Source organism: Aquimarina mytili, from assembly GCF_016735115.1.
GTDB lineage: Bacteria > Bacteroidota > Bacteroidia > Flavobacteriales > Flavobacteriaceae > Aquimarina > Aquimarina mytili.
This window is the reverse complement of record NZ_JAERQJ010000002.1, coordinates 57,672-288,357: the sequence shown is the minus strand read 5'-3', so window position 1 is coordinate 288,357 and position 230,686 is coordinate 57,672. Positions and strand designations below refer to the sequence as shown.

The 230,686-nt window shown below is 33.1% G+C and carries 210 protein-coding genes, 6 tRNA genes and 1 other RNA gene (1 of these 217 running past the window's edge); 135 read left to right on the top strand and 82 right to left on the bottom strand.

Annotated features, from left to right (window positions below):
* From uvrA to aroB, 3 genes are all read right to left on the bottom strand, one after another.
* Positions 1 to 1,388: the 5' end (the start) of an excinuclease ABC subunit UvrA gene (gene uvrA, locus JJQ60_RS06140; protein WP_201917744.1), read on the bottom strand. It extends 1,453 nt beyond the left edge of the window; only the first 1,388 of its 2,841 coding nucleotides appear in the window; its start codon is at positions 1,386 to 1,388; the stop codon falls past the left edge of the window.
* Positions 1,389 to 1,487: 99 nt separating this feature from the next.
* Positions 1,488 to 2,204, bottom strand: coding sequence for a hypothetical protein (locus JJQ60_RS06135; protein ID WP_201917743.1), 717 nt, complete (start codon positions 2,202 to 2,204; stop codon positions 1,488 to 1,490).
* A gap of 51 nt (positions 2,205 to 2,255) precedes the next feature.
* Positions 2,256 to 3,326, bottom strand: a complete 1,071-nt coding sequence (gene aroB / locus JJQ60_RS06130) for a 3-dehydroquinate synthase (RefSeq protein ID WP_201917741.1) — start codon at positions 3,324 to 3,326, stop codon at positions 2,256 to 2,258.
* Positions 3,327 to 3,492: 166 nt separating this feature from the next.
* Here aroB and JJQ60_RS06125 point away from each other — a divergent pair, with 166 nt between their 5' ends.
* From JJQ60_RS06125 to JJQ60_RS06115, 3 genes are all read left to right on the top strand, one after another.
* Positions 3,493 to 4,665, top strand: coding sequence for a proline dehydrogenase family protein (locus tag JJQ60_RS06125; RefSeq protein WP_201917739.1), 1,173 nt, complete (start codon positions 3,493 to 3,495; stop codon positions 4,663 to 4,665).
* The gene (locus JJQ60_RS06120; protein WP_201917737.1) at positions 4,665 to 5,045 is read left to right on the top strand and encodes a VOC family protein; all 381 of its coding nucleotides are present in this window, start codon (positions 4,665 to 4,667) and stop codon (positions 5,043 to 5,045) included. Before JJQ60_RS06125 ends, JJQ60_RS06120 begins: the two co-directional genes overlap by 1 nt.
* A gap of 152 nt (positions 5,046 to 5,197) precedes the next feature.
* A complete protein-coding gene (locus JJQ60_RS06115; RefSeq protein WP_201917736.1) occupies positions 5,198 to 5,923 on the top strand; it encodes a class I SAM-dependent DNA methyltransferase in 726 nt (241 codons plus the stop codon).
* A gap of 4 nt (positions 5,924 to 5,927) precedes the next feature.
* Here the strand turns inward: JJQ60_RS06115 and pdxR are convergent, their stop codons facing one another.
* Positions 5,928 to 7,421, bottom strand: coding sequence for a MocR-like pyridoxine biosynthesis transcription factor PdxR (pdxR, locus tag JJQ60_RS06110; RefSeq protein ID WP_201917734.1), 1,494 nt, complete (start codon positions 7,419 to 7,421; stop codon positions 5,928 to 5,930).
* Between the two features lie 107 nt (positions 7,422 to 7,528).
* On the opposite strand from pdxR, the gene JJQ60_RS06105 reads away from it, so the two are divergent.
* The 4 genes from JJQ60_RS06105 to JJQ60_RS06090 are packed head-to-tail and all read left to right on the top strand — an operon-like array spanning position 7,529 to position 9,578.
* Positions 7,529 to 8,044 (top strand): GNAT family N-acetyltransferase, encoded by a 516-nt coding sequence (locus tag JJQ60_RS06105; RefSeq protein WP_201917732.1) that lies wholly within the window; start codon positions 7,529 to 7,531, stop codon positions 8,042 to 8,044.
* Positions 8,045 to 8,084: 40 nt separating this feature from the next.
* A complete protein-coding gene (locus tag JJQ60_RS06100; RefSeq protein ID WP_201917730.1) occupies positions 8,085 to 8,744 on the top strand; it encodes a pyridoxamine 5'-phosphate oxidase family protein in 660 nt (219 codons plus the stop codon).
* A gap of 3 nt (positions 8,745 to 8,747) precedes the next feature.
* Positions 8,748 to 9,053, top strand: coding sequence for a DUF1272 domain-containing protein (locus JJQ60_RS06095; RefSeq protein WP_201917728.1), 306 nt, complete (start codon positions 8,748 to 8,750; stop codon positions 9,051 to 9,053).
* A 3-nt stretch (positions 9,054 to 9,056) separates the two neighbouring features.
* A complete protein-coding gene (locus tag JJQ60_RS06090) occupies positions 9,057 to 9,578 on the top strand; it encodes a GNAT family N-acetyltransferase (RefSeq protein WP_201917726.1) in 522 nt (173 codons plus the stop codon).
* Here JJQ60_RS06090 and JJQ60_RS06085 read toward each other — a convergent pair.
* The 4 genes from JJQ60_RS06085 to porX all read right to left on the bottom strand — a co-directional run bounded on the left by JJQ60_RS06085 (position 9,575) and on the right by porX (position 13,379).
* A complete protein-coding gene (locus tag JJQ60_RS06085; protein WP_201917725.1) occupies positions 9,575 to 9,949 on the bottom strand; it encodes a DUF4258 domain-containing protein in 375 nt (124 codons plus the stop codon). The two genes, JJQ60_RS06090 and JJQ60_RS06085, sit on opposite strands and share 4 nt — an antisense overlap.
* Positions 9,950 to 10,106: 157 nt before the next feature.
* Positions 10,107 to 11,309 (bottom strand): alanine dehydrogenase, encoded by a 1,203-nt coding sequence (locus JJQ60_RS06080; RefSeq protein WP_201917723.1) that lies wholly within the window; start codon positions 11,307 to 11,309, stop codon positions 10,107 to 10,109.
* Between the two features lie 76 nt (positions 11,310 to 11,385).
* A complete protein-coding gene (gene tsaE, locus JJQ60_RS06075; RefSeq protein WP_201917721.1) occupies positions 11,386 to 11,787 on the bottom strand; it encodes a tRNA (adenosine(37)-N6)-threonylcarbamoyltransferase complex ATPase subunit type 1 TsaE in 402 nt (133 codons plus the stop codon).
* A 41-nt stretch (positions 11,788 to 11,828) separates the two neighbouring features.
* Entirely contained in the window at positions 11,829 to 13,379 is a 1,551-nt protein-coding gene (porX, locus tag JJQ60_RS06070; protein ID WP_201917719.1) for a T9SS response regulator signal transducer PorX, read from the bottom strand.
* Positions 13,380 to 13,525: 146 nt separating this feature from the next.
* Between porX and JJQ60_RS06065 the strand changes: the two genes are divergently transcribed.
* From JJQ60_RS06065 to JJQ60_RS06005, 13 genes are all read left to right on the top strand, one after another.
* Entirely contained in the window at positions 13,526 to 14,755 is a 1,230-nt protein-coding gene (locus tag JJQ60_RS06065; protein WP_201917717.1) for an HD domain-containing protein, read from the top strand.
* Positions 14,756 to 14,779: 24 nt separating this feature from the next.
* On the top strand, positions 14,780 to 15,808 hold the full coding sequence (lpxD, locus tag JJQ60_RS06060; protein ID WP_201917716.1) for a UDP-3-O-(3-hydroxymyristoyl)glucosamine N-acyltransferase: 1,029 nt from the start codon (positions 14,780 to 14,782) through the stop codon (positions 15,806 to 15,808).
* Positions 15,801 to 17,204, top strand: coding sequence for a bifunctional UDP-3-O-[3-hydroxymyristoyl] N-acetylglucosamine deacetylase/3-hydroxyacyl-ACP dehydratase (locus JJQ60_RS06055; protein ID WP_201917714.1), 1,404 nt, complete (start codon positions 15,801 to 15,803; stop codon positions 17,202 to 17,204). The genes lpxD and JJQ60_RS06055 overlap by 8 nt, the downstream gene beginning before the upstream one ends.
* A gap of 78 nt (positions 17,205 to 17,282) precedes the next feature.
* Complete coding sequence (gene lpxA, locus JJQ60_RS06050; RefSeq protein ID WP_201917712.1) at positions 17,283 to 18,065, top strand: acyl-ACP--UDP-N-acetylglucosamine O-acyltransferase; 783 nt, start codon at positions 17,283 to 17,285, stop codon at positions 18,063 to 18,065.
* Between the two features lie 54 nt (positions 18,066 to 18,119).
* Entirely contained in the window at positions 18,120 to 18,686 is a 567-nt protein-coding gene (gene efp, locus JJQ60_RS06045; protein WP_201917710.1) for an elongation factor P, read from the top strand.
* 21 nt (positions 18,687 to 18,707) lie between these two features.
* A complete protein-coding gene (locus JJQ60_RS06040) occupies positions 18,708 to 19,646 on the top strand; it encodes a UDP-3-O-(3-hydroxymyristoyl)glucosamine N-acyltransferase (protein WP_201917708.1) in 939 nt (312 codons plus the stop codon).
* Positions 19,639 to 20,046 (top strand): nuclear transport factor 2 family protein, encoded by a 408-nt coding sequence (locus JJQ60_RS06035; RefSeq protein WP_201917706.1) that lies wholly within the window; start codon positions 19,639 to 19,641, stop codon positions 20,044 to 20,046. Before JJQ60_RS06040 ends, JJQ60_RS06035 begins: the two co-directional genes overlap by 8 nt.
* Positions 20,047 to 20,144: 98 nt before the next feature.
* Positions 20,145 to 21,017 carry a succinate--CoA ligase subunit alpha gene (gene sucD, locus JJQ60_RS06030; protein WP_201917704.1) on the top strand — a complete coding sequence of 291 codons (873 nt, stop codon included), beginning with the start codon at positions 20,145 to 20,147 and terminating at the stop codon, positions 21,015 to 21,017.
* A gap of 173 nt (positions 21,018 to 21,190) precedes the next feature.
* Entirely contained in the window at positions 21,191 to 24,172 is a 2,982-nt protein-coding gene (locus tag JJQ60_RS06025; RefSeq protein WP_201917702.1) for a M16 family metallopeptidase, read from the top strand.
* Between the two features lie 122 nt (positions 24,173 to 24,294).
* Positions 24,295 to 25,041 carry a 3-oxoacyl-[acyl-carrier-protein] reductase gene (gene fabG, locus JJQ60_RS06020; RefSeq protein WP_201917700.1) on the top strand — a complete coding sequence of 249 codons (747 nt, stop codon included), beginning with the start codon at positions 24,295 to 24,297 and terminating at the stop codon, positions 25,039 to 25,041.
* 159 nt (positions 25,042 to 25,200) lie between these two features.
* Positions 25,201 to 27,237 carry a VWA domain-containing protein gene (locus tag JJQ60_RS06015; RefSeq protein ID WP_201917698.1) on the top strand — a complete coding sequence of 679 codons (2,037 nt, stop codon included), beginning with the start codon at positions 25,201 to 25,203 and terminating at the stop codon, positions 27,235 to 27,237.
* A 20-nt stretch (positions 27,238 to 27,257) separates the two neighbouring features.
* On the top strand, positions 27,258 to 28,073 hold the full coding sequence (locus JJQ60_RS06010; protein WP_201917696.1) for a prohibitin family protein: 816 nt from the start codon (positions 27,258 to 27,260) through the stop codon (positions 28,071 to 28,073).
* Between the two features lie 274 nt (positions 28,074 to 28,347).
* Entirely contained in the window at positions 28,348 to 30,543 is a 2,196-nt protein-coding gene (locus JJQ60_RS06005) for an ATP-binding response regulator (RefSeq protein ID WP_201917694.1), read from the top strand.
* Positions 30,544 to 30,630: 87 nt separating this feature from the next.
* Here the strand turns inward: JJQ60_RS06005 and JJQ60_RS06000 are convergent, their stop codons facing one another.
* Both JJQ60_RS06000 and JJQ60_RS05995 read right to left on the bottom strand, forming a co-directional pair.
* Positions 30,631 to 31,176, bottom strand: a complete 546-nt coding sequence (locus JJQ60_RS06000) for a hypothetical protein (protein ID WP_201917692.1) — start codon at positions 31,174 to 31,176, stop codon at positions 30,631 to 30,633.
* Positions 31,177 to 31,189: 13 nt separating this feature from the next.
* Positions 31,190 to 32,122, bottom strand: a complete 933-nt coding sequence (locus tag JJQ60_RS05995) for an OmpA family protein (protein WP_201917690.1) — start codon at positions 32,120 to 32,122, stop codon at positions 31,190 to 31,192.
* Between the two features lie 344 nt (positions 32,123 to 32,466).
* On the opposite strand from JJQ60_RS05995, the gene hisG reads away from it, so the two are divergent.
* The 19 genes from hisG (at position 32,467) to pdxH (ending at position 52,312) form a co-directional block, all read left to right on the top strand.
* Positions 32,467 to 33,324 (top strand): ATP phosphoribosyltransferase, encoded by an 858-nt coding sequence (hisG, locus tag JJQ60_RS05990; protein ID WP_201917688.1) that lies wholly within the window; start codon positions 32,467 to 32,469, stop codon positions 33,322 to 33,324.
* A 19-nt stretch (positions 33,325 to 33,343) separates the two neighbouring features.
* Positions 33,344 to 34,627: a histidinol dehydrogenase gene (gene hisD / locus JJQ60_RS05985; protein WP_201917686.1), complete on the top strand. Its 1,284-nt coding sequence runs from the start codon at positions 33,344 to 33,346 to the stop codon at positions 34,625 to 34,627.
* Between the two features lie 40 nt (positions 34,628 to 34,667).
* Positions 34,668 to 35,717 carry a histidinol-phosphate transaminase gene (gene hisC, locus JJQ60_RS05980; RefSeq protein WP_201917684.1) on the top strand — a complete coding sequence of 350 codons (1,050 nt, stop codon included), beginning with the start codon at positions 34,668 to 34,670 and terminating at the stop codon, positions 35,715 to 35,717.
* Between the two features lie 48 nt (positions 35,718 to 35,765).
* Positions 35,766 to 36,902: a bifunctional histidinol-phosphatase/imidazoleglycerol-phosphate dehydratase HisB gene (gene hisB, locus JJQ60_RS05975; RefSeq protein WP_201917682.1), complete on the top strand. Its 1,137-nt coding sequence runs from the start codon at positions 35,766 to 35,768 to the stop codon at positions 36,900 to 36,902.
* A 98-nt stretch (positions 36,903 to 37,000) separates the two neighbouring features.
* Positions 37,001 to 37,594: an imidazole glycerol phosphate synthase subunit HisH gene (gene hisH / locus JJQ60_RS05970; protein WP_201918207.1), complete on the top strand. Its 594-nt coding sequence runs from the start codon at positions 37,001 to 37,003 to the stop codon at positions 37,592 to 37,594.
* A 17-nt stretch (positions 37,595 to 37,611) separates the two neighbouring features.
* Positions 37,612 to 38,340, top strand: coding sequence for a 1-(5-phosphoribosyl)-5-[(5-phosphoribosylamino)methylideneamino]imidazole-4-carboxamide isomerase (hisA, locus tag JJQ60_RS05965; protein ID WP_201917680.1), 729 nt, complete (start codon positions 37,612 to 37,614; stop codon positions 38,338 to 38,340).
* Between the two features lies 1 nt (position 38,341).
* Positions 38,342 to 38,680, top strand: a complete 339-nt coding sequence (locus tag JJQ60_RS05960) for a tRNA-binding protein (protein WP_201917678.1) — start codon at positions 38,342 to 38,344, stop codon at positions 38,678 to 38,680.
* Between the two features lie 5 nt (positions 38,681 to 38,685).
* Positions 38,686 to 39,441, top strand: coding sequence for an imidazole glycerol phosphate synthase subunit HisF (hisF, locus tag JJQ60_RS05955; protein WP_201917676.1), 756 nt, complete (start codon positions 38,686 to 38,688; stop codon positions 39,439 to 39,441).
* Between the two features lie 5 nt (positions 39,442 to 39,446).
* Positions 39,447 to 40,043 (top strand): bifunctional phosphoribosyl-AMP cyclohydrolase/phosphoribosyl-ATP diphosphatase HisIE, encoded by a 597-nt coding sequence (gene hisIE / locus JJQ60_RS05950; RefSeq protein ID WP_201917675.1) that lies wholly within the window; start codon positions 39,447 to 39,449, stop codon positions 40,041 to 40,043.
* 91 nt (positions 40,044 to 40,134) lie between these two features.
* The gene (locus JJQ60_RS05945) at positions 40,135 to 42,981 is read left to right on the top strand and encodes a gliding motility-associated C-terminal domain-containing protein (RefSeq protein ID WP_201917673.1); all 2,847 of its coding nucleotides are present in this window, start codon (positions 40,135 to 40,137) and stop codon (positions 42,979 to 42,981) included.
* A gap of 86 nt (positions 42,982 to 43,067) precedes the next feature.
* Positions 43,068 to 43,994, top strand: a complete 927-nt coding sequence (locus tag JJQ60_RS05940) for a PorP/SprF family type IX secretion system membrane protein (RefSeq protein ID WP_201917671.1) — start codon at positions 43,068 to 43,070, stop codon at positions 43,992 to 43,994.
* A gap of 3 nt (positions 43,995 to 43,997) precedes the next feature.
* The gene (locus JJQ60_RS05935) at positions 43,998 to 46,100 is read left to right on the top strand and encodes an OmpA family protein (RefSeq protein WP_201917669.1); all 2,103 of its coding nucleotides are present in this window, start codon (positions 43,998 to 44,000) and stop codon (positions 46,098 to 46,100) included.
* A gap of 217 nt (positions 46,101 to 46,317) precedes the next feature.
* The gene (gene rpsA / locus JJQ60_RS05930; RefSeq protein WP_201917667.1) at positions 46,318 to 48,117 is read left to right on the top strand and encodes a 30S ribosomal protein S1; all 1,800 of its coding nucleotides are present in this window, start codon (positions 46,318 to 46,320) and stop codon (positions 48,115 to 48,117) included.
* A 158-nt stretch (positions 48,118 to 48,275) separates the two neighbouring features.
* Positions 48,276 to 48,815 carry a bifunctional pyr operon transcriptional regulator/uracil phosphoribosyltransferase PyrR gene (gene pyrR, locus JJQ60_RS05925; protein WP_201917665.1) on the top strand — a complete coding sequence of 180 codons (540 nt, stop codon included), beginning with the start codon at positions 48,276 to 48,278 and terminating at the stop codon, positions 48,813 to 48,815.
* Between the two features lie 34 nt (positions 48,816 to 48,849).
* Positions 48,850 to 49,779, top strand: coding sequence for an aspartate carbamoyltransferase catalytic subunit (locus tag JJQ60_RS05920; protein WP_201917663.1), 930 nt, complete (start codon positions 48,850 to 48,852; stop codon positions 49,777 to 49,779).
* A gap of 2 nt (positions 49,780 to 49,781) precedes the next feature.
* Positions 49,782 to 50,114, top strand: a complete 333-nt coding sequence (locus JJQ60_RS05915) for a ribonuclease Z (RefSeq protein ID WP_201917661.1) — start codon at positions 49,782 to 49,784, stop codon at positions 50,112 to 50,114.
* A gap of 51 nt (positions 50,115 to 50,165) precedes the next feature.
* Positions 50,166 to 50,624, top strand: coding sequence for a thioredoxin family protein (locus JJQ60_RS05910; protein WP_236669050.1), 459 nt, complete (start codon positions 50,166 to 50,168; stop codon positions 50,622 to 50,624).
* A gap of 59 nt (positions 50,625 to 50,683) precedes the next feature.
* A complete protein-coding gene (locus JJQ60_RS05905; protein WP_201917659.1) occupies positions 50,684 to 51,589 on the top strand; it encodes a ribonuclease Z in 906 nt (301 codons plus the stop codon).
* 69 nt (positions 51,590 to 51,658) lie between these two features.
* Positions 51,659 to 52,312: a pyridoxamine 5'-phosphate oxidase gene (gene pdxH, locus JJQ60_RS05900; protein WP_201917657.1), complete on the top strand. Its 654-nt coding sequence runs from the start codon at positions 51,659 to 51,661 to the stop codon at positions 52,310 to 52,312.
* A gap of 5 nt (positions 52,313 to 52,317) precedes the next feature.
* Here the strand turns inward: pdxH and JJQ60_RS05895 are convergent, their stop codons facing one another.
* Entirely contained in the window at positions 52,318 to 54,504 is a 2,187-nt protein-coding gene (locus JJQ60_RS05895; RefSeq protein ID WP_201917655.1) for an OmpA family protein, read from the bottom strand.
* A gap of 398 nt (positions 54,505 to 54,902) precedes the next feature.
* Between JJQ60_RS05895 and JJQ60_RS05890 the strand changes: the two genes are divergently transcribed.
* The 8 genes from JJQ60_RS05890 to JJQ60_RS05855 all read left to right on the top strand — a co-directional run bounded on the left by JJQ60_RS05890 (position 54,903) and on the right by JJQ60_RS05855 (position 66,898).
* Positions 54,903 to 55,388 carry a SixA phosphatase family protein gene (locus JJQ60_RS05890; protein WP_201917653.1) on the top strand — a complete coding sequence of 162 codons (486 nt, stop codon included), beginning with the start codon at positions 54,903 to 54,905 and terminating at the stop codon, positions 55,386 to 55,388.
* Positions 55,388 to 57,493, top strand: coding sequence for a polyphosphate kinase 1 (gene ppk1 / locus JJQ60_RS05885; protein ID WP_236669049.1), 2,106 nt, complete (start codon positions 55,388 to 55,390; stop codon positions 57,491 to 57,493). The genes JJQ60_RS05890 and ppk1 overlap by 1 nt, the downstream gene beginning before the upstream one ends.
* A 6-nt stretch (positions 57,494 to 57,499) precedes the next feature.
* Positions 57,500 to 58,399 (top strand): Ppx/GppA phosphatase family protein, encoded by a 900-nt coding sequence (locus tag JJQ60_RS05880; protein ID WP_201917652.1) that lies wholly within the window; start codon positions 57,500 to 57,502, stop codon positions 58,397 to 58,399.
* A 67-nt stretch (positions 58,400 to 58,466) separates the two neighbouring features.
* Positions 58,467 to 59,027 carry a porin family protein gene (locus tag JJQ60_RS05875; RefSeq protein WP_201917650.1) on the top strand — a complete coding sequence of 187 codons (561 nt, stop codon included), beginning with the start codon at positions 58,467 to 58,469 and terminating at the stop codon, positions 59,025 to 59,027.
* Between the two features lie 175 nt (positions 59,028 to 59,202).
* Positions 59,203 to 60,924 carry a tetratricopeptide repeat protein gene (locus JJQ60_RS05870; protein WP_201917648.1) on the top strand — a complete coding sequence of 574 codons (1,722 nt, stop codon included), beginning with the start codon at positions 59,203 to 59,205 and terminating at the stop codon, positions 60,922 to 60,924.
* A gap of 164 nt (positions 60,925 to 61,088) precedes the next feature.
* Positions 61,089 to 62,828 (top strand): tetratricopeptide repeat protein, encoded by a 1,740-nt coding sequence (locus JJQ60_RS05865; RefSeq protein ID WP_201917646.1) that lies wholly within the window; start codon positions 61,089 to 61,091, stop codon positions 62,826 to 62,828.
* A gap of 168 nt (positions 62,829 to 62,996) precedes the next feature.
* Entirely contained in the window at positions 62,997 to 66,569 is a 3,573-nt protein-coding gene (locus JJQ60_RS05860) for an H-type lectin domain-containing protein (RefSeq protein ID WP_201917644.1), read from the top strand.
* 107 nt (positions 66,570 to 66,676) lie between these two features.
* Positions 66,677 to 66,898 carry a hypothetical protein gene (locus JJQ60_RS05855; protein WP_201917642.1) on the top strand — a complete coding sequence of 74 codons (222 nt, stop codon included), beginning with the start codon at positions 66,677 to 66,679 and terminating at the stop codon, positions 66,896 to 66,898.
* 74 nt (positions 66,899 to 66,972) lie between these two features.
* Here the strand turns inward: JJQ60_RS05855 and miaE are convergent, their stop codons facing one another.
* The 4 genes from miaE to JJQ60_RS05835 form a co-directional block, all read right to left on the bottom strand.
* Positions 66,973 to 67,554, bottom strand: coding sequence for a tRNA-(ms[2]io[6]A)-hydroxylase (gene miaE / locus JJQ60_RS05850; protein ID WP_201917640.1), 582 nt, complete (start codon positions 67,552 to 67,554; stop codon positions 66,973 to 66,975).
* A gap of 177 nt (positions 67,555 to 67,731) precedes the next feature.
* A complete protein-coding gene (locus JJQ60_RS05845; protein WP_201917638.1) occupies positions 67,732 to 68,415 on the bottom strand; it encodes a hypothetical protein in 684 nt (227 codons plus the stop codon).
* Positions 68,416 to 68,425: 10 nt separating this feature from the next.
* Positions 68,426 to 68,629: a hypothetical protein gene (locus tag JJQ60_RS05840; RefSeq protein WP_201917636.1), complete on the bottom strand. Its 204-nt coding sequence runs from the start codon at positions 68,627 to 68,629 to the stop codon at positions 68,426 to 68,428.
* 156 nt (positions 68,630 to 68,785) lie between these two features.
* Complete coding sequence (locus JJQ60_RS05835) at positions 68,786 to 70,615, bottom strand: DNA polymerase III subunit gamma/tau (protein ID WP_201917634.1); 1,830 nt, start codon at positions 70,613 to 70,615, stop codon at positions 68,786 to 68,788.
* A 128-nt stretch (positions 70,616 to 70,743) separates the two neighbouring features.
* On the opposite strand from JJQ60_RS05835, the gene rnpB reads away from it, so the two are divergent.
* An RNA gene (gene rnpB, locus JJQ60_RS05830) (RNase P RNA component class A) lies at positions 70,744 to 71,046 on the top strand.
* Between the two features lie 65 nt (positions 71,047 to 71,111).
* Positions 71,112 to 72,239, top strand: coding sequence for an N-acetyl-alpha-D-glucosaminyl L-malate synthase BshA (bshA, locus tag JJQ60_RS05825; RefSeq protein WP_201917632.1), 1,128 nt, complete (start codon positions 71,112 to 71,114; stop codon positions 72,237 to 72,239).
* 33 nt (positions 72,240 to 72,272) lie between these two features.
* Here bshA and JJQ60_RS05820 read toward each other — a convergent pair whose 3' ends face one another.
* Both JJQ60_RS05820 and JJQ60_RS05815 read right to left on the bottom strand, forming a co-directional pair.
* Positions 72,273 to 72,761: a hypothetical protein gene (locus tag JJQ60_RS05820; RefSeq protein ID WP_201917630.1), complete on the bottom strand. Its 489-nt coding sequence runs from the start codon at positions 72,759 to 72,761 to the stop codon at positions 72,273 to 72,275.
* Positions 72,762 to 72,854: 93 nt separating this feature from the next.
* A complete protein-coding gene (locus JJQ60_RS05815) occupies positions 72,855 to 73,667 on the bottom strand; it encodes a DUF1338 domain-containing protein (protein ID WP_201917628.1) in 813 nt (270 codons plus the stop codon).
* Positions 73,668 to 73,827: 160 nt separating this feature from the next.
* Here JJQ60_RS05815 and JJQ60_RS05810 point away from each other — a divergent pair, with 160 nt between their 5' ends.
* The 8 genes from JJQ60_RS05810 (at position 73,828) to JJQ60_RS05775 (ending at position 84,614) form a co-directional block, all read left to right on the top strand.
* Entirely contained in the window at positions 73,828 to 74,313 is a 486-nt protein-coding gene (locus tag JJQ60_RS05810) for an Lrp/AsnC family transcriptional regulator (protein WP_201917626.1), read from the top strand.
* Positions 74,303 to 77,227: an FAD-binding and (Fe-S)-binding domain-containing protein gene (locus JJQ60_RS05805; protein WP_201917624.1), complete on the top strand. Its 2,925-nt coding sequence runs from the start codon at positions 74,303 to 74,305 to the stop codon at positions 77,225 to 77,227. Before JJQ60_RS05810 ends, JJQ60_RS05805 begins: the two co-directional genes overlap by 11 nt.
* Before the next feature lie 456 nt (positions 77,228 to 77,683).
* Positions 77,684 to 79,597 (top strand): NADP-dependent phosphogluconate dehydrogenase, encoded by a 1,914-nt coding sequence (gene gndA, locus JJQ60_RS05800; RefSeq protein WP_236669048.1) that lies wholly within the window; start codon positions 77,684 to 77,686, stop codon positions 79,595 to 79,597.
* A 5-nt stretch (positions 79,598 to 79,602) separates the two neighbouring features.
* Complete coding sequence (locus JJQ60_RS05795) at positions 79,603 to 80,949, top strand: GntP family permease (protein WP_201917622.1); 1,347 nt, start codon at positions 79,603 to 79,605, stop codon at positions 80,947 to 80,949.
* Positions 80,950 to 81,138: 189 nt separating this feature from the next.
* Positions 81,139 to 82,203 carry a chorismate synthase gene (gene aroC / locus JJQ60_RS05790; RefSeq protein WP_201917620.1) on the top strand — a complete coding sequence of 355 codons (1,065 nt, stop codon included), beginning with the start codon at positions 81,139 to 81,141 and terminating at the stop codon, positions 82,201 to 82,203.
* A gap of 189 nt (positions 82,204 to 82,392) precedes the next feature.
* A complete protein-coding gene (locus JJQ60_RS05785) occupies positions 82,393 to 83,721 on the top strand; it encodes a dicarboxylate/amino acid:cation symporter (RefSeq protein WP_201917618.1) in 1,329 nt (442 codons plus the stop codon).
* Positions 83,722 to 83,802: 81 nt separating this feature from the next.
* A complete protein-coding gene (locus tag JJQ60_RS05780; RefSeq protein WP_201917616.1) occupies positions 83,803 to 84,213 on the top strand; it encodes a hypothetical protein in 411 nt (136 codons plus the stop codon).
* A 209-nt stretch (positions 84,214 to 84,422) separates the two neighbouring features.
* Entirely contained in the window at positions 84,423 to 84,614 is a 192-nt protein-coding gene (locus JJQ60_RS05775; RefSeq protein ID WP_201917614.1) for a hypothetical protein, read from the top strand.
* Positions 84,615 to 85,023: 409 nt separating this feature from the next.
* Here the strand turns inward: JJQ60_RS05775 and JJQ60_RS05770 are convergent, their stop codons facing one another.
* From JJQ60_RS05770 to gcvT, 3 genes are all read right to left on the bottom strand, one after another.
* Positions 85,024 to 85,443 (bottom strand): thiol-disulfide oxidoreductase DCC family protein, encoded by a 420-nt coding sequence (locus tag JJQ60_RS05770; RefSeq protein ID WP_201917612.1) that lies wholly within the window; start codon positions 85,441 to 85,443, stop codon positions 85,024 to 85,026.
* Positions 85,444 to 85,501: 58 nt separating this feature from the next.
* The gene (locus JJQ60_RS05765; protein ID WP_201917610.1) at positions 85,502 to 86,317 is read right to left on the bottom strand and encodes a sugar nucleotide-binding protein; all 816 of its coding nucleotides are present in this window, start codon (positions 86,315 to 86,317) and stop codon (positions 85,502 to 85,504) included.
* An 83-nt stretch (positions 86,318 to 86,400) separates the two neighbouring features.
* Positions 86,401 to 87,483, bottom strand: a complete 1,083-nt coding sequence (gene gcvT, locus JJQ60_RS05760; RefSeq protein ID WP_201917608.1) for a glycine cleavage system aminomethyltransferase GcvT — start codon at positions 87,481 to 87,483, stop codon at positions 86,401 to 86,403.
* Positions 87,484 to 87,720: 237 nt separating this feature from the next.
* On the opposite strand from gcvT, the gene JJQ60_RS05755 reads away from it, so the two are divergent.
* Positions 87,721 to 88,122: a hypothetical protein gene (locus JJQ60_RS05755; RefSeq protein WP_201917606.1), complete on the top strand. Its 402-nt coding sequence runs from the start codon at positions 87,721 to 87,723 to the stop codon at positions 88,120 to 88,122.
* A gap of 7 nt (positions 88,123 to 88,129) precedes the next feature.
* On the opposite strand, the gene JJQ60_RS05750 is transcribed toward JJQ60_RS05755, so the two are convergent.
* The 4 genes from JJQ60_RS05750 to JJQ60_RS05735 all read right to left on the bottom strand — a co-directional run bounded on the left by JJQ60_RS05750 (position 88,130) and on the right by JJQ60_RS05735 (position 91,897).
* Positions 88,130 to 89,287, bottom strand: coding sequence for a flavohemoglobin expression-modulating QEGLA motif protein (locus JJQ60_RS05750; RefSeq protein ID WP_201917605.1), 1,158 nt, complete (start codon positions 89,285 to 89,287; stop codon positions 88,130 to 88,132).
* Between the two features lie 75 nt (positions 89,288 to 89,362).
* Positions 89,363 to 90,193 (bottom strand): N-formylglutamate amidohydrolase, encoded by an 831-nt coding sequence (locus JJQ60_RS05745; RefSeq protein WP_201918199.1) that lies wholly within the window; start codon positions 90,191 to 90,193, stop codon positions 89,363 to 89,365.
* Positions 90,186 to 91,217 carry a glutathione synthase gene (gene gshB, locus JJQ60_RS05740; RefSeq protein WP_201917604.1) on the bottom strand — a complete coding sequence of 344 codons (1,032 nt, stop codon included), beginning with the start codon at positions 91,215 to 91,217 and terminating at the stop codon, positions 90,186 to 90,188. The genes JJQ60_RS05745 and gshB overlap by 8 nt, the downstream gene beginning before the upstream one ends.
* Positions 91,218 to 91,309: 92 nt before the next feature.
* The gene (locus tag JJQ60_RS05735; protein ID WP_201917602.1) at positions 91,310 to 91,897 is read right to left on the bottom strand and encodes a hypothetical protein; all 588 of its coding nucleotides are present in this window, start codon (positions 91,895 to 91,897) and stop codon (positions 91,310 to 91,312) included.
* Between the two features lie 97 nt (positions 91,898 to 91,994).
* On the opposite strand from JJQ60_RS05735, the gene JJQ60_RS05730 reads away from it, so the two are divergent.
* On the top strand, positions 91,995 to 92,882 hold the full coding sequence (locus tag JJQ60_RS05730) for a M28 family metallopeptidase (RefSeq protein WP_201917600.1): 888 nt from the start codon (positions 91,995 to 91,997) through the stop codon (positions 92,880 to 92,882).
* A 43-nt stretch (positions 92,883 to 92,925) separates the two neighbouring features.
* On the opposite strand, the gene thrC is transcribed toward JJQ60_RS05730, so the two are convergent.
* From thrC to thrA, 4 genes are read right to left on the bottom strand one after another with little or no spacing between them, the layout of a single operon-like run.
* The gene (gene thrC / locus JJQ60_RS05725; RefSeq protein ID WP_201917598.1) at positions 92,926 to 94,218 is read right to left on the bottom strand and encodes a threonine synthase; all 1,293 of its coding nucleotides are present in this window, start codon (positions 94,216 to 94,218) and stop codon (positions 92,926 to 92,928) included.
* A 21-nt stretch (positions 94,219 to 94,239) separates the two neighbouring features.
* On the bottom strand, positions 94,240 to 94,602 hold the full coding sequence (locus JJQ60_RS05720; RefSeq protein WP_201917596.1) for a RidA family protein: 363 nt from the start codon (positions 94,600 to 94,602) through the stop codon (positions 94,240 to 94,242).
* A gap of 3 nt (positions 94,603 to 94,605) precedes the next feature.
* Positions 94,606 to 95,529, bottom strand: a complete 924-nt coding sequence (locus JJQ60_RS05715) for a homoserine kinase (protein WP_201917594.1) — start codon at positions 95,527 to 95,529, stop codon at positions 94,606 to 94,608.
* A gap of 6 nt (positions 95,530 to 95,535) precedes the next feature.
* On the bottom strand, positions 95,536 to 97,980 hold the full coding sequence (thrA, locus tag JJQ60_RS05710) for a bifunctional aspartate kinase/homoserine dehydrogenase I (RefSeq protein WP_201917592.1): 2,445 nt from the start codon (positions 97,978 to 97,980) through the stop codon (positions 95,536 to 95,538).
* A 416-nt stretch (positions 97,981 to 98,396) separates the two neighbouring features.
* Between thrA and JJQ60_RS05705 the strand changes: the two genes are divergently transcribed.
* A complete protein-coding gene (locus JJQ60_RS05705) occupies positions 98,397 to 99,929 on the top strand; it encodes an NAD(P)H-hydrate dehydratase (RefSeq protein ID WP_201917590.1) in 1,533 nt (510 codons plus the stop codon).
* Between the two features lie 19 nt (positions 99,930 to 99,948).
* On the opposite strand, the gene JJQ60_RS05700 is transcribed toward JJQ60_RS05705, so the two are convergent.
* The 3 genes from JJQ60_RS05700 to xerD form a co-directional block, all read right to left on the bottom strand.
* Positions 99,949 to 100,890, bottom strand: a complete 942-nt coding sequence (locus JJQ60_RS05700) for a leucine-rich repeat domain-containing protein (RefSeq protein ID WP_201917589.1) — start codon at positions 100,888 to 100,890, stop codon at positions 99,949 to 99,951.
* Positions 100,883 to 101,758: a hypothetical protein gene (locus JJQ60_RS05695; protein WP_201917587.1), complete on the bottom strand. Its 876-nt coding sequence runs from the start codon at positions 101,756 to 101,758 to the stop codon at positions 100,883 to 100,885. Before JJQ60_RS05695 ends, JJQ60_RS05700 begins: the two co-directional genes overlap by 8 nt.
* An 83-nt stretch (positions 101,759 to 101,841) precedes the next feature.
* The gene (xerD, locus tag JJQ60_RS05690) at positions 101,842 to 102,738 is read right to left on the bottom strand and encodes a site-specific tyrosine recombinase XerD (protein ID WP_201917585.1); all 897 of its coding nucleotides are present in this window, start codon (positions 102,736 to 102,738) and stop codon (positions 101,842 to 101,844) included.
* Between the two features lie 150 nt (positions 102,739 to 102,888).
* On the opposite strand from xerD, the gene JJQ60_RS05685 reads away from it, so the two are divergent.
* The 4 genes from JJQ60_RS05685 (at position 102,889) to JJQ60_RS05670 (ending at position 105,409) form a co-directional block, all read left to right on the top strand.
* The gene (locus JJQ60_RS05685; RefSeq protein WP_201917583.1) at positions 102,889 to 103,512 is read left to right on the top strand and encodes a porin family protein; all 624 of its coding nucleotides are present in this window, start codon (positions 102,889 to 102,891) and stop codon (positions 103,510 to 103,512) included.
* Between the two features lie 113 nt (positions 103,513 to 103,625).
* Positions 103,626 to 104,252, top strand: a complete 627-nt coding sequence (locus tag JJQ60_RS05680) for a porin family protein (RefSeq protein WP_201917581.1) — start codon at positions 103,626 to 103,628, stop codon at positions 104,250 to 104,252.
* A 3-nt stretch (positions 104,253 to 104,255) separates the two neighbouring features.
* Positions 104,256 to 104,675, top strand: a complete 420-nt coding sequence (aroQ, locus tag JJQ60_RS05675; protein WP_201917579.1) for a type II 3-dehydroquinate dehydratase — start codon at positions 104,256 to 104,258, stop codon at positions 104,673 to 104,675.
* Positions 104,675 to 105,409 carry a Dph6-related ATP pyrophosphatase gene (locus JJQ60_RS05670; protein WP_201917577.1) on the top strand — a complete coding sequence of 245 codons (735 nt, stop codon included), beginning with the start codon at positions 104,675 to 104,677 and terminating at the stop codon, positions 105,407 to 105,409. The genes aroQ and JJQ60_RS05670 overlap by 1 nt, the downstream gene beginning before the upstream one ends.
* On the opposite strand, the gene JJQ60_RS05665 is transcribed toward JJQ60_RS05670, so the two are convergent.
* Together JJQ60_RS05665 and JJQ60_RS05660 are read right to left on the bottom strand one after the other, a co-directional pair.
* On the bottom strand, positions 105,410 to 105,787 hold the full coding sequence (locus JJQ60_RS05665; RefSeq protein WP_201917575.1) for a DUF779 domain-containing protein: 378 nt from the start codon (positions 105,785 to 105,787) through the stop codon (positions 105,410 to 105,412).
* A gap of 9 nt (positions 105,788 to 105,796) precedes the next feature.
* Positions 105,797 to 107,320 carry an aldehyde dehydrogenase family protein gene (locus JJQ60_RS05660; RefSeq protein WP_201917573.1) on the bottom strand — a complete coding sequence of 508 codons (1,524 nt, stop codon included), beginning with the start codon at positions 107,318 to 107,320 and terminating at the stop codon, positions 105,797 to 105,799.
* A 303-nt stretch (positions 107,321 to 107,623) separates the two neighbouring features.
* Here JJQ60_RS05660 and JJQ60_RS05655 point away from each other — a divergent pair, with 303 nt between their 5' ends.
* From JJQ60_RS05655 to JJQ60_RS05645, 3 genes are all read left to right on the top strand, one after another.
* Entirely contained in the window at positions 107,624 to 108,388 is a 765-nt protein-coding gene (locus tag JJQ60_RS05655) for an SDR family oxidoreductase (RefSeq protein ID WP_201917571.1), read from the top strand.
* A gap of 147 nt (positions 108,389 to 108,535) precedes the next feature.
* Positions 108,536 to 109,618, top strand: a complete 1,083-nt coding sequence (locus JJQ60_RS05650; protein ID WP_201917569.1) for a hypothetical protein — start codon at positions 108,536 to 108,538, stop codon at positions 109,616 to 109,618.
* 350 nt (positions 109,619 to 109,968) lie between these two features.
* Complete coding sequence (locus JJQ60_RS05645; protein WP_201917568.1) at positions 109,969 to 113,211, top strand: M14 family zinc carboxypeptidase; 3,243 nt, start codon at positions 109,969 to 109,971, stop codon at positions 113,209 to 113,211.
* Between the two features lie 87 nt (positions 113,212 to 113,298).
* Here the strand turns inward: JJQ60_RS05645 and JJQ60_RS05640 are convergent, their stop codons facing one another.
* Positions 113,299 to 113,508 (bottom strand): helix-turn-helix domain-containing protein, encoded by a 210-nt coding sequence (locus JJQ60_RS05640; protein WP_201917566.1) that lies wholly within the window; start codon positions 113,506 to 113,508, stop codon positions 113,299 to 113,301.
* Between the two features lie 112 nt (positions 113,509 to 113,620).
* Between JJQ60_RS05640 and JJQ60_RS05635 the strand changes: the two genes are divergently transcribed.
* The 3 genes from JJQ60_RS05635 to JJQ60_RS05625 all read left to right on the top strand — a co-directional run bounded on the left by JJQ60_RS05635 (position 113,621) and on the right by JJQ60_RS05625 (position 116,270).
* Positions 113,621 to 113,980 (top strand): hypothetical protein, encoded by a 360-nt coding sequence (locus JJQ60_RS05635; protein ID WP_201917564.1) that lies wholly within the window; start codon positions 113,621 to 113,623, stop codon positions 113,978 to 113,980.
* A gap of 301 nt (positions 113,981 to 114,281) precedes the next feature.
* Positions 114,282 to 114,641, top strand: coding sequence for a hypothetical protein (locus JJQ60_RS05630; protein WP_201917562.1), 360 nt, complete (start codon positions 114,282 to 114,284; stop codon positions 114,639 to 114,641).
* Between the two features lie 6 nt (positions 114,642 to 114,647).
* Positions 114,648 to 116,270, top strand: a complete 1,623-nt coding sequence (locus JJQ60_RS05625) for an FAD-binding protein (RefSeq protein WP_201917560.1) — start codon at positions 114,648 to 114,650, stop codon at positions 116,268 to 116,270.
* 22 nt (positions 116,271 to 116,292) lie between these two features.
* Here JJQ60_RS05625 and JJQ60_RS05620 read toward each other — a convergent pair whose 3' ends face one another.
* A complete protein-coding gene (locus JJQ60_RS05620) occupies positions 116,293 to 117,183 on the bottom strand; it encodes a pirin family protein (RefSeq protein ID WP_201917558.1) in 891 nt (296 codons plus the stop codon).
* A gap of 237 nt (positions 117,184 to 117,420) precedes the next feature.
* Here JJQ60_RS05620 and JJQ60_RS05615 point away from each other — a divergent pair, with 237 nt between their 5' ends.
* The 5 genes from JJQ60_RS05615 to JJQ60_RS05595 all read left to right on the top strand — a co-directional run bounded on the left by JJQ60_RS05615 (position 117,421) and on the right by JJQ60_RS05595 (position 123,292).
* The gene (locus JJQ60_RS05615) at positions 117,421 to 118,737 is read left to right on the top strand and encodes a cation:proton antiporter domain-containing protein (protein WP_201917556.1); all 1,317 of its coding nucleotides are present in this window, start codon (positions 117,421 to 117,423) and stop codon (positions 118,735 to 118,737) included.
* Positions 118,738 to 118,844: 107 nt separating this feature from the next.
* Positions 118,845 to 119,546 (top strand): helix-turn-helix transcriptional regulator, encoded by a 702-nt coding sequence (locus JJQ60_RS05610; RefSeq protein ID WP_201917554.1) that lies wholly within the window; start codon positions 118,845 to 118,847, stop codon positions 119,544 to 119,546.
* A 61-nt stretch (positions 119,547 to 119,607) separates the two neighbouring features.
* Positions 119,608 to 120,000, top strand: a complete 393-nt coding sequence (locus JJQ60_RS05605) for a hypothetical protein (RefSeq protein WP_201917552.1) — start codon at positions 119,608 to 119,610, stop codon at positions 119,998 to 120,000.
* A 66-nt stretch (positions 120,001 to 120,066) separates the two neighbouring features.
* Positions 120,067 to 120,867, top strand: coding sequence for a DNA alkylation repair protein (locus JJQ60_RS05600; protein WP_201917550.1), 801 nt, complete (start codon positions 120,067 to 120,069; stop codon positions 120,865 to 120,867).
* A gap of 37 nt (positions 120,868 to 120,904) precedes the next feature.
* Positions 120,905 to 123,292, top strand: a complete 2,388-nt coding sequence (locus tag JJQ60_RS05595; protein WP_201917548.1) for a glycoside hydrolase family 31 protein — start codon at positions 120,905 to 120,907, stop codon at positions 123,290 to 123,292.
* Here the strand turns inward: JJQ60_RS05595 and JJQ60_RS05590 are convergent, their stop codons facing one another.
* The 4 genes from JJQ60_RS05590 to JJQ60_RS05575 are packed head-to-tail and all read right to left on the bottom strand — an operon-like array spanning position 123,293 to position 132,451.
* Complete coding sequence (locus tag JJQ60_RS05590; RefSeq protein ID WP_201917546.1) at positions 123,293 to 126,928, bottom strand: AAA family ATPase; 3,636 nt, start codon at positions 126,926 to 126,928, stop codon at positions 123,293 to 123,295. It lies immediately after the preceding gene.
* Between the two features lie 3 nt (positions 126,929 to 126,931).
* Positions 126,932 to 128,716: a hypothetical protein gene (locus JJQ60_RS05585; protein WP_201917544.1), complete on the bottom strand. Its 1,785-nt coding sequence runs from the start codon at positions 128,714 to 128,716 to the stop codon at positions 126,932 to 126,934.
* A 17-nt stretch (positions 128,717 to 128,733) separates the two neighbouring features.
* Positions 128,734 to 129,570: a gasdermin gene (locus JJQ60_RS05580; protein ID WP_201917542.1), complete on the bottom strand. Its 837-nt coding sequence runs from the start codon at positions 129,568 to 129,570 to the stop codon at positions 128,734 to 128,736.
* A complete protein-coding gene (locus tag JJQ60_RS05575; protein ID WP_201917540.1) occupies positions 129,557 to 132,451 on the bottom strand; it encodes a caspase family protein in 2,895 nt (964 codons plus the stop codon). Before JJQ60_RS05575 ends, JJQ60_RS05580 begins: the two co-directional genes overlap by 14 nt.
* Positions 132,452 to 132,879: 428 nt before the next feature.
* Here JJQ60_RS05575 and JJQ60_RS05570 point away from each other — a divergent pair, with 428 nt between their 5' ends.
* The 14 genes from JJQ60_RS05570 to JJQ60_RS05505 all read left to right on the top strand — a co-directional run bounded on the left by JJQ60_RS05570 (position 132,880) and on the right by JJQ60_RS05505 (position 144,227).
* Complete coding sequence (locus JJQ60_RS05570; protein ID WP_201917538.1) at positions 132,880 to 133,698, top strand: M48 family metallopeptidase; 819 nt, start codon at positions 132,880 to 132,882, stop codon at positions 133,696 to 133,698.
* 86 nt (positions 133,699 to 133,784) lie between these two features.
* Positions 133,785 to 135,104, top strand: coding sequence for an MFS transporter (locus JJQ60_RS05565; protein WP_201917536.1), 1,320 nt, complete (start codon positions 133,785 to 133,787; stop codon positions 135,102 to 135,104).
* Positions 135,105 to 135,257: 153 nt separating this feature from the next.
* A complete protein-coding gene (locus tag JJQ60_RS05560; protein ID WP_201917534.1) occupies positions 135,258 to 135,737 on the top strand; it encodes a lipocalin family protein in 480 nt (159 codons plus the stop codon).
* Between the two features lie 17 nt (positions 135,738 to 135,754).
* On the top strand, positions 135,755 to 136,447 hold the full coding sequence (locus JJQ60_RS05555; protein ID WP_201918197.1) for an OmpA family protein: 693 nt from the start codon (positions 135,755 to 135,757) through the stop codon (positions 136,445 to 136,447).
* 80 nt (positions 136,448 to 136,527) lie between these two features.
* Positions 136,528 to 137,661 (top strand): NAD(P)/FAD-dependent oxidoreductase, encoded by a 1,134-nt coding sequence (locus JJQ60_RS05550; RefSeq protein ID WP_201917532.1) that lies wholly within the window; start codon positions 136,528 to 136,530, stop codon positions 137,659 to 137,661.
* Positions 137,652 to 138,368, top strand: coding sequence for a methyltransferase domain-containing protein (locus JJQ60_RS05545; RefSeq protein ID WP_201917530.1), 717 nt, complete (start codon positions 137,652 to 137,654; stop codon positions 138,366 to 138,368). Before JJQ60_RS05550 ends, JJQ60_RS05545 begins: the two co-directional genes overlap by 10 nt.
* Before the next feature lie 31 nt (positions 138,369 to 138,399).
* On the top strand, positions 138,400 to 139,452 hold the full coding sequence (locus JJQ60_RS05540; RefSeq protein WP_201917528.1) for a type III polyketide synthase: 1,053 nt from the start codon (positions 138,400 to 138,402) through the stop codon (positions 139,450 to 139,452).
* 60 nt (positions 139,453 to 139,512) lie between these two features.
* Entirely contained in the window at positions 139,513 to 140,301 is a 789-nt protein-coding gene (locus tag JJQ60_RS05535) for an enoyl-ACP reductase FabI (protein WP_201917526.1), read from the top strand.
* Between the two features lie 12 nt (positions 140,302 to 140,313).
* Positions 140,314 to 140,799 (top strand): hypothetical protein, encoded by a 486-nt coding sequence (locus JJQ60_RS05530; protein WP_201917524.1) that lies wholly within the window; start codon positions 140,314 to 140,316, stop codon positions 140,797 to 140,799.
* Positions 140,800 to 140,810: 11 nt separating this feature from the next.
* On the top strand, positions 140,811 to 141,248 hold the full coding sequence (locus JJQ60_RS05525) for a 3-hydroxyacyl-ACP dehydratase FabZ family protein (RefSeq protein ID WP_201917522.1): 438 nt from the start codon (positions 140,811 to 140,813) through the stop codon (positions 141,246 to 141,248).
* 17 nt (positions 141,249 to 141,265) lie between these two features.
* A complete protein-coding gene (locus JJQ60_RS05520; RefSeq protein WP_201917520.1) occupies positions 141,266 to 142,153 on the top strand; it encodes an alpha/beta hydrolase fold domain-containing protein in 888 nt (295 codons plus the stop codon).
* Between the two features lie 2 nt (positions 142,154 to 142,155).
* Positions 142,156 to 143,427 carry a beta-ketoacyl-[acyl-carrier-protein] synthase family protein gene (locus JJQ60_RS05515; protein ID WP_201917519.1) on the top strand — a complete coding sequence of 424 codons (1,272 nt, stop codon included), beginning with the start codon at positions 142,156 to 142,158 and terminating at the stop codon, positions 143,425 to 143,427.
* A gap of 9 nt (positions 143,428 to 143,436) precedes the next feature.
* The gene (locus JJQ60_RS05510; protein WP_201917517.1) at positions 143,437 to 143,691 is read left to right on the top strand and encodes an acyl carrier protein; all 255 of its coding nucleotides are present in this window, start codon (positions 143,437 to 143,439) and stop codon (positions 143,689 to 143,691) included.
* The gene (locus JJQ60_RS05505; RefSeq protein ID WP_201917515.1) at positions 143,688 to 144,227 is read left to right on the top strand and encodes a 4'-phosphopantetheinyl transferase family protein; all 540 of its coding nucleotides are present in this window, start codon (positions 143,688 to 143,690) and stop codon (positions 144,225 to 144,227) included. Before JJQ60_RS05510 ends, JJQ60_RS05505 begins: the two co-directional genes overlap by 4 nt.
* A gap of 18 nt (positions 144,228 to 144,245) precedes the next feature.
* Here the strand turns inward: JJQ60_RS05505 and JJQ60_RS05500 are convergent, their stop codons facing one another.
* Complete coding sequence (locus JJQ60_RS05500) at positions 144,246 to 144,833, bottom strand: YceI family protein (RefSeq protein WP_201917513.1); 588 nt, start codon at positions 144,831 to 144,833, stop codon at positions 144,246 to 144,248.
* Positions 144,834 to 145,066: 233 nt separating this feature from the next.
* Between JJQ60_RS05500 and JJQ60_RS05495 the strand changes: the two genes are divergently transcribed.
* On the top strand, positions 145,067 to 145,288 hold the full coding sequence (locus tag JJQ60_RS05495; protein WP_201917511.1) for a hypothetical protein: 222 nt from the start codon (positions 145,067 to 145,069) through the stop codon (positions 145,286 to 145,288).
* A gap of 71 nt (positions 145,289 to 145,359) precedes the next feature.
* Here JJQ60_RS05495 and JJQ60_RS05490 read toward each other — a convergent pair whose 3' ends face one another.
* Complete coding sequence (locus JJQ60_RS05490; RefSeq protein WP_201917509.1) at positions 145,360 to 146,733, bottom strand: HTTM domain-containing protein; 1,374 nt, start codon at positions 146,731 to 146,733, stop codon at positions 145,360 to 145,362.
* A 159-nt stretch (positions 146,734 to 146,892) separates the two neighbouring features.
* Here JJQ60_RS05490 and JJQ60_RS05485 point away from each other — a divergent pair, with 159 nt between their 5' ends.
* Positions 146,893 to 147,531, top strand: a complete 639-nt coding sequence (locus tag JJQ60_RS05485) for a hypothetical protein (RefSeq protein WP_201917508.1) — start codon at positions 146,893 to 146,895, stop codon at positions 147,529 to 147,531.
* Between the two features lie 87 nt (positions 147,532 to 147,618).
* Positions 147,619 to 148,194, top strand: coding sequence for a DUF4251 domain-containing protein (locus JJQ60_RS05480; RefSeq protein ID WP_201917506.1), 576 nt, complete (start codon positions 147,619 to 147,621; stop codon positions 148,192 to 148,194).
* A gap of 178 nt (positions 148,195 to 148,372) precedes the next feature.
* On the opposite strand, the gene JJQ60_RS05475 is transcribed toward JJQ60_RS05480, so the two are convergent.
* A complete protein-coding gene (locus JJQ60_RS05475) occupies positions 148,373 to 148,597 on the bottom strand; it encodes a hypothetical protein (protein ID WP_201917504.1) in 225 nt (74 codons plus the stop codon).
* 398 nt (positions 148,598 to 148,995) lie between these two features.
* Here JJQ60_RS05475 and JJQ60_RS05470 point away from each other — a divergent pair, with 398 nt between their 5' ends.
* Positions 148,996 to 149,850, top strand: a complete 855-nt coding sequence (locus JJQ60_RS05470; protein ID WP_201917502.1) for a LamG domain-containing protein — start codon at positions 148,996 to 148,998, stop codon at positions 149,848 to 149,850.
* 81 nt (positions 149,851 to 149,931) lie between these two features.
* On the opposite strand, the gene JJQ60_RS05465 is transcribed toward JJQ60_RS05470, so the two are convergent.
* On the bottom strand, positions 149,932 to 150,276 hold the full coding sequence (locus JJQ60_RS05465) for a winged helix-turn-helix transcriptional regulator (protein WP_201917500.1): 345 nt from the start codon (positions 150,274 to 150,276) through the stop codon (positions 149,932 to 149,934).
* 126 nt (positions 150,277 to 150,402) lie between these two features.
* Between JJQ60_RS05465 and JJQ60_RS05460 the strand changes: the two genes are divergently transcribed.
* The 11 genes from JJQ60_RS05460 to JJQ60_RS05410 all read left to right on the top strand — a co-directional run bounded on the left by JJQ60_RS05460 (position 150,403) and on the right by JJQ60_RS05410 (position 160,555).
* Positions 150,403 to 150,705 (top strand): DUF1330 domain-containing protein, encoded by a 303-nt coding sequence (locus tag JJQ60_RS05460; protein WP_201917498.1) that lies wholly within the window; start codon positions 150,403 to 150,405, stop codon positions 150,703 to 150,705.
* Positions 150,706 to 151,674 (top strand): LLM class oxidoreductase, encoded by a 969-nt coding sequence (locus JJQ60_RS05455; RefSeq protein ID WP_201917497.1) that lies wholly within the window; start codon positions 150,706 to 150,708, stop codon positions 151,672 to 151,674.
* Entirely contained in the window at positions 151,671 to 152,474 is an 804-nt protein-coding gene (locus JJQ60_RS05450) for an SDR family NAD(P)-dependent oxidoreductase (protein ID WP_201917494.1), read from the top strand. Before JJQ60_RS05455 ends, JJQ60_RS05450 begins: the two co-directional genes overlap by 4 nt.
* Positions 152,475 to 152,483: 9 nt before the next feature.
* Positions 152,484 to 153,137, top strand: coding sequence for an oxygen-insensitive NAD(P)H nitroreductase (gene nfsB / locus JJQ60_RS05445; protein ID WP_201917492.1), 654 nt, complete (start codon positions 152,484 to 152,486; stop codon positions 153,135 to 153,137).
* Positions 153,138 to 153,394: 257 nt separating this feature from the next.
* On the top strand, positions 153,395 to 154,501 hold the full coding sequence (locus JJQ60_RS05440; RefSeq protein WP_201917490.1) for a type 1 glutamine amidotransferase domain-containing protein: 1,107 nt from the start codon (positions 153,395 to 153,397) through the stop codon (positions 154,499 to 154,501).
* Positions 154,502 to 154,662: 161 nt separating this feature from the next.
* Entirely contained in the window at positions 154,663 to 155,574 is a 912-nt protein-coding gene (locus tag JJQ60_RS05435) for a helix-turn-helix domain-containing protein (protein ID WP_201917488.1), read from the top strand.
* A gap of 219 nt (positions 155,575 to 155,793) precedes the next feature.
* Positions 155,794 to 156,210 (top strand): ABA4-like family protein, encoded by a 417-nt coding sequence (locus JJQ60_RS05430; protein ID WP_201917486.1) that lies wholly within the window; start codon positions 155,794 to 155,796, stop codon positions 156,208 to 156,210.
* A 2-nt stretch (positions 156,211 to 156,212) separates the two neighbouring features.
* Positions 156,213 to 157,013 carry a hypothetical protein gene (locus JJQ60_RS05425; protein ID WP_201917484.1) on the top strand — a complete coding sequence of 267 codons (801 nt, stop codon included), beginning with the start codon at positions 156,213 to 156,215 and terminating at the stop codon, positions 157,011 to 157,013.
* Between the two features lie 10 nt (positions 157,014 to 157,023).
* Positions 157,024 to 158,115: a sensor histidine kinase gene (locus JJQ60_RS05420; protein WP_236669047.1), complete on the top strand. Its 1,092-nt coding sequence runs from the start codon at positions 157,024 to 157,026 to the stop codon at positions 158,113 to 158,115.
* Positions 158,096 to 158,848 carry a LytR/AlgR family response regulator transcription factor gene (locus tag JJQ60_RS05415; RefSeq protein WP_201917482.1) on the top strand — a complete coding sequence of 251 codons (753 nt, stop codon included), beginning with the start codon at positions 158,096 to 158,098 and terminating at the stop codon, positions 158,846 to 158,848. Before JJQ60_RS05420 ends, JJQ60_RS05415 begins: the two co-directional genes overlap by 20 nt.
* 111 nt (positions 158,849 to 158,959) lie before the next feature.
* On the top strand, positions 158,960 to 160,555 hold the full coding sequence (locus JJQ60_RS05410; RefSeq protein ID WP_201917480.1) for a hypothetical protein: 1,596 nt from the start codon (positions 158,960 to 158,962) through the stop codon (positions 160,553 to 160,555).
* Positions 160,556 to 160,638: 83 nt separating this feature from the next.
* Here JJQ60_RS05410 and JJQ60_RS05405 read toward each other — a convergent pair whose 3' ends face one another.
* Together JJQ60_RS05405 and JJQ60_RS05400 are read right to left on the bottom strand one after the other, a co-directional pair.
* Positions 160,639 to 161,337 (bottom strand): LytR/AlgR family response regulator transcription factor, encoded by a 699-nt coding sequence (locus JJQ60_RS05405; protein WP_201917478.1) that lies wholly within the window; start codon positions 161,335 to 161,337, stop codon positions 160,639 to 160,641.
* A gap of 4 nt (positions 161,338 to 161,341) precedes the next feature.
* Positions 161,342 to 163,027, bottom strand: coding sequence for a histidine kinase (locus JJQ60_RS05400; RefSeq protein ID WP_201917476.1), 1,686 nt, complete (start codon positions 163,025 to 163,027; stop codon positions 161,342 to 161,344).
* 303 nt (positions 163,028 to 163,330) lie between these two features.
* Between JJQ60_RS05400 and JJQ60_RS05395 the strand changes: the two genes are divergently transcribed.
* The 6 genes from JJQ60_RS05395 (at position 163,331) to JJQ60_RS05370 (ending at position 169,279) form a co-directional block, all read left to right on the top strand.
* The gene (locus JJQ60_RS05395; RefSeq protein ID WP_201917474.1) at positions 163,331 to 164,263 is read left to right on the top strand and encodes a PD40 domain-containing protein; all 933 of its coding nucleotides are present in this window, start codon (positions 163,331 to 163,333) and stop codon (positions 164,261 to 164,263) included.
* A gap of 34 nt (positions 164,264 to 164,297) precedes the next feature.
* Positions 164,298 to 165,203: a DUF5050 domain-containing protein gene (locus JJQ60_RS05390; RefSeq protein WP_201917472.1), complete on the top strand. Its 906-nt coding sequence runs from the start codon at positions 164,298 to 164,300 to the stop codon at positions 165,201 to 165,203.
* A 9-nt stretch (positions 165,204 to 165,212) separates the two neighbouring features.
* Positions 165,213 to 166,412: a serine hydrolase domain-containing protein gene (locus JJQ60_RS05385; RefSeq protein WP_201917470.1), complete on the top strand. Its 1,200-nt coding sequence runs from the start codon at positions 165,213 to 165,215 to the stop codon at positions 166,410 to 166,412.
* Between the two features lie 27 nt (positions 166,413 to 166,439).
* Positions 166,440 to 167,360 (top strand): PD40 domain-containing protein, encoded by a 921-nt coding sequence (locus JJQ60_RS05380; RefSeq protein ID WP_201917468.1) that lies wholly within the window; start codon positions 166,440 to 166,442, stop codon positions 167,358 to 167,360.
* 118 nt (positions 167,361 to 167,478) lie between these two features.
* Positions 167,479 to 168,384, top strand: coding sequence for an alpha/beta hydrolase (locus JJQ60_RS05375; protein WP_201917466.1), 906 nt, complete (start codon positions 167,479 to 167,481; stop codon positions 168,382 to 168,384).
* A 4-nt stretch (positions 168,385 to 168,388) separates the two neighbouring features.
* Positions 168,389 to 169,279 (top strand): TolB-like translocation protein, encoded by an 891-nt coding sequence (locus JJQ60_RS05370; RefSeq protein ID WP_201917464.1) that lies wholly within the window; start codon positions 168,389 to 168,391, stop codon positions 169,277 to 169,279.
* A gap of 17 nt (positions 169,280 to 169,296) precedes the next feature.
* Here JJQ60_RS05370 and JJQ60_RS05365 read toward each other — a convergent pair whose 3' ends face one another.
* On the bottom strand, positions 169,297 to 169,917 hold the full coding sequence (locus JJQ60_RS05365) for a DUF4386 domain-containing protein (RefSeq protein WP_201917462.1): 621 nt from the start codon (positions 169,915 to 169,917) through the stop codon (positions 169,297 to 169,299).
* Between the two features lie 535 nt (positions 169,918 to 170,452).
* Between JJQ60_RS05365 and JJQ60_RS05360 the strand changes: the two genes are divergently transcribed.
* From JJQ60_RS05360 to JJQ60_RS05325, 8 genes are all read left to right on the top strand, one after another.
* Positions 170,453 to 171,325: a helix-turn-helix domain-containing protein gene (locus JJQ60_RS05360; RefSeq protein WP_201917460.1), complete on the top strand. Its 873-nt coding sequence runs from the start codon at positions 170,453 to 170,455 to the stop codon at positions 171,323 to 171,325.
* Position 171,326: 1 nt separating this feature from the next.
* The gene (locus tag JJQ60_RS05355; RefSeq protein WP_201917458.1) at positions 171,327 to 172,736 is read left to right on the top strand and encodes an alginate export family protein; all 1,410 of its coding nucleotides are present in this window, start codon (positions 171,327 to 171,329) and stop codon (positions 172,734 to 172,736) included.
* A 25-nt stretch (positions 172,737 to 172,761) separates the two neighbouring features.
* On the top strand, positions 172,762 to 174,081 hold the full coding sequence (locus JJQ60_RS05350) for a hypothetical protein (protein ID WP_201917456.1): 1,320 nt from the start codon (positions 172,762 to 172,764) through the stop codon (positions 174,079 to 174,081).
* 70 nt (positions 174,082 to 174,151) lie between these two features.
* The gene (locus tag JJQ60_RS05345) at positions 174,152 to 175,216 is read left to right on the top strand and encodes a hypothetical protein (protein ID WP_201917454.1); all 1,065 of its coding nucleotides are present in this window, start codon (positions 174,152 to 174,154) and stop codon (positions 175,214 to 175,216) included.
* 117 nt (positions 175,217 to 175,333) lie between these two features.
* Positions 175,334 to 175,654, top strand: coding sequence for a putative quinol monooxygenase (locus JJQ60_RS05340; RefSeq protein WP_201917452.1), 321 nt, complete (start codon positions 175,334 to 175,336; stop codon positions 175,652 to 175,654).
* A 22-nt stretch (positions 175,655 to 175,676) separates the two neighbouring features.
* Complete coding sequence (locus tag JJQ60_RS05335; RefSeq protein WP_201917450.1) at positions 175,677 to 176,198, top strand: NADPH-dependent FMN reductase; 522 nt, start codon at positions 175,677 to 175,679, stop codon at positions 176,196 to 176,198.
* Between the two features lie 12 nt (positions 176,199 to 176,210).
* Positions 176,211 to 176,942: a pirin family protein gene (locus JJQ60_RS05330; protein WP_201917448.1), complete on the top strand. Its 732-nt coding sequence runs from the start codon at positions 176,211 to 176,213 to the stop codon at positions 176,940 to 176,942.
* Between the two features lie 18 nt (positions 176,943 to 176,960).
* The gene (locus JJQ60_RS05325; RefSeq protein ID WP_201917446.1) at positions 176,961 to 177,425 is read left to right on the top strand and encodes an SgcJ/EcaC family oxidoreductase; all 465 of its coding nucleotides are present in this window, start codon (positions 176,961 to 176,963) and stop codon (positions 177,423 to 177,425) included.
* Positions 177,426 to 177,530: 105 nt separating this feature from the next.
* On the opposite strand, the gene JJQ60_RS05320 is transcribed toward JJQ60_RS05325, so the two are convergent.
* The 3 genes from JJQ60_RS05320 to JJQ60_RS05310 form a co-directional block, all read right to left on the bottom strand.
* Complete coding sequence (locus JJQ60_RS05320) at positions 177,531 to 179,069, bottom strand: CRTAC1 family protein (protein WP_201917444.1); 1,539 nt, start codon at positions 179,067 to 179,069, stop codon at positions 177,531 to 177,533.
* A gap of 11 nt (positions 179,070 to 179,080) precedes the next feature.
* Positions 179,081 to 179,965, bottom strand: coding sequence for a phosphatase PAP2 family protein (locus JJQ60_RS05315; RefSeq protein WP_201917443.1), 885 nt, complete (start codon positions 179,963 to 179,965; stop codon positions 179,081 to 179,083).
* 109 nt (positions 179,966 to 180,074) lie between these two features.
* Entirely contained in the window at positions 180,075 to 180,392 is a 318-nt protein-coding gene (locus tag JJQ60_RS05310) for an ArsR/SmtB family transcription factor (RefSeq protein WP_201917441.1), read from the bottom strand.
* Positions 180,393 to 180,969: 577 nt separating this feature from the next.
* Here JJQ60_RS05310 and JJQ60_RS05305 point away from each other — a divergent pair.
* Positions 180,970 to 181,206, top strand: coding sequence for a hypothetical protein (locus JJQ60_RS05305; protein WP_201917439.1), 237 nt, complete (start codon positions 180,970 to 180,972; stop codon positions 181,204 to 181,206).
* A 113-nt stretch (positions 181,207 to 181,319) separates the two neighbouring features.
* Here the strand turns inward: JJQ60_RS05305 and JJQ60_RS05300 are convergent, their stop codons facing one another.
* Entirely contained in the window at positions 181,320 to 182,339 is a 1,020-nt protein-coding gene (locus tag JJQ60_RS05300; RefSeq protein WP_201917437.1) for a helix-turn-helix transcriptional regulator, read from the bottom strand.
* Between the two features lie 103 nt (positions 182,340 to 182,442).
* On the opposite strand from JJQ60_RS05300, the gene JJQ60_RS05295 reads away from it, so the two are divergent.
* The 9 genes from JJQ60_RS05295 to JJQ60_RS05255 all read left to right on the top strand — a co-directional run bounded on the left by JJQ60_RS05295 (position 182,443) and on the right by JJQ60_RS05255 (position 190,026).
* Complete coding sequence (locus JJQ60_RS05295; protein ID WP_201917435.1) at positions 182,443 to 182,904, top strand: hypothetical protein; 462 nt, start codon at positions 182,443 to 182,445, stop codon at positions 182,902 to 182,904.
* Positions 182,901 to 183,635 carry a nucleotidyltransferase domain-containing protein gene (locus JJQ60_RS05290; protein ID WP_201917433.1) on the top strand — a complete coding sequence of 245 codons (735 nt, stop codon included), beginning with the start codon at positions 182,901 to 182,903 and terminating at the stop codon, positions 183,633 to 183,635. Before JJQ60_RS05295 ends, JJQ60_RS05290 begins: the two co-directional genes overlap by 4 nt.
* Positions 183,632 to 184,690: a nucleotidyltransferase domain-containing protein gene (locus tag JJQ60_RS05285; RefSeq protein WP_201917431.1), complete on the top strand. Its 1,059-nt coding sequence runs from the start codon at positions 183,632 to 183,634 to the stop codon at positions 184,688 to 184,690. The genes JJQ60_RS05290 and JJQ60_RS05285 overlap by 4 nt, the downstream gene beginning before the upstream one ends.
* Before the next feature lie 56 nt (positions 184,691 to 184,746).
* Entirely contained in the window at positions 184,747 to 185,457 is a 711-nt protein-coding gene (locus JJQ60_RS05280) for a hypothetical protein (protein ID WP_201917429.1), read from the top strand.
* Between the two features lie 123 nt (positions 185,458 to 185,580).
* Positions 185,581 to 186,969 carry an RtcB family protein gene (locus JJQ60_RS05275; protein WP_201917427.1) on the top strand — a complete coding sequence of 463 codons (1,389 nt, stop codon included), beginning with the start codon at positions 185,581 to 185,583 and terminating at the stop codon, positions 186,967 to 186,969.
* Complete coding sequence (locus JJQ60_RS05270; protein ID WP_201917425.1) at positions 186,966 to 187,577, top strand: hypothetical protein; 612 nt, start codon at positions 186,966 to 186,968, stop codon at positions 187,575 to 187,577. The genes JJQ60_RS05275 and JJQ60_RS05270 overlap by 4 nt, the downstream gene beginning before the upstream one ends.
* Before the next feature lie 506 nt (positions 187,578 to 188,083).
* Positions 188,084 to 188,323, top strand: a complete 240-nt coding sequence (locus JJQ60_RS05265; RefSeq protein WP_201917423.1) for a hypothetical protein — start codon at positions 188,084 to 188,086, stop codon at positions 188,321 to 188,323.
* A gap of 155 nt (positions 188,324 to 188,478) precedes the next feature.
* A complete protein-coding gene (locus JJQ60_RS05260; protein WP_201917421.1) occupies positions 188,479 to 188,757 on the top strand; it encodes a hypothetical protein in 279 nt (92 codons plus the stop codon).
* A gap of 369 nt (positions 188,758 to 189,126) precedes the next feature.
* Positions 189,127 to 190,026, top strand: a complete 900-nt coding sequence (locus tag JJQ60_RS05255) for an EamA family transporter (protein WP_201917419.1) — start codon at positions 189,127 to 189,129, stop codon at positions 190,024 to 190,026.
* Between the two features lie 145 nt (positions 190,027 to 190,171).
* Here the strand turns inward: JJQ60_RS05255 and JJQ60_RS05250 are convergent, their stop codons facing one another.
* The 20 genes from JJQ60_RS05250 to JJQ60_RS05155 all read right to left on the bottom strand — a co-directional run bounded on the left by JJQ60_RS05250 (position 190,172) and on the right by JJQ60_RS05155 (position 207,500).
* Complete coding sequence (locus JJQ60_RS05250; protein WP_201917417.1) at positions 190,172 to 190,462, bottom strand: hypothetical protein; 291 nt, start codon at positions 190,460 to 190,462, stop codon at positions 190,172 to 190,174.
* A gap of 16 nt (positions 190,463 to 190,478) precedes the next feature.
* The gene (locus JJQ60_RS05245) at positions 190,479 to 191,924 is read right to left on the bottom strand and encodes a nicotinate phosphoribosyltransferase (protein WP_201917415.1); all 1,446 of its coding nucleotides are present in this window, start codon (positions 191,922 to 191,924) and stop codon (positions 190,479 to 190,481) included.
* Between the two features lie 107 nt (positions 191,925 to 192,031).
* The gene (locus JJQ60_RS05240; RefSeq protein ID WP_201917413.1) at positions 192,032 to 192,760 is read right to left on the bottom strand and encodes a metallophosphoesterase family protein; all 729 of its coding nucleotides are present in this window, start codon (positions 192,758 to 192,760) and stop codon (positions 192,032 to 192,034) included.
* The gene (locus JJQ60_RS05235) at positions 192,757 to 193,302 is read right to left on the bottom strand and encodes an RNA 2'-phosphotransferase (protein WP_201917411.1); all 546 of its coding nucleotides are present in this window, start codon (positions 193,300 to 193,302) and stop codon (positions 192,757 to 192,759) included. Before JJQ60_RS05235 ends, JJQ60_RS05240 begins: the two co-directional genes overlap by 4 nt.
* Positions 193,303 to 193,304: 2 nt before the next feature.
* A complete protein-coding gene (locus tag JJQ60_RS05230; protein ID WP_201917409.1) occupies positions 193,305 to 193,781 on the bottom strand; it encodes a macro domain-containing protein in 477 nt (158 codons plus the stop codon).
* A 19-nt stretch (positions 193,782 to 193,800) separates the two neighbouring features.
* Positions 193,801 to 194,619 carry a ribose-phosphate diphosphokinase gene (gene prs / locus JJQ60_RS05225; RefSeq protein ID WP_201917407.1) on the bottom strand — a complete coding sequence of 273 codons (819 nt, stop codon included), beginning with the start codon at positions 194,617 to 194,619 and terminating at the stop codon, positions 193,801 to 193,803.
* A gap of 112 nt (positions 194,620 to 194,731) precedes the next feature.
* A complete protein-coding gene (locus JJQ60_RS05220; RefSeq protein ID WP_201918194.1) occupies positions 194,732 to 195,412 on the bottom strand; it encodes an NUDIX hydrolase in 681 nt (226 codons plus the stop codon).
* Between the two features lie 55 nt (positions 195,413 to 195,467).
* A complete protein-coding gene (locus JJQ60_RS05215; protein WP_201917405.1) occupies positions 195,468 to 195,728 on the bottom strand; it encodes a hypothetical protein in 261 nt (86 codons plus the stop codon).
* Positions 195,729 to 195,826: 98 nt separating this feature from the next.
* Positions 195,827 to 196,927 carry a slipin family protein gene (locus tag JJQ60_RS05210; RefSeq protein WP_201917403.1) on the bottom strand — a complete coding sequence of 367 codons (1,101 nt, stop codon included), beginning with the start codon at positions 196,925 to 196,927 and terminating at the stop codon, positions 195,827 to 195,829.
* 495 nt (positions 196,928 to 197,422) lie between these two features.
* Positions 197,423 to 197,517, bottom strand: a tRNA-Lys gene (locus tag JJQ60_RS05205).
* 626 nt (positions 197,518 to 198,143) lie between these two features.
* On the bottom strand, positions 198,144 to 198,320 hold the full coding sequence (locus JJQ60_RS05200) for a hypothetical protein (RefSeq protein ID WP_201917401.1): 177 nt from the start codon (positions 198,318 to 198,320) through the stop codon (positions 198,144 to 198,146).
* A 41-nt stretch (positions 198,321 to 198,361) separates the two neighbouring features.
* Positions 198,362 to 198,434 (bottom strand) — tRNA-Phe (locus tag JJQ60_RS05195).
* Between the two features lie 5 nt (positions 198,435 to 198,439).
* A tRNA-His gene (locus tag JJQ60_RS05190) sits at positions 198,440 to 198,513 on the bottom strand.
* 83 nt (positions 198,514 to 198,596) lie between these two features.
* Positions 198,597 to 198,674, bottom strand: a tRNA-Leu gene (locus JJQ60_RS05185).
* Positions 198,675 to 198,809: 135 nt separating this feature from the next.
* Positions 198,810 to 198,896, bottom strand: a tRNA-Ser gene (locus JJQ60_RS05180).
* A 6-nt stretch (positions 198,897 to 198,902) separates the two neighbouring features.
* Positions 198,903 to 198,976: transfer RNA gene (locus JJQ60_RS05175), tRNA-Lys, on the bottom strand.
* 799 nt (positions 198,977 to 199,775) lie between these two features.
* Positions 199,776 to 201,344, bottom strand: a complete 1,569-nt coding sequence (locus JJQ60_RS05170; RefSeq protein WP_201917399.1) for a hypothetical protein — start codon at positions 201,342 to 201,344, stop codon at positions 199,776 to 199,778.
* A gap of 292 nt (positions 201,345 to 201,636) precedes the next feature.
* On the bottom strand, positions 201,637 to 202,809 hold the full coding sequence (locus JJQ60_RS05165; RefSeq protein WP_201917397.1) for a MalY/PatB family protein: 1,173 nt from the start codon (positions 202,807 to 202,809) through the stop codon (positions 201,637 to 201,639).
* Positions 202,810 to 202,995: 186 nt separating this feature from the next.
* A complete protein-coding gene (locus JJQ60_RS05160) occupies positions 202,996 to 205,209 on the bottom strand; it encodes a T9SS type A sorting domain-containing protein (RefSeq protein WP_201917395.1) in 2,214 nt (737 codons plus the stop codon).
* A gap of 257 nt (positions 205,210 to 205,466) precedes the next feature.
* Positions 205,467 to 207,500 carry a sensor histidine kinase gene (locus JJQ60_RS05155; protein ID WP_201917393.1) on the bottom strand — a complete coding sequence of 678 codons (2,034 nt, stop codon included), beginning with the start codon at positions 207,498 to 207,500 and terminating at the stop codon, positions 205,467 to 205,469.
* 111 nt (positions 207,501 to 207,611) lie between these two features.
* Between JJQ60_RS05155 and JJQ60_RS05150 the strand changes: the two genes are divergently transcribed.
* Positions 207,612 to 208,415: a hypothetical protein gene (locus JJQ60_RS05150; RefSeq protein WP_201917391.1), complete on the top strand. Its 804-nt coding sequence runs from the start codon at positions 207,612 to 207,614 to the stop codon at positions 208,413 to 208,415.
* 71 nt (positions 208,416 to 208,486) lie between these two features.
* Positions 208,487 to 210,724, top strand: a complete 2,238-nt coding sequence (locus JJQ60_RS05145) for an NAD(P)-binding protein (protein WP_201917389.1) — start codon at positions 208,487 to 208,489, stop codon at positions 210,722 to 210,724.
* 162 nt (positions 210,725 to 210,886) lie between these two features.
* Here the strand turns inward: JJQ60_RS05145 and JJQ60_RS05140 are convergent, their stop codons facing one another.
* Positions 210,887 to 211,714, bottom strand: coding sequence for a GNAT family N-acetyltransferase (locus JJQ60_RS05140; protein ID WP_201917387.1), 828 nt, complete (start codon positions 211,712 to 211,714; stop codon positions 210,887 to 210,889).
* Between the two features lie 206 nt (positions 211,715 to 211,920).
* A complete protein-coding gene (locus JJQ60_RS05135; protein ID WP_201917385.1) occupies positions 211,921 to 212,625 on the bottom strand; it encodes an aspartate/glutamate racemase family protein in 705 nt (234 codons plus the stop codon).
* A 204-nt stretch (positions 212,626 to 212,829) separates the two neighbouring features.
* Between JJQ60_RS05135 and JJQ60_RS05130 the strand changes: the two genes are divergently transcribed.
* Positions 212,830 to 213,726 (top strand): LysR family transcriptional regulator, encoded by an 897-nt coding sequence (locus JJQ60_RS05130; protein ID WP_201917383.1) that lies wholly within the window; start codon positions 212,830 to 212,832, stop codon positions 213,724 to 213,726.
* A gap of 110 nt (positions 213,727 to 213,836) precedes the next feature.
* On the opposite strand, the gene JJQ60_RS05125 is transcribed toward JJQ60_RS05130, so the two are convergent.
* From JJQ60_RS05125 to JJQ60_RS05105, 5 genes are all read right to left on the bottom strand, one after another.
* Positions 213,837 to 214,385, bottom strand: coding sequence for a 3'-5' exonuclease (locus JJQ60_RS05125; protein WP_201917381.1), 549 nt, complete (start codon positions 214,383 to 214,385; stop codon positions 213,837 to 213,839).
* An 8-nt stretch (positions 214,386 to 214,393) separates the two neighbouring features.
* Positions 214,394 to 214,924: a tetratricopeptide repeat protein gene (locus JJQ60_RS05120; protein WP_201917379.1), complete on the bottom strand. Its 531-nt coding sequence runs from the start codon at positions 214,922 to 214,924 to the stop codon at positions 214,394 to 214,396.
* Positions 214,925 to 214,926: 2 nt separating this feature from the next.
* On the bottom strand, positions 214,927 to 215,622 hold the full coding sequence (gene prfH, locus JJQ60_RS05115; RefSeq protein ID WP_201917377.1) for a peptide chain release factor H: 696 nt from the start codon (positions 215,620 to 215,622) through the stop codon (positions 214,927 to 214,929).
* A gap of 12 nt (positions 215,623 to 215,634) precedes the next feature.
* A complete protein-coding gene (locus JJQ60_RS05110; protein WP_201917375.1) occupies positions 215,635 to 217,026 on the bottom strand; it encodes an RtcB family protein in 1,392 nt (463 codons plus the stop codon).
* 809 nt (positions 217,027 to 217,835) lie between these two features.
* Entirely contained in the window at positions 217,836 to 218,939 is a 1,104-nt protein-coding gene (locus JJQ60_RS05105) for an agmatine deiminase family protein (protein WP_236669046.1), read from the bottom strand.
* Positions 218,940 to 219,120: 181 nt separating this feature from the next.
* Here JJQ60_RS05105 and JJQ60_RS05100 point away from each other — a divergent pair, with 181 nt between their 5' ends.
* Entirely contained in the window at positions 219,121 to 219,534 is a 414-nt protein-coding gene (locus JJQ60_RS05100) for a hypothetical protein (protein ID WP_201917371.1), read from the top strand.
* Between the two features lie 192 nt (positions 219,535 to 219,726).
* Positions 219,727 to 221,979, top strand: a complete 2,253-nt coding sequence (locus JJQ60_RS05095; RefSeq protein WP_201917369.1) for an APC family permease — start codon at positions 219,727 to 219,729, stop codon at positions 221,977 to 221,979.
* Positions 221,980 to 222,086: 107 nt separating this feature from the next.
* Here the strand turns inward: JJQ60_RS05095 and JJQ60_RS05090 are convergent, their stop codons facing one another.
* Together JJQ60_RS05090 and JJQ60_RS05085 are read right to left on the bottom strand one after the other, a co-directional pair.
* On the bottom strand, positions 222,087 to 223,130 hold the full coding sequence (locus JJQ60_RS05090; RefSeq protein WP_201917367.1) for an alpha/beta fold hydrolase: 1,044 nt from the start codon (positions 223,128 to 223,130) through the stop codon (positions 222,087 to 222,089).
* Positions 223,114 to 223,764 carry a hypothetical protein gene (locus tag JJQ60_RS05085; protein ID WP_201917365.1) on the bottom strand — a complete coding sequence of 217 codons (651 nt, stop codon included), beginning with the start codon at positions 223,762 to 223,764 and terminating at the stop codon, positions 223,114 to 223,116. The genes JJQ60_RS05090 and JJQ60_RS05085 overlap by 17 nt, the downstream gene beginning before the upstream one ends.
* A 259-nt stretch (positions 223,765 to 224,023) precedes the next feature.
* Between JJQ60_RS05085 and JJQ60_RS05080 the strand changes: the two genes are divergently transcribed.
* Positions 224,024 to 225,403 (top strand): DUF5995 family protein, encoded by a 1,380-nt coding sequence (locus JJQ60_RS05080; RefSeq protein ID WP_201917363.1) that lies wholly within the window; start codon positions 224,024 to 224,026, stop codon positions 225,401 to 225,403.
* A 38-nt stretch (positions 225,404 to 225,441) separates the two neighbouring features.
* Here the strand turns inward: JJQ60_RS05080 and JJQ60_RS05075 are convergent, their stop codons facing one another.
* Positions 225,442 to 226,677 carry a hypothetical protein gene (locus JJQ60_RS05075; RefSeq protein ID WP_201917361.1) on the bottom strand — a complete coding sequence of 412 codons (1,236 nt, stop codon included), beginning with the start codon at positions 226,675 to 226,677 and terminating at the stop codon, positions 225,442 to 225,444.
* The gene (locus JJQ60_RS05070; RefSeq protein ID WP_201917359.1) at positions 226,661 to 229,168 is read right to left on the bottom strand and encodes a DUF2339 domain-containing protein; all 2,508 of its coding nucleotides are present in this window, start codon (positions 229,166 to 229,168) and stop codon (positions 226,661 to 226,663) included. Before JJQ60_RS05070 ends, JJQ60_RS05075 begins: the two co-directional genes overlap by 17 nt.
* Positions 229,169 to 229,414: 246 nt before the next feature.
* Here JJQ60_RS05070 and JJQ60_RS05065 point away from each other — a divergent pair, with 246 nt between their 5' ends.
* Positions 229,415 to 229,843 carry a hypothetical protein gene (locus JJQ60_RS05065; protein WP_201917357.1) on the top strand — a complete coding sequence of 143 codons (429 nt, stop codon included), beginning with the start codon at positions 229,415 to 229,417 and terminating at the stop codon, positions 229,841 to 229,843.
* 44 nt (positions 229,844 to 229,887) lie between these two features.
* Here the strand turns inward: JJQ60_RS05065 and JJQ60_RS05060 are convergent, their stop codons facing one another.
* Positions 229,888 to 230,673: a universal stress protein gene (locus JJQ60_RS05060; protein ID WP_201917355.1), complete on the bottom strand. Its 786-nt coding sequence runs from the start codon at positions 230,671 to 230,673 to the stop codon at positions 229,888 to 229,890.
* Positions 230,674 to 230,686: the final 13 nt, after the last annotated feature.

Sequence of the window (230,686 nt, the reverse complement as noted above, 5' to 3'; positions counted from 1 at the left end):
TCACCAGAGATCTGTTTTTGTTTGTCGCTTAATTGATCTGGTAAGGTTTTGAACCAATCTGCTAGCTCTATAATGTCCATTGCAGCTAATTCTGCAATATTTTTGTTATTGACTTTAAAGTATAAAGATTCTTTACGTAATCTTGAGCCATTACATTCTGGACATTGAATATTATCCATAAAATCTTTTGCCCATCTTTTTAAAGATGTAGAATCATTGTTGTTATATGTGTTTTCTATAAAAGTAGCTACACCTTCAAAATCAATTTTATATTCTCGGGTAACTCCAAGTGTTTTGCTATTGATGCTAAACTTTTCTTTTCCTCCATATAGAATAAGCTCCATCGCTTCTTCTGGGATCTTTTTTATGGGATCACTAAGTTTAAAGTCAAAGCGTTGTGCAATGAGTTCTAATTGTTTGAAAACCCAATTATTTTTTTGAGGTCCTTGCGGCGCCAATCCACCATTTTTAATGGACATTGCATCATCTGGGATGATTTTTTTAATATTAACCTCATACAAGTTTCCTATACCGTTGCATTTTGGGCAAGCTCCTTTTGGAGAATTGAATGAGAAATTATTGGGTTCAGGATTAGGATATGAAATCCCACTCGAGGGGCACATTAAACTTCTACTAAAAAAACGAGCTTCTTGTGATTCCTGTTCTATCACCATTAGTACATCATCACCATGATACATGGCAGTATTGATGGTTTCCATTAAACGTTTCGAATTTTCTTGATCCTGGGTAACACTTAATCGATCGATTACTATTTCGATGTCATGAGTTTTGTATCGATCTAGTTTCATACCTTTAGTGATGTCTACAATGTCTCCATCGGTTCGAACCTTGACGAAACCTTGTTTTGCGATTTGCTCAAATAATTCGCGATAATGTCCTTTTCTAGATCGTACAATAGGAGCGAGTACATTTATTTTTTTTCCTTTATAATCGTTTAAGATTAAATCTTTGATTTGCTCATCACTATAGCTAACCATTTTTTCTCCGGTATTGTAGCTATACGCATCACTTCCTCTAGAAAATAATAAACGAAGAAAATCGTATATCTCGGTAATCGTACCTACTGTACTACGAGGGCTTTTGCTGGTAGTTTTTTGTTCGATCGCAATAACAGGAGATAATCCATCAATTTTATCAACATCAGGTCTTTCTAGTCCTCCTAAAAATTGCCGTGCATATGCTGAAAACGTTTCTATATATCGTCGTTGTCCTTCTGCATAAATGGTATCAAAAGCCAGAGATGATTTACCAGATCCAGATAAACCCGTAATTACAACTAGCTTTTCTCGCGGTATGGTTACATCTATATTTTTTAAGTTATGAACCCTAGCGCCTAAAACCTCAATATTTTCTTCTGATACAACCATAAAATTTTAACCAAGAATGCAAATGTAGTTATTTGATCGCGTTTTGCGAAATAGGTTTAGTCTCGGTTGTATAAAATTGTGTGATTTGCATGTCGTTCATTATTCATTCCATGCTTTTAGGTTAGATATTGGTATTCCAAAACCAAGTAATTTATGCTTTTGAGAAAGGTAAGTGCCACTTTTTGTAGTTTGCCAACCTTCCCAAGTAGCTTCAATTCCTCCGATTGGGATTATAGAAACCCACATTTTGTAGCTAGTCGGAAGGTAATTCTGATCTACTTTCCACAAATAAGAATCTCCAGGAGTAGTTCCACCAGAACTATAACTAACTAATAACCCTTTTGAACCGTCTTCCAGTGTTACTATTTTTCGAGTAACCCCTTTGTCAAATAATTTATGCGGAGCCACAACCCAGAACGAATCATTGTTGAAGTTGTCCAAAGCATTTTTTATTATTTTTTGGTCATTGTCACTAATCGTAACTGATCCGTTTTCATAAATCGAACTTTTATTAGGGTTTGCAAGATCTAACTTCACCATTACATTGTCTATGGTTACTTCTACAATATTTGTTTTTTTATTCCAGAGATAGTGATTCTTATTTCTAAACGTCCATTGAAGATAATCGGTGTTTACATATTTATCATGAAGAACTGCTTCTTGTATTTTTAATGCAAAATTATCTGCTTCGGTACCAGTTTCTCCCTCTGGTAATTTTTCATTTAAAGAAAAGTAAAGCGTTGCAAAAGTTAGTATTAATAATGCTAGAATACTAAAAACTAATATTTTAAGTATTTTTAGAAGTTTTTTTTTCAATGCAGTTGAGTTTTAGAGTTGAAAATGTGTTCTAAATGTATAAAAAAAGCATCAAAGGGAGTCGTAATATTCAAAAGACTTTACGATAAGTTCATCCGATACGATGCAATTATATTTTGCCTTCCCTAAGGTCTCTAAAAGAACAAAATAAATGTTCCCTTTTTCATTTTTCTTATCATGAACAAGAAGTTGTGTAATTTCTTGATAATCTTTTGGATCTATAGCTACTTTTGGAAATGTTGCCAAAATCACATCGCTAATATATTGTAGATCCTCTTTTGATAATGATAATAACTCTGAAGATATAAAAGCTTCCATAATCATTCCGATCGCAATGGCTTCACCATGTAACAATGTTGGCTTTTCTGGATGGGTTAGATAAAAAGATTCTATAGCATGCCCTAATGTATGCCCGAAATTGAGATATTTTCGAATGTTTTGTTCTGTTGGGTCTTCAAAAACGATTTCATTTTTAATTACCACAGAATCATATATCATTTGGTCCAGATCGTCAAAGTTTAACTCAGAAAGGTTACTTATCTTTTCCCAATAGGCTCGATCCTGAATTAATCCGTGTTTTAGCATCTCTGCAAATCCACTACACATTTGGTTTACGGGTAGAGTGGTAAGGTATTCTGTATCAACAAGAACCATTTCAGACTCACTAATAACGCCTACCATGTTTTTTAGGTTTCCTAAATCGACTCCTGTTTTTCCACCAACAGAGGCATCTACCATAGCTAATAATGTTGTTGGGATATTGATATAGTTAACTCCTCTTTTGTATGTGCAAGCAACAAATCCGCCAAGATCGGTAACAACTCCTCCACCAAGGTTGATGATAAGACTTTTACGATCAAAACCTAATTCCGATAAAGCATTCCATATGCCGCTACAGGTTTCTATATTTTTATGAATTTCTCCAGGCTCAATTTCGATAACTTCGATATCATATTCTTTTTCAATCTTACTCATAAAAAGCGATAGGCAGTTCTCATGAGTATTACTATCTACCAGAATACATATTTTAGAATGATTGGCTTTTTCAAGATACGAATTCAATGCAGTGTAACATTCCTGACCAAAATATACGATAGAATCTTTTGAAACAATGGGCTTCATAGTAGTATTAAATTATGAGGTGCGAAATTAAGTAGAATTTAGATCAAAATAAACTCGCAAGTTCTATATTTGCATATATCGTAAAATAAACGATAAGTATTCATGTAAATCATTCATATTGCTATAAAATCATCAATAAAACTGAAGATTATTAAAATTTATTTTAATGGGGAAAAACAACTTATTTGATAATACACAAACTGCATTTTCTTTAAAAAGCGATTCTGAGTTAGAAAGAGCTTATTTTTTGTTTAAAATGATTGCTAATGAACCTCTGGTAAGAATAGGAACGGCAGTAACTAATTTTGCTATTAAAGCTCATTTACCGGTTCAAGGATTGATTAGAGCTACAGTATTTGATCACTTTTGTGGGGGTGTAAGTGAAGAAGATTGCTTGCCAGTGGTTGACAAGATGTATACTAAAAAAGTATGCTCTGTATTGGATTACTCTGTAGAAGGTAAGGAGGAAGAAAAACAATTTGATGCGGTATTGAATAAAACCTTAGAACTTATTGAATTTGCTGATCAAAAAGATGCTATGCCTTTTGGAGTTTTTAAACCTACTGGTTTTGGACGGTTTTTAATTTGGCAAAAGAAGACTGAAGGAGCGGTTCTAACTCAAGAAGAGCAAGATGAGTGGGAGCGTATAGAAGAACGTTTTGATAAGGTATGTCAAAAGGCTTATGATTGTGATGTTGCCTTGCTTATTGATGGAGAAGAGAGTTGGATGCAAGATGCAGCAGATGATCTTGTTGCTAAAATGATGCGGAAATACAATAAAGATAAGGCTATTGTTTATAATACATTGCAGCTGTATAGGCATGATCGTCAAGAGTATTTGCAACGCCTTCATGAAGAATCAAAAGTGTATGACTTTAAGATAGGAGTAAAAATAGTACGTGGGGCTTATATGGAGAAAGAAAACGAAAGAGCTAAAGAAAAAGGGTACCCTACTCCGATATGTAAAGATAAAAATCATACTGATCAAAATTTTAATATGACCATGAAGTATATTCTAGAAAATATAGAAGATATTTCTGTTTTTATAGGCACGCATAATGAAGAAAGTAGTTATTTGGCTATGCAGCTAATGGAAGAATATGAGATTACTAAAAATGACCCTAGGGTTTGGTTTGGACAGTTGTATGGGATGAGTGATCATATTAGTTTTAATCAAGCTTCAGAAGGGTATAATGTAGCAAAATACCTACCCTTTGGTCCTGTACGAGATGTGATGCCTTATTTGATTCGTAGAGCCGAAGAGAATACTTCGGTAGCGGGACAAACCAGTCGTGAATTAAATCTCTTGTCACAAGAGAAAAAAAGAAGGAAACTATAATGAACCTCAATCAAATAACAGTGCCGTCTGTAGATGTTGAACGATCTATTTTATTCTATAAAAAATTGGGTTTAAAACTAATTGTTGAAGCTCTACCGCATTATGCCCGTTTTGAATGTGTTGAAGGGGATGCTACGTTTTCAGTTCATCAGGTTGAGAAGTTACCAGAGGGAGAAGGGGTGTATGTCTATTTTGAAACCAATACATTAGATGCTGAAGTTGATCGTTTGGTAAAAGATGGTCTTACATTTGAGCAATTACCCAAAAATCAAACATGGTTATGGCGTGAAGCCCGATTAAAAGACCCAGATGACAATCAAATTATATTGTACTATGCAGGGCATAATAGAAAAAATCCGCCATGGAGAATAAAAGGATAAGAAAATGTGCTTACCAGATCTGAATGTATTTTGAAAGGTGAAGTTAAAATTAAATGAAAACTAAAATCATTGATCAACCCTTTACACAAGAATATTCTTTTGTTTTTATTTAAGATTTTTTACTAACTTGAATTATTCTCAAGTAAATCATCATGAATTTATATAAAAACCTCAGTGTTGTTTATCATAAGATGTATCAAAGCCTTTTTGATTATGATAAGGAGTTTGATTTTTATTCTACCGTACTACATAATTTTTCTGTTAAAAGTGTTTTAGAATATGGATGTGGTACAGGTAATTTAGCATCAAGGTTTTTAACATCCGGTTTTGAGTATTTAGGAATTGATTTAAACCGTGAAATGCTTGATATTGCTAAAAAAAACTTACCGAACGATAATTTTGTTTTAGGAAATCTTAAAACTTTTCAATCAGATCAAAAATTTGATTGTGCATTGATTACCGGTAGAACAATTAGCTATTTGATAAACAATGAAGAGGTGTTAGAGAGCTTTAAAAGTATAGCTAAAAATGTAAAAAATAATGGTGTTTTAATATTTGATGCCATTGATGCCTCTTCGATGTTTGAGGATTTTGATGAAGAAAAAAAAGAAATTACCGTAGGAAATTATGTAAGAATTGGGACTTCTGCACCAAATCTGAAAACCGGTTGGACATGGGATTGGAGTTCGGAATACTTTGAGAAAAAAGAAAATGAATTAAAATCTTTAGGTAAAGATCATGCGGTGGTGAGAGCTTTTATTAAAGATGAAATAAAACTTTTTTTGGCAATGTCAGGCTTTGAGCTATTAGAGGTTATCGATAAAGAAACCTATATGTGGAAGAGTCATTATTATGTGGCAAGAAAAAAGCAGTCTTAGGTATTTAATAGTTTAATGATTGCATGACTTTTTGAAGTTTTTCAATAACAATTTCAATTTCTCTTTCATTTAAAGATGCAAATCCCATTCTAATACCATTGTGTCCAAGATTATTATGATCATAACGGCGCCATTCCGGATTTAATTCTAGGTGTTGCTTGTATGCTTTGCTAACAACATCGTCCCATTTGAATTTTTTATGTAGCTTCACCCAAATAGCCATCCCTCCATCAGGGATTTTGAAAGTAAAATAATCGCTTAGTTTTTCCTTTAGTAAAGAACAAAACAAATCACGCCGGGACTTGTAGATCTTCAATACTTTGTTACAGTGCCGTTGTACGTCTCCAGCAACAATCATTTTGGCAAGTGTTTGTTCAAGCAACATATCGCCTTGTCTATCAATAATACGACGTAATCTTGCTGCTTCATCAATAAAATCTTTTGGAGCTACCAGATATCCAATTCGCATTGCTGGCGCTATGATCTTAGTAAACCCACCAATGTAAATTACATTTCCATTATAATCATTACTTGCAAGAGGTAGGATAGGAGCATTGCTATAATGAAAGTCATAATCATAGTCATCTTCAATGATGGCAAATTTATACTTTTGTGCTAACTGTAGCAGATGCATACGTCTTTCTGCAGAAAGTGTAACTGTAGTGGGGTGATGATGATGCGAAGTAACATAAACAGCTTTTATGTTTTTAACTTTACATAGATCTTCGATAGCGTTAGTGTCAATCCCATTATTATCTACAGGAACCTGTTCTATAGTACCACCAGCATTTTTAAAAGTATTGTTGGTGGTCAAATAATTTGTGTCTCCTACTATTGCTCGATTCTTTTTGGTAAACAATAATTGACTGGCTAAATAGATTCCCATTTGGCTTCCTCTGGTAATCAAAATATTATTGGCTGTAATATGCAGCCCTCTGGTTTGATTCAAATAGGTTACAAGTGCATTTCGTAAATCTTCATTTCCGTAGGTTGAACCATAGGAAAGCAAACTTTTATTATAACCTTTTTTAGTAATGTTTCTATAGGTTTTGGCAATTTCATCAATTGGAGCTAAGCGATGATCTGGGGATCCATCGTTAACCTTTATTAGACGCTCAGTATTCTCTTGTGCCTCTGAATAATTGTATAGCAAATTTGATCTGGAAGTAAATGAAAAATTACTTTTTGCATTAGTCTTATCAAGGGTACCAGTTTCTGAAAAATTACTTGGGTTGATTATCGGAAGAGAGCTGGTTACAAAAGTTCCTTTTGCAGGAATAGTTTCTATCCATCCTTGCAAAATAAGCTCATCATAAGCTGCAATTACCGTTTTGCGATGCACACCTAATTCTTCTGCCATTTTTCGAGATCCAGGTAGTTTAGTAGACGGAGTAAGTTTGCCGGATTTTATATACCCAATTATCTGGTCACATAATTGAAGATAGAGGTTACGGTTCGCTTTGCGATCTAGAAGAATGTTATTTTTAAAAGGAAACAAAACTGGACTACTAATTATTTAAAAACTGGATTACTATAACGATCCATAAAACTAGTATTTTTGAATGAATATTAAAATTCAATAAGCGAAAATATTGTTTGTGTTTAATGAATTCTTTAGAAATAAGTAATACTCAAAGAACAGATGCACCCTTCATTTACTTTTTATTTGAAGAAGCTATATCATATCAGAAAAGGAATCACTATCCAGTCTGGAAAGGCTACGATAAGATTGCTATAGAGAGTGATATTGAAAATAGATTGCAATTCAAAATCATGATCAATACTGAAATTGCCTGCGTTTTTAGTATTTGTTATTCTGATGCGCTAATCTGGAGAGAAAGAGATAATGGAAATTCAGTATATCTACATAGGGTCGTAGTAAATCCAAAATTTAAGGGGCGTAAATTATTTGGTGAAATAGTAAAATGGGTAAAGAATCATGCTAAAGAGAAAAGGCTAAAACACATACGAATGGATACTTGGGTAGATAACCCAACCATAATTAAGTATTATAAAGGATTTGGTTTTAAAGTGATCGACTATTATACGACACCAGATAATATAGAGTTACCCATACCGCAGAGAAATAATTTTGTAGTGTTGCTGCAATATGAACTTTAGATATTAAGAACAGGAAATAATAATTATTAAATAGTTAACTATGACAGAATACAAAGTTTCAGCATTAAATAAAGTTGTAAGAGGCCCTAAACGGGCAAGCTATGATGTAGATTTGATTAACAAGATATTAGATGATGCATTCTTATGTCATGTTGCGTATGTCTGGAATGATCAAGCTATTGTAATTCCTACAGCTTATGCCAGGAAAGATGATAAAATTTATATTCACGGTTCGTTAAAAAACAGAATGATGCTTAGTTTATTAGAAGCAGGAAAAGCTAGTGTGTCTGTAACACACTTAGATGGTTTGGTATTGGCAAGATCAGCTTTTCATCATTCTGCTAATTATCGATCGGTTAATGTTTTTGGTAGTGTTAGAAAAATAGAAGACTCCGAAGAAAAAATGGAAGCTCTAAAGTGTATTCTTAATCATATGGTTCCTGGTCATTGGGATAACGTTAGGCATCCTAATAATAAAGAATTTAATGCTACCTTAGTTATAGAAATAAGCATGGACACGGCATCTGCTAAGGTTAGGGCAGAAGGGGTTAATGATGAACTTGATGATCATGACAAACCTTATTGGGCTGGGGTAATTCCTATTAAACAAGTGGTATTTGATGCTGTTTCTGATAATGATTTGCCTAAGGGGGTTAAAGTACCTCAAGCCGTTTTAGAATATGTAGAAAAAAATAAATAAAAGATGTTAGAAATAAGACCAACTTGCGAGCATTGCAATAAAAAATTGCCAAACGATAGTGATGAAGCAATGATATGTTCTTATGAGTGTACTTTTTGCAAAAATTGTGTAGATACCTTTTTGCATAATGTATGCCCTAATTGTGGCGGTGGGTTTGAGAAGAGACCGGTTAGGCCCACAAATTGTTTAACAGGTAATTGTGTTGAAAAACATCCGGTTGGAACAAGAACAGTATATAAACCGGTAGATAAAGATAAATTTAAGCAGGTTCTGTATACTTTTAAGGATATAGAACCTAATAAAAGATAGTTTATGATTAATATCAGACGAGCCGAATTAGGTGATGCCGAAAGTATTTCGTTTTTAGGGAAAAAGACTTTTGATCAATCCTTTGGGCACCTATTCAACGATCGTAGCGATCTTATTGGTTATTTAGATGATACTTTTTCTAAAATTAAAATAGAAAATAGCATAGCAAAATATCATAATATGTATTGGTACGTGCATGACAATGATATGCCAGTAGGATATGCCAAGTTACAATTGAACGCTCCTTCAGAGTTTATTGAGGGTAATACTGGAGTATGCAAATTACAAAAGATTTATTTTCTAAAAAGTTATGCTTCTCAAGGAATCGGTGGAAAGTTGCAAAATATGATTTTTGATGAAGCCATAGAGCACGGAAATACGCACTTATGGTTATCAGCTTTAAAAGAAAATAAAAGAGCTGTTGTGTTTTATGAGCGAAATAATTATAAAATAGTTGGAGAACACCCGTTTACCATCGGAAAACAACAATTTGACTTTTGGGTTATGAGCAAAAAACTAGTTTAGTTAAGGATTTCAAGGATGTTAATCCTGGCAATCGAATCACAATTTTCAATGAACATTGTAATAGTTTTTTCTTCAATATTTCCTTCTATAAAATAGGTTTTGCAAGAATCTAATTTGGTATTACTTTTCGAGAAATCTACACTACCTTTTGTTAAAACATAAGATACATCAGCAGTATCTATACGATAGGTGTCCATATTAGATAATACCTGTTCCGAAAATACTCTTTCTTTTATTCTTATGTTTTTTAGAACTCTGGCTGAAGGACTGTAGTCACAAGATGTTTTTTTTCCGCCAAGAAAAAAGAATAAAAGGATTAAGCCAATTGCAAATCCGCCTAAATAATAAAACAAACGTTGTGCTAGTCTCATAAATTGAATAAAATTATCCCGCCAAAAGTAAGTAAAGTTTCAGAAAGTAAGGGATACAAAAGCAGTAAAGTTTTTCAAAAACAATATGCCATAGAATTAATAAAACGAAGACATTTTTTACGTAAAACCTTTTTTCTTTATGATGTAGAAGTTTATCTTATAAAATTAGCAAATTGATATCTCTATAAGAAAGGTCAAACCAATCAGCAATGGGTTTGCTTGTCAAAATTCCGTGATAGAAGTATAATCCGTTTTTTAAACCCCGATCAAAACGTACCGCGTTCTCTATACCGCCTTCGTCTCCAATTTGTGATAAATAAGGCGTAAAAATATTACTTATCGATAAAGAAGACGTTCTGGCGTATCTAGACGGGATATTTGGAACGCAATAATGTTTAACTCCATGCTTTTCGAAAGTTGGGTGATCATGTGAAGTGACCTCACTGGTTTCAAAACAGCCGCCCATATCAATGCTAACATCAATAATTACAGAGCCACTTTTCATACACTCTACCATCGATTCTGTTACTATAATTGGAGCGCGATTTTTACCTCTGACAGCACCTATAACTACATCGCAACGGCGTAGTGCTTTGAGCAGGTTTTTTGGTTGAATTGTAGAAGTAAACAGCGGTCTTCCTACATTAGTTTGCAGACATCTAAGTTTGGTAATCGAGTTATCAAATATTTTAACATTAGCCCCTAATCCTATTGCCGAACGCGCAGCAAATTCTCCAACAGTACCGGCACCAAGAATAACAACTTCTATTGGGGGTACGCCGCTAATATTTCCCATCATTAGACCAGAGCCCATATTGGTAGCGCTACTCATTAACTCTGAAGCGATAAGGACTGCGGCAGTTCCCGCAATTTCACTTAGAGCCCGAACCGCAGGATAAGCTCCATCTGCATCACGTATAAATTCAAATCCTAATGCAGTAATTCTTTTTTTGGCTAACGCCTGAAAATATTCTTTAGACTGCGTCTTTAGTTGCAGTGCAGAAATTAATACTGTTTGAGGATTAAAATGTTCTAATTCTTCTAAAGATGGCGGTTCGACTTTAAGAATGATTGGACATCCAAAGACTTTGGATCTGTCATTGGTGATCTCGGCACCGGCTTCGCTATAATCTCGATCTGTAAAACTAGCTCCGAGGCCGGCATTGGTTTCCAACAATACTCTATGTCCATGTGCAGTTAGTGCTGCCACAGCATCTGGGGTGAGACATACTCGCTTTTCTTGATAACTGGTCTCTTTTGGGATTCCAATAAAGAGTTTTCCTTTTCTACGTGCTACTTCTATCATTTCCTCCTGTGGTAGGAGTTGCTCTTTGGTAAAAGGCGATGTTGGTGTGCTCATTTGTGTGAAATTCTGTAACTCAAATTACGAATAAAAAAGCCAAGAAAACAAATTGAACAAGCTTTTAAATACTATCTCATATAGTTAGGATTCTTTTTCCATCTTTTGATACTTCAATTTTTAAAGTAGTAATATTTTCTGGTAGAAGATCAAATACCTTATCTGGCCATTCTATAAAAACCCATGATCCTGAGTCTAGATATTCTTCAAACCCAATATGATACGCTTCCTCAATATCATGTATTCGATAGAAATCAAAATGATATATTGGTCCATCATTGCTATCATATTCGTTAACCAATGCATATGTCGGGCTTGAGATTACATCATGTACTCCAAGTTGAGTGCATATTTCTTTTATTAATGTGGTTTTTCCAACGCCCATCGATGCGTCAAAAAGTAAGATTTTATTCTTGGTTTCAGAAATTATTTGCTTGGCTATACTAGGAAGATCCTGTAAGGTGTATTCTAGTGTCATTCTTAAATTCAATATCTTTTATATGGAATACTATATTAAGTTTATCTTGGATTTAAAACTATAAATGGGATAACCATCTCTTCTAATGAAACTCCACCATGTTGATATGTGTTTCTATAATAACTCACATAATGGTTATAATTATTTGGGTAAGCAAAGAAATAATCTCCCTTTGCAAAAATAAAAGAGCTACTCATATTTATAGAGGGCAAGTGTATTGATTTAGGATCTACAGCTTCTAAGACTTCTTTTCCTTCATAAGTAAGGCTTTTACCGGTTTTATAACGCAGGTTTAAACTTGTGTTTTTGTCACCAATCACTCTCGACGGATTCTTAACATTAATAGTTCCGTGATCGGTTGTAATTAATAATTTAAAGCCAAGTTGTTGTGCTTGTTGGATCATCTCTAGTAATGGAGAGTTTTTGAACCAGCTTTGGGTCAATGATCTGTATGACTTATCGTTGGAGGCTAATTCTTTGATAACTTCCATTTCGGTTTTACTATGAGAAAGCATATCCACAAAATTGTAGACTACTACAGTAAGATCATTGTCTTTAAGTCCTTTAAAATTGGTGGCAAGAGTTTTACCAGATCTTTCGTTAGTAATTTTGTAATACTCATGCTTTATGTCTAGGCCTAATCGTTGTAATTGCGCAGTAAGGAATTCGTTTTCATTCATGTTCTTTCCTCCTTCATCGGTATCGTCAAGCCATAAGTCAGGATGTCTTTTTTTCATTTCCGAAGGCATTAATCCCGAAAAAATTGCATTCCTGGCATATTGTGTTGCAGTAGGAAGAATACTGTAATACGAAACCTCGTGGTCCTTCTTGTAATAATTATTAACGATGGGTTCAAAAGATTTCCATTGGTCATAACGAAGATTATCAATTACGACTAATAGTGTGGGTTGATCTTTACTAATTTCTGGAACAATCTTTTCTTTAAAAAGTGTGTGCGACATTACAGGTGCCCCATCACTACCACTAAACCAATCAGGATAGTTTTTATCTATAAATTTACAGAATTGAGAGTTGGCTTCAACTTTTTGAGACTCTAAAATCTCGAACATTCCTGTATCTTCAATATCTTCTAATTGCAGCTCCCAATAAATTAATCTTTGATATAACTCTGCCCATTCTTCAAAAGAGTTTACCATGGCCATATCCATGGCTATTTTTCTAAACTCTTGTTGGTAATTTGCTGTTGTTTTTTCTGATACTAGTCTGGAATTATCCAAGTTTTTCTTCAGACTTAATAGTATTTGATTTGGATTAACAGGTTTGATAAGATAATCGGCTATTTTACTTCCGATAGCTTCTTCCATAATATATTCTTCTTCGCTTTTAGTAATCATAACAACAGGAAGACTATCTTTTTTCTCTTTAATTTCTGACAATGTTTCTATTCCAGAAAGTCCTGGCATATTTTCATCAAGAAATACAATGTCAAAATTATCATCTTCTAAAATATCTAAAGCCTCAGTACCACTTTGGCATTTGGTAACTTCGTAGTTTTTCTTTTCTAAAAACAAGATATGTGGTTTAAGCAAGTCAATTTCATCATCCACCCACAGTATTTTTATTTTACTCATCAAAATTTTATTTTTTATTTGTGTTCTTTCCTAGTAATGTAACTTATTTTCTTCAGTTATAAACTTAACTAAAGCTTAAATTTATTTTGAAATGTTTTATATGATGGTCATATATGTATATTTGCTTTTGTAAAAGTAAAGTAAACTTGAAAAAAAGAAATAAGCTTAAAATATTAAACGACCCAATTTACGGTTTTATTACCATACCCAGCGAACTAATTTTTGATCTTATAGAACATAAATACTTTCAAAGATTACGCCGTATTTCTCAAATGGGACTTTCGTATTTGGTATATCCGGGAGCGCATCATACTCGTTTTCATCATGCTTTGGGTTGTATGCATTTAATGCAAAAAGCAGTCAGAGCTCTTCGTTTTAAGGATGTTAACATTTCTGAAAAAGAAGAAGAGGCGCTATATATTTCTATTTTATTGCATGATATTGGGCATGGACCTTTTTCTCATGCAATGGAACATAGTATTGTTAATGAAATAAATCATGAGTCTATTTCGTTGATGTTTATGGAGAAAATCAATGAAGAATTTAACGGTAGTTTAACGTTGGCAATACAGATTTTTAAGGGAGAATATCATCGTAATTTTCTGCATCAGCTAATTTCCAGTCAATTGGATATGGATCGTTTAGATTATTTGAAACGGGATAGTTTTTATACAGGTGTAGCCGAAGGAAATATTAATAGTGAGCGCCTGATTACAATGCTTACTGTTGTTAATGATGAATTAGTAATAGAGGAAAAAGGAATCTACTCTGTAGAAAAGTTTTTGTTGGCACGGCGATTAATGTATTGGCAAGTATATCTTCATAAAACCAGCCTAGTTGCAGAGAATTTATTAATTAGAGTGCTGCAAAGAGCCAAAGAACTTGTGGTTCGTGGCGAGAAGTTACCTGCAAGCGAAGCTTTGGCCTTCTTTTTAGAAAATAAAATTACTGCAAGTAACTTTACTCTGGATGTGTTGGAAACATTTTCGAGGCTAGATGATTATGATATTGTTTCGGCAATGAAAGAATGGGCGAATTCAAAAGATTTTGTGTTAAGCAAATTATCATCCATGATTATCGATAGGGATCTCTTAAAAATCAAGATTAAAAAGAAACCTTTTAAAAAAGATAAAAAAGAAAGTCATATCGAAAAATTTAAAGAGAAGCATAAAATTTCGTCAGAAGAAGCGCGTTATTTCATTTTTGAAGGAAAAATCTCAAATCAAGCATATCACCTGAATAAACAGAATATCAATATCTTATATAAATCGAATAAAATTGTAGATATCGTTAAGGCGACAGACGAATATAACTTAGAAGCCCTATCTAAACCAGTGACTAAATATTTTATGTGCTATCCAAAGCATAAAGATTAACACATTTTTTATACTTTTGCAAGAATGATTTTTACAGCCACACAAATTGCAGGTATCCTAAACGGAGAAATTGATGGAGATGAAACCGTTGAGGTATCCAAATTAGCTAAAATAGAAGAAGGTACTAAAGGTTCACTAACCTTTTTGTCAAACCCTAAATATACCCAATACATTTATTCTACTGATGCTTCGATAACTATAGTTGATAAAAACTTTGAAGCTGAGTCATCAATCAAGACAACACTAATTCGAGTTGATGATGCTTACAAAGCTTTTTCGCAGTTGTTAGAGTATTATAATATGGTAAAGATGAATAAAAGCGGGATTGAAAATCCTAGTTTTATATCTGAGACAGCCAAATATGGAGATAATATATACTTGGGAGCTTTTTCATACCTCGGAGAGAATGTATCGCTAGGTGTAAATGCAAAGATCTTTCCTAATGTATACATTGGTGATAATGTTACTATAGGAGATAATGTAGTTGTTTTTGCCGGAGCTAAAATTTATTCAGAAACAATTATTGGTGACAATTGTGTAATTCATAGTGGTGCAATTGTAGGAGCAGATGGTTTTGGGTTTACACCTAATGAAAAAGGAGAATATAGTAAAGTTCCACAAACAGGAAATGTTATTATTGAAGATAATGTTGATGTTGGAGCAGGTACAACGATTGACAGAGCAACTTTAGGCTCTACCATTATAAGAAAAGGAGTGAAATTAGATAACCAAATCCAAATCGCTCATAATGTAGAAATAGGAGAGCATACCGCCATTGCTGCGCAAACAGGTATTGCCGGTTCTACAAAAATTGGAAAACACTGTTTAATTGGCGGACAAGTTGGTATTGCGGGACATCTTGTTATAGGCAATAAGGTTAGAATACAGGCACAATCCGGTATTGGAAGAAATATAAAAGATGGAGAAGCGATTCAAGGCTCTCCGGCTTTAGGATATTCTGATTTTAATAAATCGTATGTGCATTTTAAAAATCTTCCGAAGATTGTTGATAAAATATATAAACTAGAGAAAAAGATAAATAAAAATGAGTGATGTAGCTGTGAGTAAACAAAGAACCATAAAAAAAGAGGTGAGACTTACAGGTGTGGGATTACATACTGGAAAAGAAGTAACACTTACCTTTAAGCCAGCCCCTGAAAATCATGGATACGCATTTTGTAGAGTTGACCTGGAAGGAAACCCGATTATTGAGGCAGATGCCAATTATGTGGTGAATACACAAAGAGGTACCAACTTAGAGAAAAACGGGGTAAGTATACAAACATCAGAGCATGTGCTTGCTGCTTGTGTAGGTTTAGAGATTGATAATCTTTTAATAGAATTAGATGCTTCAGAACCACCTATTATGGATGGTTCCAGTAAGTTTTTTATTGAAGCTCTGGAAGAAGCAGGTATCGTAGAACAAGAAGCAGAACGAGAAGAATATATTGTAAAGGATGTTATTTCGTATACCGATGAAGAATCGGGTAGCGAAATAATTGTAATGCCTTCTGATGAATACCAGATAACAACTATGGTGGATTTTGGCACCAAGGTTTTAGGTACTCAAAATGCATCCTTAAAACATCTTTCTGATTTTAAAAAAGAAATTGCAGATGCAAGGACTTTTAGCTTTTTGCATGAGTTAGAAATGTTATTAGAACATGGACTCATTAAAGGAGGAGATTTAAATAATGCAATTGTTTATGTTGATAAAGAATTGAGTCCAGGTACTATGGAAAAGCTAAAAGTAGCTTTTGGCAAGGATTCTATTGCAATAAAGCCTAATGGTATATTAGATAATTTGACATTACATTATCCTAATGAAGCTGCTCGTCATAAATTACTTGATGTAGTAGGTGATTTAGCTTTGATAGGTACCAGGATAAGAGGAAAAATTATAGCCAACAAACCTGGGCATTTTGTAAATACACAATTTGCTAAGAAGCTTTCAAAAATCATTAAAATTGAAAAGCGTAATAAAGTACCTCAATTTGATCTATCAAAAGAACCACTGATGGATATTAATAAGATTATGGATGTGCTTCCACACAGATCACCATTCTTATTAATAGATAGAATATTAGAAATGTCAGACAAGCATGTAGTTGGTCTTAAAAATGTGACAATGAATGAACCATTTTTTGTTGGGCATTTTCCTGGAGCGCCAGTTATGCCTGGAGTTCTTCAGGTTGAAGCAATGGCACAAACCGGCGGGATTTTAGCACTGAGTACAGTACCAGATCCAGAAAATTATCTCACTTATTTTATGAAGATAGATAAAGTGAAATTTAAACAACAAGTACTTCCGGGAGACACTTTAATATTTAAATTAGAGCTTATTACACCGATACGAAGAGGTATTTGTCATATGCAGGCTTTTGCTTATGCTAATGGAAGATTAGTTACAGAGGCAGAGCTTATGGCGCAAATCGTAAAATCAAAATAAATTAATAAAAGATAAATGGAGTAGATGTATTACGTTTTAGATAACTTCATTATTCTTTAATAACATAAAATTCAACTGATGAATCAACCTTTAGCATACGTTCATCCAGGAGCAAAAATTGCAAAAAATGTCGTAATCGAGCCCTTTACTACAATTCATAACAATGTAGTCATTGGTGAAGGAACCTGGATCGGTTCTAATGTTACGATCATGGAAGGAGCACGTATTGGAAAAAATTGCAGTATTTTCCCTGGAGCAGTTATTTCTGCTACTCCTCAAGATAAAAAATTTAATGATGAAGATACGGTAACCGAAATAGGAGATAATACAACTATACGCGAATGTGTTACTATAAACAGAGGAACTACTGATAAGATGAAAACTAAGGTCGGTAACAACTGTTGGATTATGGCATATTGCCACATAGCTCATGACTGTATTGTAGGTGATAATTGTATTTTTTCTAATAATAGTACGCTAGCCGGACATATTACAGTTGGTGATTATGTAGTTTTAGCAGGAATGGCTGCTGTACAACAGTTTTGTAGTATTGGTAATCATGCTTTTGTAACAGGTGGGTCGCTTGTTCGTAAAGATGTACCTCCTTTTGTTAAAGCAGCACGAGAACCTTTATCATATGTTGGAATAAACTCTATAGGTCTACGAAGAAGAGGGTTTACAACCGAAAAAATAAGAGAAATACAAAATATCTATAGAATTTTGTATCAACAGAATTATAATAACACACAAGCGGTCGCTATTATTGAGGCCGAGATGGAAGCAACTCCTGAACGTGATGAGGTTTTAGAGTTTATCAAGAACTCACAACGCGGGATCATGAAAGGATACTTCTCAAACTAATATTTAATTGAGAAGCTCAAATAATTTAAAAACGAAAGAATAACAATATTTATAATGGCTAATACTAGTGACATCAGAAATGGATTGTGTATCAAATACAATCATGATATTTATAAGATTATAGAATTTTTACACGTAAAACCAGGAAAAGGCCCTGCTTTTGTTAGAACGAAATTAAAGAGCGTTACTACAGGAAAAGTAATCGATAATACATTTTCTGCAGGTCATAAGATTGATGATGTACGTGTAGAAACGCATAAGTTTCAATATTTATATGCAGAAGGAGATACCTATCACTTCATGAATACAGAAGATTACAATCAAATTACACTTCAAAAATCAACTTTAGATGCTCCAGGTTTGTTAAAAGAAGGTGAAGTAGTAACTGTAATTATTAATTCTGAAGATCAAATGCCACTATCTGTAGAAATGCCTGCAAGTGTAATTCTTGAGGTAACCGCTACAGAACCAGGTGTTAAAGGAAATACCGCTACCAATGCAACCAAGCCTGCAACCGTTGAGACCGGTGCAGAGGTTATGGTACCTTTATTTATTAATGAAGGAGATAAAATTAAGATAGAAACAGAAAAAGGTACATATAAAGAAAGAATCAAAGAATAATTTTATTCTTAAGTTTTTATAATGAAATTTCCTCAGGCTCATACTTTAGAACAAATAGCAACGATCATTTCTTCAGAATATGTAGGTGATTCAAATTTTCCGGTATTGGGAATGAATGAAATACATGTTGTTTCTCCTGGAGATATTGTTTTTGTGGATCACCCAAAATATTATGATAAGGCTCTGCAAAGTGCTGCTACCGTAATATTAATTAACAAAAATGTGGATTGCCCAGAAGGTAAAGCATTATTAATTTCTGATGATCCGTTCAGAGATTTTAATACGTTGACCAAATATTTTAAGCCTTTTGAAAAATCAGATGCGATAATTTCATCAAGTGCCAAAATAGGGAAGGATACTATCGTTCAACCTGGTGCTTTTGTAGGTAATAATGTAGAGATTGGCAATAACTGCTTAATACATCCAAACGTTAGTATTTATGATAATACTATTATAGGGGATAATGTGACTATTCATTCAGGTACTGTTTTAGGGGCTGATGCTTTTTATTATAAAAATAGACCAGAAGGATTCGATAAGCTAATTTCAGGAGGCCGTGTGGTTATCCAGGATAATGTTGATTTGGGAGCTTCTTGTACTATAGATAGAGGAGTAACTGGTGATACCACAATAAAAGAAGGAACAAAAATAGATAATCAAGTTCATATTGGTCATGATACTGTCATAGGAAAAAAATGCCTTATTGCTTCTCAGGTTGGTATTGCTGGCTGTGTTGTTGTTGAAGATGAAGTTACTATGTGGGGACAAGTAGGCATAACCAGTGGGATTACTATAGGAACAAAAGCTATTATTTCTGCGCAATCAGGGGTAAGCAAGTCTTTGGAAGGTAATAAAAGTTACTTTGGTACTCCTGCAGATAATTTTAGAAAAAAATACAAGGAAATTGCTGCAATTAGGCAAATTCCTGATTTAATAGAAAAATTGAAAAACAATGAGTAAAACGGCAAAGGATATAGTAAGATCCTTTTATGAAACGGATTTGATTCATGATGCTGAAGCCCTATCTAAATATCTGCATCCTGAAATAGAATTATATTGGAATAGTAGTTTTGGTTTCAATAAGAGAGGTTTTGAAGATATTAAAACTATGTTTAGTCAGATGGCTTTATCTTTTGAAACTTTTAGATGCGAGATTAGTCATTTAATTGCAGAAGGGGATACGGTAACTATTCGATATACGTATTTTGCAAAAACGATAGAAGACCCTGATAAAGAGGAGGCTATAGCTCATTTTATTGCAATATGGGAATTAAAAGATAGCAAGTTATACAAAGGATATCAAATCAGTCAGCAAGGAGATAATACCCCAGAAAGTATGATGTCCTTTATGTCAAAATAAGCATAAGAAAAATAAAAAGTATTTTTTTTATTTTTCACTTTAACTATAGTGTTCAAAAGTGTACTTTTGAAACTCAAAAAAATAAAAATCATAACGCAATGAGTGTTTTAGTAAATAAAGATTCAAAAATTATTGTACAAGGTTTTACTGGTAGCGAAGGTACTTTTCATGCTAGTCAAATGATAGAATATGGTACTAACGTTGTAGGAGGTGTAACTCCAGGCAAAGGAGGACAAACTCATTTGGATAAACCAGTTTTTAATACTGTTAAAGAAGCAGTAGAACAAGTTAAGGCAGATACAACAATTATTTTTGTTCCGCCAGCTTTTGCGGCAGATGCTATTATGGAAGCTGCAGACGCAGGGATCAAAGTTATTATTACTATTACTGAAGGTATTCCGGTTGCGGATATGATTACTGCTTCTAACTATATAAAGGATAAAGGATGTAAGCTTATAGGACCTAACTGCCCAGGTGTAATCACACCGGGTGAAGCAAAAGTAGGTATTATGCCTGGATTTGTATTCAAAAAAGGAAATGTAGGTATCGTTTCCAAATCAGGGACATTGACTTATGAAGCTGCCGACCAAGTTGTTAAACAAGGTTTAGGTATTACTACAGCTATTGGAATTGGTGGTGACCCAATTATTGGAACTACTACAAAAGAAGCTGTAGAAATGTTGGTTAATGATCCAGAAACTAAATGTGTGGTTATGATTGGTGAAATTGGTGGTCAACTGGAAGCAGATGCTGCCAAATGGATAAAAGAAAGCGGAACCTCTAAACCTGTTGTTGGTTTTATTGCAGGTGAAACAGCTCCTGCTGGCCGTACCATGGGACATGCAGGTGCTATCGTTGGTGGAAGCGAAGATACTGCAGCCGCTAAAAAAGCAATTATGAGAGAATGTGGTATTCATGTAGTAGACTCTCCTGCAGAGATAGGTAAAAAAGTAGCAGAAGTATTGGGATAAATACTTGACTGTAAACTATATTGTAAAAAAACCTCTTGGATTAGTTCTAGGAGGTTTTTTTATTGAAATCATCGTGTTGTTAAAATTTTACTAAAAAACGTAACATATTCACTCTTTTTGCCATTAATATTACTTATTTACGTCTATTAAAAGATCTTAAACAAAATCAGTCTATGAAGTTATTAAAATCATTTTTACTATTGGCAGCGATTTTAACGCTTAGCAATTGTAAAAAATCATCATCAGAAACGAATATATCTAAAGAAATAAAAACCGAACAGCATACTGATGCAGCGGGATTCTCTTACGAAACGGTAACCAATGACCCAACCGGACTTAGATTATATACTTTAGATAATGGATTAAAAGTGTATTTGGCAAAAAATGAAGAAGAACCTAAAATTCAGACTTTAATAGCTGTAAAAGCAGGTTCTACATATGATCCTGCAGATAATACAGGTTTAGCGCATTATTTGGAACATATGGTATTTAAAGGAACCGACGAAATCGGGACTTTAGATTTTGAAAAAGAAAAAGAATTAATCAAGCAAATTTCAGATTTATATGAAGAGCATAAAGCAGAATCTGATCCAGAAAAGAAAAAAGAAATTTATAAGAAGATAGATGAAGTATCCCAAGAAGCTTCAAAATTATCTGTGGCAAACGAGTATGATAAAATGCTGAACTCATTGGGAGCTGAAGGAACCAATGCTTTTACTTCAAATGAGCAAACAGTTTATGTAAATAAAATTCCGACAAATGAGCTAGATAAATGGCTTACTGTAGAAAGTGAACGTTTTAGTCAATTAGTGTTACGATTGTTTCATACTGAGCTAGAAGCAGTTTATGAAGAATTCAATAGAGGGCAAGATAGTGATGGGCGTAAGCAATATTATGCGGTTTTAGAAGGCCTTTACCCTAATCATCCATATGGAACACAAACCACTATTGGTAAATCAGAGCATTTAAAGAATCCATCCATGGAGGCTATTAATGCATATTTTGATAAATATTATGTACCAAATAATATGGCCGTAATTTTGGTGGGAGATCTAGATTTTGATTCTACTATAAAGAAAGTAAACAATGCTTTTGGTGGTTTTAAATCTAAAGAAGTTTCTCACCCAGAGTTCCCAGAAGAACCGGCCATAACATCACCAATCAAAAAAGAAGTTTATGGACCTACAGCGGAGTCTATTTATGTGGCTTTTAGAGCCGGTGGTTATGGGACTAAAGAGGAAACCATGGTTACCCTTATTGATTATCTTTTAGCTAATTCTCAAGCGGGATTGATAGATTTAAACCTTAATCAAAAACAAAAGGTACAAAATGCTTCTTCATTTACAAATTTTGATAATGATTACGGATTTCATTTGTTATATGGTACGCCAAAGCAAGGCCAAACCTTAGATGAAGTTAAAGAGTTGTTATTAGGAGAGATAGAAAAAATTAAGAGAGGAGAGTTTGATGATTGGTTGATTGATGCTGTTGTTAACGATCTAAAATTAAACAGAGTTCGACAATTCGAAAATGCAAGCGCAACTGCGTATGAATATCTTGATGCTTTTGTTCATTTTACCGACTGGAAAGATCGTTTGACAATGTTGGATGAGATGAAAAGAATTAGTAAACAAGATGTGATCGATTTTGCTAAAAAGCATTATGGTAATAATTATGTAGAAGTACATAAAATCAAAGGAGAAGATAAAAACATTGTAAAAGTTGAAAACCCAGAAATAACTCCGGTTGAGCTAAATAGGGATAAAGAGTCTGAATTTATTAAAAGGTTCAAAAAGATGGAAGCTCCTGCTTTACAACCAAAATTTGTGGATTATAAGTCGGCTATTAAAACTACAAAAACGGCTAACGGGATACCTGTTTCCTATATAGAAAATGAAACAAACGATTTGTTTGATCTAAGCATTATATTAGATATGGGAAGCGATAATGACAAAAAACTTTCATTAGCTGCCGGATATTTAGATTATTTAGGTACAGATAAATATTCTCCAGAAGATCTTAAAAAAGAGTTTTATAAGTTAGGAATTAGTTATTCGGTAAATTCTTCTTCAGATATAACCAGAATAGGTATTTCTGGATTAAAAGAAAACCTTGATCAAGGTTTAGTTCTATTAGAGCATCTATGTCAAAATGCTTTAGCAGATCAGGATACATATAATAAATATGTAGATCAAATTGCTAAGGGCAGAGCAGATGGTAAAACCCAAAAAGGTAATATCATGTGGAATGGGTTGTTGAATTATGGTAAGTATGGAGAAAATTCAAGATTGCGTAATATTTATACCATCGAGGAATTAAAAGCAATAAACCCGCAAGAGTTGGTAAATATCATAAAAGATCTTGTGAATTATAAACAACGTGTTTTTTATTACGGGAAAGATATCAAAACTGCTGTAGCTTCGTTAGATAAGAACCATCTAATAAATGAAGAGTTAAAAGCATATCCTGAAAAAACTTCATATATAGAAAAAGAAACAGGAGGTAATGTATACTTTGTAGATTATGATATGGTTCAAAGTGAAATGCTGTTTTTGGCTAAAGGATCAGAATTTGATCCTAAAAAACTGGCAGCTTCAAGTTTATTTAACACCTATTTTGGTAGTGGACTTTCTTCAATTGTTTTTCAGGAAATAAGAGAATCAAAATCATTAGCATATTCTGCATTCTCACAGTATAGTAATGCAAAAGAAACGGGTAAATCTAATTATTTATATGCATACATCGGAACTCAGGCAAATAAGATGCCCGAAGCTGTTGATGCAATGATGGAATTAATGACCAATATGCCTGAAGCTGAGCAACAATTTAATCAGGCAAAAGAAGCTACATTAAAAAAGATAGCCGCAGATCGTATAACAAAAGCCAATATTTTTTGGTCATACGAAAAACTTGAAAAAAGAGGAATTGACTACGATAATCGAGAAGAAATGTATAATGCCATTAAAGGCATGACTCTTGCCGATCTAAAAACTTTTTTTGATGAAAATATTAAAGGTGAAAACTATAATGTTTTGGTAATAGGAAATAAGAAAGATGTAAATATGAAGGCACTCTCTAAGCTTGGAGTAGTGAAAGAAATGGATATCGATTATCTCTTTAATTATGAGAAAAAGAATGAAAATGTAAAATTATAAAAAGCTTCACTATTTTGTTGGTAAACCCTGTGAGAAATCGCGGGGTTTATTGTTGGTCACCTATTAGTAATTCTTATATTTGAATTTATTATTCTTAACATACCAAAAAATAATATACACAGATGAATCTTTTACAAGGTAAAACAGCTATTATCACAGGAGCCACGCGTGGTATAGGAAAAGGAATAGCACAAATTTTTGCAAAAAATGGTGCTAATGTGGCTTTTACATATAGTTCTTCGGTTGAGGCAGCAACAGCATTAGAAAAAGAATTGAATGCTATGGGAGTAAAAGCTAAGGGCTACCAAAGTAATGCAGCAAGTTATGATCAGGCGCAAGAGTTGGTAAAAGATGTTTTAGAAACATTTAACAGTATTGATGTTTTGGTTAATAATGCGGGTATAACAAAGGATAATCTTTTGATGCGTATGAGCGAAGAAGATTTTGATAAAGTAGTTGAAGTGAATCTTAAGAGTGTATTTAACATGACAAAAGCTGTTCAACGTACTATGCTAAAACAACGCAGTGGAAGCATCATTAATATGAGTTCTGTTGTAGGAGTTAAAGGTAATGCAGGTCAAGCTAACTATGCTGCGTCTAAAGCGGGAATTATAGGGTTTTCTAAATCTGTAGCTTTAGAACTTGGATCAAGAAATATAAGAAGTAATGTGGTTGCACCTGGTTTTATTGAAACAGAAATGACTGCTAAATTAGATGAAAAAGTTGTTGACGGTTGGCGTAATGCAATTCCTTTAAAAAGAGGAGGTACTCCAGAAGATATAGCAAATGCATGTCTTTATCTGGCTAGTGATTTAAGTACTTATGTTACGGGACAGGTACTTAATGTTGATGGGGGAATGTTAACCTAGTTTTGAATTACGATTAACGATTTTTGAATTATTTTAGAAGATTTTAGTATTTTTTGATATTAAAGTCGTTATTTTTCAACTGATAAAGAATATGTATTCAATTTGTATTGAAAAGATTTAAAATTCATAAATCTACAATCGTATATCGTAACCATAAGAATGCAAACAGAAACTATAGTATTGATCATAATTGCTTTCATAATCGCATTGATGATAGCATTGTTTCAATATTTATACAAAGCAAAGAATAGGAAGAAAAATCTCCTATTCTTTGCTTTTTTACGTTTTCTTAGTGTTTTTGCATTGTTACTATTGTTAATCAACCCAACATTCAAGCAAAAAAAATACTTCACTCAAAAGCCAACATTAGCCGTTGCCATAGATAATTCTTCATCAATAAAACATCTGGGTCAAGATCAAGCCATTACTAGTTTTGCTAAAAGGATGGAAGAAAACGATGATCTTAATGATAGATTTAGTGTAGTCTATTATTCTTTTTCTTCAGAATTAAAGGACTCGTTGGAGTATTCTTTTGATAAAAAACAGACCAACATCTCAAAAGTTCTCGATGATCTCAATCAGATTTATAAAAATACCATTGCTCCCGTAGTTATAGTTACAGATGGTAATCAGACTTACGGAAAAGACTATCAATATAGTAGTGTTGGGTATGAGCAGAATGTTTTTCCTGTTATTTCTGGAGATACCACCGCCGTATTAGATACCAAAATTCAGCAACTTAACGTAAATAGATATGCGTATCTTAAAAATAAGTTTCCAGTAGAAGTTATTCTCAACTATTCTGGCGATGATAATGTAAATACAAGGTTTGTTGTACAATCTGGAAATAGCACCTTGTACTCCCAACCAGTTTCTTTTTCTTTTCAAGATAATTCTAAAGTAATTAATTTTACACTTCCAGCTAGTACTCCTGGTGTGGTTCAATACACAGCTAGATTAGAATCATTAGCAAATGAGAAAAATACAATTAATAATAACAAAGCCTTTGCTGTAGAGATTATTGATCAAAAAACGAATGTACTGTTGATAAGTGATATTGTGCATCCTGATTTGGGTGCTATCAAAAAAAGTGTTGAAAGTAATGAAAGACGAAATATCACAATACGTCCACCACAAGAAGCAAGAGATATTAATCTAGATGATTATCAATTGGTTATTCTATATCAACCCAACAGTAGATTTAGAGAGTTTTATGAGAAATTAAAAACTCTCAGAAAAAATTACTTTACGATTACGGGTTCAAAAACAGATTGGTACTTTCTAAATAAAATACAAAATAAGTATAGCCAAGAAATTACTCGACAAACAGAGTACTATTTACCCAGGTTTAATACTAATTATGGTGCATTTTTATTAGATAATATTGGTTTTGAAGATTATCCGCCATTAATAGGTACTTTTGGAGAGGTTGATTTTAATAGTAATTATGATCCTCTTTTATATCGCACAATTAGTGGCATAGAGACAGATGATCCACTTTTGGTAACTATCGAGGATGATGGCATTAGAGAAGCTGTCTTGTTTGGAGATGGTTTATGGCGGTGGAGAGCTCAGAATTACTTAGATACCAAAAACTTTATAGATTTTGATGATTTCTTTGGCAAACTAATACAATATCTGGCATCAAATAAGAGAAAAAGTCGACTAAATACAATTTCAGAGTCGTTCTATTATGGTAATGCAAGCATAAAAGTTAATGCGGAATATTTCACTAAGAATTATGAGTTTGATCGAAGAGCTACACTAAGAATCACTGTGAAAAATAAAGATACTGAGGTAACACAAACTATTCCGATGATCTTGAAAAATAATACATACGAAGTAGATCTAAGTAGTATAACTGCGGGTAATTATGATTATACGGTAACGGTTGCAGGCGAGAATATATCGCGATCGGGTAGCTTTACTGTCTTAGAATATAATGTTGAACAACAATATCTCAATGCAGATGTAACAAAATTAAAGCAACTTGCGACTAACACTAATGGAAAGTCTTTTTATATAGATCAAATAGATTCTTTGATAGAGAATTTATCCAAAGATCAACGATATCAAGCAATACAAAAAAGCAAGGAAAATGTAGTATCTTTAATAGATTGGAAATATCTTTTAGCGATTGTTATTTTGTTACTTGCTGTAGAATGGTTTGCAAGAAAGTATAACGGACTTATTTAAAATTAAAACTCAAAATTATTATGGAAAAATTACCAAAAATAGGGCTTCCTGTTCTGATTCTTATTGTTTTAGGGATCGTTTTTATTTCAAAATCAACAATTACTATCGGCTCTGGTGAAGCTGGTGTTCTTTATAAAACATTTGGAGGAGGAGTGGTGACAGACGCTCCACCACTTGGAGAAGGGTTTCATTTAGTTGCACCTTGGAATAAAGTAATTGTTTATGAAGTAAGACAACAAGAGGTTTTTGAAAAGATGCAAGTGCTTTCTTCTAATGGATTAGAAATTAAACTTGATGCTTCGGCATGGTTTCAGCCTGATTATAATAAGTTAGGTTTATTACATCAACAAAAAGGAGAAAACTATGTTGCCAGAGTTTTATTGCCTACGATTAGATCTGCAGCTCGTAGTGTAGTTGGGCGATATACTCCAGAACAGTTGTATTCTAGTAAAAGAGATGCGATTCAAAAAGAGATCTTTGAAGAAACTAAAAAAATAGTAGGGGATCAATTCATTCAGCTTAATGAGGTTTTGGTGCGTGATGTAACATTACCACCAACAATTAAGGAAGCTATTGAGCGTAAGTTGCGGCAAGAACAAGAGGCGTTAGAATACGAATTTAGGTTAGAGAAGGCCAGAAAAGAGGCAGAAAGACAAAAAATCGATGCTGAAGGTAAAGCCGTTGCTAATCAAATTCTAAGTGCATCGTTAACAGATAAGATTCTTAAAGAAAAAGGAATTCAAGCTACATTAGAATTGTCAAAATCACCTAATGCTAAAGTAGTGGTTGTAGGCTCAGGAAAAGATGGAATGCCGCTAATATTAGGCAATCAATAAAAAAATAGTATAGCTAATTATACTTTTTAAATACGACCATCATATAATATATGTAACATTATATGATGGTTTTTTTATACCTATTAACCATCTCTAAATATCATAATTATCCGTGTTAAGATGCATAACTGCCTTATTGCGTTTTAATTATATTAGAAAAACATAGAGTTATAGGTTATAATTTTTAAAAAAATGTATTTTTATCTTCTTTAATAATCGTTTGATCTTTTTTAGAAATATTTTTAGTACGATTTTTAGTACTCAATAACCCCTTATGGACAAACAAAATACTACATTGTCTAAAATTACACACCTGTTAGAACAATCCTATAAAGTTAGGATTAATGACTTACAGGAAAGTGTAACACTAGCGAATGAAGCACTAGGGTTAAGCGAAGAGATCGGAGATAAAGAATTTATTGGCAAAAGCCTAAATATGCTTTCGCTATTCAATATGATTAGTGGAAATGGTAGTGAGGCTATATCATTTGCCGAAAAAGCAATCAATTGTTTTGAGTCTTTAGAAGATGAAAGAGGAGTAGCTGATGCTAAATATAACATAGCAGGGATACATTATAAGACAAATAATTACCATCTGGGGATGATTTACCTCATTGATGCTCTGGTTATCTATCAAAAATATGAGGACTGGCATAATCAATCCAGAACCCAAAAATCACTTGGTACTATTTATGAAATTTTAGGAGATGAAAATAATGCTTCTGAAGCGTATCGAATAGCGATTGAAACAGCAAAAAAATGTAAAAATAAAAACCTTGAATCTAATGTTTACAATCCTATGTCTGGGATTTTACTTAAAAAGAATAAGCCCAAAGAAGCATTAGAGATTATTAATAAATCGATAGCGTTAAAATTGGAAACCGGAGACGAAAGAGGTCTTGCTTTTGCAATTTATGGTCGTGGTAAAGTAAATAATTATAATAAGAATTATGAAAAAGCTAAAGCTGATTATATTGAAGCGCTGAGCATACATGAAAAATATAATGAAGTTTTTGGCATAGGAATGACTAAACATAAATTAGCACAATTATATCTGGAAACAGGAGAAAAAGAAAGAGCAAAAACCGCATTAAAGGAAGTTGTGGCATTTGGTGAAAAATATAACCTCTCCAGAACTAAATTTAAATCAAGTCATCTTCTTTATGAAATATATAGAGGAGAGAATGAACATCAAAAGGCTTTACAATATCTCGAAAGTTATTTAATAGAAAAAGATGCTTCTATCAACTCTCAGACATTGAAAGTTATCGAAAATTATGAGCGTATTTCAAAAATAAAATATGAGCAACAAGAAGAAAATCTTAAACGTGAAAAAGAAGCTATTATAATAAAAGAAAAGCAAGCAGAAGAAACTGCAAATATGCGTCAGTCATTTCTGTCTGCGATGAGTCATGAAATCAGGACTCCTTTAAATGCGGTAACAAGTATTATCTCAATGCTTAAAGAAAGAGCAGATGCAGACGATCAAAAGTTACTCACATCGTTACAATTCTCATCAAAAAATTTAATGCGAATTATTAATGATATTTTAGATTTTTCGAAGTTGGATTCTAATAAAATGCAATTAGAAATGCATTCTGTAAACTTCAAAGAACTCATCAACAACATTAGAGAAACCTATTTAGGAATGGCTCTTGAAAAAGGGATCGCTTTAAATGTTCAAATTGACGAAGGACTAAGTAAATTCTATATGCTTGATGAAACTAAATTGTTTCAAATTTTAGGTAACCTTGTGAGTAATGCTATAAAATATACGAATAAAGGGTCTGTATGTATCGATATTGAGTTAATGTCGTCAGCAGCAAAAAAGGACACAATATCATTTAGTATAGAAGATACAGGTGTTGGAATTGCCAAACAAGATCAAACTAAGCTCTTTGATAGCTTTTATATACCAACTACGATTACAACAAGAAATAATGGCGGTACCGGATTAGGTCTTGCAATAGTAAAAAAAATAGTAGAGTTGTATGGTAGTAGTGTTACCTTAACAAGTGAAAAAGGTAAAGGTTCAATATTTCGATTTGAGTTAGAATTAGAACGTACCACAGCAAATATTCAGATTGACCAAAAACTTACAAATCAATTAAAAGGTAAAACAGCAATTCTTGCAGAAGATAATGAAGTGAATGCTTTAGTTATGGGACAGTTGCTTAAAAAATGGGGCGTAAAAATAGAGCGAGTAAAAAATGGATATGATGCTGTAAAAATTGCTAAAAAAACAAAAGTTGACTTTATTTTAATGGATATTCATATGCCTGAAATGAATGGTTTTGATGCGGCAAAACTTATTAAGGATTCACCTAATGATAATCAAAAAACCCCAATATACGCACTTACCGCCGATGTTACCTCGGTAAATAATGAAGAATATGCTACGTATTTTGATGGTTTCTTATGGAAACCCCTACAGATTGATAGGCTATTTGATACATTAGTGAATCAATAAGATAGTATATATACACATCTATATAAAAAACCTTCGCAAAATATATTTTGCGAAGGTTTTTTATAAACTGATACTACTTAGAAACCACTATTTTTTCATGAGCTTGGCTGCTTGATCTGTCCATTTATCTCGTTCAATACGACCAGGAAAAAATTTAATGAGCTCTGTTACTGTTTCTATATCTTCCTTTTTGAACTTACTAATTTGATCAAAGGTATAAATACCTATACCATTCAATTTTTCTTCTATAAAGGGTCCTATACCGCTTATTAGTTTTAAATCATCTTTTTCTGAAGCATCAGCTTTACCAAAACTATCAAAGTTTAGTGTAGGTGGATCACCTTTGTCAGTACTATCTTCAGTAACTGCAACACCACCATGATCTCTAGTTTTTATTGCTTTAATAGTATTGTCTGTATTTTGTGTTTCAGGTGCTGATGGACTTGAGAATGTTGTATTTGCCTTTGGGTTATTGGCATTTCTTAATTTTGAATTTAACCGTTTACACTCATCAAGTTCAGATTGATATTTGCTTTTAAGCGCCCGTTTTGATAAAAACCATCCTAGTAAAAAAGCCAGGAATAATAATAACAATAGACACCACCAATTTGCTTCGTTTAAAAAATCTAACATAGTTGTATTTTATTTAATTTACGATTATTTCTATTCTTCTATTTTTTGCTCTGTTTTCTTCACTGTCATTTGGAGCAATTGGGGTTGATTCTCCTTTAGATAAGGCTTTGATTTTATGTGTTTCAATACCTTGAGAAATAAGGTAGTTCATTACATTATTTGCGCGTTCTTGTCCGTACCAAACATTAGCTTCAGCTTCTCCAACATCATCGGTATGTCCGATTACTTCTACTATTTTGTTGGGGTACTTCTCAAGATAATTTTTAAGTTCAAGGGTATAATTCGTCAAGGTAGCATCGGGAGTAAATGTTTTCTGTGCAAATTCAGAGTACAATATCTTGTTTGCAACGCCTTTTTCTACTTCAGTGATTCTGGATTCATCAAGTTGGTTAAAATCCAGAAGAATACCTCCTATATAGTTTCCAGTGGTTTCATCATATGTATAATCCATCAACTTTGATTTTGTGGTTATTCGATCTCCATTAACACCTGCATTTATTAAAACATCTTTTATGAAATTTGCTCTCGAAACACCAAAGTCACTGTTTTCCTCCTGTTCAGAAAAACTCTCAAACCCAGAAATAATGAGTTCCTGATCTTGATGTTTACCAAGATAAAGAGCAATTTGATCACTAAAATTTTGTAAAGAATTTGGAATAAATACATCTCCGTTATTACGGTTTATTTGAAAGTTTTCTATGTATTTAAAGATATCCTGCCCTTGAAGGTCTTTTGCGAATAAACCTGTGCGTGCCCTGTTTAGGTTGGCTATGCTATCTTCATAAGCTTTTTTTGTGAGTGCTTCGTTTTTAAGATCCGAATCATTTTTTTCTACGACATTAGTAGAAGAGTCACGGTCTCCTAAGCACCAGTTGCAGGAATAATACCACCACATTCCCAGCCATGCAAATAGCAAGAAAATGGTGAAAGAAATAAAATTTTTCATATGTTGATGATTAGCGTTAGTCTTTTAAAGTTATTAAAAATGTTTATAATCAATGTATTATGTGATTTAATTTCTAAAGATTTATTGCAGAAAAAAGACTAATTGCAAAAATTTAAGTTGAAATGCGTTTCAAGAAAATATTTTTTTATAAATTCGCAAAGTATTTACAAAAATCAATGAGAAAAATAGCTATACATCATCATCATTCTTACATTTTCGCTCAGGCGTGGTAAGTGTGGTATGTATATAGTACAACAATAAATTTAACCCGTTTGAGAAGTTCAAACGGGTTTTTTGTTTCAAAACGGGCTTGTTAGAACTGATTAAACTCAACAACAAAGAGAATGTCTAAAATTAAAATTGCTATTCAAAAAAGTGGCCGACTTAATGAAGATTCGGTTAAGATCCTTAAAGATTGTGGTATTTCAATCGATAATGGTAAAGATCAATTAAAAGCTCAAACGCGTAATTTTCCAATGGAAGTTATGTTTTTACGTAATGGTGATATCCCGCAATACCTTAGAGATGGAGTGGTTGATATTGCAATTATTGGTGAAAATGTACTTATCGAAAAAGGGAAAGATATTTCTATTGCCGAGCGTCTTAATTTTTCTAAGTGTAAAGTTTCATTGGCGGTACCTAAAGATTTTGAATACAATTCAATACAGGATTTAGATGGAAAACGAATAGCTACCTCGTATCCCAATACCGTAAATCAATATTTAGAAAAGCAAGGGATATCTGCAGAGTTGCACCAGATTTCTGGCTCTGTAGAAATTGCACCTAATATAGGTCTTGCAGATGCCATTTGTGATATCGTCTCTAGCGGAAGTACCTTGTTTAAGAATAATTTAAAAGAAGTTGAAGTAATGCTTACATCAGAAGCAGTGCTTGCCGTTTCTCCAAAAATATCTGAAGAGAATAAAGACCTTCTTAAAAAATTGCAGTTTAGAATAAAAGCAGTTTTAAAAGCCAGAAATTCTAAATACGTTCTTCTTAATGCTCCTAATGAAAAAATAGAAGATATTGTAAAAATTTTACCCGGAATGCGAAGTCCAACAGTATTGCCTCTAGCAGAAAAAGGATGGAGCTCGATTCACACCGTTGTAGAGAAAAATAAGTTCTGGGATATTCTTGATGAACTAAAAGCTGAAGGAGCAGAAGGAATTTTAGTTTGTCCAATTGAAAAAATGGTGTTGTAATTTATAAGTATAAAGAAAGATGAAGAAGATATACAGCCCAGAAAGAAGTACATGGCCTACAGTATTAAAAAGACCAACACAAACGGTAGAAGATATTGAAGCAACAGTATTGCGTGTTTTTAATGAGGTTAAATCAGAAGGTGATATAGCAATACACCGATATACTCAAAAGTTTGATAATGTATCTCTTGAAAATATTTTGGTTACTTCAGAAGAAATTGAAGAAGCAAAAAAACAAGTAAGTCAAGAATTAAAAGAATCTATAGCTGCGGCTAAATCCAATATTGAAATTTTTCATGCAGCTCAAAAAACTGAAAAAGTTTCAGTAGAAACCGCTACTGGAGTTTTATGTTGGCAAGAAAAAAGACCAATTCAAAAAGTTGGTTTATATATCCCTGGTGGTACTGCACCGTTGTTTTCAACAATATTAATGTTGGCAATACCAGCAAACATTGCAAAATGTAAAGAAATAGTGCTATGCACGCCGCCAGGTAATGAAGGAAAAATAAATCCAGCAATTTTGTACGCTGCAGACCTTTGCGGTGTTACCAAAATATGTAAAGTTGGTGGGATACAAGCTATCGCTGGAATGACTTTTGGTACCAATAGTATTCCGCAAGTATATAAAATATTTGGTCCAGGCAATCAATTTGTAACCGTAGCTAAGCAATTAGCTACAAAATTTGGAGTCGCCATAGATATGCCTGCAGGGCCTAGCGAATTATTAGTGGTTGCAGATGATACGGCAAATGCTTCTTTTGTTGCTTCAGATTTATTGAGCCAGGCAGAGCATGGTAAAGATAGCCAAGTGATTTTAGTTTCTACTTCAAAAAAGATGATCGATAAAGTAGAGAAAGAAGTAGAAGAACAGCTCTCTGTATTACCTAGAAAAGATATTGCTATGACCGCAATCGAAAATTCAAGATTAATATATGTAGATAACGATGTAGAAGCGTTGACTCTTATCAATGAATATGGACCTGAACATTTTATAGTTTGTGTCAAAAATGAAGAGTATTATGTGGCTAACATCGAAAATGCCGGATCCGTTTTTATTGGTAACTATACACCTGAGAGTGCAGGGGATTATGCTTCAGGAACAAATCATACGCTACCTACAAATGGATATGCAAAGCAGTATAGCGGGGTAAACCTGGATAGTTTTATGAAATCGATGACTTTCCAGAAGATCTCTGAAAAAGGAATCCAAACCATTGGAAATGCGATTGAATTAATGGCAGAGGCTGAAGGTTTACAAGCGCATAAAAATGCAGTAACCTTAAGATTAGAAAGTTTAAAATAAATAATGAGATCCTGAAACAAGTTCAGGGTGACAATAACAGATGAATAAAACACAATTCAATATTAATCAATTAGTTCGCGAAAATGTCTTGGGTCTTATGCCATATTCTTCTGCCAGAGATGAATATGTGAGCGACGGATCTGAAATGATTTTTCTTGATGCCAACGAAAACCCTTTTGAGAATGGAGTAAATCGATATCCAGATCCTCAACAAAGAAACCTTAAGGCGGTTCTTGCGCAGCAGAAAAGCGTTTCGGTACAAAATATTCTACTAGGAAATGGAAGTGATGAAGTTCTGGATCTTTTATTTAGAGCATTTTGCGAACCAAAAATTGATAATATTATCACCTTACCTCCAACATACGGGATGTATAAGGTGTTAGCAAACATTAATAATATCCAAAATCGGGAGGTGTTATTGACAGAAAGTTTTGAGCCCAATGTTAAAACGATTTTAGAAGCAGTCAATTCAAATACAAAGATTATCTTCCTTTGTTCGCCCAATAATCCTACGGGAAATTCTTTTTCTGAAGAACGTATAACTCAAGTTTTAGATAGATTTGATGGCTTAGTAGTTATTGATGAAGCTTATATAGACTTTTCAGATAAAGAAAGTTGGATTGAAAAGATAAAAACATATCCTAATCTTATTGTAACACAAACATTATCTAAAGCCTATGGATTAGCAGGTATTAGACTTGGAGTTTGCTATGCTTCTGAAGAAATCATTGCTATTCTTAATAAAATAAAACCGCCATACAATGTTAATGAATTAACTCAAAAACGAGCTTTAGAACGTGTTATGGATTTCGATAAGGTCAATACAGAAGTTTCTAATATTCTGGAAGAAAGAAAAAAACTAATAACTACGTTATCACAGATAAGTTTTGTAGAGAAAATATATGAGACCGATGCTAATTTTATTTTGGTAAAAGTAGATGATGCCGACAAACGTTATGATCAATTATTGCAGAAAGGCATTGTGATTCGTAATCGAAGTACGCAACCTTTATGTGAAAATACACTTAGATTTACAGTAGGTACACCTGCTGAAAATAATGCGCTAGAAAAAATATTAAAACAACTATAAAATCCATAGTTCTCTCTCTTTTTGAAAGAGTGTTGAAGCCATAAGAATATGAAAAAGAAAGTATTATTTATAGACCGAGACGGTACGATTATCAAAGAAACGGCCGACGAACAGATCGATGCCTTTGAGAAGATGATTTTCTATCCCAAGGCATTTACATACTTGGGTAAAATAGCTGATGAGCTGGATTATGAACTAGTCATGATTACCAATCAAGATGGTTTGGGCACAGACTCATTTCCTGAAGATACCTTTTGGCCGGTACATAATTTTATTATGAAGTCTTTTGAAAATGAAGGAGTTGTTTTTGACAAGGTATTTCTTGATAGAACATTTCCGCATGAAAATGCAAATACCAGAAAACCAGGTACAGGTTTGTTGACTGAGTATTTTTCTGACGAATATGATTTAGAAAACTCTTTTGTAATCGGGGATCGATTAACTGATATGGAGTTGGCAAAAAACTTAGGATCCCAGGGGATATTCATTAATGATAATACTAACCTGGGAACAGGAGAAATCACCATTAAGCAAGAAGAATTAAATGGCCATATTGCTTTAGAAAGTAATGATTGGCAAAAGATATATGAATTTCTTAAGCTAAATGATCGTGTTGCCGAGATTTCAAGAAAAACAAACGAAACCGATATCTATATTAAACTTAATCTTGACGGAACAGGAAAAAGTAATATCAGTACGGGCTTAGAGTTTTTTGATCATATGCTGGATCAAATTTCGCGTCACGGTCAAATGGATTTGGATGTTAATGTAAAGGGTGATCTGGAAGTAGATGAACATCATACAATAGAAGATACCGCAATAGCTTTGGGAGAGGTTTTTTCTAAGGCGTTAGATAATAAACTGGGCATAGAACGCTATGGGTTTTGCTTGCCAATGGATGACTGCCTTGCACAAGTGGCTATAGATTTTGGAGGGCGTAATTGGTTGGTATGGGAGGCCGACTTTAAGCGAGAAATGATTGGAAAAATGCCAACAGAGATGTTTTATCATTTCTTTAAATCATTTACCGATGGCGCAAAAGCAAACCTTAATGTAAAGGCCGAAGGAACTAACGAGCATCATAAAATCGAAGCTATCTTTAAAGCATTTGCCAAAGCGATTAAGGTGGCAGTGAAAAGAGATCCAGAGAAAATGATTTTACCAAGTACAAAAGGAATGTTGTAAACAATAATTTTTTGTCATTCCGGCGAAGGCCGGAATCCAAAATTAAATGTATAAGTTCAATTAAAATGATTCCAGCCCTTGCTGGAATGACAGATAAAATGAAAATAGTCATTATAAATTACGGAGCTGGAAATATTCAATCCATAAAATTTGCTATACAGAGATTGGGGTATGAAGCTGTTTTGAGTGATAATCCTGAAGAGATTAAATCTGCAGATAAAGTTATTTTTCCTGGAGTAGGAGAAGCCAGTAGTGCAATGAAAAAGCTAAAAGCTTCTGGACTTGATACATTAGTTCCTCAATTAAAGCAACCTGTTTTGGGAATTTGTCTGGGAATGCAGCTCATGTGTAATTATACAGAAGAAGGGGATACACAGGGGCTTGGTATTTTTGATGTAAATGTATTACGATTTAATCATGGTGTAAAAGTACCTCAGATTGGGTGGAACCAAATAGAATCTTTGAAGTCACCTTTGTTTGAAAATGTAGAAGAAAAGGAATATATCTATTTGGTACATAGTTATTATGCTCCGGTGATGGAAGAAACAATAGCCCAATCCAATTATGGGATTGCATATTCGACAGCCTTACATAAAGATAATTTTTACGGGACTCAATTTCATCCGGAGAAATCTTCAGTGACGGGAGAACGAATTTTAAGAAACTTTTTGAATCTATCAACTACTAACTAACAACTATTAACTGAAAAATGAGAATTATCCCAGCCATAGATATTATCGAAGGAAAATGCGTTCGTCTATCAAAAGGAGATTACAACACTAAGAAAATTTACAATGAAAACCCGTTAGAAGTCGCAAAAGAATTTGAAGACCATGGGATTCAATACTTACACCTGGTAGATTTGGATGGCGCAAAATCTAAACATATTGTGAATCATAGAGTTTTAGAGCAGATTGCTACAAAAACTAACCTCAAAATTGACTTTGGAGGAGGATTAAAAACAGATGAAGACTTAAGAATCGCTTTTGAAAGTGGTGCAAATCAAATCACTGGAGGCAGTATAGCAGTTAAAAACCCTGAAACTTTTAGTGCATGGATAACTACATATGGCTCAGATAAAATAATTCTTGGAGCAGATGCCCAAAATGAAAAAATTGCAGTGAGTGGTTGGCAAGAAGAAAGCGATAAAGAACTAATTCCATTTATTCAAGAATATCAAAAAGAAGGGGTTGTATATGTTATCTGTACTGATATTAGTAAAGATGGAATGTTACAGGGACCCTCTTTTGAGTTGTATAAAAGAATTCTTGAAGAAACTGAAAATTTGAATCTTATTGCATCCGGAGGAATTTCAACATTTGATGAGTTGCCAAAGCTTGCAGAACTAGGCTGTGAAGGAACAATTATCGGAAAAGCAATCTATGAAAATAGAATTAGCCTTAAACAATTAGAAAACTATATTCTTAATTTGAAGTAGTATGGATACGAATTTAAGTTGGCAAGATTTTGAAAAGGTGGATATGAGAATTGGTACCATAGTTTCTGCAGAAGTATTTAAAGAAGCTAGAAATCCTGCTTATAAAATTGTTGTTGATTTTGGAGTGTTAGGAAAACGAAAAACATCGGCTCAAATTACTAAGCTTTACACTTGTGAAGAAATCGTAGGAAAACAGGTTATAGCTGTCGTTAACTTTCCCCCAAAACAGATTGCAAATTTTATGAGCGAATGCCTTGTATTAGGAGGTTTGGGTGAAGATAAAGAAGTAACATTACTTCAGCCCGAGAGAAAAGTAGAAAATGGAACCAAAATAGCATAAGATATATGTTAACAAAACGAATCATACCTTGTCTCGATATTAAGAACGGACGTACTGTAAAAGGAGTTAATTTTGTAGACCTACGAGATGCCGGAGATCCGGTAGAATTGGCAGATCTATATTCTAAAGCAGGCGCCGATGAGTTAGTGTTTTTAGATATTTCAGCAACAGAAGAAAGACGTAAAACATTAGCAAATCTTGTACTCGAGGTTGCAGAAAAAGTGAATATTCCTTTTACCGTTGGTGGAGGTATTTCTTCTATAGAAGATGTGGACATTTTATTACAAAATGGAGCCGACAAAGTTTCTATAAACTCATCAGCAGTAAAGAACCCACAATTAATTAACGATTTGGCTGCTAAGTTTGGTCGTCAATGTATTACCGTGGCAATTGATGCAAAACAAATCAATGGCGAATGGAAAGTACATTTAGTAGGCGGTAAAGTACCTACCGAGCTTAACTTATTTGATTGGGCAAAAGAAGTTGAACAAAGAGGTGCTGGAGAAATTCTTTTTACTTCTATGGATAACGATGGGACCAAAGATGGTTTTGCAAACAAGGCGTTAGCAAAATTATCAGAAGAGCTCAATATTCCTATAATAGCTTCTGGGGGTGCTGGTACAATGCAACATTTTGTAGATACGTTTAAAGAAGGGAAAGCAGATGCTGCTTTGGCGGCAAGTGTCTTTCATTTTAAAGAAATAGAAATTAAAGATTTAAAAGAAGAATTAAGGGGTAATGAAATACCTGTTCGATTATAAAAATTATGAAAATAGACTTCAATAAATATAGTGATGGATTAGTTCCTGCAATAATACAAGATGCAAAGACCAAAAACATATTAATGTTAGGTTTTATGAATCATGAATCATACATAAAAACAATAGAAACAAAAAAGGTTACTTTTTTTAGCAGATCTAAAAACAGATTATGGACAAAAGGAGAAGAAAGTGGTAACATTTTAAACCTTATCGACATTAAAGTTGATTGTGATCAAGATACACTATTAGTTTTGGTAGATCCAGTAGGACCTACTTGTCATAAGGGTACAGATACATGTTGGGCAGAAGATAATACTCCTTCATTTGGATTTTTATCTCAATTAGAAACTGTGATTCAGAATCGAAAAAACAATATGAAGAATGAGAAATCTTATGTAGCTTCATTGTTTAGAAAAGGAATTAATAAAATAGCGCAAAAAGTTGGAGAGGAGGCTGTAGAAGTAGTTATAGAAGCAAAAGATGATAATGAAGAATTGTTTCTGAATGAAAGTGCAGATCTACTATTTCACTATTTAATATTACTACAGGCTAAAGGATATAGCTTAAGTGATGTCGTTAAAACTTTAGAGTCAAGAGTTTGATTCGTTTTATATACTGATACAACTAATTATCGCAGTATAAATAAGGTTTTAAAATTAAATTATACTTTTGCGCACTTAAAAGCTTACTATTTTGAAAACAAAAGGAAATCGGCTAAAAATTCTGGGGGGAAGCATAGCTAAAATTTTACTTTTAATTTTTTTAATACCGAATACTTCTTTAGGACAATGCAATACTGCATACCCTGATATACGTGTTTGTGATATGACTATAATTGATGGTGATGGTGTTCCAGGACCAGATGGTGTTATAAATCTTTATGATGAAATATCAGGTTTAACCCCTCAAGTAGGAGACGAATGGTTCGATCCTGGTTTTAATTTTGCATTGAGCCCAGATGGAGAATTACGGTTGTGGGATCTGGATAATGCCTCTAAGGCTGTTACTGATTATCAATTCATTTTATTGAATTCTGGTTCGGGCTGTACAGATCAGATTGTAGGTAGGGTAAATTTAATTCTTGGACCATATTCAGGACAGGCTTTACCACCCTCTGGACTTAACGAAGTAAATGTTATTGTATGTGATATAGAAGATCCTTGTATTTTAGACCCAGATCCTTTGGTAGATATAGATTTGTTTGAAACATTGGTTTCTTTAGACAATGTTCCACCGCCTCATTTAAATGGCTTTTGGGAATATATAGGTCCTCCTAGAACTGATATTAATTTAACGGGATCATTGTTTAGTACTACAATTCCTTATACTCCTGGAGATGGTAGAATAGATAGTGATGAATTTGCATTTAGATACACAGTTACTGGGTTTGATCCTACGTGCCCACCACAATCAGTAACCGAAGTTAAAATATCTGTAGTGAGGCAGGTCTTTTCTGGATATGCTTCAAGGTATAATATCTGTCAGAGTAGTTTTGAAAATGGAGATTATGATGCTTCTATAAACCTAAGAGATAATGATTACTTATTAAATGAAGACCTTGAGGGAACATGGGCTCTTGATGGTGTTCAGATAACGAGTCCAGATGATTCCGAAGTAAATCTTAAAGCATTGTATGATGATTTAGTGGCTGCAAATCCTCGGTTCGGATGCCAGGTTTTTAATTTTACGTATACAGTTGAGCAACGTTCTGGAGTCTGCGAAGACGATTCTTCAACAGTAAGATTTACAGTTTTTGAAGCGTTAAAGCCTTTTTCACAAAATGGTCCTCCACCAGAAATCTGTTCTGAAGAGTTTACAGACCCGTCTACCGACTTATATGATTTTATTGAATTTTTTACCGATAGCAATGGTGTTTTATTTGATTACATGGATGGAAGTAGTACAGAAGACTATGTGCAATGGGATTTTGTGAGCGGACCATCCGATCTGAATTTGCAAGCTAATCTTGATGACGAAATGATTACCGATCCGTCTGAAAGGCATAGAGGAATTATAAATATACCGGGAGCGGCTACTGGAACATATGTATTTAGGTATACAGTCGCACCAGAGTTGCTTTGTTCAATGTACGGTTCACAGGAACTATTTAACCCAAATTTTTGTAGACCGGATACGGTTTCATCTCATCCATGTGGGCCAGAAACTGCAGAGATTACTATCATAATTTCTCCGATAGATTATCCTGGAGAGAATACTATAGGTATAAATCTATGTGAATCTCTAGGTAGCGTTGATTTAAGAAGTTTGTTAAATACAAACGGAACAGATACAATAGTTACTAATGGTGTATGGACCAACGCTGTAGGAGATGTAATTGATAATATGTTTGTTTTTCCTGATAGTGATGCATCACAAACATTTACATTTACCTATACAACAACGAGTTCTGGTGGTTGTACAGATAGTGCTAACCTAAGCTTTAGAATAAATAAAGTTGCAAATGCAGGGGGAAGCAATAGTGGAATTACATTATGTTCTGATAATTTAACAATTACACTTTTTGATTTGTTAAGTGGCAATCCTGATACTACAGGAACATGGACAGGTCCATTTGGATATAGATCACCGGATCATTTGGGGGTTTTTGAAGCAAACAATACTATGTTGGCTCCTTTAAATGAGGGTATCTATACATATACTGTTCCGGCAAATGCTGGGTGCAGTACCGATGCTCTGTCTACGGTAGCTATTCGAATAGCTGAACCCGCGGAAATTGGAAATGATCGAAGTGAAACGTTCTGCAAACTAGACGGGAATGTGAACTTATTTTCTCTTTTAGATAGAAATACAGTACGAACAGGGTTTTTTCAGGATTCTGATAATACAGATGCATTAACTCCTGATGGTGTAGTAGAGTTTGAGACATTAACCAGTGGGATTTATAATTTTAGATATGTAGTTACAAATTCTTTACCATGTGATGAATCCTCACTAAATGTAGCGGTTCAGATTATTGATGTGCCTATGCCTAATGTTCCTGAACAAGAATTTTGTATCCTTGATGCAAAGCGATTAGGAGATATCGATGTCGATGTTTTACAGTTTAACTGGTATTCGACAATAGATAGTGACGTTCCTATTACGGATAATCCATTATTACTGGATGAACAAGTATATTTTATTACCAATGTTGATACAGATAATTGCGAATCTGAGCGTTTACCGGTTTTAATAAATATTTTAAATACAGGAGAAAAGTTTTCTAACGGTGAGTTATGTTCTATAGATTTTCAAGATGGTGTTTCGCCTAACGGAGATGGTCAAAATGATACTTTTAATCTAGTGATAGATGATGTATACAATATACCCGAAGCCTTTCCTGATTTTGATATAAAGATATATAACAGATATGGAGCTTTAGTATATGAAGGAGATAAGGATACAGAAGAATTTAGAGGAACAAGTAATGCCTCTGTACGTATAGGAGATAATCTTCCTTCAGGGACGTATTTTTATATTTTCTCACCAAATTTTGAAAATAATTTACCAATTCAAGGAAGTTTTTACCTAAGCAGATAAATCGATGAATTGTATCATAGTATTCAGGTTAGTAATAACTTAAAGAAATAGTATGAAAATTCTTATCTGACCAATAAAAAAGATAAATGCAACAGATAATATTAAAAATAATTTTTGGACTAACCATACTTTCTTGCTTTCTGATTAATGCTCAGCAAGAACCTCAATATTCACAGTATATGTATAATATGAGTACGGTAAATCCTGCATATGCCACAAATCAAAGTGGATTAATATCTACAGGCCTTTTATATAGACAACAATGGACAGGTATTGAAGGGGCTCCGCAAACAGCAAACGTTTTTGGAAATATCCCGTTGAATGAAAAAATCGAGTTAAGTGTAAACTACGTAAATGATAGAATAGGGGATGCAATACCCGTAAATAACAACTATGTAAATGTAGATTTTGCTTATGTAACGAAAATATCTGACCAAATGCGATTGTCATATGGTTTAAAGGCAGGAATTAATAACTTAAAAATAGATCCTTCGCTCTCAAATGTAGCTACTGATCCCTCTTTTTCAGACAACACATCTACGACACAATTAAATATTGGAGCGGGGCTTTATATGTTTAATCATAATTTTTATGCAGGAATATCTTCACCAAACCTTTTGCCAAGTAATGTAGATATTAACGGAGTAGGAGTAGCCCAAACTAAAACGCATATTTATGGTATTGCAGGATACGTTTTTGATTTTGTAGATGAAGTACGATTGAAACCATCATTTGTAGTTAAACAAGTATTGGATTCTCCTTTAACTTTTGATGTTTCTCTTAACTCGTTATTATATGATAAGTTTGAATTAGGGGTTTCATATCGATACACAGATGCATTTATTGCTTTAGCTGGATTTAATATTACTCAAAACCTAAAAATAGGATATTCATATGATTTTAATGTTAGCGATTTGAGTGGGTATAACAACGGAAGTCATGAGATTGTCTTATTATATAGTTTTGATCTTTTAAATTTCAGTAACACATATTCATCTCCAAGATTTTTCTAGACTATGAGGATAAAAATTATATTCATACTAATAACAGTATTAGTCAATCAGTTAGCTTTGGCTCAGCAAAGAACAAGGGCAGATCGATTTTTTGAAAAAGGAGATTATATTAATGCGGCAATTCAATATGAAGAAGATTTGAATCGCGAAGGATATACAAAACATATTGTAAAGAATATATCTGCATCATATTACAATACATTTCAATTTAGACAAGCATATAGGTATTTAAAGGTTTTGACTTCTGGAAAGTTTTACAATAGGGATAAGACTTATGACAACAAATATAATTTTATGATGTATCAAGTACTTTCTGCCTTGGGAGAGTATGATAAATCAGTTGAATTTTTAGCATTGTATAGATCAAATGAAACGACATCTTCTGATTTTGATAAAAATGATGCAATTTCGATTATAGAAGACTTTAAGCTTAAAGATGACGATTATACGATAAAAAGTGTTGATTTTAATTCTGAAGCCTCAGAGTTTGGAGCTATAAAAAGAGATAGTGTAGTTTATTTTACAACTGATAGAAAGCCTTATGGAGTATTGAATAAACAATACAAATGGACACATAGGCCATTTTTGGATATTTATCAAGTTCTGGTCGATGAAGAAAATCGTTTAGTTTCTGACATAACCCCAATAGCAAAAGAAATTAATTCTAAGTTACACGAGGGGAACTTCTGTTTCACGGCTGACGGAAATACGATATATATATCTAAAAGTAATTCAGAAAAAGGAAAAAAGAAATTTGATAGTATTCGGAATAATTCAATTCATTTATATAAATCAGTAAAAGTTGATGATAATTGGTCTAAACCCGAAAAACTATCATTTAATAATGTAAATTATTCTATCGAGCATCCTTCATTAAGTGCTGATGGTAGTAAACTATATTTTAGCTCTAATATGCCAGGAGGATACGGTGATTTTGATATTTATTATGTTGATGTTAACTTGGATGGAACCTATGGAAACCCTATAAATTTGGGTGCAGAGATTAATACAGAGCATAGAGAACAGTTTCCGTTTATTGCTAATGACGGTCATTTGTTTTTTTCTTCTAATGGTCATCTAGGTTTAGGAATGATGGATATTTTTGTTTCCGAATTTAAGAATGAAAAACTCAATAAGCCGATCAATTTGGGGGCGCCGATTAACTCTAGTTTTGATGATTTTTCTATGGCGTATTACAATGAAACTGATGGTTTTTTTGCTTCAAACCGTAAAAAAGTGGGAGATGATATTTATACCTTTTCGCAGATCGGAGATATTTTTCCAAAAGAATATATAGCACGTTTCGAGGTTAGAGATTATGCCACTGATGCATATATTAAGGATTCAGATGCTATCTTGTATGATAAGGATAACAAAGTGGTATATGAAAGTCAATTAGACTCTGTTGCTGGTTTTGACATTAAAATTTTCCCTGGTAAATACAATTTTAAAGCTTCTGCAGAAGGGTATCGAACCAGAACGAAACCTGTAGTTGTAAAAGAAAAGGAAGAGGAGACCTATGTGGTGTATTTAGATAGAGAAAAGAAAAAAGAAGAAGTGATTGTTTCTTCTGAAGACTCAACTAGCGATAAGAGTACTGTAAAGGATAGTGTTAATATTCGAGAAGAAGTACGTATTACGGATATAACAACCACTAGGCAAAAGGAAGATGAAATCACAAAAACAAAGCTAAAAGAAACGCTTCTTACAGATACAGATGGTCCTCCGGTTATAGAGAAGAATGGTAGGTTATACTTTGAGATGCCTCCAATTTATTTTGATTATGATAAATGGAACATTCGTGCAGATTCTAAAAAGGTGCTTGATCAATTAGCCTTAAAGCTAGAGCGATACAAAACGGTGTATATCAAGATTAGTTCACATACCGATAGTAGAGGAACAGAATCGTATAATCAGATTCTATCAGAAAGAAGGGCAGAATCTACTCGCAACTACTTGGCACTGGTTGGTTATGTAAATGCTAGAAGAATGAAATTTATTGGGTTTGGAGAGTCGCAACCACTTATTGATTGCAGCGCTAAAATATGCACAGAAGAAGAGCATCAAACAAACAGAAGAAGCGAATTTGAGATTGTTAAGTATTAGTGAGTATGTAGGCATAAGAGAATTAAGCTTTCTAAAACGGAAAAACTCAGAAACTCAATTACTTAAAAATTGTTTTCTAATAATTTAAATCGTACTTTTGCACTCCTTTTTAGCGAGTAAGAGAGTATAGAAAGGAATGATATAAATTTATTTTAACGCTTCTGTATAATTATCGTACTGACTCTCAATTATATACAGAATACAAATTTTATCTTCAATGTCTGAAGAAACAAAAAACACAGATGTTCAGGAAGTATCGCCTCAACAGGCAAATCCCGAGCAATTTTTAAAAGATTTTAACTGGCACAACTACGAAGAAGGAATTGATCCTATCGCAGACTCTAAATTAGAAGAGTTTGAGAAATTGGTTGCAGAAAACTTTGTAGACACTCTTAATGATGAGGTAGTAATGGGTACAGTAATTAATATTACTGATCGTGATGCTATCATTGACATTAATGCAAAGAGTGAAGGTGTTATTTCGTTAAACGAATTCCGTTACAATCCAGATCTTAAAGTAGGTGATAAAGTTGAAGTTTTAATTGATGTACGTGAAGACGCTACAGGTCAATTAATCCTATCACACCGTAAAGCTCGTGTAATTAAAGCATGGGATAGGGTAAATGCTGCTCATGATTCTGGTGAAATTGTAAACGGTTTTGTGAAATGTAGAACTAAAGGAGGTATGATCGTAGACGTATTTGGTATCGAAGCGTTCTTACCAGGTTCACAAATTGATGTTAAGCCTATTCGTGATTATGATGCATATGTTGGTAAAACAATGGAATTTAAAGTGGTAAAAATTAACCACGAATTCAAAAATGTTGTTGTATCTCATAAAGCACTTATCGAAGCTGATATCGAAGAGCAGAAAAAAGAAATTATTGGTCAATTAGAAAAAGGTCAAGTGTTAGAAGGTACTGTTAAGAATGTTACTTCTTACGGTGTGTTTGTTGATCTTGGAGGAGTTGACGGACTTATTCATATTACAGATCTTTCATGGTCAAGAATCAATCATCCAAATGAGATCGTAGAGCTTGATCAGAAATTGAATGTAGTAATCTTAGACTTTGATGAGGCTAAGACTCGTATCCAATTAGGTCTTAAGCAACTTAAGCCACACCCATGGGAAGCTCTTGATAAAGAACTTAAAGTAGGTGATAAGGTTAAAGGTAAGGTTGTTGTAATTGCTGATTATGGTGCGTTTATCGAAGTTGAAGAAGGAGTAGAAGGATTAATTCACGTTTCAGAAATGTCTTGGTCAACTCACTTACGTTCAGCACAAGATTTCGTAAAAGTTGGTGATGAAGTAGAAGCAGTTATTCTTACTTTAGATAGAGAAGAGCGTAAAATGTCTCTAGGTATCAAACAATTGACTCCAGATCCATGGACTGATATTACAACTAAATACCCTGTAGGTTCTAAGCATACTGGTATTGTTCGTAACTTCACTAACTTTGGTGTATTTGTAGAGTTAGAAGAAGGTATTGATGGTCTAATTTATATCTCTGATCTTTCTTGGACTAAGAAAATTAAACACCCATCAGACTTTACTAATGTAGGTGATAAATTAGATGTTGTTGTTCTTGAATTAGATGTTGAAGGTCGTAAATTAAGCCTTGGACACAAACAAACTGAAGACAATCCTTGGGATAAATATGAGACTGAGTTTGGTTTAGGAACTAAGCATACAGCTAAAATTGCTGATATCGTTGATAAAGGAGCTACAATCGATTTTAACGAAGATATCGTTGCATTTGTACCTTCTCGTCATCTTGAAAAAGAAGATGGTAGCAAGCTTAAAAAAGGTGATGAAGCAGAATTCCAGATCATTGAATTTAGTAAAGAATTCAAGAGAGTGGTAGCATCTCACACTGCTTTGTTTAGAGAAGAAGAAGCTAAAATCGTAAAACAAGCTGCTAAGAAAGCTGCTGCAAGTTCAGCAGAAAAGACTACGCTTGGTGATATCGATGCATTAGCAGATCTTAAAGCTAAAATGGAAAAAGGAGGGAAATAGTTCTCAATTTTTTTAATATAATGAAAGCCGTTCGTAAGAACGGCTTTTTTATTTTCAACTAAAAAATAGTAAATACTTTCTTAAACTTATAAAGGTTCTCTACCGTATTAATTCCAAAATTTCACTACTTTTGTATTCCAGATATCCATTTGGAGCTTATGAGTCAAAAATTACTACTTAGTGCAAAAGAGATAGATATTATTCTGCACCGTTTGGCTTGTCAATTAATAGAAAATCATACGCATTTTAAGAATACAGTTCTAATTGGTGTACAGCCAAGAGGAAAGTTTTTAGCAGATAGAATTTGTCAAATTTTAATTGATGATTATCAGGTAGATAACATACAATTAGGATATCTTGATATTACCTTTTATAGAGATGATTTTAGGCGAGGAGATAAGCCATTAGAAGCAAACAAAACTCATATTGATTTTGTTGTAGAAGACAAAAGGGTAGTGTTTATAGATGATGTGTTATATACTGGCCGAAGTATAAGAGCTGCATTGACAGCAGTGCAATCTTTTGGTAGGCCACAAGAAATCGAACTGTTAACACTAATAGATAGACGTTTTAGTAGACATCTTCCTATACAACCCAATTATAGAGGACGACAAGTAGATGCTATTAATCAAGAAAAAGTAAAAGTGCATTGGATAGAAAATGAAGGAGAAGATGCCGTGTATTTGGTAGGACAATAAAAATAGATAATTTTTTAAATACTAAAGGTTAGAAATGAGCGAATTAAGTGTAGATCACTTACTAGGAATTAAATATCTAAACAAGCAAGATATTAATCTCATCTTTGAAACTGCCGATCATTTCAAAGAAGTTATTAATCGTCCAATCAAAAAAGTTCCTTCGCTTAGGGATATTACTATAGCCAATCTTTTTTTTGAGAATAGTACTCGAACCAGACTTTCTTTTGAACTAGCAGAAAAAAGGTTGTCTGCAGATGTTGTTAACTTTTCTGCAGCATCATCTTCGGTTAAAAAGGGAGAAACCCTTATAGACACGGTCAATAATATCCTTTCTATGAAAGTAGATATGGTTGTTATGCGACACCCAAATCCAGGAGCAGGTGTTTTTCTCTCAAAGCATATTAATGCAAGTATTGTTAATGCAGGAGACGGAGCGCATGAACATCCAACCCAGGCATTACTTGATTCGTATTCTATAAGAGAGAGGTTGGGAGAAGTAGCCGGAAAAAAAGTAGTCATTGTTGGAGATATTTTGCATTCTAGAGTGGCATTGTCTAATATTTTTGCGTTAAAACTGCAAGGAGCAGAAGTAAAAGTATGTGGACCCAAAACACTATTGCCAAGATATATAGAAAAGCTTGGAGTACAAGTAGAGACTAATCTTAAGAAAGCATTAGAGTGGTGTGATATTGCAAATATGCTTCGTGTTCAAAATGAACGGATGGAAATTAGCTATTTTCCATCGACAAGAGAGTATACTCAACAATATGGTGTAAATAAAAAGTTATTGGAAAGTCTGAATAAAGAAATTGTAATTATGCACCCAGGGCCTATCAATCGTGGCGTAGAAATCACGAGCGATGTTGCTGATTCTAATCAAGCCATTATATTAGATCAGGTTCAGAATGGGGTAGCAGTGAGAATGGCTGTAATATATCTTTTAGCTTCAAAAATTAAACGATAACTATGATTTTTAATAAAGAAGGTTCTACTACCATTATTACGCAAGAAAAAACAACGGTTGTTGAATTTGTTAAAGGCCTTGAGGATAAATATGAATCCTTAAAAAATGATAACATCATTGTCAACCTATTTTCACTGAAACAATTTACAATAGATGATGTTAATGAGTTTTTAAGAATATCGAATACGCATAAGGCATCTAAACATTCATTTGTTATAGTTACCAATAAAATATCGTATGAAGATGTTCCGGGAGAGATTACAATTGTTCCTACATTGCAAGAGGCATATGATTTGGTTGAGATGGAGGAAATTGAAAGAGATTTGGATTTTTAAAAAAAAGTTATTTTTTTGTAATCAATCTTATAATTTCTCGTCTGAAACTCTATGAATAAATTAGCCCCATTTATCGTAGTCATTTTTTCTATGTTTTCGTTTTCTATCGCTAGTGCCCAAGATTGGCAATACGATTTAGACGGAGCGCTGGCCCTTGCCAAAGAAAAAGATCAAAAAGTTGTTTTATTTTTTACAGGATCTGATTGGTGCCCACCATGCATTAAATTAGAAAAAAATGTATTGTCAAGTAACGAATTTTCGGAATTTGCTGATCAAAAATATGTATGGTTGAAAGCTGATTTCCCCAGACGGAAAAAAAATAAAATTTCTAAAGAACAAAAAAAGAAAAATAAAGCGCTAGCTGATCGGTATAATAAAAGAATGGTATTTCCAGTAATTTTAATTCTTAACAAAGAAGGATTAGTGCTTGGTGCTACAGGATACAGAAGAGATTTAGATGTTAAAGGGTATATATCTTTGTTAACTTCGTTTGATTCTTTTGGAGATTAATTTATTTATAAAAAAGATTAGATTTTAATAATCTAATATAATTAAGAGGGAAAATAATTTTGAAACTTACAATTTTAGGGTGCTATTCTGCAACTCCCAGAACATTTACAAATCCAACTTCTCAGGTTTTAGAAATAAATAATCATACGTTTTTGATAGATTGCGGAGAAGGTACGCAGGTAGAATTGCGCCGTAATAAAGTAAAATTTTCTAGAATAAAACATATTTTCATCTCACACCTTCATGGTGATCACTTTTTTGGTCTCATTGGTCTAGTTTCAACATTTAGAATGCTAAGTAGGGATATTCCTTTGCATATACATGGCCCTAAAGGAATCAAAGAGGCCATAACATTACAACTAAAGCTATCTAGCTCCTGGACTGATTATCCTTTACATTTTCATGAACTCACAAGCACAGAGTCTGAAGTCGTTTTTGAAGACGAAACTATTATTGTAAAAACTATTCCGTTACAACATCGCGTATATTGTAATGGTTTTTTATTTCAAGAAAAACCAGGAGATCGAAAGCTACTTATGAGTAAAGTAATGAACTACGATATTGACAAGGCTTACTATCGTTCTATAAAGAAGGGTAAGGATGTAACTCTAGATGATGGTACTATTGTTCCTAATGAAGAACTTACCGACGATCCAAAACCTACTAAAAGCTATGCCTATTGTAGTGATACCCGATATGATGAAGCAAAAATCTCCTTAATTAAAGACGTTACAGCTTTATATCATGAATCTACTTTTTTAGAGAGTCACAAACATTTATGCGCAACTACAGGGCATAGCTCGGCAATAGAAGCAGCTACGATTGCCAAAAAAGCCAATGTTGGAACATTAATTTTGGGACATTATTCTACACGATATGACAATATAGGATTGTTTAGAGAAGAAGCTAAAACCGTTTTTGATAATGTTGAAATTGGAGATGATGGTGAGGTGTTCGAATTTTAATTCATTAACTTATATGAGTTGTTGATTTTAGAACTACAAATTTGGTAAATTGCAGTATATTTTTTTATCATGAATAGAGATCTTACTGATTATAGAAAATCATATGAAAAAAACTTTTTAGAAGAGAAAAACCTTCCGGGTTCTCCTTTCGAATTGTTTTCTGATTGGTTTAAAGAAGTTGAAAATGATGGAGGTGTTGAAGAAACAAATGCGATGACTATTACTACTCATGGTTTGGATGGTTTTCCAAAAAGTAGGGTGGTGTTGTTGAAGCATTATGATAAAAATGGTTTTGTGTTTTATACAAATTACAAATCTGAAAAAGGAAAAGCTATTGCTGAGAATAATAAGGTTTGCCTTTCTTTTTTTTGGCCCAATTTGGAACGTCAGGTTATAATCAAAGGAGTTGCTTACAAAATAGATGAAGCAAAAAGTAGTATTTATTTTAAATCTCGGCCAATTGGAAGTCAATTAGGTGCATGGGCTTCTTACCAAAGTGAAATGATCAATTCTAGAGAAATTCTAGAGCAACGACTTAAAGATCTAGAAGAAGAATATAAAAATAAAGAAATACCGAAACCTCCTTTTTGGGGTGGATATAGTATACAACCCATAGAATTTGAGTTTTGGCAGGGCAGACCTAACCGTCTTCATGATCGAATTCGATTTTCTAGGGGATCAAATGAAAATGATAAGTGGGATAGATGTAGACTTTCACCTTAGAAAGCTTACATAATTACAAAACTTGACCTTCTGTTTTTCTGGTATTGATCTTCAGAGCAATCCTTACCGTCTTTACATTCATTAACAGGTTTACTTTCTCCAAACCCGATATAAGATAGAATTCTATTTTTAGATATATTTTTGCTAAGCAAGTAATTATAAATTGATTCAGCTCTTTTTTGGGAGAGTTCTAAATTGTAATCTTCATCACCACGACTATCAGAATGGGTTTCGATCTTTATTACCATATCCGGGTAATCTTCATTCATGATTCTTACCACTCGATCTAGCTCTATTTCAGCTTTTTCAGTAATATCCCATTTATCAAAATCGAAGTAAATTTCATTTAGATCTATTAAATCATTGATAGTTCTGTTTAATCCTAGATCAGATTTAACTGATGATTTTGGAGGTTCTGAAGATTGAACTATATCGTCTGGAGTGATTCCGCCACTTTGTGTATTGTTTGATCTTTGGGTTTCATCAAAATCTCCTGGTTGCGTATGCGCAAAACGACTACCAGTTGTCTTTTTAGGTATAGAAACAAGACGATTTGCATTTGGGCAATTTAAGTCACTGATATCTATTGCTAGCTTGAATTGATAGTAATCGGGCAAATCACATTTGTTAATATGGTTATATCCTTCAGAATATTTCATAGTCTCATTCAAAGAACCATTAAATGAAGCTTTTACCGGTTGGTCTACAACTAAAATATCGTCTATTGTCTCAATAGATTCACATGCTGTGTCAACAATAACATTATAGCTAATTTTAAAAGACTCACTGTCCTTTTTTACCATCTTGTTAGGTATTGTAAAACTTAGTGTTCTGGATTGTTGATCAAATTTAGTTTTGATTTTTTTAGAAGGTAATACTAATGATTTTTCAGAAAAAATTACATTTTTAGGTAATATGTCTTTTATAACCGTATTTTTTGCGTCATCATTCCCATCATTATATATGGTAAGGTTATATGTTATTTCTTGTTTAGGTGATAATACGTCGTCTGGATGTACATAGCTATTGTCTGCATATTTTGACCTTTTGATGATATGAATTGCAGGTTCATATATATCCACACTAAACGCTACTGCCATAACAGAATACCCATCGTTATCTGTAGATAATCTAAACTTGGCTTCCGTTTGATTGTTACCTATAATGCTATTTCTAATATTTTTAATATCGAATAAATCAGCATCATACCCAAGGGTATTATAACTTGCAGGTACTCTGGTAGTAATATTTTTACCATTTTCCGTGATATTTGCATTAAAGAAGTTGTTCATTGGGTTTGTGCCATCTGCAAGACTTTTATATTTATTGGTCTCGTTAGACATTACCTGAAAACGATCTCCTCGTATTCCCTTGTCTCCTTCAAAAGCAATAACTCCAATTCTACCATGTACAGCACCATTAGGAATTGTCTGGAAATTATCAAATGAAAAGGCAACAGGTTTTGCTTTTGAATCTATATTTACAAAACCATCGTATACATAAAATCTTTTTCTAGGCTTTGTGTCATCTTCGTAGATTACAACCATTGTCCAACCACCAGTAAGTCCGTTACCAAGTTTCGGATCATTGTTTACTGCCGATGTAGTAGCAGGGATGTTCGCTAGAGTATACGTTCCTAATGGATTTTTTAAACTTAATACCTCTTTCGTAATATCCTTATAACAAGAATACTGTTTAAACAACGCTTCGTCATCATTATAATAATCATGGATTATCTGCCCGTTGGTTATAGTGGAGTAGGACTTCTGTCCTGGGTATTTTATTTTAATAGAAGTAATATCATGCTCACGGTTCTCATCAGCATAAGCAGCTGTCCAATATAAACCAACATGCTTAATCGAATTACATTCTGAATCAATATTTAGATCAGCACTACTAGAGTTAAATGTAGTAGGGTCATTATCAATATCAATAAACCCCATTTGGAACTGATTGTTCAACCCTCCGTCATTATAACTCTTATTAGGATCAAAAACTCCGGATCCATCATCATTACTTACTTTTCCTAAAATTGTATTAGATACAAACGTAAAATCACCTTTAAAAGTAAACTCTGTACGCTTCTTTAAAGGCACTTCTACTTGACTATATGCATGTGAAGAATAAAATATGCATATTAATATAAGTAGGTATACGTTCTGAAATCGGGTAAGATTTCTTTTTTTAATCATTACTTTTTCCACTTCTTTGTCTTTATTAACCCTAAAAAATATTATGATAAATTTGTGTACATAATGTCTTGGGATATATTTTGGTATGAGGGAAAACCGTATGTAAATTTATATTTTAACATTTAATTTTTGCCTAAAAAAAATGACTTTTCGATGTAAATACGCTTTTTATCGATTAAAGTTTGGTTTATATTAGGTTCATTTTCATGAATTTAGCATTTTTTAAGATGTTGCCTCTAATGTGTTAGAATGAGATTTAATAAGCGAAAAACTTAAGATCTTCTTCCTTCATGTTTATATAAAAAATTATTTTTTATAGTCTAATTGCAAGAATTCTTAATGCTAATTCTTAAACTTGTAGTATATAACCTCGTTTTATTAATTTTAGTATATATCTTATGAAAACTTTATACATAATAAGACATGCTAAATCCTCTTGGGATTATGATGTTTCAGATGAAATGAGACCTCTTAATAAAAGAGGACTTAATGATGCGGCGTTAATTGGTAAAGAGCTGAAAACATTGATAAAACCAGTGGATAAGATTATATCTAGTCCAGCCGTAAGAGCACATTCTACGGCAAAAATTGTTATGGAACACTTAGATGTGGATAAGAGTATATTTTCTTTAGAACCAGATCTATACGATTTTGGAGGTCAAAATGTGATTGAGGTGATAAAAAATTGTAATGACAATATTGATACATTAATGATTTTTGGACATAATCATGCGTTGACATCAATATCAAATCTTTATGGAAGTGAAAAAATTGATAATTTACCTACTGCTGGTGTAGTAGGGATTGAATTTGACACTACAAGTTGGAAAAATATAAATGTAGGAAAAAACTTATTAATTATTTTTCCTAAATCCCTTCGATAATGCTAGAAATTATTAAAAATCAATATATTAATAGAGAATTAAGTTGGTTGCAATTTAATGCCAGAGTACTACAAGAAGCTGCAGATGATACCGTTCCTTTGTTAGAAAGGTTACGTTTTATTGGTATATTCTCTAATAATTTAGATGAATTTTTTAAGGTTAGATATGCTACAATAAAAAGAATTGATCTTGCAGGAAAGGATGGAAAAAATGTACTTAAAGGTACTACGGCCAGTGATTTGTTAGAAAAAATAACTAAAATAGTTATTAAACAACAAGCTGAGAGCCTTAAAACCATTAATACTATAAAAAGAAAACTTGAAGAGCATGATATTTTTATTATAGATGAAAATGAGGTAACACAAGACCAGGATGCATTTATTCGTAGGTATTTTATAGATAAAGTTAGTCCGGCATTAGTAACGTATATTCTTAATGATCTTGAAAAATTTCCTCATTTAAAGGATAGTGTGGCCTATTTAGCCGTAAAATTGGTTTTAAAAGAAAAAATTCCCAAAGAAGGTAGAATTTCTAAAATCCTTCAGCACACCACAAAAGAAAAAATATATGCACTAATTGAGATCCCAAAAAATACAGATCGTTTTGTAGTTCTTCCTGAAAAGGATGGAAAACAGTATATCATTATTTTGGATGATTTGATTCGATACTGTATGCATATTAACTTCAGTATTTTTGATTATGCAAGTGCATCTGCTCATATGATTAAGATAACTCGTGATGCACAATTAGATTTTGATAATGATTTAAGTAAGAGTTTTATACAAAAAATTTCGAGTAGTGTTAAATCTAGAAGAGATGGTGAACCTGTAAGGTTTGTTTATGATAAAAATATAGATAAGGATACTCTGAATTATCTTATGGATAAAATGGGAGTTGACAACACAGATAGTATAATACCGGGAGGAAGATATCATAATCGTAGAGATTATATGAATTTTCCAGATCTGGGGAATAAGAAATTAATTTATCAACCTATTCAGCCATTAGAGATTCCTGGTTTAAGCTTACAAGGTGGGTTGTTAAATAAAATAGCTAAGAAAGACTTTTTGCAATACACACCTTATCATACATTTTCTTATACCGTAAAATTTTTAAGAGAATCTGCTATTGACCCCAGAGTAAAGAGCATTAAAATTACCATATATAGATTGGCCAGTATATCACATATCGCCAGTTCTCTTATTAATGCAGCAAAAAATGGTAAAAATGTAACCGTTCAGATCGAGTTACAAGCTCGTTTTGACGAGGCGGCAAATATTCGATATGCAGAACAAATGCAACGAGAGGGGATAAATCTTATATTTGGAGTTACTGGCCTAAAAGTACATTGTAAAGCCTGCGTCATAGAGCGCGAAGAAAAAGGGAAACTTAAAAGATATGGCTTTATCAGTACCGGTAACTTTAATGAGTCTACTGCAAGAATCTATACAGATTATACATTATTTACGACGAACGAAGCTATTCTTAAAGAGACCAATAGAGTTTTTAAGTTTTTTGAAATAAATTATAAGATAAATAGATATAAACATTTATTAGTTTCTCCTCATTATACACGATCATCTTTAATAAAATTAATAGATAAAGAAATCAAAAATAGTAAAGAAGGGAAACCATCAGGGATTAAATTAAAACTCAATAGTCTTAGCGACTATGATATGATTGATAAACTGTATGAAGCCAGTACCGCCGGAGTGCAAATAGATCTTATAATAAGAGGGATATGTTGTTTGGTTCCCGGGATTCCTGGAATGAGCGAGAATATTAAAGCAATAAGTGTAGTCGATAAGTTTCTTGAGCATCCTCGATTGTTTATATTCCAAAATGGAGGCAATCCAAAAGTATATATTTCATCTGCAGATTGGATGACACGTAACCTCGATAGAAGAGTTGAGATTTCTTGCCCTATTTATGATGAAGATATTAAACTAGAATTGATCGATACGTTTGATATATGCTGGAAGGATAACGTTAAAGCGAGAAAACTTTCCGAAGATCAAGATAATACGTACATTAGGAACGATCAAGAAAAAATAAGATCACAGATAGCTACATACGAGTATTATTTAAAAAAACTAGGAAACTAATTTATTTTGTTAACAATAGAGAAATACGGGGCCATCGATATTGGCTCGAATGCAGTAAGATTATTAATAAGTAGCATTCACGAAGAAGAAGGAAAAAAAACCAGATTTAAGAAAACAAGCCTAGTACGTGTTCCAATTCGGTTAGGTGCAGATGTTTTTAAGAGTAAGCGGGTTTCTGATGAAAATATTGCGAGAATGATTGATGCTATGCAAGCCTATCAATTACTTATGAAAACACATAAGGTAGTAAAATATAAAGCCTGTGCTACATCTGCGATGCGAGAAGCTGAAAATGGAAAAGAACTAGTACGTCTTATAAAAGAAAAAACAGGAATTCAAATAGATATAATTGATGGTAAAGATGAGGCGGCCATTATTGCCATGACAGATTTACACGAACTTATTAATACCGATGCAACCTACTTATATGTTGATGTTGGTGGGGGTAGTACAGAATTTACAATATACCATAATGGAAAAACTATTGCTTCTAAATCCTTTAAGCTTGGTACGGTTAGGCTACTCAATAATTTAGTATCTGATCAGATTTGGCAATCAGTTGAAAATTGGATAAAGGAAAATATAAAAAACTATTCTAGAATTTCATTAATAGGTTCAGGTGGAAATATCAATAATATATTTAAAAATAGTGGCAAGAGTATGGGTAAACCCCTTTCATTCTTATACCTAAGCTCATATTATAAACTTCTTAATTCTTTAACCTATGAAGAGAGAATTTGGCAGCTTAATCTAAATCAAGATAGGGCAGACGTTATTATACCAGCGACAAGAATATATCTTTCTGCTATGAAGTGGAGTGGAGCAAAAGATATCTATGTTCCAAAAATTGGTTTATCTGATGGTATTATTAAGTCTTTATATAATGAAAAACTAAAAAAACAATAAGTTTGTTAAAATCAGTATATTTACCATTGCAATTACCCCATAATACCTAACATAATACAGTTTTAATATGAAAAAACAACTACTTTGTGCTGCACTTTTTTTGTTATTAGGAACCCTAAGCTCTATCGCACAAGAAAGCTCATATGGAGTAAGAATAGGGGCTAATCTAAGTTCAATAAGCTCTGATGATATCCCAGATAATCTTGAAGATAGTAGATTTGGTATCGTAGTAGGATTTTTAGCTGAATATCCTATTAACGAAAAATGGAGTATCCAACCCGAATTTCAATATTCATCCCAAGGAAATGATGATAAAACATTGAGAGTTGATTATCTACAATTGCCAGTGTTTATTAAGTATTATTTTAATGATATGATTAATATTCATGTGGGACCACAAGCTGGACTTAAGATATGGGAATGGGAAGACAATACGGTATTGGAAACAAATTTCAATACCTTTGACTTTGCTGCTGTTGGCGGTCTTGGAGTAAATATTACAGAAAATTTCTTTGCAGATATACGGTATGCTTATGGATTGTCTAATATTATAGATGATGAAGGAGCTGCAATAAGCCAAGAAGGAAATAGCACAAATATCCAATTATCATTTGGATATAAGTTGTGATATACCTTTAAAATATAGAGTAAAAAACTCACCATTATGGTGAGTTTTTTATTTTTGCTCCAGTTAAAGAAATGGTGTTTCTTTCTTATAATAGACAGTCTTCACTATTATTACGATTTAGGTTTTAGAAAAAACTTATAGTATATTTAAAGGTAAACCTATTGTAGATTTTTAGATGAAATTACCCCTATTCATATTTGCTTTCTTCTTCTTTGCTTCTATGTATGGGCAAAAGAATCTGTTACAAAAAAAACAGGATAGTATTTATATAGATATTTTACTTTCCCGCGTATCTGGATTAGATAGTATTGATAGTTTAAAAAATGATATGTACGAAGCCCTGAAAATGGCCAAAAAACATCAATTTATCTATCAGCAGGGGCAGCTTCATAAAATGTTAGGTATTTTGTATGCTTCTGATTATAAAAAAATAGACTCATCTAATTATCATTTTAATACATCTTTACACTTTCTTAGACAATCAGGAGACTCATTGGCATCCTTTGATCATGCCAATAATATTAGTGTTAATTATGTGCACTTAAGAGATATGCCTACAGCACTAGAATATGCAATCAAAGCTTTAAAGTTTTCTAAAAAGCTCAATCTAAATGAAGATCTTAAGAAAGATCGTAAAGGAGCAGCACATTTATTATTAGGATCTATCTATGCTGAAATGAAACTAAAAGACTCGGCAATTTTCAATCTCAAAAAGTCTCGATCATATTTTAAAGATATCAGTTCTCCACAAGAATTTGTAGCATCTAGCAATTTGGGAGAGTTGTTTTTGAAATCGCATGACTATGAAAATTCTAAAATATACGTGCAAGAAGCCTTAGACGGATATAAAACACATGATTTAATAGATGGTATAGTATATGGACTTAATCTTTTTGGAGATTTACAGTTTGCTATGCGTAATTATCCCGAAGCTATAGCATATTATAATGCAGCATTAAAGAAATCTGATCATACGAATATGAGTCAGTATAGATTACTTGCTTATCGTGGATTGATCAAAGTTTTTTTGACGCAAAAAAAGAATGATAGTACTGATTTGTATTTGAAGAAATCGTTCGCTTTGCTAGACACTATCGAAGCGCCGAAAGAAAAAGTAGAGATTTTAAAACTTAAAGCTAATTTTTTAGAAGGTAACGGCAGATCAGAGGAAGCATTATCCTATCTCAAATGGAGTATACAACTAGAAGACAGTATAACCAAAAAAGAAAATCTACCCAAAGTCGCTACAATTTTGGTTGAACATGAAAAAAAAGATGGATTACAAGAATTAAAAAACATCAAACAGATATCTTCCAAGAAAAATTATTGGATTTTTACGGTTATAGTGTTACTAATTGCTTTAAGTTTATTAACCTATTTCCTTTTAAAAAAATATAGAAATAAACTAAATGTTTCCAATAAAAGGAAAAAACGCTTAGAAACTACATTACAGCTTGAAAAAGAAAACAATGAATATATTAGACGTAAACTTGTTTCGGCATATGCTAATTTGGCTTTAAAAACAGATCTTCTTTCTCAGGTAAATCAGCTACTTAATCAAATAAAAAACCAACCCAAACGAAACCATAATAAAGAAATTCTTGACACTCAAAACCAAATAAAATTTCAAAACCATATTAACAATCTATGGAGAGAATTCTTTGCTCATTTTGAAGAGGTGCATCCAAACTTTTTAGATCAACTGAAATCTAAATATGGGATAACTCAAAATGATTTAAAAATTTGCGCTTTCTTAAGAATGAATCTTACCAATAAGGATATTTGTCAGTTAATGAATGTTAACCCTAATACTATTCGCGTAAATATTCACCGCATAAAGAAAAAACTTGATGTTCCTACTGAAATAAGCGTCGCCGAATTTCTATCCCCAAAATAATTTTTTTATTTTATTAAATAAATATTAAATCCTTAAAATCAGTCTGTTATAAATTGATGTAACGCTTTGTAACGCATTATTTTTAAACTTCTTTGTTAATGTTTTTACCTTAGTCTATACTGGACTAATTTAGAGTCAATACTAAACGTTTAAAATGTGTTTACATGAAGTTTTTTCAATACATATCTGTTTATTTTTCATTGTTTTTATGTACGACAATTGTAGCACAACAAGAAAAAACAAATTATCATCGCGATAGCTTGGCGGTTGATAATTTACTATCCAAAATCGAAGAATATCACTCAAAAAATATGGATAGTTTATTAAAGGATGGAAGAAGAGCTCTAGAAATTTCAGAAAGAATAAATACTATCGATCAGCAGTATAAGTTACATAGAATCTTGGGTATTATGCTAGCCGAAAGAGGAAGCAAAGAAAACTATGCGAAGGCTATATTACATTTTAAGCGAGCACTGAAACTTAGCTCGAAAAAAGGAAATCAAGATCAAGTAATTTCGATGACCAACAATTTATCAGGGGTGCATTTCTACCAAGGTGATTATTCTAAAGCATTGAAATATAACATTCAGGTTATTGAAGCTGCTAAAAAAATTAAAAAAGATACTGTTAGACATACGATGTTAGGAGCTTCATTTAATGTGTCAGCTATGATTTATAAAAAAATTTTAATGCCCGATTCTTCAATGATAAATTATAAAAGATCTGCTTCACATTATAAACTGAGTGATCCTATAGGGTATTCTACTGCATTAAATAATTTAGGAGCATTACATTCGAATCAAGGAAATTATGAGGAATCTTTTGTATGTTATAAAAAAGCCCTCGAAGGAACAAGAAAAAATAATTCAAAGTTAAAAGAAGCTATTATCACTCTTAACCTTGGAGAGCTATCTGTCAATTTAGAGAATTACCCTGAGGCTATAAAATATTTTAAAAGCACATTAAAACTAAGTACTGAAAACGGATATAAGAAAAACCAATTACTGTCGTATGTAGGACTAACTGAGACCTATTACTTTCTTAAAAAAAAGGACAGTGCATTGTTGTACCTTAATCGGGCATTCTCACTTTGTGATAGTCTTAAATCAATAGATGTAAAAGAACGACTGTTATTTATTAAAGCGAACAGATTGCAGGAAGCAGGTGATTATAAAGAAGCATCGAACTATTTCAAACTTCATAAAGAACTTAAAGACAGCTTAGATAAAAGCAATACTATTGCGAAAACTACGGGAGTTCTTATTAATAATCAACAAAAAATAACCGAAAAAAAGGTTGATGGTCTATTAAATATCGTTTCAAAACAATATCGTTGGATTTATGTTTTTATGGCATCTATACTAATACTTGGGATACTAGCATATGTAATTTTTAAACGATACCGGTCAAGACTTAAAACTTCAAAAATTGATAAAAAAATGCTAGAAGCGTCTTTACAATCTGAAAAAGATAATAATGCATACATCAACAGAAAATTGGTAGCAGCTACAGCTAATCTTGCTTTAAAAACTGATTTGTTATCCAAGGTAAACGATTTATTGGGGCAAATTAAAAATCAACCTTCTCAAAATTTGACTAAAGAGATCAATGAAACTCAAACACAAATCAAAATCCAAAAAAATATGGACACCATGTGGAAAGAGTTTTTTATTCATTTTGAAGAAGTACACCCAGAGTTTTTAAAGGATCTAAAATCAAGATATAATATAACTCAACATGATTTAAAGATTTGCGCGTTTCTAAAAATGAACCTTTCTAATAAAGAAATCTGTCAATTGATGAATATTAACCCTACCACGGTTCGTGTAAATATTCATCGTATCAAAAAGAAACTTAATATTCCCAAAGAAACCAGCGTAGTCGAATTCTTTTCTGTTAACTAGCTGTTGGTTTTTCAATTGGGTATGAATGAAACATTTTTTACGACATGTGAAACGTTTTGAAACGCTCTTTTTTCTTATTTCTTATAGCATTCTCATAATTTCGATCCAATTGATAATTAATTAGTTATCAATTCATGAACTATTTTTTAAACTATTAAAACTGAAATTATGAAATGTAAATTACACAGTATTCACAAGAAGTGGATTCTTATGTTGTTCCTTGCTTTGTGTAACCTCTTTAATGTAGACGCACAATGTGAACCTAACGCAGAAGGAAAGTATTTTGTCGTTTTTAGAAACAAGCCCGAACCAGATGATTTTCCATTAACTCAAACCGAGCGCTATACAAATGAAAATGGTTATGTTATTGATGAGCAAGTTTATTTTGATGTTTACTGTAAGAATTGCGATTATTCTAATCCCAATATTGGACATTATGGGTATATCTACTCTCATGCCGAGCATGCCAGTCCAGAGACCCCACCTGGAACAAAACTATATCGCTCAAATGGTTTTGTACACGATGTAAGTCATTACGCTTCTCAACCTGTTTCTACTTTGGATGCTCTAGATCAAGCCACTGCTTATATGACTAATTACTATGGGAGTGAGACTGGAAATTGCAGTGAGCCATACGATGATGAGTTTCCATATGGTTTTTGTGCAGGATTAGGATTCACAACCTATCATACGGAATATTTGATACATCCTGATGGAGAATCTTCGACGTATATTAACGCAGATGATATGTATGTCGAGAAAATAGTGTATTACAATGCTCTAGATAATACGTTTAAAGATGTGTATACACAAGCCGACGGAGTTATTGAAACTGCGATATGTTGTCTTTATGATATAGAACCAACGGCATATTTTGGAGATAAAAATTTAGATACTGGATCAAACGACGATCTTATTTGGAACGCCGATGATCCTTTTGATTTTACAAAAGCCTTTAAATTTGAAAACCTTGATGGTAATCTTTTACCAGAAGAGGACGTGGCAAAGGTAAAATGGTATGTCGAGGATCGATCAAAACAAGGTGATGAAAGATTTATATATATAGACCCTAATGCTCCATATAATACCCCAACAGCATACTATTTTAATGGGGAAAAAAATGTAGATCAATGGGGTAGCGTAGAAATAAAGGCAGAATATACTTGTGGTGAAGATGATGAAATTCTTACTGTGTATAGTAATGTAGAAATTATTGATATAGGAACGTATTTCAGAAATTCTTCCGGTGATATAATTCGCTGGAACAAAGGTGTGTATGACAAATACCCTGCCGCTTATAATGGTTTTTATGACCCGTCCAAAGATATTGTAATGCACTCTCACGGATGGCAACCTGGAGCTAATAGTAGACATAAAGCTAATCCTGTCGCAAACCCAGAAAGAGAACGATTAGCGTCCGATGGTATTCAGGATTGGCATGGTAATTATAATGTTGCCCTGTTTTTTTGGACACAGAGTGCAGAACATCTTAATGGGGTTACTCCAACATTACTTAATTTTCTTAACCCAGCAGCAAGACCTATTCAGGATAATCCAAAATGGGTTCGTGAAAATGGTTCTGAAACCAGAGTAGGAATAGAATCAGACCCATTAGGAAGTGTTTGTGCCAGTCAAATTGATGAAATCTTAACAACAACTGGTTTTAATTATGCCTCAAAAGAAGTTCGATTGGTTGGGCATTCGTTTGGAGCTATCATGATGACCAAAACGTCTGAGGTTTTAGGTACTTCGAAAATAGATAGATTAACATGGTTAGACCCAGCGACTACCCCTGCGTTTTTGACATATTATAGAGACAATATAATGCCCAACCCTTCAATACTTCCTCCGGTAGAGTGGTATCAAAGTTCTGCCTATGATTATGCTTGGGTTCCTTTTAGCGCTTTTGTAAGTGATCCAAGATGGGATGTTTATAATTGGATGATATCAAAAACAACTTATGTGCGATTAGATCCTATCTGGGAACCTGGATATCCAACAGGAGATGGTCTTTTGCATGGTAGCGCCAGGGAGCACTATTATAAATCGTTAACAGAGGCACAACCCAAGATCGTAAAAAGTGTGGAATCGACACCATCAGGTTTTTTTGATTTTACTTGTCCTGATGACACTATTAAATCACAAAGAATAATGAACTGGGTAGCAGGAAATTCTATAACTCCATTATTTAATAGATGTTTTGAGATTGATGGTCCAAGAAATGGTCCATCTGCAGCGGCTAGCCTAGATGATTTGGCTTTTTATAAAGGCAGAGTACTTGAACAAGTATGGGGTACGACTACTGTTTCGGTAGCAGATGATCGATATTCCCTTCGTCATGCTGATAATCAAGGAAATCAAATAGGACAGTCTTATGAAGAAGTAGATTTATCAATACAAGTTCAAAATAATGTAGATAATGTCGTTATAACTTGGAGTACTACAGCAGCATCTGTAAGATCTTCGACAACCAAAAATGCACAAGGTAAAGCGGCAACTCCAAATTATTATCTCATTGTAGATAAAGATTTCAAGGTTATCGGATACTCCAGTGGTAATACCTATACAGTACAGGGGTTAATTCCAGAAACCAATTATGAGTTTTATGTTTTACCCGTCGGATCCGATGGATATCCTACAGGCTATGATCGCGTATCTGCAGAAACCACAGCATATACTGCGATTTGGACTGGGGGAGCTGCTAATTTTCAACCCGATAAGAAAACTTGGCATAAAGTAGAGTTTTCAAGCCCAATGTATCAACCATCTGTAGTCATGGGGCCAGTATCCAGTACCGATGCTGAACCAGTTACTGTTCGAGTAAGAAATGTCACTAACAATGGGTTTGAATATCAGTTCGATGAATGGAATTATCAAGATGGAGAACGCTTTTATTATGAAACCGTTCATTGGATGGCAGTTTCTAAAGATGTTCCAAACTTGGCCGGTATACCTTTACGCTCAGGTACTATTGATAAGGTCAATCATAATTATAAAGAAGTAACGTTTTCAAGTGAATTTTCCGAAAAACCTATAGTATTTACTCAGACGACCTCATTTAATGGTGGTGCTGCGGTGGTTACGCGTGTCAAAGATGTTACCACTACTGGTTTTAAGGTTAGAGTACAAGAAGAGGAGAAAGAAGACGATCTGCATGCCAAGGAATCTGTTTCTTATATAGCGTTTACTCCTGGAGAACATGTGCTACCTAGTGGAACTAAAATTGTAATTGGAAGAGAGATGGTAAGACATGAAATCAAAGGGATTAACCTTAGCGGTTTTGATGATAGTTACTCGTATTTAATAGCAGGAACTCAGACTGTAAATGGAGGTGATCCTATAAGTCTTAGGTATAATACATTCAATAAAGATTTAGTAGAATTAAGAGTAGAAGAGGAGCAGTCTTTTGATCCTGAAATAAAGCATGCCTATGAAGAAGTGGGATATTTGATCTATGGTATGGAAGCAACAGAAAATGCTTCACGAGCTTCAAAAATAACCAATACCGATACTGCATTTAAACTGTTTCCTAATCCCACCACAGGAAAAATATTCTTGAATAGTAAGATTATTATTAAAAAAGCTACAGTTCTCGATATTCACGGAAGAGTTCTACTTGACATAGATATAATGAATAAAAATCAAGAAATTGATGTTTCGGGTTTAAAAACAGGAATGTATATGCTACAAATTGTTACCGACCAAAATGAACAGAGAAGTTTAACTTTCATTAAATCTTAAGTATAAGATAGTGAAATTAGTTACCCATAGTCACGCTGTTGAACCCATAATAGATGGCGTGACTTTACTTAAATAGTAAACAAAATAAAAAGAATTAATAATGCGTCATGAAAACTTTTGAAAATTATAAAGCACATGCAGTTACTAATGAAATAGAAACTGTTTTAAAAATTATTGAAAATTATATGGATAATTCGACCAAAGTAGTATATCATATTGATCAACTATTAGAAAGTAAAAATTTACCTGATTATTTGTATAAAACCCTTATTTCATTAAGAGACACCTATTCGATAAATATAATGAATGTGGAACGTTTTATGAGTTAAAAAATCTTACTCTTATTTTGGGGATAAAAATTAGCCGCTTAATGTATGATAACTTCTGCGGTTATTTTTTTATTTTATCCATGCATCGTTTCTTGTTTGCTTAAGTCTTTCATGATTTCGGCTTCATAAGTGAGCAATTCTTGCCATTTTTTATCGACTTCTTCGCGATCCCCATACTGTCTTGCAAAACCAAGAAACATTGTATAGTGATTGGCTTCACTAACCATAAGATCCTTATAGAATTTTGCTAACTCTTTATCATTTAACTCTTCTGATAACAATCTAAATCGCTCACAACTTCTAGCTTCTATCAATGCTGCATATAATAAACGATGTACGAGTTGGGTTGTGCGGCTTCCTCCTTTAGGAAAAAATGTAACTAATTGAATCACATATTCATCTTTTCTATCCCTTCCTAAAACCCAGCCACGTTCTAAGATTTTATCATGTACCATTTTAAAATGACTAATTTCTTCTTTTACTAATTTAGTCATTTCCTGTACTAGTTCAGTATACTCTGGAAAACTTACAATAAGTGAAATTGCAGTTGATGTCGCTTTTTGTTCACAATATGCATGATCAGTAAGAATTTCTTCAATGTTTTTTTCTACAATATTTACCCATCTGGGATCAGTAGGAAGTTTTAGGCCAAGCATTTTTTATTTTTTTGAAGGTTAACTAATCCATTTGGTAAATAATTAGCATACATGCAAAGATACTATATTCTATATGATCTTTGGATTTTTTGAATTTTGATAAATAAAAAAAGCAAAAAATAAGCCAAAGTTTTTAAACTTTGGCTTGAACTTATAACATGATAAAGTATATTGTTTCTAATTTTCTTCTTCCTTAGAATTAAGTTTTATAAGTTTCTCTTCACCTTTTTTTATTCCAGACTTAACTTTGGTAACCCTCTCTTGATGCTTTTTTAGCTTTTCTTCAATAGCAGTTACTTTAACCATCTTTTCGGTATACTCTTCTTCGGTTATTTCGCCTGCTTCTTTTTGAGCTAGTAAACGATCTCTAGTTTTCTGAATTTTATCAGCTCCTTTATTACTACGTTTTTCCAGAAAATCTAATCTTTCTTTTTTATTTTCAATTCTACTTTGAACTGCATTGGCTTTCTCATTTTTGAATTCGATTCTTTTCGTTTTTAATTCTTCTCTTTTCTCCTTAGTAGATTCTTTATAAGCATGAAGTTTTTCTTTTAATTCAGGATTTTCCTTAAGATAGGCTTTCTTTTCCTCAGGGGTCATTCCTTTCATTTTTTCATGATGTTCACCTAAAATAGCTTTTTTACCCTCTTTTAGCTCTTTTTTGGCTTCTTTAATTTCGGCTTTTTTCTCTTTCATCTCTTCCTTCTTCTCCTTCATCTCTTGGCGTTTCTCCTTCATTTGTTCCTTCTTCTGCTGTACTTTTTCCTTACGCTCTTTTACTGATTTTTCAGGTTTTTGGGCATTCGCAACACCGATAAACCCTATAATCATTATACAAAGCAAATATTTTGAAAGTTTCATAGGTGTTTTTTTATAGGTTATCTAATTCATTTATAGCATTGTCAAGTTCTTCGGCCTCTTTTTCCAAAGATTCAAAATCTTTATTAATTTCCTGATCAACAGCTTCTATTTGTTCGTTTATTTCAGCTGCTTTTTTTTCTTCTTCAGCTTTCTTGTCGACACAAGCTACCAAAAATAACGCCATTGCTATGATGGCAAATACTGTTTTTTTCATAATAAAATTGATTTAGGTTAGTACTACAACAATATAATTAATTTTTGTTTAGTATCGGAGCTAAACTTTATGATTATCAATACTTCTAAATTGGTCTAGAAATGATATTAAGGAAAGAAAAACAATATGCTGGTTACGTGTAATAACATGGGAAAGTTAAATATCTAAATCAAAATCCGAACGAAGTTTATCAATAAGAGGATTTTTTTCTCTTAATTTTTCGTATTTGTCCTGAGGAGTAAATGCATATTTTTTAGAAGCCTCTTCATTCACAGTAATTTTAAGCGTAATACTAAAATTATTAAGCTTTTTATATAAAAATTGTAATAACCCAGATTGGGCTGCTTCAAGGTCGACTTTCATCGATTGGTTTGGTAACTCTAAGCAGATTGTATGACCATCAAGTGTTGGTATATTCATGGCAAACATAGATCCGATAATGCGTTCTCCTTTTTTATCTTGCAATTTTCCATACTCAATCCAACCATCTTGCATTTCAGATTCTGTAAAATCTTCTGTTGGTAGATTTTTAGGATCTATTACTTTTTCTTGTTTATTTTCTTGATGCTCCTTCTTTTTTCTAATGCTACTAAGTGATAAGCCTGAAGTTTTTCGATCTCTATTTATTGCTATTGGCTTTTTTTCTGTAGAAGTTGCTACTAATGACTCATTGCTAGTAGAAGGTGTGCTATCATTTGAAACCTCATTGGCATTGGTTTGTACCGTATGATTAGCAATGCTAACATCAGCACTTTTTTGAGGTGTTTGAGTTGGTTTTTCTGGTTGTTGTAGTACAGAGTTTATTTCTACGTTTTTTTGGTCAACCTTTTCTTTTGCGGCTGCAGGAATTTTTATGGCCTCTATTCCTTTCTCTTTGAAATATGATGGAGGAATTATGTACGGTTGATCATTTTTTTTTTCTCCATCCGTGTTGAGTAGGATAGAGGCGAGTTGCATTAAGCAGAGTTCTACTAACAATCGTTGATTTCGACTGGTTTTGTATTTGAGGTCACAATCGTTCGCAAGTTCTATTCCTTTTACAAGAAAACTATGTGATGTCTTTTGTGATTGCTCATGATATTTTGATTTGGTTTGTTCTCCAACCTCCAGAAGGTTAATTGTTGCTGGGTTTTTGCAGACTAATAGATCTCTAAAATGCGAAGCCAGCCCAGCTATAAAATGATGGCCATCAAATCCAAGAGCCAGAATCTCATTAAATTCAAGAAGTAATTGTGGAATATTATTTTCAAGAATTAAATCAGTGGTTTTAAAATAGGTTTCATAGTCTAAAACATTAAGATTTTCTGTAACAGCTTGTCTAGTAAGATTTTTACCACTAAAACTAACCACTCTGTCAAAAATAGAGAGCGCATCACGCATCGCACCATCAGCTTTTTGAGCAATAATCTGTAGTGCATCTTCATCAGCTGTAATACCTTCTTGAGTGGCAACCTGCATCAAGTGATTTTTGGCATCTGTAACTGTAATTCTTTTAAAATCAAATATCTGACATCTAGACAGAATCGTAGGGATAATTTTGTGTTTTTCTGTTGTCGCTAGTATAAAAATTGCATGTTTTGGTGGTTCTTCTAACGTTTTTAAGAAAGCATTAAAAGCAGCTTGAGACAACATATGCACCTCGTCAATGATATATACCTTGTATTTTCCAACTTGAGGTGGAATACGAACCTGATCTATAAGGTTTCGGATATCATCAACTGAGTTGTTTGAAGCAGCATCAAGTTCGAAAATATTAAAAGCAAAATCTTCATCAGGATGCTGATTTCCATCTTGATTGATGGTTTTTGCAAGAATTCTTGCGCATGAAGTTTTACCAACTCCCCTGGGCCCAGTGAATAAAAGTGCCTGGGCAAGATGGTTATTTTCTATAGCATTAAGCAACGTATTGGTAATAGCTTGCTGGCCCACAACATCTTTAAATGTTTGGGGTCTGTATTTACGAGCAGATACTATAAAATGTTCCATCGATACAAAGTTAAAAATTGAATACAAAAAATAAATTTTAGGATTCGGTTTTTATTTTTAGTTATTAACAGCTGAAAAAATAATTTGTAATTCGAGATACATAATTATGAATTATGATACTTTTGTAGTAAGCAGATCACCTTATCGCGGCCTTAGGGTCGAGGAAAGTCCGGACACCATAGCACAGTATAGCGGGTAACGCCCGTCCGTCGTAAGGCGAGGACAAGTGCAACAGAAAGTATGTACAGGTTATGCTGTAGTGAAATCAGGTAAACTCTATACGGTGCAACGCCATGTAAACCAGCTTTTTAGGGTTGTGCGCCCAATGTTGGAGGGTAGGCGGTTTGATCTCAATAGTAATATTGAGACTAGATAAATGATAAGGATCCACATTGTTGGAAACAGAATCCGGCTTATGATCTGCTTTTTTTAAAACTCCTTTAACAACTGCCAATACTAATTTTCTTGTACCTTGTGCCTCAAGAAAATTGTCTACATGAAAATCGCAATAGTTTGTTATCCTACCTTTGGTGGTAGTGGAGTAGTGGCCACAGAATTGGGAATCGCTTTGGCTAAACTGAGCCATGAGGTTCATTTTATAACCTATAAACAGCCTGTGCGTTTGGATCTTTTGGACCCTAATATACATTTTCATGAAGTTAATGTTCCTACATACCCATTGTTTCATTATCAACCCTATGAACTGGCACTGTCTAGTAAATTGGTGGATACCATCAAAAAATACCAGATAGATGTGTTGCATGTGCATTATGCAATTCCCCATGCATATGCGGGATATATGGCAAAAAAAATGCTTGAAGAAGAAGGAATATTTGTACCCATGGTTACAACTTTGCATGGTACAGATATCACTTTAGTAGGAAATCATCCTTATTATAAACCCGCCGTAACCTTTAGTATTAATAACAGCGATATAGTAACTTCTGTCTCACAAAGTTTAAAAGACGATACATTGCGTTTATTTGATATCAAAAAAGAGATACAAGTTGTGCCAAACTTTATTGATGTAAGCCACCAAAAAAGCAGTTTTACAGATTGCCAACGCGAGGTGATGGCCCTTCCCGAAGAACGTATTGTAACCCATATTAGTAATTTTAGAGCTGTAAAAAGAATTACCGATATCGTCGATATTTTTTATAATATTCAAAATAAGATGCCAGCAAAATTACTTATGGTTGGTGAAGGACCTGAGCGCAAACCAGCAGAAGAAAAGTGTAAAGAATTAGGAATAAAGGATAAAGTGATCTTTTTTGGGAATAGTAATGAGATTGATAAAATATTATGTTTCTCCGATTTGTTTTTGCTTCCTTCAGAAAGAGAAAGTTTTGGATTGGCGGCGTTAGAAGCAATGGTCAATAAAGTTCCTGTAATATCAAGTAATGCTGGAGGTATTCCAGAAGTTAATAATCATGGAGTTTCGGGATATTTAAGTAATGTAGGTGATGTAAAAGAGATGTCTGAGAATGCGATTAAAATCCTTGAAGATGACAGTACTCTTGAGATGTTTAAGCAAAATGCATTTGCCGAAGCATTAAAATTTGATGTAAACGAAATCGTTCCTAAATATATTGCTCTATACGAAAGTGCATTAGCAATATCTTAGGAACGATTCAGTATATGTATTGTTTATGATATTTTAGAATTGATAGCGAATACCAAGACCAATATCTAAATCTAAATCATCGTTAAAGTCTCCAAAACCAATTTCTGGTCTTATATCCAATGAAATAATTATAGGAGCATCAAAGTTATATTCGATTCCTATATCACCAGCAATGAAGAAAAAACTATCACTATCACTTCTTCCAAAAACACGATCGTCATAGTCCACAAAACCAACTCCACCACCTGGTCCTACATACCAGTTGAATCCCTTATCTAGGTTAAATACCCATTGGTAAAGCGCAGCAACCTTTATAGCAGTAGCGGCATCAAAGTCTCTCCATCCTAAATCAAATTCTAATCGGTTATTACCACTTAGACCTCTTTGGTAAGAAACTTCAGCCCCAAATCCATCATTATCACCAATTCTAATTCCCAGGGCATTTTTAGAAATTTCTTGTGATTGGATAGTACTTATAGTACCTAATAAGAAAGCCGTAATTATTAAAATACGTTTTGTCATAGTTAAATAGGTTTTTATTTAGTCTTCGAATATAACGTCACAAATGTTCTGATCAGTAAGTAAAATTCTTAAATTTTTGTTAATTTCGATTAACTACCTATCTTGAAGTACCATATCTGTGCTTTCAAAAATCTTATCAGCAGAGCCTGCAATGAAGCCAGAATAAAGATTTCCATCAGCATTTGGATAACGAAAAGCAAACTCATAATAACACGAAGTTATTTCTTTGTAACCTTCTTCAAACTCAATCTCAACGGCATCTGCTAGAATACTAGATTGCTCTAGTAGTAGAGTTGGAGATCCTTTGATTTCTCCTCCAGAAGAGTTCATTGTAAATCCGTTGGATTTTAAAAAATCGTTTACCTGTGATAAATTTTCAAAAGTCTTTAACTTATTCACATCTATTGTGAAGTGATTTGAACAAAATCCATTTACATACATCCACGCTGCATATTCGGATACAGAAAGAAGGTTTTGATAGATTTTTAAGGATGGTTTGTTCCAAACTCTTCCTTTTAGAATCAAATCGTCTTGTTTGAATACACTTTGATCTGTTTGATCAAGAATGTCGATAATAGTTTTTCTAATCTCTTCAGAAAATTCTTCTAATAGCAATTGGCTTATAAAAATTTTTGGAGCGTTAGTGTCGTTTTTATGTTCAAAATGCTTGGCAAATAACTTTTTAGCCTCAAAATGATATTCGCCTTTTGGTTCATAGCCCATGGCTATAAATGGTTTTGCTATAACATCTATATGTACTCTTGGGTCATTAAAAGTGCGTATTGCTATATGATCATTGTATACTTTGTTTCCTTCTGCTTCTAATATAGATTTGATCTTTTCGGCAGATGGTGTTTTAGCCGTATACTGATTCCATAATTCATTAAAAAAATAGGTAGGGCTCATTTAATTGTGTTTTTATTTGTTGCAAAAATATTATTTTTGACTTTTATTTTATTATATTTAATTAATTTTGCTATGTTTTTAATGTTTTATGTGTCAATTTGATATAATATAAAATCCATATTGTCATATTGACCATTAACTATTTAATTTCTTGATTATTATGAACCATTTTGATTATGTAGACCAACAGATTTTGTTGCAGATTCGCGAAGATGCTAGAAAACCATTTTCTCAAATAGCCGATGATTTGAAAATCTCAAATTCTTTAGTTCATCAAAGAATTAAAAAACTAAAACAAAGAGGCGTAATAGCCAAAGCAGAGTTTGTTGTAGATGAAAAACAATTGGGATTTAGAACTAAATCCTATGTAGGTATTCGTTTAAGAGAGGCTAGATATGCAGAGCAAGTGGTTGAGGGATTAAAAAAAATTCCTGAAATATTAGAATGTAATTACGTTTCGGGCCATTATGCCATTTTCATTCTTATTTTTGCTGTAGATAACCATCACCTGAGAAAGGTTTTATACGAGCAAGTGCATCATATAGATGGGGTTGCTGGGACCGACAGTTTTATTTGTTTTGATACCAATTTTAAAAGACCGGTTTCTCTGGACTCTTTAGCAAAGAAAAACGTATATGACTCATAGTAGTGCATTAAAATTATTGGAAAAGCAATTAGAAGGAGAATTACAATTTGATTCCCTTTCTAAAGCACTATATGCAACAGATGCATCAGTGTATCGCAGAATTCCTATGGCTGTAGCTTTCCCTAAATCTATTGAAGATTTAAAAATATTAATTGCTTTTGCTACAAAGAACCATATTGGTCTTATCCCAAGGACGGCAGGTACATCTCTTGCCGGTCAATGTGTAGGTGAAGGTATAGTTGTAGATGTCTCAAAGCATTTTACCAAAATACTTTCTGTAGATCAAGAAAATAAAACGGTAACGATACAACCTGGTGTGATACGCGATGATCTTAATCGATTTTTGAAACCGTATAAACTATTTTTTGGACCTAATACCTCGACTTCAAATCGATGTATGATAGGTGGTATGGTTGGTAATAATAGTAGTGGTACAACTTCGATTCAATATGGAGTTACAAGAGATAAAGTAGCAAAACTTAATACTGTTTTATCTGATGGATCTGAAGTTGTTTTTGCTGAACTATCTCAAGAAGAGTTCAATAAAAAGAAAGAACTTACTACTTTAGAAGGTTCGATTTATAAGAATATATATATAGAGCTTTTTTCAGAAACTGTTCAAAAGCAAATAAAAGATAATTTTCCGAAACCTGAAATTCATCGTCGTAATACAGGGTATGCCATTGATGAACTTATAAACTCAGAGGTGTTTTCAGAGCACTCAGAATCCTTTAATATGTGTAAATTATTGGTGGGTAGTGAGGGCACATTAGCGTTTACAACTCAGATTACGTTACACTTAGATGATTTACCTCCAGAAGAATCTGTAATGGTCGCTGCACATTTTAGGACTATTGAGGATTGTATGAATGCCGTAGAATCTGTTATGCGGCATCCTTTGTTCACTTGTGAAATGATGGATAAAACCATTTTAGATTGTACAAAAAATAATATCGAACAGCAGAAGAATCGTTTTTTTATTGTTGAAGACCCAGAAGCTATTCTGATGTTAGAACTCCGAGCCAATAACAAAGAAGATCTGGAGGATCAGATGCAATTATTGCTCAGAACTTTAGATGATAATGGTTTAAGCTATTCAAATGCTATTTTAAAAGGAAAAGAAATAGATCAGGCTTTAGAACTTCGAAAAGCTGGATTGGGCCTGTTGGGAAACATTGTTGGAGATAAAAAAGCGGTAGCTTGTATTGAAGATACTGCGGTTGCAATTTCGGACCTGGCAGATTATATTTCCGAGTTTACGGCAATAATGAAATCATATGACCAGCAAGCAGTGTATTATGCACATGCCGGAGCAGGAGAGTTACACTTGAGGCCTATTTTAGACCTTAAAAAAAGCGAAGATGTTGTTCTTTTTAAGAAAATAACGGATGATGTTGCTGCACTGGTAAAAAAGTATAAAGGCTCTATGAGTGGTGAGCATGGTGATGGTATCGTAAGGGCGGCATATATACCATTTATGATAGGAGAAGAAAATTTTCAGATCATAAAAAATATCAAGAAAATATTTGACCCTCATAGTATTTTTAATCCTGGAAAAATTGTGCATGCATATCCCATGGATCAAAAATTGCGCTATGAGATTGATCGAAAGGAGCCAGAAATAAATACCATATTAGATTTTTCAGATTCTTTAGGAATTCTAAGAGCCACAGAAAAATGTAACGGTAGTGGTGATTGCCGTAAATCAATAGAAGCTGGTGGAACAATGTGCCCCAGTTACAGGGCAACAAAAAATGAAAAAGATACAACACGTGGTAGGGCAAATGCATTGCGCGAATTTTTAACAAACAGTGAAAAAACAAATCGATTTAATAACAAAGAACTTAAAGAAGTCTTTGATTTGTGTTTAAGTTGTAAAGGATGTTCTAGCGAATGCCCATCTAACGTTGATGTGGCAACACTAAAATCTGAATTTGAATATCAATACCAGAAGGAGAATGGAGTTTCGATAAGAACGAAGCTTTTTGCTTATAATAATCGATTAAACCAATTAGGAAGCATAACACCAACGATAACGAATTTCTTTTTCAAAAACACGGTCACCTCAGGACTTATGAAATCTGTTTTTGGTATCGCAAAACAGCGTGAGTTACCTACACTAAGTAAACAGTCTTTAAGGAACTGGTGTAAAAAGAATTTGAAAAAGGTACAACCGGAAAGTCCTCTTAAAACCCTGTATCTCTTCATAGATGAATTTACAAATCATTTAGATGTCAATATTGGTATTGATGCTATTCTTCTGCTTACCAAGTTAAATTATGAAGTGAAAATTGTTGATCATAAAGAAAGCGGACGTACTTTTATTTCTAAGGGATTATTAAAGCAAGCTCAGAAATTAGCAAATTATAATGTGACTATTTTTTCAGATTTGATTTCACAAGAAACACCGCTTATTGGGATCGAACCTTCAGCAATATTAACATTTAGAGATGAATATCTACGATTGGCTAGTGATCAGCAAAAAGCAAAATCGGTTTCGAAAAACACATTTTTGATTGATGAATTTTTGGCTTCAGAAATTGAAGTGGGAAATATAAATTCTAACCATTTTATTACAGAAGCTAAGACAATCAAATTGCATGGTCATTGTCATCAAAAAGCACTTTCAAATATTCATAATACATTTACGTTACTTAATCTTCCTGAAAACTTTAAAGTTACCATTATCCCATCGGGCTGTTGTGGTATGGCGGGTTCTTTTGGGTATGAAAAAGAACATTACGATATTAGTATGCAGGTAGGAGAACAAACTTTATTCCCTACAGTAAGAAAAGCTTCTCAAGATACTATTATTGCTGCAGTAGGAACCAGCTGTAGACATCAAATAAAAGATGGTACACAAAAAAATGCAATACATCCTGTTACGATTATAAGAAATGCTTTGGTTGAATAAGGCTTAGATTCTTTTTATGAAATCATAATAGTTATTAAGACTTCTGGACTAATGATTAGTTCCTCGGTTTTTTCTTTGTTTTCTGCAAAAGTTTCTAAATGTTTATTTTCAGAATGAACTCGTTGCCATTACTGATTATGATATTGTAATGAAGTTAGGTTTTCTGTTCTATTGTCTAATTCTAACACTAATTCGTGTGATACTAAACTAGCTTAGTATCTCATTATGATTTCAAGTGAATATATGACTTCTGTGTTTTTAGAAATAAAAGAAATAATCTTTTTGATTACTTTTAAATAAGGTTTAGAAAAATACTGCTTTCCGAATTGCTAAATATCCACAGTATCCCCATTTAGAATAAGTATTTTGGGTATAATACTATTGAAGTAATTAAATAGTTCTTTGGCTTGGCAACCGTAAGTTAGTATTAAGAGTTATTCTTTAGAATATTATGACATGAATTCAGAAATGATCTATATTGTATGTGGCGTATCCGGATGTGGAAAGACAACAATAGGAAAAGCGCTGTCCCAAGAATTGGAAATTCCGTTTTTTGATGCAGATGACTTTCACTCAAAAGACAATATTAAAAAGATGTCTGAAGGTTTTCCATTAAATGATAAAGACAGAGAACCTTGGCTAAAAAAAATAGCACTCCAAATCGAAAATTGGCATAGAAGTGAAGGTGCAGTATTAGCCTGTTCAGCTTTGAAGCAAGAATACAGGGAGATATTAACATCTATACCGTCTAATTATATTCAATGGATTTTTCTTGATGGAGGTTTTGATTTAATCTCTAAACGGTTACAAGCAAGAAAAGATCATTTTTTCAAAAAAGAATTATTAGCATCTCAATTTGAAACTTTAGAAAAACCTAGCAAAGGTATATCGGTATCTATTGATCAAAATGTTGAAGAAATTATTAAACAAATCATTACAAATTTGAGCATACAAAAATCACAAATAGGCATTGTAGGACTAGGTGTAATGGGAAAAAGTCTAGCCAGAAATTGTTTGTCTAAAAAACTTAAAATATCTGTTTACAACCGACAGGTCTTAGATAAGGAGGTTAATGTGGCACAGCGATTTGTAAACGATCAGGATGATTCTAACATTATTGGTTTTGACAATATAGAGTCTTTTGTAGCATCTATAAAACGACCGCGTTCGATTATAATTATGGTAAATGCGGGTAGACCTATTGATTTAATTGTTGAAGCCATGGTTCCTTTTTTGACAGAAGGAGATTGCTTAATTGATGGAGGAAACTCTCATTTTAAGGATACATCGAGGAGAACTCAGCATTTATCGGAACTAGGAATCAATTATGTTGGAGCTGGAATTTCTGGTGGAGAAGAAGGAGCTTTGTACGGACCATCTATCATGCCAGGTGGATCAAAATTAGGATACCAACAATCAAGAAAGTTTCTGGAAACTATTGCCGCTAAAGATAAAAATAACATCCCGTGTTGTGCATATATTGGACCAGGAGGATCAGGGCATTATGTGAAAATGGTTCATAATGGAATTGAATATGCAGAAATGCAATTACTCGCAGAGATGTATCATTTACTTCGTTTTTATTATAATAAAAAACCAAATCAAATTAGTGATATTTTTAATTCTTGGAGAACCTGTGGTGCTGATAGTTATTTGCTTGAAATTACAGCAGATATTTTATTAAAAGAAGAAAAAGGAGATTTTCTAATCGATAAAATTCTTGATAAAGCGGGGCAAAAAGGAACCGGAGGCTGGTCCACTATTGCTGCCCTGGAGATTGGAATGCCATTATCAACAATTTCAGAATCAGTAATGGCACGAAATATTTCTGGAATGAAATCTAAAAGAGTAGAGGCCTCAGAAGTCTACCAGATACAAACTACAAAAGTAAAAGAAGATGATAGCCGTTTTTTAAATGCCTTGGAAAAAGGATATAGAGCCTCTAGTATTATTAATCATGCTATAGGATTTGATCTGCTGGCAAACGCTTCTAAAGAGTATCGATGGGATCTTAATTTATCCGATATAGCTCGAATATGGACTAATGGATGTATAATACGAAGTGAGTTAATGGAAAGGATATCTTCTCTTTTTAAGCAAAGTAACGAAACTTCATTATTACTATTACCCGAAATCGTATCCTTTATGAAGGATAGTGTTAACCCCCTTACAGAAATCGTTTCAGTTGGACTTAAAGCACGAACACCATTACCCGTTTTATCTGCTGCTGCAAGTTATTTTTTGTCTTATATAACCCAAAAATCTTCGGCTAATCTAATACAAGCTCAACGGGATTATTTTGGAGCACATACATATCAAAGAGTAGATAAACCATTAACAGAATACTTTCATACAAATTGGAAAAAATAATAACTATGGATTATCAATTATTGTTTGCGGTAGGAATAGGTATATTTCTGCTTGTTTTTCTGGTGTTAAGGCTCAAAATCCATGCTTTTATAGCACTCTTAATTGTCTCTATGCTTGTAGGTATAATAAGTGGCATGTCGCCAGAGGTAATGATTAATAGCATAAAGAACGGGATGGGAGGAACTCTTGGTTTTGTTGCTACGGTTGTTGGTTTGGGGGCATTATTTGGAGGATTGTTAGAATATTCAGGAGGAGCACAGGGTTTGGCAGCTTATATCATTAGATTATCTGGCGAAAAGAACGCCTCATGGGCATTAATGATCACCGGTTTTATCATTGCTATTCCAGTATTTTTTGATGTAGCCTTTATTATTCTGGTTCCTCTGGTTTATGCTATAGCCGAAAAGACAAAGAAATCAATATTGCTTTATGCGATCCCGTTGCTTGCTGGATTGGCAATTACCCATAGTTTTATTCCACCAACACCTGGTCCAGTTGCCGTAGCAGATATTTTAGGAGCAAACTTAGGCTGGGTAATCATTTTGGGGTTTATTGTCGGAATTCCTGCAGCAATTGTAAGTGGGCCTCTGTTTGCAAAATTTGTTTCTAAAAAAATAAACGTATCAATACCAACAATAACAGACCTAAAATCTTCGGAAAATAAAGAGCTGCCCAATCCTCTTGTCATAATAGTAATAATAGTGCTGCCTATTTTACTAATTGTATTAAAAACGATGATACTTAGTGATTGGTTTTATCAAAAGGAAATACCTGAATATATCAGATATACGATCTCTTTATTAGGGCATCCTTTCACAGCGTTAATTATTGCTAATTTAATTGCATGGTATGTTTTAGGAATAAAACGCGGGGTAGATAAAGATGCTTTGTTACGAGTATCGAGTAAATCTTTTCAGCCTGCAGGTTCTATAATTTTATTAACCGGAGCCGGTGGTGCATTTAAACAGATATTGGTGGATACTAAAGCCGGAGAAATGTTAGCTTCTTCTTTGCAAAGTTCATCAATACATCCTTTGCTATTTGCTTTTGTCGTAGCTGCATTGATTAGAATCTTGCAAGGTTCTGCCACAACAGCAATGATTGCTGCGGCTGGAATAACTTCACCCATTATTTTAGGAGGAGACTATAGTGAATCGCAGATTGCTCTTTTTGTAATTTCAATAGCTTCTGGGGCTACCATATTATCTCATGTTAATGATAGTGGTTTTTGGCTGGTGGGACAATACCTCGGATTAAATGAAAAGCAAACATTTGGATCCTGGACCATAATGACAACATTAATTGCTTTGATAGGAGTTATAACATCCATAATTCTATGGTATGTTTTTTAAGATTTTCACTTTTTATATCAGAAATACTACCTGTATAACGGCCAAATAAGTGTTTTAATAGACTTTCTAAAAAAATAGCTTAAAAAGACAATAAGATTTAATTTTCATAATAAAACCAGCCTTTTTTATATCATATTACTACCATGATTTTAAAGATTTAAAATTACATTTGTCTTAAAATTTGCATTCATGGCAGGAAATACATTTGGAAATTTATTTAAGCTTACTACTTTTGGAGAATCACATGGTGTTGCAATCGGCGGTATCATTGACGGATGCCCGGCTGGGGTTACTTTAGATTTGGAAGCTATTCAGCAAGAATTGGATCGCAGAAAACCAGGGCAATCGGCTATTGTTACTCAGCGTAAAGAGCCAGATACAGTGGAGTTTTATTCTGGCATTTTTGAAGGGGTTACTACCGGTACACCTATCGGCTTTGTCATCAAAAATGCGAACCAAAAATCCAAAGACTATTCTCATATTAAGGACTCATATAGACCATCTCATGCCGATTATACGTATGACCAAAAATACGGAGTGCGAGATTATAGAGGTGGTGGTCGTTCATCTGCTAGAGAAACAGCAAGTAGAGTAGTAGCAGGAGCTATTGCAAAACAAGTTTTACCTTCAATTACAATTAATGCATATGTTAGTGGTGTTGGATCTATCAAATTAGAGAAATCACATACAGAATTAGATTTTGGATTAACCGAAGCCAATATTGTACGTTGCCCTGATACCGAGATGGCAACCAAGATGGAACAATATATCAAACAGATTAGAAAAGAAGGCGATACTGTTGGAGGGGTAGTAAGTTGTGCTATTTCTGGTGTTCCAGTAGGTTTGGGAGAACCTGTTTTTGATAAACTTCATGCAGAATTGGGTAAAGCTATGCTTTCTATAAATGCGGTAAAAGGCTTTGAATATGGAAGTGGTTTTGCGGGTGCAGAACTCAAGGGGAGTCAGCATAATGATCTATTTAATACCGACGGGACTACAAAAACCAACCTATCAGGAGGTATACAAGGAGGTATTTCTAACGGAATGGATATTTATTTTAATGTAGCATTTAAACCTGTAGCGACCATTATGCAGGACCAAGATACTATTGACAAAGATGGTAAGGTAGTAAAGATGCAAGGTAAGGGAAGACACGATCCATGTGTTGTACCGAGAGCAGTACCCATAGTGGAAGCAATGGCTGCTTTAGTTCTTGTTGATTATTGGTTAATGAATCGAACGGTTAAGAAATAGTAAACACTTCTTTTTTCGTGATTTAGAAAGTAATTATGCGGTGAAACAAATGTGCTTCATTGTGTGATACACCATTTTAATACTTTGCCTCCTTACATATTATCTTAAGTAAATCGCAATTTCTATATACTTTTTTTGTTTTTAATTTATATCTTCGACGCTGTTTGGCTTAATTATTAAAAAATTCACATGAAAAAAGTTGCACTGCATTGGCAAATCGTTATCGGAATGATAGCCGGTATATTGTTTGGATTTATTATGACGTACCCTTCTTGGGGAAAAGGATTTACTGGGGATTGGATTGCTCCTTTGGGTACTATTTTTGTCAATCTTCTGAAATTAATAGCAGTGCCATTAATATTGGCTTCTCTTATAAAAGGTATTTCTGATCTAAAGGATATTTCTAAGTTTAAAACTATAGGAGGGAGAACAATTATTATTTATATCATTACGACCATAATAGCAATAACTATAGGATTATTGATTGTAAATATTGCCAAACCTGGAGAAGGAATTACTCCTGAAACTATTGAAAAATTGACTTCAGAATATGCAAGTAGTTCTAAAATATCAGAACGTATCGCAGAAGCTGGTAGACAAAAAGAAAGTGGTCCATTACAATTTGTAGTCGATATGGTGCCTCAAAATGCAGTTGCTGCTATGAGTAATAATAAGCTAATGCTTCAGGTAATATTCTTTGCAATTTTTCTAGGTATTAGTATGCTATTGGTAAAACCTTCTCAATCAGAACCGCTAAAGAATTTTTTTGATAGCCTAAATGAGGTTGTATTAAAGATGGTAGATCTCATTATGCTTAGTGCACCATATGCGGTTTTTGCTTTGTTAGCCAATGTTGTAGTTACTTCTGATGATCCTGATATTTTATTAGCACTTTTAAAATATGCAGGTGTAGTATTGTTTGGTTTATTATTAATGATTGTTTTTTATTGTATTCTGGTTTCAGTGATTACAAAAAAATCACCATTTTGGTTTTTAAAAGAAATTAGCCCTGCACAATTATTAGCATTTTCTACTAGTTCTAGTGCCGCTACACTTCCAGTAACTATGGAAAGAGTAGAAGAGCATATTGGTGTAGACAAAGAAGTGTCTAGTTTTGTGTTACCAGTAGGAGCGACTATAAATATGGATGGTACTAGTTTGTATCAAGCCGTGGCATCAGTATTTATTATGCAAGTGTTATGGCCTGAAGGTTTGACATTTAGTAATCAAATTACCATTGTATTGACAGCTTTATTAGCATCCATTGGATCTGCGGCAGTTCCGGGAGCAGGGATGGTTATGCTTGTTATTGTTCTCGAAGCTATAGGCTTTCCTTCTGATAAATTACCGATTGGTTTGGCACTCATTTTTGCAGTGGATAGGCCTTTAGATATGTTAAGAACAACGATCAATGTTACCGGAGATGCTACTGTGTCTATGATTGTAGCAAAATCTGTTGGCAAATTAGGAGATCCCAAGGTGAAAGAATGGGATGATCATTATGATGATGTTAAGTAAGTTTAACAGTCTATTCACGCAACAAACACTAAAAGTACTTCATCTACAGTTATATATCTGTTAACTAATTAGAAACTGAAGATGAAATATCTAACGTACATATTAATTTTTATAACACTTTTTAGTTGTAAAAACGATGATGATGCAACCGTAAATATTCCAGATGTAAATACATTTGGATTAGAAGGAAAATGGAATTTAGTTGCTGTTACAGGAGGATTTTTAGGGGTTGATCACATTTTTGAATCAGGAACTATTGTTTGGGACTTTGACGAAACCTCTAAAATCATCACTGTGGTTAATAACAATAGCGATACGAATTTAGAAGATAGTTTACCCACAGGGACTTATAATTATTCCATTCAAACATTAGATGATGTTCAAGAGTTGATTATTAATGATATCAGTATTGGTAATTTAAGCCTTAACAATAATACACTTATTATTGACGAACAATTTAGAGATGGTTTTCTTTTCACTTTTCAGCGATAAGTACAGTAAAATCAAAATTATTGTTGTAGACCTCACTAGTTTTAGAACTGGTGAGGTCTTTGCCTTTAAATTTCAGGATATTTTAAATTGGTATATAAGATAGGGGGGAAAAACCCCTTTTCATTTATAGGTAAACTCCCCTTACGCTGTATTACTCTAAAACTTACTTTTGATGTATCACAATACCACACTAATAAACACTCATTATTATGAAACAATTCATCCTACCCATATCTCTTATTTCATTTGCCGTGATATGCCTTAGTATTGTGCATATTGACAATGTGAATAAACTTGAGTCTCAATCTGATGAATTAAGAAAAAAACATCAAAATGATGTCCTTTTAGAAAATAAAACGAATCATTCTGTCGCAAAAGACGATGTTCTTCAAATTAAATGAAGGGAGAAAAAGGATTCAATTACTATTGATCAATACGAAAAATATTAAGTTTTATACAAGATAATTTTAGCTGTTTTGACCTTTTTGTAAAATTAGACTAACGAATTCTAATTGGATAATTACGAACTCTAGAATGATGTTGTTGACAATATCTACATATGATTACTTTTAAACCGTAATATAGATGTGTTTTTTTTGTTCCAAATCAAACTAAATTCAAAACATAATTGTATGAAGCAATTTTTAATACCTATAGCATTAATTTGTTTTACAATGGCTTGCTTAATTTTCGTGCATATAGATAACATGGACAAAATGAGTAAAGACAATATAGCTTTAGAATTGCAGGATGCAAATAGGAATTCTCAATCTATTTCACAATAAATAGATAGAGATAGTACAAAACCGATCAATTTTTTTGATCAATAAATAGAGCTTTAAGTTCTGGTGTCGGAATCATACAAGCTTCTTTTTTACCAAACCATTTATATCTGTTTTTGGCAATAATATCATAGATCCAGTCTCTAAAGAACCTTGGAAAAATGAAAAAAACAGAAAATAAAGGATATATACCGGACAGCTGCTTCGCAATGTGCAAAGCAGCTGTTGATTTATAATAATAGGCAACAGATGGATCTATCAAAAGTATAGAGTCTATTTTAGAAATATTAATATTTCTCTCAGTAATTAGTTTTTTGCCAATTTCACTTTGTAAAGAAGCGTATCGAAAAACATCATTTTTATCACGTTTTATTACAAAGTTTATTGAATCATTACATAAATTACAGACACCGTCGAACAAAATAATTTTTTTTCCTTCTTCAATCATACTGCAAAGATACTATGAATTATGAGTTGTATACATTCAATTATGACTTCATTAAGAATCATTTTATTATAACCGAATCTATTACTTGTTGTGTTGTAATTTGAAGATTTTTGGGTAATTTATTATCTCTGGGCAAAACAGCTAAGTAACGATCATTATTAGAATCATAGACTTGTTTAAAAACAGGGTCTTCTAGTTGAAGCATATCACAAACCTCTTTTATTAGGTCAAAATGATAAATTAGGTCGGTACTTCCAAGATGAAAAATTCCTTTTTTATTTCGATTGATTATATAATGTATTTGTTGCGTAAACTTCAATATTGTGGTAACATTTATGATAACATTTGGAAAAACTTCTATAGGCGCTTTGAGGTCATGAAGTGTTTTGAGCTCTTGCACCCTGGGGCTCGTAGCTCCAAAAACCATGGGCACTCGAGCGATTACATATTTATGAGGTGGTAATCGCATCAAGGCATTTTCTATTTTGATTTTAAACCTTCCAAAAACACTGTCACTAAGTGTTTTATCGTATTCGTAAGAAGGATAGTTGCTAAAAGAATCAAATACATTAGCACTAGATATAAAAAAAAGTTTGCATTTATGATTTGTAATCCATTTAATAATGCGAAGATGCGCGTCTATTTGAGAATTAAAATTACCTCGTAGTGCGGCAATAATAATAGTAGGTTTTAGGTTGTCAAGTAAGATCGAAATATCCTCGGTCTCCATGTCATATTGAAAAAATTTTTGATTTTTTTCAAAAAAGGAATTGTCGGTACGATAGGTTCCATAGGTATCAAAATAAGAATTCAGCTCTTTATAGAGGGCATTTCCTATAAAACCACTAGCTCCTATGATGAGAATTTTTTTCAATTGTTATGACTTATAAAAAAATTAAGTTTCAAAAATTACAGAAGTAACCTTGAAACTTAAGTATACTATTTTTTATTGTAAGACTATCCTTTGTAAAATGGTAATTTCACTACTGTAGCTGGAATTGCTTTTTTTCTAACCTGAATAGAAATTTTGCTCCCAGGTTTTGCAAAAACTGAAGGAACATAACCCAATCCAATTCCTTTTCCTAAAGATGGCGACATGGTTCCAGAAGTTACGATACCAATTGTATTGCCATTGCCATCAACAATATCATAATCATGTCGAGGAATACCGCGTTCATCAAGTTCAAAACCTATTAACTTACGTTCTGCACCACGTTCTTTTTCTTTTGCTAAAGCCTCTGCATTGATAAAATCTTTAGAAAATTTGGTGATCCAGCCTAACCCAGCTTCAATAGGAGAGGTGGTATCATTAATATCATTACCGTATAGGCAATACCCCATCTCTAATCGTAAAGTATCTCTAGCGGCTAATCCGATAGGTTTTATTCCAAAATCTGCTCCGGCTTCAAATACTCTATCCCATATTTGTTGTACTTCAGAGTTTTTACAATAAATTTCAAAACCACCACTACCAGTATAGCCAGTAGCCGAAATAATTACATGCTCTATTCCCGCAAAATCTGCTACTTCAAAAGTGTAAAATTTTAATTTTTCTAAATCAACAGATGTTAAAGATTGCATTGCAGCAACAGCTTTAGGTCCTTGAATTGCTAATAAAGAATATTCATCAGACAAATCCCGCATTTCAGCTTTCATCGTATTGTGACTACTGATCCATTGCCAATCCTTTTCAATATTTGATGCATTGACAACCATAAGGTATTTTTCGTCTGCGATCTTATATACGATTAAGTCGTCAACAATTCCGCCTTTGTCATTGGGTAAACAACTGTATTGTGCTTTACCGTCTACTAATTTAGATGCATCATTAGAAGTTACTTTTTGTATCAAATCCAGAGCATTAGGACCTGAGATTAAAAATTCTCCCATATGAGAAACATCAAAAACACCAACTCCATTACGAACGGTTTCATGTTCAATATTTACACCTTCGTATGATACAGGCATATTAAAACCTGCAAATGGTACTATTTTAGCTCCAAGAGCAATGTGAGTTTCAGTTAATGCTGTGTTTTTCATTGTATGAATGATTATGAAATTGACGCCGAAAGTAAAAAACTTTGATTAGCTACACAATGCTTTTTTGTTATAATCTTGATAAATTATTGGTTTCTATATACTATGTATTTTTCAATAATATCAACCCAGAAATCATTACTAATATTTATATTAATCAAAAGTATCGGTGGATATCAATTATATTTTATGAGAAGCAACCATTTCAGAAAAATATAATCTTATAATAAAAAGGAAGTCATGCGAAATTTGATTGTAATTGTTATATGTTTTATGGTAGTAACATCTTGTTCTGATGATGATGATACAATAAATATAAGTACAGATATCGTTGGTAAATGGTTGCTGGTAGAACAGTTAGTTGATCCAGGAGATGGGAGTGGTACATTTCAACCTGTTGATAGTGATTTTACATTAGAATTCTTTAATAATGGCACAATAGTATCTACAAATGGTTCATTATGTGATGTATTTACATCATCTAATGACACTAGTTCCGGTACATTTTCCCTAGAAAATACAACATTAAATATAGGTTGTGAAGATGATGTGATTACTATTTTCTTTGAAAAGAATGAAGCAGAACTTATCCTTAATTTTATTTGTATTGAAGCGTGTGCACAGAAATTTAGGAAGTTATAGAGTATTTTTATTTTAAATTTCTTAAAATAAAATCAAGTTTTGCATTTGTGTTCAGGTTTTGCTCAAAAGAATCTGTAATATGAATACTTTTATTCGCTAACCCCAAGTACTGTAGCCTTTCAATACTTTCTTTATTCTCAAGAGTAACTTTACCGGTTAATAAGATATTCATATCTTGATTAGAATAGTAATAATCATATATTTTTTTTAACCCAGTTAAGTATAAATAATCTTTTGTAAATCCTCCGCCTCGGTGTACTCTTAATGTAATTTGCCAGGCCGTATCTCTATCTAATTTATATTGACTGTACAATAGATCAAAAGTAGCTGCAAAATCATATCCTTTGATTAAACTATCAGCAGCGATTACACGATATGCTAATTCTTTCATTCGTTTTAAAGTAAGACAACCTGCCAAATATTCGCTAAAAACAGCTAAGCCTTCTTGGGTTTCTGTGTTATTCACAAAACCATTAGAAAATATTTTTAGAGGCTGGCTTTTTCCATTAAAGGTTGTTACCAGGTGTACTCCAATTTCATGATTAGCCAATACTTTTAAATCATTATCGCTGAACTTGTGGTTTTTTTTCAGAACTAGTGTTTCAGAAGCATTAAGTACCATTGCTGCCGCTGAAATATGAGTAGATTTTTTAATATTTAAATCGAATGTATATCGTTTTGCAAAATCTTCAAAGTATGATTCTGCTTCATTAGCAGAGATTTTTTTTATCAAATCATCTGTAGGTTGTTCGTCTTCAAAGTGAAGAATAAAACGTGCATTTTCTACATCACGCTCTTTGGGTGTTCCAAATACTTTCAAAGAATTATAATAAAAACTTTTTCCAGTTCCTATGGTTTCGATACAGTGTATCAAACCCGAATATTCATATATGATATCTTGATATAATTTTCTTACCTGATCATCTTCTATACGTTCTAATCGCTGGCTAAAAAATAACCGCTGCATTTTATAAGGATTGAACTTAATTTTACGATACTTGAAGACAGGATTCTTTCTATATTTACAAGCAAAAAAGTTCTTTTTTTCCTGTTCAATATTTAATGGGTTAAGAAAATTAAGAAGTTCGATATTCTTAACCAATCTATCCAGATTTTGATCTATTTCAAAAAGATCGCTATATGTTGATACTACATCTTCAATCATTATATTGTTTTTATTCCTTCATGTTCTAGTACCGCAAACTAACTGCAAAAAACGCAGATTAACAAATAGTGCTAGTTATCTTATAACACTATCATAAAATACATTTGCATGTTTTGGAAGTCGCATATTCAGGTCATTTTGAATTGCAGTTACAACTTCTGGATACATAATGTATTCTAATTCGTGGCAGTATATTTTAGAGAATTCGGTAGCTAATACAAGCGTGTTATTGAAGTTTTGCGTGATATATTTCAGAAAATATCCATTACCCTGAAAAGTATTATTGATACCAGCAGTGGTGTTAATTCCATTAGGTAACTCAATTTTTGACAAGGTTTCACACCATGATTGTGCAAAAACGTCGTACTTTGAGTTATCTATATTTGTAGTTCCTAAGTTAATTACTGGAACTTCTCGATTCCAACGACGCCAATTGTAAGAGTGCATATCATAAACAATTGCAGAACCGTATTTAGATTCGATTTTTGATACTAACGCATGAACTACTTTGTAGAAATTATGGTGTTTTTTCAAAGAGCGATTTTTAAAATCATCTGATAGCGGTTTTTTCCATAATTGTTTCCCCCAGGCGTCTTCATAGATTGCATTTTCAGGAGCTCTATTTAAATCATATTCAAACCTGGAGTCACATCCTGCAATTACGATTGGGTGATCCTGAATCATTTGTCTTGTTGCCGGATCTTCTTCATACCATCGATCATACTCAGAATGTAAGCAATTGCTCCATAGTTCTTTACGAAATTGATGCCCGTCATGAACAGCACCACAGATATAATGCGCATAGGAATCAATTTTTAGTGTAAATGAATAATCTTCGGCAACGGCAAAAAAAGGTGTCTCAGCGTTTATTGCAGCAATAATTTCATCAATAGATAGCTTATGCATCATCTACAGTTTTTCTCAATTTTGCTTTTCTATCAAACCTATTTACTCGCTGTACCACTTTATCCTCGATAAAATCCACAACTTTTTCCTGAAGTTTGACCTTATATTTTTTGTTGATATACGTTATACCACCCGGACTCATTACATTAACTTCGACTAACATTCCATTAATAACATCAATACCAACAAAATAAAGACCATCTTTTACTAATTTAGGCCCAATCTTACGACATAATTCTTTTTCTTGTTTTGTGAGAGAATGTTTTACAACAGAACCTCCGGCAGTTACATTTGATCTATGATCATCTTCGCCTGGAATTCTGCGCATAGCACCAATAGGTTTTCCATTAAGAATAAGAATACGTACGTCTCCTTGATCTGCTCCTTCAATATAATCCTGTAGGATTACATAATTGGTAGAGCCATCTTTATTATCGATATAAAAATCAAGTAATGATCGAATACTACGCATAGCTCCTTTTTCTATAAGAATAACTCCAGAACCACCAAAACCGTTTAATGGCTTTAAAATCATTTTATCATTTGGAGCTTCTTTGATCATTTTTATTAAATAATCTTTGTTTTTTGTTACATGAGTTTTAGGGATAAAGTGTGTTTCAATATCCTCAAAAGCCGCTGTATATAATTTGTTGTTTGATCTGCGTATACCATCTATATCATTTATGATAAATACATCATCTTTTACAGAATCCAGAAAGTTCAGCATAATCATATCTAATGGCGGATTACTGCGTAAAATAATCACATCAAACCCTGCTAGTGGTAGCATTTCATCCCTAAAGGTAGTTTTGGTATGGAAAGATTTTAATGAAGAAGAAATTTTTTCAACTCTATTAATGACTTTACAAAAAGAGAACGTAACACTATCTCTAATGGTAAGATTTGAAGGAGTAGCAAGTGCAACTCCATGACCACGCTTGGTACATTCATGGATTAAAGTCAGTGATGTATCATTCTCTGGATCGATTTCTTCCCAGGGATACATTAAAAAACAAACATTCATTGCAGATGATTTTTGAAAGTAAAAATTTACGTTTTTTATGATAAAATCAAGAAAAAATAGAAATAAATTTTAGGTATCAAAAAGGAAATGTCTCATTCACACGTAAGATCAATTGCTATCTTTTTCATTTTCTTCCATATTTGATGTTCAGGTGCCTGGGGTGATATATTAAATAATGCAAGATGTTTTTTTTCTAAGGTGCAATATCTATAAGTAACTATAATATTGAGATTTACATCCTTTCTTGTTGTAAACGGATCATAGGTTAATATTTTTCCGGCATATACAGAATCATTTACCTTTTCGAAGAAAGCTTTTGATTTTGTAATGTCAATATTAGACTTCAATTCTTCTTTAGAAATAACTTTTATTAAACCGTCAAAATAGGTTTCCATATCAGATTCTAATTTTTTTGAAGATAGTTCGGGATCTTGATCTAGTATCCATAAAAAAGCATAAGAAAAATAATCAGCTGCATTTTTTTTACCCCATCCTGGAGCAAAACGAATGTGTTCTGTACCAAAATATTCTAATGATGGGGCAAATTCTAAAGGAAAATCAATAATTTCTGAACGCCAGTTTTCTTCTGTTATTAAAAGGTTTTGTTGCGAATTATGTGTTTTACACTGCAAAAAAAGTAGTAAAATAAAAAAAAAGGGCACGGTTTTTGGAAAATTCATATTCGATGTGTTATTTTAGGAATAAAAGTAATAAATTGGATTATTATATTATTTGCCTAAATTTGTGTTAAATTAAATGGAATACAAAACCTACAAAATGAATTATTATAGAACATTTTTACTACTAGTATTTGTTTTTGCTATTCAGCTAGCCCCAGCTCAAACTGAAGAAGAACGAATTGAAGCCGAAATTATTAACATCCAACGAACTGTCGTTGGTAAGTTAACTGGCCATGAACCTATTAAAGGAAAGAAAACGTTATCGAGCAGAGCAAGTGCTTCTGAAAGAAAAATTACTGCTGATTTTTTATCAAACTCCCTTAAAGAGATTGGACTAAAGCCAGAAAGGAATGATTATAACGTAAAGAATAAAAAAGGAGATCAGTTTCAAGGCTCTAATATTTATGCAACAATTCCTGCTACTAATGGTAGTGATGAGTATGTTATAATCTGTGCGCATTATGATACTGTAGAGAATAGCCCTGGAGCAATACATAATGCCACTGGTATTGCTATTGCATATTATGTAGCTAAAAAATTGGCAGAGTTAGAGGAACGAAATAAAAATTTCATGGTTGTATTTTTTGACCATTGGAAAAGTAATATGATCGGAACTCGAATGTTTACCAAAATGTTACAAACTGAAGGGTATAATATACATTCGATGCATAGATCGGATTATATGGGATGGGATAATGATGAAGATAGAGCTATAGAAATGCTTGCTTCTAATCTTAGTTTAGAGTCTTTATACCGTATAGAATCTCCTGTGCCAATTTATAAGAGAACTGTAGCTACACCAGAGAGTAGATTCTTTTCTAACTTTGGTTATGATACAGTAACACTTACTGCAGAACTTAAAAATGCTGATAACTCTCCATTTGTGAAGCAAAGTTCTGATAAGTATACTACCGTTAACTTCAAATACCTTGCATCTACTACTAGTATTGTGTATAATGTAATGAAGGCAATGGCTAAAGAATAAATAGTTCTATACTAAAAAATAAATCAATAATTTAAAGCAGTTCTTATTTGCGTAATAAGAACTGCTTTAATTCTTTATAGCTATTAATGGAATAGCTTTTTTTCTCTTTATTCATTACTTTTTGTATTTGTGATGGTATTTCAATAGTTGTGTTTAGAGTCTCTTCCACAACATCTAAAAACTTTACGGGATGAGCCGTTTCTAAGAAAATACCATAATCATTACCATTAAGACCTTGCTTTTTCAATCCTAAATAGCCTACGGCTCCATGCGGATCAGCAATGTAACCTGTAGTGTCAAATATTTTTTTCATAGCTTCTTTGGTTTGTGAGTCATCAAAACTAAAAGCAGAAAAAGAGTGTTTTAATTGCTCGAAATTATTATCAAAAAGTTTTTGTATTCGAATAAAATTACTGGGATTACCTACATCCATAGCATTAGAAATTGTAGCTTTTGATGGTTTTGGAGCGTATTTAGATGTTTCTAAATATCGAACTACCGTATCATTTATGTTTGTTGACGCTATAAATTGTTTTACTGGTAGCCCTAATTTGTGAGCAACGATACCTGCACAGATATTCCCAAAATTTCCGCTTGGAACAGAAAAAACTACATCTTTTCCTTTACTTTTAACTTGTTTATAGGCAAACAAAAAGTAGAATAACTGTGGAAGCCATCTTGCAACATTAATAGAGTTGGCAGATGTTAATTGTCTATAATCTGTAATATCACTATCCAAAAAGGCAGTTTTTACCATGTCTTGACAATCGTCAAACACTCCATTGATTTCTAATGCAACAATATTTTGTCCAAGGGTTGTAAGCTGTTTTTCTTGTATGTCACTAACTTTACCAGAAGGATAAAGAATAACTACATCAACACCTTTTACACCTAGAAATCCATTAGCAACAGCACCACCAGTATCGCCAGATGTTGCTACCAAAACGGTTACTTGATTATCATTATTTTTATTAAAATACCCGAGGCACCGTGCCATAAAACGGGCTCCAACATCCTTAAAAGCCATTGTTGGTCCATGAAATAATTCGAGAGTACCTATATTATCTTCAACTTCTACAACAGGAAATTCAAAACTTAGAACATCATTAAGGATATCTTTTAATTCGGTTTCCGGAATTTCGTCACCTACAAATTGCCGGATTGCCTGATAGGCGATCTCGATATTATCAAGAGTTTCGATAGTATCAAAGAATGATTTTGGCAAAGGTGCTATGTGCTCTGGAAAGTATAATCCTTTGTCTGGAGCAATCCCTTTGATAACCGCTTCAGAAAAAGATGCTTTTGTTGTATTATTATTTAGACTGTAATATTGCATTAGTATATATTCTTTATCGTATTAGAGTATTGCAGAAAATTCTATTTCCACTAAAATGTTTGGCGAAATCAATTTAGAGACTTCAACCATTGTAGCTGTTGGTTTTATTTCGCGAAAAAACTCACCATGCGCTTTACCAATTTTTTCCCAATTTGAAATATTGGTACAGTACATTCTGGTTCTAATTACATTGCTTAAATCGGCTCCAAGTTCCTTTAAAGCTTTTTCGGCAATTTTGATAATTGCTACGGTTTGCTCGTATTCATCTTTACCTTCTGCTGTAGTGCCGGCTATTTCTATAGTATTACCTACTTTTATAGCTCTAGAATATCCTACAATATCTTCCCAGGGAGCACCACTTGATATTTTTTTGATTTCCTTCATTTTTTAATCAATTATTTTGACTCCTTGACTATTAATCTTGGATACATGAATGTCGTAATCAAGTCCTGTTTTACTGTACACTTCTTGTATGGCTTCTGCCACTATGTTTGCAGTTTGCTCTCCTTTACTTAAAGCAAAAATAGACGGACCAGAACCCGATATACCACAACCTAAAGCTCCTTTTGCTATAACCTCCTTTTTTACGGTATCAAATTCGGGAATTAAGATTGACCTTAGGGGTTCAATGATTACATCTTGAAGACTGCGACCAATTAGATCATAATCTTCAGTAAATAACCCTGTAACTAATCCTCCGACATTACCCCATTGTTGAATAGCTTGTTTTAAGGATACGTTATGTTTGATTATTGATCGTGAATCTGAAGTTTTTACTTCGATTTGAGGGTGAATTACTGTCATTACCAAATCCTTTGGTGTATGAAGCTTGATTACATCCAGGGGTTCATAACTTCGTACTAGTGTAAATCCACCCAAGAGGGCAGGAGCTACATTATCTGCATGGGCATTACCACTAGCTAATTTTTCGCCTTCCATAGCAAATTGTACCAATTCTTGAGCTGTAAAAGGATTTTCTAAAAGATGATTTACTGCCCACACGGCGCCTGCACTACTGGCAGCACTACTTCCTATACCACTACCGGCTTTAATTTTTTTATAGATTTCAATATCTACACCTACTTTTTTTTCATATGATGCTAATAAGGCTTCTACTGCTACACCTGCAACATTTTTGTGCGTTTCAAGGGGAAGGTTTGCTCCATCAATTTTAGTAATCTTCACTTCATTACTGTTGGTAAGAGAAATCTTCATTTCGTCCCCTACAGTATCTAAGCAGCATCCCAAAACATCAAATCCACAAGAAAGGTTGGCTACAGTAGCGGGAGCAAATATTTTTACACTTTTCATTTTGATCTACTTTTTACCAATTCGTATAATATCAGCAAAGATTCCTGAAGCAGTAACATCTGCACCTGCGCCGGCTCCTTTTACAATTAAGGGTTGTTTTGGATATCGATCCGTATAAAAAAGCACAATGTTATCGCTTCCTTCAAGGTTATAAAATGGATGATCTGCTGGGATATACTGTAGCCCTACTTTTGCTTTTTCATTTTCATATTGAGCAACATATTTTAAGCGACAATCCTTTGAATTTGCTTCATTTAAGATAGCTTTAAAATGATCTTCATTTTCTTTTAGCGAATCAAAAAAGTCTTTAACGTTTGCTGTATCCAAACTCTCTTGCGGTAAAAAAGCTTCTTTTTCAATATTTTCGAGCTCCATAACTTTTCCACTTTCACGAGCTAAGATAAGGATCTTACGAGCGACATCAACTCCGCTAAGATCGATTTTGGGATCGGGCTCAGTATACCCTTCTTCCTGAGCTTGCTTTACAATATCATGAAATGTTACACCCTCTGCATAATTATTGAATACAAAATTTAAACTACCAGATAGAACCGCTTGTATTTTGTGAATATTATCACCTGATGCAATTAGATTGTTTAGCGTATCGATGATTGGTAAACCCGCTCCGACATTGGTTTCATATAAAAAGGACGCATTAAATTTTCTGGATAAATCTTGTAGTTCTTCATAATTAGTATATTCATCTGCACATGCAATCTTATTACAAGTAACTACGGCCATACTCTCTCCTAAATAATGTTTGTAGACTTTTGCTATATCCGGATTGGCAGTATTATCTACAAAAATTGAGTTACGAAGATTCATTTGTTTGGCGGTCTCAAAAAACTCAAGTGCATTAGCTTTTTTTCCTTTTGCAAGAGATTCTTCCCAGATGTTTAAGTCGATACCATTTTCATCAAAAACCATTTTTCTAGAATTTGATAGACCTATAACTCTAATTTTGAGACGTAACTTATCTTTGAGGTATTTTTTTTGTTGTTCTAATTGACCAATTAACTTACTTCCAACATTACCAACCCCAGTGACAAATAAGTTTAATTGTTTTGTTTTTACTTCAAAAAATCGTTCATGTAAAGTGTTTAATGCTTTCTTTATGTCCTTTTTCTCGATAACAACAGAGATGTTTTTTTCTGATGCACCTTGTGCAATCGCTCTGATGTTTACATTGTTTTTACCTAAGGTGCTAAACATTTTTCCGCTAAGCCCTTGATGATGATACATATTATCACCAACTAAAGCTACTATAGCTGCATCATTTTCAATTTTTACAGGGTTTACTTTGTGTTTAGAGATCTCAAATTCAAAAGTAGCATCCAATATTGTTTTTGCTCTTTCGGCTTCAGAGACATCTACTGCCAAACATATAGAATGTTCTGATGATGCTTGAGTAATTAAAATTACATTTATATTTTCTAAAAAAAGTGCTTCGAATAAACGTTTTGAAAATCCCGGAATTCCGATCATTCCACTGCCTTCTAGTGATAAGATGGCTATATCATCAATGTGCGTAATACCCGTTACGGCATTTTGTTTATTATCAACTTTTCTTGTAATAAGAGTTCCTTGATCTACGGGTTCAAAAGTATTTTTGATTACAATTGGAATATCTTTTTCAAGAACCGGTTGTATCGTAGGAGGGTAAATAACCTTAGCTCCAAAATGGGAAAGCTCCATTGCTTCCTGATACGAGATATGACGAACCGGTCTTGCTTGCTTTACAAGCTTAGGATTTGCTGTATACATACCACTTACATCGGTCCATATTTGCAGTTCTTGTGCGTCTACCGCCGCGGCAAGAATAGCAGCGGTAAAATCAGAACCACCTCTTCCTAGTGTAGTAGGTTCTCCATCTTGAGTTCTTGCAACAAACCCAGGAAAAAGACTAATCTTATGCGCATTATTATTCAAAAAATCTTGAATTCTATTATTTGTTTCTTTGTAGTCAATAGCAGTTTTAGAATTTATTGTCTTGATAATAAAATCTCTTGAATCCTTAAGAACAATGTCTAACCCTTTAATTTTTGCTGCTTCTACAATGATATACGAAGAGAGCATCTCACCAAAACTTGCAATTACAGCTTCGGTTTTTGGAGACAATTCGCTTAGTAGAAAAACCCCAACACATAAAGATTCCAGTTTGTTTAATTCTGTTTTTACTTTACTGATTACGGCACTTTGTGAAACCACCGGAATAAGCTCTTTTATTGCGGTAAAATGCCGTTCTTCGATTTCTAAAAGTGTTTTTTTATAGTTTTCATTGTTTTCTGAAGCTTCTTTACCAGCTTGTATTAGCAAGTCTGTTATTCCACCCATGGCAGAAACGACCACATATATGGGGGCTTTTTTTGATTGCTTTTTTATGATATCGATTACATTTTCTATAGTCGCTGAATTAGCAACAGAAGAACCTCCAAATTTTAGAACGTTCATAATATATTTTTAAATTGAAATTAATGTTTAAGGCTTGCTTTCGGTAGTTATATTAACTACGTACTCATTTTGTTGGTGATATGAAAATAAATTAACCCCTAAGGGTAATAATTGTTGTAGTACGTGTAATAGAAGTTGCCCCAGAAATGATAATCATTCCTAATATGGTTAAAAAAATTATGATAGCTACTGTACTAAACATTAGTTTGCCTTATATTTTAATTCAAATGTATAATTTTTTACTTTTAGAGAAAATTAAATTAATACTATCCTTAAACTTTTGTTAATTCAGTAATTTAAGACTTATTTCATTATAGAATTCCTAATAAAAATATCAAACCGCAACTGTGATGCTACCAAACTGGTATTAATTTCTATGTTATTGTAACATTGCTATACTAAACTAAAATAGATACATGAAAATATTTTCTGCGCAGCAAATGCGAAAGGCCGATGAAGCAACCATGCAATCCAAGAACATAACTTCATTAGAATTAATGGAGCATGCCGCTACAAAAGTATTCAATCTTATTCATGAGAAATTACAAGGAGCTCCAATGCTTGTTCATGTGTTTTGCGGATTAGGTAACAACGGAGGTGATGGGTTGGTTATTTCAAGATTATTAGTTGAACATGGTTATAATGTAAAGGTGTATATAGTTAACTTCAGTGATAACCGCTCCAAAGAATTTTTGGTAAATTATGATCGCTTTAAAGATATTTCCAAAGAATGGCCTATTCAAATAAAATCTGAAGAAGATTTTCCAGAAATTAACTCAAAGGATATGGTGATTGATGCTATTTTTGGTATCGGACTTAGTAGACCTCTATTACCATGGGTGACTTCATTAATAAAACACATTAATACTTCTAGAAGCTTTACTGTATCGGTGGATATTCCTTCAGGTTTATATGCAGATAAAGCTCCAGATGATCCTCAAGGCGCAATTTTTGCCAGTGTAACGGTTACATTTCAAACGCCTAAATTAATTTTCTTCTTACCACAAACAGGAATATATACTCAGGATCTTGAAGTCATAGATATAGGATTAGATCAAAATTATTTACAACAACAACCAGGAATAGCAGAATTAATTAGTAAGAATGAAATATTACCATTATATCGTTCAAGATATAAATATAGTCATAAAGGCAATTATGGACACAGTATTATAGTAGGAGGGAGTTATGGTAAAATTGGAAGTGTAGTTTTGGCAACAAAAGCGGCTTTAAGAACGGGTGCGGGTCTAATTACGGCTTATGTTCCAGAATGTGGGTATGAAGTGCTACAGACATCGGTGCCCGAGGCTATGGTAATAACAGATGATGACGATGAACTTTCGGAAATTAGACTAGATTTTAAGCCATCTGCTGTAGGTATTGGAGTAGGAATAGGAACGAGTGAAAAAACAATAAAGGCCTTTGAAGAATTTCTAAAAGAGAATACTTCGCAACTAGTTATTGATGCCGATGGGATCAATATTTTGGCAAAACACCCTGAACTTATCGAAAGTCTAAATGAAAATACAATATTAACACCACATCCAAAAGAGCTAGAAAGACTGATAGGAGCGTGGAAAGATGATTTTGAGAAAATAGAAAAGACAAAATCATTTTCTAAAAAACATCGTTGTATTGTGGTTATAAAAGGAGCTAATTCTTTAATAATTTATGGTGATCAAATGTATATAAATAATACAGGGAATCCTGGTATGGCAACCGCAGGAAGTGGTGATGTGTTAACAGGAATTATTACAGGGCTACTATCTCAAGGATACGATGCCTTGCAAGCTACAGTTTTTGGAGTGTATTTACATGGAAGTGCAGGGGATATCGTTGCATTAGAAACTGGTTTTGAATCGCTAATGGCTTCAGATATTATTTCAAAAATTGGTTTGGCCTTTTTGGGATTGTTTAAGACACCGGATATAAGAAAAGAAAAATCTTAATTTTAATTTCTCAATAGTTTTATTTCTGTTCAAAAGATAGTAGAAAAAATCCCTTAAATATTTTTTTAGCTTTTATGCGCTCTTTTTCTGATATAGGATTGTTATCTAAAATTAAACCTGCTAATGGGTATTTGGCAGATTCATAAACTTGCGGAATAGATCTAATATTATTGTTGTTGATATGTGCCATAAATAAAGAGCGCATTTCAGTAAAAACAATAGGCAATTCCTGAAACTTATTGTAACCTGCATGAACTACCCATAACTTACTCATTTTGGACATTGAATTTGGTAGCATCTTTAATTTATTTTGATCTATATAGAGAAATCGCAATTGTCTAAGATGACCTATGGTTTCGGGTAACTCTTCTAAATTATTATTATCAATCCATAGCGAATACAATTTTGGTAATTGACCTAAAAGAGTATAGCTATTAGAATCTGTTATTGTATTATATGAAAGGTTTAGATCCTTTAAAGCTTTTAGTTTAATGATATTATTAGGTAAATTTTTAATATTATTCCCTTTAAGGTTTAAAAATTCTAATTGATCTTTTGGAATAATTTCAAAAACTTGTTTAAGTTCTAAATCTGGATTATATGCAATTGACAATTGTTTCAGATTTGAAAACTCGCTTATAGATTTCGGGATACTTGATATAGCTAAACTGTCAAGAATTAATATTTCTAAACTTTCTTTTGATGCTATTTTTTGAAACACTCTTGTTAAGTCTATGTTTGAATTACCACTAATGTTTAGCATTTTTAAAGATTCTATCTTTGAGATATTATCAGGTAAAGAATCCAGGTTTTGATAACTTAAATCTAATCGATAAACTTTAGTGGTATCGGTATTTGGAATAGATGTATACGTATGACTATAAAAATTGACATATGTATTACAACAGGTAAAAAATACCAATAAAAACAATCCTGTAAAAAATGAAAGTTTTCTAGTCATTAGTATTTTCTTTTAAGAGAACGTTTCCAGAAATTTCTATATACAATTTATCTTTCACATCTACTCGCCATGGAAATCGAGGATTTAAACCAATACCATCATGCAATGTGTTTTGAATATAGGCGCCTGCTTTTTGGCTATTCATCCCTAATTTTGTATGTAGCGTATAATTATCCTTTTGATACGTCCCATAAGTGTATATGTTTCCATAAAATAAGCTTTTAAATGGAGGCAAAGTATACCATACATTTTTTCTGCTATCATCAGAGTTTATGGGGTTTCTTGGGGATTTGCTATAATCAGGTCTAGGGGTAAAAAGATCTACTCCTAATCCGAGCTGATAAATAGTATTAAGGTCTTCAATTTTTGAAAACCCAATATCTAGTGAACCCGTTACGCCATAATCTGTTCTGGATCCATTAAACCAGCCTATTTTAAAATCATTAAGAAACGCAAAATGAATGTTATGATTTGCATTGCTAAACCTTAATAATAATGCTCCTCTCCTTATTCCATAAGTTTTTAATTCTTTAGGTAAAAAATCTTTGCCAAATCCAAATCCTAAACCATTGAAACCTCCTTTTCCATAGGGGTTAAATAAAACTGAGGTATTCATGTTGGAAACAGAAGAACCCAAAAGATTACTGTTTTTTCCTATTCCTCCTAATGCAAAAAACTCATAAGAATATGCCAATCCTGATATTCTCATTGTATGGCGTTTAATAAACTGATAAGAGGCAAATGATATCCCACTCTCTAAAGATATATCTCCATAATTTATCGTGCCAAATCCAAAAAGCCCCAGTTTTAGCCATTGATTTTGATTTCCAAGGGTGATTTCGGCATTAAGAAGAACCCCTCCATCCACTTGCAATTTTTGAGAATATAATATTGAACAGTATAAAAATATAATCGAGAAAATAGATGATCTTAAACGGCTGTGATTCATATCTACTTTCTTGGATGAAAATTATGAATAACTTCGCTTAAGTGGCTTCGGTCGATATGCATATAAATTTCTGTGGTGGTTATACTTTCATGACCAAGCATAAGTTGTATAGCTCTTAAATCCGCACCGTTTTCTAATAAATGCGTTGCAAAAGAGTGTCTAAAGGTATGCGGACTTACTGTTTTATGTATTCCAGATTTTTCAACCAATCGTTTTACGATGGTAAAAACCATAGCTCGAGTTAATTGTTTTCCTCTTCGATTTAAGAATAAGGTATCTTCAAACCCTTTTTGTATGGCAATATGGTTTCGTATTTCGTTTTTATAGATTGTAATAAACTTTTGAGTATTCTCTGCAATCGGTACGAAGCGTTGTTTATTTCCTTTTCCTGTAACACTTATAAACCCTTCATCAAAAAAAAGATTAGAAAGCTTTAATTCTATAAGTTCGCTAACTCGTAATCCGCATCCGTATAAGGTTTCTATCATTGCCCGATTGCGTTCACCTTCTGGTTTACCTAAATCTATTTCACCAATTATTTGGTCTATTTCTTTTACGGATAACGTATCTGGTAGCTTTCGTCCAATTCGAGGAGCTTCTATAAGCTCCATAGGGTTGGATTCTCTATAGTCTTCAAAAACGAGATAGTTAAAAAAACTTTTTAACCCTGAAATGATCCTTGATTGCGATCTGGCATTAACAAGTTTAGCGGTTTCAAAAACAAATTGTTGGAGTGTATCTGTTTCGATTGAGAGCGGATCACTTTTTATTTCATTTGCGTCAAGAAATTTTAACAGTCGCTCAACATCAAAAACATAATTAATAATAGAATTTTCTGATAGCCCTCGTTCAATTCTCAAATAGTTTGTATAGTCTTTAATAGCGTGATTCCATTTCATCCTGACTAAGATATAAAAAGAAAAAACATAGTAAGATGCTTAAAATTATAATTTTAAATGAAGTCAGAAAAATCTGAAAAATTATTAAGAAAGTTTTAGCTCTTTTAAACAAAAATTTTAGTTTTGCCTCCGAATTTTTAAAAACAAAAAATGATAAAAAGACTTTTATTAGTTATTGTATTGGCATCGTTTAGTATTGTTGCTAATGCACAAGAGGAAAAAATAAGATTTGGGGCAAAGGCAGGATTAAACTTCGCCTCACTTAATGGAGATGGTATAAGCGGTTTGAGCGGTTTAACAAGTTTTCATATAGGTGCTGTAGTAGAAGTTCCTATAGCTGAAAAACTTGCTTTTCAACCAGAATTAGTATATTCTTCTCAGGGATATCAATTTGATACTGTGGTTTTCGATGGTTTTTTAGGTGCTTTAAATGTTGATAGTACAACCAAACTGAATTACATCAATATACCAATAATGGCTAAATATTATGTAGCACAAGGATTAAGTATACAAGCAGGACCGCAAATTGGAATTTTAGTGTCTGCCAAAACTAAAGCAGATACTGCAGGTTTTAGTACTGAAGTTGATGTAGATGATTTTGTCAAAACTATCGATTATGGAGTAAACTTTGGAGCGGGTTACCAGTTAGACATGGGGCTTTTCTTTGATGCAAGATACAATCTTGGTCTTTCAAATATTAATGACGGTTTTGGGTCAGGTCTGGTTAAAAACCAGAATTCCGTAATCCAATTATCAGCAGGATATAAGTTCTAACATATCTGTTATGAAATTATTTTAAAAAGCATTCTGATTTTCAGGATGCTTTTTTATTTATACTATTTATTAAAAAATAAAGTTACTTTTGATGTAAGTTATATACGCATGATATGAATAAGAACATATTTATAATTGTTATTGTATTGTTTTCCTCGATCAACTTTTTATTAGCTCAGGATGAGGATCCATTGTATACTCGTGCCGGATTTAAATTTGGAGGTAACTATGCTAATATCACAGGGGATCTTGAAAATACAGATGCTAGAGTACGTATGCATCTCGGTGCTGTAATAGAGTTTCCGATAACATCCAACTTTTTTGTACAAGCAGAAGTTCTTTATTCGGCACAAGGATATACTATTGAAGAAAATAGTATTGAGAATGAAATTAGCTTAAATTATTTAGCACTTCCCCTTATTGCAAAATATTATTTTGTACCCAAATTTAGTTTTGAAACAGGACCACGATTTGCCACATTGGCTAATGAGTCTAACTCTATAGGTGATGAGACCGATGAGTTCTTTAATACATACAATGATTTTGATTTTGGTTGGGTTTTTGGAGCTGGGTTTAAAGCAGAAAGTGGTTTGTTTTTTCAGGTACACTATACCTTAGGGCTGAATAATGTTTTTAATACAGATATAAATGATATTTCGAGTAATCATTCAATTGCTCAACTATCTGTTGGTTATTTATTTAAAACCAAAAATAATAGAAGACAACAATCACAAGAATAACGCATGAAATTAATTATAGTTAATGGGCCTAATCTCAACCTTTTAGGTAAAAGAGAGCCTGGGATATATGGTAATCAAACATTTGAAGAGTTTTTCGACGATTTGCAAACCAGATTTTCTAAGCTTGAATTATCTTATTTTCAATCTAATATAGAAGGGGAGATTATTACCAAAATCCAGGAGGCAGATGATCATTATGATGGTGTTATTCTTAATGCTGGAGCGTATACGCATACTTCAATCGGGATTGGAGATGCTATTAAAGCTATATCTACTCCTGTTGTAGAAGTTCATATTTCTAATACGTTTGGTAGAGAAGAATTTAGACATCAATCTTATATTTCACCAAATGCTAAAGGAGTTATTCTTGGTTTTGGCTTACAAAGTTATATCTTGGCAATACAAAGTTTTTTAACCCAATAATGCATACAACTTATTTTAATTGGAGTAGTGGTAAAGACTCTAGTTTAGCTTTATATTATATACTTCAGGAAAAAGACTTCGAGGTAACAAAATTGCTAACTACTGTCAATAAAGATTATGAACGTGTTTCTATGCATGGTTTGAGGGAAGAGCTACTAGATTTACAAGTTGATAGTTTAGATATACCCCTCGAAAAAATTAAGCTCCCTGCACAGGTTTCTATGTCGTCTTATAACGAAGCAATGAGAACCACTGTTTCAAAACTGGTAGGTGATGGGTATACCCATTGTGTTTTCGGAGATATCTTTTTAGAAGATTTAAAAAAGTATCGCGAGGATCAGTTGCAACCATCAGGAATCCAATGTGTTTTTCCATTATGGAAAAGAAATACCAAAGAGTTGTTATTAGAGTTTATAGCATTGGGTTTTAAGGCAATAACCGTTTGTGTTAATGCCAAATATCTTGACGAATCTTTCTGTGGAAGAGTTTTGGATGCATCATTCTTAAACGATTTACCTCCAAATGTCGATCCTTGTGGAGAAAATGGTGAGTTTCATACTTTCGTTTATGATGGACCAATATTTAAGCATCCCATACAGTTTGAAATAGGTGAAAAGATTCTTCGCGGTTATGAACCATCAAAAAATGAAGATGATAATTGTTTTGCTAAGGATCAAGAAGATAATAGAAACTGGGATGCATCTTTTTGGTATTGTGATTTAAAACCTATCTAATCATCTATTTTCTCCGATATAAACCGGGCTCAATTTATTTAATTCATCTTCTTTATATATTCTTGATTTAATAATAAATCGAACTCCTAACGGAATTTCTAAAGAAAAACTGGCTCCACGCCCTTTTACAACATCTACAGTTAGTTGGGTATGTTTCCAGTATTCAAACTGATCATTAGACATGTAGAAATCACATCCATGAATTTGCCCAAGACGTATATCGGTTTCATTGATCATTAATTCTCCTTTTTCAAAACACATTGGGGATGAGCCATCACAGCATCCACCGCTCTGATGAAACATCAACTCCCCATGTTGTTTTGAAAGGGTATTAATTATAGCTTTTGCAGCATCTGTAATTTTAACCCGTTCAATCATAAGTCTATTTTAAAAAAATCCCATTGGTTTTTTATCATATGATATAAGCATGTTTTTGGTTTGGCGATAATGATTAAGCATCATTTTATGGTTTTCTCTACCTATTCCAGACTTTTTATATCCTCCAAAAGGAGCATGTGCAGGATAGTTGTGATAGCAATTTACCCAAACACGTCCTGCTTGTACTGCTCTAGAGATTTGATATGCCTGATGCGTGTCACGAGTCCATACTCCGGCTCCAAGTCCATAAAGTGTATCATTAGCAATTTCTATAGCTTCAGCTTCATCTTTAAATGTGGTTACGCAGGCTACAGGACCAAAGATTTCTTCCTGAAAAACACGCATCTTGTTGTTTCCCTTTAATAGCGTTGGTTTGATATAATAACCCTTTTCAAGACCTTCAATATATGCTTCTTCTCCTCCTGTCAATACTTCGCATCCTTCATCTTTTCCGATATTAATATAGTTTAATACCTTTTCAAATTGATCATTAGATGCCTGTGCACCCATCATAGTTTCTGGATCTAGCGGATGTCCTATTTTAATAGCTTCTGTGCGCTCAATAACACGTTCTATGAAGGCATCATATATACTTTCTTGTATCAAAATTCTTGAAGGGCAAGTGCATACTTCTCCTTGATTTAGGGCAAACATAACAGCTCCTTCGATGGCTTTATCAAAGAATTCATCATCTGCATCCATGATGCTCTCAAAGAATATATTTGGAGATTTTCCTCCAAGTTCTAAAGTAACAGGAGTAATATTTTTTGAAGCATATTGCATAATCAATTGTCCGGTAGTGGTTTCACCAGTAAATGCGACTTTGTTGATACGTGGATTCGATGCTAGTGGTTTGCCTGCTTCTGTACCAAAACCATTTACTACGTTAAGAACACCTGCTGGAAGAATTCCTTCGATAAGTTCCATTAGGATCATAATGCCCACAGGAGTTTGCTCTGCTGGTTTAAGTACTACGCAATTTCCGGCGGCAAGGGCAGGAGCTACTTTCCAGGTTGCCATCAATATTGGGAAATTCCATGGAATGATTTGTCCAACAACTCCTAATGGTTCTTGTAAATTAAGAGATACCGTTTCTGAGTCTAACTCACTTACAGATCCTTCTTCGGCACGAATTACTCCTGCAAAATACCTAAAGTGATCAATAGCTAACGGTAGATCAGCGACCAAGGTTTCACGTAGGGCTTTTCCATTGTCCCATGTTTCTGCCCGAGCTAATACTTCTAAATTTTCTTCGATTACATTTGCTATTTTTAGTAGGCAATTACTACGAAATGTAGCAGATGAATTATTCCATTCTGGAGCGGCAGTCCAAGCTGCATCGATAGCTAGTTCTATGTCCTCTGAAGTTGAACGAGCCACTTTGGTAAAACTAGTGCCGTCTACCGGTGAGATATTGTCAAAATATTGGCCTTTAGTTGGTTTGGTCCATTTACCACCAATATAATTTTCATATTGGTCTTTAAAGCTAGGTTTTTCCCGTTTACTTTTGGGAGATGCTTGAGAAATACTCATAATGTTAAGAATTAAGTTTGTTTAAGTAAGCGATAACATGTGTGTACGTTTTGTCAAAATTGTAACTATTTGACAAGAAGGGATCTACAATTAAATATACGCTATTTTGATCGATTTACGAGATATGTTCATGTTAATTTCTTATGAACTTTTTCTAGAGCAATTATTGGTAATAATTGATAGTCATGCGGCTTATTTTTTGGACGAGAATGATTGATTTTGATGTAGAATTATTTGCTAAAATTTTACATCTAAAGGTATGATGATAATAATTACTTTACTTTTATATAAAACCAAGAGGAAATGTTGCACGTAGATCTTAAAGGTAAAACTATATTGATTACTGGAGCTTCAGATGGAATAGGAAAATCTGTCGCAGAATTTTTAATGAAAATGGGAGCTAGAGTGGCTGTTCATTACAACTCTAGTAAAACTTCTGCTCAAACATTAGTGAGTAATTATCCAGAAACTCGCTCAATGGCTTTTAAAGCTGATTTATCAAAAGAATCAGAAGTGTATGGACTCTTTGATGAGATTATCTCTGCTTTTGATAAATTAGATGTTATCATACTTAATGCAGGTGTGTTTTTGAAACATTCTATAATGCGAAATGCTCAAGATTGGTTTTCTGTTTGGAAAAAAACTATGGATGTTAATCTTAACTCTGTCGGGTTACTTACTAAATTAGGAATAGATCATTTTATTGAAAATAAAGGCGGCAGGTTTGTTTTTATAGGCAGTAGAGCTGTGTTTAGAGGCGAGACTGAAGAGTATCTGGCTTATGCAGCTTCAAAGGGTGGGATGGTGTCATTAGCCAGAAGCGTAGCACGTTCTTTCGGAAAACAAAATATTAAATCATTTATAGTATCTCCTGGATTTACCAGAACACAAATGGCAGAAAGCTTCATTAAGCATCACGGAGAACAAAAAGTTCTTGATGAGATAGCGTTGAATGAACTGACAACACCAGAAGATTTAACCCCAACAATCGCTCTAATGTGTGGTGGATTTATGGATCATGCCACTGGAGCGACAATAGATATTAATGCCGGAAGCCATATCAGGTAATATAAAGATGTAGATGTAACTTACATTTCGTTCATACAGACCTTATTTCCCGAATACATCATAATTATTAAAATTTAAAAAAGGACTTTTTTAGGTTAAGTTGTTTTTATAGTACAAGCTAACTAACCCAAAATATTTTTTCTAATTATGAAAACACAAATCAAAAGAGGAGTCCTTTTTCTTGCACTTTCTTTTTTAGTTCTTCTTATATCTTGCAAAACAGATAATGATGAAATTATCAATGCCCCTCTAGATCAAGTGCTAAAATTAAACTCTAAAGTAGCTACACTGATATTAAAAACTACAATGAATGATGGTTCTAAAGACAATATCCTAGATGGTTCAAGTTGCTTTAGTATTGACTTACCAGTTACTATTAATGTTAATGGACTTGAAATTATGATTGACTCTGAACAAGATTTTCAAATCGTTGAAGAGATATTTGATGAATTTGAAGATGATCTAGATGAACTTGATCTTATTTTTCCTATTACTGTCATTTTAAGTGATTTTTCTGAAATTGTTATAGAAAATGATCAACAACTAGAAGAATTAATTGAAAGTTGTGATATAGAAGATGAAGATGAAGATATCGAATGTCTTGATTTTGAATATCCTTTTACTGTATCTGTTTTTGATCCTCAAAATGAACTTATTCAAAGCATCACTTTTACCAGTGATAAAGAACTTTTTGACTTTATAAATGATTTAGATGAAGACGATATTGTAAATGTTGACTTTCCAATTACAGTCATACTATCTGATGGAGCCGAAACAATCATAAATAATTTGGATCAATTAGAAAATGTTATTGAGGCTGTTATTGATGATTGTGACGAGAATGACTTAACAGCAGAACGTTTTACACAAGTGATTACTATCGGAAGTATGAAGGTCCAGAAGTATAAGGATAATGAGAACAATGAAACTGAAAATTATGATGGCTATGTCTTTAATTTCTATTCTGATGGTACCTCAGCCGTAACTATAGAAAATGAAAATGACGATGATGCTCAAGGAACAATAACGACTACAATTAATGGAACGTGGTCGGTAACTACCAGGGTCGATGGAGGACTCAATGCAACATTTGATTTTGGAGCAGAAGAACCTTTAAGTAAACTTAATATCGAGTGGAATGTTAAAAAAATTAAAGATAAAAGAATTATGTTCGATAATAGAAATGGAGAAGGAATTAGTAAAGATGAATTGTTTTTTATTAAAAATTGAAAGGGTTTACAACAAACGCGTTGAAATCAATGTTTTTTAAGGATAAGAAAATATCAAAAGATGGAATACTAATAGCAGGAGCTTTAGTAATTATTTATTGCTTCTTCTTGATTTTTCTACTAGTCGCATATATATAGCCATATTAATATTTCTCAGATATAGTTTATCAAAGCCTCCACAATGCTAATCTTTGGAGGCTTTTTTATACATCATAATGTTGAAGAAAGTCCCTGATTTCTTATAATCAACAACCTTCCTGTATTGACTTCTCATAGAATTTGTACTATCTTTAAAGACAAAGTATTACACATAAATCAAATTATTAACTCAATTTAACTACTCTTAAAACCATGAAAAAACTTACTGTATTAATGCTTTTGGTATTTTGTACCATGAGCAGTCTCACGTATGCGCAAAACAATAAAGATCTTGCAAATACATATCTCAATTTAAAAGGCGAGGTGATTTTCAGTTTTGTTATAAATAACATATCAGAACTAACTACTATAACTAAGGAGTTATCAATTATTCATTACGACGAGGTAACCAAATCGGTTAAAGTAATGGCAAACAAAAATCAATACGTTTCTTTTTTGCAAAAAAATATTCCTTTTACAATTGTTGCAGAAGATAATATAATCGGTGATAGACTTATGACTTCTGATATTTCATATAAAGCGGCAGCTACTTTTCCGCTTACTGCATATCCTACATATGCCGATTATGTGACAATGATGAATGAGTTTGCTACAAACAACCCTTCACTATGTAAAATAGAAAATATTGGAGCAACAACAGAAGGAGATAAATCTCTATTGTTTGTAAAGCTATCCGACAATGTAAATAATAATGAGCAAGAACCAAGAGTAATGTATACTTCGTCAATGCACGGGGATGAGATTGCAGGATATCCAATGATGCTAAATCTAATCGACTTTTTACTCAATGCTTATACAGATACTTCTAATCCAAGACATCTGGAAATTAAAGACTTATTAGATAATAATGAGGTTTGGATTAATCCTTTAGCAAATCCAGATGGCACATTTAGAAACAGTCCTAATAATACCTCTGTAGCCAATGCAACACGAGGTAATGCTAATAATGTTGATTTAAACAGAAATTATCCTGATCCTGATGATGGACCAAATCCAGATGGCAACGCATATCAAACCGAAACATTAGCTTTTATGAATTTTGCAGCTACTAAGCATTTTGTGCTTTCTGCTAATTTTCATGGAGGAATAGAGTTAATTAATTATCCATGGGATACTTATGCAGGAGCACATCCAGATGAAGATTATTTTATACATGTTTCTGAAGAGTATCGTGATTTTTGTCAGGCAAATAGTCCTAACGGGTATTTTGATGATAGAAATAACGGAATAACTAATGGTTATGCATGGTATGAAGTGCAGGGAGGGCGACAAGATTATCAGATTTATAATCATAAAGGAAGAGAAGTAACCGTAGAACTCTCTAATGCTAAAACACCACCTGCAAGTCAATTAGTGAACTATTGGAATTACAATAAGGATGCCCTTATTGCTTTTTTGAAACAAATCAATTACGGAATACGTGGCGTAGTAACCGATGCGGTAACTAATCAACCTATAGAAGCAAAAATTACAATAGTAGGAAAAGAAAATTACGAATCATGGGTTCCTACAGAGTTGCCCGAAGGAGACTATTATAGGCCTATAAAAGCTGGAACATACAATATTTTATATGAAGCAGAATGTTATGAGTCATTAACACTTAACGGAGTATCTATTGCGGATTATGCTACCGTGATTCAAGATGTACAATTGACTCCAATTGGAGGAGTTGCGCCCACAGGTCTAACGGCATCAAATGTTCAGGCAGTATCTGCTACATTAAGCTGGCAAGCTAGTGCGGGAGCAACTTACGATGTACGTTATCGAGTGGTTGGAAATACAAATTGGACAACGCTTTCTGCAAATAATAATGCCATCAATATTACGGGTTTAACCGCTACAACAGACTATGAGGCACAAGTGAGAAGTAATTGTGCAGGAGGGCCAAGTTCGCCATATAGCACATCTATAAACTTTGCAACAACTGAGGTGCCGTTATGTGCAGGAATTAATAACTTTCCGTATACTGAAAGTTTTGAGTCGGGCTTAGGAGCATGGGCAAACGCTACTGGTGATGACATAGATTGGACACGAGACTCTGGAGGCACCCCATCAAGCACTACAGGGCCTTCAACCGGTCAAGAGGGTTCTTTTTACCTATATACCGAAGCTTCAACGAGTGCAAACCCGTCTGGAAACCCTAACAAAGTAGCGCTTCTTAATAGTCCTTGTATTGATTTGTCTTCGCTTTCGGGGGTTTCTCTGGAATTTGGATATCATATGTATGGAGCGACAATGGGAACGATGGAAGTTTTAATAAGTACAGATGACGGAGGTACGTATACTTCGATCTGGTCAGAAAGTGGAAATTTAGGAAATACCTGGAATCAAGCTGATGTAAGTCTTTCGGGGTATTCAGGTTCGGTGATTAAATTACAATTTAAAGGTACGACAGGTACAAGCTGGCGAAGTGATATGGCTATTGATAATATCAAAATTTTATCATCTGTTGTAGATACAGAGGCGCCAACTGCACCAACAAACCTTGTGACTTCTAATATTACAGGAACGAGTATTACATTATCTTGGGAATCATCAACAGATAATGTAGGAGTAACAGGTTACGAAGTATATCAGGGATCAACATTAGTTGATACTACAACCGATGGGTTAATTAGCGTTGTTTCTGGTTTAACACCAAATACTACATATTCTTTTACGGTTATAGCTAAAGATGCGGCAGGAAATAGCTCACCATCTAGTAATACTGCAAGCGGAACGACCTTGGACGCCGATATCACATATTGCACATCACAAGGTAATAACATAAACTTTGAATATATTGACCTTGTTAGTATAGGAGGTTTTAGTAATCCATCGTCTGCGACAACAGGATATAGTGATTATACCGATATAGGTGGGCCTATTGTTAATTATGGTATTAATACTATTACGTTAAGTGTAGGTTTTGCAAATTCATCCTATACCGAATTTTTTGGAGTTTGGATTGATTATAATAAAAATGGAATTTTTGAAGATTCAGAACAAGTAGTGTCTGCATCAACATCAAGTGGTGACGCTCTATCATATGATTTTTCTGTACCTACTACAGCACAGGAGGGAAATACCAGAATGAGAGTGTCTATGAAATATAATGGAGCGCCAGGTCCTTGCGAAACCTTTACTTATGGAGAAGTTGAAGATTATACTGTTAATATTGGAGGGGTGGTCTTTAAAGAAAATGGCCTTGCCCAACTAAATAAAACTGATAAGATTATTTTGCACCCGAATCCTATAAAAAAAGGAGTACTTTTTATTGATGGAATGAACTCTAAAAAAGCCTCTTTTAAAATTGTAAATTACTTAGGGCAAATAGTTATTAATAGCACATTGTCTGAAAACAAGGTGAATGTTTCAAATCTACCTAATGGAATTTATGTTATAGAAATCGATACTAATGGAGCTAAGATCTCTAAACGATTTATGAAGCTATAGTATTACATACCTCATATATACAAAACGAGCCGCAATGAATATTGCGGCTCGTTTTATTATGGATAGTACCTATCGTAGAGTACAAGATTATTTTTCTTTATAATCAATAACATCCTTGATATCTACACCCATATAATCGGCTATTTTCTTTAGCCGCTCAAAATCTTTAGCAAGGTCTTTTCGCTTTACCACATAATCACCTGCCTGCGGACTTACCCCCAAGGTTTTTGATAAGCCGTACACTGTTTTTGCTCCTTTACTTTTTTTAAGAAGCTTTTTTAATTTCTTGTTAACCATTGTAAAATATGTAAAAAGAAATCAAATATACAAATAAATTTTTATTAAAAAAATATTTGATTATTAAAAAAATGTTTGTATATTTGATTCATACTAATCAAATCATTGAACTATGAAACTCTTTTTAGCGATTACTCTAATCTGTATGTCTTTAGGAAATGCGTCACCTATGATAACAGAATCAGCATATTCTTCGGATAAGGAGAAAACTGACAGGAAAAAGAAAAAAGAAGATGAAAAAGATGCTGCGAAGAATAAGAATCTACATTCTGTGAAAAAATGGAAAATCACCATTCAATACACTAATGGTACCATGATATCTAAGACAATTGTTGTTGCAGACAATTCCAAACTAAGCGCTTTGGAAACGGCTTTTGCAGAAGCTGATAAGTATTTAGAAAATAAAAGAAATGTAAAAGAATATAGTGTATCTCCTGTAACCTCTAATTATGTGTTGTTAGCCGGAGATTAAAAATTTAATCAAAACCCTGAACTTACCTATTTTATGAAGAAGGACTGATGTATTTCAGTCTTTCTTTTTTTGTGCTATATTTTAAATGCCATCGATACATAATTTAATTCATTAATAGGGGTAAACCCCCTTTTATATTTGTATTAAAAAAAGGGGATTTTCCTCTTTTTGTATTGTTGAATTATTCATAAATTTATACTCCTCAATTGTCATAAGTATTTCCCCATTTTTAGTGATTTATTATGTGTAGGTAATAACTAATTTTAGATACCTATCGCTACTAATTTTATCAAATAGGATTATGACAATACTGAATATTAATTCTTTTCGAAATAAACTGGTATATCTTAGTATACTATTACTTTTTGGTTCCTGTTATTCTGTACGTCTAGTAAGTACTAATGGCGCTCCTATGCCGGATCAAAATGACCGTGATGATTGGTATCGTGATAAGAAAGTAATTGTTTTGGATACGGTAATAAAAGCGAATATTGCTATTGATAAAATCACTATTCCTGTTAAAAGATTAGGCTGCGAATCGGGTAAACTATTTTCTGTAGAATATAAAGATACATTTGGTGGCAACCTTTTATATCTATTTACTTTTGGCAACAAACGAAAGCTAAAGATCAAGTACGTATGTATGAAACCTGAAAACTAATACATTATGGCAAATACTACTTCTCATCCAAAAACAAGCTGGGACACATTGCATAAAAATGGCCCTTTTGATTTAAAATTATTACAAATCACACAGTTAGAAGGAAAGGCAAATATACCTTCTGCAATAGATAGGTATAATGATGCTGCAAAGGAGATTCAAAATCTTATAAAAGAAGCTCGGGATAATAATGAAGGATTTCGAGCATACGGAGCAAGGTGGTCTATGTCAAGTGTTGCACATCAAAAAGATAGAATGCACTACAATAGTTATATGAATCTGGATCTTCCTATATTTTCAGACGACGTTCATCAAGCATCTTCTTTCGAGAAAAGTAATTTATTTTTTTTTCAATGTGGAAATACGATCAAAGAGATTTCTCAAGCTTTAGGAGCGCATGGAAAATCCCTAAAAACTAGTGGGGCCAGTAATGGTCAAACTATTGCAGGTTGTATTTCTACAGGAGTACATGGTTCTGCCTTAGATGTGGGATCTATACAAGATTATGTCGTAGGACTAAATTTGATTACAGGTCCTAATCCAGAAGATATTGTATATATAGAACGCCATACAAAACCTGCATTGGCAAATTCGTTTATTCAAAAAATTAACTCAAAGGTAATTCGTAATGATGAATTGTTTAATGCTGCATTGGTTAGTTTAGGGTCTTTTGGGTTCATCCATGGTGTGGTACTAGAGGCTGAAGATCGTTTTTTATTAAAACGATATGTAAAAAAAATAAATAAAGATACAGCCTTGAAATTGGCCAAGACTATGGATTTTGCGGCTTCAGATTTTCGTATTGAAGGAGAAATAGATGTTAACGGTAAACCAAAAAGGCCATATCACTACAAGGTTTTTATTAACCCCTACATCGATGATGATCAATATGTGGTCGAAGCAATGTATAAAAAACCGTATACTTCTAGATACCCTGATCCATTTAATACGATAGAAAAGTCTGTATATCGGGATTTGATATATCTTTTGATAAAAATTAGTGAAAAGTTCCCTAAGCGGATTCCTTTTTTCATTAAACAGTTACAAAAACAGATTTTACCTGATGTGAATGAAGAATCATTAGGAACTTTATATGAGACCTTTTGGGATGCACCATATCAAGGACCAGCTTTTGCATGCTCGTTTGGGGTTGACAGTAAAGATTCAGAGAAAGCGTTAAAAGTGCTCATCGACCTTACAAAAAAAGAAGGTCCTATACCCGGAATATATGCCATGCGATTTGTTAAAAAATCTGAAGCAACTTTGGCTTTTACAAAGTTTCCTATTACATGTATGATAGAAATTGATGGAGTACTATGGAAGAAAAGCAGAAACCTAATGAGTTTAAAAGAGTTTTCTAAGAGAATGATCCAAGTGTTGCAACATAATAATATACCGTTTACCATTCATTGGGGTAAAAATTCAGATTGGGGCTTTCCTGGTTTAGTAGAATATATGTATGGTGCTAGGGCAAAAGAATGGAAAAAATATAGAAATAGCTTATTATCTAAAGAAATGGCTCAATTATTTTCTAATGGATTTTTAGATACAGTAGGTTTATCCAATGTCAACGAGGAAATAGAGATAGAAACACTTGATGAAGATTTAATTGCTTCTCTATTAGATTAATAAATCCTTTTTTGGTACATCATTATGATCGTTTTAATGTGTTGATTGGAAGTGGTATATAGGTCGTGTCATTTGGAACAACAGGAAACTCATGATTTTGCCATTGTTTTTTTGCTCCTTCAATTTTTTCTTTGCTCGTAGATACAAAGTTCCAGAATATATGTCGTTCTTCAGTAAAGGGTTCACCGCCAAATAGTAACACGTGGGTATTGGGCTTTAATGTAATAAAACAACTATCTTCAATTTTGGATACCAGCATATTTCCTTCTTCTATGTGATCATCGCATGCTTCAATAGCTCCTTTTACAATGCAAATACCTATCTCTCCTTGTAATTCTCCTTTGATTTTTAATTCATACAATTCTTCGGTTTTTATTTCAACCATAAACAGATCAGAATGAACGGGTAGAGGAGAGGTGTGTCCATATCCTTTTCCGGCAATTAGTCGATAATGTGCTCCACTATCACTCCAACTTGGCAAATCCTTAACGTCAATATGATGAAATTCAGGTTCAATATCTTCTAATTCTTTGGGTAGAGCAACCCATATCTGATATCCATGAGCAGTAAACTCTCTTCCGTCTCTTAAATCATGAGGGGTGCGTTCGGTATGTGTTACTCCTTTACCGGCAACCATCCAATTTACAGATCCAGGAGAAATACGTTGATTCGTACCAATACTATCCTGATGCATTAATTCGCCTTCAAGCATATAAGTTAGGGTTGATAAACCAATATGGGGATGCTGATCAACATCCATATAATTTCCTTTTTTTATGAGGGCAGGTCCCATATGATCAATAAATATAAAAGGACCCACCATACGTTTTTTTCTAAAGGGGATGAGTCTTCCAACTAAAAAATCACCTATATCTCGACTTCGTTCTTCTATTATCAATCCTTGATTAGACATATTAAATACTGTTTTCTTTACTAAGAGAGGTTTAAAGGTAAATTATTTTCGATGGATACAGGGTTAAATTTATATTAACCTAGTATAATTTTTACGCTAAAAATCTCTTTTACATTTGAGTAGAAGTTATGGGCTTTTGTTAAGGATTTTTATAATCCTTTTACTTTAAAATAATTTACTATCTTTTCATTCGTTTATAAGCATAATCAACTAATACAATCAACCTTAAACCTACTTATGGAAATTTTTTCTTCGTACAACGTTATTATTGGAATTTCTCTAACAATTATTTTATCATTTATCTTTAATGGAGTAGCAAAAAAAACCAATGTTCCAGCAGTACTACTACTGATCATTTTAGGAATTATTTTACAATATATTCTCAAAGGTTTTGGAGCGGATCCAAATCAATTCTTATCGATGTTAGAGGTATTGGGTATCGTAGGGTTGATTATGATTGTACTTGAGGCGGCTTTAGAGCTTAAACTAAAAAGTGATAAACTGATGCCAATTCTAAAATCAATGGCTATTGCTTTGATAGGGCTTGTGGCTTCTACTTTTATAGCTGCCGTAATACTAAAAGCATTGGTGAAAGGAATGACTATGCAATCTGCCTGGTTATATGCTACACCATTGTCAATATTATCAAGTGCGATTATTATACCCAGTGTATCTTCGCTTAAAGAGGCGAAAAAAGAATTTCATATCTATGAAAGTACATTTTCTGACATCTTGGGGATTATGTTGTTCTATTTTTTAACCGGAAGATTAAATCCAGCAGAAGATTCTGGAGTAGGAGGCTTTTTTCTAAATCTGATTCTGACCATTATTATTTCATTGGTAGCCAGTTATGCCATTATTTTAATATTTCAGAAAATTAAAAGTCAGGTTAAACTATTTCTTCTCATCGCTGTATTGTTGCTATTATATGCTTTAGGAAAGAAAATGCACTTATCATCACTAATTATTATTTTGATCTTTGGATTAGTTATAGCGAATATGAAATTGTTTTTCCAGGGGCAACTTAAACAATATTTAGATTTTGAAAAGGCAAAATCAATATATCATGAATTGCATGTTATAACGGCAGAGACGGCCTTTGTTGTCCGTACTTTATTTTTTGTGATTTTTGGTATTACAATCGTGCTGTCCTCTTTGTTAAGTTTAAAAGTTACTTTGATTAGTATCTTGATCCTGATTTCTATTTATGCCATCCGTTATGGACTATTACGATTGTTTATGGGGAAAGATATATTTCCTCAATTGTTTATTGCTCCAAGAGGGTTAATTACTGTACTTTTATTCTATGCTATCCCTGCAGAAGCTACTATAGAAGGTTTTGAACCTGGGATACTATTATTTGTTATTATTGGGACCAGTTTAGTAATGACCGGTGGAATGATTAGAGATAAAAAAATGAACCCTGAAGCGTTAGAGGAAGGAATTGACACACCCGAAGATACTCTTGAAGAGACAGAATATTTTATCAATAACACCACAGATTTAAGTGATATTGATGATTCTATAGCGCCTGATGCTCATGAAACAGAATAATGAAATGAACTATTGAATTTTCTTACACATTAGTCTTCTTTTTGAAACATGTCGATTAGAATATTAGTATTGAATTCCATCTGAAATCTAAAGAACATAATAAACAGATGAAACGTTTACATCGATTAACCGCAATATTAGTTAAACTACAATCTAAGAAGATTGTTCAGGCGGCAGAACTTGCCGATAAATTTGAGGTTAGCCAACGCACTATATATAGAGATATGCAAGCACTTACCGATGCGGGTGTACCGATTGGTGCCGAGGCTGGTACGGGGTATTTTTTAGTAGAAGGTTACTCTCTACCACCTGTAATGTTTACTGAAAAAGAAGCTAATGCTTTACTGACCGCTTCAAAAATTATAGAAACAAACAATGATCAATCATTAATTAATGAATATCATGATGCTGTTGAAAAAGTGATTGCAGTACTTAAAACCACACAAAAAAAGAAACTTGAAATCCTGCAAGAACGAATTTTTACATACTCAAAACGTGAGATCCATCCTAGTAATTCGTTATCCATCATTCAACAAGCAATTACTGATTTTAGAGTTTTAGAAATTCAATATACCAAAGCAAATAAAGAGTATAGTAAAAGATTAATTGAACCCTTAGGAGTCTATTTTACCAATAATACATGGATTTTGATCGCATATTGTAGATTGCGTAAAGATTATCGCGAATTTAGAACAGATCGTATTACTCATATTCTTGAAATTCAAGAACTTTTTCCTCCGCAACGATTTACGCTAGAAGATTACTATAATCGAAGAGCGCATCTTTATAGAACAAATATTTCTTCTTAGAAAACACTACTGACATAAGGTTGTCATACACTGGTTTTAGTTTTGATTAAAATTAATACTTATGAACACATTAATTCTAATCATTATGGTAAACTTATTGTTTAATCCTTCCGCAAAACCAAATCAAAACTTTTTGTCTATGAAAAATAAATCAACTGTAGTTGAAGTTGTATTGTTTGAAACCAATCAAGGCTATTCTGAAGAAGAAGCACAAAAGGCATTAACTTCTTTAAATGATATTGTGAAACTACATTATGGTTTTATAGAAAGAACAACGGCAAGTAATGGTGATGGTAAATATATAGATATTGTATATTGGACCGATATGAAATCAGCTAAAACTGCAGCAGCAGATATTATGAAAAATCAAAAAGCTCTTGCTATATTTAATGTAATCAAACCAGAGTCAATACAAATGTACCATTTTGATACATTTAATCATTTTGAGGAGTAGTTAACAAAAAATTAATGAATCAATACCGTCAGTTTTATAAATTGATGGTATTTTTATTATTTATCTATGATTCCAGAACATATACGTACTAGAAAAGGAGCACGAAGCTTGAAAGATCTTGATCAAGAAGTCCTTGAATATTTAAATCATGGACATATAGAAACCGCAAACCTTATGGAGTGGCTTGCTGTTGATCAACTCAAATTATTGCATATCATTCTTACAGATTTGGGTAAAACAGACTGGTATGACAGCTTTTATGAAGCGGTTTCTGCGCAAAAAAAACCTTCTGCTAACTCTAATACTAAGGTGATTGGCTTAGAGTTTATGCAATTAACAGATGATTCTAATATCTTAACGTATTTATCTAACCATACTTCAGATGTTCCAAGATGTTGGGCTGCGTATTGGGCAGGGCTTCAAGAGACAGAAATCAACAAAAAACTGGGTGTGATTAAGAACTATTGTGCAGATACGCATTTTGGAGTTCGTGAGGTCGCTATTTTTGCTGTAAAAGAAGCTATTATCACGGATTTGGATAGTGCTATAGATATTTTGGTACAATGGACTTCAGATCAAGATGAAAATATTCGTAGATACGCTGCAGAAGTAACAAGACCTATTGGTGTTTGGACCAAAAAGATTGATGCATTAAAAGAAAACCCTGAAAAAGGAATTGCAATATTAGAACCGCTTAAATCTGATTCTTCAAAATATGTTAGGGATGCTGTCGGTAACTGGTTAAATGATGCTAGTAAAACTCGTCCAGATTGGGTTATAAAAATATGCAAGCAATGGGAAAAAGAATCAAAAACAAAAGAAACTCAATATATTATCAAGAAGGCTTTACGTTCAATTAATAAATAAGTTTACAACGTTCTGAAGCAATTAAAAAGAAAACGGCATGATCATTAATACAGAGTTAAAACAAAATCATAATTTGTTTCCAGGTAAAGTAATTTCCTTTTCGCAAGAAGAAGGTAAGGTAAATTTTCTAACCAATAACGAAGTTATTTTACAAGTGACTGTATTAAAAGATAGTGTAGTTCGTTTTAGATATGCCACTGATAATAATTTTGAAAAAGATTTTTCATATGCCATAGAAAATGGTTCACCTAAAGAGTATTTTGATGCAAAGGTAGAAGAACATGAGAATCAATATTCAATACACACCAATACGATAAAAATCACCATACAAAAAGATGATCTCGGTACAACAATTTATGACCACCATGACAATGTAATTTGTAAAGATGATCTAGGGTTTCATTGGGAGCAAAGTTATGAGCACGGTGGTAATATTGTAAAAATGAGTAAACATGCTCCCTTAGGAGAGTTGTATTATGGTTTAGGAGATAAACCAATGCATCTCAATCTCAAAGGTAAACGTATTGAAAACTGGGCTACAGATCAATATGCTTTTAGTAAGGATCAAGATCCACTATACAAAAGCATTCCATTTTATATAGGAATGTATGAACAACGGGCATATGGAATCTTTTTTGATAATACGTTTAGGACGTTTTTTGATTTTTGTAAAGAGCGCCGTGATGTTACTAGTTTTTGGGCTCCTGGAGGTGAAATGAACTATTACTTTTTCCATGGACCCAATATGCAAGATGTTGTTACACAGTATACAGATCTTACAGGCAAGCCAGAGTTACCGCCGTTATGGGCTTTAGGATATCATCAATGTAAATGGAGTTATTATCCCGAAAAAGAAGTAAAGGAAATTACTAGTAAATTCAGAGAATTAAAAATTCCTTGTGATGCGATTTACTTGGATATTGACTATATGGATGGATTTAGATGTTTTACTTGGAATAAAGAATATTTCCCCGATCCAAAACGTATGGTCGCAGAACTCGCTGAAGATGGATTTAAGACAATTGTTATTATTGATCCCGGAATCAAAATCGATAAAGAGTATTGGGTATATAAGGAAGCAATAGAGAAAGATTATTTCTGTAGACGAGCCGACGGACCCCTTATGCGAGGAAAAGTATGGCCCGGAGAGTGCTATTTTCCAGATTTTACAAACCCAGAAGTAAGAGAATGGTGGTCTGACTTATTCAAAGAAATCATTGATGAAATAGGAGTGAAGGGCGTATGGAACGATATGAATGAGCCGGCAATAATGGAAGTCCCCAGTAAGACATTTCCTGATGATGTGCGCCATGATTATGACGGACAACCATGTAGCCATAGAAAAGCGCATAATATTTATGGCACCCAAATGGCACGAGCAACTTATAATGGAGTGAGAAAGTTCGTTTACCCTCATAGACCATTCATTATTACACGATCAGCATATTCAGGAGCACAGAGATTTACATCTTCCTGGATGGGGGATAATGTAGCGACATGGGAGCATCTTTGGGTGGCTAATGTCCAGATGCAGCGTATGAGTATGAGCGGCATGTCATTTACAGGTAGTGATATAGGGGGGTTTGCAGAGCATCCTTCTGGAGAATTGTATGCACGATGGATACAACTGGGTGTTTTTCATCCGTTTTGTCGTACACATTCTTCTGGTGATCATGGCGATCAGGAACCATGGACCTTTGGTGAAGAAGTAATTAATATCACTCGTAAATTTGTTGAGCTTCGATATCAATTATTACCCTATTTATACACTATGTTTTGGGAATATGCTGAAGAGGGTATTCCAATGCTAAAACCTTTAGTGTTATTTGATCAAAGCGATTCGCAAACACATTATAAAACAGATGAGTTTATATTTGGAAATCAAATTTTGGTATGCCCGATACAAGAACCAAATTCTAAAGGTAGACGAATGTTTATACCCAAAGGGCATTGGTATAATTACTGGACTCGCGAATTTGTAAAGGGCGGAATGGAGCGTTGGGTAGATGCAGATATAGATAGTATACCCTTGTTTATTAAAGAAGGGGCAATCATTCCTAAATATCCAATACAACAGTATGTTGGAGAGAAAAGAATTGAAGAATTACGTTTAGAAGTATATTATAAACTAGGAAATACAGAAACCTCAAGAGTGTATGAAGATGCACAAGATGGATATGATTATACTAAAGGTGAATATAGTTTGCGTAGCTTCTCTTTAACAGGAAAAGAGACAGAAGTAATTATTGAGCAAATTGTTGAAGGAAATTATATCACAGAATACGAAACTATTCGAGTGGAGTGTATTGGTCTTCCTTTTACAATTGGTAAAATTGAAGTTGATGGCGTTATGGTCCCATTTGATACTGAAAATAATACCTTGGTCATTCCAAAAGTCTTTGCAAAGCTTCATCTAACGAGTTAACTATTTTTTTAGCACATCTGGAGAAAAGCTATAGGTCCTTGCATTTATAATTGAATCAAACTTAAGAAAGTTCCATTTTTTTGTATTTCCTTTTATGTCGGTTGAAATAATATATTTACCATTCTTATAAAAAGTTGCGGTTTTTATGGGATAGTCATGACGTATAAGGCTGGGTATTGGTGTAAATTCGTTTTTTTCTTCGTTCAAAATTCGAGCGATACTATTTCTAGGGTTATCCTTTTTATAAATCTGAACCGTATGATCACTGCTAGCCGTAAGAATATAATCATTTTCGTGAAACTCTAAATCAACAATTTCGCTGGTATGAGCAGAAAGAACTTGCAAAGTATCAAATTTGGCCTTCGTTTTTTTCCATAAAATAGCAGTATTGTCAGAGTTTCCTGAAATGGCATATCTGCTATTTTTTGAGAAGTCGATATCACGAATATTATTTATATAGTCATACATATCTTGATTTCCTTGATTTATTTTTTTTTGTAAATAGGTGATTTTCGTATTACGTGATAAAGGAACTTTTTCTACATTTTTTAGATGTTTATAAAGAGAATCGCTATTAATAATTCGATCCTCAATAGGGGTGATATTCCAAATTTTTACCATTTGATCTTCACCACTTGTTATTATGAAATCTGTATCTCCTTTAATAAAAGAAACATTGTGTATAGGTTTAGAATGGCCAATAAATTGTTTACGTAACATTTTATCTGAGTTCCATAAATTTGCACCATTATCTCTACTTCCGATAAGCATTTCGTTTTTTTCTTTATCAAGAGCTATTGTATTTATTTGCTCATCATGAACATAATGGTCATTTGCATTTAATGTATTTAGATCCAGTTCTTTTATCCGACCTCTTAATCCCAATAAAACAGTATCTTTATTTTTAACCTTAAAAGTATGAATGATATCATCTTCTTTAAACTCAATATCCTCCAGAATATTGATAGTCTTCTCATTTTTTTTATTTAGATACAACTTATCTTTACCGTAAAGCACTATGAAATCAGTGTTATTTAATGCCTTTATTTTTCTGATTTTTTGATCTAAATTCTCAATTTCATTAATCTTGTTTTCGCTTTTTGAAAAATCTAATTCCAAGATTTTATTGTCGACACCTATAATAAATACTTCATTTGCTTTATGTTCGATATCTATCTTTGTGCCGTTTATAATTACATTATCATTTTTGTCTATTACATTTCCTTTAGTGTCAAGAATTCTAAGAACCAAGCTGTTATTAGGTTTTCTTTGTGCTATGAGGATCATTAGTTCTTTCACATTATTTTTATGAGATATGTAAGGTTCAAAAGCTACTATGTTATTTTTAATATTATTAGAATTGGCTTTTGAATTTTTTTGCACATAATTTATGGGGGAAATAATTAGTTTTTCTGATGATGTTGCAGCAAATAGGTATAGCGTATCACTATTCGCCGGAAATCTTCTGGTTTTTGTTGATGTTATAGTATCATTATTGGTGAGTCTCTGGTCTTTTCTTAGGTCAATACTATTATAATAAAAAGGCATTCGCTTATATTCTCTATATAGATCATTTTTAAAATCCATTAACAAATCAAATTTGGTGTCGAAGGGTAAAAACCACAGTAATTTTTCTTCACGAATTTTTTCTGACGCTCTGATATAATTGAAAGAACTTGTTTTATCTACATTATAATCTCGCAATGCATAACTTAGCAGCTCTTTGATGCGATTCTCTTTTACAGATTTTTGTAATGAATAGGCTAATGCTGCCAGGATAAAGAGTAGAGAAGTTAGAATAAAAGGGTAATAAAAGAATATTTTTAATCTCTTTTCAAGCTTTTTTTTCTCTAATTCTTCTTTCTGGCTTTCTCTAATACTATCACTTAAAAATTGTTTTTTACGTTTTAATCGATCAGCATCATCATCATTCATGATGTATGACATACATTGATTCATACGTTCTATTTGCTGTGCAGAAAGTAAATCGCCAGTATTTTTGGTATCCTCATAAATATCAAAAGAAGAAATAAAATCTTTCTTAATTAAAGATCTAAAATCATCTTCAGTACGTATGTTACTAATAACTTTAGCGATGATATCATGACTCAATTCGGCATAACCAGTACTTACATTTAGAATTCCTTTTTCTTTTAATTCATTAATAATTTCTGATACCGTATCATTATACTCTGGGTCGTTATCCTCCCATATATCTGTTTGAATTTTATTAAGTATTTTTTGATTATCTATGATATAATAATTCTCTTTTTCAATTTGTATGGGTACTCTTTTTTTGAGGTCATCTTTGGTTTTAAAATGCCTCAAAAACTTAATTATACTATCTTTATGTTGTGTTTTATTGTTGAGTTTATTATTGGTGTTCCTAATAATTTTGTTATTAATTTCTCGGATATAATTTTCTAATACATGTTCTATAGAACCAAACTCTTTAATTTCGTGTTCTTTAAATTCTAACGGCAATAAAATGTTATTTTCATCTTTTAACTGTTGATCACCATAAGTTCTATAATAATCTACTTTATATAACCGATCTAAATATACTTGTAAAAAAGGTAGATGATAGCTCGTAGATCCATTATCTTTAATTTTGATTTGATCAAGAATTAATTCTATCCTATTATATTTTTCTATATCTGATAGTTTTTCATCGGTATCACCTTTATATTGATTTATGTTAAACTTCAGGAAAGATTTTTCGATAATACTTTGTATGCTTTCCTTATTTGGATGCGCAAGACGTATTTTTTTATAAAAAATATGCGGAATATAAGATTGCAATTGATCCAGGTATCCAAAATACTCTTCTCTTAAAGAGATTATGATATTAAACGGAATTTTATAATCAAAAATGAGCTTTAAGAATAACCCAAGCTTATTCATTTCATCTTTTGTTCCATGAACAAAAAGCTCTTCAAACTGGTCAAAAATAATTAATGGAGTAAATGATGCTCCAGAATTTGAAACTCTAATATTTGTGAAATATTCATTTAACTGATTAGATATGGTACTTAGCTGCACATTTTTTTCTCCTAATTTTTCAAGGAGTTCTTTTCGTTCAAGAATGAATTTCTGTAATCGTTCTTTATATTGTGAAATAACATATTGATCATCTTTCTCTTCAGTGTCAGGAGCATCTTCTGCTATAGATTGTTCTGTAGAAGTTTGTCTAATTTTTCTTTTGTTTCTTTTTCGCTCTAGTATTTCTTCTTCTACAGTAAGCATTAATTCTTCTATATGGTCTATAAACCCTAAAATCCTATTTAGATCTTCATGAAATGAAAAAAAATCATCTAATAGCTTTGAAGGAGTTTCTGGAGTCCAATTGTCGTTTCCGGCATATATGAATAGTTTTTTCTTAATAGATTCTATAAGATTTTCATCTCTTCGAATACTAATCACTTGTTTATCATATCGTATTCGATTGAGTAAACCACAATAAATAAGACTTGTTTTACCAGATCCCGAAGGACCATGCAAAATCATAATTGTAGAATCTTTATAGAGATCAAAAAGGGCAATACTTTCTTGATCTCTACCAAAATAAGTTAAGTAATCCTTTTTTTGATATGAGTTTAAAAATTTAAAGGGTGATATGATTTTTGAGTGAGGCATGACTTACGAATAGGATATTAAATTCTTTATGTACTCAAAATGATCTCTAATTTTTTTCTTTTCTTCAATTTCTATAATATCTTTTTTCCCGTCTTTATATAAAGCTAAGATCATATCTTCATCCAGAGGAACTTCTATTTCTTCGCCTAATTTTCTCTTTTTTGAATCATTATTTCTATCAACTTTTGCATTGATAACTTCTTTATAAATCAGTTTCTCTGTCGCTTCCGAGTATCGATCTAAATAGTATAGTTTTATTTTATCTTTAGCTACAGACGTAGAGTTAACATCAAGATAAAAAGGAGACAGATTTAATTGTCTTTTAGGTTTTCCGGATTTGTTCTTAGTAGTACAGATATATACCGAATGTATGTCAATATCAAGTAAAGCTTCATCATCGGTTACTTCAAAGATTTCACTTTTTTTATCATCTAATGCTGTTGGCCTTTTACTAACAGGGTAATATGAACGATTAATGACATAAGAACGTTGATTATCGTATCTAAATTGATTATAGAATACGTCGTAAATTGATTCTATTCCTAGGGATCTCAAAAATGTAAAATTTCTTAAGAATTTTTCAAGATAAAGCTCTGTCTTAATATAATTATGCTTGCTATTTTGATTATGTTCCATATGGGCAGAGAAAAAATCAGAGACATCTTTAAATAGTTGTCGATTTTGTATAACACAAGCTTTTAATTCGCTCCAAAGGACATTTTTTTCCAAATATTCATCTGGGATATTATTATAAATAAAGAAAAGATCCTCTGTGATTTTATCTTGTACATGAGACTCCCAACCAATTTCAAGATTTTCTCTAAGAATTTCTTTTAGTTGACTACTCAATTTGGCTTTGAAGTCAAGATCTCTTTTTGAAATTGACCAGATAATGGAGTAAGCAGAAAATTTGAGGAAATTTAGAAACTCTTTAAACATACTTCTGATCACCCAGTAGCGTTCTTTACTTAATTCTTGATAAATACTGTTGTTTATATCATGAAAATCTGATAATATTTCTAGGTGTATGCATAAAAAATAAGGGTAGTATTTGTATAAATCTTCTTTGAGATTTTCTTCTTGTTTTATTTCATTAATTAAGTTTTGAAAACGATTTTTTACAGGAAAGTTATCAGGATCTGGATAATACATTGTTCGTAAATCAAAATCAGTTGCTTCTCTGTTGATTTTAAAACTATAATTATTGATTTTATTATCGATATCATCTGCAGCCATTGGTCCTCTTTCAGTATTTTCTGAATCTTCATAATACCCATGCTGAAAACCTTGAGCTTGATTAAATATAGCTTCGATTTTTTCGGCGGTATCGATATTATCCTTTTGATTTAGTAACAATTCATAAAACCTGGTTGACAATGTTTTTGCAAAATGATCATAAACTGGAGTTTTAGTACCAATTACAATAGGTACATTGGATAATGCGTCAACAATTTTTTGACTAGAGCATCCATTGATAAAAACCATCTTTAATTTTGGAGCATTGTTCAAAATCTGAATTAAGCCTTTATCGTTAAATATTTCGTCGCTTAGTGTAATAGCTTCATCATCGTTATTATGATGGCCACTAAAGTGAAAAACGGTCATCACATTAGTAAGTAGCTGAAGTTTACTAATAAATCCATCAATTCCTTCATTAAGGATGATTTCTTTACTAAATATTTCCTTTTCTTTTAATAAAAGAACATCGATGGCTTTACGTTCATCATCCAAATGTGTTAATGGAGCTCCTGCATCATTTTCAAATATTCCAACAAAAAATTCTTTCATGAGTCTGCGTTTAAGGTTTAAAAATCTATTAATAAGGGATTTGCCTGGTTGTCGTCAAGCAATAGTTTAGGTATTTCAATTTGTTCTGCAACGGCTGTTGTTGTACTACTATCTTTTACAGAACGTATGTTGTCTAGCCATTGTCCTCTTGAAAATTTTCCGGTAACGGGATCAATGTTAATTTCTACACAGGTAAATGCATAAGTAAGAGGTGTGTCGCCTTTAAACTTTACTTCATTTTCAGACATTTTTTCGATTGTTAAATTGGTATCAACGTTTGCTAAATATTCCTGAATTAAAGGAATATTAATCTCGGCTTCTGTAGTATTATCTTTATATGTAGAAAGCGAAAAATCCGTGCTAGTTAGAATATCAGTAATTAGGGCTAATTTTACTTCTTTTTTTTCTGAAATTTCCTGAATGAACATATTATCAGGGTCACCTTTAATATCATTAGAAACCAAAACATGACCAAGTTCTAAGGTGTCAATATATTTTCTGACTACATTTCCGAAAGAAAAGGACATTTTGCTGGTTCCTTTTATTGAAGCCCCAACGGCTGCAGGGTCTATTCCAAAAGCTTTAATAAAGTTACCTAGAATATCAAAACCAATTTTAAAATCGATCTTTTTGGTTTTAACATTGGATACTTGTGCTACGGTAGAGGTATTAATCTCAATAGGATGATTAAATCCATCTTTAACCAAAAATCGGAACTCTCCCAAATATTTTGGTTTGTGATTTTGTATTTCGAGCATGCACATGGGTTGTATTCTAGCCTCTGGAATTCTAAGTGGATTAGCATCAAACAAATCTCTTATTTGGTCTGTTATGTCGTTTTTACATATTCTCATGATCTATATATTCTAATTGATTAATAGCGTTTAAAAATTTTTCTGCCACTTTAGCAAATCCCGCATCATTTGGATGAATTTCGTCGTACCATTCGTTTTTACTAACTGTGGATCTCATATCTAAGTAGGTTGCATTCTTATGCTTTTGAGTAACATCTTCTAATAGCGCATTAAAAGTGTCGATGAGATATCGAATTATTTTGGATCTATCTTCTAATACGGTAATTCCTTTTTTGATCAAATATTTATTGACCCAACCATTTTTAATGGTTTTATCATCCAAATCTGCAAGAACATAATCATAACCATGAATAAACACCTGTTCTACAAAATCAAATTCGGAAATTCGATTAAAAAAATAATTATAGTTGCCCCATAATTGGTTCATTTTTTTCTGATGATTCTCATTCAAATACTCAGAAGCTTCTAATCCTGATTCTAATCCTGGTATAAGAATATCTTCAATCTCTGGACCTATAACATCATTACCGCCACCACTAATTAGAACATATCGTGGACGTTCTTTTTCAATTTCTTTAAGGAGTTGACCACTATCTCTATAATTTTGAATCTCATCTCCTGCGGCAGCAATACTGCGCAAAGGATACTTTTCCATTACATAATCAAGAGTGTCTTTTACCAAAAACGGAAATAAAAACCAAGAATCCCCTTCAGCGACAATGACTGGTAAATGAGGAAACATTTTTTTTGATTTTTTAAACTTTCGGTACCTGCATTTGTCATCTAAATAATTTCCAAGTTTTAACTTAAAACCAGATACACTTCGTGTATTAACTTCAATATCACCTGTGGCATTAGGTGAATTTATCGTCTTAAAAATGAACCCATTTTGTTTTTTTGAAGTATATAATGCGTTAATAAAAGGCGCTACAATTTCATCATTTGAATACCAGTCCCAGTTTTGTAATACCTTTTTTCCTAGTATATTATATGTGGGGTTATGAAGTCTAAGCTCGGTAGTGTATACATCCCATTTTGTATTCTCTAATTCTAAATCGTCAACAGCGCCGGTCCCCATTAAATTACCGTGATGGGTAATTGGTGGAGATAGAGGGGATTGAGCCATATCAGGAATAATAGGAGTAATGTCTTCTTGATTGTTTACAATAAATTTGTAATACAACCAATCATGTTTCCAGTTATAAATTTCTTTATATGCATCTAATGTCCAATATGAAAGAGGAGTTTTTCGATGCTCATAAAACAGTATTGTCTCTCCTGGTTTAAGTTTTTTAGATTTATTATCTAATAAATCTGTTGAGATTCCTATATCAGAACTTAGCAGTAAAGCCGAAACAAAAATATCTTCGTTAGAAATATTAGAAACCTTAATTTGAAATTTCTGGTAATATTCGCCACTTCTTGTATATTGATTTTCTATGGTGTTGAGATCAACTCCAGAATTTGTTACATCTATCCATTGTTGACTCTCATTAATTCGCATTTCAACTTTAATCGGGATAACAGAAAAACCGGCATCTGGGTTGATTAATGTGTTGTAATAGTTCCATTTTACTAAGGCTTCTATTTGATTTTCAAGTCTTTTTTGTATGGTTTCTTCATTAGTATTTAAAATATCTATTTGAACTGCTAAAGGTCTGTATGGATCATCGGGTAGTGTTATATATACAGTTTGATTAAATATAATGACAAAAAAACTAGCGCTCTCTGGTGTAGAAATGTTTAGATTATCAATGTTGGTTAGTATCGCGGTTACTTGATTTTGGGTATGTATATTTTTGTCCAGATTCAAAACATGTATGTCTAATGCATTAAAAACAGTTTCGGTAATTACGGGATACGATTTTTTAAAATCTAGCTCAATTCCTGCTTCTAAGGGATCAGTGATTAAGGAGTCTTCAAGGCTTACATCGATAATTTCTGTAGTAAAAGTTTTACTCTCTTCTATTTGAATAGTGATTTTTGCACCTTCTTTTATGCCAAATAATTGGCCTTTATTGTAGTACCAACCATTTTTATTATTATAAAATACTTGACCCTGATCAATTTGATTGTGTTCAGGATAAAGGTTTAGCCAAGAGCTGTAATGATCAATTTTACCCGATCCTTGAACACTAATTGTTGGAGTTTGCTTTTTGTTTGTAATGTCTTTTAAACTAATTTTTGCCCATTTCGCTATGTCTAAGTAGTTCAGTTTACTGTCTTTGGCTTTTAAAAGTTGTAAAAGAAATCTTGTAAATACCCCTCCTTTATGATCTTCCCAGGAAGATTCTGAAGAAAGACAAGCCGAAATATTTACTGAGTTTTTATATGGAATTAAAGAGGATAGTTGTAATGTTTTAGTACTTTCTTCATCAATTTCTTCACAAAAAACGAAGTCTTCATACTTCCTTGACGGAAATACAGTACTTAATTTTCTTTGTCTGGAGTCGTTACCGGCCTGGTTAATAACGGACCTTACAATGTCTCCAGAATGACAACAATCAAATACAGTGATCAGATGTGGATTGTTTTCAAACTTCGAAAACAAATAACGCAGTTCTTTATCTGCCAATAAGAAGTTTTCATTATTCTGATCATTGTGATAACAAACCAAACATTCAATTAAACCAGTATATGCATCACTAAATCGGCCAGAACTATCTTCTAAAGTGCCGTGACCACTATAATATATAAAAGCTACATCGTCGTCATTTGCTTTATTTAAAAAAGTAGTAATGTGTTTAATGATATTACTTTTTGTAGCCTTATGATCAATTAGCACTTCAATTGAAATATTGTTATAGACGTTTCCAAGCGTATTTAGATACTTTTCAAATTCTTTTACGTCATTAACGCACTGATTTAAAGGGCTTAATTCGTATTCATTTATTCCGATAAGTAAAGCATATAGGTTCATAATCGTGTATTCTTTTAGATGGATGAATAAGAACGATTGCAATTAAGAAACCAAAAACTGCGAATACGATATACTATTTTTTATATCAATGTGTGGGGTATATAAATATAACTTTTTATTGTTTTAAATCCAAATACTAAAATTACTGATATACAGTTGTTTATTTGTCTTTTTGATACTTGTGAAGTTAGATATATTTCTTCTTTTTTCTATAAGAATTAACCCCTAAAATATAGGGTGAAAACCCCTTTTTTGCCTGAGATTTTATTTGCCTGAATAATACGAGTATGATTTTGGTGTTAAGTTACCTGTTATCGAATAAGTTGTGTTTTTATCGAAAAAATTAGAAAGAGAACATCATTACTTTGTTTCAAATCCTATGTTTTTTTAGTATTTTTAGCTAACCAAAATTATACAGAATATTGATTATGAAAATTAGAAAACTTTTAGTCTGGGGGACAGCTGTACTATTTATATCGTGTGCTACTAATCCATTTACAGGTAAGCAAACGTTAGCTTTAGTGCCAAATTCTCAGATATTGCCAATGGCATTTCAACAATACAATCAGTTTTTAGGAGAAAATAAAGTAGTCAAGGGTACATCTGATGCAGAGATGATTACCAGAGTAGGGCAAAAAATTGCCAGAGCTTCAGAGCGGTGGTTGAATGCAAATGGTTATTCCGGGTATTTAAAAGATTATAAATGGGAATATAACCTTGTAGAAGATAAAACGGTAAATGCATGGTGTATGCCTGGAGGTAAAATCGTATTCTATACCGGGATTTTACCAATAGCGCAAAGCGAAACAGGTATCGCTGCTATTATGGGGCATGAGGTAGCTCATGCATTGGCTAATCATGGCCAGCAAAGAATGAGTGCTTCACAAATACAACAAGTGGCAGGTGCCGCTACGGCTGTGGCTGTAAGTGGAAAAAGTCAGCAAACACAACAAATCGTGGGTACAGCCTTTGGTCTTGGTAGTCAGTTTGGAGTAATGTTGCCTTTTAGTAGAAGTCATGAAACTGAAGCAGACCGTATAGGTCTTCAACTTATGGCTATCGCTGGATATAATCCTGACGAGGCTGCTAATTTATGGAGACGTATGAAAGCTAATAGTGGCGGGCAATCACCGCCAGAGTTTATGAGTACACACCCTTCTAGTGATACTCGTATTGCAAACCTTACGGCATGGGCACCTTCAGCAAGGGCAGAAGCTAAAAAATTTGGGATAACTACTTTTAAATAATTATAAAGTTTAGATACATTAAAAAGATTATACTTATTTTAGAAGCCGTTCTGAACTAATTCAGAACGGTTTTTTAATTCTATTTGATGAGTAAAACACTACCAAAAGGGCATAAGAAATTATTGAATGCATGGGCATTCTATGACTGGGCAAATTCTGTTTATAATTTAACAATCTCTTCTGCTGTTTTCCCTATTTTTTGGGGAGCATTGACTATCATTAAAGATAATGAAGGTAATATTATTAATGATACTGTACATTTTCTGGGGTATGATTTTAATAATGATTCTTTGATTAGTTATGTTACAGCTATAGCATTTTTGGTGGTTTCATTTATTAGCCCATTTCTGTCAGGTATTGCCGATTATGTAGGAAATAAGAAAAACTTCCTAAAGTTCTTTTGTTATCTAGGGGCGTTATCATGTATAGGGTTGTATTGGTTTTCATTAGAGCATTTGTGGTTTGGACTATTGTGCTATTTTCTTGCTCTGATAGGCTTTTGGGCAAGTCTGGTATTTTATAATTCATATCTGCCAGATATAGCATATCCTGAGCAACAAGATGCCATTAGTGCAAAAGGATACTCTTTAGGATATTTTGGTAGTGTACTTCTATTGGCAATTAATTTGGTCATGATTCTATTTTATGAATTTTTTGGGTTTGAAAGCGCTGGAGAACCTACAAGATTATCTTTTGTAATGGTAGGAATATGGTGGATAGGGTTCAGCCAATACACATATTACTATTTGCCAAAAGGAAATAAAAAAGAAGTGTTGACTAAGGCGATCATTTTTAATGGGTTTAAAGAATTAAAAATGATATGGATAGCTTTGCAAAACGATATAAAACTTCGCAGATACCTAACCGCTTTTTTTGTATACAGTATGGCGGTACAAACCATTATGCTCATTGCTACCTATTTTGGAATAGAGGAGTTAGACTGGGGCGATCAAGATGCTACTTTTGGGCTAATTATTAGTATACTTTTAATTCAAGTTGTTGCTATATTGGGAGCATTCCTTACTTCAATGGCTTCTTCAAAATATGGTAATATTAGAACACTTATTACAATTAATTTTATATGGATAGGGCTGTGTATTTATGCTTATACCATCACAACTCCATTTCAGTTCTATATTGCAGCGGCTATTGTTGGTTTGGTGATGGGAGGTATACAAGCACTTTCAAGATCAACCTATTCAAAGTTTTTACCAAAAGATGCAGTTGATACAGCTTCATATTTCAGTTTTTACGATGTTTCAGAAAAAATTGGAATTGTAATCGGTATGTTTTCTTACGGGATTATAGCGCAATTAACAGGAAGTGTAAGATATTCTATTCTTTTTCTAATATTGTTTTTTGTTGTTGGCTTGATTTTGCTGTTTAGGGTACCAAGAAATAACTAAAACTCAAGCGCAAAGCATTTTATCTTTATTTTAGGTATTTCATCCATTTTGGAATATGAAATAATTCTATTTTCAAAATAATAATTTGAAATATAATAATATTGGAAACGTTATCGTTATTAGCTATTTTTATAAAAATAAAATCTAACTACAATGAAAAAACTTATGTTAATGCTGGTTGTAATAGTACTAGCTTCTTGCAGTGCGCCTCAAAAAACGGTTATTGCAGCCAAAAAAACCTTAAAAGGGGAGTGGTCTTTAAATAATATCTCTTATGATCGTTCAGGTATATTCGATGTAAACTTATATAATGATGCTTCTGCTGAATGTTTCACTGGTAGTACTTGGAAATTTATTCCTAATAATAATACTGGTAAATATCAAGTGAATCAAAGTAGTTGTACATCTACAGGTGAACGTAATTTTAGATTTACAATCCCAAAACCAGAAGGAGACGGAGAATACTACTTCTTATTTAAGCCAATAAACGAAAAGAAAAAAAGTACAAATAATAATGCCGGATATAGAATGGCATTAAAACATCTTGATGACACAACAATGACTTGGGCAATGACGGTTAGTTTAGAAGGTTCACCTTTTGTAATCACGATGAATTTCAATAAAATACAATAATTCAAATCTATACAATGATGAAGACAAATCTTAAAAAAATTGGGGTTGCATTAATGGCAGTGGCAATATTATCAAGTTGTGAAGCCGTACAAAATGCAAACAATACTCAAAAAGGAGCAGTAATTGGTACTGCAGCCGGGGCTGTACTTGGTGGAGTGATTGGTAATAATGTAGGAAAAAGAAACTCAGCATTAGGGGCTGTTATTGGTGGTGTAGTTGGAGGTGTAGCCGGAGGGGTTATAGGAAAGCAAATGGATAAACAAGCTCAGAAAATTGAGTCAGAAATACCTGGAGCCGAAGTAACAAGAGTTGGTGAAGGTATTGATGTAGTGTTTGATGAAAATAGTGGGGTTTATTTTGAAACCAATAAATCTAATATTAATGCAAAATCTAAAACTAATCTGAACAAACTTGCCGGTATTTTTAAAGAATACCCAGATACTAATATCATTGTTGAAGGGCATACTGATAGCACAGGAGATGATAGTTATAATATGTCATTATCTCAAAAAAGAGCAAATGCAGTTACAGAATACTTAGTATCGCAAGGAATTAGTAGAAGTCGTTTAACAACCTATGCACATGGAGAAACACTTCCTAAATATGATAATGGAACTGCAGAAGGAAGAGCAAAAAACAGAAGAGTAGAGTTAGGAATTGTAGCGAACGAAAAAATGAAGAGAGATGCTCAACAACAAGTAAAACAATAATTTTACTGAAAGATAAAATCAAGAATCCCGACATACTAGTCGGGATTTTTTTATGCACAAATTTTACGTATCTTCATTTGATGAATAGGCATTCAGATATAATAATTGTAGGTGGTGGTTTAGCCGGTTTAACCTGTGCAATCCATCTGGCTATGTATGATATAGAGGTCGTGCTTATTGAAAAAGAAAGCTATCCAAAGCATAAAGTTTGTGGTGAGTATATCTCTAACGAAGTATTCCCATATTTTGATTTTTTAAATATCGATTTAACGTCAATTCAACCAGTTGATATTTCTAAGTTTGTCATCACTACTCAAAAAGGAGATACGATTCATAGCGAACTGCCATTAGGCGGATTTGGAGTTAGCAGATATACATTAGATTATCATTTAGTAAAAAAGGCTAAAGAATCTGGAGTGCAAATACTACAAGATCAGGTATTACAGGTTGATTATGATACTGATGGTTTTAAGGTTAAAACTGCTCAAAATTTAATGTTTACGTGTGATTATGTTATTGGTGCATATGGTAAGCGATCAACACTAGACAAGAAACTTAATCGTAATTTTAGTTTCAAAAAATCTCCATGGTTGGCAGTTAAAGGGCATTATAATGCAAAAATTGATACAAATACTGTTGCTCTACATAGTTTTAAGGGAGGATATTGTGGGATTTCAAGAGTAGAAAAAAACAAGGTGAATACTTGTTATTTAGTGAATTATGATAGTTTTAAAAAATATAAGGATGTTGATTCTTTTCAGAGGGAAGTAATGTATAAGAATGAACACTTAAAATCCTTTTTTGAAGATGCAGAACTATTATTTGATAAACCGATAACTATAAGCCAAATTAATTTTGATAGAAAAGAGCCAGTTGAACATCATATTTTTATGGTTGGCGATTCGGCAGGACTCATACATCCATTATGTGGCAATGGTATGGCAATGGCAATACAAAGCGCCCAAATACTTTGTGAATTGTTAATTAAATGTTATAGTGAAGTAGTTGATTTATCAAGAGCGGATTTAGAAAAACTATATGCCCAACAATGGAATCAAACCTTTTCAAAAAGGTTACGAACAGGTAGATTACTACAGCGTATTGTGTTAAATGGTAATCTTCAACAATTATCATATTGGTTAGCAAGTGTTATGCCCTCTGCAGTGCCTAAAATAATCAAACAAACCCATGGAGAACCTTTAGTATGTTCATAAATTTAGTACATAGAAGTAACGAACCAGAAATAATGGATGATGTTAATGTAGAGGAAAAAGCCTTGAAAATTGCATTAGCCGATATCTCACGGGTAAACAAGTTATTAGGAGGGAATAGTATTACTATAAAATCGGTTGATCAACTGATGATTGATGCAGACCTCAACAAAGAATTGACAATTGTAGATATTGGATGTGGAGACGGTGAAATACTAAGGGTATTAGCTGATCTCTATAGAAAGAAAAATATAACGGTAAAATTAATTGGTGTAGATTTAAATGAAAAAAGCCTTGAATTAGGAAAAAAACTAAGTGTTTTATATCCAGAGATATCGTATTATAAATATGATATTTTAAAGGTTCAAAATTCAGAACTTACTTGTGATATAATATTGTGTACGCTTACATTGCATCATTTTAGTTGCAAAGAAATCAAGGGTGTTATAAGAAAGGCTGTAGAATTGGCTTCTGTAGGTGTTGTTATCAATGATCTTCATAGAAGCAAATTGGCATATTATCTTTTTAAATTATTTAGTTTATTTTTTATTAAAGGATACATTGCTAAAAATGATGGTTTAGTTTCGATAAAGAGGGGGTTTAAAAAGAAGGAATTGTTAGACTATGCCAAAGAACTCAATCTTCAACAATACTCTATTGATTGGAGATGGGCATTTAGATACCGTTGGGTTATCAAAACAAAATATTGATTAAATTATAATAAATAATACGTAAGGAAATTTGGAAGTAAGAATTGCCGCAGTAACCAAGCAGTTACCTCAATATATGAGAGAAACCAAAGAAATATTACCTTTTGTTTCTCAATGGTTATCGGGAGAAGAAGACCGTTACAGGCGTAAAGTCCTTAAAATATTCGAGAATGCAGCAGTAGATAAACGTTATGGGATAATGAGTATTGAAGAAGTATTTACAGCTTCATCATTCGAAGAAAAAAATGACATCTATATAAGAGAGGTTAAAAAATTAGGAACTTCAGTTTTAAAAAAAGCTTTAAAAAAAGCAGGTTGGCCAGCAAAATCCTTGGATTATATTATTACAGTAAGCTGCACAGGTATTATGATTCCTTCTATAGATGCTTATATTATAAATGATTTGGATTTGCGCCAGGATATTGTACGACTTCCTGTGACTGAAATGGGTTGCGCTGCTGGAGTATCTGGAATTATTTATGCAAAAAACTTTTTAAAAGCTAATCCAGGAAAAAGAGCCGCTGTAATCGCTATAGAATCACCTACAGCTACTTTTCAGCTAGATGATCATAGTATGACAAATATGGTTAGTGCAGCAATTTTTGGAGATGGTGCTGCTTGTGCGCTATTGTCTTCAGAAGAAGATAGTAGTGGACCTAAAATAATAGGCGATGAGATGTATCATTTTTATGATGCAACGAAAATGATGGGTTTTAAAATGACCAATGGCGGATTGCAAATGGTGTTAGATCCCGAAGTACCTTCAAAAATTGCAGAGCATTTTCCAAATGTGATTCATCCTTTTTTGAAAAAGTACAATACAAAAATTGAAAATATAGATCATCTTATATTTCATCCTGGCGGAAAAAAAATTGTGCAAACTGTTGAAGAACTTTTTGGGCATCTTGGTAAAAATATAGATGATACAAAGGCTGTTTTAAAGGACTATGGTAACATGAGCAGTGCTACAGTCTTATATGTTTTAGAACGTTTTTTAGAACGAAATCCTAAGCAAGGTGAAACAGGTTTGATACTGAGTTTTGGTCCAGGATTTTCAGCACAGCGAGTATTAATTGAATGGTAAGTGTACATAAGTATGCAAATTTATTCTTTTTAAAGAAAAGGTTTAAAACAAAGAGTGTTTATGAGCAAGGAATTTTTAAATAATCAATGGGGCTTGATACTTGGTGGTAGTACTGGTTTAGGATTGGCTACTGCAAAAAAACTTGCTATGCATGGTATGAATATTATTGTAGTGCACCGTAATCGCAAAAGTGAAATGAATCAAATTAATACTGATTTTGAAAGTATTAAAGCATTAGGTGTTGATTTTCTTTCTTATAATGTAGATCTATTAAAACCAGAAAAAAGAGAGGAAACCGTTATCCAAATTAAGGAAGGTCTTGGTCAAGGACAAATTAAAACTTTGATTCATAGTATTGCAAAAGGAAATTTAAAACCAATGGTAGAAACTAACCAAAATCTAAAAAATGATGATTTTCATTTAACAATAGATGCAATGGCAATAAGCCTTTATGATTGGGTTAAGGTTGTTTTTGATACTAAATTATTTACTGATGATGCGCGTGTGATTTCATTTACCAGTGAAGGTAATACCAAAGCATGGAAGAATTATGCCGCAGTTTCTGCAGCAAAAGTAGCGCTAGAAGCTATTACGCGAAGTATAGCTTTAGAATTTGCTCCTTATGGAATTAGAGCGAATTGTTTGCAACCGGGAGCCGTGAATACACAATCCTTACGAATGATACCTGGTTATAAGAAAATTATAGAACATAGCATACAACGGAACCCTTATAATAGGATTACTACACCTAAAGATGTTGCGAATGCCGTATATTTATTGTGTAAAAAGGAGGCATCTTGGATCAATGGTTGTGTGATTCCGGTAAATGGAGGGGAGCATTTAAATTAAAATACGTTAAAAATGAAAAACATATGCATCTTTTGTTTTCCTTTGATCTTATATACGTTTTCATGCAAGGAAGATAATACTACAGCAGAAAATAATATTCCGGATATGAATATTATTGAAGTAGTAAAGGTAATGAGTGTTGTGGCAACAGGCGAAGAAAATAAATATACATTTAGTGTAGGTGTTCAAAGTCCCGATACAGGTTGCAATCAATATGCAAATTGGTGGGAAGTAATTTCTGAAGAAGGAGATTTGATATATAGAAGAATTCTCGCACATAGTCATGTAGATGAGCAGCCTTTTGTTCGATCTGGGGGTCCGGTTGCCATTACCAAAGATCAAAAGGTATTTGTACGAGTACATATGAATACTACTGGGTATAGTGATAACATATTCGCAGGCAGTGTTCAAAATGGATTTCAGGAAAGTATCCTGGATAAAACATTTGCAAGCCAATTAGAGACAATGCAACCACTACCCAATGGTTGTGCATTTTAAAGAAGTGAATTTTGATTAGACCCGATATCATAGAAGAATTACCATATAGCAAACCCTTTTTGTTTGTTGATGAAATCCTGGAGATCGATGATGATCATATTAAAGGAGCCTATACCTTTAAAAATGATGAGTATTTTTATGAAGGACATTTTAGGGATCATCCTGTTACTCCCGGAGTAATACTTACCGAATGCATGGCACAGATAGGTATGGCTTGTTTTGGAATTCATCTTTTAAAAGATAAATGGAATAGAGAAACTATCGGTGTTGCCATGAGTAGTAATGAAATGAGTTTTTATAAACCTGTTTTTCCGGGGGAAAGAGTTATTGTAGTTTCTGAAAAGGTATATTTTAGGTTTAGTAAATTAAAATGCAATGTTTCAATGTATAACACTAAAAATGAACTAGTTGCAAAAGGAGTTGTTGCTGGTGTAGCATTTGAAAAATAATAGATAGAAGATATAAAATGAGTTTTGGATATTCTTTAGTGAAGTTAGTACTTAAATTAAAAGGGGAGAAGCATTCCTGGTCTAAGGATCCTATAGATTATAAAAAGAAGAGAAAACAAAATATACTGCGTCCTGGTAAATGGTTATTGTCTGGAAGCATATTGTATACTAAAAAAGTTGGAGAAACATCGATAACAAGCATAACCCCCAAAAATGAAAATACAGATATACTGTTTTTTTATTGCCATGGTGGAGCCTTTGTCTATGGGCCAACAAGAGAGAATTGGATAGCACTTTCAAAAATTGCAAAGGGTGCAAAAGCAACTGCATGGATGATAGATTATCCTAAGGCACCGGAATATAAGATAAAAGAAGTAACAGAAAATGTATTTAATGCATACCTAGAGGCTATAAAAGAATTTGATCCCAATAAAATAATACTGATAGGAGATTCTGCCGGTGGAAATTTAATCTTAACCCTAACGCAGCGATTAATAAAAGAAAATATTGATCTTCCAAATCGATTAATTCCTATTTCACCATTGATAGATGCATCGCTTACCAATCCAAAGATTAAAGAGATAGATGTTTTAGATCCAATTCTAAGTTATAATGGTGTGATATCTGCTAAAAGAATGCTGTTAGAAGACATTCCGCTTACAGATTCAATAATTTCACCAATTAATGGGTCGCTTAGAAATTTTCCACCCATACATATGTTTAGTGCAGAATTAGACATTTTTACTCCCGATCAGGAGTTGTTTACTAACAAAGCAAAGAAAGAAGGCGTCGAGATTGAAGTAATCGTAGGACAAAATATGCCACATGTTTGGCCTATTTTACCAATAATGTCAGAGGCCAAAGCGGCAATAGATAAAATTATTTCAATTGCTAATGCTATTTAAAAATGTATAGAAGACGAGTTGTTATAACGGGATTGGGAATAGCATCTCCAAATGGAATGACCATTTCAGAATTTAAAAGTTCAATTCAGAAAGGTACTAGCGGTATTCGTCTTATTAAACAACTTAAAGAATTATCTTTTTCGTGCCAAATTGCTGGTTTTCCTATTTATAAAGAAGAACACCTAAACAATTACTTTAATAGTGTTGAGCTTCGAGGTTTAAAAGCAACCGGGATGGAATATGGGGTAATTGCTGGAGTTGATGCTTGGAAAGATGCGGGATTTTATGTGTCTAATTCTGAAACTCCTTTATGGAACACGGGCGTGATTTTTGGAACAGGTATTCTTGGTGTGGATAAATTCCGTGAAGCAATTTATAAAGTGGATGAGGGTAATGTAAGACGATTGGGGAGTAATACTGTAATTCAAACTATGGCCAGTGGTATTAGTGCATTTTTAGGTGGCAAGTTGGGTTGCGGCAACATAGTAACAACAAACTCCTCTGCATGTAGTACAGGAACCGAAGCTATTTTGATGGCCTATGATCGCATTGCCTCAGGTAATGCCGAAGTTATTCTGGCGGGTAGTACAAGTGATAGTGGACCTTACGTATGGGGAGGATTTGACGCCATGCGTATTTTACCTTATAAATACAACGATAACCCAACTCAAGCTTCAAGACCAATGAGTGCATCTGCCAGTGGATTTGTACCCGGAAGTGGAGCAGGAGCTTTGGTAATAGAAAGTCTTGATAGCGCTCAAAAAAGAGGTGCGACCATATATGCCGAAATTCTTGGAGGCACTATAAATAGTGGTGGGCAGCGTAATGGTGGAAGTATGACTGCTCCTAATAGTATTGCCGTTCAACATTGTATACAAAGTGCGATCAAAAACTCTGGAATTTATCCTGAAGATATTGATGCTATAAATGGGCATTTAACAGCAACAACAAAGGATAGTGCCGAAATACAAAATTGGTGTGAAGCATTAGGTCTAAAAGGAAACGATTTTCCGTATATCAATTCGTTGAAGAGTATGGTTGGTCATTGTCTTGCAGCTTCAGGAAGTATTGAAAGTGTCGCTACTGTACTACAACTTAAAGAAAACTTCATTTTTGGAAATGTAAATTGCGAAGATCTTAATCCAGAGATAGCTTCTTTAGTACCTAGGGATCGTATTCCAACAAAAACAATCAATTTTTCTCCAAATATTATCGCAAAAGCTAGTTTTGGATTTGGAGATGTAAATGCTTGTGTTATCTTTAAAAAGTATTAAAACATATTTATGACAAAAGAAGAATTGCTAGCCAAATTAAAAACAATCATAGAACCTTATGTACAAAACCAAGAAGGATTTAAGAATCTAAATCAAGACACAGATTTCATTAAAGATCTTGAGATTAATTCGGCCAATTTGGTAGATGTTGTTTTAGATGTCGAAGATGAGTTTGATATTGAGATTGATAACGAGGCTATGGAAAAAATGCTGACCGTAAAAGCTTCTCTAGAAGTTATTGAAGGTAAATTAGCTTCGAAATGATTGGTAATGATATTATAGATCTACAATTAGCCAAAAAACAAAGTAATTGGCAACGAAAAGGCTGGTTACAAAAAATCTTTACAACTACAGAACAAAAATATATTCTATCCTCAAAAGATCCTGAACTACAAGTATGGTTGTTTTGGAGTATGAAAGAGGCGGCATATAAGGGGCATCAAAGACGTTTTTCATTGCCTCCAAAACTTAACCCTAAAGATTTTAAATGTGCGTTAGACGGTATGGTCAGTATTGATCGTCACTTATATTATACTGAATCAGAGATGACACAATATTATATACATACTACCGCAAAATCTCCAAGAAATAATTACTATTCTTCAATATGTAAAAAAGATACAGATATATACCAATCCTTAACACAAAGTATTCGTCAAAAATTAAATATCCAGGCATCAATTTTTATACAAAAAGATACAAATAGGATTCCTATGGTGTATATAAACAAAAAAGAAAGTGATATTCAGATTTCAATATCAAACCATGGGATGTATTCTGCATTTATTCTGAATGTATAAGATGCAATCGTATTCTTTTTATTTAAGAATCGGAAAATGAAACTGTATATCTAGCTCATTCTTTTGGCGTTCATCAAAAATATTCACTCCATAATCACTAGTGTGGATGGTAGTTTTGCCTAATAATAGTTTATCATTAAGGTTAAAAGTGATTATGACCTCTTTTTGGATACCTTTTATGGTAAGGTTTCCTATAACTTTAAAAGTATTGTTTTCAAATTCAACAACTTGTGTGCTGGTAAATGTGATTTTTGGATATTTTTTCTTGTAAAAGAATTTTTCCCACATCAAGTGACCATCTCTTAAAAAATTATCTGTATCGATTGTTTTTACTAGAGCAGAGCCTTTAAAAACGGCATTTTCAGGATCACTGGGGTTAAAATCAATTCTAAAATCTAATCCGCTAATAGTACCCGAGGTGTTTTCATGAATAAAATCGAAGGTTACTTTTGAGTTTTCTATATCAATATCCAAACCTTTAAAATCATTAATTAAGGATAGTTCCGAATTTGGATTAGTATTTAAACCCGTTGTATTTGGAGTAAGATCCTGGCAGAAACCTTGTGTAATAATTACAGTAAGTAGAATATTAAGAAAAACTTTCATGGGGTATATTTTAATTGTTTTAAAGGTAAAAATTATCAAGAATCATTCCAAGGGTTTTGCATAAATCATAATAGTATAGAAGAGGATATCCTTCTCTGTTAAGGGATTTTCGTGCTATCACTTTCATTTTTTAAAATATAATTTTGAGCTCCATTCGTAGTGCCTATTTTCATAAAATAAATATAAAGTGAAGCAAATGAGTAGATTAAAATAAAAAAAAGTAATAAATTAGAATGGTAAACGATCGTCAGCCAAGTAATCACTCTAAAAGTTTTAGAATTATGAGTAAAAAAGAAAAAACTTCGAGAAAAAGACGCTTTGCGGACTTCCAAAACAAATATCGACGTTCATCCAACTTTGGATATGGTTCCAAAAGAGATCAGTTTGCTATTGCAGGTAATGGAGAATTATTTGCATCAGATGATTTAGAAGAAGGTGAAGAGAATATTAATTAAATGAGTTTCGTGAATTGTATTTTACTATCCTTACCGATTTTTTGATCGCGTATTACTATTGGTGTGTTTCGTTATTGAGGTGCATGGGTAGGTAATGCAGAAGATAATGGCACAATCCAATCTGCTTTCCATATAGGAAAAGGTTCTGTAGAAATATCTACTTCTGGATCAATAAATTGTTGATACGGCCTTCCGTTTAATCTTGCTTTAATATCTGCATACACAGCAACCTCTTTTCCTTGTTTTAAATAATCTCTTCGAATTAAATTTGCAATTTGCCAAATTATAGATGGTTTTGTAACGGCAACTCTATACTGCCATCTTGGTAATTGTTTTGATAGCACTAATGTGTCAGTAAAACTATTATCTTTTGCTTTAACAATAAATACGCCTTTCCCTTTCTTTGACCTTAATTTCATATGCCAGGCGTATTTATGTCCTTCTTCGGTCCAACTAACGTTACCTGGAATTAAAAAATGTCGTAATGGTATAAAAATCATGAGCAGCACCCAGATACTTAATGCTATAATTGTGTGCTTTTCAGATTTTACAACGACAGCGCTTTTTGGTTTTACGATCGTATCATTTTGCAGCCATTTTTTTCTTAAAATTTTGTTCAACACCGTTCTTGGCCAGTTTGGTGGGAAAAATATTGTTGTAGATGCGATCATAAACCAAGGAAAAATACCGATGGTAAACAATTTTGAATTCATGAGATGAAATAAAACTCCTATCAAAAATCCCCAAATTCTGGTACGCTTAAATAAAAGCATGGGAACCAATAATATGTCTACAAGCAATCCCGAATATGACATAATTAGAATCATCCATTTTTCTGTGAAAAAACGACCAATAAGAGGAAAATCAGTATCATCAGATAACCACATTTGCAAGGGTTGTCCAGCTAACCAATCAGGATTTATTTTTGCAATTCCGCCAAAGAAAAATGGAACTCCAATCATAAAGCGTATAAGCCATAAACACCAAAGCGAAATGTATTTAGATCGTATATGCTTTTGCCATAAGGTATCTAAAGAAAAACTTTTGTGAGCAGGAATAAATATCAAAACAAAGCTTAGTAAAACAATTAGATAAAAATGGTTTAGATATCGAGCTTGTTCAAGTAAGAACATATAGGTAAAGCTCATAAAGAAAAGCGTAATACTTATGCGATATAAGAAGCCTATCATAATAAAGATTGATAGTATTCCTAAAAGAATAAAAAGAAAATACATACCATCACCACCAAGCGGTCTTAAGGATAAAAATGGCCAAAATGGAAAATTAGTATTGACATCAATCCAATAACGGGAAATCCAATTATGATCAAAATACCTCAAAACTTCTATAAACATTATAAATCCAAAAGCAATTCTGAACAAAACAATACTAGAAATATCAACCTGGTTGAAAAGAAATTTTAAGTTTTTTATTCCAAAAGACATGGTGTTCTAATTAGGAGGTGTATACCTTTTTCTTTGTATAATAGTACAAGAATACAAAATACAAATTATAAATATTCAAGTTAGCTTCTAAAAAATAAGGCTGTAACGCACCTATTTTTGCAACGTCTTTTAATTGAATCCAACCAAAAAAAGGAAAAGATGAAAAAAAGTTGCATAGTAAACTACCTTGGGACAAACCCACGAGGCATCAGTTGGAAAATAATTTTGATTTCAAGGCAAACTTCGAAGCGTTTAAATCTCGATAATCGAGTAAAAATTTTCGCCCAGCATCAATTTTTAGCTTTTATGATCATCTTATTCTTGGCTTTTATAGGTATTGATAGAATAGAGGCCCAAGAGCAAGAAAACATAGCTCCTAAAGAGCCTAGATTAACCACAAGCGGAGTTTCATATATGGAGCCAACAAATCCTGAAAAACACTCTAAGTTTGTAATTAACTACAGAGTTAGCTCAAATCTCTTTCTTGAAGTAAGAGGGCAGTATGATGTTTATCCTATTGTTAACGTTTTTAAATCAGCATTAATAGCCAAACGATATATTTCTAATAATACCTATTTGTTTTCTGGAGGAGAAATAGAGTGGACCAGAGTTGTTTATAAAGATCTTTTACCGATTCCTAACATTCCTACACAATATAGATCAATTAATGGGATAGGGTATGACGTAAATTCTTATTTCACGATGGAGGTGCAAAAGGATTTTTATATTAATGCAACCAATTTATCGCCTTTTTCCAACCCAGACGCATTTTCGATAAAAGGAACATTGAAGTTTTAAATGAGACGGGCATTAATGATACGTTAAAAATAAGAAAGGTGTTTTTAAATTTTGTAATTTAAAAAAGAATTAAAGGGAATAATTACTATGAAAAACATAATATTTTTAACGATTGTATGCTGTTTATTACTTAGCTGTAGTGGTGCAAAGAATAATATAATTACAGAAGCACAAATCAAAGCATTGGATGATATCGTTGCTAAAAAAACATTTCAAATAGAGTCTCTTTGGGCAAACCCATTAACTACTAATAGCATTACCAGTTTTGCAAATAGTGGGTTATTACCACCAGGAAGTACCGTTAGCAATATAAATTTAATTGGAAATCCGAATTACTTAAAAATGCATGGCGATAGTATTTCAATGTATCTGCCATATTTTGGAGAACAACGAATTGCTACAAATTATAATCGATCTGATGCTGCAATTGAATATGATGGAAAGCCAGATGAAATTAAAATCATAAAAAATAATAAAAAGCAAACGTATCAAATCTATTTTGCAGCCAAAACAGATCGTGATACCTATGAAGTTTATGTAACCCTATTTCCAAATTTGAATAGTACAATAGATATCAACAGTGTTTATAGAACAACGATATCGTATAGGGGTACGGTCTCAAAAACAAAGTTGCCACCAGAAAGCACAGTAACCATACAGTAACTAGGTTATTTAATGGGGTAAAATGCAAGTACTTTACATGATACTCTGCTACCTTTTATTTTTAACACCTTAAAACAATTGAAAAAGGCTTGCCTTCCAGATCGTATATAACCTCTTTATTTTTCGTATGCTTTTATATTATAGGTCATTAACAGTGTGGTGATGATTAATAGTACTACTAAATAGAACTTTGCATTCCTTTTAATCTTTTTTCTATCTTTCTTTTCTTTTCGGTCAGTCGTTTCATGAGATCCATTAAATCCGAGTCTCCTGTTTTCTTATAAACTTCATTTATACCTAATATTAGTGACTTGGCTTCTCTAGACGCAGCAACTCTATCACTGGTTGTCATATTAGACATCTTTCGATTTTCAAATTCTAGGGCAGTTTCTATTAGTTTCATAGCACAATTTTTAACAAAGTGGTGTATGGAAAGTTTTAAAATTAATATGTACAAAAGTAAAACTAATTAAATATATATATTTTGTTTACTTTTTTTAAGTGAATATTAAACAAAAATTAACTATTGCTTTGGGTTTCCAACCCGATAAAGTATAGCTGAAATTATTTCAATTATAATTTTATTAATATCAATTTCAAAACTGTGTACACCTAACTATTCATTTTAGATTTATGAATTATAGAAATTTCAATACTTGATAGAGAAGCAATTCACGCTTTTTCGACCATTGAATGGCGTTTGATAGATTCATGTGAATTCGATTTATTAAATGATAAGAATGATTTTAATAGATACAATAGGGGTATGGATATTTTAAATATTAATCTTAAATCAAAAAAATGCAAATAAATATGTTTTTATCGATATCTAGTTTATTCATTTTTCTATTTACTAGTATTTCTTATTCACAAAACAAACAATTAAAAGATCATGTACTTTTTTACAGTTCTTTTGACGAAAAATTATCTGCGGACATATCTGCTGGTGATGGAATGTTGTATACAGCCGAAAACTATAAAAAAGCAGCTAATGCCAAAATGGGTTTGCATACGCCTGATGTTGTTTTGGCAAAAACAAAAGGCCTTATTGGAGATGCCCTTCACTTTAAAAATAAAAACACTTCTGCTATTTTTTATAAGGCATATAAAAATGTAGGGTATAGCAGCAAATCATGGAGCGGTACCGTATCATTTTGGCTGAAATTAGATCCAAACAAAGATCTGGCTCCAGGTTATTGCGATCCAATATGTGTTACAGATGTTAGATATAATGATGCAGCCTTGTGGGTTGATTTTACAGATGATGATCCAAGAAAGTTTAGATTAGGTGCCATGGGAGACTTAAACGTTTGGAATCCAGAAAACATAGATGATGAAACCAAATGGAAAAAACGTACAGTTACCGTAAATAAACCTCCCTTTGAGCAAGGAAAATGGACATACATTGCTATTACTTTTTCAAAAGTAAATACAACAAAATCTATATTCAAATTATATTTAAATGGCGAATTTCAGGGTGCTATAAAAGATGTTAATGATCCATTTACATGGGAAGCAGAAAAAGGAAAAATTATGTTAGGTTTAGGATATATTGGTTTGATGGATGAACTCACTGTTTTTGACAAACCATTAGATCTTGAAGAAGTAAAATTGGTTTTTGAACTAAAAAATGGAATAAAAGCGTTATTTAAATAAAACGTATTTCAAGAGTCTCTTATATTAATATATGTAGAATGGTAAAAATTGTATAGAGTTTTATTTGTATGGATCGAACTTCTAGACTGTCTTAGCAGAATAATTCTCGACCACAAAGTCTCCCCAATTTGCAATAGATTGTAATATTGGGATGAGTGTTTTTCCTAAATCAGTTAAAGAATATTCTACTTTTAAAGGAGGTTTAGTTGTATAAACTTTTCTATTAATAATACCATCTTCCTCCAAGTTTTTAAGTTGCAAACTCAACGTACGTTCAGTTACAGTTGGCATAATTTTTCGTAATTCATTATAACGTAATGTTCCATCGATAAGATGATATAGAATTACTGTTTTCCATTTTCCACCAATAATTCCCATTGTTAAACTCGTGCAACAAGGGTATTCTTTACCTTTATATGTGTGCATTCTATTAAATTTTATTATTTTTTTTATACTATCCTTTTTGACCGTTATTGTGCAGTAGCAAAACTATACTTAATTTTGTAACTATAAAAATTATAGTAATAATATTTAAAATTTAAATAAATAATTATGAGTTACTATTCAGTATTAGATGTAACACCAACAAATACGGATTGGGTTAAAGATTATGTCGCAGTTTCAGGAAAAATTGCCTCAAAACATGGAGGAAAGTATTTAGCAAGAACTGCTACCCATGAACAAATAGAAGGTGATGACCAACCTGCCGCCTTGCGTATTATTTTAGAATGGCCATCAAAAGAAGCTGCAGAAAATTTCATGAAAGACCCAGAGTATATACCACATTTAGAGGCACGTACAAAAGGTTCTATAAGTCATCACTATTTAATTGAAAAGAAGGACGATTTAGCTTAAATGCGATTTGAACAAATAAATAAAGGTTTTAATACCACATTTCAACACAATAGTTTGAGTATTGGTGTGGTTATTCCTATAGAAAATTATGCCAATAGTCCTATTCCAAAAATGGAAAAGCATTTGGAGCGCGTTAAACTCATTGAAGAATTAGGTTTTAAAGCACTTTGGGTGCGTGATGTTCCATTTCATGTTCCATCTTTTGGTGATGCAGGACAAACGTATGACCCTTTTACATATTTAGGATACTTAGCAGGGCAAACCTCAAAAATCGCATTAGGGGTTTCGAGTATTGCTTTACCATTACATCATCCTGTTCATGTGGCAAAATCGGCTGCTACTATTGATCAATTATCTGATGGAAGATTAATTCTTGGTATAGCCTCCGGTGACAGATACGATGAATACCCAGCAATGAATATCGAATATGAAAAACGTGGACAAATCTTTAGAGAAAGTTTTGAGTATATCAGAAGTGTACAAGATAGTTTTCCTGTTCTAAAAGGCAATTCGTTCGGAAATTTACAAGGACATATTGATGTTTTACCTAAAGCTTTTACCCATAAAATTCCAATGTTGGTTACAGGGTATAGTCAGCAATCTTTAGAATGGAATGCTAAAAATGGAGATGGTTGGATGTATTATCCAAGAAATCCGTTACAACAGCAATATACTATTGCGCAGTGGCGTGAGTTAATGCTACATGGAAGCAGTAAACCTTTTATGCAACCTTTATATATAGATTTACAAGCAAATGATGATTTTAAGCCGCAACCAATTCATTTAGGGTTCAGGACAGGTGCAAATTATTTAATCGAATATTTTCAGAACTTAAAGACTATTGGAGTTAATCATGTTGCCTTGAATTTACGTTTTAATTCAAGTAAAATTGAAGAAACATTAGAAAAACTTGCGGAAGAGGTATTGCCTCATTTTCATGAGGAAATAAAAGAAGAAATCAAATTATGAAAACTATAGTAATCACTGGAAGTACAGATGGAATAGGAAAGCTAACAGCCATCAAGCTCGCGAATAATGGTCATAATGTATATATTCACGGAAGAAGCCCAGAAAAATTGGCTAATGTAATTTTAGAAATAAAACAAACATCTAATAACCCAAATATTGAGGGTTTTGCAGCAGATTTTTCAAATTTAGAAGATGTGAAATCAATGGCTGACGAAATTAAAGCAAAGCTTTCAAAAATAGATGTACTTATCAATAATGCCGGAGTTTTTAAAAGTTCTAATGGTCATACTAAATATGGTGATATTCGTATGGTAGTAAATTATCTTGCTCCATATCTATTAACCAAATCTTTAATGCCTTTATTAGAACTTGGAAAAGAATCACGAATTATTAATTTAAGCTCTGCTGCACAATCACCAGTTTCTTTAGAAGCGGTTGGAGGAGTTCAGATTTCTAATGTAAACTCGGCATATGCTCAAAGCAAATTAGCTTTAACGATGTGGAGTTTCTATTTAGCAAATCAACAAAATAAAGTTGCCTTAATTGCGGTAAATCCAGGTTCATTACTAAATACGAGAATGGTTGCCGAAGCTTACGGACAACATTGGTCTCCAGCAACCAAAGGCTCTGATATACTATTTGATTTAGCGGTTTCTGCAGCATATAATGGTATAACAGGAAAATATTTTAATAACGACAAAGGAAGCCCGAAAGGTACATTCGGTCCAGCACATCAAGATGCATATGATGAAGATAAAATAACTGTATTGATTAATAAAACAGAAGAAATAATAAACTAATACTATAAAATGAATTTAACAGAAGTATTAAACTGGCGCTACACAACCAAAGAGTTTGACCCAACAAAAAAAATTTCAGAAGAAGACTTGGAACAATTAAAAACGTTACTTCAAATGAGTCCTTCAAGTACTAATTTACAACCTTGGCATTTTGTTATTGCAAAAACTGAAGAAGGGAAAAAGCGTTTTACCAAAGGCACACAAGGTTTTTTCGTTTTTAATGAACCCAAAGTATTAAATGCATCCCATGTTGTGGCATTTTGTGCTCGTACATCAGCAGATGACATATATATGCGACATTTAGCTGATAAAGAAGATGAAGATGGTCGCTATGCCAAGCCAGAGTTTAAAGAGCAAACGTACGGAGCAAGAAATATTTTTGCAAATATTCATCGTTATGATATCAAAGATTTTCAACATTGGATGGAGAAACAAGTGTATTTAAACATAGGAGGTTTTTTATTAGGAGCTGCAACTTTAGGTATTGACGCAACACCAATGGAAGGCTTTGACTTAAAAGCTTTTGATGAAGAATTTGGCCTACGTGAAAAAGGGTTTACAGCAATAACTATAGTCGCATTAGGGTACCGTAAAGATTCTGATTTTAATGCAAAATTGCCAAAGTCTCGTTTATCGCAAGATGAAATTTTGACAATTATATAAGTTTTTTTACCACATGGAATTTTGACTAAAATATAGGCTAGGACCTTGGTAATATTTTAGTGTACGAGAACTCAATTTTGTTGAGTTCTCGTTTTTTTTAAATGAACCACTGTAATACTATTGAGGAAGGATAATTTGTACTGAATGTTATGTTTTATTTCACTTCCAAAATAATCTTTTACTCTGACGGAATTATCATTTGAACAGCATTTATAGAAGTCTTGTTGTTATTTAGCCAAGAAATTAAAATGAATGTTATGTTTAAAAAATATCGAATTCTTAAATGGGTAGCCATTGTTTTTGTTAGTTTGATTGTAGTTATCGTTTCTTTTGGATTCTGGTTTAAAAGTTTAATTCCACCTAGGGATATCAATGTGAAATCGACTTTAGTCCAGGAATTATCATATTTATCTGAAGATATTGTACCAACAAGAGGTAAAATATTGGCAGTAGTAACAAGTACAGACGTAATGGGAAATACGGATAAAAGTACTGGATATGAACTATCAGAATTAGCACGAGCCTATTATACTTTTGAAGCCAACGGTTTTGAAGTAGATATTGCAAGTCCAAAAGGAGGAAACCCACCTGTTGTTATTGATGATGAAGATATGGGGGTATACGATTTTGCGTTTTTAAACGATTCAATCGCACAATACAAAGCTAGTCATACGATTAAAATAGAAGATGTTATCGCAGAAGATTACAAAGCCATCTTTTTTGCTGGAGGAAAAGGAGCCATGTTTGATTTTCCAAATAATAAAACAATTCAAACTATAGTCAAAAATTATTATCAAAACAACAAAGTAATCGGTGCTGTTTGTCATGGTCCAGCCGCTTTGGTTAATGTAATATTGGATAACGGACGTCCACTGTTAGCGAATAAAAAAGTAAGCGGATTTACAAATAAAGAGGAATTACTCTTAATAGCTGATGCAAAATCCATCTTTCCTTTTTTATTACAAGATAAAATAGTAGAGCAAGGTGCCAATTTTAATGAAGGTGCTATGTATTTAGAAAAAATAAGTCATGATAAAAACCTTATAACAGGTCAAAACCCTTGGTCAACTTGGAAGTTAGCCGAACATATGGTCAAGCAATTAGGTTATACACCAAAATATAGAGAAAGGACCGATGAAGAAAATGCAGTGCAAGTTCTATCTGCTTATAAAACAAACGGCAAACAAAAAGCAAAGCAAATGATTGAAACCCTATTAGTAAAAGAAAAGAAACCCGTTAATAGAGTATTAATAGCAAAACACGGTATAATTGCAGCTATGAAAGGCGAAGTGGGGCAGTTTTTTAATATGATTGGATTAGTATCTTTTGCGAAAAATTGTGAACCTAAGAACAAGGAAATTTAGTTACATTTGAAAAAAAACATAACTTGAGTTTTTTAGATATACTTCTAATTATTATAAGCAGTGCAGGACTTTTACATGGTCTTGCATTTGCTGTATATTTATGTTTTTTTAAAAAGAAGAGAACAACTAGCAATTATATTTTAGCATTAATTCTAATTTTCATGGCTTTTAGAATAGGAAAGTCTGTAATGCTTAATTTTGGTAATGATTTAGAGCCAATATTCATTTTTGCCGGATTGGCTTTTCTACTTTTAATAGGCCCATTACTGCGATGGTATGTTGCAGGAATGACGCAAGTCGATTTTAAATTACCGCAATATTATTTTTTGGAGTTAGTGCCATTTGCTCTATTATTCTTGTCCAGTTTTTTTGTTACTAAAAACTGGTTTGATAGCAATAATAAAGAAGCTATAATTGTATTTGCCAGTGTTCTTATTTTTATTTATCTGCATTTTGCTTTTCATATTTTTGTGGCCTATCGGCAACTAAAAAAAGTAAAGAAAGGTTATCCTAAAGAACTACAAACAAAATCCCAGAAAGCAATAATTGTGTGGTTAAGAGTATTAATTATTGGTTTTGTCTTTATATGGGTGTCATATTTTTTAAACATAATAGAAGATACTGTACCCTATATAGCTGGCCCAATCATGTATTCAATGGTCGTCTATTTTTTGAGTTTTAAAGCTTTTAAACTTAAAGTAACCGATATTGATGGCAATGTTTTTAGAAAGAATGATGACATCCAATTATTTAAGCAAATATCAAAACTAATTTTAGACGATAAATTATATTTAGAACCTAATGTATCTCTTTCAAGCATTGGTAAGTTAATAAATAGGAGCACCCAAAAAACTTCTGAAGTGATTAACCAATATTCGAAACAAAATTTTAATGATTTTATTAATCAGTACAGGATTAATGAAGCAAAAAAAATGCTTTTAGATAGTAAAAACTATACGATATCGGCTATTGCTTTTGATTCTGGTTTTAATAGTCTATCTTCATTTAATACAGCTTTTAAAAAGTTTGAAGGCATAACACCATCTTCATTCAAGAAATCTAATAGTATTTAAACAAGACTTTAAATTGATTCTTCTTTGTAAAACGATCTTATAAACACACACAATCGTCAATGTTCTTCAATAAATAGGTGCGAAAAAGGACTGTGTCAAAAAAAGAAATAACAATTCAAGAACACAATACGACGATTCAAAATAATTTGATTTCGTATTCTTTTTATGAATACCATATTTGGCTATAAATATACCTAATAACTTTTTAAATAGTTAAATATGACTCCAGCAACAATTTTTTCAATAGCAGGTATGATTACAACTCCTATGTGGGTTTTAATGATCTTATTACCTAAATGGAAGGTGACAAAACTCTTAATGGATTATAAAGTAATTCCGTTAGTGTTATCCTTGGTGTATGCGATTTATATTCTTAACGCTATACAAATAGGAGGAATGATGGATTTTGGAAGCTTAGCATCGATCATGAAATTGTTTACCGAAGAAAATGCTGTTTTGGCTGGCTGGGTGCATTACCTTGCTTTCGACCTTATAGTAGGTATGTGGATGTTAGATCAAAACAAGAAACTTGAAATTCATCAACTCATAATGGCTCCTTGTTTATTTGCCACATTTATGTTCGGGCCTATAGGCTTCCTACTGTTCATGATTATTAGAACCTTTAAAAAGAAGTAATTATGACCAATTTAAAGCACGTATTTAGTACAGTAAAAAAGGAAAGTCCAATACTTTATGGAATCGTTATCATCCATCTAATATTAGCCGTTGTATGTATTGTTGGACTTTTTATTGATGATAGAACTTTGGTAGGTGTTAATGTATGGATTAAACCATTAAAATTTTCAATTTCTGGAGCTATTTATATTTTAACCGTAGGATATCTGATAACATTATATCCTTATTCCAAAAAAAAGAAAAACATTCTTAATGCTATTGTTTCCTGGACATTGTTTATAGAGATAGGTATTATTGTTCTTCAAGCGTCCCGAGGGGTAAAATCTCATTATAATAGCTCTAGTTTATTTGATGGTTTGCTCTTTGCCGCAATGGGTATTTTAATAGCGATTAATGTTATCATTATGATCTTGTTTATATTTGATACAATTCGTTTAAAATTAAACACAAACAAATCTATTCAATGGGCTATATTGTTAGGTTGGATTATTATTGTTGTTGGTAGTTGGGTAGGAGGGCAAATGATAAATCAATTGTCTCATAATGTTGGAACACCAGATGGAGGAAATGGACTACCATTGGTTAATTGGAGTACTGTTGGTGGAGATTTGAGGATAGCCCATTTTTTTGGGTTGCATGGCATACAAATAATTCCGTTATTCGCATTAATGCTATCCAATACATGGAAAACCACAAGTAGAAACCAGATTATTGCTGTAACTATTTTTGGGGTAGCATATGCTTCATGGATTGGATTTACATTCTATCAAGCCAAACAAGGGATACCATTAATAAGCTTATAATTAAACCATAATGTTAATCGACAAAAAGAAACGCATACAATATTTAGGGTTTAATGATCTTTGGTTTACGGTTATAGGTATTCTTATTATAAGTATTATAACCAACTATTTATTTAATGACCCATCAGAAAGAAGTTCTATAGAACTTGTATTTATAGGTTGGTTTGCTGCTCTATTTTTTACGGTTTGTGATTGGTTTATCATAAGGTTTATTCTGATTTTTTTACGGAAAAAATATCCTGATTTTAAAGATGATTTTAAGCGTATTATTTTCCTTCTTTTTGCTATTATTAGTGTAATACTGCTTGTTGATTTTATAGGAGGTTCTTTGCTTGCAAATATTTTTACCCTTCTCGGGTTTAATTCTACACATGCAATAAGATTAAAGGTTCTTTTGCCCGTTATTTTAATCACGATTATGACCATGGCCATATATGAAGCTGTATATTATTATGTACGGTTAAAAAAATCTATTAGAATAGAAGAACAGGCAAAACAAATAATGATTCAAGCGCAATTGGATACCTTAAGAAATCAGGCGCGACCCCATTTTTTATTCAATAGTTTAAATACATTACGTGATATTATTGATCAAGATTCTAAAGAAAATGCAAAAGATTTCGTCGATAATTTATCAGATGTATATCGTTTTATATTAGAGTCGGGGAATGCCAATTTAATTTCGCTTCGAGAGGAATTAAAATTTGTTAAGGCGTATATTCATATCCAATCAGAAAGATTTGGAGATAATTTAAAAATGAATTGGAATATTCCAGAAGCTAAATTAGGGGCTATGATAGTCCCCATGAGTGTACAGCTTTTGATAGAAAATGCTATAAAACACAATATAGTTTCGAGAGCTAAGCCTTTAATTATACATGTAGAAATAAAAGATAACCACTTAGTTGTAAGAAATAAAATTCAAACAAAATCTACACAAATACCATCAACAAAAATTGGATTGAAGAATATCGAAAAACGATATGCATTAACATCAAGTACATTGCCAGTTATTAAAAATGATGGTGATCAATTTATGGTTTCTTTACCCTTATTAAAACTATCTGATCAAAAGAAAAACTATGCGAATATTAATAATTGAAGATGAACCACGGGCTGCAAGTCAGTTACAAAACCTGTTAAATAAAAGTACTTTTGATTTTCAATTATTAGATATTATTGATACCGTTGAAGATGCCGTGTTATGGTTTAAAAAACACACGACACCAGATCTGGTATTTATGGATATTCAATTAGCTGATGGATTAAGCTTTGAGATTTTTCAGAAGATAGAAGTATCTACACCTATAATTTTTACAACAGCTTTTGATCAATATGCTATTCAAGCTTTTAAGGTAAATAGTGTCGATTATTTATTAAAACCAATTCAACAAAAGGAATTAGAGACCGCATTACATAAGTTTACAAAATCTAATGAAACTAAGGTTATAGAGCCTGTAATTTTAAAAGAGCTTCTCAATAGTATTCAAACGCCTCAAAAACGATCAGGTATACTTGTTAAAGAGGGTAGTGGTTTTGTTCAAATCAGGATTTCAGAGTTATTATATATGTATTCTCAAGACAGCATTACTTTTGGTGTAACACATAATAAACGATACATTATAGATGAAACTATGGATCAATTGTTTGATTCGTTAGATGATACTAAGTTTTATCGAATTAATAGAGGTCAGATTGTTGCTAAAATGTCTATCCAAAAAATAGAACCTTATTTTAATCATAGAGTAAAGCTATCTGTTTCAAATCCAAGAGATCAAGAGTTTATTGTAAGCAGACAAAAGACAGGCAATTTTAAAGAATGGATGAACAAATAATACATCGATTACAATTCAACTATAAAAAACGATACTTCAGCAAAAAGCAGTTATTTTCATGATCTAAAACATGAATATTTGTAGTGTTCTAATTAACTAAAAATATTCATTATGAAATTTAGACTTTTCATCACTTTACTGTTACTAGTAGCTTCAACTACACTGTTGGCACAAGAAAAAATAAGCGCAAAACAATGGCAACAAGATTTACGTTTTTTACAGAAAACGGTACATGAAGAATATCCGTTTTTGTTTAAAAAAGTAACCGTTAAAGAGTTTAATGATACTGTCGAAGAGTTACATAAACAAATCCCGAATTTAGAAGAACATGAAATTATTGTTGGGTTTTCTAGACTCGTGTCGCTATTCAAATACGGACATACCTATGTTAGTTTTCATCAAAAACCTTTTGAATTTTCGCAATTTCCTTTCAATGTATATGAATTTAATGATGGAGTATATATACAAGGAACACACAAGAATTACCCAAAAGCAGTTGGAGCAAAAGTCATAGCGATAGAAGGGAGGCCAATTTCAGAGGTTCTCGAAGCAATTGAACCCACAGTAGAAGCAGAGAACTCACAATATTTTAAAGCCTACGGAATTAATAATATACGATATCCCGAAGTACTGCATGCGCAAGGAATTACCGATATGTTGCAATCATCAATAACTTTTACTTTAGAGAAAGAAGGTCAGCAATTTCAACAAAAATTTGACATTTTACCTAATAAAAGTCGAGTGCCAACAACCTACGGATACGTACAACAAGAAGACGACTGGTTAAGCGCTAGAAATCAAAACAAAACACCGCTATACCTTAAGAAATTAGATAAAATTTATTTCTACGAATATCTTACAAAACATAAAACGGTGTACGTAAGACATAGTAGAGTTAGAAATGATCAATCAGAAACTATGGAAGCATTTTACAAACGAGTTTTTGAGTTTATCGAGGATAATGATGTAGAGAAATTAGTGCTTGACGTTCGTTTAAACGGTGGTGGAAACAATTATTTAGTAAAACCAATTATCACGGGAATTATTGAAACTGAAAAAATTAATAAAAAAGGAAAGTTATTTGTCATTACCGGACGACGCACATTTTCGGCTTGTCAAAACTTTGTTAATCGTTTAGATAGTTATACCAATGCCATATTTGTTGGCGAACCAACGAGTGAAAATGTAAATTTTTATGGTGATGCCAAACCCGTACAATTACCAAATAGCAAAATGAAGATAATGTTATCATTTGCTTGGTGGCAAGATAAAGAACCCTGGACAAATGATGCCTGGTTAGCGCCACAATTATCGGTAGATATGAGTTTTGATGAATATGAAAATAATGAGGATCCTGTTTTAGAAGCAACTTTCAATTTTAATCCTGAAGGCTTTATTTTAAGACCTATGGATCATATAAGAACCTTATTTATGCATGGTGATATTGAAACATTACAAAAAGATGTGATTAAAATGTTGCAAGATTCGCGTTACAAGTTTTTCGATTTTGAGGGAAAATTCATTAATTCAGGAAAATTATTATTGAATCAAAGTCAATATCAGCATGCTATTGGAGTGTTTTCTTTTGTAGCACAACTGTTTCCGAATTCTGTAAAAGCGTGGAAACATTTAGGCGATTGTTATTCGCAAATCGGAGATAAAAATAAAGCTCAGGAATTTTACGATAAGGCTGCTTCTATTAAATAAAATTAATACGTATTAATTTCTCAAGACGATCCCGATAACTATCGGGATCGTTCGATATAAAAAAGACTGATTTGTTTAGATATTTAAAACCATTTTGCTTTTATATCTTTGTATTTAGTTCTTCCGATAGGGATACGTTCTCCATTCTTTAACTCAATCATATATTTACTTCCTGATTCTACGATAATTTCTTTTATTTCAGACATCTTCACTAGGTATGATTTATGGATTCGTTCAAAAGTATTTGATAACAATTGTTCTAGCTTTTCGAGCGATTTATCATGTAGTTCTTTTTTTCTATCAGCTAGAAAAAGTTCGGTATAGACACCAGCTCCTTTTATATAAAGTACATCTTCAATAGGTATTAGTTGTATGCGATGCCTTTTTTTAATCGCTAAAAATTTAATTTCATTCGTTTCTATCTTTTCGTTTGCCATAGTTCGATTCAAGGCTTGCTCCAGGCGTTCTCTATTGAAGGGTTTGGGAACAAAATCTAAAACCCCATATTCAAAAGCAGTAATTGCCTGATCTTTATAAGCAGAAATAACTATCGTATGGAATGATTTAGAAACTGCTGTAGCCAACAAGTCAAAACCATTGGCGCCATTAAGATTCAAATCTAGAAGAACAAGGTCTAATTCGTTATTTTCAATAAATGGTAATGCTTCATGAAGTGTATTAATATACTTTAGTGATTCTAAAGTATCTCCAAAAATATCACGAGTCATTCGTTCAATTCTTTTGGCTATTCTTGATTCATCTTCAACGATTAAAACCTTCATCTTCTTAAGAATATATTTTTATGATGTTTTTCCATCCGTGATGTACTGGTTCTGAGGTAAAATCCCATTGCTCATGATAGCTCTCTGTTAGCCGAGCTTTTATATATTTTAGACCTGTACCTTCTGTACTATTATTCGTTCCTTTCTTCACAGGAGCCGCAAAGGTTAAAAATGTATAGCACTTGTAATCAGTATTCGATTCAAAAATAAGCTTAAATCTGATGTTATTATCTTCTCGAGGTAAGCTATGTGTAATTCCATTTTCTAATAACGTATGAAGAATTCCAGGAGGTATCTTTTCTTCAGGATCTATGCCTTCTTCTTCCCACAAATAGTTGATTTCTTTCCGGTATTCCATAATTTCAAGATGTGCACGGCAAAGCGCTATTTCTTGAGCAATAGGAATCAATGTTTTATTTTCTATCTGGTTAAAAAGATCAAATTCTTTGGCTAAAGCTTCAATAAACAAAACTCCTTTCTTAGGCGCTTCTTCTACCCAATCTATTAATGAGGTCAGGGTATTCATTAGAAAATGAGGTTGAATATTCTTTTTGAGTAACTCAAGGCGCAGTCGTGTAGATTGGACCAAGGAGTTTTCATAAGCTAGCCGTTGTTCTTTGATACGCAAGGAAAGTAAGTACAACATGTTAAGTAAAATTAAGCTAAAACCGATAAAGAGACTCATATTAAATGAAACGGAATAACGAATGAATATACAAAGGAGCAGGGTTAGCAGTACTAAAAGAGCACCTTTTGCTTTCTTGTATACGCCAAAAACGGCTATACCTATAGAAAATACCAATAAACTAAAAGCCATATTTAATATCGTGTAATCAAATAAATGGTGTTCAATAGAGAATATATATAAAAGAATAGAAGCGTAAATACCTAAAAAGACTTTCCATTTTGGGAAGGGAAACTGCATCGAGAAATAGAGTGGGATTAAAAACGAAATTCCGAACATTAAACTGGTGATAACTTCTAACCGAACAACATGTAAGCTATAATGAATTGGTATCGTTGTTCTCACAAAGTGGGTCATTGTTAAGCCAAAAAAGAGAAAACAACTAATGCTAAAAATAAGCTTAGGGTATTCTTTTTTATTACCTAAGAATAGAAAAAGAAAATAGATCGCGGTAATGAGAAAAGCACCTGCAAAAACATGCATATAGGAGTTTTGGATGAGCCGGTCGGTAAGTAAATCATCGTAATCGTATATCTTCAACCCATAATTGCCAATATGATCTGGATAATAATAATTACTTAAGCGTATGGCCATTACATGTTCGTCTACATTGGTCAAATGGGTGGGTATGATAAAAGTAGTCCACAATTTACCTTCAGGAGGTAAATCTGCTTCCTGCCCCGGATTTCCATTTTTGCCAATCAAAACCCCATCCCAAAATACCTCATACTCGCCATAGACTTCTAACTGAAGACCATAGGGTTGTAAGATTTCAGGAGCCTTTAAGATATCGATCTTAGTTCTAGACCAGAAAACCTTACCATCAGGCACTAGCTTTAGTCTTTTTTGCCATCTCTGATCATATAAGTTCTTGGTCGACCATTCTGGTTGATCTCCAACCTTGAATACGGTCTGATATTCCTTAAAAACCGGACTTTTAGAGCAAGAGGTTACAAATAATGTAAGGCATATTAAAAGGAGATTGTAGAAAAATCTCAAATTCATTTTTCAATGGTTTTACCGATGCAAGATAATCATTATAATCATCCTCTTAGAGCAGTTCATTAGTGTATAGAGCAGTTGGCAAAATTTAAATTGAAAACATAAAAGAAAAATGCATCTTTTGTAAAGTATAAAAACATAAAAAACACACTCAAAGCATCTGGTCAGTAGTATAAACTAACTCATATACTTCAAATAATTCAAAAGATGTTTATGGGTTTGAGATATATCCAGTAGAAATTAGCATCAGATGAATCTATGGAAACAAACAATATGGTACCAAACATTTTTTACACTCAAAAAAATATGAAAAATTACAACTTTATACTTTCAATATCGGTATTAACTCTATTTTTTAATGCTTGCAATACTAAAAATCAGAAAGCAAACGAGTATGATTTTCCAGCTTTAGAAGATCGATATTTCGGACAAAAACCACCAGGTTTAATTCCTGAAGTTTTTGCTCCTGGAATTATTTCAATAAATGGAAGATATGAACATGGTATTTCGTTTTCTCCTGGTTTAGATGAAGTATATTTTTCAGCTAATAAAAAAGACCAAGATCCAAGCATATATTTCTCAAAACTTGAAGGAAAAAAATGGACTAATCCTAAAAAAGCAAATTTTACAAAAGGCAAAAAAGTGGGTGAGATGCATCCATTTGTAAGCCCTAGTGGTAAAAGGATTCATTTTGCAGCTCATGATTCTTTTACATTGCCTCATCATAAAGAATCGGTTAAAGCTTGGTATGTTAATCGTTTCGACAGTTCTTGGAGTGATGCGATACAACTTGATTCACCTATAAATGATGATTTTGTTTTTTATTCAAATGAAGCCAAAAACGGAGATATTTTTTATACCAATGTGTCAAAGCGAAAAATGTATTATTCCCCTAATAAAAATGGTAAATATCTCGAAGTACACGAAGTTGGAATTGAATCTGGTTTTCACGGTTTTATTTCCCCATCTCAAGAGTATATAGTGGTAAATGCCAGAAACAAAGAAGATGATCAAAGAAAAAGCGATATATATGTCTATTTCAAAAAGAAAGACGATGGGTGGTCAAAAGCCATTAACCTTGGAAGTGAAGTAAATTCTAATTTTAGTGAAACATGCCCGAGTATCACACCGGATGGTAAATATTTATTTTTTGGCAGATATAACGAAGAAGGTGGATTATCAAACTTTTATTGGGTAAGCACAGAAGTTATTAATAAAATAAGACCATTGGACTTATAAATGAGCAATACATTTTTTTTTAAAACAATATGCTATGAATACCAATAATTTTAAACAAGCAAGAGTCTTTTTCATTTTAATTTTCCTATTTGGCATTATTGCTTCTGGTCAGGAAAGTGACAACTCTAAATCACCATTCTATACAATTGCCTATACTTCAAAAGAAACTGGAAACGTAGAAATTTATTCAGGTAATATAGAAGGTAAATCCACTGTTAAAAGTACAAATGAGAATGGAGGTTATGTAGCTTGGTCTCCTGATGGAAAGCAATTTGCATTTTATAGCAAATATGATGACAGAAAGACTTGGTCTATTCATACCATGAATAGTGATGGGACGAATAGAAAACGATTAACACGTGCAAAAGATAAATGGGATAATGCACCTGATTGGTCTCCAGATGGAAAAAAAATTGTTTTTGCAAGAGAGTATAAAGATTCAGAGGGCGTTTGGCATCCAGAAATTTGGATCATGAATTCAGATGGTAGCGAACAGACTCAGATAAAGTCACTAAAAGGGAGTAATCCTTATTTTACTCCAGATGGTAGAATTGTCTTTTCTTGGGAGTTCGATGATAGGAGCAGTGCCATAAGTATAGCTGATATTGATGGGAAAAATATCATTCGGTTAACACATAATAATGATGCTAAAGAATGGCATCCAGATGTTTCTCCTGATGGAAAACAAATTGCTTTTATGTCTGACAGAGATGGAAATTTTGAAATTTATGTGATGGATATAGATGGCTCCAATCAAAAACGATTAACAAATAACGATGTTCGTGATTCTATGCCATCTTGGTCGCCTGATGGTTCTCAACTAATTTTTCACTCAAAAACGGATAAAGACAGGAATATTTATGTGATGAATAAGGATGGTTCTGAAGTAAAAAAAATAATCTCTAATGGGGGGCAAGCTGCTTGGTTTAAAAATAACTAAATAATAAAAATGATGAAAAACAAAACAGAACTACTACTTTTAATTCTTCTGATAGTAACAAATAGTGGCTTTACCCAACAAAGTAATAGTCAAGCACCAGAGGCTACAGCAGCTGAAGCGACATTCTCATATAGTGAGATTCCGTATCTCGATAAAGCCTATATCGATACTACGCCGGCAGACAGAAAAGATGGTATTCTTGTGGGTGAATTAGGGATTGATGGAGGCAATAAGAATATGATTGTTAAACTAGCTAAAGAGATTGCCGACCATAAACATGGTTTTTTTGACAGCTTTCTTATGGCTCACAAAGGCAAGCTTCTCTTTGAATCCTATTACAGAAAGGGACGCATCAACCTGCCTCATTATCAGGCATCAGCGACTAAAGCTTACACCGGTCTAGCGCTTGGTCGAGCCATCCAACTAGGGTATCTAACCATGACCGATTTAGATAAGCCTTTGGTTAGCTTTCTTAACGATCTGGATTCAACAAAGTTTGTTGAAGGTGCAGAAAAAATAACGCTGAACCATGCGCTGACCATGCGTTCTGGTATCCGTATCAGTGACGAACAGAGAAAAGAATTTAAGAAAAATCCAAACCAGTTAAAAGGGCAAGGACAAGTTCAAGTTTTACTCGAACATAGCGAGCCAATCACTTCAGCATCCCAAGTTTTTAAATATGGAGGCGGTCCGGGATTGGTAATGCAGGTTATTGAAGCCGTGGTGCCTGGATCGGCCAAAGATTTTATTAAAAATGAACTGCTCGACAAAATGGGTATCGCAAATTACCGCTGGCGAACAAACGGTGTTACCGGTATGCCAGAAGCCGGTTGGCGTACAAACATGACATCGCGCACTATGCTCAAATGGGGTACTTTGGTCATGAACAAAGGTAAATGGAATGGTGATCAACTAATTCCAGAAGAATTTATCGAAAAAGCTACTAGTAGGCTCCTCTATACTGGCGATGATGATGTATATGGTGGTGGTAAAGATGTCTCTAAACAGGGGTATGGTTATTTCTGGTGGTCTGCAGATTTGAAGGTTGGTAATAAAAGCTATTTCAGTGTATCTGCCCAAGGCGGCAACGGTCAATATATCATTTTGATCGAAGAACTTGATCTGCTGATTGTATTTACTGATGATGATAATGATAACCATGCGCTACAACTGGTCGCAGAGCGAATCTTACCAGCATTTATAAATTAATAGAAACAAGATATGAATGTCCAAACCATGAAAAATTATAATTCGATACTTTTATTACTCATTTTGACACTATTGTTGAGTGCCTGTAATACAAAGAAAAAAGATGCTACGGCTAATAATCCATCCACTATAGAAAACTTATATTTTGGACAGCAACCATCTGGACTAACACCTGAAATTTTTGCTCCTGGAATTATTTCAATCACTGGAAGGAATGAATCGAATATTTCGTTTTCTCCTGGTTTAGACGAAGTATATTTTACGGTTAATAAAAAAGATGAAGACGTATCTATCTATTTCTCAAAACTTAAAGATAATAAATGGACTCCTGCTAAAAGAGCAAATTTTACCAAAGGGAGAAAAAAAGAGGAAATGTATCCATTCGTTAGCTTTGATGAAAAAAGGATTTACTTCACAGCTTTGGATTCTATTTTTTCGGATGAGAAAATTTGGTACGTAAACCGCTTAGAGGATTCCTGGAGTGATGCAATACAACTTGATTCTCCTCTAAATGATGACCAAGTTTTTTATATTAATCAAGCTAAAAACGGAGATCTTTTCTATACGAATTTATCAAAAAGATGGAAAACGTATGTTGCACCCAACAAAAACGGTAAATTTCTCGATGTACAGGAAGTTGAACTTGAATTTGGTGATCACGGGTTTATTTCTCCATCACAAGATTATTTGCTGGTACATACTCGAAACAAAGAAAATGAAAAAAGAAAAGATCTAGATATTTATGTCTGCTTTAAGGAAAAAGACGGAACATGGGCAAAACCAATTAACCTTGGAAATACAGTAAATTCAACTGTTAATGAAGGAAATCCGAGTATCTCCCCAGATGGTAAATATTTCTTTTTTACTAGATCCAACATTGAAGATGGGTTATCTGATTTGTATTGGGTGAGCACAGAGGTTATTGAAAAACTTAGACCAAAACTGTAAACCTGATTTACAAATGCATCAATATATACAAAGGGTTTATTTTGAATTACTTTAATGTAAATAAGTTAACTATCTATGAATAAATCTTTTATATTATTAAATAATAAAAGAAAAAAACATGAAAACCACCAAACTGCTACTATTGATATTTGCTATTTCACTTAACACCGTTTTTGCTCAAAAAAAAATTGAAAAAGATGATTCGCAAACAGTCGAAAAGTCTTATTTAGTATTGCCTAAGATAGAGGTGATCCCCATAAAAGATACTAAGGTTAATAGACAATATGAACTTTATGTTAAACTACCTGAGGGCTATTCGGAAAATAATGACAGACAATATCCAGTAATTTACTATACCGATGCGATATGGCATGTCGAAATATTATCCAGTGCTACAGAATATATAATGGAAGAGGCTATTTTGGTAGGAATATCCTGGCAAAAGGATATTGAGGAAGCTTTAATAAAAGAAAAGGGAGCTCATGTAAGTAGGTTTAGAGATTATTCTGTTGGTAAATCAAGTAATACAGAATATCAAGCTAAATATCAATTTGGACAGGCAGGTAATCATCTCGATTTTATCCGTAACGATGTACTAAAATATGTCGAAACCAATTATCGAACAGATTCTAATAACCGTTCTTATTTTGGATATTCACTAGGCGGGGAATTTGGCGCTTACATACTTCTGAAACAATCAGATACCTTTAAAAACTATATTCTTGGCAGTCCATCATTTGGAAAGGATATTACTTATTTTTCTGAACTCATATCCAATATAACACAAAAACAGAGTAGTCTGAATGCTAATGTTTTTATTTCTTATGGAACATTAGAGAAAGACTCAGGCAAGCAGGTAGAGGAATTTATCAGGTTGCTTAGAGACAGAAATGATAAGAGTCTATCCATACTACCTGTAGTGATTGAAGGTAATCATCGGACAGCTTTTCCTAGGACTGGGGTTCGCAGTGTGACTTGGTTAGCTAGTTTGTTTAAAGAAGGTGTTAAAAGTAATAAGAACTAAGACTATGAAAAAGACCAGTTTTGTGGCACTATTATTTTGCCTAATTTTCAATGCTTGTAGTACTAAAAAGCAGCATTCTAAGTACAATACATCCGTACCAAAAGAAGATTTATATCTTGGGCAAAAACCACCAGGATTAACACCAGAACCTTTTGCTCCAGGTTTGGTTACCACAAATAATTGGGAGGTAAACGGAACCTTCACACCTAACAGGAAAGAATTTTATTTTATTAGAGATCAGGGTGCAAATGCAGATATGGAATTTGTAGTTTATGAATATAAAAATAAGTCCTGGCAGGAGCGAGTGATATCAAAAAGAGTAGGGCAACCTTTTATTTCACCCGATGGTAAGACAATGCATTTAGGTAGAAGATATAAAGAGCGTACCATAACTGGAGACTGGTCGGAGATTAAAAAAATGGATACCGTTTTCCAGGAGATACAGATCATGCGTCTTACGGCGTCATCAAAAGGAACCTATGTTTTTGATGAAGTCGGCATGCCAGACGGAGATGGAGTTATTCGCTATTCTCAATTAATAGACGGGAAACGTGAAGAACCGAGGCCGTTTGGTACAGCCATTAACACCGGAAAAATGAATGCGCATCCTTTCATCGCACCCGATGAATCCTATTTGATATGGGATGGTGAAAGAGAAAGCGGGTATGGTGATTCTGACATCTATATTAGCTTTAAACAGCAAAATGGTTCATGGGGTGAAGCTATTAATATGGGAGAAAAGATCAATACAAAGGCTTGGGAAGCAGCCGCTACAGTAACCCCTGATGGTAAATACCTTTTCTTCAATAGGAATATGGGCTCAGATAACTATGAAAATGTTGACATATTTTGGGTCGATGCCCAGGTTATTGAGAATCTTAGACTCAAACAATAATTCATAAAATATATTTTTCAAGGTAGTTTATTTCTTTTCGCTAAGAGCCATATACTAAGAAAAAGTTCTGCAAGAGCCATAATCACCATAATACTCGCCTTAATTGTTATAGACAGATTTAAGTCTATAAAAAAAACAACGTATGTGAACGAAGCAAATATTAATAATACACCAAGGCTTTTCGGTATATACTCTGACTTGAAAACCGAATAACCGAGTACAAGAATGTGTAATGCAAAAAATATGTATCCAAAAAGCTTTATAGACTCATAGTCATAAACATCAATAATTTGAAAAATCAGAGCAAATAACCCAATTATCAATATACAAGCATACAGCAGTCTGAGAGTTCCGGTAACCAACGCAAGGTTTTTATTGGTAGGCTTAAGAACTACATAAAGTGCGAGACCAATAATAGAATCCAATACAAGTACCAGTAGATAACTAATAACAGCAAAATCAAACAGTTTCTTATTAGCCTCAATATCTCTGGCCAGAGCTGCAGTATCTCCAGGCACAACAAAATTTGCTAGAAGAAAATCATCAACTAAAGTTACAATAAAAACTGAGGTGATAAATGCAATCCCTACAACCATTGCAGCTTTTCTAGACGAAATATTGGAGAGAAAATTTTTCATATTAATTCCTATGGGTTGATCATTTTGCACATTATTAAATATTGGTATAATGTAAAGTTACTCCTCAAGATTATGAAGGTCAATGATATAAATCAGAACTCATAGTACTGTACTAGCGTTATTTTACTTTGCTTTTCCAAAGCTAAGGATGCTAATGTTGTTTTCTTCAAAAAATTCTCTTCTAAAAGCTTTTTTACCAAAGTTAATAGAACACTCTTTTTGCCTAGCGCAGGAGGGAAGGAGCAAAATGTGTGTGGAATGGAATTATAAATCAGTTATTACTTTTATTTACAAAATAATCAAAAAGGTACTGAGTAACTAATTGACTATTTTTTAGAATACATTGCTTGTTTCTTTTTGGTTATTCTTACCGAGTTTTGTATTCGAAATTGCTTTTGAAAGTTACTCGCCTGATTTTTAATATCTTAATCACTTAAGCAGGATAAGTGTCTAGAATACTGAATGTTATGTGTTTGTAGAATACAAAAAATTAACATAAAAATTGTAACTTAACTAGTTCAAGAACTAACAATTTATGAAACCAGAAAGCGTAATACATATAAGACATGACGATGTAGTAGATAGAATGATCGACTTTGAGGTCATCAAATTAGAGGATTTGTTAAATCGTCATGAAGCGAAATACCTAAATCTCTATGATTGGCATAGAATGGATTTCAATGCACTTTTTATCGTTACTGAAGGTGAAGGAAGGCATCATATTGATTGTGAGGTGCATGATTTCAAAATAGGGGCTATAGTACCTTTACTTAAAGGGCAAATCCATCATTTCGACGAAGAAAACCCAATAAAAGGTGTTACAGTATCTTTTACAGATACATTTATACTAGAGAACATTAGTGAAACCAATTTGTTGTTGTTCTTAAAAATGTTTCATCTGCCTAAACTACAGATTAGTCCTGAATCACTTAAATTATTGGAGCCTGTTGTGGAATTACTTTTTAGAGAGCAGGATATAAGAACAACCGTTTTAAAAGGGGACATTACTAGGAGTTTATTGCTTACGCTTTTTATGTACATACAACGACTATCGCCTCTGGAGTTTGCCAAAAGCGATACGGTTAGATTCAAGGATTTTATACGGTTTAAGAATTTAGTGGCGCAAAAATATAGAACAATGCACAATGCCAAAGATTATGCAAAAGAACTGCATTTGTCGTATAAATACATCAATGACATTAGTAAGGAAATGAGTGGTAAAACTGCAAAGAGCTTTATTGACGAATGGTTGATAATTGAAAGCAAACGTATTATTTCACAAAAAATACATTCAATTAAAGAGATGAGTTATGAAATGGGGTTTGATGAGCCTTCAAACTTTATCAGATTTTTTAAAAAACATACAGGGAAGACACCAAAGGAATTTTCAACAAAAATAAGCACCTAAAATGTATATTAGAGTTTTAATAATCATTCTATTTTTTTTCAGCAATTTTGTTTTTGCCCAAAATAATGAGGAAAAGAAGGAAGTATTTAATTTCAGTATTTTTCGTCAAAACGAGAATTACGAATATTTAAAGCATAAAGAGAAGAATTCTTTTGAAGAAGATTTTTTTGACCCAATTAAGTTTATTCCATTAAATCAAAAAAAAGATATATACCTTTCCTTAGGTGGACAAGTACGACCACGATTTGAACATTATACAAACAGGTTGTGGATTGGTGAAGAAGATCAAAATTTTTACTCACAACGTTTGGCTTTTCATTCAAATCTTGTTCTTGGAAAATACATTAGAATCTTTGGAGAATTGTATCATGGTTATACCAGTCATGAAGAAGAATTTGCCGAATACGATGAAGCAGATTTACACCAAGCATTTATAGATTTCAAACTTCCACTAAAAAATAAAACCAGTATTCTATTTAGGTTCGGAAGGCAAGAAATGTCCTATGGTGCCTCGAGATTGGTTGGCTTACGCGAGGGACCGAACATTCGAAGAGCTTTTGATGCTGGAAGATTGATTTTTGAACAAGGGCAAACAAAAATTCAAGCGTTTTACGGAAATGAAGTGCGTGCAAACTTTGAAGCGTTCGACAATGATTTCACCTTATTTGATAGTAATACCTCCAACCCAAAATTATGGGGAGTGTATTCCAAGTTCAAGATTAAAGGACTTATAGGAAATAACGAAGTCTACTATTTGGGATTTAAGTCGGATAATTCAAGATTTAATGACGTAGAAGGAGAAGAGACAAGGCACAATATAGGTTTGCGACGTTTCGGGATTGTAAATGGGCGTTGGCAATACAATACAGAAGTAATATATCAATTCGGGGAAATTGACGATTCCAATATAAGTGCCTTTGATATTGAAACTGATTGGCATTATTTGATTGATGGACCATGGAAACCCAAACCAGGGATCAAGTTACAATATACAAGTGGGGACAAGGATACGGGAGATGATAAAATAAATACATTCAACCCAATGTTTGTCAACCCATCTTATTATAGCCTTGCACTGACCATCACACCAGTAAATATTATTGGCGTTCACCCATCTATTAATGTTTCACCTACAGAAAAGTTGAATCTCTATGGTGAATGGGCCTTCTTTTGGAGAGCCTCCAAAGAAGATGTATTGTACAGGCCGCCAAGATTTATTAACAGATCTGCAAATGGAGTTTCAGATAGAAGTATTGGTAATCAATTGGGCTTTAAAGCATCATACGAAATAAACAGACACTTGTCGTTCGATTTAGATATGAGTTATTTCATCGCGGGCGACTTTCAAAAAGCAACGGGCAATGCAGAAAACATATTCCATTTTGCCCCGACATTAAGTTATAAATTTTAAACAATAATTAATAAAGATTAGAAAAATGAAAATAATAAGTAAACTATCAGTATTAGTATCAGTTATTGTGATGGTATTAAGCTGTAAAACAAATACCGATAATTCTGAAAGTTCAGAGTTGTTAGCGGCAAATTCAGAAACTTCAACCACTGAAAGTGGTGTTAATATGGAAGAAAACACACTTCCTGGTGCTAGCATAATGGCTTTTGGACCTGATAATGTACTATTCGTAGGAGATAGTAAATCGGGTATGATTCACGCATTAAAAACAGAAGCTTCAGAACTAAAAGACCCTATACCTTTTAATATCTGGGGAGTAGATAAGAAAATTGGTGAGAAACTGGGAATCAATGCTTCAGATGTTGTGATTCAGGATATGAAAATTCATCCGGTTAGTCAAGAGGCTTACATATCCGTAAAAAGAGGACACGCACCAGAGGCAAAATCGTTAATTGCCATAATAAGCCCAACTGATAATGATGTACGCTTTTTTAATGTGGCCAATACTAAACATAGTAAAGTAAAAGTACAGGGCTATCCAGAAGGTATATCAAACTTTTGGAGAGATATTCCTGCATACACATTGACTATTACCGATATCGATTTTCATAAGGGTAGTTTGTATGTGTCTGGATTGAGTAATGGTGAATTTGCATCTACAATGCGTGTTATTCCTTACCCATTTAATGGCGAACAATCTAAAGTTGCAAGTATAGAAATGTTCCACACAGTTCACACACAAAAGGAGACTCGTGCACCTATCAGAACAATGTTGTTTCATGAGCTCAACGGTGTTGAAACGTTGATTGCTGCCTATACCTGTACACCTTTGGTAACCTTTCCTACTTCACAGATTAAAGATGGCGGGCATATGAAATCAAAAACAATGGCAGAATTAGGCTATGGCAATGTGCCTATTGATATGTTGATTTTTGACGCACAGGATTTTGCGGGTAACGTTGACAAAAAATTATTGATAACGAACAAATATCGTAGTGCTAGTGTCATTTCAATTAAAGATTTGGAAAAAGCCAACAAAGGTGAAGGTTTAACATCTTACACCGATGGACCAGAAGGATTACCTATAAAACCAGTACCATTATCTGGTGTAATGCAAATTGATGACCAAAATCCAATGATGTTGACTTTGTTGAGAAGAAATATGGACAAAGGTACTGTGGATTTGCTGTCGGAAATAAAAGGAACTTATTTCCGTTTAAGCGACTTCATAAATGAATATGATTTTAGTGACTACAAATATCCAGAAAGTGGAGATTTATACAAGAATTATCATAATATGGCGAGACCATTAGAAGGATTTCCTGAATTAATAAGAAAGAACTAAATGTTTAACATAGCGGGCAATGCTTCAACTTAAAGTATTCGCATTGCCCATTCTAATGCCTTAAAATCTTATGAACAAATTGTATTACATATTGCTTTTGCTACTACTTTGGGCTTGTAGCGATAAAAAAGAAATTAAGCTAACTGTTCAAAAGGATAAGCTTTTAATCGAAAACTTAACTAAGTTAGCGAATTATGATTTGGTTAATATCTATGTTTGGGATTCAGATTTAAATCAACCAACTGAATATCCATTGGAAGGAAACTATAAAAAAGATGGAGACAATGTTGTGGCTTTTACACCTAACTTTCCACTATTGCACAATACGCAGTATGTTCTCATCGCCAGTACTACCAGAGGTAAAATTCAAAAGCGATTCACATTGCCTAAACAGAAAATGACACCATTGGAAGTATCTACTATTTATCCAACTGCTGATACCTTACCAGAGAACTTACTTCGTGCCTACATTGAGTTTTCTCAACCTATGAAAACCACTAATAACTTAGAGCATATCAAACTTATCAATAGCAAAGGCGAAGAAATAAAAGGTGCAATTTTCAATAATGCTTATGAACTATGGGATACATCGCAAAAGCGGCTTACCATTATTTTTGACCCTGCACGCGTAAAGACTGATTTGGTGGCCAACAAAAATTTGGGCAGAGCACTGCAACCAGGTGAGCAATTCAGTATAAAAATAGACTCATTACAAGATATTTATGGGCAGAAGCTTCAGCAAACTTACATAAAAACATTTAACGTAGTGAATCAAGACACAATTTCCCCAAACGTTAATGATTGGACTTTTGAATTACCCAAAAGCAATACCAAAAAGCCCTTACAAATCCAATTTAAAGCGGCAATAGACAGAATGTCATTGTTTTCTAGAATTGGGTTGATAGACAAAGATGAAAAACCTATTAAAGGTAAGATTGAAATAAAAAACAATGAAAAAGGTTGGTACTTTGTTCCAGAAAGCAAATGGAAAACTGGAGAATACCAGATTATTGTCAATTCAAGATTGGAAGACCCATCAGGTAACAATTTAAACGGATTGTTTGATCATAAAGTTGGTAGTCTTAAAAGTGAAAAAGAGGGTGAGCTAATTTCAATACGTATTAAAATTCATTAGTTCAATAGTGAAGAGAATATCATATCGGTTACAAATTGACTATTCTTTTGAATAGATTGTTAACGACTAACTTTCCCGTCTAAAGTACTTTTGTATAAGTAATTAAAAACAATACAGATGGACTTTGGAATCGCATTTTACAACACGTTTCATATAAAAAAGGCAAACATTGACGATTGGTTGAATACCATCAAGAAAATGATTGATGAGATGTCTAAAGAAAAGGAGTTTATATGTGCTCATTTGCATAGAGATATAAACAATCCGACACATTTTACTTTATATGAAAGGTGGAATGAGGAATCTATGGAGGCATTTATTCAAAACCAACTGCATAAAAAGCCTTACAGAGATACCTTTGAAAATCAATTGCCGAAATGGACAATGACCCCGCGTACATTTTCACAATTAGAGCCAATAGAAAAATGGGAAAAGTAAGAATCTAAAAAATCGAATTAAAATGAAAACAATATTATTAGCAGGAAGTAATCGCTCAAAATCAATAAACCAGCAATTGATAGAGTATATGGCGCAATCTATAGACGATGCAGAAGTACTTAATATGCACAACTATGATGCACCAATGTACAGTATTGATTTGGAGTATACACAGGGCATTCCTAAAACTATAAAGAAACTCAATGAAAAATTAAGTGATGCAGATACTGTAGTAATGGCACTACCAGAGCATAATGGTAATTTTACGGCTTTCTTTAAGAATATTATCGATTGGTTGTCAAGAGAGAATCGTGGTTTTTTGGCCAATAAAAATGTACTTTTAGTGAGTGCAACGCCAGGGCCTAACGGAGGAATGTCCGTGTTGAACATTGCAGAACAAATGCTGCCTTTTTTTGGAGGAAGAACTATTGGAAAGTTAAGAGTCAACAACTTTTACCAAGTATTTTTAAATGGAAAAGTAATCGATAAAGAATTGGAAAATGAGCTGAATGCAGCTTTAAATAACGGTTCAATATTAATTTAAAAAATAAGAAAGATGGTAGTTATAAATAAAGCAAATCAAGTTAGAGAATTTGGAAATGAAAATTTTCATATTACATCAACCTCGCCAGGAATCAATTTAGGAAACCCTAATGATTACGGATTGGCACAGTTAGGAAGAATTGACTATTCTGAAATTAAGCCAGGTACGATAGTAGGTATGCATCCACATCAGTATGATGAGATTTTCTCTTACATGCGAAAGGGTGTTATGACACACGAGGATAGTACTGGCAATCTTATTGAAATAGGAGGTATGCATCTTATGATGATGAATGCTGGGACAGGTATTTATCATGAAGAAAGAGTACCTGAAAATGGTGAAAAAGTAGATATGCTTCAAATTTTTATGCGCCCTAGTAAGGACAATTTTCAGCCAAGGGTCCAATTTTCCAAGTTAAATGCTTTGAATAGTGAAAACCAATGGCGATTAGTTGCTGGTAGTACAAGTTCTGAAGCACCGTTAGAGATAAACAGTGAAATTGCTGTTTGGGATGCTCACATTAACAAATCAATAGAATTAAAAGTTTCTAAAAACAAGATAGGATTGCTGTATGTATTTAACGGAAAGGTAAAAATAAAAGATAATGTTTTAGGTAAGTTTGAAAGTGCCGTACTGGATGAGAATATTACTGTAGGTTTGGTTTCATCTTCGGCAGATTTGTTATATTTTGAAATGGATGAACATGCCGAATACTCACGTTCAGGAGCCTATAGTGGAATGTAACAACATAATTAAGAGCCTATGAATTTAATAATTGAAACGCCTGAAGATATTCCAAAACTTTTTGCAGAATTTTGGAACAAAAGAAACGCAAGAGGAATAGCCAACTTGTTCACAGAAAATGCTGAATTTGTCAATGTAGTTGGGCTTTGGTGGCACGATAGAGAAGCTATTTTCAAGGCTCATGATTATGGGTTAAAGAACATATTCAACAACTCAACACTAGAATTAAGAAAAATAAAAACGAAATTGTTGAGTCCGTCAGTTGCAGTAGTTAATGTACGTTTTAAGTTGTCAAATCAAACCTCAGTAAGTGATGTGAAAAATCCAGGATTACGTCAGAACATTTTCACCTTTGTGTTGCAGAAATCTGAAAGTAGTTGGTTATGTGTAGCTGCTCAAAATACAGACATTGTTCCTGGTAAGGAAACACACGTTGTCGATAATGAGGGTAACATTAAGGCAGTAGATTATAGAAAAAGTTAGTGTTGTTTATCATTTTAAATTGTCGCTAATATATTTACCGTTTTACGCATATAAAAATAGATATAATAGCAGCAATTATCTATAAAAAATACCAAACTGCAAAAGTTATTGAATTTCAGACAGTTCTCCTTTTTCTTCTGCCAAATAATGGGTATTTACGGATATGTTTTTAAGTGTATCCACAATACCAGAAGGCCATTTTAGAATAATGCTATTGATTTTGGTCGAATTGCCTAGACCAAAATGAATTTCATAATCATTCTGGCTTCCGTATCCGGTTACAGGGTACATCCATCTATGAATTCGTTTTTCTTTTTGATCAACACTGAAATTAAGGATAGCTCGAGTACCTATACCATGGCTATTAGATTGCACACCTCGTAGCTTTATGGTGATCCAATTTTTTTCTGTTGTTCTATTTTTATAAAACCTGTTGATTTGATCATTATTTCCCCAGTTGGCCACAAAAATATCCAGGTCTCCATCCCGATCAAAATCGGCATGAGCCGTGCCGGCCGAGGTGTCAGCATGTTTCGTAATTTTATCAGTTAAATCACGAATAAATGTACCATCACCTTGATTTAGATACAGAAAATTATGCATATCTGGTCTATAGGTACCATTTGCTATAAAAAGATCAATATCACTATCATTATCATAATCTCCCCAGGCATGCCCCTTAGAGGCTCCTCCTTGTTGCCGGGTTAATATACTTTGTTTTACAACCCTTAAATTACCTGTGCCATCATTATTGTATAAAAAATTCTGTTTGTCAAAATTTGCCAGAAATAGATCCAAATCCCCATCTTCATCATAATCCGCCATAGAAACTCCGTAGGAATACCCAATATCTTCTACAACATGTCCACTATTAATTTTTTCAAATTTCCAGTTCCCTAAGTTTTTAAAATAAAGATTTGGTTTTCGGGCATTAGCTACATAAAAATCGGGGAGTCCATCATTATTTAGATCTCCACATCCACAAGCACGACCTCTGCCATTACCGCTCGTGAGCGGGCTGTCATTCATTTTTTGAAATACTCCGTTACCTTGATTTTTGAATACCAGATTAGATCCGCTTCCAGAGGCGACTATAAACACATCCAAATCCCCATCATTTTCGATATCCACCCAACAAGCCATAGAGGCAGCAATATCATCAGAAGTTAAAGGGTGATCAGAAATTCTTTTGAAGCCCAGATTTTCGATATTTTCAAAGAGAAAGTTTCCTTCTTGACCTCTGCTCACCACATATAAATCCAGGTCTCCATCGTTATCATAATCTACCCAGTTCACGCCTTGCGAATTCCCCCCATGTTTCACTACTTCTGAATATACGTCTCCTCCGGCAGCATCACTCGTCATTTTTTTAAATGTACCGTCTCCATTATTTCTGTATAAAAAATTCCATTGGCCATTAGAATTGGCAACATACAGATCCGGATCTCCATCCTGGTCGTAATCTCCCCAGGCAACTCCGCGCGATAAATTGCCATCTGTGGCTATTCTTCCGGTAACTATAGGTTCGAATATACCAGTTTGTATACTTTCTTTTTTGATAATGTCCCTGTTATTGGTTTGGTTACACCCAAGTATTGATAGGAATGGAATGAGCGTGACGAAAACTTTGATTTTTAATTGCATAGTCTAATGATTTATTTCCACTCTTTTTTAGCATTTTCCAGGTCTTTTATAAACTTTGGATTTTTGGTCATCGCTAGTAACATCTTATGCGCTAAGACCCTTGCTGCTTCTTCATCACTGGGATAATGAATCCCCATAATTTCTCGTGATTCTCCAACTTCGTAGGCTACCTCCAAAAAATCCTTTCTTTTATTGGGTATTAATTCACTCCATGTAAAGGCTTGGATATAGGCCCAAAGGGTATGACCGCTAGCAAAAGAAGGAGAAGATATTCTGGCAAGCGGCTCAAGTTTAGGTTCCAGGTGATAGGGTCGGGCTCTTAATAAGTGGTATTTAACCGTAAACTCCATTAAACGCATGTCTTTTGTGATACCCCTTAGTAATTTGGTAGTAGCAGGATAACTTTGGTAGGTAACCTGGTCACCCATTACCGCCTTACCTTCGTAGAGCAGGTACTCCAAATTCTGCTCATATCGATTATGTGTTTGTAAGATATCTGCATGTGGCCAATATCCTATAGGTGCTAGTACTTGGGATGCACGATCTGACTCTTTTTGAGTACGTTTTGCTTGCCATGCTAATAGATATTCTAGTTCTGCTTTTGTTTGGTCTGAACTATTGGCAGGAAAATGAATACTGTGTTTTAACTGATTGACTTGTTCGTTTGTTAAATAATGAGGGGTAATCATGGTGTAAATCAATGTCCCGCTACTATAGCTGGATGCAGGAAAAACGATCTTGTCCAAATCAGCCCTTGTTACGTTGGGTGTACTGTCTAATTTCCGTAGAGATGCGTAGTGGTTCTTGGCAGATTCAAGGGGATGAAGAGTTTGAGCTACACTATAACAATGAACAGTAATAATAACCAGTAACGAAAGGGATATTTTTTTGATCATAACTTTTGATTTTGAGCATTTATAATTAGATTAAACGTATATCGCTTATAAGCGATTTAAAAGTACATCTTTTTGATTATGAAACTAGTAAAGTAATGTTAAAATAATTTTAGAGTAGGGTAGTAAACTCTTTCAGCAATTCTTTGTTCAAGGTGTAGAAGACAAATTTATCCTTATTTTCAGTTACAAACAGACCGCTTTCCTTTAGAATTTTGACATGTTGAGAAATTGTGGATTGAGAATAGGTGAACATGTTAACCAAATCCTTATTGCAAGTCACATTATCGATGCCTTTACCATCGTTTTTTGTACTTAGATATCTCACCAAAGCAACACGTACAGGATGGGCCAACGCATTTGCTATTGTTGCTATTTGATAATCCTTTTGCGTGATATAATCATTTGATTTTTCTGTTCTAATTCTCATTTGGAAAAATGATTTATAACAAATATAAGATATATTATATCAACACATATGTAAAATATAAGCATCCGTCAATTTGCTTCAATAAATACATTTGTACTATAATGTACTTGCGTTATGTATTACCCTGAGCTGTTGCACTGAGCTTATCACAGTGTTGTCGAAGGGTCACTTTGCTTTGGCAAAAGCGAGAGTTTAACGCATAATTTTCTTTATTTTTTTACCTGATGTAGTTTCAAGGACAATAATAGAGAATTTATCCTCAATTTTCTATGTTAATTCTAGACATAACTACTATGTTGCGCAAGAAGATGCCTTTAAGGCATTAGATAAACTTAGGATAAATGAGGAAGAGTATGTTATAATACTATTTGGAATTCTTAATTTTGATTATTATCAAAACAACTTAAAAGTCAAAAACTTGTCTAAAGACGAGTATAAAGGAATTAAACTAATTCATTATCCAGTTAGTGTTAGAAATGTTGGAACATCCTTTTTTGTTCTTAAGAAAAAGCACCTACCTTGGGTGGACTATAATACTATCCAATAAGAACGTATCGATCTATATGAATTAAATTTATTGGAAGAAGATTGCCAAATGTATGCATCAGTATCAGATCTTAATACTAATGCTAATTTAAGAGAAGCAATCAGTAGGGATGTTACAGATAAAGAATTAGAAAAATTTGTTTATCAAGGTATTGATTTTAATACTTCAAAGTTTAGCGAAAAACTTAAATTAATTAGAATTAAGATTAAAGGATATTTTGATAATGGTAGAAGTACTGATGATTTAAATGATGTAAAAAAGTTTTGATGTCAAGCGGTCTCAGAAAACAGGGGGTAATATCACAGTAAGTACGCTACCTGCCTTATGCGATTATTTTGACATTAATATTTCCGACTTCTTCAAAGATATTTCATAGCAAGTCATTTCTCAATTTGATATCGTTCATGTGCTCTTTCTAACTTTTTACGAATCCTTTCTCTCAGTTTCTCCGGTTTAAGGACTTCAATTGAATCCCCAAAACCCAAAATCATACGTTCCAGTTCAAAATTGATCTGTACAAGAATATTAAAAACAACACCTTTTTCAGTTGTTTTTATAATCCGTTGCGAACTATGAAAAGGCTTGGTAATTACATATGGAGCATTCTGTTTGTCTACCCAAAATTCAATGCGCTGAGCACGGGAATTTGCTACGGTTACGCCAATGACATCTTTGTAATATTTATCTCCATTAAAACTTACGTCTGTAAAGGGAATTTGAGTATCAAAGTCAATAGAAATAATTCTATCAAGAGCTAAAGTTACAATAGGTTGTTTTTTCTTTGCATTTGGTTTGCCTACTAAAAACCACCGATTATTGAATTCTTTCAAAATAAAAGGATGAAATACAAGTTCTGAAGCATTTCTAGCTGTAAAGGATTGATAAGTAATTTTCAACACTATTTTCTTAAGAATGGCTTGATATAATGTGTCAAGATGTTCCAAGCCCTTTAACTTTTCGTTTTTATCTAAATGAATAATGGCTGACTGATGTGTTTTTTCGGTATACACCTTATCCTCCAATCTTTGAATAATACCACCAAGTTCAGAGAATAATGAAAAGTCCTTAAATTGCCTTAGCATTTCGACAGTTTCTGAAAGTACATTCATATCATTTTCAGTCAACGGAATATCTGTAATAGAATAATCTATATCCGCATATCGATAATACTTTTTATCATAAACTTCTATAGGCGCATTATATCCTAATTTATCACTTCTCATCATTTGGATATCGAGTTGTATGGTTCGTTTACTTACGTTTACATCCCTTCCTTCATACTCATATAATGCATCAGAGCAAGCGTCAATAAGATCATCTAAGGTCCACCGACGATTAGTATTCTGTAAACATTTATCAATGGTTTTATAACGTATTAGTGCATTCTTGTTTTGTGCCATGATTAAATATTTGTGGAAAAATAGAGATTATTTATTTCTACGCAAAATAATTGCGTACTTAAATGAAACATTTGTACCAGAATTATAAACAAGTAAATAATTGTTGAACAAGGGAAAAAGAAAATTACTCAAAAACATAGCAAATGGCATTTTAGGTTCTTTCATAAGTCGCAATAATGATGTTAATGGTTATTGGGGCATAGGAAAGATTTATAGCCTAATGATCATTTCCGAATCATTAGAAATTGAAATAGACTTGATTAGAAAAGCCATTTCCCCTTCTAATGACGAGCTTAATTTATTAGTATCTCATTATTCTGATTACCTATTTGATCAGTTAAGCAAACAGGAGATACAAAGAAGTAATTTGAGTCAAGCTAAAATAATTATTGTTGGTAATCCAAATAATCCTTGCCTATCATTAGGAAGATTAGCACCTCACAAAATGAATTGTAAGATCACCATAATTGATAATTTGAATATAGCTTATACTCTTGAAAAAAATGTTTGGAGCAGAGAGCACAATCCAAGATTAGAAATGAAAAGAGGAGAAATAATAATATGAAAACAAAACTTAAACACATAGAAGAAAAACGTAATGTAAAGATAAACTATGCTTGCGAATCGGGTAGTAGAGCCTGGGGCTTTGCTTCTCCGGATAGTGATTATGATGTACGTTTTTTATATACTCATCCATTAGAATGGTACTTATCAGTTTCTGAAAAAAAGGATACCATAGAAATAATGGATGGAGATTTTGATGCCGTAGGTCGGGAACTCCGTAAAAGCCTACGGTTGCTTAAAAAATCTAATGTCCCTGCCTTAGAGCATTTATTCTCACCTATAGTCTATCACGGAGAGGATGAATCGGTTTCAGAGTTGAGAGCTATAGCAAAAGATTGCTTTTCACCAGTTGCCAGTATGTATCATTATTTGAGCATGAGCAAGAAATATGAAGAAAAATTAGCTGGTTCAACTATAAAACTAAAAAGTTTATTCTATGCTTTAAGAACATCTATGGCAGGTAAATGGATATTGGAGTATAAATCCTTACCTCCAGTGGTTTTTAGTGAAATGCTATCTTTAGTATCGAACGATATAGCAAATGAAATAAAAGATCTGATGATAGTGAAGTCTGAAAATGACGAAAGTTATCTTCATTCTAGAAATGAAAAAGTGATAAGGTTTGTTTCAGAAACTATAGCAGCTAATGACAAATATGCTAAATCCTTACCATCTGGAAAACCCGATAGCGAAAGAATAGATAACTTTCTGTTTAAAGAAATAACAAGATGAAAACAATAGAAGAACTAAAAACTTCTGGATCAATAATATTCGAATGTATTAGTGGTAGTCGAGCATATGGCTTGGCTACTGCTACTTCGGATACAGATATAAGAGGTGTTTTTATATTGCCAAAAGAACAATTCTACTCATTAGAATATGTGGGGCAAATAAATAACGAAACCAACGATATTGTTTACTATGAGCTTAGAAAGTTTATAGAACTACTATCAAAAAATAACCCTAATATTCTTGAGCTATTAAATATTCCAGAGGATTGTGTACTATATAAAGACCCAATTTTTGATCAAATCAAAATGGAATATTTTCTGTCTAAATTGTGTAAAAATACGTTTGCAAATTATGCTTATACACAAATCAAAAAGGCAAGAGGGTTAAATAAAAAGATTGTAAACCCAGTAGAAAAGGATAGAAAATCTGTTTTAGATTTTTGTTATGTGAGAACTGAGAAACAGTCTATAGCACTTAAAAAGTATCTTGAAGGTAAACAACTCGAAGCACAGTACTGTGGATTGGTCAAGATTCCTCATATGAAGGATTGTTATAATCTATTTTATGGGGAAAATAAAGGATATCAAGGTATAGCTCGAGAAAATGCCAACGAGGTATGCTTAAGTTCTGTTCCAAAAGAAGAAGTACCTATAGCGTTACTTTACTTTAATGTTGACGGGTATTCATCATATTGTAAAAAGTACAAGGAATATTGGACTTGGGTTGAAAAAAGGAATGAAGAACGATATAAAAACAATGTTGCACACGGTAAAAACTACGATACCAAAAATATGATGCACACTTTTCGATTGCTTCATATGGCTGAAGAAATAGCAAAAGAAGGTATTGTAAGTGTTAGACGATCAGATCGAGATTACCTATTAAAAATGAAAAATGGAGATTTTGAATATGATGATCTTGTTAATGAAGCAGAAAAAATAAAGTCAGGGCTAGATGACTTTTATAATCAATCGAGTTTGATGGAAAGGCCAAATTTGGATGTAGTGAATCAATTATTGGTAACTATAAGAAAGAAATTTTATAAGACAATTTAAACTACGCAAAATATTTGCGTAGTTTCACTTCACTTTTGTATCATAATTCAACGGATATGAAGACCAAACTTAAAATATCAATAGATAACTTATATACAGTTTTTAAAAAATATTGTGTTGATTCAACTAAGCTTAGAGCTTCAAGTTGTCCTTGTTGTGTAACTGATGAAGAAATTAAAGAAATTGTTGGAAAGCCATTAGAGAGGCTATCAGAAGAAGAGTTAGGGCATTTTTCAAGATCTGCAATTTCTACTTTTGGGACCATAGAAGATTATAAGCATTTCTTGCCTAGAATATTAGAATGTATGCAATATCCTAATACTGACCTTTTGTTTGATTTTACTTGTTTTGAAAAGTTGAACTATGCAGAATGGGAAACCTGGCCGTTTGAAGAACAAAAGGCAATAGAAAGTTATTTTGAAACACTTTGGTGTACAGTGATAAATGATGAAAATACCACAGGTGATCAAGTAGAGGGAGTTATGAGTATTATATTGAAATATGGTTATTTGGATAGAGCTTTATTAGAGTGGTCGAAGTCCAATACATCAAAGTCAACCTTTTGTATCATAGAAGGTATTTTAAACGGATTTAATTTTGAAGTAAACGATAACGATTATGATATAATGTTCAAATGGTTGACTTCTCATACCATCAAGTCCAAAATTGAAGATATGTACTTCAAAACCAATGATAAGGAGCTTGCAAATAAAATTGCAATAGTATATACAATTTTGGAAAATAAGTGGGAGGTTACATTTTATTAACTGCTACGCAAAATAATTGCGTAGTTCTAATTCATCTTTGTATCAGAATTTAAAAAAAACAGAAACATTGGTTTAGTAATCGCTCCGTCGAACGGGGAGTCGGCGGAGCTTAAGAAAAAGAATATGAAAAACAAAACAAACATAACAGGAAAGACATTAATCGATTTAGGTTTTAGATCCGGAAAATGGTTTCCAGAAGCAATCAATCATATCAATACAAACCAATTAGAAAGAGAAGCAATGCATAGCTATTTGGAGCAGTTTAAATCTCCGCCAATTGTAGATTTGCATACTGAATCGGCTCCATTCGCAATTAACATAAAAGCTGAAAACGAGTTAGAGGAAACCAATGTAAATTCGGTTGTTGAATCGATGAATACATTGATGAAAACACCAACACTAGTTAATGGGGCAATTATGCCAGATGCTTGCCCCACGGGAGCTAATGGAACAATACCAGTAGGAGGGGTGGCAGTTGCAAAAAATGCGATCCATCCAGGAATGCATAGTGCAGATATTTGTTGTTCTGTAATGCTTACTGATTTTGGTACAATGGATCCTAAAAAAGTTTTGGATGCAGCACATAAAAACACCCATTTTGGACCAGGTGGGAGAGATAGAAATACACAGTATAGATTTCCAGATGAGTTATTAAAAGATTTTCAAGGTAATTATATGTTGAATAATGAAAAAATGATTCAAGCAGCAAGATCACATTTGGGGACACAAGGAGATGGTAATCATTTTTTGTTTATCGGGACATCCAGAAATACTGGGAATACAATGATGATTACGCATCACGGTTCCAGAGGTCCTGGAGCTAATTTGTATACCCTAGGAATGAAAATCGCAGAACGTTTCAGAAAAGAAATTTCACCCGAAACGCTAAAACAAAATGCCTGGATTCCTTTTGATACAGAAGAAGGTCAAAACTATTGGGAGGCTTTACAGATCATAAGAAAATGGACCAAAACTAATCACGAAGTAATACATAATGCCACTCTTGAAACTTTACAAGTTAAAGCTCAAGATCGATATTGGAATGAACATAACTTTGTATTTAAAGATGAAGATTTATTCTATCACGCAAAAGGAGCCACTCCTCTTGATGCTAAGTTTATGCCAGATATTACAGGACCAAGATTGATTCCATTAAATATGTCTGAGCCAGTTTTGATTGTGAATGGAGAGACTACAGTAAACAATCTTGGTTTTGCTCCTCATGGGGCAGGGCGTAATGTGAGCAGAACCCAGCACAGAAGAAGTAAAGAGGGGAGAACCAATGAAGAAGTGTTTCAGGAAGAAACAGAAGGGTTAGATATTCGTTTCTTTTCTAATGAAATTGATGTTACCGAATTACCGAGTGCATATAAAAATGCTGAGACAGTAAGAAACCAAATGGACGAATATGGTCTAGGTAAAGTAATAGATGAAGTACTTCCATATGGGTGTATTATGGCAGGTGACTGGAAGAAAAATGCCCCTTGGAGAAAGAAAAAAAGAAGAAAATGATGAAAGAATTAGAATTAAATATATCTAAAGTACTTATAGGTTTAATAACTATAGATGAGTTTGAAAGTATTATTTATCAAGAATATTATGTGGAACAAATGAAGTCCAATGATTTCATTTCTAATATAATTACAATAAATTATAAGAACAAGAAATGGAAAAAGGAATTAGAGGAATTAATATATGAGTTATGGGTTGATAACAAATATTTAACCTATGTGTTATATAAATATTGTCATATAATTATTGAGAATACCGATTCAGAAACCGTATTTCATACTATGGATAAAATAGCGGAGCTATGTATTAAATATGATTATGAATATGACACTTTAATGCAATTTTATGGATTTGCTGATGAATTAGGTTTTATCCTATCTGGATATGGTTCTCGTTCCGCAGAAAAGTTAATACTTGATATAAAAACCTATGCTAGATTATATTCCAATACATACAACATAAATCAGGATGTTCAAGTATTATTGAATCTTGAGGAAGGTTTGGATAAAAAAGTTAATCGAGTTGAAAAATTGAGAGATAAGAAAACTCCATCTGATTTTCTTGAAAAGTCAAAAAATAACAGAAAATGGTTTCAGTTTTGGAAATAAATGAAAAACAATAGATATGCAAATTAAAAAAGGAACTCTGTATTAAGTTTAAAAATTAAAAAACTTAATACAAAATGAAACCTTATGAGAACAAGAAGTTTTACAATTATAGTAAAAACCACAAAAGAAAAAAAAGAACTAAAAGTGCCAAAATTTGGTGGAAAAGTAATTCTTGGGAATATCGAAGATACTTAAGACAGAAACATCGTAACAAGTGTAAAAATATACTACGGAGGAAATTATTGGGAGAAGAAATAGAATTTCCATTGTATAAAAAAACATTGTGGTGGGAAGCCTAATGTTAGAATACCAAGTAGAACTATTGAAGACATATTCTCTATGAATAGGTAGGTGTAAAAAGAATGCACCGGTTTTTATAACTGGTGCATTTTTATTGAAACAGTCTTCCCATAACAAACTCCCATTTGAAATAAACAAACGTAAACCATTCCCATACTTGCAGAATACAAAGACAGACGAATAAGCAACTCCTTAGGGAAAAAATCATGAACATTATTATCAAACATATTGAAATCATTGAACGAATTGATCAACTAATTCGGTTGCAGGCAACTGGTACACCAGAAGACTTTGCTTCTCGATTGGGGATTTCCAAAACCAAATTGTATCGAGTGATTGGTGTTATGAAAAAACTAAATGCACCTATTGAATATAATATACATTTAGAAAGCTTTGTGTATGCTGAATCTGTGGCATTTACTTTTGGGTTTTATAGAAAAGATTGATGATTTTAACTAATGATGAGAATATTGCTTCAAGCAAGAGAACTATTTAAGCACTTTATAGTCAAGTATTTAACAATCCTTAAAATTGATGTCCTTTTTTTTATGATGATATTATAAGAGTTTTAGGAATTAACTTTTAAAATAAAATATCTATTATGAATTATCTAGTAATAAATAAATTAGGGAGAGAGTCAATTGACCTTATGTATGCAGTAAACAATGTTTCTGTTGGAATTAGAGAAGCCCTGAAGCTTCCTAAATTAAAAAAAGATAAAGAAATTTTCACTCAATTAAAGATACTTTATAATGAGGTTAATTCAATTGATCACCCATATACAGTTGAACAAATTAATATGAAGGATATTCAAAAGGTTGAAAATATTCGTTTACAAGCCTTTGAACTTCTAAAAAAGTATTTAAATTACCATAGTTAAGATAAACTAATAAATAAAACCGATGCTTCTAGAGTATCGGTTTTGTTGTATATAGCCGTTTTACTCATATATTATATTTGTACTATAATTTATATTATGTAAAATAGAATATTTTACTACCTACCTCTATCCAGAAAATATTCCAGCCTATTGTATTCATAAAGAAATGACAAACGCATGCTGACTAATATATCGATGTTATATATCCGCTCCATAAATTCAATATTCAGGAATATGTTCGAGAATTTTTCAAATATTCGATTCTCTGGGATCAAACATGTATTAGAATACATAATACCTTTCACGTTATTATATGAAAATTGTTCAGATTATAATCATGGCATAACTTAAAAAACTATATTCGCGCCCATGTGGATGTATTTAGGATTATTGACGGCACTTTTTTTAGGATTACATAATCTCTGTAAAAAACATGCCGTACAAGGAAATGAAGTTTTTCCTGTACTTTTTGGGACCATCTTCTCAGGTTTTTTGTTGCTTCTTCCATTTTTTATTGGTTCTCGGTTCTATCCAGAATATACTATGCAAATTGGATTTCATATTGATACTATTTCCTGGGCAACTCATGGCTTTATTTTTATAAAATCAATGATCATGGCAACATCTTGGGTATTGGCATATCAAGCCTTAAAGCATTTACCAATCACCATCGTTACACCTATACGCTCTGCTGGTCCGTTTTTTACATTTATCGGTGCTATTCTAATCTACCAGGAAAATCCCAATTTTTTGCAATGGATAGGCTTTTTCCTTATTATTTTCTCTGTCGTGTTATATTCCAAAATAGGAAAAAAAGAAGGTATTAATTTTAAGAGAAATAAGTGGATATTCGCTATCATTGGTGCTACCTTTTTAGGAGCTTCTAGTGGTTTGTATGATAAGTTTTTAATTCAAAATTTAACTTTAAATCCGCAAACCTTACAATTTTGGTTTTGTACCTATACAACGTTAATTTTATTAGGTATCTTATTAGTTACATGGTTTCCTAACGCCCAAAAACGTAAAGAGTTTAAATGGCGATGGACTATCATTGCCGTTGGTATTTTGTTACAAGCTGCCGATTATTTTTATTTCAAAGCCTTACAAGATCCCGAGGCATTAATTATGCTACTCTCGGCAATAAAACGAAGTCAAATACTAATTGCTGTTGTTATTGGCGGACTTGTCTTTAAAGAAAAAAATAAACGTAAAAAATTAGTTCCTCTACTGGGTATTATGATGGGTGTGTTTTTGATTTTATACTCATAAATTAATAGAAAATCTTATTCTACACACTTGTTCTAAGTTGAAGGGTGTGTATTTTATGATATCTTTAAAATGGTGAATCCTCTAATTTTAAGTATAATAATCAATATATTTTGTCCAATTTCAATATTTGATTAATAAAGATTTTTTAGGAGACGTCCTGCTTAACATCGAATGAAGTATTGTAGTTTCTTTTAGCATTATCTTTTTCATAAAATCCGAAAGAAAAAGCAACGGCTTCTTGATATACAAAACTTTCTATGATGTAATCATATTTTATGGGCGCATTTAGTTTCTTCATCACTCCGATTATACGGTATAATTTGGCTTTTGAAATTTCTAGTCGAGAAGCAAAATCTTCTGGTGATCCGGTGGCTTGTAAGCGTATTAGTTGATCTATACGCTCCATAATTTGGATATGTTTAATAATGATATTCAATTCTTATATAGCTGTTTTAGTTGATTAAACGTTTTCTAATTTGAGTTAAATTGTCGTCTACAATCAATTTTCCATCAATAAAGACGGTTTGTAGAAGCCCTTTACTTTCTTCCTCTTGAGAAACCTGATCCTTTAGTGTGATTTGACCGTTTTTCTGATACAAATTGATTAACCCTTTAGCCGATTTTTTGGTGCCGTCATCAGTTATGGGGTCCTTAAAAATCTCTCGCCCTTCGCCATTCACCTCTACATAGGTAGCTTTCATTGCGAAGCCAAAAGTATCCCTGGTATTATATTGATATGTAAAGCTTCCTATACCCAAGACAACATTTGTTGAGGCAAACCCTTTTTTCTTGAGGTGTTCACAAATTTGTATAGCTCTTTCTATGGTAATGCTATCCCCATAAATAGCCCCAATTTTTGGATTCAATACTTTATACCCTTGTTCATTTATAGTTCCTCCAAATTCGTCCCATAATAATTCTATTACTCCTTTAGAAATTATAGGGTTTTCATGCTCGCATCCGCATATAATATCTACGGGATCTCCAGAATCGGGGCGAATCACTAGTTTTCCATCACGATCAAGAATTTCTTTCTTCAATTCTGGTAAATATTCTGTAAGTACTTTCCATAAATCCCATGTATCAGACACTACTGATAATATTCCCTTTGGATATGTATTCAATAATCTTTTAAACGTACCGATTTCATCCTCTTTACTACCGGCACACATTACACTGTGCTCTGTAGCATTAACACTACCAATAACCAGTTCTTTGGTAACATCGGTATTATAAAATGTTTCATAAGCTTTAGCCACTGGAAGAGTATCACTACCTGAAAATGCTAAGGCATGCCCCATACCACTAAGTATTGAAGATTCTGTTCCAGACATTCCTCGCATAGAAAAGTCATGTCCCTGCCAAGTCACGAACTCCAGGTTTTCTTTATCCGTTTCTAAAGCATATTGTGTAAGTATCTTTCTATACCGTTTGGCAATGGTAGCCGAAGTGCAGGGTTGCCAAATTATGCTGGATAAAAGTGTTTCTAAGTAGTTTGTCAACCAAAAGAATTCTGGTTTAGTATTTACTACAGTAAACATTGGAACTCTGATAGGTACTTCTGTTCCTTCTGGTAGGGCTTTGATTTCTATTGGTAAATAGCCCAAGTCATGTAGATCTTCTATATGCTTAATATCATAATCCAAACCTAAGTAATTGTCTACATATTTTTTATATTCTGCAGTTACTGTTTCTTTGGGTTGGAGGAAGAAACCACTATCAAATTGTTTGATCAAATATTCCTTAATGAAGTATTGTAATCCGAAAAATACCACATGATCTATTCCCGCTACTCTACTTTTACGTGGTGTCCAATTAGAATAAACTTTGGTTGTTCCTAGAGGATATTGTTCTTTATGACCTAATTTATAACCGTCTGTTAGAAGTAATGGATTCATTTTATAATATTTTGTGTTATTTGTACGCAAATATAAATCATAAGATTTGATCCACAAAGTATTTTGCGTACTTTTTACATAAAATATGAATAACTATATAGAATGAATTAGTTTCTTCCTTTTTCCTTAGGATATAATGATGGTAAAGAATCACTTTGCCAAAACTCTTTGGTATCTACATCCAAGATAGTCAACTTACCTTTAAAAGCAGCACCGGTATCAATATTCCAAAGATTATAGGCTTGCATTGGCACATTTTGGTTATAATTAGTTGTGGGTGTATGGCCGATATAGATTTCAGAATAATGTTTAAATCTTTCAGGTGGATTATCCCTTAGTATTTCTTTGTCCACTTTATCGGCTAGTAGTGCTGCCTCCCATAAAGTTCTATCCCAGTAATAATTAGACTCGTACTCTTCTTTACCCACTCCATACATCGATGTAAAACCAGCATGAAGAAATAATCGGTTTTTGGAATCTAAATAGTAATCATGCAAATTTTTGAAAAACTTTTTATGTGTATCTTTGGTTAGATGTCTGGAGTGTATATAACTTCTTATGGTTTCTTCGCCTCCATGCGCTAACCATATTGGGTTGGTTTCTCCTTTTTCTAACCATAACCCACACCAGAGATCGTGATTACCTCTAATAAAAGTACAGTTATTAGAGGCAGATAAGGCCAGTAATTCTTCAATTGTTTCTGCAGATTCGCTCCATCCATCCACATAATCGCCTAAAAAAATCAAGGTATCATCTTGTGTAACCCCTGCTCTATCCAATACTTGAAGTAAAGCTTTATGTCCACCATGTATGTCTCCTATAACAAGTGTTCTCATGATTGAAAATCAATATATTCTGGTGAAACATTATCGGTTAACCATACTCCATTATCAGACTGAAAGAATTCAATACCATTAGCATGCATAGCCCCTGATCTGATAATGAGTATAATGGGTTTTCCTCTTCGTGATCCTACTTTGGTTGCCGTTTCTCTTTCTTCACTAAGATGTACATGATGTCTGCTCATTTTTAGTAATCCCATTTCTTTAATAGCATCCATAAATTTTTCAACTGTACCATGATATAAGAACTCTGGCGGTTGTTTTGGTGTGTACTTTAAATCAATTTTTAAAGAATGTCCTTGGCTCGCTCGTATTCTAGTGTAATCCTGGTTGAATGCGAATCGTTTTTTATCATTGGTTTCAACAATTTCTTTCAATAATTCGATGTCTAAATTGGGTTGGTACTTTTGACATTTTGATACTAATTCTTCAACATCAGCCCAACCGTTTTCATCTAGTTGTAATCCTATTTTGCCAGGGTCATGTCTTAAAACAAGACTTAAAAATTTACTTATATGTTTATGATTTGTTTTCATGTTTATTCAAAATCGTATACAAAGACATCTACGTCTTTTTCTATTAATGTTTCTTTAATTATTGGCTCTATTCTGTCCCATTTTCCTCCGGCTAATCCACAACCTATTCTAGGCATATGAATACTTGCATCTAGTTTTTTAGCTTCTATAGCTATCTTTTCCAAACATGTTTTAACGGCTTCATAACGAATAGGAACGCCGTTACTTCTGGTTTTAATTCCTTGTTGTGCAATCATATTACCAATATGGATATAAGCTGATACTTGTATTAATTGAATTGCCCCCAATTGAAAATCATTTTTTGCACGATTACTATGCCATTCTCGATAACTCTTTTCAGGTTCTGGCCATCTTTTAGAAATTGCTAGTACAAAACCTTTTCCCCAGCCACCGATATTATTGCAGACATGCACAATAATCTTAGTTCCTTTGGCTTGTGGAACCGTTGCATCTCCTTTTATATAATGTATTTCTTTCATACCAACATTAAAAATTTATTTAAAGTTTTATTTGTTCTATACTATTCTCATCAATATCTCTAAAAGAATTTGTGGTGAATATGGTGTCGAATTGTTGTTCAAATTTTTCAGTTCCATTACTAAAAATTCCATGGCTAATGATCAGACTTATTTTCCCTGCTTTTTTTTCTTTTAATACTTGGGCCAGTCCTAAAAAAGTTCCGCCGCCGTCACATATATCGTCTACAATTACGCAATGTTTCCCTTTTAAATCCTCTTCATAGACTCTAAAACCTGATAACTGACCTGTTTTAACATCTCTTTTCTTTGAACACTCTATGACTTCTACTCCACCCAAATACTCAGATACTTTATAGATCTTTTTTAGCGCTCCTCCATCTGGCGCAACCAATACTACTTCTTCACCTATAGTTTGTAAACACTGTTTTACAAACTCATAGTTCTGGATCACTTTTACATTATTTAATAATGCAGGAGTTACTTCAGAATGTGGATCAAAAACGGCTACTTGATTATAGTTTTGGGCATTAATAATATCTGCATATACTTTTACACTCAAAGACTCTCCCAAGACCATAACTCTATCTTGCCTTGCTGCAGGAAAATATGGAATAAAAACATGGATCACTTTTACATCCATTCTACGCAAAGCATCTGTAGCGATCAATAATAATCCCAAATCGTTAAAAGACCTAATACGTTGTGTAATCGTAATGGGGCCTTCAATATTTTGGTTTATAATTTTTATATGCGGTTCACCACCAGCAAAAGTAAAGGCCTCAAAGTCTATTGACGGACCATAAGGAGTGAATGATGAATCTAAATGTAAAAACTGCATTATTGTGTTATTTTTACGCAAATTTATGTTTCGAGAATGATTCTACCAAATATTTTGCGTAAAAAATACAATAAATTAATTCCTGAATCCCTTTGCTGTCACTTGAAAACCATTATTTAATATCAAAAAGGAATCCTTCTTTTTGGTGTTTGAAGTATTGTTTTTTGTTGAATTTAAACAAGTTAGCGGGCCTTCCCCTACCCTCGGATACTTTTTCATCCAGTTCTTCGAGAATATTAAAACTTAGTATCTTTTTTCTGAAGTTTCTTCTATCGATTTGTTTCTCTAGTATCGTCATATACAACTTTTCCAGGTCTGAAAATAAGAATTTATCATCCAAAAGATCAAAACCGATGGGTTCATACGTTAATTTACTTCGAAGTCTTCCTTTTGCCTTTTCTAGGATTGTTTTATGATCGAATGTCAAATCTGGAAGGTCTTGTACATCAAACCATGCTACATCTTTTGCATCTGTATCTGCTTTGATATCGTGGTGCTCTGGTTTTACCAAGGCAAAATATGTTACACTTACAACTCTATTTCTTGGATCTCTATTTGGTTTTCCAAAAGAATACAGCTGCTCCATGTAGTCAACGGTTACATTAGTTTCTTCTTTTAATTCTCGTTCTACTGCCTGTTCCAGACTTTCATCTTCCAGAACCAATCCTCCCGGTAGTGCCCAAGAATCTTTAAACGGTTCAATATCTCTTTTGATCAATAATACATTAAGGGCTTTGTCTTTATATCCAAAGACGACTGCATCAACAGCAATTTTAATATTTTGGCGTATCATATACGCAAAATTATGAATTTTGTATTTAAATGAAGAAGATTTATTGATTTTCTTCTTATCCAGAATTGTCATAATTCTTTTGTTCTTTATAAAAACCAAAGGCAAAGGCTACAGATTCTACATAAACAAAACTTTCTAGATGATTGTCGTATTCAATCGGAGCATTTAGCTTTTTCATTACTCCGATTATACGGTATAATTTGGCTTTTGAAATTTCTAGTCGAGAAGCAAAATCTTCTGGGGATCCGGTAGCTTCTAATCGAATTAAATGATCTATTCGTTTAATGATTTCTATATGTTTGATAATAATATTCATGATTTTTCTTCTCTTTTTGACGTACTTAAAGTATGGAATATGAAGACCGGTTCAATAAAAATGCACCAGTTATAATAACCGGTGCATCTTCTTCACACCTAACTATTCACAGAGAATATGTCCTTCAATTGTTTGATCATACCACCGTCACCAGAGACGCTAATCTCTCCAATCTTATCAGCGATTTTCTCTACGTACTCCATTTCTTTAAGTTTGTAGAGCATTTCATTCTCTTCCATAAGTTTGGCAGTATTTAGCAAACTACGAGTAGAGGCTGTCTCTTCTCGACGGGTGATGATGTTGGCCTGAGCTTTCTTTTGTGCTACCAATACCTGGTTCATGATTTCTTTCATATCACCTGGCAAAATAATATCTCGAATACCACAATTCAATACTCGTACACCTAGTTTTACAGCTTGGTTTTTAACGCTTTCCAGTACTGAATCAGCAATACTTTCTTTACGTTCCAAAAGTTCATCTAGGGTGTAGTTTCCTACGAAAGTTCTTAAGGCTAACTGCATCGCGATATACAATTGCTTTTCGTAATCTTTGTTATCTAATAAAGCTTTTTCAATATCCACAACTTTATACTGTGTATAGAAATTGATACGAACGGCCGCTTTATCTTTGGTTAACAATTCTTGGCCGGCAATTTCTAATTGCAATTGACGTAAATCTGCTTTAGCAATCTTGATAGAGGTATCATTTCTCCAGAAACGATACGTACCACTTTCCAGAGTTTTAGCATACACATCATCTACAATCAAGATTGCTTTTTCATAGGCAGCTACTTCAAAAGCTCTTATATACTTAGTTAATGCATAGTGGCTAAATAATGATTTATCAATCTTTTCAGTAATGTAAATCTTACTTAGATCTACTTTTATAAACTCATACTCTACTAATCCTTTCCAGTATACATAACGGCTTGCAGATAACGTATTTTTGAAATTACCATTCTCGTACATCAATATGATCTCATTATCTTTTACTTCAATTACATGTAACATGGCCTCCAACTCTTTGTCTTGTAGTAAGAGTTCCAGTGCTACTGGTGCAGCAAAAGGCTTGGTAAGATCATACTGTATTACCCTTTCATTAAATCCTAACCAATGGATTCCTTTGGTAATTACTCGATGGTAATCTCCTTTTTTGAAAACTAAACCTACTTTGCCCGCATTAATTCTTACTCTTTTCATTTTTTACTTTTTAAATTAAACATTCATTAGATGACAATTCCTGTAACGGAGACCTTGTCTACTTCAATCCAGAACTACGGGTATGGTTCTATCTCAAAGTATATTGTAATCGATTCTAGGAATCGTAATATTTATTTTCTAGAAAAACAGTGAAAGCAAATCATCTTTCCTATACGGAAATATTGGTTTGTTATGTTGTCTATAACCAGTTTTAAGCAAAGAGAAAAGAGTATAGAATCTTAGAAAAGATCATATAGTACTAAAATCTGAGTTCAAAAAAGTGGCTATTTCGAATACTAACAATACTAATATTTCAAAGTACATTCGAGACTGTTGGTATAGTAAGAGTACTATAACAACCGATCTGCAATCACAGTTTTTTGTCATGTTTTACAGCAAGACGTGCTGGGGCCAGTTTTAAAAGATAGCCGAGCTTTATAACCTACATCCTGAGTGTAGTGCTCTAACCGAACTGAGCTACGAAACCTAAAAAAGTGGTCTCGACAGGATTCGAACCTGTGCAAATAAAAAAGGCATTTTGAGTGCCTGTTTCGCTAGATTAAAAGTCTAGTGCGTTTACCAATTCCGCCATATCCGTAAAGGATAGTGGGACTCGAACCCACATGAAACAATCTATTGCTCTACCATTGAGCTACGGGACCATTTGTCATTATTTTTCTCTGCGGTCCCGAAGGGATTCGAACCCTCAACACATAGAGTGGTGACTATTTTTGGTTATAGCCAAACCTTCAAGTCAAGTTGTATATGAAGTTATAATACAAACTTTGCAATACATCATACAATGGTGCTATACAGAAACACTCAACAAGACTTACTTGATATTTTTAAAGAACTTATATTTTGTACCTCTTACCAGATTCGAACTGGTACTTCCGCTATTGGCGGACAGATTGGCTCTAAATGCGCTTCCCTACTTTGATTCTTGTTCATTTCGGTGCTTCTGCAAATTCTATTCATTAGTAGGCAAGCCACTAACAACGTCATCCAATCACTCCGTGGTTACGATCAAGGGTCTTTTACCACAGCTCTTCCTTTTAAGCTAAAGAGGTTCTTTATCAAAGCCCTGCTACCTACCCTATATTGTAGCAGGGCACTACTTCAAACCCTCATTATACCCCATTTAACATGAGGGTTCGTTTTAATGACATAACAAAGATGAGATTATACTACGCAGTCTTTTTGCGTAGATAAAAAATCACTTATAAAAAACACGATGTCTGTCATTTTTACTCTTTACCTCTTCTGAGCCAGGAGGATATAGAGCTTTACTCATCGATTTGATATAATTTGAAGCCCACTTTAATAACACTCTGGTGATTAAAGGCTTCAAGCCTTGCTTTTTTCTTTTGCCACTAGTAAAGTGAGTTTCCATAATACTTAGATGAATTGGTTAAACATTGTTTAAAAAATTAGTGGAACAGATAGGGATCGAACCTATATCTTCGGATCTTCAATCCGGCGCATTGACCAACTTTGCTACTGTTCCTTTTTGGGTGTACTCCGGGGCTCGAACCCTGTTCTTCCCGTTCACAGCGGGGTGCTTTACCAGATAAGCTAGAGACACCATATCGACAACCCGGGGGGATTCGAACCCCCTAATTTCACATAAAAAGTATAGCCTCTTAACCTTTCGGCCACCTTGTCTCAATGGTACAGGGAGTGAGACTCGAACTCTCAAAATCCTGATTCTAAATCAGACGGATATACCAATTTCCACAATCCCTGCAATTGTCTGGGGAACAGGATTAGCTCGTAAGATTGCTATTTAATAATTAGGTACTCGTGAATGCTAAGCATTTCGAACTTATAACCTCCCGCGTCCAAGGCGGGTAAACTACCATTGTTGCATCCCTAGTTTATGCGGAGGATAAAGGAATTGAACCCTTACTACTCAATGGTAGACTTGTTTAGCAGACAAGCGCAACAAACCAATATTTGCCTATCCTCCATAATGTTGACGTAGTAGGATTTGAACCTACATCACCTCGGTTAAAAGCCGAGTGCTTTAGCCAAATACCCTACACGTCAATGTGTTTGGTTTTCAAAATGTCAATGAACTATATCCATAAAAAAAGACGCCTTGTCTGGGCGTCTTCTATATTCTATATATCTTGATGTTTGTATAAGCTATATTCTTATAACCATCTTTTCTATAAAATAGACACCCTTTATGTTCACATCAGAACAATATTCTCTTTGCTTGGTAAAGAGGCGATTTAAAATATGCTGCGAACTATTCGGTATCATTTTTATTGTTTTAAATTATTTTTCTAATACTACAATCTTGATTATCATTTCTTGTTTCGATTGCGATGCAAAGATTAAAATTTTTTTTAAATCTGCAAATATTTTTTTTGATTTATTTTATTGATTATCAATTAGTTATCATTAAAATTAGATATGGGAATTCCTGTCCGTTTTTCAACGGATTTTGGATATTTTCGCAATAGTCTGTCTCCCTGATGCTTACTTTCCAAATATTAATTTTTATGTGCTAATTAACTTTTATACATTTTGCTAAAAAAATTCATAAAAAAAGCGCCCAATTTCTTGGACGCTCGTGGTTATATCTAGTTTTTGTTTTAAATCATTTCAAAAAATGCTTAAACATAGTCTACATAACGTCCTGTTTCGAATGGATAATTCATTAATCCCTCGATAATCACACTGACTAAACAGTGATTTTGGTGCGGTATGTATTCTATTTTGTGTCATTTTGTTATGCAAATATTGACATTTTTTTGATAATTCTCCAAATAATTCTTATTAATAATGAAATTTCATGATATATTTTACAACTGGCCTACATTTAGATTAGATGTAACCGTTATTTTTTATACTGACTTAGCCCAATTCGTTGTTTACTTGTATTACCAGGTTGACCAGGATATGATGCTAAATCCGGATCAATAGGATCGTTATTTTGCGGACCATATTTACCTCCTAGTCCAAAAAATATAAATGTTAATAAATCTCTATTCATTTTACCAAGTTTTCTCATCCATTTTCCCTGTTCACTTCGGTCAAAAGATACAGCTGCTTTAATTCCTTCTGCAGACATTTTTTCGTAGAACTCAGGGCTAGAATAATAATCCGGACCATGAATTGTAGATAAGTCATCGACTTCTTTTAAAAAGTCCTTATATTTTTTGATATTTTCAATCCATTCTTTAAACTTTTTTCCTCTTTCGTATACTTCTTCAAAAGTGGGTTCTTTTTTGTCGTTATATATGACACTTGGTTCTAAAGTATATGGAAAAGGACCTCCTTTAGAATTGGTTGTGGGACTATACTTATTGTTGATCAATTTAGGGCTCTTGTTTTGTAAGGCTATTTCTATTTTTTCCCATGAACCTCTAAACATCCATTGATTTGTGGTTAGTACTGTATCCTGTTTACTTTTAAGATCTTGGATATGTAGTTTTTTCATTTTCCATACTGGAATTTGGGTATGACTATACTCAAATACTCCAGCTCCAAAGTTTTCATCGTAATCAATTTTTAATACCATTTCATGATTCGAGATTTTCATGATTCTTCCTTTATCATCTTTTACTATATCAAATACCGCCGGACGATATAATTCGACAAGCGTTGTTGAGTATACTTCTGGCGTAGCCCGTAAAAAGAAACCATTACCTATATACGACCATAGTCCCTTATGTATTTCTTTGCTTCCTGCCCCTAATGGAGGAATTCCTGTTTTTACAGCAATGGCCTCTATTTCGTCATATTTCATTTGTGTAGTTTGCATCTTGTTTCGTAATGAAGCATAGGTTTTAGCAAGATATCGTATTTCTTTAGGAAGTAATTTATCTTTTATTTTATCAAAATCTACTTCCATAGATAACATTTCCTTTTTTGTTAAAAGCGGTCTTATCTTTTTCTGAAAATTAAGTGGATACTTAGAAAATTTTGTTCCGGCTTCGATCCCCCAAATCAAGGTTTGTACATTAGATTGTGAGATTTCAGGGTATTTGACAGATTTTTTCAGAATATTATGTATCACTTTTGCTCTACTTCCTTTTAGTTTCGCAATTTGATATCCATCGCCTTTGGTTGGCCCGTATACTCCTGCCTTTAGACAATATGAACGCACCTTGGACCTATAATATCCTGGACCTAGTTTAGCACTTCCTATTTCTTGTGATAGTTCTGGTCTAAACAAATCTTCGTCAAACCAATCAATACCAGAAAGTGTGTCTTGTATTGATGTCGAAATAGGCGCAGTTTGATTGAGTGACATTACTCTAGTTTTACCAATACTGGTTTTTACTTTTTTTATTACTTTGTCAAATAGCTGAGCTTCGCTTGTTACTCCTATAAACAAAAAAAAGAAGAGCAATAGTAGTTTCCTATTACTTTTCTTTCGGATTATGTCGTTTACATATTTCATATTTCCCTTTAACTTTTAATGTGTTAAAAACCCACATCTTTAGTTAAAAGTAACCCTTAATCTTATAAGTATACGACTGTATGAGAATGCATACTTAAAATATTAGAATTTATAGATATACAATGAGAATTTTATTTATAATTATGTTACGTCATATGCTTCTACTACATGTTCTACGCTATCTCGATAAAGCTCTAAGTGAGTGACTAGTCAATTTTTCTTCTGACAATCTATTCGAGTATATTAAATATCTTTTTTGTATTTCTAAAAAATACCTCTTATAATACATGTATCATGTATTATCATTTATTGCGGTTTTTAAATTAGTAAATGCATCTTGCAGTTTTGACAATGGTGATGCTATATTTATTCGCATAAAGTTTTGGTGATTATCATCAAACCATGCCCCAGGTGTTAAAGCAAGTTGTGCCTTATTAAAAACTAAGTCTTTCAAATCGTCTTCTGATAGATTCAAATCACTAAAATCTAACCAAATTTGATACGTTCCGTCAGGAACAAATATCTTTACTTGTGGAATTTCGTTTAGAATGAAATTTTGAATCCATTTTACGCTCTTTTCCAAATACCTAACCAATTCATTTACCCAGTCCTCGCCCTTTGTATAGGCTGCAATAGTTGCAAAAGTTGAAAACGCATTACCATGGTCAAGATACATGGATTCTATTGTCGTTTTTACTTTTGAAAAAACATCTTGGTTCGGGATATATAGATAACCATTAGAGATACTCTGCATTCCAAATGTTTTAGCAGGAGAGCCTAAGATTGCAATGTGCTTATCGCTTAATGAAGCAATACTATTAAATTTGGCATTAGAATAGATGATATCTGAATGAATTTCATCACTAATGATTGTGATATTATAGGCTTTTGCTAGTTGGATTAGTTTTTCTAACTCTTTTTGATTCCATACTCGGCCAACCGGATTATGTGGATTGCATAACAACAGAATTTTTACGTTCTCTGCTCGAAGTTTTTGTTCTAAATCCTCAAAATCCATTTGATATTTTCCATCTACTATGTTTAATGGATTTCTTACTATTTTTCTATTAGCCGTATTAATGAGTTTATAAAATTGGTGATATACTGGCGTTTGAACTAATATACCATCTCCTTCGTTAGATAATTCTCTAATAAGCAATGCAATACCCGTTAGTACACCAGAAACCTGTACAAAAGATTTACTATTTAATTGTAACTGATGACGTTTTAAATTCCAATCCGCAATCGCCTTGAACACTTCATTTGGATTAAATTCGTAGGCATAAATGCCTCTATCTACTAGACGTTGCAGCTCGTTTGTGATTGGTTCTGTTACTTTAAAATCCATATCAGCAATCCAAAATGGAACAACATCTGTTGTACCAAACATCGACTTTAAATAATTCGGATTACTTTTTGCAAATTGATGTTCATAGTCATTGTATACTGTGTTAAATAGAGTCATAATTAAAGTTTGTTTTTTAGGACGTAAATAGGTGCATAATAATTGATGAATAAAATTACTATGAATATAACAAAGATAGAAATAGAGAATATATTCCTAAAATTTCTATGTCATAGAGGAGTTATAAAGCAAAAAGATGCTTCAATAATAACACTGAAGCATCTTTTTTGGGTACTTATATAATCATTATTTGATGATTAACTTTTTTATACTATCCTTTTCACCTTCGGATTGGATTTTTATTACATAAATACCGGAGCTAAGTCCTAAGTTATTCGCTGAGAAATTGTTTATACCTGGATTTAATATGGCTTCATGTTTCTTCTGTCCAAGTGTAGTATATATGGATACTATGATCTCTTCAGTACTTTTTGAGCTTGAATTTAGATTAAGAGAGAATTGATTATTTGTTGGGTTTGGCGCCATTTTGATAGCATCTATACCTTCGTTTTCATTTCCAATTGAAGCACCTTTATTGCTTAAGTTAGCAATAAGTTCACTAGCAGATAATGACCCGCTACAAGACCCTTCATATATTTTTAGATTTGAGAAAATAGAGTTATTCCCTGAACCAGCATCATTATCATTGATGAACACTAATCGATCCATTGATCCCGTATAGAAATTTCCAACAGGAATTGTATAGGTAATTGTGCCCGAAGAATAGTTATCAAAACTGGTCTCTCCATAGTTTTGTGTACCGTGCACTTTAAAATAACGCGATGCTGTTAAGAAATTGTTGTTTTCGAACCCAATGGCATGAATTTCACCTTGTGAAGTACTATTAAAATCAAATTCAATCACAGTATTGCTGGTTACTGTATAATCAAAAGGAACGGCTTTCCAAGTGTTGTTGTCAAGCCTTAGACCTGAACCATCATTGATCACAGCGAAGTCACCGGCATTGTCTTGGTTAGAAAAACTATCAATAGAGGCCGTAGCAAAATTAAAAATATCACAATCGGGCGTTGGGTTTGGATCAACGGGACCGTTCTGGATCGTTACAGCATCAATGGCAATATCACTTTGCCATCCGTTATTGCCGTTACCCGTTACAACGACAAAGCGTAATTGTACACTATCGTTTCCTGCATAGGCAGTAAGATCAATATCAGCAGGATTCCAAGTGTTTCCTTGTGCTCCGTTTCTACTAAATATGTTTGTCCAATTTCCTGTATTATTGATTCTTGCTTCTACAGTAAGACTATTAACAGCACTACCAAACATATGATATTGGAACACAAGTCTTGGTAATGTAAGTGCGCTAAAATTTAAACACGGAGAATTCAATATAGCCCTTTTATTTGGGTATCCTGTACCATTGACTGAGGCTTCTACATATAGATAAAAATTACCATCTGCCGCATTAGATGGTCCGGTAGTATTGGAAGGTGTACCTCCAGAGTTTCTTGACCAGTTTAGGTCATCATTACTTGACTGCGACCACTGCCCTATGCTGCTTTCGAAACTTTCGGTATACGGAAAAGAAGATATATTTCCTGAACACGTTTCGCCAGTAGGTGGTGGAGTTGTAGGATCTATTTCTCCGTCGATATCAAATCGAGAAAAGAAATTCCAAATTTCTTGAGAAGTATTTATATTACCTCCATTCCAACTATGTCCCTTTCCTTGTACTCTAATAAACTCTGCCGTTACACCATTATCTCCATTATCCCAAATAGAACGTGTAGACCCACCTCCTAATTGAAATACATCTGGTGTGGGATCGCCATTGTTTACACTGGACCAGTATTCCATAACATCCTGTATAGGTTCATTCGTTCCGTTACCATTTATAGCAATAACGTTATCATTTGTACCCGTTATTTGTAATACAGCAGTAGGGTGTTGTGGTTGACATTGTCCTCGGTCTATCCATACTCTTGTCATGCTTCCTGCTACAGAAGCCACCGCCGCGATTCTGGGACTTAATTCGCATGCTAGTCTGTAACTAAAAAAACCTCCATTAGAAAATCCAGTAGCATAAATACGTTTTTCATTAATATTAAAATCTTCTTGAATTTTATTGATTAATGCATCCGAAAATCCCAAATCGTCTTCATTGCCACCAAAATTATTGTTGATAGCCCATCCTGCGAAAAAACCACCCAGCCCTTGTGGAGTGACAAAAATAAACTGATTATCTTCAGCTAATTGTCTAAAGTCGCTCTGGTTGTATTGTATATCAATGTTGTTCGTAAATCCATGATAATTTAAAATTAGAGGAGCTGGCGTATTAGCATCGTAGCTCTGGGGAACATATAGGCGGTATTGCCTGGTTCTTCCATCATGCTGTATTGTAGCGTTAATAACCTGTTGTGCATAAGTGGTGCTAGTAGCTATACATATAATAACTAAAATGCACAGAAATTTCTGTGTAAGAGTAAGCTGAGTTTTCATGTTAATTTGTTTAAAAAATTATGTTTGTGTAATTGATATCATAATATTTTAACAGTAAAAAAGCATAATTCCTAATTTGTTATATATATATAACTGATTTATTGAATAAGTGCTAATATTGAACATGATCTATTGTCATATTCTTAAAAAGAAGTCTAGAAAAAAGAAAAGAGGTTATGTATGTTTATAGAATCCCTTCAGGATTTGATACTTTTTTTGGTATACGTACTATCAAACGCTTTATTTTGTAAAGAACATTAAGATCTAACTTCTTCTAACTGATCTTTGGAATCAAAAGAAATGATAAATTTTGTACCAATACCCAATTGGCTTTCACAATGAATTTCACCATTCATGGCTTCGATATATTTTTTTACGATAGATAATCCAAGCCCAATAGATGCTTCGCCTTCGGTTGGTTGTGCACTAAGTCTTTGAAACCTTCCAAAAAGTTTCTTTTGGTCTTCTTCACTAATACCCGGCCCTTGATCTTCAACTGTAACATATGTTTTTCGATCCTTAGATTTTATGTGCAAGAATACTTTACTTCCCCTGTCAGAAAATTTGATAGCATTAGATACTAAATTTTCTAATACCTGAATCGTATAATTTTTATCAACTTCAACAAAATGATTTCCTGGTTCGGAGATAGTACTTATCTCAATCTCTTTTCCTTCAGAAGTAAGGCGAAAACATTTTACAACATAATTTACCAATTCTACTAAGTCTAGAACCTGGTTCTTTAATTTAACTCTATTTGTCTCTAAAGCATGTATATTTAGGATCCGGCCGATCATTTGAGAAAGACGATCTGCAGAATTATCAATCTCTGTTAAGTAAGATTCCTGATCTTCAGTAAGGTCCAAAGATGTCATATCAATTAATTGAATTAATAATCGTATATGGCTCAAAGGAGTTCTAAGATCATGCGCTACTACATTAACCAGCATGTCTTTCTCCTTGTTTAGGTTGACAAGTTTCTCATTTTGAATAGCAACTTCTGCCGTTCGCTCCTTGACCTTTTTTTCTAGTATTATATTTTGTTCTTGTATTAATCTTTCATTTTCTTTGGCTGCCAACAATGCTTCTAATTGTGCATCCTCTTTTTGTTGTTTGTACATATTAATACGATCACCTAATGCAAATGAAAGTAATAACACTTCTAAGGCAGAACCAATTTGCATTGCATTTAAATATGTCATTACAAAAGTGACGTTTAATGACTCAAGAATAGCAAAGAAAATACCTAGAATAAGAGCACCCCAGGCAAATAAATAGTACTTAGCAGGGCGATATCCTTTTAATTTAAAACGAATACCCAAAATAAGAAAGAACACCGACATGATAAGAAGACCTCCTTGCGATAGTTTAAGCCCTTCTATTTTAAAACCTAATAGTACGAGAACGCATATCAAGACACCTACAACAAGAAATATCATTGATCCTTTATGCATGGCAGAACCAGATTCTTTGGTATTTAAAAACTTCTGCGTAAATAAGGTAGCTGTAATCATTGTTAATCCCGAACTTACAACTACCAATCCGTTAAGAAAGGGGAAATTTGGCCAAAAGTATTCAAAGAAATAGCCAAATACTGAAGCCATAAACCATGTAATGCTAAATACGTATGCAATGTAGTAGAGATATATTCTTTCTCTGGTAGAAAAATATAAAAAGAGATTATAGAGAAAGATTAATAACATAAATCCGAAATAAATCCCTTGAAGAAAATCTAAATCATGCTCGTAGGCTACAAAATTGGGTAGTGTTCCTACCCTAAGGAGAAAAAATAGGGGTTGATCGCATTTTACTCTAAGATAAAAGGTATGTGTGGTATCCTTTTCAAAATTAAGAGCAAATAGATAATTGCCTACTTTAATTTCTCTACTGTTAAAAGGTAAATCATCGCCTGTATGTCTAGTTGAAATTAATTCGCCTTTATCATCAAATTCATAAAGAGAAATCGAATCGATATACGCAGAACCAACATTCAAATAAAAATTATCAGATATTGCTTTAGAAACCTTAAATTTTAGCCAGTAGGCAGAGGCTGTACTTGAAAAATTTACCGCCTCCTGAGAATTAGGCACAAAAGTAGCCTCAACATCATTATTAATAATATCATTTATTGATAACTTAAGAGTAGCATCTTCTAGATAATAGGTTTGTTTTCCTATATCTCGTAACGCTACTGCATCATCCAGAAGAATCGTAGTTTGACCAAATACATGAGTAGGAAATAATATTAATATTGAGAATAGCCTTAAATAGTATTTGAAATAAGTTATCATTCTTTGTGTTTAGTATGGAGAATTTTATAAAAAATACTTCTTGAATTTACTAAAAATATTCATGGTATTTAACAATTTAACTTGTAAGTTTATAAACCTTTTCTCTAATATATGAACAAACTTGAAATACTTCAGGAAAAAGCAAAAGTAATTGTTGATGGTGTTTCTAATGATCCTCAAGGTCGCTATCAATTGCGGTATGAGTTCTACCAAAAATATGGAGACCCTTTTGCTAAAGGTAAAGAAGGACTAGGTAATTCTGAATTGGCATTTATTAAATGGGAAATAAAACGGGGTACGCTCAATGCTTTAGAAGGCCCTCACTCGGGAAGCCCATGGTGGAGAGAAGTGAATAGTCATTTTCTTTATGTAGCGACTCTAGCCCAATTAATCAAAGAATCCGGGGAAGCATTTCAGGACTTACCCGTTCCTGCCAGTTTTTGGCTTGATTATATCGATACGCCTAACGAATGCTCATGGTACCGCGCTCATAATTCAAGTATAATTTCAGGGTATCAGGTTGCTAATAGATTGGCTCATAACGAATCTATTTATGAACAATGTTTCATGAATATTGTGCTCTATCGCTTACTTTTTGCACAGTCAATGGTTGAAGGTGTAAGTTTTGGGATTTTAGGTAAAATATTTGCTAACCCCAGGGGATTTGCAGTAGCCCTAATAACGGGTGTACGAGCTTTTTATCCGGATAATTACCCAATGTCAAAAGAAGATATAAAATATGTAACCCACCGTGCGCGTAACTTTATGGGCTTTATTGAAGATGTTTTTGATAAGCTATTGATATCGCCACATTTGAACAGGTTGTATAATGAAGCTGCCAACTGGAATCGTTCTCCAATACTTGTAGACTATGTAAGAAATAACAAACCCATCTATCCCATAACTGAAAAATGAGTTGAATTCAACGCACTTTAATACTAAATAAACTGACAACATAAAATAATACTTCTTAAAACCAACAAACCATGGAAAACACACAAAAAAACAAAAAGAAAATAGCCATACTTGGTAGCGGTATGTCGGCTTTAACAGCTGCTTATGAGCTTAGCTCATACAAAGATTGGCAGGATCATTATGATATTACAATCTATCAAATGGGTTGGAGATTGGGTGGCAAAACAGCTACAGGTAGAGGTCCAAACGAGAGAATTCAAGAACATGGTATCCATATTGCACAGGGATGGTATGAAAATGCTTTTCGTCTAATACAGGATTCATATAAAGAATGTGAAAAACACAATCTAATGCCCGATAGTCCTTTTAAATCTTGGGAAGATGCTTTTGATCGAGAAGATACTACCCTACTCACTCATTTTGATCCTAATACAAACCAGTGGATCAAAAAAAATATTATTTTCCCTTCTAATGAATATATACCAGGGCAAGGTGGGCCTTTACCATTTTCGGCTATTGTACATAAAGCTATAGGCTTAGTTGCTGAAATTTTGTTCGGTATAGATCCAAACAAAGATAGTCTTATGAATATGGCTACAGAATCTGCCAAAGAAATTAAACCGCCAGAGCATCATCCACTATGGACTAATTTTAAATCTAAGTTTGAAACGTTTATAAAGGATAAGGTTTTTAAACACGAAGGCGAAAAATTATTGAAATATGTAGCTGAATTGATTCATAACCTAACTAACGGAGATCATGATCACGCCAAGCGAAAAGCTCATCATTCTATTATCAAAGAGTTACTTGATTTACTTTCTAAATGGGTAGCAAAGCTTATTGATTCCATAACAGAACATAATGAGTACTTTTATTGGTTAGCCGTATTCGTAGAATTCGGGCTTGTCAATATGAAAGGAACTTTTGCAGATGTGTATAACCCCGAAACTCATGAGTTGGATTATGAACAGATTAATGATTTGGATTACAGAGCATGGCTCAAAAAACATGGGGCAAGCGAACGTTTGTTAAGCTCTGCAATGGTTAGATTTCTTTACACCGGAACTTTCCACAACCTCACAGGATCTGATGGGCAAGGTAGTTTGGCTGCTGGAGTTGGGCTTCATTTTCTTACAAACTCTGCGGGTTACAAAGGTTCTTTTGTATGGAAATTTAAAGCGGGAACTGCAGATACGATGATCACTCCGATTTACTTGGTGCTTAAAAACAGGGGTGTAAATTTTAAATTTTTTCATAAAGTTGAACAGGTACATTATTCAGATTCTGGTGCTATAGAAAAGGTGTCAATGGCCGAGCAGGTCACTTTAAAAAATGGCAATTATACCCCTACCTATAAATTGAAAGGTCTTGATGTATGGCCGGGAGAGCCACTTTATGATCAAATAGATGATCAACAAGCTATAGCACTTAAAGATGGACAATATGATCTCGAAGAAGCTTGGTGTGGTTGGAAGAATGTAGGACAAATTTCATTAGAAAAAGGTAAAGACTTTGATTATGTGATTTTAGGGATTCCTATTGATGTTCTGGGTGGTGATGAAGGTATTTGTAAAGAAATTATTGATAATAACCAGGCTTGGAATAATATGTATAATCATGTTAAAAGTATCCCTACCATGTCTATGCAACTATGGATCAAACCTACATTGAAAGAATTAGGTATGAATTTACCGGATTGGGGTTTTCCAGAAGGATCATTACCCAATTTGGTCACGTATGCTGATCCGCAATATTCGTTTATTGACATGTCACAGGTATTGCCGTATGAAGATTGGAAAGAAAATAAACCTGGCGTATTGATATACTATACCGGATCATTTTTGGACCCAGAAATTATACCTCCATTCTCGGATCATAATTACCCACATGAACAGTTGGAACGTATTATGAGGGTTTCTGAACAATGGTTAAGAGATAAAATGGGATGGTTCTTTAAGAATGCAACTACTTTGGAGTACCCTGAAGGAATGAGACTGGATGTAATATATGATTTCTCAAAGGCAGCCAAAACGGATTATGGTAGACTCAAGACCCAATTTTTTAGAGCTAATGTAAACCCAACGGATAGATATACCTTATCACTTCCAGATACAAATAAATACCGTCTAAAAGCAAATGAGTCTGGTTTTGATAACTTGATCCTTACAGGAGATTGGATTGATTTTGGCGTTAATGTGGGATACTATGAAGGAGCTATTGTTTCAGGTCTACAAGCTGGTCAAGTACTTCGCGATATACTTGGATTACCAAGTGAAACTGAAATTTTTAGTGGAGTGCAGTTCAAATAGTAATAAATACTAGTTTTATATTAAAAAAGGAGTCGATTTAAATTATTTAATCCACTCCTTTTTTTTATAATTACTGTTTATTCAGTAATGAAAAAACATAACTTTCCCCCTCATTACGTATATCTAAACTTGTCATTGAAAGGCTTGTATGTTATTGTATGTTTAATTTAAATAAAGTTCCATTTCGTATTGATTTACAGTGTTTTTCAGTTTTATTTTATTTAGAAAATCAATCTTTTCTGTCAATGATTCGTCAACATTATTAATCTTTATAGTTTTTGAAATACTTTGTATCGCAGCAAATAGCCTAGTCCAATTATCCGTAGTGTTTTTTAATGTATTGAATTGTGCTAGATTTCTATTAAGAGGATTAACAACAAAATATGAATCTAAAGTATTATTAAATAGAACAGCATAGTATTCATATTTACCTCTGCTAATTGTATTAAAATGATTATCCCATGAATACGTATTTTGATCCAATGTGTTCCAATCAAAATATTTTGTATTCACTCTTTTCAATTCTACATCACTAGATAATGTATCATTAAGAATAATATCGCCATTATAGCATTTGTAGTTTTTAATACAATGGAACCCTATTTTTTTATACGCTTTTATTGCTACTATATTCTCTTTTATTACTTCAAGTTGACATTTAGTTACTCCATGTTTTCGTAATTCTGGGATAGCAAATTGATATATCGAATGAACTATATTTTGTCTTCTAAATTCTGGTAATACTCCTGTACCGGTATTAAAAGCAATAATATCATTCTGTCGCTGATCTATAGCATTTATAATAAATCCAACCAATTTTTCATCATAAAACATTCCATACGAAAGGTCTAAACGAACCTTAGCCATTTCCCAACGTTGTCTATAATACTCATGATCTGTTGGCATTTTTACGAAGTAGTTTTCAAATGCTTTTAAAAAGCACTCCATTAGTACCGAAAACTCTATAATATCCAAACGTCTAATTTTCATATATTTTCTTAATCTTTACAGTATAAAATTACATGTTATTTATGAATGATTGGACCAATGTTATCTACATAACACAAATTGCTGAATAGCAATTTTGGTATTACTTTTATATAATAAATAAAAGACAATATAAGTACATTGTCAAGTTTTGACGTTTTGGTTATCACATGTTTCGAACTGCATTTGGTATATGTTTTCATTGTTCTTTAATTTATCACTTCATCTACCGCTTTATCCGCATGAATGGCTCCCGTATCAAATGTTGGAATGGAAAGGTCACTCTCTTTAATAAGAATCGGCAATTCAGTACAACCAAGAATTACTCCTTCTACTCCATTCACTTGCTCATTTTCAATAATTTTCTTTATGATTTGTTTTGAAGCTTCTGTGAATACTCCCTTTAGTAATTCAGTATAAATAATAGTGTGAATAGTGTTTCTGTGATGTTCATTCGGAGTTATAATTTCTAACCCATAATTCTCTGTTAGGATTTTAGTATAGAAATCTTTTTCCATAGTATATTTCGTTCCCAATAGAAGAATTTTTTTTAGGTTTCTTCTTTGAATAGCTTCACCTGTGGCATTTGCGATATGTAAGAATTTAATTTTAGTATTCTGCACGATAGCTTCGCTTGCAATATGAATTAGGTTTGTACATAACAAAACAATACCTGCACCTGCTTTTTCAAGCTGCTTAGCACTTTTTGCAATAATATCTCCAATCGCATTCCAGTTATTAGAAATTGTTAGTTGTTCTATTTCTGCGAAATCTACCGAAACCATAAGGATTTTTGCAGAATGCGAACCTCCCAGAACTTCATTTACTCTTGTATTAATACGTTCGTAGTATAGTTTTGAGGATTCCCATCCCATCCCTCCTATGAGTCCAATTGTTTGTGTTTGCTGTTTCATAAATATATCTTTAGAAGAAGCTACATATAGCCTTAATTAGAATGTTCTGTTAAATTGTAAGTTCATCACATTTTTTAAATAGTTGCTTCTTTCAAAAGTATGAATGAATATGAGGTTTAATCAAAAAGTTCATTGAAGGATTGTTAGGCTATAGTTGAATATTTTTCAGCTACAATCGACTGTAAAGATTTGTATCTTTATTCTATGGAATTAAAGTACTTCAGGCTTATAAAAACAATTACAGAAGAAGGCAGTATTGCAAATTCATCTGAACGCTTATTTTTAACACAATCGGCTTTAAGTCATCAACTAAGGGATTTAGAAGAACGCCTGGGCTTTAAAGTATTTATAAGAAGCAGAAATAAATGGGAATTAACTGATGAAGGCACAGAGCTTTATAACCTGGCTAATAAACTTTTTAGTTCAATTGATGAAAGCTTTAACAATATCAAGCACATAAAGGAAGGTTCAAAAGGTTCTATTAAATTAAGTGCAGAATGCCAATCTTTTTTTCATAGCATCCCAGGGTTTATTCAGAAAATGGGAATGCTATATCCTGAAATTGATATTGATTTAACGTTGGGTGCTACACACCAAACGATTTCGCAGGTTTTATCTAATGAAATAGATATTGCAATGGTTACCTCAAAACCTGTATCTGAAGAGTTAACTAGCATTAAATTCTATCAAGATGAAATTTTTGCTATCATGCATAAGGAAAATCCATTACATACATTTGAGTATTTAGAAGGTAGCCATTTTTTTGATATTCATTTACTGATCAATTCTTTTCCTATTGAAGGAGTCTCAGTGTACGAACATTTTTTAAAACCCAATAAAATAACTCCAAAAAAAATATCCGCTATTCCGTTTACCGAAATCTCTTTATCGCTAATTGAAGCAAATATGGGTATAATGTGTGCACCTAAATGGCAATTGAAATCGTTCAAATTATCTGATCAAATTAGTTTTAAGCGTATTAGTAAGAATGGTCTTAAACGAAACCATTATATGGTCGTAAAAACAGTCAATAGAAACAAGAGGTATATTTTTGATTTTATCTCAAGTTTTGAAGAGGATTTTATTAATCTAACGGACTGAAAAATGATTTCGTCTTATATTACTTCGCTTATTTCATTTGACCTATACACAATTGAATTGTGTTTCTTAAGTGTATAGGTAAACCAATATTATCATTTTGCAATTTTAGATTATAAGCTGTTTTGGCACCAATCCAAAATTTTAGCAATATTTCTGGCATCATCTACTCCCCTATGATGTGTACCCTCTAAAGGAATATCTAAAATGCCTAGGGCTCCTTTCATACCAACCTTTTTTCTTAATCCTTTTGTTTCCGAAAAAAGTGTTTTTACATTGATGTGATTTTCAGAAAGAGGATATTCTATTCCAGAATATGAACATTGTTTTTTCATCATGTTTAAATCATATTGCCCATAACTTGCCCATGTATATTTTTCACTATTATATTCCGTTCTCAATAGCTCGCAAGCAGCTTGAAAAGAAATTCCTTTTTCATCTAATAACTCTTGAGTAATGGTAGTAAGTTCTGTACAAAAAGAACTCACTACCGACCTTTCTGGTTTGATAAGGATGCCTTGATTTTTAGAAATAGCTCCTGTTTTAATATCTAAAAGGCAGATACCAATTTCTATAATCTCATTGACTTGTCCTTGAGGAATAGATCCCTTCCAGCAAGTAGCTTCAAGATCTATTATTATAATTGTATTTGTTGTTTTCATTTTTTTAATTATTTCTTCTTCGATTTTTTAGAAGTACTATTCTTAGAATTCTTTTTCTCAGGCATTTTGCCTTCAATCCTTGATTTTTCTTCCTTTAAATCATTAATAAAATTGTTGTTATAGGCATTATGTTTAGCCTGTTTTATGCACTTCAGTGCTTTTTTGTACATCATTTTATGTTCAAAATAGATTGCTTTTTTTAGATATAATACTGCTTTATCTGTTCCTTTTATAGTCAAAGCAAAATCAATTAACTTTTCTGCTTCGTTATAATCTTCATTCCATAACAAAACATTGATATACTTAGGGTAGATATCTACAGCATACATATCTTGGGCAAGGGCCTGTTGGAAATATTCTTTTGCGGCTTCAAAGTTTTTAAGTTGTTCAGCATAAATTTGACCCATTAAACCTAGAGCTACAGGATTATTTTCGTCGTATGACAAGGCATAGCTTAATGATTCTACAGCTTCTTCAAGATTATATGGATAGGCGTCTAATGCTTGAAATAAATATTTATCTAATAATATATTGCTCATTTTTATCTTTTTAACTCGTTGCGTAGATCTTTTTTTAATTGATTTCGCTTGTTTTTGAAGGTTTTAATCTTCTTTTCTTTTTTAAAATCGGTCCCTTTAAATATTCTAATCGGATTTCCTCGTTCTACGTTGAGATGATTTTCCCATTGGTCGGTTAAGGATTGCTTAAGTTTGTCCAACTGGGTTTCTAATATCTTATCTTTTAATCGCTCAATGGCTATTTTTCGATTTTGATGTTGAGAACGGCTATCCATCACTACTACAGTAACTCCCGTAGGTTGATGAATTGCTCGTACAGCTGAGTTAACCTTATTTACATTTTGACCACCAGGACCCGTACTACGCATTGTTTGAAACGTGATTTCTTTTTCTTCAATACTTTTCAAATGCACTGGATCCAATTCATAAATTCCTATAAACCAATTTTTTCGTTTATGATATTTTCGAAACGTAGAGGTTCCAATCCATTGTACAGTACCTAACCAAGAAGGTAAAAGGTTAGTAATCTCATCCCCTTTCAATTGAATTGTTACGGATTGTACTGTCCCATTTTCTGAGCCTTTTATTCTTTGGATGATCGTATATGATAATTGTACTTGTTTTACTTCTTCCAAAAAACATTTGAGCACTTGGGCAACGACCCAGCAACATTCTGCCGGGCCTCTGCCTGCTGTTATTTGTATAACTTTTTGATTCATTGTAATAATTTGTTATTTATCCATACGGACAATTTTTGGCGTAAATGTTCCTAATACTTCTATTAACTCTTTTTGATTGGCCATCACTTTATTAATGTCTTTATATGCCATTGGAGCCTCATCGATTCCACCGCCAATAAGTGTTACATCATGCGCTTTTAGCTCTTTTTTAATCTCGCTTTTTGTAAATTTTTCTTTACACTTTCTTCGAGAATGTAAACGACCAGCACCATGCGACGCAGACTGCAAACTTTCTTCATTTCCTAATCCTCTTACAATAAAACCAGGTGCCGTCATAGAACCAGGAATGATTCCTAATTCGCCTTTGGCTGCAGGCGTAGCTCCTTTTCTATGTACGATACATTCTTCTCCGTTGACTTGCTGTTTCCATGCAAAATTGTGATGATTTTCAATTTTTGCTACCGGTTTTGATCCCAAAAGCTTGGCTATTCGTGCATGAATATTATCATGGCACGCTTTTGCATAATCTCCTGCTAAATTCATAGCCAACCAATATTCTTGACCATCGTGTGTGTTTAAATCCAACCATGCTAATTGCTGGACATGCTTTGGTAACGGACATTGTTTAGTTGCCAAATACGTATAATGTTTTGCTATGTTGGCTCCTAATCCTCTAGACCCACTATGCGATAAGAGTCCAAGATACTCGCCCGCTGGTAAATTCCATACATTATTGGTTTCTGAAATAGAGACAATTCCAAATTCTACAAAATGATTCCCTCCTCCAGAGGTTCCCAACTGCTTGTATGCTTTATCTTTTAATCTTTTTACCAGAGGAATGGTTTTAAATTCTTCTCGCTCAAAGATTTGGTGATCATGTTTTGTCTTATGTGTTTCATACATCCCAAATTTGGTGTGCTCAGAAAGTATATTTTCCAATTGGTGCTTTTTACCTTTTAGATAAGAAACCGCTATCGGATAGATCGTTAAACACATTTTACAACCGATATCTACTCCCACTCCATATGGAATGACAACATTTTTTGTAGCCAATACACCGCCAATCGGTAAACCATAACCTGTGTGAGCATCTGGCATTAATGCTCCTGCAGTTGCTACTGGCAGTTTTAGAGCATCAAACAATTGGTATTTGGCTTGTTCGTCAATTTCATTTTCACCATAAATCTGAAAAGGAGATCGAGTTATTTTTAAAACATGTCGTTTGACTTCAACAGGTTTCAATAAACTCTCGGCTATTTTACCCCAAATTCCATCACCTAGATAATCTTCAGGATTTAGCAATACTTTTTTGGCCTCAGTTAATATTTGTTCTTTTTTTACTCGTTTATGATATCGATTAATCTGACCTAAGGTCACATTAATACTATTATTTTTTGGAAAGCCTAATTTGATTAAGTCTTTTCCGCTAAGTTTCTTTCCCATAACTTACATTTTGAGATTCATCGATAACGTATCCTTTTGAGAGATACTCTTGATTTAATTTTATATCTTATGTTTCGGGTAGTTATTAATACTTCAACAAATGCATTATGAAAGCATTGAAGCAAAAAATCCGAAACTTTTAGGGCTTCGGACTTCGTTAAATATCTAATTGAAAGATTATTTATCGATGAAGTCCCGAAGCATACTCAAAAAAAGACCTTGTCCTTTTAGAGTCGTAGTATGTAGCTTTAAAAAAGTCATTGTACTTCGGTTTTTAAAGATTATTATTATATTATTTCGCCTTTGATTACACATAAACAAGATCTGTCTAATGCCTAGGCTCGTAATTCTGTTTTGCGATGCAAATATGAATCTAGTTTTTGAATTTCGCAAGTAAAAATTCAATTTATTTTATTGATTTTCAAATAGTTATAATGAATTAAAGCATAGGAATTCCAGTCCGTTTTTTAACGGATATTGTCTCGTTTTGTAATCAATTGTTATTCTGAAACTTAGCTTTCAAATGACATTCGATTTGATTTTGGTAGTTTTCTAAAAATAGATCATAAAAAAAGCGTCCAAATTGTTGGACGCTCATGCTTTTTATATCTTATTATAGTTTTACTACCTATATACTTGATTTGAAAACAGCTTTTCAGCATCCTTTTTATGTAAACTAAACAACATCATAGGCATAAAATTTGTCTTTTTGATTCTCGATTCAGATGCAAATATGAAATAATTATCTTATTCCATCCAAATTTATTTTAAAAAATAGGTTACGCTATTTTGTTTTGAGATTAAAATCATCATTTAGGTTGTTGTTGTGTAATACAATGTATCATCCCTCCATTTTTATAAACATTCCTTACATCTATGCCTACAACAGTTCTGTTAGGATATAGACTTTGAATTTTGGAATTCGCTATAGAATCATTTGGATCATTATAATTGGGAACAAGTACTTTTGTGTTGGAAATATAATAGTTAACATATGAACCTTTATACCCTAAATCTTCTCCGTAGGTTGTAACAACATTGTTTTTGGTCAAAGGAAGTTTGAGAAATTTATAGGGCTCTCCCCTTTCATTTTTTGCTTTAAACAGTTTGTTGATATCTAATGGTTTTACATCAAAATCCAACAAATCATTTCTATTCATAGTTATTATGACTTTGTTATTGGCAAATCGCGCAAATCCATCTATGTGTTGATCAGTAATTTCTAAACCTATTTGACCATCTAACCAGATAAAATTAGTAACTCCTAAATATTTTGTAAAAATATCCTCTGCTTGTTTTTGAGTCATACCGGGGTTTCTATTTTCATTCAGGATAGAACTTCTACAAGCCATTAAGGTTCCTTTTCCGTCTATTTCTATGCTACCTCCTTCATTGATCATTATAGTATTAAGATTGATTACTGGTAAATTTTGTTGCTCTCCAATTTTTTGGGGAATGGCGTTACATTTCTCAAAATCTGTTTTTTCTCCCCAGCCATTAAATCCCCAATCTTGAATTACTAATTTACCATTTTTGTCTCTTACATAAATTGGTCCATTATCACGCACCCAGAAATCATCTGTTTTATATATACTGAATTCAATATTTTCTAATGGAATTTTTTCATCATTCAGAAGTCCCACAATTCTATTTTTTTCGGTTTGATTGTAGGCTATTATATATACCTTCTCACTAGAAACTAATTCACGTGTCATATCGATCCATGTGGATTCGACACGATTTCTGAAAGTTTTCCCATATTGGTACTGATGCGGCCATTGTAACCACGTCCCTTCATGAGGATCTCCTTCTTCAGGCATGGTATAAAAGATTTCATTTTGATCCTTGAAAGAATCATCGGTACTATTACAAGCGAACATTACAATGGCTAACATTAAAATATATAAACTCATTTTTATCAATTTCATATATCACAGACTTCAAAGAAAAGGTATTGTTACAGTTTCGCACTCTAATATGTTCAAATTGAAGTTAATCAGACTACAGTGTTAAATTATGATAGAGCCTTTAAATAGATGTTAATTAAGATTAGTTTAAGAAAGAATATTGTATCTTAAATATTATTCTTTGTATATGTTTATTCATACTAAAATATGGTTACTTTCGTTTGCTCTTGTGGTGTTAGTTTTACGTACTTGTGTGCAAGATATGAGTACTTCTGAAGTAACCGATATTGTACCTCCACTAGAAGAAAAAAAGAATATTTCAACAAAAATATCTAACGAAAACTCATTCGAAGAGTGCTCTGAAATTACTCGAGGTGTTCTCATTACTTTTTGTGGTAGTTGTCACCAGAGTTCTTTGGATTCTCATAAAGCTGGTGCCATACAGGTTTTTGATTTAGATAAAATGGCCAATTGGCATACTTCTTTATCAGAAGAGAATCTAAACGGGATAGCGCGACGTACTCAAAATAAGGACATTACCGATCAAAAAAAAGAAGCTATTGCAACCTTCATAAAATTAAAGGAATTACAGTTGGAATAATGGTAAAGAATACTCCTTTTTTTTAGGCAATAAGCCACAGTATTCAATTATTCTATTGTCTCCTTCCAAGAGATAGGTTTTTATTCTTTCTCTTAGTCTCTGTTTTAGTTTCTATTTAATCAGAGAATCAACCATTTTTACATTATCTTTATAAGGCAGCCGAAATTTTGGTTTCATAAAAGTTAATATCAAATGGCTGGAAAACCTGGAACATCTCAGTCTACCCATAAGTTTGGTACCTTTTTGGGTGTTTATATGCCCAGTATTCTTACTATATTAGGGCTAATCATGTATTTGCGTTTTGGTTGGGTTCTGGGTAACCTGGGATTGATCAAGACCATAATTGTTGTTTTAATGGCCAGTTCTATAACCTTCATTACAGGATTGAGTGCATCGGCTATTGCAACGAATATCAAAGTAGGTGTCGGTGGAGAGTATTTTATGATTTCTCGTAGTCTTGGATTAGAACCTGGAGGAGCAATAGGAATACCTCTTTACTTATGTAGGACATTAAGTGTTACTTTTTATTGCTATGGTCTATCAGAAGCCATCTTAGCATTATGGCCTGTTACAGGTATCACAATTCCATCGTATACTTTACAATTAATGACTATTGCCTTTATAGTTATCGTTACAGTGCTTTCTGGAAAAAGTGCCAAATTGGTCCTACGTTCTCAAATACCTATTATGATCCTGGTAGGCGCATCAGTTTTGGCATTAATGATTGGTGTATTAACCAAAGATCTTCAAATGCCGATTACTAAGGCGACTTATCAAACAGCTCCAGAGGGATTTTGGTATGTATTTGCAGTTTTTTTTCCGGCAGTAACTGGGTTTACAGCTGGTATTGGCATGAGTGGAGATTTAAAAAACCCTCAAAAATCAATTCCTAGAGGAACACTGGGAGCTGTTGTTTCTGGAGCAGTGGTCTATTTAATTATTCCAATTTTATTGGCAATTACAGGAGCACTTACTATAGAACAAATGACCAATCCTGAGGCAGGGGTAACCATATGGACACGTTTGGCAATTTTAGGACCATGGATTGTATATCCTGCTGTTTGGGGAGCCGTATTATCTTCGGCATTTGGTAGTATACTTGGCGGTCCAAGAATTCTGCAAGCTTTATCTATGGATGGTTTAGTGCCAAAATTTTTGTCAACTCTCTCTAGGTCTGGACAACCTACTATTGCTACTTGGATTAGTGGTGTCATTGCCGTAGGTGCTGTGTTTTTAGGAGGATTAAATACTATTGCCCAATATGTTTCAGTTTTATTTCTCACCTTATATGTGGCTGTAAACATGAGTGCTGCTATAGAACAGTTAATCAAAGAGCCTTCTTACCGCCCTACAATAGATATACCTTGGTATATCTCTATCCTTGGTGCTGTCGCTGCTATGGTGGTAATGTGGCTAATTAACCCATTTGCATTTGCATTTGCCTTGGGATTAGAGGTACTTATTTTCTTATATCTTATGAGTAAGAAACTAGAACAACAATGGGGAGATGCCTCTACAGGAATTTGGATGCATTTAGGCCGATATGCTTTACTTCGATTAAATGCGAAAAAAGTTCATCCCAGAAACTGGAGACCAATTATTATACTGTTTGTTCGTGATATTAACGAGCATATTGAATTAGTAAGATTTACCGAGATGTTAGGGCAAAATAGTGGACTGCTTACGATTTCTAAATTGATTACTCTTGAAAATGAAAGTGAATTCACCTTGAAAAATGAAATTGCTCATGAAATGCAAAAAGATCTTGCTCTAGCTGGACTACAAGCCCTTACAGAGGTCCATATAGTTACCGATCTTAAATATGGGATGAACCATGTTGCGGCTGGACATGGTGTAGCAGGTATCAAAACGAATACCGTAGTTTTTGGATGGTCGTCTACACATGAAGGTAAAATCAAAGAGTTAGAGATTATTAATGATATGGCACGATCTGGGAAGAATGTTTTGATTGCGCATATTAATAAGCCTTTCCCTAAAAAAGTAAAGAAAAGGATTGACATATGGTGGCGAGGACGAGAAAATAATTGTGATCTTATGGTATTGTTGGCCTATTTAATTCAGCTCAATAACAAATGGAAAAAAACAACCATTCGTATTTTTTCTATTACCCATTCTGAAGATGAGAAACAAACTTTAGAAAATCATATTCGATTCTCAATTAGGGAGGCCCGAATCGTAGCCAATGTTATCGTAATTGTAGCACAACCCAAAGAAAATGTTTTGGATATATTATTGACAAAGAGTAAGTATGTAGATCTTGTATTTTTAGGACTGGCTAGAGGAGTGAACCAAGTTGAAGAACGTGTTACATTTATTGATAACATCCTATCAAAACTTAATCGTGCGGTATTGGTACAAAACAATGGCGTAGAGAGTGAGATCCCGGTCATTTTTGATTCTAAAAGCACATCAATAAAGGTGTAGTAATTATCTATTACATATCATTATCTATAGACAGCGGTTAAACCTAATACTTCCCTTCTCTTTTTTTGGTTAATTCATCTACATGGACTTTAATTTCTGAGTAATTGCTATTTATTCTCATTAATAAATTCAATTACTTCGTCTGCAAACAATCCAGCTTCTGAAGCCATTGGACTGTGACCTGATTTTTCGAAAAAAACCAACTTCTTAGTTGTAGAACCCAAATTATCGTATGCTTCTTGTGCAAATCTGGGCGGTACAATCATATCATACCTTCCCCATAATACTAAGGATGGTATTGTGATTTCGGATAACCTACTCGTGTACGAAAGATTTTCCCATAGTCCTTGATTTGTTAATATTGCAAGTGTTCTGTTTCTGCTCCACAAAGCAGTTAAAAAATTATACCTAAAAAAAGTATTACTATCAAAAACTTCATTATTTATCACTCCATTACCAACAAGTATATCTTCTGCTTCAAAAGCTTCATTATTCATTCTAAAAAAATCACTTTCATCATAAATATTTGGATCTACATTATTTACCAAATTAGTAGCTCCTGTCCAATAGTCTATGTTATTTCCGATATCAATCTGTTCTGAAGCTACTCTTTTAAAATTGTCAATATATTCAAAATACAATCCTTTTGGGGCATGAACGCCATCTACATCTATCCATCCTTTAAATTCATCCTGGTTTTTTAATAATGTTGCTGTGCCTAATGTACCTCCCCAACTATGACCCATTAAGAAAAAACGAGAATCACTTCCATATTTATGTTTAATAACCTTGACCAATGCCAGAACATCTTCTGCCATAATATCAATGTTAATACCATTCTGGGAATAACTACCTTGAGCCATCCCAGAACCCCTTTGATCAAAATAGACCACTGCACAAGCCTTTTCGATCTCACTTTTGATAGTTCCTCCTCGATATCCTAATCCAGTATCACCTGGTCCCCCATGTAGTATGATAAGAAATACTTTTTCTGAACCATTACCGTAAATATATGCCGGCATGTCTGCTCCTTTATGACGTACAAATATGGTTTCACTTAAGTCTTTTATATTTTCTTTTGAGCATGAAAAAAGACTAAAAAGAACGCAGGTAAAAAATATGATTTTAAGGTTGTTAATTGTTGTTTGCATCTCTTTTTTTCTTTTTAAAATTAAAACGATACCCATATTCTAAGAAAACCGAGGGCAAAGTACCGGCATTATATGGTGTTTGTAGCATTAGGTTAATATTAAAATATCTTCCTGTTAGCTTTTTATTTTTCCGAAACTTGCCAAAACCAATAGACATGGATGGTGCATAATAACTTCTACCAGGAAAAAATACTCGTTCTACTCTGTCATTTTTCACCTCATAAGTTTCTGGAAGTATTGAACGATAATACCCCAGTGGATTTAGGGTTATACTAAACTGTTTTCCTTTGGTATTTGTTCGTCGCCAGATCAATCCATAATGAGTAAAAACCCCAGTGTCTGTAGTAGTACTAGGATTAAAAGTAAACCCCAGGCTTCCATTAAATAAAAACTGGTTTGAAATTCTTTTTTGCCCGCCACGTTTACGTTCTTTAATTTTAATTTTTTCCTTCCAAAGGTATTCTGCACCTACATTTAATCCCTGATTCCATAGAATATTACCAAAGTAGCCTGCTTTAAATTCTGTTCTTTCTAAGAAGCTAAGGGTATCCTTTACTTGTTTACCTTCAGGCGTAAACTGTGCGTGAATTTGAAATGAGATAAAACAAATGCAACATAGGAAGGTTTTTTTCATGTATCGGTTTGATATTGATCAGTTAATGCTAAAAGACCTAAGCAATTTTTGATTGTTGCAGTGCAATGGTTATTCTTCAACAAAAAACAGTACTCCTTAGTCGAAATTTAGCATTTATTAAACTGAGCTCTAAACCTACCAATTATTACATTCTATTTTAAGGTAAAAACCCATTGTAAATAGGGGCTGTTGACCCTTTTTAACCAAAAAGTAATTTCATATTTTTAATAGCAAGTGGTAAGAATACAAACAAGTTGATATGCAAAGTGATACAAATCTTGAGTCTTTAGTGATTAATCCAGTGTCGATCGATCAGGCCATCAAAAAATTAGAATCTATTATTCAATGGTCAATAGATCATTCTAACCGTGTTGGCTATTTTACTAGTTTATATTTACGAGTTACCCAAACCGTTAAAAGTAAAATAGGAACAGGATATTTTGATAATGATGAACGACTTGAAAAATTAGATGTTCAGTTTGCGGCACGCTACTTCAAAGTCGTAGAACAATTTCAAAATAATGATCCTGGGCTACCCAAAGCATGGGCAATAGCTTTTAATGCAATACACAATGATGAGTTACTTATTGTACAACACTTGTTATTGGCTATGAATCCTCATATTAATATTGACTTGGGAGCCGCCGCTGCAGAAATAGCCCCTGGAGATGCTATTCATGATTTACATGATGATTTTCAAAAAGTTAATACTATTCTTTCTTCTATAATGCCAACGGTTCTAGATGAATTAAGTGCACTATCACCATTGTTACATTTATTAGAAGATATAACAGAACAAAAAGAAGAAGCCATCATTAATTTTAGTATGAAAGTAGCTCGAGATTTTGCATGGAAGCTTGCAGTAGAACTGGCCCCTCTTTCTGAACCAGATAAGCAGGTGATTATCGAACATAAAAACATTGGTATTGCTAAGTTGGGTGAGAAAATTATTGAACCTGGTTTTATGGCAGAATCTATCTTAAAAATTATTAAGGCTGTAGAAATAAAAAATGTTGATCAGATTATTGATACTTTAAATGCAGGAAACGAATTATACGAATTAACAGAACAACACGATGTGATCTTAAGTCCTGAAGCCTTACAGAAAGCACCTAATCAGATATATTACTTTCAAACAGCGATGGGAACCTGGACAGGTGATTTTAATTTTAAGATAAAAAGTTGGTCAAAAATGTTCGGTGCTTCGATTAGTTGGAAAAACAAAATGCTACTTACTATGATGGGATTATTTCAAAAAATAATTGGAAATGCTACCATCAAATCGATTATTACTACTTTTCCAAATCAAGGAAAAGCTGGTGTTGCGAAGAATGATTTTCGAATTCATAGAGGGTGGTTTACTCTTTTTGTTTCTAAGGAGGATTATATTTTATCGCCTAATGGGAAAGGTGTTGCGGTAGATGCTCATGTTCGTTTTGGTCCTTTTTCATTTTTTTTTAAAGAACATGATGTTTATCCTGCCGTAATCTACGAAAATGGTTTTAAAGCATTGTATCATATTGATTTGTTGGGAACAAAATTCATTGGTGATTACACCGTTCGGGCTGATCAAAAACAGGTGTATTCTGTCTTAGAAAATGATTGGGCAAAAGCAGAAGAAACTTTGAATAAGCAATAAACCGTTAAACGCTCGTTTTATCTCTGTCTCTTCTTTTACTATTTATTTTCTTGCTTTAAATCTTTTAGCAAGCTAAAAGCGAAATATCCAATCATTAACGTTGCTATACTGATGCATGCCCACATAAACCATGATTTCTGCCAAAAAGGAACAGGTTTTTCTACTATAGAATCTTTATCTTGATTCTGTTTTACTGAGATAATACGCGCCTCCGGTAAATTCCCTGAAATCTCTGCGCTAAAATATTTGAGATCATAGTTCGGTTTGTTTAGATTTTTATCTCCAGAGGTAATGGCATACGTTTCACCCTGTTTTAAATCTGCAGCTACGAATACAGGTATTTGAAAAAATTGAATAGATGAAAATGTTAATTGAGGATTGTCTTGATTTTCTATTTCTATATATACTTCTTTTTCAAAAAATGATATGGGAGGAAATTTAATATTTTGATCAGAGCTAATCGTGAAATTTGCAATATGGTGTTCGTATGTTTCTACCTGATGCTTTACTTCTCTTGTCCTCAGGGTGTAGATTCTGGCTTTACGATTGTATAATTTTGGCTCGCTAATATTGAATTTTAATTGATTAATGATTTCGGGAGCGTTGAAAACGACATGTATTTTGGTCTTTTTCTCTTTAACTAGTTTAGCACTACTTGTATTTTTTACAGAGATTTCTTCTAATGGAGATTTCAAGATTTTTGTAGTGGCCGTTCCGATTTTTAAAAGATTAATTGGCAATGAGGTACGGTCGTTAAAAATTAGTTTCAGGTATTTATATGAGCACAATGGGAAATCTATTACTTTATAAACACTGGTTGCAGTAGTACTCTTTATAGCGTATAAATTTTGACTATTTACCAATCCGAACCACTGTTTTTGGTCATTACTCCCTTGCAAGCTATACGTTTTGTTGCCTTCATAATTTGCAATAGAAAGTACTGCTTTATTGATTTTATCATTTGGATTGATAAAGATATAGGTAGTAATTGAATCTGGTAGGCTAACTTTAGAAATGATCTCAAATTCTGAAAAATTAGATATTTGGGTCTCCTGATCATCGGGATATACAAAATAAGGTACCTGCTCTCCTTTACTATCCCATATTCTGAAATCGCTTAGGTCCTCCTTAGAATATGAACGAACGTCATGTAAAACTTTAATTTTATACAGCCCATCACTCTTAACCTCAGATAATTTACCCTCAATTTGGGGTTGTTGTGCACTTATTATCCCAGTAAGTAACAGGAATAAAGGTCTAATTGATTTGATCATCTTCTTTGGTTTTATCTTCTTCAATTACTAATCTTTTTATTTTTTGATATACGAATGAAATCACTAAAATAAGTACTCCCAGTAAAATGAAAGCTATAATTTTTCCTGTTTCTGATACATTACTGATATCATAAATGAATAACTTCAAAATGGTAATCCCTAGTAATGTAAGCGCTATAATTCGTAACTGCTTTACCTGTCTTTTGATTCCGACTATTAAAAATATAAATGCCAGTATTCCCCATGCGACGGGCAATCCTGTTTTGATAATCTTGTATCGTGCATCACTAATATTCATAGTAGCCAGGTTTTCTCTCATATAATCTGTATCCGTTTCTCCATAATCTGAAGCAAACTCGTTAATTTGATCTGTAGTAACTTCTAAATTCATAAGTTGCAATCCATGTAGTATGACTTCTGAACTTAAAATAAAAACAATTAAAAACGAAACTCCCCAAATCATGAATGAACGGCTAAATTTAGACTGTGTAGATTTTCTTTTATTCGTTTTGTATATGAGGTAAAAGAAATATACTATTAATACTAACGAAATATAGTGAAAGTAAAAAGCCAATTTACCTCCTTGTTCTAGGATGAGATTTTCTTTTAGTTCTAAAAAAGGAAGTCTAGAGAAGATGAATGCAAAAGCTACGACATTAAATAATGCAATATAATTTATTAATATATCCTTAGTGCTCTTATCACTTTTGTATAAGAAGAAGCATAAAATTGCTGTAAATAATAAGTGATATACAATTGGAAAAGTATTTGCTACGTGTGCTTCAGAATCGAAATAAATATGTGCTTGATATCCTACTTCAAAAATACCTACCAAATAGCCTGTAAAAATAGCTATGATTATAATTATTTTTTTGTAGATAATCGGGTTAAATGATAATAAGAATTTACTGGGTTTATTTTTCTCACTTCGTAATATATACCCCACTAAAACCAGCGAAGCAATAGCCACTATACCCGTTATAAAAATAGGATTAAGTATGATAGATAGGATTTCTTTTTTAAGTAAATAAAACTTAACCCAATCTATCCATAAACTGAATAACATTAAGATCTGAACAAATATCGACGCATATCGATAACTCTTGATACTAGATTTTTGACCAAGCCACATGAGTAGTACAGCTTCTGCCGCCCAAAACAACGTAATATAATTACCTTTAAATTGTATAGGTATAGCCAGGGTAATAAAACTTAGGGCTAGACCAATCAATAGATAAACAGCCTTTTTATCCAATCCAAATTTCTTATACAAGAACGATGCAAATGCAATGTTAAATAGTGCTAATACAGCTGTAAAAAGTCCTGAAAACTCTGAGTGATAGCTTGAAAGTACAACCATACCCACTGTATAAAATACAAATGTATTAATCGATACTATCGTTAATTGTGCTATAGAAAAGGCGCCTTTGGTTCTCATATTATTTATGATATTGATAATCATAAACATGATATAGAATATAAACCCAAAAACTAATGCGCCTAAATAATGTGGTTCTTCTATACCCATTTCTTGTATCAACCATCCTACAAATAAAAGTGTAGTAAAAATAAAGGCAAGAATATTTACTAAAGTCCATCTTTTAAAATAGGCTAATGCCAAAATACCAATATTCAGAATTGCTATATAGCTAAATAGTACAATGTAATTACCACTACCCGTACTAATCATAAAAGGAACTGCAAAACCACCAATTAGTGATAAAACGGCCAATTCTATGCGATTATACGATAAGGATAACAAACAACTAAATGCAGTAATCAATACCATAATAATAAATGCTACGGTTTGGCTAAATAGTTGGTATTCATGAAATGCAATAGCAATAGTAAAATAAAATACCGCTATACCTCCTGAAACCAGAACTGAGCTAAAGGCTGCATATTTTTTTCGTAATCTATGTGCGATACCAATAATCAAACTACCTACTAATACACCAATACCAACACGAGCCGGTTCATTTATCCAATCTTTATTAATGGCATATCGCACAAAATAGCTAATCCCTAATACTAAAATCAGAACTCCTAATTTGTTAATTAAATTCTCACCAATAAATTTTTCTAAATCGGGATTCTTTTCTTTAAAGCGTTTCCAAAGCCCAGGTTTTGGTGGCTTAGGTGGTGTAATCGGCTTTTTTAGAATCGGTGCTGTAGTTTTATCTGAGGTAGCTAACTCGTTCTCCTTTTTAACAGGAGATAGAGGTTTTGGAACATTGGTAACGGGAGTTTTTTCCTGAATTGGTTTTTCTTCTGATACAGGTGGTAAAGGTTTTGTTTTAGGTTCTTCCCTTACGATATCTTTCTTTTCTTCTTGGGTAGCAGTGATACCTTCGATCTTAGATTTTTGTAATTTATTGAGTTTTTCTTGAAGTATTTTTATGTCTTGATGCAGCTTGGAAATTTTTGACTTAAATGTCATTTTATGATGAAGCAACATTATAATAATCAGAATAAGTAAAAAATATTCCATATAAGTTTAATTGGTTAGTTATTTCTTACAAATATATGTCTATTAATTTATTATACATATTACGTGTGATTCTATAGTGTATGATCTAAGGAAACATCAAGTGTCTTTATATAATCTAATGCACTTTATTGATTAATAGAGAATTAGAATGACTTTTGTCGTTGAATTTTTTAATTCATCGAAGATTGATTATATTTTTACTCAAAAAACCGATGCATCTTACCTATCACTTCGTATTTTTGGTTTATGAAAAGTATTAAGGATACTCCCTTTTATTTAGACGCTATACAAGTACTTAACTATGATTATGGCGAATTCTATTTGTTTGATAGTTTTGTTGTAGGCGAGGTTCATAAAGATATTGTCTTTACATGGAAAGATCACGCCAAAGCCGTGGTTGAAGAAATAACTAGTCTTTATGATCAAAATGGAAAAGACTTAGTCTATATAACCAATCGTATTAATCAATATTCTGTTGTTCCTAGTGATTGGTTACATTTCTTTAAATATAGCTATTCACTAAAAGGATATGGTATTGTTAGTTATAACCAAAAAGGAATGCTCAATACCGTTTTTGAAAAATTATTTATGAGAAGTAAACTTCAAAATTTCGACAATCTAAATGATGCTATTATTTGGGCCAGAAACCTTAAATCTAAGACTAAAGCTGCTTAAAAGTATATTACCGCATTATAAAAGAGCCGTTGACCCTTCCTCAGTTACTCCAAAATTAATACTGGAATATCTAATTTGTAAACCATTTGTTGAAGAGAAGACTTAATTTGATGTTTTCGCGAAATACAAAACAATTGCATATTTGTTCTGGATACATACGAAGTTATACCATCTAACGCATTTGTTCCTTCAGAAAATATGTAAGATACCTTTTCTTTAGTATTCCTATGTTGTGGTATATTTTTCTTAGTATTTTTCGTATTACGAATACTAAAAAATCGTATAGGATTTGAATTTTTCTGGTTCAAATCATTAATAATTTCTATACCATCTTTTTGTAAAACATCGCCATACACTCCTAAGGATGTATCATCATAAGAATAAAATTTATCGTCCTCTCCAGCAATTAAAACATTGGCCGGGCATTCATTCAATAAAAACTTTGTTATTCCATTACTTAGAAAGTTAACAAGTTTAGACTTACGTCTACCTAATAAAACGATATCCGGTTTTGTTTTAGAAATTTTTTCTTGGATTGCATTTTTAATATTGCCGTAAGCTATTTGAAAAGTAATCTTTATGTTTTCTTCCTTTTCTATTTTTCTAACCATTGTTTTTAATCGTTTTTGTGCTCGACGAGAATCTTCCTGTATAGCTCTTATAGCAGAAAATTGATTTTCATAATTAACTACATCTGCAGGAGCCTTAACATAAAATACTTCAATTTTACCTCCGATTGCTTTTGCCAATTGTGCAGCATTTTTTAAGATAGTCATTGATGATTTGGATAAATCTGTTAGCGCCAACATTCTATATTTAGTAGAATCCATAGTAGTTAAATTT

Excerpts from the sequence above, each read along its gene's own strand:
- nfsB (WP_201917492.1), top strand. The coding sequence starts at position 152,484 with ATGAATTTAACAGAAGTATTAAACTGGCGCTACACAACCAAAGAGTTT.
- JJQ60_RS05670 (WP_201917577.1), top strand. The coding sequence starts at position 104,675 with ATGCATACAACTTATTTTAATTGGAGTAGTGGTAAAGACTCTAGTTTA.
- hisC (WP_201917684.1), top strand. The coding sequence starts at position 34,668 with ATGAATAAAACACAATTCAATATTAATCAATTAGTTCGCGAAAATGTC.
- JJQ60_RS05645 (WP_201917568.1), top strand. The coding sequence starts at position 109,969 with ATGAAAAAACTTACTGTATTAATGCTTTTGGTATTTTGTACCATGAGC.
- JJQ60_RS05615 (WP_201917556.1), top strand. The coding sequence starts at position 117,421 with ATGGAAATTTTTTCTTCGTACAACGTTATTATTGGAATTTCTCTAACA.
- rpsA (WP_201917667.1), top strand. The coding sequence starts at position 46,318 with ATGTCTGAAGAAACAAAAAACACAGATGTTCAGGAAGTATCGCCTCAA.
- JJQ60_RS06105 (WP_201917732.1), top strand. The coding sequence starts at position 7,529 with ATGAATTCTTTAGAAATAAGTAATACTCAAAGAACAGATGCACCCTTC.
- hisF (WP_201917676.1), top strand. The coding sequence starts at position 38,686 with ATGTTAACAAAACGAATCATACCTTGTCTCGATATTAAGAACGGACGT.
- JJQ60_RS05935 (WP_201917669.1), top strand. The coding sequence starts at position 43,998 with ATGAGGATAAAAATTATATTCATACTAATAACAGTATTAGTCAATCAG.
- JJQ60_RS05550 (WP_201917532.1), top strand. The coding sequence starts at position 136,528 with ATGAATAGGCATTCAGATATAATAATTGTAGGTGGTGGTTTAGCCGGT.
- JJQ60_RS05140 (WP_201917387.1), bottom strand. The coding sequence starts at position 211,714 with ATGAAAATTAGACGTTTGGATATTATAGAGTTTTCGGTACTAATGGAG.
- JJQ60_RS05840 (WP_201917636.1), bottom strand. The coding sequence starts at position 68,629 with ATGAAAAAAACAGTATTTGCCATCATAGCAATGGCGTTATTTTTGGTA.
- JJQ60_RS05780 (WP_201917616.1), top strand. The coding sequence starts at position 83,803 with ATGAAATATCTAACGTACATATTAATTTTTATAACACTTTTTAGTTGT.
- JJQ60_RS06025 (WP_201917702.1), top strand. The coding sequence starts at position 21,191 with ATGAAGTTATTAAAATCATTTTTACTATTGGCAGCGATTTTAACGCTT.
- JJQ60_RS05145 (WP_201917389.1), top strand. The coding sequence starts at position 208,487 with ATGGAAAACACACAAAAAAACAAAAAGAAAATAGCCATACTTGGTAGC.
- JJQ60_RS05455 (WP_201917497.1), top strand. The coding sequence starts at position 150,706 with ATGCGATTTGAACAAATAAATAAAGGTTTTAATACCACATTTCAACAC.
- JJQ60_RS05685 (WP_201917583.1), top strand. The coding sequence starts at position 102,889 with ATGATAAAAAGACTTTTATTAGTTATTGTATTGGCATCGTTTAGTATT.
- JJQ60_RS05565 (WP_201917536.1), top strand. The coding sequence starts at position 133,785 with ATGAGTAAAACACTACCAAAAGGGCATAAGAAATTATTGAATGCATGG.
- JJQ60_RS05555 (WP_201918197.1), top strand. The coding sequence starts at position 135,755 with ATGAAGACAAATCTTAAAAAAATTGGGGTTGCATTAATGGCAGTGGCA.
- ppk1 (WP_236669049.1), top strand. The coding sequence starts at position 55,388 with ATGCTAGAAATTATTAAAAATCAATATATTAATAGAGAATTAAGTTGG.
- JJQ60_RS05385 (WP_201917470.1), top strand. The coding sequence starts at position 165,213 with ATGATGAAAAACAAAACAGAACTACTACTTTTAATTCTTCTGATAGTA.
- JJQ60_RS05110 (WP_201917375.1), bottom strand. The coding sequence starts at position 217,026 with ATGGGAAAGAAACTTAGCGGAAAAGACTTAATCAAATTAGGCTTTCCA.
- JJQ60_RS05405 (WP_201917478.1), bottom strand. The coding sequence starts at position 161,337 with ATGAAGGTTTTAATCGTTGAAGATGAATCAAGAATAGCCAAAAGAATT.
- JJQ60_RS05920 (WP_201917663.1), top strand. The coding sequence starts at position 48,850 with ATGAGCGAATTAAGTGTAGATCACTTACTAGGAATTAAATATCTAAAC.
- JJQ60_RS05505 (WP_201917515.1), top strand. The coding sequence starts at position 143,688 with ATGATTGGTAATGATATTATAGATCTACAATTAGCCAAAAAACAAAGT.
- JJQ60_RS05415 (WP_201917482.1), top strand. The coding sequence starts at position 158,096 with ATGCGAATATTAATAATTGAAGATGAACCACGGGCTGCAAGTCAGTTA.
- JJQ60_RS05665 (WP_201917575.1), bottom strand. The coding sequence starts at position 105,787 with ATGATTGAACGGGTTAAAATTACAGATGCTGCAAAAGCTATAATTAAT.
- JJQ60_RS05420 (WP_236669047.1), top strand. The coding sequence starts at position 157,024 with ATGTTAATCGACAAAAAGAAACGCATACAATATTTAGGGTTTAATGAT.
- JJQ60_RS06035 (WP_201917706.1), top strand. The coding sequence starts at position 19,639 with ATGAGTAAAACGGCAAAGGATATAGTAAGATCCTTTTATGAAACGGAT.
- JJQ60_RS05510 (WP_201917517.1), top strand. The coding sequence starts at position 143,437 with ATGACAAAAGAAGAATTGCTAGCCAAATTAAAAACAATCATAGAACCT.
- JJQ60_RS05165 (WP_201917397.1), bottom strand. The coding sequence starts at position 202,809 with ATGACTCTATTTAACACAGTATACAATGACTATGAACATCAATTTGCA.
- gcvT (WP_201917608.1), bottom strand. The coding sequence starts at position 87,483 with ATGAAAAACACAGCATTAACTGAAACTCACATTGCTCTTGGAGCTAAA.
- JJQ60_RS06010 (WP_201917696.1), top strand. The coding sequence starts at position 27,258 with ATGGAAAAATTACCAAAAATAGGGCTTCCTGTTCTGATTCTTATTGTT.
- JJQ60_RS05815 (WP_201917628.1), bottom strand. The coding sequence starts at position 73,667 with ATGAGCCCTACCTATTTTTTTAATGAATTATGGAATCAGTATACGGCT.
- JJQ60_RS05620 (WP_201917558.1), bottom strand. The coding sequence starts at position 117,183 with ATGTCTAATCAAGGATTGATAATAGAAGAACGAAGTCGAGATATAGGT.
- JJQ60_RS05170 (WP_201917399.1), bottom strand. The coding sequence starts at position 201,344 with ATGAAATATGTAAACGACATAATCCGAAAGAAAAGTAATAGGAAACTA.
- JJQ60_RS06085 (WP_201917725.1), bottom strand. The coding sequence starts at position 9,949 with ATGAGACTAGCACAACGTTTGTTTTATTATTTAGGCGGATTTGCAATT.
- JJQ60_RS05730 (WP_201917600.1), top strand. The coding sequence starts at position 91,995 with ATGAATTATTATAGAACATTTTTACTACTAGTATTTGTTTTTGCTATT.
- JJQ60_RS05755 (WP_201917606.1), top strand. The coding sequence starts at position 87,721 with ATGCGAAATTTGATTGTAATTGTTATATGTTTTATGGTAGTAACATCT.
- JJQ60_RS05215 (WP_201917405.1), bottom strand. The coding sequence starts at position 195,728 with ATGAATATTATTATCAAACATATAGAAATCATTAAACGAATAGATCAT.
- JJQ60_RS05490 (WP_201917509.1), bottom strand. The coding sequence starts at position 146,733 with ATGTCTTTTGGAATAAAAAACTTAAAATTTCTTTTCAACCAGGTTGAT.
- JJQ60_RS05605 (WP_201917552.1), top strand. The coding sequence starts at position 119,608 with ATGAACACATTAATTCTAATCATTATGGTAAACTTATTGTTTAATCCT.
- JJQ60_RS05235 (WP_201917411.1), bottom strand. The coding sequence starts at position 193,302 with ATGAAAACAAATCATAAACATATAAGTAAATTTTTAAGTCTTGTTTTA.
- thrA (WP_201917592.1), bottom strand. The coding sequence starts at position 97,980 with ATGAACGTTCTAAAATTTGGAGGTTCTTCTGTTGCTAATTCAGCGACT.
- JJQ60_RS05700 (WP_201917589.1), bottom strand. The coding sequence starts at position 100,890 with ATGACTAGAAAACTTTCATTTTTTACAGGATTGTTTTTATTGGTATTT.
- aroC (WP_201917620.1), top strand. The coding sequence starts at position 81,139 with ATGGCAGGAAATACATTTGGAAATTTATTTAAGCTTACTACTTTTGGA.
- JJQ60_RS06115 (WP_201917736.1), top strand. The coding sequence starts at position 5,198 with ATGAATTTATATAAAAACCTCAGTGTTGTTTATCATAAGATGTATCAA.
- JJQ60_RS05705 (WP_201917590.1), top strand. The coding sequence starts at position 98,397 with ATGAAAATATTTTCTGCGCAGCAAATGCGAAAGGCCGATGAAGCAACC.
- JJQ60_RS06125 (WP_201917739.1), top strand. The coding sequence starts at position 3,493 with ATGGGGAAAAACAACTTATTTGATAATACACAAACTGCATTTTCTTTA.
- JJQ60_RS05810 (WP_201917626.1), top strand. The coding sequence starts at position 73,828 with ATGAACCATTTTGATTATGTAGACCAACAGATTTTGTTGCAGATTCGC.
- JJQ60_RS05870 (WP_201917648.1), top strand. The coding sequence starts at position 59,203 with ATGAAATTACCCCTATTCATATTTGCTTTCTTCTTCTTTGCTTCTATG.
- JJQ60_RS05105 (WP_236669046.1), bottom strand. The coding sequence starts at position 218,939 with ATGAGTTTATATATTTTAATGTTAGCCATTGTAATGTTCGCTTGTAAT.
- JJQ60_RS05530 (WP_201917524.1), top strand. The coding sequence starts at position 140,314 with ATGAAAAACATATGCATCTTTTGTTTTCCTTTGATCTTATATACGTTT.
- JJQ60_RS05435 (WP_201917488.1), top strand. The coding sequence starts at position 154,663 with ATGGCTTTTAGAATAGGAAAGTCTGTAATGCTTAATTTTGGTAATGAT.
- JJQ60_RS05280 (WP_201917429.1), top strand. The coding sequence starts at position 184,747 with ATGAAGACCAAACTTAAAATATCAATAGATAACTTATATACAGTTTTT.
- tsaE (WP_201917721.1), bottom strand. The coding sequence starts at position 11,787 with ATGACACTAGAATACACCTTACAGGATCTTCCTAGTATAGCCAAGCAA.
- JJQ60_RS05210 (WP_201917403.1), bottom strand. The coding sequence starts at position 196,927 with ATGAAAAGAGTAAGAATTAATGCGGGCAAAGTAGGTTTAGTTTTCAAA.
- JJQ60_RS05720 (WP_201917596.1), bottom strand. The coding sequence starts at position 94,602 with ATGAAGGAAATCAAAAAAATATCAAGTGGTGCTCCCTGGGAAGATATT.
- JJQ60_RS05545 (WP_201917530.1), top strand. The coding sequence starts at position 137,652 with ATGTTCATAAATTTAGTACATAGAAGTAACGAACCAGAAATAATGGAT.
- JJQ60_RS05425 (WP_201917484.1), top strand. The coding sequence starts at position 156,213 with ATGACCAATTTAAAGCACGTATTTAGTACAGTAAAAAAGGAAAGTCCA.
- JJQ60_RS05085 (WP_201917365.1), bottom strand. The coding sequence starts at position 223,764 with ATGAAAAAAACCTTCCTATGTTGCATTTGTTTTATCTCATTTCAAATT.
- JJQ60_RS05255 (WP_201917419.1), top strand. The coding sequence starts at position 189,127 with ATGTGGATGTATTTAGGATTATTGACGGCACTTTTTTTAGGATTACAT.
- lpxA (WP_201917712.1), top strand. The coding sequence starts at position 17,283 with ATGAATCAACCTTTAGCATACGTTCATCCAGGAGCAAAAATTGCAAAA.
- JJQ60_RS05220 (WP_201918194.1), bottom strand. The coding sequence starts at position 195,412 with ATGATACGCCAAAATATTAAAATTGCTGTTGATGCAGTCGTCTTTGGA.
- miaE (WP_201917640.1), bottom strand. The coding sequence starts at position 67,554 with ATGCTTGGCCTAAAACTTCCTACTGATCCCAGATGGGTAAATATTGTA.
- JJQ60_RS05775 (WP_201917614.1), top strand. The coding sequence starts at position 84,423 with ATGAAACAATTCATCCTACCCATATCTCTTATTTCATTTGCCGTGATA.
- JJQ60_RS05120 (WP_201917379.1), bottom strand. The coding sequence starts at position 214,924 with ATGAGCAATATATTATTAGATAAATATTTATTTCAAGCATTAGACGCC.
- JJQ60_RS05865 (WP_201917646.1), top strand. The coding sequence starts at position 61,089 with ATGAAGTTTTTTCAATACATATCTGTTTATTTTTCATTGTTTTTATGT.
- JJQ60_RS05335 (WP_201917450.1), top strand. The coding sequence starts at position 175,677 with ATGAAAACAATATTATTAGCAGGAAGTAATCGCTCAAAATCAATAAAC.
- hisD (WP_201917686.1), top strand. The coding sequence starts at position 33,344 with ATGAAGAAGATATACAGCCCAGAAAGAAGTACATGGCCTACAGTATTA.
- JJQ60_RS06015 (WP_201917698.1), top strand. The coding sequence starts at position 25,201 with ATGCAAACAGAAACTATAGTATTGATCATAATTGCTTTCATAATCGCA.
- JJQ60_RS05715 (WP_201917594.1), bottom strand. The coding sequence starts at position 95,529 with ATGAAAAGTGTAAAAATATTTGCTCCCGCTACTGTAGCCAACCTTTCT.
- JJQ60_RS05750 (WP_201917605.1), bottom strand. The coding sequence starts at position 89,287 with ATGATTGAAGATGTAGTATCAACATATAGCGATCTTTTTGAAATAGAT.
- JJQ60_RS05265 (WP_201917423.1), top strand. The coding sequence starts at position 188,084 with ATGAACATTATTATCAAACATATTGAAATCATTGAACGAATTGATCAA.
- JJQ60_RS05570 (WP_201917538.1), top strand. The coding sequence starts at position 132,880 with ATGAAAATTAGAAAACTTTTAGTCTGGGGGACAGCTGTACTATTTATA.
- JJQ60_RS05860 (WP_201917644.1), top strand. The coding sequence starts at position 62,997 with ATGAAATGTAAATTACACAGTATTCACAAGAAGTGGATTCTTATGTTG.
- hisIE (WP_201917675.1), top strand. The coding sequence starts at position 39,447 with ATGAAAATAGACTTCAATAAATATAGTGATGGATTAGTTCCTGCAATA.
- JJQ60_RS05285 (WP_201917431.1), top strand. The coding sequence starts at position 183,632 with ATGAAAACAATAGAAGAACTAAAAACTTCTGGATCAATAATATTCGAA.
- JJQ60_RS05200 (WP_201917401.1), bottom strand. The coding sequence starts at position 198,320 with ATGGAAACTCACTTTACTAGTGGCAAAAGAAAAAAGCAAGGCTTGAAG.
- JJQ60_RS05480 (WP_201917506.1), top strand. The coding sequence starts at position 147,619 with ATGAAAAACATAATATTTTTAACGATTGTATGCTGTTTATTACTTAGC.
- JJQ60_RS05560 (WP_201917534.1), top strand. The coding sequence starts at position 135,258 with ATGAAAAAACTTATGTTAATGCTGGTTGTAATAGTACTAGCTTCTTGC.
- JJQ60_RS05610 (WP_201917554.1), top strand. The coding sequence starts at position 118,845 with ATGAAACGTTTACATCGATTAACCGCAATATTAGTTAAACTACAATCT.
- JJQ60_RS05520 (WP_201917520.1), top strand. The coding sequence starts at position 141,266 with ATGAGTTTTGGATATTCTTTAGTGAAGTTAGTACTTAAATTAAAAGGG.
- pdxH (WP_201917657.1), top strand. The coding sequence starts at position 51,659 with ATGAATAGAGATCTTACTGATTATAGAAAATCATATGAAAAAAACTTT.
- JJQ60_RS05130 (WP_201917383.1), top strand. The coding sequence starts at position 212,830 with ATGGAATTAAAGTACTTCAGGCTTATAAAAACAATTACAGAAGAAGGC.
- pyrR (WP_201917665.1), top strand. The coding sequence starts at position 48,276 with ATGAGTCAAAAATTACTACTTAGTGCAAAAGAGATAGATATTATTCTG.
- hisH (WP_201918207.1), top strand. The coding sequence starts at position 37,001 with ATGAAAATAGTCATTATAAATTACGGAGCTGGAAATATTCAATCCATA.
- prs (WP_201917407.1), bottom strand. The coding sequence starts at position 194,619 with ATGCAGTTTTTACATTTAGATTCATCATTCACTCCTTATGGTCCGTCA.
- JJQ60_RS05835 (WP_201917634.1), bottom strand. The coding sequence starts at position 70,615 with ATGGAACATTTTATAGTATCTGCTCGTAAATACAGACCCCAAACATTT.
- JJQ60_RS05595 (WP_201917548.1), top strand. The coding sequence starts at position 120,905 with ATGATCATTAATACAGAGTTAAAACAAAATCATAATTTGTTTCCAGGT.
- JJQ60_RS05400 (WP_201917476.1), bottom strand. The coding sequence starts at position 163,027 with ATGAATTTGAGATTTTTCTACAATCTCCTTTTAATATGCCTTACATTA.
- JJQ60_RS05500 (WP_201917513.1), bottom strand. The coding sequence starts at position 144,833 with ATGAAAGTTTTTCTTAATATTCTACTTACTGTAATTATTACACAAGGT.
- JJQ60_RS06055 (WP_201917714.1), top strand. The coding sequence starts at position 15,801 with ATGAGTGATGTAGCTGTGAGTAAACAAAGAACCATAAAAAAAGAGGTG.
- JJQ60_RS05575 (WP_201917540.1), bottom strand. The coding sequence starts at position 132,451 with ATGAACCTATATGCTTTACTTATCGGAATAAATGAATACGAATTAAGC.
- sucD (WP_201917704.1), top strand. The coding sequence starts at position 20,145 with ATGAGTGTTTTAGTAAATAAAGATTCAAAAATTATTGTACAAGGTTTT.
- JJQ60_RS05395 (WP_201917474.1), top strand. The coding sequence starts at position 163,331 with ATGAAAAATTACAACTTTATACTTTCAATATCGGTATTAACTCTATTT.
- JJQ60_RS05495 (WP_201917511.1), top strand. The coding sequence starts at position 145,067 with ATGGTAAACGATCGTCAGCCAAGTAATCACTCTAAAAGTTTTAGAATT.
- JJQ60_RS05650 (WP_201917569.1), top strand. The coding sequence starts at position 108,536 with ATGAAAACACAAATCAAAAGAGGAGTCCTTTTTCTTGCACTTTCTTTT.
- JJQ60_RS05475 (WP_201917504.1), bottom strand. The coding sequence starts at position 148,597 with ATGAAACTAATAGAAACTGCCCTAGAATTTGAAAATCGAAAGATGTCT.
- JJQ60_RS05940 (WP_201917671.1), top strand. The coding sequence starts at position 43,068 with ATGCAACAGATAATATTAAAAATAATTTTTGGACTAACCATACTTTCT.
- JJQ60_RS05585 (WP_201917544.1), bottom strand. The coding sequence starts at position 128,716 with ATGAAAGAATTTTTTGTTGGAATATTTGAAAATGATGCAGGAGCTCCA.
- JJQ60_RS05535 (WP_201917526.1), top strand. The coding sequence starts at position 139,513 with ATGAGCAAGGAATTTTTAAATAATCAATGGGGCTTGATACTTGGTGGT.
- JJQ60_RS05070 (WP_201917359.1), bottom strand. The coding sequence starts at position 229,168 with ATGGAATATTTTTTACTTATTCTGATTATTATAATGTTGCTTCATCAT.
- lpxD (WP_201917716.1), top strand. The coding sequence starts at position 14,780 with ATGATTTTTACAGCCACACAAATTGCAGGTATCCTAAACGGAGAAATT.
- JJQ60_RS05655 (WP_201917571.1), top strand. The coding sequence starts at position 107,624 with ATGTTGCACGTAGATCTTAAAGGTAAAACTATATTGATTACTGGAGCT.
- JJQ60_RS05230 (WP_201917409.1), bottom strand. The coding sequence starts at position 193,781 with ATGAAAGAAATACATTATATAAAAGGAGATGCAACGGTTCCACAAGCC.
- JJQ60_RS05290 (WP_201917433.1), top strand. The coding sequence starts at position 182,901 with ATGAAAACAAAACTTAAACACATAGAAGAAAAACGTAATGTAAAGATA.
- gndA (WP_236669048.1), top strand. The coding sequence starts at position 77,684 with ATGAATTCAGAAATGATCTATATTGTATGTGGCGTATCCGGATGTGGA.
- xerD (WP_201917585.1), bottom strand. The coding sequence starts at position 102,738 with ATGAAATGGAATCACGCTATTAAAGACTATACAAACTATTTGAGAATT.
- JJQ60_RS05125 (WP_201917381.1), bottom strand. The coding sequence starts at position 214,385 with ATGAAAACAACAAATACAATTATAATAATAGATCTTGAAGCTACTTGC.
- JJQ60_RS05465 (WP_201917500.1), bottom strand. The coding sequence starts at position 150,276 with ATGCACACATATAAAGGTAAAGAATACCCTTGTTGCACGAGTTTAACA.
- JJQ60_RS05345 (WP_201917454.1), top strand. The coding sequence starts at position 174,152 with ATGAACAAATTGTATTACATATTGCTTTTGCTACTACTTTGGGCTTGT.
- JJQ60_RS05365 (WP_201917462.1), bottom strand. The coding sequence starts at position 169,917 with ATGAAAAATTTTCTCTCCAATATTTCGTCTAGAAAAGCTGCAATGGTT.
- JJQ60_RS05075 (WP_201917361.1), bottom strand. The coding sequence starts at position 226,677 with ATGATCAAATCAATTAGACCTTTATTCCTGTTACTTACTGGGATAATA.
- JJQ60_RS05820 (WP_201917630.1), bottom strand. The coding sequence starts at position 72,761 with ATGACAAAACGTATTTTAATAATTACGGCTTTCTTATTAGGTACTATA.
- JJQ60_RS05735 (WP_201917602.1), bottom strand. The coding sequence starts at position 91,897 with ATGAATTTTCCAAAAACCGTGCCCTTTTTTTTTATTTTACTACTTTTT.
- hisA (WP_201917680.1), top strand. The coding sequence starts at position 37,612 with ATGAGAATTATCCCAGCCATAGATATTATCGAAGGAAAATGCGTTCGT.
- JJQ60_RS05160 (WP_201917395.1), bottom strand. The coding sequence starts at position 205,209 with ATGAAAACTCAGCTTACTCTTACACAGAAATTTCTGTGCATTTTAGTT.
- JJQ60_RS05460 (WP_201917498.1), top strand. The coding sequence starts at position 150,403 with ATGAGTTACTATTCAGTATTAGATGTAACACCAACAAATACGGATTGG.
- JJQ60_RS05080 (WP_201917363.1), top strand. The coding sequence starts at position 224,024 with ATGCAAAGTGATACAAATCTTGAGTCTTTAGTGATTAATCCAGTGTCG.
- aroQ (WP_201917579.1), top strand. The coding sequence starts at position 104,256 with ATGAAATTAATTATAGTTAATGGGCCTAATCTCAACCTTTTAGGTAAA.
- JJQ60_RS05340 (WP_201917452.1), top strand. The coding sequence starts at position 175,334 with ATGGACTTTGGAATCGCATTTTACAACACGTTTCATATAAAAAAGGCA.
- JJQ60_RS05855 (WP_201917642.1), top strand. The coding sequence starts at position 66,677 with ATGAAAACTTTTGAAAATTATAAAGCACATGCAGTTACTAATGAAATA.
- JJQ60_RS05155 (WP_201917393.1), bottom strand. The coding sequence starts at position 207,500 with ATGATAACTTATTTCAAATACTATTTAAGGCTATTCTCAATATTAATA.
- JJQ60_RS05895 (WP_201917655.1), bottom strand. The coding sequence starts at position 54,504 with ATGATTAAAAAAAGAAATCTTACCCGATTTCAGAACGTATACCTACTT.
- JJQ60_RS05450 (WP_201917494.1), top strand. The coding sequence starts at position 151,671 with ATGAAAACTATAGTAATCACTGGAAGTACAGATGGAATAGGAAAGCTA.
- JJQ60_RS05245 (WP_201917415.1), bottom strand. The coding sequence starts at position 191,924 with ATGAATCCATTACTTCTAACAGACGGTTATAAATTAGGTCATAAAGAA.
- JJQ60_RS05590 (WP_201917546.1), bottom strand. The coding sequence starts at position 126,928 with ATGCCTCACTCAAAAATCATATCACCCTTTAAATTTTTAAACTCATAT.
- hisB (WP_201917682.1), top strand. The coding sequence starts at position 35,766 with ATGAAAAAGAAAGTATTATTTATAGACCGAGACGGTACGATTATCAAA.
- JJQ60_RS05360 (WP_201917460.1), top strand. The coding sequence starts at position 170,453 with ATGAAACCAGAAAGCGTAATACATATAAGACATGACGATGTAGTAGAT.
- JJQ60_RS05240 (WP_201917413.1), bottom strand. The coding sequence starts at position 192,760 with ATGAGAACACTTGTTATAGGAGACATACATGGTGGACATAAAGCTTTA.
- JJQ60_RS06080 (WP_201917723.1), bottom strand. The coding sequence starts at position 11,309 with ATGAGCACACCAACATCGCCTTTTACCAAAGAGCAACTCCTACCACAG.
- JJQ60_RS05315 (WP_201917443.1), bottom strand. The coding sequence starts at position 179,965 with ATGATCAAAAAAATATCCCTTTCGTTACTGGTTATTATTACTGTTCAT.
- JJQ60_RS05600 (WP_201917550.1), top strand. The coding sequence starts at position 120,067 with ATGATTCCAGAACATATACGTACTAGAAAAGGAGCACGAAGCTTGAAA.
- JJQ60_RS05300 (WP_201917437.1), bottom strand. The coding sequence starts at position 182,339 with ATGGCACAAAACAAGAATGCACTAATACGTTATAAAACCATTGATAAA.
- JJQ60_RS05580 (WP_201917542.1), bottom strand. The coding sequence starts at position 129,570 with ATGAGAATATGTAAAAACGACATAACAGACCAAATAAGAGATTTGTTT.
- JJQ60_RS05330 (WP_201917448.1), top strand. The coding sequence starts at position 176,211 with ATGGTAGTTATAAATAAAGCAAATCAAGTTAGAGAATTTGGAAATGAA.
- JJQ60_RS05310 (WP_201917441.1), bottom strand. The coding sequence starts at position 180,392 with ATGAGAATTAGAACAGAAAAATCAAATGATTATATCACGCAAAAGGAT.
- fabG (WP_201917700.1), top strand. The coding sequence starts at position 24,295 with ATGAATCTTTTACAAGGTAAAACAGCTATTATCACAGGAGCCACGCGT.
- JJQ60_RS05355 (WP_201917458.1), top strand. The coding sequence starts at position 171,327 with ATGTATATTAGAGTTTTAATAATCATTCTATTTTTTTTCAGCAATTTT.
- JJQ60_RS05630 (WP_201917562.1), top strand. The coding sequence starts at position 114,282 with ATGACAATACTGAATATTAATTCTTTTCGAAATAAACTGGTATATCTT.
- JJQ60_RS06040 (WP_201917708.1), top strand. The coding sequence starts at position 18,708 with ATGAAATTTCCTCAGGCTCATACTTTAGAACAAATAGCAACGATCATT.
- JJQ60_RS05785 (WP_201917618.1), top strand. The coding sequence starts at position 82,393 with ATGAAAAAAGTTGCACTGCATTGGCAAATCGTTATCGGAATGATAGCC.
- JJQ60_RS05485 (WP_201917508.1), top strand. The coding sequence starts at position 146,893 with ATGAAAAAAAGTTGCATAGTAAACTACCTTGGGACAAACCCACGAGGC.
- JJQ60_RS05640 (WP_201917566.1), bottom strand. The coding sequence starts at position 113,508 with ATGGTTAACAAGAAATTAAAAAAGCTTCTTAAAAAAAGTAAAGGAGCA.
- JJQ60_RS05375 (WP_201917466.1), top strand. The coding sequence starts at position 167,479 with ATGAAAACCACCAAACTGCTACTATTGATATTTGCTATTTCACTTAAC.
- JJQ60_RS05095 (WP_201917369.1), top strand. The coding sequence starts at position 219,727 with ATGGCTGGAAAACCTGGAACATCTCAGTCTACCCATAAGTTTGGTACC.
- JJQ60_RS05270 (WP_201917425.1), top strand. The coding sequence starts at position 186,966 with ATGATGAAAGAATTAGAATTAAATATATCTAAAGTACTTATAGGTTTA.
- JJQ60_RS05325 (WP_201917446.1), top strand. The coding sequence starts at position 176,961 with ATGAATTTAATAATTGAAACGCCTGAAGATATTCCAAAACTTTTTGCA.
- JJQ60_RS05890 (WP_201917653.1), top strand. The coding sequence starts at position 54,903 with ATGAAAACTTTATACATAATAAGACATGCTAAATCCTCTTGGGATTAT.
- JJQ60_RS05320 (WP_201917444.1), bottom strand. The coding sequence starts at position 179,069 with ATGCAATTAAAAATCAAAGTTTTCGTCACGCTCATTCCATTCCTATCA.
- JJQ60_RS06120 (WP_201917737.1), top strand. The coding sequence starts at position 4,665 with ATGAACCTCAATCAAATAACAGTGCCGTCTGTAGATGTTGAACGATCT.
- JJQ60_RS05635 (WP_201917564.1), top strand. The coding sequence starts at position 113,621 with ATGAAACTCTTTTTAGCGATTACTCTAATCTGTATGTCTTTAGGAAAT.
- JJQ60_RS06000 (WP_201917692.1), bottom strand. The coding sequence starts at position 31,176 with ATGTTAGATTTTTTAAACGAAGCAAATTGGTGGTGTCTATTGTTATTA.
- JJQ60_RS05370 (WP_201917464.1), top strand. The coding sequence starts at position 168,389 with ATGAAAAAGACCAGTTTTGTGGCACTATTATTTTGCCTAATTTTCAAT.
- JJQ60_RS06100 (WP_201917730.1), top strand. The coding sequence starts at position 8,085 with ATGACAGAATACAAAGTTTCAGCATTAAATAAAGTTGTAAGAGGCCCT.
- JJQ60_RS05380 (WP_201917468.1), top strand. The coding sequence starts at position 166,440 with ATGAAAAATTATAATTCGATACTTTTATTACTCATTTTGACACTATTG.
- JJQ60_RS05770 (WP_201917612.1), bottom strand. The coding sequence starts at position 85,443 with ATGATTGAAGAAGGAAAAAAAATTATTTTGTTCGACGGTGTCTGTAAT.
- JJQ60_RS05135 (WP_201917385.1), bottom strand. The coding sequence starts at position 212,625 with ATGAAACAGCAAACACAAACAATTGGACTCATAGGAGGGATGGGATGG.
- thrC (WP_201917598.1), bottom strand. The coding sequence starts at position 94,218 with ATGCAATATTACAGTCTAAATAATAATACAACAAAAGCATCTTTTTCT.
- JJQ60_RS05995 (WP_201917690.1), bottom strand. The coding sequence starts at position 32,122 with ATGAAAAATTTTATTTCTTTCACCATTTTCTTGCTATTTGCATGGCTG.
- gshB (WP_201917604.1), bottom strand. The coding sequence starts at position 91,217 with ATGAATGTTTGTTTTTTAATGTATCCCTGGGAAGAAATCGATCCAGAG.
- aroB (WP_201917741.1), bottom strand. The coding sequence starts at position 3,326 with ATGAAGCCCATTGTTTCAAAAGATTCTATCGTATATTTTGGTCAGGAA.
- JJQ60_RS05470 (WP_201917502.1), top strand. The coding sequence starts at position 148,996 with ATGCAAATAAATATGTTTTTATCGATATCTAGTTTATTCATTTTTCTA.
- JJQ60_RS05875 (WP_201917650.1), top strand. The coding sequence starts at position 58,467 with ATGAAAAAACAACTACTTTGTGCTGCACTTTTTTTGTTATTAGGAACC.
- JJQ60_RS05440 (WP_201917490.1), top strand. The coding sequence starts at position 153,395 with ATGTTTAAAAAATATCGAATTCTTAAATGGGTAGCCATTGTTTTTGTT.
- JJQ60_RS05260 (WP_201917421.1), top strand. The coding sequence starts at position 188,479 with ATGAATTATCTAGTAATAAATAAATTAGGGAGAGAGTCAATTGACCTT.
- JJQ60_RS05150 (WP_201917391.1), top strand. The coding sequence starts at position 207,612 with ATGAACAAACTTGAAATACTTCAGGAAAAAGCAAAAGTAATTGTTGAT.
- JJQ60_RS06005 (WP_201917694.1), top strand. The coding sequence starts at position 28,348 with ATGGACAAACAAAATACTACATTGTCTAAAATTACACACCTGTTAGAA.
- JJQ60_RS05625 (WP_201917560.1), top strand. The coding sequence starts at position 114,648 with ATGGCAAATACTACTTCTCATCCAAAAACAAGCTGGGACACATTGCAT.
- JJQ60_RS05680 (WP_201917581.1), top strand. The coding sequence starts at position 103,626 with ATGAATAAGAACATATTTATAATTGTTATTGTATTGTTTTCCTCGATC.
- JJQ60_RS05805 (WP_201917624.1), top strand. The coding sequence starts at position 74,303 with ATGACTCATAGTAGTGCATTAAAATTATTGGAAAAGCAATTAGAAGGA.
- prfH (WP_201917377.1), bottom strand. The coding sequence starts at position 215,622 with ATGAATCAAAAAGTTATACAAATAACAGCAGGCAGAGGCCCGGCAGAA.
- JJQ60_RS05350 (WP_201917456.1), top strand. The coding sequence starts at position 172,762 with ATGAAAATAATAAGTAAACTATCAGTATTAGTATCAGTTATTGTGATG.
- JJQ60_RS05410 (WP_201917480.1), top strand. The coding sequence starts at position 158,960 with ATGAAATTTAGACTTTTCATCACTTTACTGTTACTAGTAGCTTCAACT.
- JJQ60_RS05915 (WP_201917661.1), top strand. The coding sequence starts at position 49,782 with ATGATTTTTAATAAAGAAGGTTCTACTACCATTATTACGCAAGAAAAA.
- JJQ60_RS06095 (WP_201917728.1), top strand. The coding sequence starts at position 8,748 with ATGTTAGAAATAAGACCAACTTGCGAGCATTGCAATAAAAAATTGCCA.
- hisG (WP_201917688.1), top strand. The coding sequence starts at position 32,467 with ATGTCTAAAATTAAAATTGCTATTCAAAAAAGTGGCCGACTTAATGAA.
- JJQ60_RS05515 (WP_201917519.1), top strand. The coding sequence starts at position 142,156 with ATGTATAGAAGACGAGTTGTTATAACGGGATTGGGAATAGCATCTCCA.
- JJQ60_RS05275 (WP_201917427.1), top strand. The coding sequence starts at position 185,581 with ATGAAAAACAAAACAAACATAACAGGAAAGACATTAATCGATTTAGGT.
- JJQ60_RS05660 (WP_201917573.1), bottom strand. The coding sequence starts at position 107,320 with ATGAGTATTTCTCAAGCATCTCCCAAAAGTAAACGGGAAAAACCTAGC.
- JJQ60_RS05060 (WP_201917355.1), bottom strand. The coding sequence starts at position 230,673 with ATGGATTCTACTAAATATAGAATGTTGGCGCTAACAGATTTATCCAAA.
- efp (WP_201917710.1), top strand. The coding sequence starts at position 18,120 with ATGGCTAATACTAGTGACATCAGAAATGGATTGTGTATCAAATACAAT.
- bshA (WP_201917632.1), top strand. The coding sequence starts at position 71,112 with ATGAAAATCGCAATAGTTTGTTATCCTACCTTTGGTGGTAGTGGAGTA.
- JJQ60_RS05390 (WP_201917472.1), top strand. The coding sequence starts at position 164,298 with ATGAATACCAATAATTTTAAACAAGCAAGAGTCTTTTTCATTTTAATT.
- JJQ60_RS05090 (WP_201917367.1), bottom strand. The coding sequence starts at position 223,130 with ATGCAAACAACAATTAACAACCTTAAAATCATATTTTTTACCTGCGTT.
- JJQ60_RS05960 (WP_201917678.1), top strand. The coding sequence starts at position 38,342 with ATGGATACGAATTTAAGTTGGCAAGATTTTGAAAAGGTGGATATGAGA.
- JJQ60_RS05795 (WP_201917622.1), top strand. The coding sequence starts at position 79,603 with ATGGATTATCAATTATTGTTTGCGGTAGGAATAGGTATATTTCTGCTT.
- JJQ60_RS05100 (WP_201917371.1), top strand. The coding sequence starts at position 219,121 with ATGTTTATTCATACTAAAATATGGTTACTTTCGTTTGCTCTTGTGGTG.
- JJQ60_RS05430 (WP_201917486.1), top strand. The coding sequence starts at position 155,794 with ATGACTCCAGCAACAATTTTTTCAATAGCAGGTATGATTACAACTCCT.
- JJQ60_RS05745 (WP_201918199.1), bottom strand. The coding sequence starts at position 90,193 with ATGCATAAGCTATCTATTGATGAAATTATTGCTGCAATAAACGCTGAG.
- JJQ60_RS05065 (WP_201917357.1), top strand. The coding sequence starts at position 229,415 with ATGAAAAGTATTAAGGATACTCCCTTTTATTTAGACGCTATACAAGTA.
- JJQ60_RS05845 (WP_201917638.1), bottom strand. The coding sequence starts at position 68,415 with ATGAAACTTTCAAAATATTTGCTTTGTATAATGATTATAGGGTTTATC.
- JJQ60_RS06090 (WP_201917726.1), top strand. The coding sequence starts at position 9,057 with ATGATTAATATCAGACGAGCCGAATTAGGTGATGCCGAAAGTATTTCG.
- JJQ60_RS05910 (WP_236669050.1), top strand. The coding sequence starts at position 50,166 with ATGAATAAATTAGCCCCATTTATCGTAGTCATTTTTTCTATGTTTTCG.
- porX (WP_201917719.1), bottom strand. The coding sequence starts at position 13,379 with ATGAGTAAAATAAAAATACTGTGGGTGGATGATGAAATTGACTTGCTT.